The organism is Chryseobacterium sp. WX, from assembly GCF_029542485.1.
GTDB classification, from domain to species: domain Bacteria; phylum Bacteroidota; class Bacteroidia; order Flavobacteriales; family Weeksellaceae; genus Chryseobacterium; species Chryseobacterium cucumeris.
On record NZ_CP120710.1, the window covers coordinates 4,900,323 to 5,131,008 of the forward strand.

A 230,686-nucleotide genomic window follows, 5' to 3' on the forward strand; every position below is an offset into this window, starting at 1 on the left:
GATCCTTCCGCTTTAAAACAACTCAACACCATAAAACAAGTCATCAGTCAATGCGATAGCATCATTGTCGCAACAGATGCAGGAAGGGAAGGAGAACTGATCTTCCGCTATATCTATCACTATATACAATGCAACAAACCCTTTGAAAGACTCTGGATCAGTTCCCTTACCGAAAAAGCAATACAGGAAGGCTTCAACAAGCTCCAGCCAGGCCATGCCTTTGACGGTTTATATCAAGCTGCAAAGGCCAGAAGCGAAGCAGACTGGCTCGTAGGAATCAATGCTACCCAGACATTAACCATTGCAGGAAACCAAGACGTTTATTCATTAGGCAGAATGCAAGCACCAACGCTTGCTTTGATCTGTCAACGGTTTCTTCAGCATCAAAACTTTACCAAGCAAAAGTACTTTCAAATCCAGCTGAGTCATAGGAAAGAATATACAGATTTCACCAGCCTTTCACTATTACAATGGGAAGAAAAAAAACAGGCAGAACAAATCCAAAAATCCATAGAGCGGGAGGGAAGAGCTGTTGTAGAAGATGTATCCATTAAAACAGTTCAGGAACAATCTCCTTTACTTTTTGATCTCACAGAATTACAGAAAGAAGCCAACCGAAAGCTTGGCCTTTCTGCAGATGAGGTTTTACAGATTGGCCAAAGCCTGTATGAAAAGAAATTCATTACCTATCCCAGAACCGGCAGCAAATATATTCCTGAAGATTTATGGCCAGAAATTCCTGAACTGGTTAGAATCCTCAATACAAACGATCAATTTAAATCAGCCATATCTACTTTAAAATTCGGAAATTTCAACAAGAGAATCGTTAATGATGTAAAAGTAACGGATCATCACGGTTTACTCATCACTACGAAAGTTCCATCCGCACTTACTGCAACTGAAAAAGCCATTTATGAGATGATTGCTTACCGTTTATTGGAATCCTTATCCCATGCCTGTACAAAACAAGTAAGCCATATCATCATAAAAGTGCATCATTATGAATTCCAGATCAAGGGATCAAAAATACTCAAAAACGGCTGGCGTGCCATCAAAGGAATTCTATCTGATAATGAAATTCCGGATAATGCTGAAGCTCTTACAAAACTTCCAGAACTCAAAATCGGCGATGAACTGAAGATTTCAAAAACCGAGTTATTGGAAAAAACCACACAACCACCTAAACTTTATACAGAAGCCGATCTTTTATCAGCCATGGAAAACGCAGGAAGTTCGATTGAAAACAAAGAAGAAAAGCAGGCACTATCTACTATCGGCATCGGAACCCCAGCCACCCGAGCTTCTATTATTGAAACCCTGTTTAGCAGAAATTATATCATAAGGAAAAGCAAAACCCTGCATCCTACAGATAAAGGTTTACAGGTTTACAACCTTATCAAAAACAAAAAAATAGCCAATGTCCAAATGACCGCAGAATGGGAAATAGCATTAGATCGAATTGAAAAAGGTGAACTCAACAGAACCCAATTTATCAATGATATCCAAAATTACACAGCAGAAATCACCAATGAACTTTTATCACTCCATATTCCTCAAGAAAATATCCCACAATTAAAATGCCCTAAATGCCGAAATTATCATCTTATTATTAAAGACAAAATCGTAAAATGCCCAGATGAACAATGCAGTTGGATTCTCTTTAGAACTATATGTGGAATACAACTTAGTATTAAAGATCTTACTTTATTATTAACTCAAAACAAAACATCATTAATTAAGAACATGAAAAGCAAAAGCGGTAAAAAGTTTGATGCTTATTTAGCTTTAGATGATAAATTAAATTTGATTTTTAAATTTTGCTAAATAATTAAGGATGAGATATTGTCATTTTCTGCAATCAACTTTAAGCTAATTCCCCGCACAAGCTTTTATACTCCTGTAATGAATTTGCAAACTCTTGGGCGAATTCAAAATTACTTATTTGATATTCCTCATTAACACCAGTGCCTGATGAAAACCTCAGCCTTCCATATTGCACGACTGGTATTTGATAATTGCTCTTGAATCTTTTGTCAGGAGTTCCGTTTTTATTGACTTTTGCCCATGTTTTTCTAATAACTTTTGAATCACGGGGAACAGTGCTTGTTTCAGTAAAACTTACAGAAGAAAATGTAACATTAAGTTCATCCAATCCAATAATTGCAAAGTTCTGATCATTTCTATACATCAGTATAAATGTTGGATAAAAATATAAATCCGCTCCATTCACATTCTGAAAATATATGGCTTCATAGTTTGATGTGATGATGTGAAGTGATTTAAAACCAATTCTTGCATCTTTTCTATTGACCAATGTGCTGGCACTAGATCGCGCAGCCACACGATCCTGAAAATGCGCTCCGGTAATATCCCATACTTTATGGGCTGTGGTTAGATTTTTAAAAGAATGCTGTAATTGTTCATACTTTCTCTTAGAGAGATCATCGAACTGTATATCAATATTAACAGCCGAGTTATCAATTACAATCTGGGTTTCTTTAAGAGCTTCTTTTTGTGCATTAATATCCTCATTTATCTGTTGAGGAATATTTTTGTTTATCAGTCCATATATAAAGATATAACTCGCAATTTTCTTGGTCTTCGTGAAGGTTAGCGCTTTTTTTATCTTCTTCAGGTCCTTCTTCAATTCCGTTTTTTGCTGTTGAGCCATTAAGATAGATTCTTTGATACCTGACATATTTTGAGATGTGATCTCATGAACATCGGCACTAAAAATGTTATCTGATAACTCAGTGTAAAAAGGTTGCGGATCAGGATAAGATTGCGGGGAAGTCCTTGAAGATAAAGAACCTGAAATCCTGTATGAGTTAGAAAAACCTGAAAAATTGGTATTAAGTCTCGTACCTGACGAACTCAAATTTACACTCATGCCTTTAACGCCGATACTCGTTGAAATTCCTCTTTTGCTGAAATTTAAATGTACACCGGGAATTATTTTGATTCTCTTTCTGTATGACCAAGCCATGATATAGTTTTTAAGATGATTGCAATCACAAATCTAAGCTACTACAGACAGAAAAGTTTATGGAAAACCGTAATCTTATCAAGAATTATTCTTTCCTATTTCATTGAGTTTGCTAATCAACCTCTCTTTCTCACCACTTCCTGTCGTTGAAAACCTTACCAAGGGGATCTTATATTTCTCCAAGATTTCATTCTTCTTGACATCTCTTTCGGCTTGTAGGCTTTCCATTTTATGATATTCATACCCATCAACTTCTATGGCTAATACAGGATTTTTTCCTAGTTTATTGTAGATCAGGAAATCAAGATGTGTGGCGTGATGTTTGGCGTAACGCTCTTCTTCAGGACTTAATCTGGAAAAATCTAACAATAAATTTCTCAATGGATGATGCAGGATAACTCCATATTTTGAAAATTGATCATCAGATAAAACTTCCTTGATTAACGCATACATCAGATTCTCGCTGTCGAAAACAGATTTCTTTTTTTGATCCAATAAAAGTGCTCTTCTTTTTTCTTCATATCCTTTGTACAGGTAATCAAAAATAGAATGTACCTCACTGTTGATCGTGCTGAAATTATTGTAATCAATATAGCGTATCAGATCTGAGATATTCGTGTCATTGTCACTTTCATTTCCGTTTACCAATAGAATCAGCTGATCTTTGGCTCTGGAAATGGCTACATTCAGTCGGTTCGGATTGTCGGTGAATTCAGAGATTTCATTATCTACTGTAGAGAGAATGATCACATCATTTTCTCTTCCCTGAAATTTATCTACCGTATCGGCTTTGATATCTGTTCCCTGAAATGTTCCTTGCAGTGCTAAGCTCTGATTACGGTATGGCGTTACAATTCCCAGATTCACACCTTCCAGCTTTTGCTGTGGAATGATTTCCTGAATAATCACATCAATCTGTCGCTGATTCTCTCGTTGACGGGCATGATTGCCTTCAGTTGTTTTATAGACTAATAAAGGTTCTCTTTCCGTCTGTCCTTCTGAAAGGATGATCAACTGATCATTATAAAACTTACGGTTACAAAAATCAATGATTTTAGGATGGCAGCGGTAATGTTCCTTTAACAGTGTTTTAGACACCTTGGGAAATACTTCTATCACCGAAGAAAGCAGGCTATGGTTAGAATACCGATAAGGTTCCGGAATATAATAGTTCTTAAAAATCTGATCTGTATTTTCTGCTGTTTCAGAATCCACTACATTGGGGAGCTGTTTTAAATCTCCCACAATGACGGCCTGTTTTGCACAGGATAATGCGAGCACACCTGTTGCAAGATCTACCTGCGAAGATTCATCAACAATGACATAATCGTAGACTACATTTTCAGCAAGGCTTCTTCTTAATGAGTAGGTTGTACTCATGATGACGGGATAATCTTTAATAAATTCTTCTGATTTAAAACGAAGATCCCATTCAGTATATTCTGAACGTTCCTGTCCTTTATATTTTTGGTAGAGTTTGTTTTTAAACAGCTGCATCGATCCTTCCGTATATTCTTTCATTTTATCATGGAAGGAAAAATGCTGTAACGTAGTTTGCAGCTCCTGCTTTCTAAATTCAAGCTCTGAAATTTTTATCCCATAGTATTTTGATTGAACAATCCTGATCATCTCTTCATACGATAAGGTATAAAAAATCTTATCTCTCACTCCGTACAGAAAAGGAAATATAAGTTTACGCCACCAGTAAAATCTCTTACCAGTTTTCTCATAGTCTTCCAACGTCACCCATAATGAAAGCAGCTGGTCTGAACTGATATTCTTTTTAAAACGGATTTCCGTTGCCAAAGCGACATCATCTGTAAAATGCTGTTGCTCTGTTTTGATCTTATCTATTTCCAGCGTAAGTAAAGCCAGTTCATTCTTTAATTCCAACTTTTCAGCAAGCTCAGCAAAAAGAAGGGGAGTAGACTTAATAAGAGATTGTTCCTGTTTCTCCTCTAATCTAAAATCTGATAGATCCGGGATTTCAGTCTGAGCATCGATAAATTCTTTTTTATTCTGGCTGCTTCCCAACAATGCCGCTATAAAAGAAACTCCATTGCTCTCCAACTTTTCAAAAACATTTTTGGTCGCCGAATTATTGCTTGAAACAACAGCCACACTCTGATTATTCATCACCGCATTGGCAATAATATTAAGAATCGTCTGGGTCTTTCCAGTACCGGGAGGCCCTTCAATAACACTTAGCGGATTTGAAAATGCATGATCAACTCCTTTTCTCTGGCTCAGATTAAAACCAAAAGGAAAGATGTCAATAGGAGAGGCGTGGTAATTCTTATTGGGATCTTTTCCATTAAGGAAATTATACAGAATAGAAGTCTCAGGAATAAAAGATATCTTCCCATAGCTATTGGCAAGAATATTATTGCCTTCCTCTGTCTTCAAACCAATACTTTCTGCAATCGCCTTTAGATAAGAGAAAATATTTAGAGCTCTATCACTTTGAATGGCAGATCTCACCATCTTAATTCTATGTTGAGGGTAAGAATAGGCTTTACCACTGCTTTTATACACCACGACACACTTATTGCCCACAAAAGAATAAGAGTCTATCTCATCGGTCTTGTCTTTACCATCAATGTAGATTGCTTCTTTTCTGAAGTTATGTGAAGTGTTTTTTTGCATGGTTTATTAATTACTTATAAATATATGAAGTAATAGCTAAAAATAAATTCAAAAAATTTAACAAAAAAAGAGAATAAAAAATAAAAGGTTCTTAGCCATTTCTAAATCTATTTTATTTTAGATTTTGAACTACAAATATTGCATCAAATATTTTGATGTTAAATAGTGTAAAAATATGTATCATATACGGAAACCCGTAATTATTAAGTATGATTTTTTAATTATCTTTGAAAGTTGCACACTATTAGGATTAAGTAAGAAAGTAAAAACTAAATTTAAGAGTAGGGAGATCCTTTATAAATTTAGTGAAATATAGAGATAATTCTCGCAATTGGAGATTTTATAATCTAGATTTAAAATAATATAAGTTGCAAATAAGAATTCAATAATAACCATAAAAACAAATAATGTACAGAGGATTTAATATTCAGTGCGCAGATTACGAAATTCAAAATAATTATTATAAGGTTGGTAGTCAAATTCAGAACGCTAAAAAAGAGGAAATAAAGATAAAATTTCAAAAATACTTAATAGATAACGAAACTCTTAGTGGCAATGATATAATGAATGAATGGTTTCCGAAAAACGACTATCATATTTTTTTATCCCATTCTCACAAAGACTTAAAGTTAGCTTTAGGTATAGCGGGCGTATTAAAAGAGGTACATAATTTAAATGTTTTTGTAGACTCTAACGTTTGGTTAAATTCAAATGATCTTTTAAAAATAATTGATAATGAATTTTGTAAAAATATAGATAGCCCAACTTACAATTACGATGCAAGAAATTACAGTACATCTCATGTCCATATGATGTTGATGAATTCATTAAATTCAACAATTAATACAAGTGAAGCTCTGTTTTTTTTAAATACTCCGAATTCTATTTCAGCAAAAGAAGTTATCAGACAAGAAACATTTTCGCCTTGGATATTTGCTGAAATTGAAACCAGTAAAATAATAAATAAAATTACCCCTGAACGATTATTTAGAAAAACAAAAATGTTTAGCGATCTTGAAAAAGGTTATGTTGCTTTAAATGAATCATCGGATAGAGAGTTGCAAATTTCTTATGAATTAGAACTCGGTCATTTAACTGATTTGAGCTCATACGAATTTGAAGAGTGGATAAATAGCAAATTTATTTCACCAGAAAATGCTTTAGATAATCTATATGATTACAAAAGATTACATAATATTTTAATTAAATAGAACCAAAAAAACTAATAGAAAACTTTTAACATGAAATATAAATACCAACTAGTTCTTATTGGTGAAAATGAAGAACTATTTAAATCTCTGCAACTACAGTTACAAAAATCTTTTGACGAGCTAAAGCTTGTTGTTGATTTATTAAAAATTATCCGTGAGAATAATATTGATGAATATTCGGGAGGACAACCTGCTTTTGTAATTTATGCAGGTCATAAAAATGATTTTACTGATAATCAAAAAGAAATTCTTGAAAAACAAAAGTTAGATGGTAATATAATCCTTCCTGTATTTGATAAAAGTTTTACCGATGAAATTCCTGATTTTTTATCAAATCAAAATGGTGTAACTTTTAATGATAACGTTCTTAAGATAAGTAATATTATTTTGGAAGGATTTGAACTTCTACGTAAAAATAGAAAGCTTTTCATCTCTTACAAAAGATCTGAGTCTAGTAATATTGCTATTCAACTATATGAGTTTTTGGAAAAGAATAATTTTGATGTATTTATTGATACACACTCTATCGATAAAGGAGAAGAATTTCAGGAAGAGCTTTGGCATAGAATGACAGATTGCGATTTGATACTAATGTTAAACACAAAAGAATTCTTAAAAAGTGATTGGTGCAAACAAGAATTGGATAAAGCACACGTTAAAAGAATTGGAATAGTTCATTTATTATGGCCTGATTGTGAATTTGAAGACTTTTCACATTTAGCTTTTTCTTTAAGATTGAAGGACTCAAATTTTGACAAACCATTATTTTCAGATTTAACGAAAGGAAGATTAAAAAAAGATATTCTTCCAGAAATTTTAAACTTGGTTGAAAGTTCTCGAGCTAGAAATCTAGCCTCGAGACAAGATGCTTTAATTACGGATTTTACGCAGGCAGCAAGTGATAATAAGCAAGAAGTTAATCTGCAGTATAGTAGGTATATTACACAACAATTGCCAAATGGAAAATCAAAAGTTTATATTCCTACAATAGGAGTTCCACAATCAATAAATTGTCATAATTCTCAGAAATTAATTGAAAAAATTGAAAGTCGACAAATCGAATCAATTACATTAATCTATGACGAAATGTCAATTAGAAATTATTGGCTAGAACATTTAGATTGGTTAAATGACTATCTAGAAATAAAAACATTAAAAAAATTAGATTTTAACAAGGAATTTTCAAAATAGATTTATTATGAAAAATATATTTTTATCAGCCAGCATACCTTTACCTGAGAGGCATACAAAATATTTTGATACATCGGATATTATTGCAATTAGAGATGCTGTAATCGCTTTAGCAAGTTTAGTATTAGGTAAGCACAGAATAATTTGGGGAGGACATCCATCAATTACTCCATTGATTTATTATGTAATTGAAAGAATTATTCAGAATAGATTGGATGAAAAAGAAGCTTTTAAAAATTTAGATTCAGAAGACCAAAAACAAGCTCTTTTTCAGGAGCTTAAAAAAGAAATTTCTGAACATGTAAAAATTTATCAATCATTATTTTTTAAGGATAAGTTTCCTGAAGATAATGAAAAATTTGATAATATAATATTTACTGATGATAAAGGTGATATCCACAGCAGTATTCAGTTTATGAGAGAAGAAATGTTGTATAAGAACGAATTTGCAGCTGCAGTTTTCATTGGCGGGATGGACGGTATTGAAGTTGAATATAGAATGTTTGTAGAAAAGCATCCCGAAGCTTTAATTATCCCAATCGCTAGTACAGGCGCGGCCACCAAAATAGTATATGATAATCTCTCAGATGGTACACAAGAAAAAAATGAAAGATTTCTGAAAGATTATGGATATATGTCTTTATTTCAAAAATTTTTAATAGATAAAATTTAAGTAAATGGCAAAAAGAGTTTTTTTTAGCTTTCATTATCAAGATGTCATTGATTTTAGAGCAAATGTTGTAAGAAACCACTGGAAAATAAAACCAGATAGAGAAGCTGCTGGTTTTTTTGACTCTTCTATTTGGGAAGAAGCAAAAAAAACAAGTGATTTAGCTTTAAAAAGATTGATAAATAAAGGTTTAGATAATACAAGTAATACTTGTGTTTTAATAGGCTCTGATACCTTTAATAGAAGATGGGTTTCTTATGAAATTATGAAGAGTCTTGAAAAAGGCAATCATATTTTTGGGGTGCATATTAATTCCATTAAATGTAAAAAAGGTAACACTAAAACAAAAGGAAGTAATCCTTTCTACTATTTAGGATATTCATTTAGTTCCGACGGAAAAAAATTATCTCTTCATGATTATATCGATGGAAAATGGATTAAATATCCTGATTTAGAAGGATGGAATGTTAAAGAGGTCGCCGAAATAGGTAGAAATAAAATTTATAGATTATCAGAACTATATAGTGTTTATGATTGGTATGATGATGATGGTTACAATAATTTTTCTAGCTGGGTTAAGTAATGGGGAGAAAAGTTTTTGTTTCATATAAATATGCAGATACATTAGTGCAGGATTTAGGAGTTTATGAATATAATTTATTAGGTAATCGTGTTGCAGTAAAAACAAAAGTTAGAGATTATGTTAATAATTTATCTGATATTTTAGATAGAGAAGATCATATTTACAAAGGAGAAAATGATGGAGAAAGTTTGGCAGGCTTTTCCGATGAACATATAGCATCTAAGTTAAGAGATAAAATTTATGATAGTTCGATTACAATTGTATTAATTTCTAAAGGAATGAAAGAAATTTGGATGGCTGAAAAAGATCAGTGGATTCCTTGGGAAATTTCTTACTCTTTAAGAGAACCTAATAGAAATGGCAGGAAGAGTTTATCTAACGGAATATTAGCAATTGTTCTGCCTGATGAATGGGGAAGTTACAGCTATTTTTTAAATAATAATACTATCTGTAATTGTACTAATTATGATACCCTTTTTCTTTTTCAAATATTGAGGGATAATATGTTTAATCAAAAAAATCCAGAAACAAATATATGTACAAATGGTTCGATTATTTATAAAGGTGAATTTTCCTATATAAAAACTGTAAAATGGGAAGATTTTAAGTCTATGCCCAATTATTATTTGAATAAAGCAATAGAGTTACGGGATAAAAAAGATGAATATAAAATAACTAAAACTATAGAATAATATGGGAATTATTACAGTATCTAAATTAAGAGAATATAGACCATCACTAAAATCTTATTATCAGACAACAAGTTCTATTCTTAATGGATTTAGAAATGAAACAAAACTTTTTAAAACCAAAATATTCTTATCACACAAACATGACGAAGTGCAAGAATTGGAAGGGGCGATATCTTTTTTGAAAAGTTTTGGAGTTGATATATATGTTGATTGGTTAGATCAGGGGATGCCAAAGAATACATGTGGAGAGACTGGTGTAAGAATTAAAGAAAAGATTAGAGAAAATCATAAATTTATATTATTGGCAACTGAAGAAGCAATTAAATCAAAATGGTGTAATTGGGAACTTGGGTTAGGTGACGCGGCTAAATATATTGATCACATTGCAGTTCTACCTGTAAGAGGAAATTATAGTGAGTTTACTGGAAGCGAATATTTACAAATTTACCCTTACATTGAATTTTTAGAGACATCGGCTTTTTTGAAAGGTAATTATAAAAGCCGTGGGGCTTACGTTGTTTTTCCTAGCGTTAATGGTAATGATAAAGTTGTGCCATTAGAAGTTTGGTTAAAAAACAAATAAATTTTTTACAATAAAACTGAACCATGAGTGACAAAATACTTAAACATTTAGAATTTGTACAAAATACAATAAATCGTATGAGTACAAATTCGTTCATTATAAAAGGATGGGCAATAACTTTGATAGGAATAATATTTGGTTTAAATAAGCTTGAAGGAAACTATTTATTTGAATACTCAGATTACAATCTTCCTGTTGAAATCGTAATTATTGTTCTTATTATTCTTTTGTTTTGGTTTACAAATGCCTATTTTCTTCAACAAGAAAGAAGATATATCTATATCTATTCTAAGACTATAGAACAATTTAATACCCAGAATAATAATCTAATTCTGGATATGAATTATAAGAACTATATCACCCCTTCAAATTCTAACTTAACAGATCAGAATAGAAAAATAATAATAAAAGCAATACTATCATTTTGTATAGTAGGAGTTTTAATTTCTTTTCTAAGTTTTGAATCTATTTTTTTTAAAATAATAATTTCAAATATTTTAATTCTAGTATCGGTATTTATAATAACTTATTTTATTTCAGTTAAATATTTGTGCGATTTCTGGGCCTGTCTAATGGGAAGGACGATTGTATCTGTTTATGGAATGTTAATAATATTAGTGCTATTAATAAATCACTCAATGTTCAATGCTGGGATGAAGAAAAATATTAAAAACGAAAAATGTATATGTGTAATTAAAACTAATAAATAGGTTATGTATATAGGATTTGAATTAAAAAAATTTAATAAGAACTTCTTTGATTATTTTGACTATTACGTAAATATTGGAAATGAAATTTTTATAAAGCATAAGAGAATAATACAAAAAACTTTAAATGAATTTGAAAAGAGTGATGGAAGTTTAAACGGAGATAAAATGCAATCAAATTGGTTTCCAAAGATTAATACAGATATTTTTCTTTCTCATTCTCATGCGGATAAAGATTTAGTTATTGCATTAGCGGGTTGGTTGAAAGATAATTTTGATCTGGAAGTATTTGTAGACTCATGTATATGGGGATATTACAAAGATTTACAAAAATTAATTGATAATAGATACAGTAAAAATCCCCAAAGGGGACTTGATTATGACCATGTATTATTTGCAGCTAGCCATGTTAATATGATGCTAAATACAGCTTTAATGCAGATGATAGATAATTGTGAATGTCTAATATTTATAAATACTCCAAATTCTGTTAAGCCAAATGAAGTTGTTAATAAGATAATTTCTCCTTGGATTTACTCGGAATTAGCTATGACAAAACTTATAACAAAGAAAAGTTTACAATCACATAGGTTTGACTATATAAACGAAAGTAAAGTTTTTTCAGAATTGCAGATTGAATATAATTTAGATACGAAACATTTATACGATTTATCTACTGGTGATTTATCTAGATGGAAAGGTATCCGGTTAAAGAAGTATCATGCCCTAGACTATTTATATAAAATGAAAGGTTAGCGAACTATGAAAAATAATAATCAACTAATCAAAAAGAATTATATTGTTTTACGCGCGGCAATAAATACAATCTGTAATGCGCAAGTTCTCCAACAATGTTCGGAGTCTTATTACAACGCAATTGGTAACTAATAAAAAATCCTAACTATTAGTTAGGATTTTCATTTATTTTAAAATTAAATAATTCTTGGGGAGAAACATCTAATCCTTTAGATAGCTCTAATATTGTAGACATTTGAATATTTCTCAAACCCTTTTCAATTTTACCTATATCACTATAATCGATTTCACAATTTTGCGCCAATTGCCTAAGACTAAGTTGTTTTTCTTCTCTTAATGCCTGAACTCTTTTCCCGAAACCTGTTAAAAATGCAATTTTTTCAGAGTTTGTTGCCATATCAATATCAAATTGATGGCAATTTGCATAGAAAGATAAAATATTTAGTGGGTGTTATTTCCCACATTGTATTTTTTTATTATATTTGGAAAAGATTACTTATTAAAGTAATTTTGTGATACTTCAAATTTAATTATAGAAGCTATTGCTTAGAATCTCGTACTAGAAAATCGCCAATTTTCAAACAAACGCAACGAGACCATAAGTAAAGTAGCTCACGACCTAGGCGTGGGCTTACTTACGGAGTTTGTTGCAAGGTGTTTGGCGATGCCTCTAGTACAAGCGATGATGTAGTAAGTTCCACGCTTTATTTTTCTAATGTTGCCCGCAATCGCCAAAAATCTAAGCCCGCTTCCTAAAAATAGTATCAGACTACACGATACAATAGGAATGTACAACCTATTGCGGCTTTAAAAAGCTTACACGGGAACACAGATTTCATTCATATTAAATTCTTTCCGGTGCCTTTCAGTCACTGCTTACAGAACCTCACCAGTCCTTTTTCATACCAAAGGGCATCTGGAAAGTTTTTATCTAAAAAATGAATCAAAAAACTACTCAACTTAAAAATCAGAAGAAAGAAAAAAGCCCCTTCCCATGCAGTTTGGAGACCAACGGGAAAGAGCGTAGTTCAGTAATTAATCTTTAAAAAATTAAAAACCTTTACAAATCTATGAAAAATTCCTATTACCAGATAGGAGGCATTTTCTTTGGGCTCATGTTTACCACTGTAAGCATTACTACAAAAGCCCAGACACGCACCATTTCCGGTACCGTTACTGCATCAGGTAAACCTTTACAGGGAGTCATAATCTCCCAAGAGGGTAGTGATCAGGTAACCATGACCGGTAACAACGGAACCTATACCTTACAGGTTTCAGCAGAAAATACCATCCTATTGTTCAGACACCCTGATTATGCAGAAGAAAAATTTGCACTCACTAATCAGACCGTCGTTAATATCAGCTTAGAACAAAAAGTAAAGGGAATCGAAGAAGTTATTCTCAACGCCGGCTACTACAAGGTAAAAGACAAAGAAAGAACCGGTAGTATCGCCAAAGTTTCAGCAAAAGATATAGAAAATCAGCCGGTCAACAATGTCCTGTCAGCAGCGCAGGGAAGAATGGCAGGAGTCAGTATCACCCAGAATTCAGGAACTCCCGGAGGGGGATTTGATATTCAGATCAGAGGCAGAAACAGCCTTAGGACCCGAAGCAATTCTGTCATTGACGGCAATCAGCCACTCTATATTATTGACGGTGTTCCAGTGGTTACGGGAATCAGTTCCTCCTATGCCGGAAGCATCCTTCCCAATGCAGATATCAATCCGCTGAACAGTATCAATCCTAACGATATTGAAAGTTTCGAAATCCTGAAAGATGCGGATGCTACCGCTATCTATGGTTCAAGAGGTGCTAATGGAGTGGTACTGGTGACCACCAAAAAAGGGAAAAGGGGAAAGGTAAAACTGACCCTGAACTCTTCATATGGCCTGAGCCATGCCATTTCAAACCTCAAAATGATGAATACTGCTCAGTATCTTGATATGAGAAAACAGGCATTCGCCAACAGCAATATCTCTGTCTATCCCGCTAATGCCTATGACATCAATGGAACCTGGGATTCCAACCGTTATACGGATTGGAGAAAAGAACTGATTGGTCATTATGCCGCCCTGTCTAATACCCAGTTGTCACTCAGTGGGGGAGGCGAAAATACCAATTTCTTGCTCAGTCTTGGTCATAACGATCAAACCACGGTGTTCGGCAGGGATTTCAGGTACAGAACCAATACCGTTTCAGGAAATATCAGCCATAGGTCTGCTGACAGAAAATTCAGTTTCAACTCATCGAATATTTTTACAGCAACAGACAATAACCTGATTACCTCTGATGCGACAAGGCAGTCGTATATTCTGGCTCCCAATGCTCCTGCTCTGTATGATTCAGAAGGCAACCTTAACTGGGAGAACAATACGTTTACGAATCCCGCAGCTGCCTTTGAGAACTCTTATTCCAATAACAATCTGCAATTCCTTAACAACATCAGCATGGAATATGAAGCTTTTAAAAACTTTAAGCTTAAGCTCAACGGAGGCTTGACTTATCAGACTTTTGAAGAATGGTCACTTCGCCCGAGTACAGCGTATAGTCCTTCTGCAGGAGCAACATCCCTCAATTCAATGTCTTCAAAATCCAACCAGAACAGACTGTCTATGGTGGTAGAACCTCAGATAAGCTGGATGTACAAAACAGGTAAACATAAATTTGATGTACTGCTGGGAGGGACCTATCAGAGAGATGTTTCAGACCGGGGTGAAATTCAGGGAACAGGGTTTGAAAGTAATGCATTTATCTATAATATAGGTGCTGCGATCAATAAAGTGGTTCTTGACCAGATCAATACTGAATACCGATACGGTGCTTTTTTCGGCAGAATCAACTATCAGTACGATAAAAAATATATCCTTAATCTTACAGGAAGAAGAGACGGCAGCAGCAGATTCGGTCCGAATAATAAATATGCAATATTCGGTGCCATTGGGGCAGCATGGCTGTTTTCGGAAGAAGACTTTATGAAGAACATCTCATGGCTCAGTTTTGGAAAGCTGAGAGGGAGTTATGGTTCATCAGGAAGTGATAATATTGGGGATTACCAATACCTGGATACTTTTGCCACCGCCAACCTCATCTATAATGGCAGCACCGGACTGGCTCCAACAAAACTTTACAATGCTGATTTCAGCTGGGAAAGAACCATCAAAACAGAAGTCGCTCTTGAATTGGGGCTATTTAACAACAGGCTTAACATAAGCGCTGCGTATTACCGAAACCGTTCAGGAAATCAACTGGTAGGCTACCAGCTTTCCTCGGTAACGGGATTCAGCAGTGTACTGGCTAATCTGGATGCAGTTATTCAGAATACAGGACTTGAATTTGAGGCCAGCGGCAAAATTATCAGTAAAGGAAATTTTTCATGGAGTAGCTCATTCAATATCACCATTCCACGAAACAAGCTGATTTCCTTTCCGGGACTTGAAGGTTCATCCTATGCTAATACTTATGTGATCGGGCAACCTGTGAACATTCTTAAACTCTACCAGCTTCAGGGGGTAAACCCTAATACTTTGATCTATGATTTTACCGATTTCAATGGCGATGGAAAGATTGCATCACCGGATGACAGACAGGTAATCAGAAACCTTGGACAGCAGTTTTATGGAGGACTAAGCAATGAATTACGTTACCGAAACTGGAACTTGTCTTTTTTGCTGCAGTTTGTAAAGCAACAGAGCCGAAACTATAATTCAGCAATGTCTTCTCCGGGCATCATGGCGAATCTCCCTGTAGAGGCATTGAATGTATGGTCGCCTACGAATCCCAACGGACTTTATATGCCGTACCGCTCCACGTCTAATTCTTCGCACAGCCTGTTTCAAAATAGTGATGCCAGTGTTTCTGACGCTTCATTTATAAGACTTAAAAATGTGCAGCTTATCTATAATCTTTCTTTGGATTCAGGTGTTTTCAGGGAAGTCAAGCTTTATTTTCAGGGGCAGAATCTCTTGACGTGGACGAAGTTCTTTGGAATTGATCCCGAGATGACCACTTTCGGATTCCTGCCTCCTTTGAAGACGTATTCATTTGGTATTCAGCTTACGCTATGATGCATCCTTAACGGAAAGCAATGCCGCCAGATTATTTAACCTAATACAAAAACAATGAAATTAATATTCAATAGTATAATAATGGCAGCGCTCATCTATCTGATGAGTACTGCCGTATCATGTGAAAAAATTCTTGAAGTGGAATTGCCTGACAATCAAATGTTGTCAGAAACCGTCTTCAATGATACTCAGACTGCCAACGCAGTACTATCAGGATTGTATGCAGGATTATGGGAGTCATCACCTGTCACCGGAGATCAAAGCGGAAGGCTTCTCGGTCTCTATACTGATGACCTGACCTATTATGCAGTCAGTGCAACCAATGGATTGCCTGAACTGTCCAATAATACACAGATTGATTCCAATCAGTTTGTAAGTTCGTTCTGGAATGCTGCGTATCAGAAAATATATGTCAGCAATTCCATACTTGAAGGGCTTAAAGAAGCGCATCATATTCCGGAAGCTGATAAAGCAAGGATAAAAGGGGAGACCCTGGTCATCCGTTCTTTACTCTTTTTCTACGTTCAGCAGGTTTACGGGGATATTCCGTATCCTGTGACAACCAATTACATGATCAATCAGAGCATTTCAAAAACATCTTCTGCAGAAGTGTTGATGAGAATTGAATCTGATATAAAAGAAGCTATTGAACTGCTTTCCGATACCTACCGTCATAACGAACGCATCTATATCAATAAAAAAGCAGCGCAGCTTCTTCTCGGCAAGGTTCAGATGCAGCAGCTGAAATGGACGGAGGCAGAAGCCACCTTGAAAACAGTTGTTCAGAGTCCGCTCTATCAGTTTCAAAATGATATTACCAAGGTCTTTCTTAAAAATGGCAGCCATATTATCTGGCAGCTCAGACCTAAAAACAATGGGGATGCGGTAAGGGAAGCAACGATTTACTATTTTGCTAATGTTGCTCCGACCTCTGTGGCGCTTTCCGCATCTTTGGTCAGCTCATTTCAGAATGGAGACCTTCGCAAGCAATATTGGATGGGGGTGGTTACTGTAGGGGGTAACACCTGGTACAGAGCAGAAAAATACAAAGCAAGATCTGCCAACTCCACAGAAAATTCCATTGTCTTCAGACTGGAAGAAGCCTATTTGCTTTTGGCAGAGGCTCTGACACAGCAAAATAAAACGACGGAGGCTTTACCGTTTATTAATCCGATCAAACAAAGAGCGGGACAGCCATTGCTTGGCAGTGCTGTTACACAACAGCAGCTTCTTGAAGAAATCCTTAATGAAAACAGAAAAGAGTTTTTTACAGAAATGGGACATCGCTTTCTTGATTTGAAAAGAGCAGGAAAGCTTAATGAACTACAGCAGACTAAGCCCAACTGGCAGGATAAACACAAAGTATGGCCTCTTCCACAACAGGAACTGCTGCTCAATACCCATCTGAATCCTCAAAATTTAGGTTATTAATGAGAGTGTATTGTTTTATTATTCTGCTGTGTTCTCTGCATTGCTATAAAGCGCAGAGAACGATTAAGGAATTGGACCAGTGGATGTCACGGTTCTCAACAATGATTGGTCAGATGAAAGTATCCGATGATCAGCGATTCGTTTTGCTGACCAAAATGTACGCGAATAATTCTGATTCAGTTTTTGTGTTTGACCGTCAATCAGCAGTAAGCCCATCCGATACCATTTTAAAAAAGAGCAACATCAGTTTTCTGAATAATCATGCTGTTTTTGCTTCAGGACCTGGCAGGGCTGAATTCATTGATCTGAAGTCAAAAAAAAGAGAAATTTATGGTAGTGTACAGCGCTGCAACGCCAATGAGCCCCTGAAGCAATATGTAATATTGGGTACTGATAAAAACCTGAAAATTTATAATTCCCAAGGAAAAGTGCGTCACGATGAGGCAGGAACATTGAACTATACTATTTCGGAGCAAGGACAGGTTTATATTCTTGCTAAAAGTGGAGGATTTCATAAAATATTGAAATGGAATGGCAGCGCTATGAAACTGCTTTATTCTACTGCAGCTAACATTGTTGCGATGGATCTTTTAGAATCAGAGAGATTTATTGTCCTAAAGGAAAAAGAAAAAACAGATTCCAATGGAAAGATCAGGGCAAGATTGTTAAGAATATCAGACGGACAACTGTTTTATAACGACCAGATCAGCCTAGGAGAAGCCCAAAGCATTAAAGTAACTGAAGCAGGTCATTCCGAAACTTTTTTGATTGATATTTCCGTCAAGAAAACTCCTGAGAAAATAGAAAAACTAGAAATATGGTATGGGGGAGACAAGTATCTGCGTAATAAGGGTCAAGGATGGACCGATCATCAGTATAGCCTATGGAATGTTAAAAACAATCAAGTTCATTCAATCTCTCCCAAATCAATGCAGGTCTATATAGCGACAGACAATCCACGCTATTTTTGGACGTATAATCTTAAAGAGGATAATGATTACCGGGGATTCCGAAGCCTGAATATATACCGATATGACCTTTTGGAAAATAAATCTGAACTTGTTTTTGAGAATGCTTCAGAAATGGTAATAGGAAAAGGTGGTCGTTACACCATTGGATTTCTGATGTATAAGAATCAATGGATGGTATACGATCATCAATTAGAGCAGAAAAAAATTATTGATTATAATATAACACTGAGCTATCCGATCTTTATGTCGGATGACAGCTTACTCTTTACAGGAGGAGACCGACTGATCAATTATCATCTGGAAACAGGTGTGGTAAAAACAGTTTTCAAGCAAGAGAACAGCAAAATCAGCTTTCATGAATACACTGGAAAAATGATTCATCAGATGGAATCTTTTAAGATAACACAACGAACTATTGAAATGTCTCAACCGTTGATGCTTCATATCAGGAGAGAAGACCATAATGATTCCGGATATTATTCTTATGATAAAGGTAAACTCAAAGAAATGCTGCCGTACAGCAGCAACAGGATCAAAATGTTCTCGTATAAGGATAGGCATGATTTAATGTATTCGATCGAAGAAAACTACAACCTTTCTCCAAAGCTGTACAGCAAAAGCAAGTCATCAGGTCAAAAGAAGGTACTTTATGCAACCAACCTTCATGATAAAGAAGCGATAGACCTGCAGCAGGATGTTATTTCATACACCAATAGTGAAGGTAAATATCTGAAAGGGGTTCTATATTATCCCATTAAATTCGACAAGACCAAAAAATATCCTTTGGTGGTACAGGTATACAGTATTCAGCATGATGAGTTCAACAAATACCTGTATCCCGCCTGGGGACCCAGTGGATTCAATATCCGCCTATTGCTTGAGAACGATTACATGGTTTTTCGGCCAGATATTGTTTCAGATGACAGGGGTCCGGGAATTTCGGCGCTTGATTGTGTTCATTCCGGACTGGGTGCGATTCGAGGAAATGTCAATATTGATTTCAGGCGTATTGGTTTAACAGGACACTCATTCGGTGGTTATGAGACCAACTTTATCGCTACCCATTCAGAAAGGTTTGCAACCTATATCTCGGGGGCAGGTCTAAGTGACATTATGAATACTTACTTTTCATTTAATGAACTGTTTAAAATAGCAGACTATTCAAGATTTGAAACCGGGCAGTTTTCAATGGGAGTTCCTTTTTCAGAAGATAAGGATTTGTATTATAGAAATAATCCCATCAATTTTATTGAAAAAGTAAATGCACCGGTATTGCTTTGGGCAGGTAAGGGAGACACGAATATTCCACCAACACAAACCATGAGCTTTTACATGGGATTATTAAGAAACAGAAAAAAGGTAGTGGTACTGATGTATGAAAATCAGGAACATACGATCAGGAAAGGCTCCGATGACATCAAGGATCTTAATACTAAAATCATAGAGTGGTGGGACTATCACCTGAAAAGCCGGAAAGATATAGGATGGATTGATAAAGAAATGAAAAGGGACGCTGAATAGCGTCCCTGATCTAATACTTAATACAATAAAGCACTAAGGAATTTTATAAAGCGGTGTTCCGCACATCGTACCTGAACCGATTCTATGCAGTTCAACACTGTCGTCCAATGCCCATTCACAGACATCACCGGAAACGATATTGCTGCATTCCTGATCAGCATCCTCACATTGGAACTGACCACCGCCCAAGCTAACAATTCTGTAAGCCGGCTCTAAAGCTCGTGTACTCTTCTTTGCCAACATGGTGGCAAAAGCTGACCCTGTTCCCAGTGCTACCAGGATGACAGGAAAAAGAATTTTTTTCATAATAAAAAATATTTGATTTGCTGCCTACTCTGAAACACGGTTTTCGGCTTCCCCGTTTTTAAAGTGTTTTTTCAGGGGCTGGGTAAGTTTATATTGTACCAGCTGATTTCCAACAATTGCGTACAAATGCTCGTCGGTAACTCTAAAATCTGACATGCTGTTATTTTTAATATTGTCGATGTACATACTGCCAATATATTCCTGAGATGCAGTATTATAGATGTCGATGACTTTGCTTTCCTGCCATCTGTTTAAAGATTCATGCCTTCCTCTTAATTGAGCAGGGTTGAATAGCAGTCCTCTGTATACGATTGCATGTCCGTTGACTTTTAATGCAGGTTTAGACATTTTAGATTTTCCATTGGAGAGCGGAGTTACTTTAATCTGTGCGATTTTAGTCGTATCAACAGTTCTCCATCTGTAAATAAGCTGCATGGAATGGTTCATTACAAGAAACTGGTTTCTATAACTGTAGATATAGCTGACAGTCGGTTTTATAGGATCAGCTGAAAGATAACCGTCAGAATCAAAAACACCGTCTATTTGCTTTTCAAGCAGATTAGGATACAGTTTCACAAAATTTTTACCATTGTTATTGATTAAAATGGTTCCCAGCATTAAACTTTTGGTTTGAGATGAAAGAGTACGTATGGCAATTTTATTACTATCAATAATTTCAAGCTGGCTAAAGAATGCATCATTCAAACTGATGACTTTATTTTGTGTATCACCTAATTTGCCTTTTAATATGATGGGAACATTTCCATCATAGATATAATAATTATGATCTTTAACTTTAATCTCTATTTTTTTAAATGGATATTTGCTGAGCTCCAGATCAATCTTAGTATTTACAGCTTTCTTTAAAAGTGAATCAACTGCTAATATATTTTGAGGTAAGCTTCGGTTAGCTAAGTAAAGCTCCTCATTTTTAGCACCGGCAAAATAAAATGAATGGTTCTCCAGATCCATACTTTTTATTTTTAAAATAGGATGCATCAGAAACCTTCTGGTAAAATTGTTTTCCTGTTTTATGATGTGTTCTGACTTGAAAAACAAGACAATGACGAGGATACAACTCAACATATTGGAAATTCCTAAGATTAATGCTGTTTTACGGGTAGTCTTGTGATTTGCTCTTTCGGTGGTGAGAACTGATAAACCTCCCATAATTACACAAAGAATATTAAAAATCAGATGTTCAGTCCATCCCATTTTTTCTAAGATTCCTCCACATGAGCACGGAACAAATTCACTGTAATTTAAAATGAGAAATATATAGATCGTAAATGCTGACATTAAAGCAGTTGATAAGTATAATCCAATCAATCTACTGCTTGGAAAAATTAATAACAGTACAATAATTAATTCTACAATAATAACAGCATAAGAAATAACACCTGCATAAGCACTAAGTAATGGTGACTGAGCAATTTGAACTTGGAAGTTTTCAAAATCTAACAATTTGCTCACACTTGCATAAACAAACAATAGAATAAAAAAGCAGGAAACAGTTTTGATAAAGATAGTTTGGAAGTTTTTCATGGCTTGTTATTATTGGGTTTAACAGACCTGAACCAGTCTCCATCTGATTTTCCATCCGCAATATTCAGGCATCGGTTCACCCTTAAATAGGGCTACGGTTGTTTTGAAATTCCCCACACTTTCCCAGATGCCACTCTTTGGACATGGTACGCCAGTAGTAACTGATATGGAAGTATGGGAAATCATAGTTTTTTGCTTTTTAATCCTGAGTAAGCCGCCAATTATCACCGTCCCTGACAGGAGGGTCTTTTGTTCCAGGATCTTCAATTACTTCTATAGATTTAGCAGAATCCTGTTTCATTACTAAGCCATTTATTGTGGACTCTGATTTTTCAATATATTCACTATTTGAGATCATATCTTCATCTCGATGGGTACAGTTTTGTAGACAAACTGTTGCGATCATTATGCTAAAAAATGGGATAAACTTTTTCATTTTGATAATTTTAATTTGGTTATCCCGGCCGGATTATATTAGAATTCTGTTGTCAAAATTATCCGGCTTTTAAGCTAAAAAAAACTGTTATATGGCTCTATTTTAAAATTGTTACGTCTCAATTTTAAAATTAATACATTAGAATATCTGAGTTTAAGTGGTTGTATTTGCATGTTTTACAGGATTTTTGTCTTTCTGTTATTTAATTCATTGAATTTTGATTTATTTAAAACATAAATGTTTATTTTTGAGATAGTGAGGTTCTAAATATCAGGCTATGAAAAAGTTTTATTACTTTCTCATCATATTTCCTACTTTTTCACAATTTTTATTTTCACAAAACAAAGAGGAAAAAACTTTCAGTGAAATTAGAAAGCATTATGAAAAAATGGAAATAGATGACGTTCATGCAATGCCCTATGTAAAACTGTACATTGAGAAAGCAAAAAACGAAAATAATTTTTCAAAGCTGATTCAAGGGTATAGAGATGCGAGACAATTTGACTTTAAAAACAAAATGAAGTATGCTGATAGTGCGCTTACTGCCAGCTTAAAGCATGGAACCCAAGATGATATCAGTAAAGAGTATCTAAGTAAGGGAATCATCTATTATTTTTATCAAAAAAAATTTAAGCTAGCTTTAAATGAGTATATTAAAGCCTATACCCACTCAAAAGGTTCAAAAGATGAGTACCATCGGTATAAAGTTCTCTATCATTTAGGAATTGTAAAAAGTCATTTGGGCTATTATGATGACGCAATGAAACATTTTCTTGAATGTATTTCATTTTACAGGCCAAAGTTGAATGAAAACCATCATGAAAATGAAAAGTTTAATTATGGGAAGGCGTATCTCAACTGCTTACATCAACTGACCGTACTTAACAGATATCTGAATAACTTTAACAAGAGCGACAGTTTAAGTATGTTGGGTTATCGGTTAACCGCCAATAATAGCGATTTTGCATTGGAAAAAAGCTATTTTCTCAAATGCATCGGAATTTCCAGATTTCATAATAAAGATTATGTTGGTGCTCGGGATTACTTGCAAAAATCTTTACCCACTATTCTTAACAGAAACGATTTCGCCTGGGCTTCTGTAGTATATTATTACCTGGGTAAAACTTATGAAGCGCAGGATAATATAAATAGGGCTACAGGATGTTATAACAAAATAGACTCTATTTTCAACAAACATGATTTTATACTTCCTGAGGTGTATAAGAGTTATCACTATCTTATTGATCATTATAAAGATAAGAATGTCGAAAAGCAGCTGTACTATACCAATCAGCTTTTAAAAGCAGATAGTTTAATCAGTAAAGATTTTCCATATTTATCTTTGAAACTTCATAAAGATTTTGACCGACGTACATTGATGGATGCAAAAGAAGAAATCGAGAGATCCAGTACCAAAAAAATAGTATTTGCTCAGATGCTGATTGCTTCAGGAAGTGTAATTCTTGGCTTTTTTGTTGTCCGGCATCGAAGAGATCAAAAGATTAAAAAGCAATATCAGCTTCTCCAAAAGAGAATTGCTGAAGGAAAATATAATATCAATGATGTTTTAAGAGAAGAAATGATAGAGCTCCCTGTAAGAAAGACTTCTCTTACCCCGGAAATGGCCTTAGAAATAAAAGAAAAGCTTCAGAAGTTTGAGCAGGAACAGTATTTCAGAAAGAAAGGGATTACGCAGAAAAGTATTGCTTTAAAGCTGGGAACCAATTCCCACTATCTTTCGGTTTATATCAATGAACAAAAAGGGATGAATTTTAATAAATACATGGCCGAACTGAGAATCAATTATATCACTAACTTACTTAATACCAACAGTAAATATTTAAACTATACTATCGAAGCATTGGCCGAAGAATGCGGTATAGCTGCACGTCAGAACTTTTCAAATCTGTTCTTTGATATCAATGGGATAAGACCTACTGATTATATAAAGAATCGGAAAAAGGAGCTGGGTATTAGTTGATTATGTAATGCTTTAGGTAATTTTTGTAAATTTCTGAAAAAAGGACATGGTAACAAAAACTATTTTTAAAAGAACTTCACAATTATTAGAGGATCTGGATCTAAAGATTAACGAAGTCAACACTGACGGAAATGATCTGATTAAAACTTCGGAAAAGGCATTACTTATTATTGATGAGTCGATAAGGAAATTAAAACTTCTGGTTTCAAACCACCATTTTGATCACATTGCTGAAGAGGTATTGTTTTTTAAAAAACTGAAACCGCAGTTTATCTCAAAATTTATTTATTATTCTGCAGTATTGGATATTGAATCTCATAAACCGGCTGCCGGAAATAAGACTTTAAAAAAATATTATGAAGCAGAACAGGAAAAATTGAAAAACTTTTATTTGGAGCATTCTGAATTTTACAGTTACTATAAACGAGAAGCGACCTATCTTGATCATAAAATATTTGTCCGTAATTCTTATGATTTGAAGATGAAGCTATCATCCGGGTTTTATAACTATGATCCAAGTTTTACAACTTCCCACGATCATATGATCGCCAGATTTATTTCCAATCAGCAATTTGATCAGTATTTAAAAAAGCAAATTGAAAGTTCGAATGATAACTTTACTGCAAAAGTATTTTCTCCTCTTAGCTGGTCGGGATCAAAGGTCGGTCTTATAGAGCTTATCTATGCGCTTTACCAGATGCGTTGTTTTAACGGTGGTAATATCGAGTTAAGCGAGGTCATAAAATTTACAGAAAAGTCATTGGATTGCGATTTAGGTAATTTTCATAAAACCATCTTTGAAATCCGTAACCGAAAACAGGGACCAACCAAATTCCTTCAATTGGTGAGTGATAATTTGAATCAATATTTTATGAACAATGATGCTGAGTAACATAAATACCCAATAAAAACCTCAAATCGTTTGGTATTTGAGGTTTCACTATTTAATCATTTTTCATTAAGTGCTGTAAGCCGGGATCATTTTTTATTCTGTCCATCTCATTGGTGACAATGCTAAGAATATCTGCCTTGACTCCTTTGTAACTTTCTTCAATCTGTTTTTGCATCAGATCATTCCCGTCTATATCAGTGAAAGATCGGATCTTTGGTATTTTCTGAAAGTCTTTCGCCTCCCGAGAAAGCTTAACTGTATCCATAACAATCTCCGAATGAAAGATCTTCTGATCAATTCTTTCATCAAAGTTATCTGATACAGCACCGACAAAAAATCCCTGTGTCAGGGTTGAGATTTTCGAAGCAGGAATCAAACTGTCCAATTGGGTAGAGATGGAGGTTGAAGTATCATTGCGATTGATGGATATACTTTGTCTTTTCTGGAGTACTTTTCCAAAACGTTCAGATAAGGTTTTTGCTGTTTCTCCAACCACTTGCCCACTAAAGATATTTCCTACTGTGTTCTGAATAACCTTACTTTCCTTGTCCCCATAGTCCCTGGCCAATTGGGAAAAATCCTGAAATCCGAGACATACAGAAACTTTGTTACTTCTGGCAGTTGCAATTAAATTATCCAAGCCTCTGAAATAAATAGTGGGAAGCTCATCAATAATCACAGAACTCTTTAACTGTCCTTTTTTATTGATCAGTTTAACAATTCTTGAATTGTACAATCCTAACGCGGCAGAATAAATGTTCTGACGATCCGGATTGTTTCCTACGCACAATATTTTGGGTTCTTCAGGATTATTGATATCTAAAGAAAAATCATCTCCAGTCATTACCCAATACAATTGTGGTGAGATCATTCTTGACAAAGGAATCTTTGCAGACGCGATTTGCCCCTGCAACTGATCCTGTGCACCGCCCTGCCATGCATCCATAAAAGGAGAGAGGTAGTTCTCTAATTCAGAATAAGATGTTAATATCGTAAAAACATCTTCGTATTTTTTGTTCAACAGTTCAATAGCATGTGGAAAAGTGCAGTATTTGCCGTTCTTATAAATTTTAAGAAACCATATGATGGCAGCTAGCAGTATGATAGGACTCTCAACAAAGAAATCGCCCTGTTTTTGTATCCAGCTTCTGTTAAGGTTTAACATGATGGTGTAGGCAGCTTCGTACGCATCCGATATATCCGTCATAAAATTAGGATTTAAGGGATTACAACGATGACTTTTTCTAGGGTCGTCAAAGTTGATGATATAGAATTTCGGCTTTACTGTATAAGCATCGAAATGATTGATAAGATGATTGTAAGCAATAGTAGACAGATCATCAAATTTAAAATCGTAGATGTACATCGAAAATCCTTTTTCGATATGCTGTCTGATATAGTTGTTGACAATGGCGTATGATTTTCCTGAGCCCGGGGTTCCTAAGACAATGGTGGCACGAAACGGATTAACCACATTAATCCATCCCTGATGCCACTTTCCCTGATAATAGAACTTGGTTGGAAGATTAACAGAGTACTCGTTATAGAGTAATTGAGTCTCCTGTTGAAAACTTTCGTTCTCATTGTTAAAAACATCGGTCATCAAATTCGTTTTCAGTAAACGGCCTGTCCAGACTCCTGCCTGCATCAGTAAAATGTATCCGGAGCCGGTAGATAGAATATAAAGTACAGCTGTAAAGCTGGTATCAAGTTGTAAAATAATTGAGTTTAAAAAGAATAGGACAAAACCAATAGAAAAAGCGATACTAATTTTTTTCCGGGTGATTATCTCATTCTTTACGCCTTTTGTACCAAGACAACTCAAACCTAGCAATATAATAGCGAAGAGCTTAGAGTAAATGGCATGAGAAAATAACCCTGCTGTTTTGTTAAAATTATAAAGTATCTTATTGATGAGTTCCAGTGTCCATTGTCGCTGTGCAAAAAATCCGTAACAAAACCAATACAGATGCATTAATACTACAATAATGCTGACCGCTAGCATAAATGCCATGATTTTGGCAAGCCCTCTTAAATCGTCTTCACCCTGCATATCACATTTTAGAGGCATAAATACAGGATTAGGTATTCTCAACTATAAATGCGCCGTTGCGAGCATCTGTTGGCTGGCTTTGGCTCTTAGGACATAGTTATAAGGGTAGCATCTTGGAAAAGAATATTATTTTTTTCTTCTTTTTCTTTCTCGCTTTTTCATTTGAGACGCAAAAATTTGCTCTTCGTGATCCTTATCTTTATCTGAGGACAATAAACTGGAAAAGAATCCGTGAACTCCTTCGTAGCTGTTATTGCTGAAGAAATGTTCTGAAGATTTTTCAAATGATATGTCATTATTAGAACTATTGTATGAACTGGCTTCAGGTTTTGTTTCTATCTCATGCCATAGTTTGTTGAATGAGTTGGCTGAAAGCTCTTTACCTAACTGTGAACCATTCCAAACAGATTTGGAGTTATGGTCTATGAATGTAATTCCGTAAATCCTTCCATCATCATTCTTTCGTATGACCGTAGCGGTTCCCTGTTCAAGCAGTTGTTTTTTAAATGCAGTTTCAGTTCTGCTGGTACTGATTGCTGTTTCAATGGTTCTTTTAAGAATGAATTTTAATGGATCATTTTTCATTTTCACTTTAGATTTCTCAATGAGCTCCTGAATATTTTCTACTCCTGCATGCCTACCAAAAAGGGATGATTTAAAAGGATTGCTTATTTTTTTTCCATTTTTATCCGTAGCAAAATAGACCATTCCTTTTCTCATTTTTCCGTGAAGCTCTCCGTTAACTTCTTCAACGGAAATATTGAATTGAGAAAGTAAAGCCCTATAAGCACCTATACTTTGAAAGCTGTAAGTTTGAGGCATATGTCGTAGTATCGAGGATAATTGTGTTTTGATATTCCCCTTAGTATAATCTACAGGTTTAAAAATAGAGCTTTGATTTAAATTTCTATTCGCACCAGTAACTTTCAAGTTGTATTGTTTTTCCAGTTTTCTACAGGCTTCCATCGATCGAGAGTGATCATAGCGATCTGATATTTTCTTCCCATCGATCTGGACGCAAGTGGTGACTATGTGAATGTGAGTCCTGTCAATATCCGTATGTTTAAACACTACATAAGGTTGGTTACCGTACCCCATTTCCTGCATATATTTCTGAGCCATTTCTCTATAAATTTTGTCATCAACCTTATCGTTGGGGTCAGGGTTTAGGGAAATATGTCTTACCGGTTTTTCAGTTTTATTATTGGCAATCAGATAGGGTTCAAAGTACTGATGAAAAAATCTGACAGAATAAGGATGGTCCCACAAATCAGGAATCTTATTAGTGAATAAAACCGTTCCATTTTCGTTGTCAACTTTTTGTTGATTGTAGGTAAGGGCACCCCATAGATTTTCACCTTTTCCAATTTTTGCAATCATTTTTCAGAAGTTTTTTGAATATGGTTTTGCTCAAATTCTTTGGTGAGCTCTATAATCTTTTTACAAATTAATGCTAGATCTTTGGTGTGATTTTCCAGTTTAAAGAGATAGAAAGACGCTTTTTTCTCTGTAAAATTTCGATATAAAATTTTTACAATCTGATTATAATTGTTTCCAATCGATTGAAACTGGTAAAAGAATTTAGTGAGTTGGGTATGATAATCCATTGTTGCAATATCCACTGTTACAATCTTTAATTCTTTCTGAAACAAAATTGTTGTAATAAATTTTGCTTTGTTACTCATTCCAGAAGCCTCATATAATTTTAAAAACATTATATTTTCCTCATCAGTAAGTCTAAATACATACCTGTTTTTACTTGGGTTCAGCTTGGGCTTACGTCCTCCTTTATTGTTTTTATTTGGTTCCATATCATCCAATTTAAAGTTAAGAAAATCACGACTTCGGAGTGGTTTTATAGCCCCAGCCAGGGCAAGTAGTTTTGAGGCACAAAAAGGTTATGAGGCACTCAAAACATAACTTGCCCCTTTCGGGTGAAAGGAAATATCTTTAATAGAATAGATTTAAGGCATTATACTATCAGACACTGCCATTTCAAAAAACTCCTCAATCTTCTGAAACAAAGTAAACCACAATCAATTAGAGAAACGGTATTGTAGACAAAGCCAAAGAAGGAAGTGTGCTGCCAAGAACTACCATTAGATAAGCACTGAAATAGAAATGTTCTTCATTTGCAACAGATGGAGGGCAGGACATTGATAAGGCAGAGGTGATGGACATCCTGCATTGTTGAAATCCTGCATTCTTGCAGTCCGGCATGCCAGCCGTCTTGATATCATTCGTGAGAGATAGGAGTAAGAAAGCTAATCTGCCAGGATAGAAGTAAAGACAATAATCATTCAGTACTGATGTAATCCAATATATCTGTCAGGAATCTTCGTCAACACTCTTGATAGCAAAGTATACAGCATGCAGTCACTATTGCTTAAAGGCTTGCTGTCCTTCATCCTTTCAAATTAGGTTTAACTAAAATTCATTTAAAATGAAAACAAAAAAACAACCCACAGTTATTGCATTTTCCACTCAAAAAGGAGGCGTAGGAAAAAGCACTTTTACATCACTTCTAGCAAGTTTTCTTCATTACCGGTTAGGTTATCAGGTCGCAGTATTTGACTGTGATTTTCCGCAGTACAGTTTACTGCAGATGAGAGAAAGAGATTTGAAAATGGTGATGCAGAATGAGATCTTTAAAAAGATGGCTCACCAACAGTTTACGACGATCAATAAAAAAGCGTATCCCATTTTCCAGAGTAAAACCGATAAGGTTTTAGAAGAAATGGAAGCTTATGTTAACGGCTCAGAGATTGTACCCGATGTCATCTTTTTAGATTTACCCGGCACCGTTAATACGGCAGGTATTCTGAGAACCTTGACGAATGTCAATTACATTTTTTCTCCTATTACCGCGGACCGTGTCGTATTGGAGAGTACCCTAAGTTTCACTGATGTATTGACGAATGTGTTGATGAAAGAAAATCGAACGGGGATTAAAAGTATTCATTTATTTTGGAATCAGGTTGATAGAAGAGAAAAAACGATGTTGTACAAAAATTACAGTAAGGTGGTTACAGATTTAGGGCTGCAGCTTATGGAAACAACGATTGCAGACAGTAAAAGATTTCGGAAAGAAGGTGAGTTGACAGCAAAAACGGTTTTCAGATCAACATTACTGCCTGCAGATCCTAAGCTGTCGACTCAATGCAGGCTGGATAAGTTCATAGAGGAATTTTTAAGAATTGTAAGACTATAAGACTATGGAATATGAAAAAAAAAACAATGATGATAAGGGGATAGATGAACAATATCTAATGTCCATTATGGCAGGAAGTCCTAAGAAGGAAGTTCTTTCAAAAACTGATGATTCTCCAAAGGAGAAAGGTGAAACAAAAAATAAATTAAAGAATAAAAAAACATCAGATTTAAGCTATGTCGAGCAGTTTCTGACCCACCACACAATGACTAAGCGGGGTGATAAAAGTATCTATATCCGTTCGGAGTATCACGAACGTCTCTCACGTATTATTCAGATTATTGCAGACGACCAAATACCTTTGTATGCTTATCTGGATAATATACTGGCGTATCATTTTGAAATGTTTGAAAAGGAAATCACTGATGATTTTAATAATAAATACCGTCCAATCTTTTAATATCATTTTATGGAAAAAATAATCATTATAGGTTTATTAATCACTATCATTCTAATTCTCCTAGACAGAAGATTCCCAGTCAATGTTCGTGCGAAAGATAGTAGCAATACTAAGAAAAGCCCTCCATCGATAATGGGAGCTACCAAGCAAATAAAAAGACAAGGTTGGCCAGTTGAAGCCCTTGAAAGCCACCTTGAATGTACTTCATTAACAGAATATAATTTTGATTCAGAAACCAGAAACGGGAAAGCCGCTGATGTAATTCAGAATAAAAATCTTGATGATATTCTAATCAATGATGATTGGGAGCAGGAGGAAGAAGATTGGAAATATCAGGACTCCAATGTCGAAAGCGGGCTTGCTACGGGGGTTACCTTTCAGGAATTGAGTACTGCGGGTCAGCTGCTACAGATGGAAATGCTGGAACCTGACTTAGAACAACAAGCAGTTGCTACAATTCAAAAAATTCATGGGACCGAGCTTTTTGATCTTTTGGAAAATTCATTGGGAGGTGCTTCGAAGCGTATTGCTAATTTGTTAAGTCAAAGCATTTCGAATGAGGGTGAAGGAATAGCTTCCAATGACAAAGATGGTGTTGAAGGTTTCGATATTGGGGAGTTTGTTTAGGCAAATTCCCCTTTTGTTATTAAGAAGTTTCAATTAAGATCTGTTATCAAACAATTCGTGCAGCTTTTTCTGCAGAACCTTTTTGTCAGGAAGTTGAGTCTTATATTCAGAAACCATTGTTGGAGATAAGCTTCTGCTGAGAGCATATTCTACCACTTCACTGTCTTTGTCTTTGCACAGCAAGACGCCGATGCTTGGATTTTCATTCTGACGTTTGACATCTCTGTCCAATGCCTCTAAATAGAAATTAAGCTGACCCAAATGTTCCGGTTTGAATTTATCTGCTTTTAGTTCAAAAGCCACCAGACATTGCAGTCCTCTGTGAAAGAATAAAAGATCGATGTAAAAATCCGAATTGCCGACCTGTACTTTGTACTCTTCGCTGATAAAAAGGAAATCCCGTCCTAATTCCAGAATGAAATTTTTCATCTGCTCGATCAGACCTTTTTGGAGATCACTTTCGTTGAATGTTTCTGGTAGATTTAAAAAGTCAAATACATAGCTGTCTTTAAATGTATTGGCGATGTCAGCATTGGTTTCTCTCAACACTGTTGAGAGTTTTGAATTTCCGATCATGGTTCTTTCAAAAAGGCTGCTGGATATTTGTCTCTCTAATTCCCGAAAGCTATAATTTTCCTGTTTGGTCAACTTAATATAAAATTCCTTTTCTTCGATCGATTTACATCGGGAGAATATGGTTAGATTATGAGACCAGCTTATTTCTCTCAACAGTGTTGAGATTTTTGGAATTTCTTTATAGCTTTCATAAAACTGCTTCATCCTCCAAAGATTTTTATCCGAAAATCCTTTGATCTCCGGTTCATTGGTTTGGATATATAGAGACAGTTCTTTGACCACTGATTGTCCCCATTCACTCAGCTCAACCTTTTTGCTGATATACTCACCAATATTCCAATATAGATCGATGAGTTCCTCATTGACTTTTCTTATCGCATTGTTACGAGACTGTTTGATGAGCTCAATAATATCCGTGAACCTTTTATCCATGATTTAATTTTTGAAATTCCTTACAAATTTACAATTAATTATACAGGAATTCTGACCAGCACACGGTTTGTTAACAGCCAAAAGATTCCATCCACTGCCATTCCTGTTATTTAGTACTAAGACCCGGACATCTTTGTCATCAAGCCCGTAAAGTGCGGGTTTCATAATCAAAAAATCTATTCATTATGAAAAGACAAAGAAAAAAAATTCTGGTATTAGGTCTAAGCCTGATGCTTGTAAGTGGTGTCTTTGCCCAGGGTAATGGTTCCGCGGGAATCAATGAGGCAACACAGATGGTCACCTCTTATTTTGAACCCGCTACCCAATTAATTTACGCTATCGGTGCTGTAGTTGGGCTAATCGGAGGTGTAAAGGTTTACAACAAGTTCAGCAGTGGTGATCCAGACACCAGTAAAACTGCTGCAAGCTGGTTTGGAGCATGTATCTTCCTAATTGTTGCAGCGACAATTCTTCGCTCATTCTTCCTTTAAAATGATGATTATGAAAACCTATCATATTAATAAAGGAATAGGGAGGACAGTAGAATTTAAGGGTCTTAAAGCACAGTACCTTTTTATTTTCGCAGGTGGCTTGCTGGGGGTGCTGATCTTTGTCATGATTATGTATATGGCTGGTGTCAATACTTATCTCTGTCTCATTATAGGGGGATCCATTAGTGGACTTCTCATCTGGCAGACTTTTGCGCTGAACAGAAAATACGGAGAACATGGCTTGATGAAATTGGGTGCACGCAGAAAGCATCCTAAGTACATCATTAGCCGTAAGAGTATTTACCGGTATCTAAAAGCTAACCCTAAAAATGCAGGTGTATGAGAAATTCTTCTAAAGCTGCAACTTTGGAAAGTAAATTTCCATTGTTAGCCATTGAAAATGACTGTATCATTTCAAAGGACGCTGACGTTACGGTTTGCTTTAAAGTTAAACTTCCGGAACTGTTTACCGTTGCTTCCGCTGAGTATGAAGCGATGCACTCCGCATGGTTCAAAGCTATCAAGACGCTTCCGGATTTTACCGTGGTTCACAAGCAGGACTGGTTTATCAAAGAGAACTACAATCCTGATCTTTCAAGGGAAGACCAGAGTTTTCTTTCCAAATCATTTGAAAGGCATTTCAATGAGAGACCTTTTTTGAATCACTACTGCTATCTGTTCATTACGAAAACCAGTAAGGAGAGAATGAGGATGCAGAGCAACTTTTCATCTCTGTGCAAAGGTAAGCTGATTCCAAAAGAGATTAAGGACAAGGAAGTTATTCATCGATTTCTAGAAGCTGTGGACCAGTTGGAACGGATAATGAATGACAGCGGTTATATCCATCTCGAAAGAATAAATGAAGATGAGATATCAGGAACTTCAGAAAGCTCAGGTTTACTGGAACAGTATCTCACTTTATCTCGTGAAGCCAATCCCTCATTGCAGGACATTAAGTTGGGATCTGAAGAAATGCGGATTGGTAACAACCGTATTAGTATGCATACGTTGTCTGACACTGAAGATTTGCCAGGCACTGTTTCATCACACAGCCGTTATGAAAAGTTGAGTACGGACCGCAGTGATTGTCTGCTGTCATTTGCTTCACCTGTGGGACTTCTACTAAACTGCAATCATATATACAACCAGTATCTGTTCATTGACAACAGTGATGAAAATCTTAGGCAGTTTGAAAGATCCGCAAGGAAAATGCATTCACTCGCAAGATACAGCAGAGCCAATCAGATCAATAAAGAGTGGATTGAAAAGTATCTGAATGAAGCCCATTCTTATGGTTTACAGTCTATACGTGCTCATTTCAATGTGATGTCGTGGTCTGACAATCCTCATGAGCTAAAGCAGTTAAAGAATGATACAGGCAGTGCGTTAGCATTGATGGAATGTAAGCCCCGCCATAATACTACCGATACAGCGACATTATATTGGGCTGGAATTCCGGGCAATGCAGGAGATTTTCCAAGTGAAGAAAGTTTCTACACGTTTATTGAACCTGCATTGTGCTTTTTTATCGAGGAAACCAATTATCAGGATTCACCGTCACCATTTGGTATTAAAATGGCAGATCGCCTGACCGGAAAACCGATTCATTTGGATATTTCTGATCTGCCGATGAAGCAAGGGATCATTACCAACCGGAATAAGTTCATCCTCGGACCTTCAGGCAGCGGTAAGTCTTTCTTTACAAACCACATGGTGCGTCAGTATTATGAACAGGGTGCTCATGTTCTTTTGGTTGATACCGGAAATTCCTACCAGGGATTATGTGAATTGATTAAAGGAAAAACCAAAGGAGAGGACGGGGTTTATTTTACCTATACAGAGGATAATCCCATTGCTTTCAATCCATTCTATACTGATGACGGCGTCTTTGATATCGAAAAAAGAGAGAGTATTAAAACCTTGATTTTAACGCTTTGGAAAAGAGATGATGAACCACCGACCCGTTCTGAGGAAGTGGCATTATCCAATGCAGTAAGCGGTTATATCGAAAAGATTAAATCCGACGAACAACAACCCTCTTTCAATGGATTCTATGACTTTGTCAAAGAGGATTATCAGAAAGTACTTGAGCGAAAAAAGGTCAGAGAAAAGGATTTTGATATTGCGAACTTTCTCAATGTGTTGGAACCTTACTACATAGGAGGGGAGTATGACTATTTGCTCAATTCGGAAAAGCAGCTGGACCTCTTATCAAAACGTTTCATTGTCTTTGAAATCGATGCTATTAAAGATCATAAAATTCTCTTTCCAATAGTTACCATTATCATTATGGAGGTCTTCATCAATAAGATGCGAAGACTTAAAGGAATTAGAAAACTAATACTAATTGAAGAAGCATGGAAAGCGATTGCTAAAGAAGGAATGGCGGAGTACATCAAGTATTTATTCAAAACGGTAAGGAAATTCTTCGGGGAAGCCATAGTAGTGACGCAGGAAGTCGATGATATTATCCAGTCACCGATTGTGAAAGAAAGTATCATTAACAATTCGGATTGTAAGATTCTTCTTGACCAAAGGAAGTACATGAACAAGTTCGATGATATCCAGGCAATGCTCGGATTGACTGATAAAGAAAAATCCCAGGTTCTTTCAATTAATATGAACAATGATCCAAAGCGACTGTACAAAGAGGTTTGGATAGGATTAGGCGGAACGCACTCTGCGGTCTATGCCACTGAAGTGTCCAGTGAGGAATATCTGGCTTATACCACCGAAGAAACTGAAAAAATGGAAGTGATGAATCTTGCATCAGAACTTGACGGTAATGTAGAACATGCCATCAGGAGGATATCTCTTAAGAGAATCAAATCGAATACAAAAGACCATTAAATCATTTAAAATTTTATAACAATGAAAAATTTAATCATTAAAACAGTAATGGTAGCATTCTTCGCTACCGTAACATTTGCGAAAGCACAATTTGTAGTGACTGATCCAGCTAATCTGGCATCAGGTATTTTGAACTCTGCCAACGAAATTGTACAGACTTCGTCAACGGTGTCCAACGTTGTTAAGAACTTCAACGAGGTCAAAAAGGTGTACGAGCAGGGTAAAGAGTATTATGATAAGCTCAAAGCTGTCAATAATCTGGTAAAAGATGCCAGAAAGGTCCAGCAAACTGTTCTTTTAGTGGGTGATGTTTCTGAAATGTATGTCAATAATTTCGGCAAAATGCTCAATGACCCCAACTTTAATGCGCAGGAATTAGCATCTATTGCGAATGGTTATTCTGCTCTTTTGACGGAGAGCACGGAGCTGCTGAAAGAACTCAAAGAAATTATCTCATCCAACGGCCTTTCCCTCAACGACAAAGAAAGAATGGATGTTATTGATCGAGTGTACAAAGAAGTGAAAGCATATCATAATCTTGTACGCTACTATACCAATAAGAATATTTCAGTAAGCTATCTGAGGGCAAAAAAACAGAACAACACCCAAAGGGTGTTAGATCTTTACGGAACCTCCAATCAAAAATACTGGTAAGATGGAACCGAACAATTTACACGAAGTACTGCGTTCCGTTTATGAAGAAATGATGCCGATGTGCGCTGATATGGCTGCTGTAGCAAAAGGAGTCGCAGGATTAGGCGCTTTATTCTATGTGGCATTAAAAGTTTGGCAGTCATTGAGCCGTGCGGAATCCATCGATTTGTTTCCAATGCTGAGACCTTTTGCCATTGGCATCTGCATTATTTTTTTTTCAACATTGGTATTAGGAGGATTAAATGGCGTTATGAGTCCGATTGTTCAGGGAAGTCATTCAATGTTGGAAAACCAGGTATTGGATATGAATGAACTACAGCAGAAAAAAGATCTTTTAGAGCGGGAAGCCATGCTCAGAAATCCAGAGATGGCTTATTTGATTTCTAATGAAGAGTTTGACAAAAAACTGGAAGAACTTGGATGGTCACCATCTGATTTGGTCACGATGTCAGGAATGTATATCGAAAGAGAAATGTTTGCGATCAAGAAAGATATCAGAGATGGTTTCCGCGAGTTTCTTGAAATCCTTTTTCAGTCAGCAGCATTGGTTATCGATACCATCAGAACCTTCTTTCTGATCGTTCTTTCAATCCTGGGACCGATAGCCTTTGCGATTTCCGTCTGGGATGGTTTTCAGACCACACTGACCCAATGGCTGACAAGATATATCAGTGTTTATTTGTGGCTTCCTGTTGCCGATATATTCAGTGCCATTCTGGCGAAGATCCAGGCCCTTATTCTGGAACGGGATATAGAGATGCTTGCTGACCCCACTTTTATTCCTGACACTTCAAATACGGTTTATATTATTTATATGGTGATTGGCATCATCGGCTATTTTACAGTACCAACGGTTACAGGCTGGGTGATACAGGCAGGAGGAGCAGGCAATTTCATGCGTAATGTGAACCAGACCGCTACAAAGTCGGGTAATATTGCGGGCGCTGCAGCAGGTTCTGCAACAGGTAATATTTCGGGAAGATTATTAAAATAAAAAATACAGTTCTATGGAATTTAAAACTTTAAGAAATATTGAGAGCAGTTTCAAGCAGATCCGATTATTTACGTTTGTTTTTGTGGTGTTGTGTTTTGGTGTTGTAGGCGTGGTGGTATTTAAATCCTACCAGTTTGCCGAAGAGCAGCGTCAGAAGATTTATGTGCTGGATAACGGTAAATCATTGATGGTAGCACTTTCACAGGATATGTCGATCAATAGACCGGTTGAAGCTAGGGAGCATGTGAGAAGATTTCATGAATTGTTCTTCACGATAGCTCCGGATAAGAATGCGATTGAAAGTAATGTCAAAAGGGCTTTTAATTTGGCTGACCAATCCGCATTTAACTACTACAAGGACCTCCAGGAGAAAGGATACTATAACAGAATCATTTCCGGTAATATCCAGCAGAGGATTGAAGTGGACAGTGTTGTTGCCAACTTCGATAATTATCCCTACGCCGTAAAAACTTATGCCAGACAGTTTATTATCAGATCCAGTAATCTTACCATCAGAAATTTGGTCACGAACTGCTCACTGGTGAACTCCGTACGGTCTGACAGCAATCCACAGGGATTTACGATAGAAAAATTCAACGTGATTGAAAACAAAGATGTAGAAACTGTTGAACGCTAACCTGACCGTAATGAAAAAATTAAGAGATACAATCGAACATTATGTTTTAAAGATGGAAAATCATTGGAAGGTTCTTCCTATAGCGAAGCAAAGATTGCTAACCAAAGTTTTCTTTGGTGGTTATGTTCTTCTAACAATCATTGTCATTATCAACGTCTTTATTTCGACAGGTCAAAGAAGGAATACCATGTCTATCAATCATATTGACGGAATTTCTAAGAAGACTACCGGAAAAGGATCAGGATATTATGATATAGTACACTCACCAACAAAAAAATAGAGCATGAAAGATTCAGATAAAATTAAAATCACAGAAAATGATCTTCCTCAAAATTCCAATGAATTGAGTGACCATCCCAAAGCCCAATGGGAGAAAGTGAAGAAGCCGGTTTTTTATTTCCTGATGGCTGCCATTTGCGCAACTTGCTTTTACCTTATTTTTAAACCAAAATCCAATAATACCCTAGTTGAAGAAGCAGGTTTTAATGCCGTTATTCCACAAGCAAAGGATGGACAGTTGCAGTCGGATAAGCAAAAGGCTTACGAGCAACAACTCTTGGAGCAAAAAAATGAAGAGAAAAGAAATACAATAACCACTTTATCGGACTATTGGAATGACCAGAGTACTTTAAATTCGAATGGGAATACTTCTGCTTTAATATCTAATAAGAGTACTCTTCAACAATCCGATCAGAATGCTATAAACAGTTATCGCAGTGCACAGCAGACATTGAGTTCTTTCTATGGCAGAGATGATCAGGAAGTCAATAATCTAAGGAAAGAAATCTCAAGATTAAAAAATGAGGCGATGCAGAACAACCCTATTCCAGCAGGTCTTGGAATGAACGATCAGTTAGAACTAATGGAAAAATCGTATCAGATGGCAGCCAAATACCTTCCGACAACTCCAAGAGAGGAAGAGTCTGCACCAAAAGAAGAGCCTAACAAATCTACTGAAAAGAAAGTTAAACTTACTTCAGTAAGACCTGCATATTCCAATATTGTTTCCTCATTATACAGAGAGATGTCAGACAGTGCTTTTGTTGCAGGTTTGAATCAAAATAGGTTTTATAATGCTCAAAATGAGACTGTAATTTCAGTTCAATCTAAAAATGCGATACAAGGTATTATCTATGAGACTAAGACTATAGTCAATGAAAGTACACTACCCATAAGACTGATAGAGGCGTTGCAGCTAGGGCGTACAGAACTTCCTCCGGGTAGTTTGCTTATCGCTTCAGGTAAATTTCAGGGTGGGCGACTTCAGTTAACAATATCCTCCATTCAATATAAAGGCAGCGTCTATCCTGTAGAAATCAATATCTACGATAATGATGGGCAATTGGGGTTATATGTTCCGTATTCACCGGAGCAAAATGCGGTCAGCGATGTTGTTGCCAATATGAGTCAGGCTTCCGGTACCAGCATTATGATGACCCAATCAGCAGGACAGCAGGTTGCTGCCGATTTAAGCAGGGGTATTGTACAAGGGTTGTCTGGTTATTTTCAAAAAAGGGTGCGACAGCTAAAAGTAACTGTAAAAGCAGGCCATCAGGTCTTGCTGGTACCCAAAAATAATTAATCAAAAAATTAAAAAATGAATACACTAAAGAGCCGTTATATTCTCATTATTCTGTTTCTGCTGTTTATAAGCAGAGCATTTGGTCAGGATTCCGTGATGACCTATGTTTCATTGGAAGGGGCAAAGCTGGAACCTTTCAGGATGCAAGTGACTTACAGTAAAACCACTCATGTGATTTTTCCTTCCACAATTAAATACGTTGATCTGGGAAGCGATCTTTTGGTTGCTAATAAAGCAGAACCTATCGGAAATGTTCTTCGGGTTAAGTCGGCCGTCAGGGATTTTGAAGAAGAAACCAATTTTTCAGTCATTACAGAAGATGGAAAATTTTACAGTTTTGATGTCTTTTACAGTGCATATCCTGATATCCTCAGTTACGATCTTGTCAAGATGCAGAGAAGCATTGAAAGGGAATATTCAACCGATGTACTTTTTGAAGATCTCAAAGGAAGCTCTTCATCACTTACAGAATTGATTATGGAAAGCCTGTATCGAAAGAGCCGAAAAACCATTAAACATATTGCGTCAAAGAGCTTCGGTATTCAGTTTTCTGTCCGTGCATTACACGTGAGTGACAATAAATTCTACTTTACCTTACAGGTTGATAACAGCAGCAATATAGCTTATCATATTGATTTAATCAATTTTAAAATTGCAGATAAGAAGAATTTAAAGAGAACCGTTATTCAGGATAAGTTGTTGGAACCAATTAGAGTTTACACTCCTTCTGTGACTGCAACTCGCCATTCCAATCTTATAGGAGTTTATTTACTGGAGCAATTCACTTTGTTAGAGGATCAGGTTTTGGAGATTGAAATTCTTGAAAGAAACGGAGGACGGCACCAAAAAATTCAGCTTGAGAATAAGGAACTGATCCATGCGAAACCGATCAATAGTTTAAATTTTAAAACCAACTAAGATGAACAGATTATTGATAGCAATGCTTTTCGTTTTAACAGTGAGTTCAAAGTCATTTGCACAGCAGATGACTCCGAAGCAAAAAGGATTTGAAATATCCTATTCTATATATCCTAGTTCTCCCAAAAAACAAAATTATGTTTTAACAGCAGGGCTTATTTCTTATGGAAAGAACGGGAATTATTTGTTTGGGTTGGCAGAATATAGCAGAAATTATCATGAGTATGCCAACTACGAAATCCCGATAGAAATGTTTCTGTTCAATGGAGGATACAGTTTTTATATATGGGGGGATATTATGAGAAATGTCAATCTTAATTTGGGAATTGGCGGTCTGGCAGGTTATGAACAGATTAATAAAGGCAATGAATTGCTGTATGACGGTTCAATGCTTACTGTAACAGATAACTTTATTTATGGAGTAAATGGTAAGTTGTCTATTGAAAGCTATCTGACACCGCATTTGGTCTTTCTGGTCAACGGACAACTTCGCTATTTGAAAAATAGTCAGATGGCGCAGTTACATGCTCTATTTGGTGTTGGAATAAGATGTAATTTTTAAAAATAATATGAAATGCAATATATACTTAATCATAAATTTAAATTATTGTTAGGGTGTTTCATCATTCCAGTGATGATCTTATTACTTATACAATCATGTGAGAAGGATAATTTGGAAATTCAGCAGAATTTTCCTTTTGAGGTAGAGGTGATGCCTGTTCAGAAATACATTTCTAAAGGTGAAACTATAGAGATCAGATGCCGTATTATTCCGGGTGGGAATTATGCGGGTACTACTTACTCGATACGATATTTTCAGTCTGAAGGGGTTGGAAGTTTGCGGTTATTTGACAATCCATCCTTTGTCCCTAATGATTTCTATCCACTAAGTAAAAAGGAATTCAGATTATACTATACTTCCGAATCTTCAGTCTCTCAAAGTTTTGATATTTGGATTTCGGATAATATGGGTAATAAGCAGGAAGTGAATTTCCAGTTTAATCCTCAAAGTATAGGAACTTTATAAGAAATCATCATTTAAAATTTCAGGCTATTTCATCAGAAATGGCCTTTTGTTTTTACATATAAGGTTATAGCGGATAACCTTACCATTTACCTGTAACCTTTTTGAGAAAATTGATCTAAGCTAATTTTTCAATAGGGTTACTCCTCAAGATGCGCGAAAAGACTTTTCCGACCAAGGGAAGGAATTGTCTTTTCGTCAAATTTTAAATAAGCGACAATGAAGAATTGTCGCTTATTCTAGTAATTGTAAAACTTATTCAAAGATGTCCTTCATCGGCAAACGACATATAATCTGTTGAAGTTAAAATACAATGATCTAATAATTTAATATTTAAAAATTCTGATGCACTTTTTATGCTCAGAGTAATTTTTAAATCTTCCGCTGAGGGTTTTAAATTTCCTGAGGGGTGATTATGTGCTACTATAATGGCAGTTGCATTGCACAATAGGGCTGCTTGCATAATAATTCTTACATCAACTATTGTTGAGGTAATACCGGATTCAGATATTTTCTTGATACCTAAAACTTTGTTTGCCTGATTTAGGTACAATGCAAAGAATGATTCTCTATAATCTATTTCATCAGAGTCAAAGTATTGACGAAATACATCAACGGCAGCACGTGAACAGCTTATTAATTTCTCAGAATTTCCTTTTCGTGAGTAGATTAATTTTATTTCATTGACAATATTAAAATCCATGTGATTGCTCTTGTACGGCAGAGACTTGAGTTTCCCGTACCTGTTATATTTTAGATATGTTCCCATCCCTTCCCCAGCTTATTCCTTAAAGCCTTTCAGGCTTCGCTGAATATTTTTCAAAAGAAAAACCGGAAAAAAGAAAGCAGATATGAAGTGTTGACAAAGAATAAAAACCAAAAGGAAACGGAATAATTGGAGGGTACCTTCAGGGAGGAAACCGTTTATGCCGTAGTCTTTTGGTGGAATTAGCAGATGGCTGACAACAATACCTTAGCTGCCTTTTTACCGGTTTTTTTATGGAAAATATTAAGTCTAATAACAGTCAATAACCTGTTTTTGTATATGAAATAAATGTTTAAGTTAACATTGTTGATTTTATTTGTATTTTAGTTGAATCTAAGAATGATGAATTTCTTTGCATCAATTTTCTCTTGTTGCACTTAAAAAATAAATTTAAACGTAATCACATCTTTTGCAAATAAAATTTTTGTTACCTGATGGTGGATGTTAAGTGTTTCGCTTGATTTTAGGTGTTTTTAAGCGTCACACATTTATATTTAAAAGCCAAATACATCAGATAAGTGTCTGGGTTTACTTTCAGAACAGTTGTCCAATACTTTTATTAAAAAGTATTGGTATGAAGAAGAAAGTTGAAATTAGTAATATAACCGTTGAGGAGATTATCAAAATTTTTAAAGAAGAGGAGGGAACTGAGTTAAGCATTGAAGAGGCGAAAGATATTTTAAGCTTTCTGACGATGATCTTAAAAATTACAATTGAGAATTTTTTAGAACAATAATATTTTCTAAGATTTATATATGAAAAAAGCCGACTTATATATTCGTGTGTCAACTGATGAGCAAGCAGATAAGGGATACTCGCAAAGAGATCAGGAGGAACGATTGAAACGTTACTGTGAAAACAATAGCATTACAATTGGTCAAATCATTTATGAAGATTATTCAGCAAAGACCTTTAATAGACCAGAGTGGATCAAATTATTGGATACACTTAAGAGAAAAAGCTCAAAAACAAATCTGCTGCTTTTTACAAAATGGGATCGCTTCAGCAGGAATGCTGGAGATGCTTATCAAATGATTAATATACTTAGGAAAATTAACGTAGAACCGCAGGCCATTGAACAACCTTTAGATCTTTCAATTCCAGAAAATAAAATGATGTTGGCTATATATCTTGCTGCGCCAGAAGTTGAAAACGACAGGCGCGCTTTGAATACTTATTATGGAATGCGCCGTGCTAAAAAAGAAGGCAGATTAATGGGAAGGGCACCTTACGGCTATGTTAACAGAATAACGGAGAATGGAAAAAAGTATGTAACCCCGAAGGAACCGGAAGCTTCTAACATGCAGTGGGCATTTAACGAAATGTCCAAAGGCGTATATTCAGCGAGCCAGATAATGGATATGATGAACAGAAAGGAAGGAAAGTCAGTTAAGATAAGTGCCTTTCTTGCTAGTTTACGCAATACTGCATATTGTGGGAAAATTTACGTGGAACAATTCAATGAAGAGGAGGCTCATTTTGTTACAAGTATTCATGAGCCTTTGATCAGTGAAGAATTATTCGAAAAAGTTCAATGTATAATGGATGGAAATGTCAATCCAGCCAGACCCAACGTAAAAATATTGTCTGACGATAATTTACCGTTACGAGGTTTTCTAGTTTGTCCAGAATGTGGTCATTTGGTTACCGGTAGTGCATCTACGGGACGTTCGGGAAATAAATATTATTACTACCATTGCAAGTCTCCGTGTTCATACCGTTACAAATCTGAAATTCTAAATTCTAAATTTTTAGAGATATTGCAGTCATTGGAAATGCGCGCATCTATAAAAAATTATTTGAAAAAGATGCTGGAGCGAAATTTTGAAAAATTAATCAATAATCCCCCAAAAGAAAGGAAAGCAATTCTATTAGAAATAGATCGTTTAAACAGCAGATTGAAACAGGCAAGAAATAAACTGATGCAGGAGGTAATTGATGATGAAGATTATCTTGAAATTAAGACCGACTGTAAAAGGCAAATTGAAAAGCTCGAAGCTAAATTAACTAAAAGAAAAGATAATAAGAAAATAGATTTTCAAAAACTACTAGACCAAGCATTATCGAACCTAGTAGACCTCGGGAAAGTCTATACTGATGGGGATATCGAGGTAAAACGTAAAATAATTGGTTCGATATTTCCTGAAAAATTGCAATTTTCAAAAAATCATTATCGAACCACCCGGCCCAATGTTTTGCTCTCTTATATATATCAGATAAACAATGAGTTAGGCACGAAAAAAAACCGGAAAGAAAGTGAATTATCACCTCTTTCCAGTCTTGTACCCAGGACCGAACTACCGTATATTTTTAGTTAATTTTAGTGTTCTTAAACTATCTAAATATCAGTATATTTGAATAGTGTAGAATTTTGAAATAGAATTTTGTTTGATTTTTCATTCACTTAATTTCAAAATGAACCACCTTTTTAGCCACCCTTTAATTTATTTAATTTAGGTTTAATTGAAATGAAAGTAAGTTTTGAATTAAGAAAAGAGAAAATTAATGCAAATGGATTAATACCCGTTCAGTTTGTTGTTAGAGCTGAAGGAGAAAGAATAAGGAAAAACGTAGGAGTTTCAGTATTGGAAAAATATTGGAGTGGTTCGAGAGTTAAACCGAATGCTAAAAAAGAACCAAGTAATAATTACCAATTTTTGAATGATAAGCTTCAGAAAGCTGAAGAGAAAATCAATGATATCTTTTTCTTTTTCCGGGCAAATAAGCTAGAGTTCTCCAAAGAACTATTCCTGAAGAAATATGATAGTGAAGAAGAAATTAAAACTGCTCATTTTGACTTCTTTGATTGTTTTAAAGAATTTATTGAGAGTGGCAAACTTTCAAAAGCCTACAATACAACGAAAGCTCAAAACACGGTTAAAAACTTTCTTGAAGAATTTCAGAATGACAAAAATTTCAAAATTGAATTTGACAGTATTGACGACTATTTTTTTGAAGAATTATCCAAGTATTGTTTTTTTGAAAAGAAGATTAAAAATAACTACTTCGCTAAAATTATTGCGGTAATTAAAACAATGCTTCGCTGGAGTATTAAAAAAGGCTATAACGAAAACCGCAAATTCGAAGATTTCAAAGCTTCAGAACATGATATCGATATTGTTTATCTGACTTTTGACGAACTGATGATTCTTTATAATAAAGAATTTGAAACCGAGAGATTAAACCATGTAAGAGATTTTTATTGTATGGGATGTTTTACCGGATTAAGATTTTCAGATCTTTCAAAGCTTCACCTGGCAAATATCTCTGAAGAGCATATTGTTTTATCCATTCAAAAGACGAAAACTCAAAATCATGCTATTAAGCTTAATAAATATGCAAAAGAGATTTTGAATAAGTATAAAGGCACTATTTACGAGCCATTACCATATATTTCATCTCAAAAATTCAATGAATACATAAAAGAATGTTGTGAGAAAGCAGAACTTACGCAACCTTTCACAATACATTGGTTTGTGGGCAATCAAAAAAAATCTTTGACAAAGCCTAAATGTAAATTTATTACAAGCCATACAGCCAGGAAGACATTTATTACAAATTCTCTCCTTTTAGGTATGGAGCCGAAAGCAATTAAAAAAATAGCGAATATTAAGAAAGATGCTGTTCTAGATAAATATATGAAAGTGACTGAAGCATTTACTGATGATCAAATGGATAAGGCATGGAACTAGAAAATTTAACTTACTTAAGATATTTAGATGTAAGAAATACATCTTTAATACACATTCAAAAATATTTGAAAAAAAATGAAGATCTTTTTCAGAGATTGAAAAAGTATGATGAATTATCGTACCTAGATGACTATTCTAAATTCTTTTTTCTATATAAAGAATCTGAATTTTTTTTTGAGAAAAACTTAACAGTTTTAAAAGAATATGAAAAACATTTACTGTCACTTTATATTATTTTCACCTCGTATGATGAAATTGATAAATTTATCTATAATGTAAGAAATGAAGAGGAGGCTATATTATATACTTATTTATTCTATAGGGCTGAGATTATGGTATTATTGAGTAAGGTTATTCTCGACAATAAACTTTACCAATATTATGATGGTAAGGTTATTGAAGAGCCCTTGTTATTGGAAAAAAGCGATCTATTATTATTAAGTCCTTTTATATTTAATTTTGAAGAGTTGAATTCTATAATTAATAAGGATATCTCATTGATTATTGGGAGTAGTCTTGATGAAAGTTCAAATTCATATTTTGAAGAGATTACCAATAGAGTTTATTTACCATTAAAAAGACTTCCTGATAATGTTAAACGTAGAATTGGAAATGATGAATTTAGAATTTATAGTATTTCTCAATTGAAATCGTTAGCACAGAATTATGATTCCTTTTTTAATATTTTAAAAGGGAAATTGATTAATTCTGACTTTAAATTAGACATTATCGATATCCCTATTTACAACATATTTATTGATGAGTTTTTCTATAAATTTAATGAGAAGACATTGGTAAGTGATTTGAAATTTAATCTTGATTTTACAGAAAAGAAAGTAAGACAATCAGAAAAATATAAAAAAGATCTATATGACAAAGCACATAAATTAGACATCTTTTGGGAAATAAATAAAGTAAAAGTTCTTATTGATAAAAATTCATTTAGTAACTATATTGATAGCTTTGTAAATTTTACAATTCCGGATATAGATAGAAAAGTGAATTTTAAAATCGAAATTAAGGGATTTATAGAAATGTTTTACGATAATAAAAAGAGAGTTCTACCGAAAATAACTACTATAAAGCCCAAAGAACTACAAGATTTGATGCGTTTATTTAAGCACTTAAAAAATAGAAAACTGATTAATTATAGCAGACAAAGTTTTGCTAAGATACTTTTGGAAATAACTGGAGTCAAATTAAAAATTTCCACATTAGAACAAGCTGATAAGAATCAAAATAAACTTAGTAAAGAACAATTAGAATGGATTGAAAACAGATTACCTGTTTTAAAATAATTTTTTCTTTAAAGCTTTATTCATAACATTTTTAGAGTTGTAGAAATTACCATGTGAATGGTAATTTTTTTTTGCGTGATAGCGCTTAAATAAATTTGTCTTAGTTAAAATGAATTTAAAAAAAATATACAATGCTGCAACTTTTTTCACATTCTAAAAATGATTTAGAAAAAGCAGTTGAGATTATTCTCAACAAAGCCCAAGGTTTCATGGTACCTTCAAAAAACGAAGAAAACCAGCCCGAAGATCTCATATCTCAGACTGAAGCTTCAAAATTCTTACATGTTTCTATCCCAACAATTATTGATTGGAGAAAAAATAAGAATCTTCCATATTACAATTTCAGTGGTAGATTTTATTATTCTAAAAAAGAACTTCTGGAATATGGTAGAAGGAATCGTAAGAAATCAGATATGTAATGAATGAATTACATGAACTAATTAAACAGTTAGATTCTCTTCCAAATAATAAAACCAGAAAAGACTTTTTAAATTCTATACAGAGAGATCCGGAACTGTCAAGACACCATCTTAAGAGGTTGGCTTGTAATATTCTGGTTCAAGACAATTTTATTGAGAAATACTATAAAGATAGTTTTAGTGAAATGTTTAAGAAAATTTTTTCAAAGAGAGTTTTAATATTTCAAAAGGTCATTAAAAAAATAAATAGGAAATTAGAAAATGAGTGATAAAATTCCATATTTGAGAGTGGGTGTGGTTTATTATAAGACGATTGAAAGACCTTCTATTTGGGGCTTTAAATCTTCAGTTCTTGTACGGTGGAATAGGGAAACGATCATTACTGATCACGGTAAATCCTATGTTTCAAAAGTTCCTAAGTATGATGGGTTTTGTTGTATCCCAAACCATTTGAATTATCAACAAACAATAGAAGGATTTTATAATATATATAATGCTATACCATATCCTCCAGCTAAAGAAAAGTATAATCTTGAAAATCTTAAAGAAATTACACCTTTTTCTTTGAAATTTATGGAGCATATATTTGGTGAGCAACTGGAACTTGGATTAGATTATTTAAAAATTTTATTAGAAAACCCCACACAGATCCTTCCAATTTTATGTCTTGTCAGCAAGGAAAGATCAACAGGAAAATCAACTTTTATCAAGTGGTTAAAGGCTATGTTTGGATTAAATATGACTTACATAAAAGGAGATTCTTTTGGAAGCCAATTTAATGCTGATTGGGCTGCAATGTTAATAGTAGCGATTGATGAAGTTTTTTTCGATAAAAAAGAAATCACAGAAAGGTTAAAGTACTTATCCACTACCAATAAGGATAAAATTGAAGCCAAAGGAAAAGATAGAGAAGAAATTGACTTTTTTGCAAAATTTATTCTTTGTTCGAATAATGAAGACAATTTTATTCAGATAGACGAAAATGAAATCAGATTTTGGATCATCAAGATAAAACCTATTAAAATCGAAAATACCGAATTTCTTAATAACCTGATTTCTGAAATTCCACATTTTTTGCAATTTCTTCTTAAGAGATCATTTTATACTATTAAAAGTACAAGAATGTGGTTTAAACCTGAAGAAATACGAACAAAGGCACTACAGAAATTAGTATTCAAAAATAATAACAAACTAGAATCTAAAATAATTGAGTTATTATATGAGTTTTTTGAAAGCAACGATGATATTGAAATTAGTATTGTTCCTCAGGATATTCTAAATATGCTCAATCGAATGTTTAAATCAACTTATTGGACAAGAAATGATATTAGAAACATTCTTAAAGATAATTGGAAACTGAGTCCTCAAAGTAATGCTCTTACATATATCAGATATGATATAGATTACTCTGGAATCTTTTATAGAAATAATTCTGTTGGTAGATTTTTCACTGTAAAAAAAGATTTTGTACAACAAAAATATGTTGAAATGTTGAATTAATTGATAAGGAAAAGAAAATCAATTGTTTATAAATCAACAAAATCCTCAACAAACTTATAAAGTATTCTTTTTGTTGAGTATTTGTTGAAATGAAACTCTAAAATATGTTGAATTGTTGAGCATTTGTTGAGTGTTCAATTTATTTAAAATCAGTTACTTATTGGGATTCCTCAACAATTCAACAAAATTATTACACAGACAAACCCATAAACTTTACAATATGAAATGTAAACAATTTAATTCTATTAGATTGGAAGAGGTACTATGCTCTATAGGACAACTTCCAAGTAAGCAAAATGAAAAAAAAGTCTTGTATCTGAATCCTTTTATCTCAGAAACACAATCATCTGCTAATCAAAATAAAAAAAATGAACTGTAAACGATTTAACGCAGTGTTATTGAAAGATATTCTTTTTTCGCTTGGGTACTCTCCAAATAAAGAAAACGAAAAAGAAGCCTGGTATCTAAGTCCATTTGGTAACGAAACGCAAGCTTCTTTTAAACTTGATAAAAGGAAAAATCAATGGTATCTATTTTCAGAAGGTATTGGAGGGAACAACGTAGATTTTGTCAAGAAATATTTTAATTCCAGTATTAGCGAAGTTCTATCCTGGGCAAAGGATCAAAATTTTTCTTCTTTTCATCAGCAAATGGATTCTCTACCTTCAAATTATACAATTACTGAAGTGAATGAGATCAAGAATTGGAATCTAAAAAAATATCTTAATGAAAGGGGGCTGTCAAAAAAGGTGTATCCATATCTGAAAGAAGTAAAATTTACAATAAACTCTAAAAAGCTTTATGCAATTGGAATTCAAAATTTATCCGGAGGATGGGAACTTAGAAATACATTTTATAAAGGTTCTATTTTAAAAAAAGATATATCTGTAATTACTAATAACAGTGATAAAGTTTTAGTATTCGAAGGTTTTATAGATGCATTATCATTCATTGAACTTCAGGAAGATTTTTGTTTTGACGTAATTATTCTAAACTCAATTTCAATGTTGGGTAAGGTGAAAAATTTCATCCAGGAGTATTCTGAAATCTGTTTGTTTTTAGATTGTGACAACGCCGGGATTAAAGCAACAAACTTCCTGTTGTCAGAATTTTCTCAAGCAACGGATTATAGTTTTCTATATAAAGACTACAAGGATTTTAATGAATTTCTCGTGGCTAATAAGAGTGGATTTATCCAGCAAGAGGAAGCTGTACTTTTTTGCAAAAAGTAACTGCTTTCCTCTTGCCCCTCCGGGGAAACTACTAACCGTCAACAAGTTACGAAAATAATCTATTTATTGTCAATATACCGTCAATATATAAACCTCTTGAAAGCCTTTATTCATCATGATAATTATATATAAATCAATATAATGGAAACGAGAAGTACACAAAATACAACTATCGCAATTTCTAAAGAAGACCTAAAGAGGTTGGAAGAATTTGTAAGAAGAAAAGGTATATCAAAAAAAGAATTTATAACAATTTCTTTAGACTTTTTCGAGCGCACCGGACTAGATCCAACCAAACATGAATCATCTAAAGCGGAGCTTGAAAAAGTAATAAAACGGATTGATCAAGTTATTGCTTTTATAAAGACACAAGAAAAAGAAACTATAAAACCAAGTTTTGAAGCTATCGTATCAAGCGAAGAAAGAATTAAAAATGATCTTTCTAAAATTTTAAAAATCGAACATTTTAATGATTTCATAAGAGGGTTTAATGCTTTTGCTATGGAAACTAAAAATTCCTTAAAAGCAATAAATGACAAAGGCTAAAACAGAATAAATATGAACGTTAAAATTCAAGGTGGAGGCAATGGAAGATATGCCAACTCTGGAAGTTCTGAAAGTCTTGTTAATTATTTGGAGCATGAGGACATGGAAAGGGTAAAGGAGGGAAAAGAAGTTGAACATTTTTTTTCTCATGATCAAAATAAAATTTCTTCGTCTGAAGTAATTCAAGCTATTGACAACAACAAAAAAGCAATCGGGAAAAAAGATGCAAAGTTCTTTGTTATTACGGTAAGCCCTTCAGAAAAAGAGTTACAGTTAATTGGAAAAGATTCAAAGGAACGAAGCGATGCATTGAAGGATTTTGTCAGAAAGGAGGTAATGCAAAGATATGCTGAAAATTTTGGGAAAGGCTTACAAGCGAAAGATCTTATGTACTATGGTAAAATTCATCATGAAAGGAAGCAGAAAAATAATATAGATACTCATATCCACATTATTGTAAGCAGAAAATCCAAAAATAATAGCATGAAGCTTTCTCCGATGACTAATCATAAAAATACTAGAAAAGGTCAGGTAACTGGCGGTTTTGACCGGAAAAATTTCATTAACAAAGTAGAAGAATCATTTGATAAAAAATTTGCCTTTCAGAGAAGCTATAAACAGACTTTTGAATATTGTAATGCGATGAAAAACGGAACTGTTGAAGAGCAAAGAAAGGCTATTATAAAAGCTATGAAACAGGAATCTGTTAAGGAAGTCGAAATAAAAAAAACTATTGAACAAAATAAAAAAAATAACCAAGGCTTAAGCCTGTAAAACGATTAAAAAATTATGGAAAAAGATCCAATTATAATAATAAAATTTGTCATTGTGGGGATGATTTTATTAGTCCTTTATACGTTAGGAATGAAAGTTATAGGTATAAATTCATTTCTATACGATATATCTCGTTATGGATTTTCAGTGGTGATATCCCCTGATGCGAGTCTTTTGTCAAGATTAAAATTTTTAGTTGTAGGAGTTTGTTTCGGATATGCAGAGCTTTTATACATTCTGATTCAATTCTGGATCGTAAAATCTCTAATTCCACCATTGAAAGTGCCTTTCAATTTTTATAAAAAGCTAATTTTTTACCCTTTTGTTTTTATTAATAAACAATTTCAAGACTTTACATTATTCAAAGGTTCAAAGAAAGAATTTCAGGGACTAATTCTACAAACTAAAAAAAGAACTGTTCAAATTCCTAATCCTTTTCGTGGGATTTTGGTAATAGGCGGTCCTGGAGCCGGAAAATCTGAAAGCTTTGCAGTTCCTTTTATACGAGAGTTAGCGCAAAAACAGTTTGCCGGTATCTGTTATGATTTTAAGTATCCGGCACTGGCAAATGATATAGAACTTTTTTATTCAGATTCGGATATTAAGCATTATGTTTTAAATTTTAATGATTCACTTAAAAGCCATAGATGCAATCCTTTAAATCCAAAATATTTGCCACATTCAGCATATGCAAGGGAATACGCTTCTGCCATCACTAAAAATTTGATGAAAGAATCTATTAAGAAAGAGGATTTTTGGTCACGTTCTGCAACAGATTTGTTAACCGCTTGTATATGGTTTCTGAAAAGAGAGTATCCCAAATATTGTGACTTACCACACACCTTGGCTCTAATAGCAACCAATCACAACGACCTAATTGCCTTATTGTCTTCAAACACAGAAACAAAAGCAATGATTTTATCCCTTGCAACAGCTTTAGAAAGTGAGGCTAATTCGCAATTAGCAGGGGTAGTAGGTTCATTACAGGGAGCAGTTGCACAAATAAATACACCTGAATTTATGTATATTTTCGGTGGAGAGGATTTTGATTTAAATATTAATAATCCGGATAATCCAATTGTTTTAACTGTAGGCAATAATCCATCTATTGCATCAACGTTAGCTCCATTATGTAGTTTGGTGATTTCAGTGGCTTCTAAACAGTTAAATCAACCAAATAAGTATCATTCTTTTGTTTTATTAGATGAGTTTCCTACTGTCTTTATTAATGATATCCAAACTCTACCAAATACAGGAAGAAGTAATAAAATAGCCAGTATGTTCTTCTGTCAGGATCTTTCACAACTTACGGACGGTTACACAAAAGAAAAAGCAGATGTATTATTTGCAAGTTGTCTTAACCATTTTTACGGACAGGTTTCCAGTAGTCATACTGCAGATATTCTCAGTAAACAGTTTGGTAAAAAAGATCAATATTTTGAAAGTAATAATACTTCACGTCATTTTCTAAATCCATTTAAAAGGAATGTCGGTCAAAGCCGATCTGTACAGGAAAGAGACGTTTTCAGAAATTCAGTTTTTATGGAGCTACCGGTTGGTGAATTCATCGGAAGAGTTGCCGAAAGTTCTGAAGCCTATATTCATGAGAAATTTTTGCCTGTTAAGAGAAAGAAATTAGAATATCAGATAAACTCTCAATTTAAGAATCATCCTGATTTCGTTATTACCGATTATTATGAAAAGGTTAGGGACGAAGTCAATGAAATTGTATCTGTTTTCAAAAATAAGGTAGAAAGTAATGAGGGGTCTCAAACTCGTTCCAGGGAAATGAATCCATCAACAGATAATGATTCAGAAGAATTTAGTGGAATAAACATTATCGTGGATGAAGAAAATTCCTCTTCAGTATATGATGAAAATGAAAGAAATGTTAGAAACGTTTCCGGACGAAGTCTTTAAAAAAATAACCAATTAAATTTTAAAATATGAATACAGAAAATAAGACAACATACGTTTGCTGTCCTCACTGTTCCAAAGAAATTGATGTCGAGAATATTCTATATCAAAAAGTTGAGCTTAAAACAAAAAAAGAATATGAAGAAAAATTCAAACAATTAGAGGATGCAAAGTTGAAAATAGCTGAAAGCATGCTTAGAAATGAAGCTAATTTACAAAGAAAGTACGAAAAAATATATGAAGAAAAGGAAGCTGAATTAAAGAAAAAATTAGAAGATCAAAACTCTGAAAGTTTTAAAATCATGCAAAAAGAACTTGATGATCAAAATGAAAAACTGAAAGAATACAGTTCTCTCAAATTAGAGGTTTTGAAGCTTCAGCGTAAAAATGATAATCTGAGAACTGAAATAGAATTAGAGCTAAATGAAAGTCTAAACCTTGAAAGAGGGGAAATAGCAAAAAAAGAATATGAAAAATTTGAATTAAAATTCTCAGAAAGTCAAAAAATTATTGATGATTTAAGTAAGCAACTTTCTGAAGCTCAAAGAAAGGCAGAGCAGGGGTCTGTTCAATTACAAGGTGAAGTCCAAGAACTTGCTATTGAAGACTGGCTGAAATCAAATTTTCCTTTTGATACCGTAAATGATATTAAAAACGGAAAAAGAGGTGCGGATTGTATTCAAGTAATAAATACTAATACATTTCAAAATTGTGGAACTATTTATTATGAAAGTAAAAGGACAAAGGAGTTCCAGGCAAGCTGGATCAGCAAATTCAAAGATGATATGCAGGAGCAAGGTGCCAATATTGGAGTTTTAGTGACTAATGTATTACCAAAAGGTTATGAAAGAATGACACAAATTGAGGGAATTTGGATATGTACATATCCAGAATTCAAGTCCTTATGTTTTGTTTTAAGACAGCAAATAATACAAATCTCTTCAGTATTGAATGCTCAAGAAAATAAAGGAGAAAAAATGGAAATGCTATACAACTACCTTTCTGGTGATGGCTTTAGGAATCACATTGAAACTATAACAAAGGCATTTACTGAAATGAAAACCGAATTAGATTCTGAAAAAAGATCTATGCAAGGAATTTGGAAGAGGCGTGAGATAAGAATCGAAAAAGTTTTGACTGGAACAAGTTATATGTACAATTCGATCAAAGGAATCGCTGGGAATGTAATAAAGCCAATTAAGCAACTAGAACTTCCAATAGAAATTTAAACCTGAAATATTATGAGAAAACCAAATAACAATTATCTGATAGTAGGACTTTTAATCTTAAATCTGGTAATAATTCTGTCTGTGTTTATTATTGTTAGTAAGGATAAACCTAAAGAAAGCACTAAAGTTAAATACGAAGAGCTGGATAAAGCTCTTTTTGGTAGCGAACAATAAATTTAATCAAAATTAAAAATTAAAAAAAATGAAAAATAAATTTAAATTTTCAATTATTAAGGCATCACTAGTTTTATCTCTTTTCCCTTCTTTTTCCAAATCTATTAATACTGAAGCTAGAATAAAGTCAAACTATTTTTCTTGCGGAACAGAAAATTTCGAAAGTATTCCTGCAAGTTCCAGTATTTTTGAAACCAACACATGGACAAATAATAATATTACCTGGACAGCATCTGATTCTAGAACTGATCAGACAATTAATAATAGAGCTATTGTTGTAAGAAATGGGAATCTTTCAAGTTCTTTAATTAGTGGTGGGATTAAAAGCCTTACAGTGACTACACAACTAAAATTTACCGGAAATCCCGGAACTCTTATTTTAGAAATTAACAATGTTCAGGTGGGAACGATACCTTTTAATTCTAATATTATCACTACAACAATTGAGAATATAGATATTGCTGGTGACTTTGTTCTGAAAATTGTAAATCCTAATACTGGACAAAGAATAGCAATTGATGATTTATCTTGGACATGTTATTCAACTTTGACAGTCAATGAAGTTGATAATAAGAATTCTCAACTTCTAATTTATCCTAATCCCATTCAAAACGGGGAATATTTATATCTTAATAAGAAGGTAAATGAAATCCATATTTATAATAATGAAGGAAGACTGATTAAGAAATCAAACTTGAAAAGCAATTCAATATTAATAGATAACCTATTTAGAGGTATATATTTTCTTAAAACAGAAAATACTACCCATAAATTTATAGTTAATTAATCGTATGAATTATAATCTTTAAGACAAAAAATCCATCTTCAAAATCGTTCGAGATGGATTTTTTATAAGTTTATTACTAACTTAAAATGAAAAAACTGTTCAGATTTTGGAAATCCTGCCGTTAAGCTGTTCAGATTTTATTTACCCTGTTTTTTCGTTGTTAAAAATAAGCATATTTTTTCAAAAAAAATAAATATTAATGGAAAATACAATTTTTTGGCGTTATCAAATTATTAATAGAGTAACAACGGAAACGCCTTTTTATGGAGTACATGAAGTCTACTTCAACGAAAAATCTGGAAAAATATTTCATGGACAGAAGATTCGGTTGCTTTAGATAATTATGGAGATTTAGAAGAATTAAGAAATGATTTAGAAAAGATTTTATCGGATATTAAAAAACAACCAGTTTATTGGAATCCGAACTTGAAAGTGATTTAATTTAATGCTATACTAATATAGATTCCTTTTGGTTTGGATATTCAAAATAATAGTAATAAATTGATGAATTAAAGGATGTTTTTTAACTAAAAATACAGATATGGATATTGCTATTAAGTTTGATCTTTCAAATACAATTTTATCAGACAATTCTAAGAAGTACTGGATTGATGGAGCAGGCTATGATTTCTTTCTTGAAAAAACAAAAGATTTACTATTACTATTAAGCAAAAATGATTATTTTGAGTTCCGAGCATATTGTTCAGAACCTGAAAGGGATATAGTAAAAGATTTTGATAATGATTTATTTAAAATTATTGATAAGAAAGGTCTTGTATCAGAAAATGGAGATACCAGATTGGTTATTACAATTAAACCACTAAGATTTTTCGAATAATAATAGTTTTTTTTATATTAAAACTATACAGATATACTCAATATTTAATTCTGGTGAATAAATGGGTGTTTACTGTAATTGAATTTTTTTTATTTGAATAAAGTTTAAAAAAAGACTTGCATTTATGCAAGTCTTTTTATCTTTACACAAAATGTATATTTTTATGCAAGAAATACCTATTAATAGACTTAAAGCGGTACTTGCTGAAAAGCAAAAAACAAGTAAATGGCTTGCTAGTCAGCTCAACAAATCCGAAACTACAATTTCTCGATGGTGTCGAAACGAGGTGCAACCATCCATTGAAACTATGGCTGGAATTGCTAAGTTATTAAAAATTGATATTAAAGAATTATTAAACTCAACAATGTATAATGGAAGTTCAAATTAAAGATAACAAAATTTATGCTCCTTTAAAAGATGAATGGTTAGTATTGAAACCAGAAGAAGAGGTAAGGCAAAATTATATTGTTAGGTTAGTTAATTCATATGGATATGATCTTAATCAAATTGAGCAAGATTATTCAAATAAAATTAAATTAAGAAATTTAGATTCGATAAAATATGATATAGTTGTTTGGAGAAATTTAGAAGAAAAAATAAATAATAATAAACCTTTGATTGTTATTGAGTGTAAATCCGATAGTATAATAATTAGAAAAGAAGATTATTTTAAAGGTATTAATTTGTCTAAAAACATAGGAGCTGATTTTTTTGTTGCGACTAATTCAAAGCAAACTAAAATATTCTCTAAAACATTCAAAACGAACTCTTTAAATATAGAAGAAATATTAGATATTCCAAGTAAAGAAGATGCTCAAAGTAAATCAAAAATTGGAGAATTATTACAAAAAACAAATGAATTTTTAAGAGAAGATTTTAGTAAAACGTTATTTAAATGCCACAACATTATTCGCAATAATGATAAATTATCACCTGAGGCTGCTTTCGATGAAATTTCTAAAATTCTTTTTATAAAGACATTATATGAAAGAAAAAATAATGAAGGAAATATTTTTAATTTAGAAGTTTATGAAAAAGAGAAAAGTAATTATTTGTCTTCTATAATAAATAAAGAAGAATTATTTTATCAAGCTTTGTTTACAAATGTTAAAAAAAACTATAAAGATGATGATTTATTTGAACCAACCGAAATAATTCGTATTAGAGAAAACAGTTTTGAAGCAATTATAAAAGAATTACAGATTTATAACCTTTCTACAACATCTGATGATGTTAAAGGAATTGCTTTCGAACAATTCTTAGGTCGAACTTTTAGAGGGGAATTAGGGCAATTTTTTACTCCTCGCACGGTGGTCGATTTTATGGTTGATGTATTAGAGCCGCAAGAAGGCGAAACCATTTGCGATCCTTGTTGTGGTTCTGGTGGTTTTTTAATTAAAGCCTTTGAATATGTGCGTGCGAAGATTGAAGCTGAAATTCAAATAGCAAAAGACAAAATCAAAGAACAATATTATACCGAAGATTACGGAAAACTTTCTGAAAAAGAGAAAGCAAGAGTTGACGATGTGGTGACTGATTTGTTCACTAAATTAAATGCGGAACTGGATATCAATAATGATAAGAGTAGGTTATACAAATTAAGTAGAATTTGTATTTATGGGACGGATGCCAACCCTCGTATGAGTCGTACTGCAAAAATGAATATGATTATGCACGGTGATGGTCACGGTGGTGTACATCATAATGATGGATTATTAAATGTTAACGGGATTTTTGAAAATCGCTTTGATGTCATCTTAACCAATCCACCATTTGGAGCTCGTGTAGAAAAGACTTTAAAAATTACCGAAGCTGATAAATATACTGATGAAGAACGTATTGAAAAATATAGAAAAGAATACGGATTCGCTTACGATGAAGCACTGAAACAAGTCAACAATAACATCGGTAAGCCTTTATTAAATCTATTCGAAACAGGCAAAATGAGTACATTAACAGAAGTCTTATTTATAGAACGCTGTTTAAATTTATTAAAAAAAGGTGGACGCATGGGGATTGTTTTACCAGAGGGAGTTTTAAACAATACTAATTTGCAAAAAGTGCGTGATTTTGTAGAAGGAAAAGCTAAAATTATTTTGGTTACGTCCATTCCGCAGGATGTATTTATTGCAAGTGGTGCTACCGTAAAACCAAGTCTGTTATTCTTTAAAAAGTTTACTGAAGAAGAACAAATAATGTACGATAAGATTGTAAAAGAGGTGAATAAAACAGTAAAAGCCAACCACGATTCTCGTTTAAAAGAAATAAAAGAAAACTTAACAAAGAAAGGAAAAGAAGCTTTATCTGATGATGAGAAAAGAGCGTTGAAAGCAGAGCAGAAAGTCATTGAAGCAAAAATAGAAACGGAGATAAAGGCTATGGTAAAAGATAAATTCAATTACCAAATTCCTATTGCAGAAGTAGAAAAAGCAGGTATCAGCACGACAGGTGCTAAAATTGATAATGATTTAGAACCATTAGCCAAGGAATTTAAACAATACCATACGGAAAATAAATTATGGAATACATTATTCAAAGATATTCAATACGAAGTAATAGAAAACCAAATCTATCGTATTTCTGTAACAGAAAATAACGTGGTGTCTGAGCCTGAAATTTTTTATAACTAATGAATAGAGAAATTTCATCGATGATCAGTTTCACTGATTTAGTTAATCTAAATTTTTGGAGTGTTGCATTTTTAAAAGAACAAAGTAATAGTTTTAAAAATAACTTTGAAATTATACCAATATCAAAAATTCTAAAAAGGAGTAAGAATATAATTCAGATTGAGAATGAGTTAAATTATAAACGTATAACTGTAAAATTATATTCTAAGGGTGTTATTCTTAGAGATGAATTGAAAGGAAGTGAAATAGGTGTAAAACGACAATATATTGCTACAAAAGGTCAGTTTATAATGTCAAAAATTGACGCTAGAAATGGTGCATTTGGAATAGTTCCTAGTTGTCTGAATGGTGCAATTGTAACAAACGATTTTCCAATTTTCGATATTAATAATAATTTAATTAATCCTAGTTTTTTCTTTTTATTAACTACAACGAATGTATTTATAGAATTAGCAAAATCATGCAGTAGCGGTACTACAAATAGACAAAGAATAGACATTAATAAGTTTCTAAACTTTAAGATTCCTTTACCATCAATTGACGAGCAACAAGCAATTGTAGATGCTTATTTTTCTAAAATTAATGAAGCTACCCAACTTGAAGAGGAAGTGAAAAATATTGACCTAGAAATTGAGAAGTATTTATTTACTGAGTTAGGAATTAGTATTTGTAATAAGACTGAGAATAAAAAAGGTTTGAATGTAGTTGAGTTTAAAGATATTTTAGAATGGGGAACTGATAAAGTTTTTTCAAGTTCTGGTTTTGAAAGTAAACAATATAAATTAAAGCCTTTGAGTAAATATGAATCTCTTGTTGATGATATTTTTAGGGGTAAAAGTCCAAAATATGCCGATAAATCAGATAAATATATTCTGAATCAGAAATGTAATCGTTGGAATAAAATAGAAATAGGATTTGTTAAAACAGTAGTTCCCGAGTGGTATAATAATATTGATCGAAAGTTCTTTACAAAAGAAGGAGATATTATTATTAATTCAACTGGAGAAGGAACTATTGGACGTTCTAGCTATGTGGGAAAAGAGTTTGAAGGTTTTATATATGATAGTCATATTTTGTTATTAAGGCTCAACAAAGAAATAATGAATCCTGAATTATTTGTGGAATTATTTAATAGTGCTTTTGGTCAAAATCAAGTAAATCAAATCAAGTCTGCACAGGCAACAAAACAAACAGAATTAGGAGTGAGTAATCTGTTAAAGATTGAAATTCCAGTTGTAAATAATATTGCTAAACAAGACTCAATCATAAAAGAAATTAAAAGATTGAGAGAGTTTGCTTTAGTAAGTACTAATAAATTGGAACTCTTAATACATCAAGCCAGCGAAGAATTTGAAAAAGCTATTTTTCAGTAAAATAATCAATAAAAAAACTAATATAAAATATGAAAATTACTCATCTTGAGATAAAAGATAAAGAATATAAAAATCTAAATATTGATTTAAAAGAAAATAAATCGGGTATTATGGCATTTATAGGAAATAATGGAAGTGGTAAAAGCAATTTGCTAGAGTCACTTTCCATTATTTTCAAAAATTTATATACAAGAAAAGATAAAGAGATACCGTTTAGTTTTTCTATTTCATACTTAAATAGTGGTTCTACTGATAAAATTACTATCACAAAGCAAAAAACCACGATGAAATATTACGTAAATGATGTAGTAGCTTCAGATGTATATAGTAAATTACCAAAACAAATTGTAGCCATATATAGTGGAGAAGAAAATAGATTGTGGAAAAATTGGTACAAACCGATATATGATGACTATATAGCTAATATTACAAGCGGTAAAGCTACAGGTATCGGTTCATATAATGACTTTCCGAAAATGCTGTATATTAATAAATTTTATTGGCATATATCTTTGTTATGCTTGCTATTACAAAAACGTTATGACGAAGCGGATAATTTCTGTACAGATGTTTTGAATATTCAAAAAGTACATACCGTAAAATTTACTTTTAATAAGGGTAATTATACAAATTATACTAATAGTAACGTAAAACAATTTATTCAAGTATTAGATAGTAAAGAGGAATATACATTAGAAGAACTAAACGACATTCTCGATGCACAAGGCTATACCATAGCAGATGCTTATAAATACCTATATATTGCCTTCACGCCGGATAAACAGAAAATGGTGGAAGATATTGTTATTAAATATAATGACGATCATTTGGAAATAGAACATTTTAGTGAAGGCGAAAAAAAAATGCTTTTGATAAAATCAGCCTTAGAATTTGCAGGTGCTGAGGATAGTTTATTTATTTTGGATGAGCCAGATGCGCATATTCATTTGAATAATAAAATACAGATTAAAAAAGTATTTGAAAGATATATCAATAATCGTCAAGTTGTATTAACCACACATTCACCTACATTAACAGATACCTTAGAAGAAGACGCCTTGTATATGTTGAACCAAGGTAAATTGGTACCACAGGTGAAACAAGAAATACTTGAAAATGTTTCGGGCGAGTTTTGGAATAAATTTCAGCAAAATGCTTATATATCTACCACCAAACAAATTATTATATTGGTTGAAGGTATGGAAGATAAAACCCATATTACAAATGCATATGAAAAGTTAAATGATGAATATGACATAGATTTTGCTATATTTAATATGGGGGGAGCTGATAATATCGAACATTTTGTTAAAGGTATATATAGTTCTGAGCTTAAAAATGACCGTTTACATATTTGTATTTTAGATAATGATGAAAAAGGTATTGAAGTTTGTAAAAATTTGAGTACAAGTTTTAAAAATATGCCAAATTTTAATGTGTTTCTTTATCCTAAAAAGCAAGTAAACCCAAGTCATGATGGAAGTTTTACAGTTGAAAATATGTTTGAACCTAAATTATATGAAAATGCCTATAAACAGGTGTTGCAAAATTTTAGTTTTGAATATAAATCAATTGATAAAATTTCAACAAATATTCAAACTAAGGCTAAAGGAAGATTAGCGGGTTTAAGCAGTGGTTTTGATAAGGAAGATTTTAATAATTTCAAAATTATTTTCGATAAAATAAAAAATCACTTTAATGAACATAAAAATACTGGTTTAAAAGTAACAACAGACAAGGTTCTTGAAAAAATTGAAACCGCGTCCATTGTTGAAGTTCCAAATTCAAAAGAAAATCAATTAGTTAAACCTACTCTAAAGAAAGATTTTATTGAAGTCTACACAAATGCAAAAGGAGTTGAAGCTATAGGTGAATTTTATCCGCCAAATACTTTAGTTGTAAAAACAGGAAGCAAAATTGTACAAAAAGTTACACCGACTTTTACAGGAAAAGAAGTTAGAAACAAATTGATAAGAAAATATATTGATAAAAAAACAGATGGCAATTGGATATTAAAAGAAGACGTTGAATTTAATACACCATCTGGAGCAATTAATTTTGTTATGGGCAGTAATCTAAATGGTTGGGATTATTGGCATGTAAAAGAAACGAGTAAATCTTTACAGACTGAAAGAAAGAAATAGTAATAAATAATTAGCCACCTTTTTGACCACCCTAAAAAGCAAAAACCTCTGAAAATCAAATGATTTCAGAGGTTTTTTGTACCCAGGACCGGGATCGAACCGGTACTCCTAAGAACTGGTGTTTGAGACCAGCGCGTCTACCAATTCCGCCACCTGGGCTTGATGTTGATTTCAAACGTGATGTTTGTTTCAAATTGGTGTGCAAATATAGGAACTTTTTTCAATGTTCAAAAGCTTTTGAACATTTTTTTTTTAAAAATTAAATTCCAAACCATCGTAGGCAAGGTGTATTCCGGCCGGAAGCTCCTTATCTTCAATGTCATGCAGCCCCAGATGATGGCTGATGTGGGTTAAAAATAATTTTTTAGGTTTTAGCTCTTCAAATAATTTAATAACATCCGGAAGGATAAAATGGGCAGGATGGGGATCAAATTTTCTGATGCAGTTTAAGATCAGAATGTCAAGATCCTTCAGTTTTTCCTTCTCCGTTTCAGAAATAAACCCGGCATCCGTAATGTAAGCCAGCTTTTTAAACTTATATCCGAAAACAGTAATTTTATAGTGAATCACCTCCACAGGAGTGATTTCTGTGTCCAATACCTCAAAAGGCTTATTTTCTATTTCGTGTAGCTCAAAAGCGGGTGCACCGGGATACCTTACGTCAGCAAAAGCGTAAGGAAATCTGTTTTTTATCTCATGAGCCACTCTTGAATAGCAGTAGAGCGGTACATCTTTTCCACTTTTAAAAATCAGGGGCCGCATATCATCCAGACCGATCACGTGGTCATTATGTTCATGGGTAATTAGTGCAATGTCTACGGTATGTTCATGGTTGGTAAGCATTTGCTGCCTGAAATCCGGGCCGCAGTCGATCAGTATTTTTTTATTTTCTTCCGTAGTAATCATTACGGAAGAACGCAAACGTTTGTCTTTGGGATTTTCTGAAGTACACACTTCACATGTACAGCCTATAACGGGTACACCTTGAGAAGTACCGGTTCCTAAAAATTTCAACTTCATTTTGTTTTGAGGTTGGTTTAATTTTGGTAAATTTACAAAAAATTTCACGTCCTAATGTATCAGAAACTAACTCCTAAACAAAAAGCATTAACAATTAATCTAGATCCTACTATTTATGGTACTTTCGCAGAAATTGGAGCCGGGCAGGAGACTGTTCGCCACTTTTTTAGAGCAGGGGGAGCTTCCGGTACGATTGCTAAGGCAATGTCTGCTTATGACAAAGATTTTAGTGATGCCATCTACGGAAAAGAAGTAAAAAACAGGTACGTAACCCAAAACAGGCTTCGCAAAATGCTTCGATATGAAGTCGCTTTGATTGAAGAGAGAATTTCAAGAGATAATAATCCTGACAGGAAATTCTTTTCTTACGCCAATACGGTAACGACCATCAATTTTGATAAAACGGTAAAAGGCCACGGCTGGGTAGGAATCCGTTTTCAGACCAAAGAAAATGAAGATTATAATGAGATCGTTATCCACGTAAAATTCAAAGAAAATGATGCTACACTTCAGCAGGAAACCTTAGGAAACCTAGGAGTAAATCTTATTTTCGGAGCCTTTCATTATTTTGACAATCCAAGAACTTTAGTAGAATCTCTTTATGATGATATTGCAAAAGATAATCTGGAAATTGATATGATCGACTTCAGCGGACCTGCTTTTGCCTATGTTGATAACAGACTGATGTCTCTTCAATTGGTAAAGAATGGAATGACGGATGCGGTAATTTTCAATTCTCAAGGAAACAATATGCTTCCTGCAGATGTTTTGTACAAGAAAAATATTTTCGCGGTAAGAGGAAGTTTCAGACCAGTAACGAAAGTGAACATTGACATGCTTAAAAATGGTATGGATATGTTCTTCAAAGATGCTACCTGTACCCACGAAGAAACGGAGGTCCTTATTGAAATCACCATTTCCAATCTGAGAGCAGACGGAGATATTGATGAAAGGGATTTCCTGGATAGAGTAGACATTCTTGGAAAACTGGGGTACACCGTTATTATTTCAAACTTCTCTGAATATTACAGACTGATTGATTACTTCGCATCTTACACAAGTGGAGACATCGGAGTAGCCATGGGAGTAAATAATATGCTGATGGTATTCGATGAGAAATATTATAAAAATCTCTCAGGAGGAATTCTTGAAGCATTCGGTAAGTTTTTCAGAAACGGAATGAGAGTGTATCTGTATCCTTACAAAGATCCGGAAACTCATCAGCTGTTGGATTCTTCCAACCTGAAGGTAGAAGAAAATCTGAAAGAATTATACAAATACTTCAAACACAACAACCGTATCGTAGATATTACCAATTATAATCCTGAGTTTTTGGAAATTTATTCCAGAGAGATATTAAGAAAAATTGCATGTTGTGTGAAAGGCTGGGAAACTCAGGTTCCGGAAGGCGTAGCAGAAATGATTAAAGAGCGTGGAATGTTCGGATATAAAGAAGAGCTTTCCCTAAAACAATTCTCTTAAAATATAAATACAATGTCAGAATTAAAGAAAAGACTTTCCTCAATTCTTGAAAGTCCCAAACATAATACAGAAGAAAAACTTGAAAAAGTCTGCCACCTGTTGGATCAGGAGATTCCTTACTTCAACTGGACAGGTTTCTATTTCAAAAACGGAGATAAGGATGAATTGATTTTAGGTCCTTATGTAGGAGCGCCAACAGATCATACTATTATTCCTTACGGTAAAGGAATTTGTGGCCAGGTTGCTGTTTCCAATGAAACATTTGTAGTTCCTGATGTACACGAAGAAAGCAATTATTTAAGCTGTTCAATTGATACAAAAGCAGAAATTGTAGTTCCGATTTTTAAGGATGGAAAAAATATCGGTCAGATCGATATTGATTCTCACACCATTGATCCTTTCACGCAGGAAGACCGTGAATTATTAGAATGGCTTTGTAATGAAGTTTCTAAGATTTTATAATCAAAACTTACTATAAAAATATAAAAACTCCGGCTGTAATAGCCGGAGTTTTTTATGGATTGTTGGTGGTAATCACAAACATAATTAAAGGTTCATCTCTCATATTTTCAATAGAATGATATCCTACAGAACTGATCGCTGTAATATCGCCTTTCTGCAGCACTTTCCTGCGTATTGCTCCTTCTGTTCCTGTTCTTTCACGATATTCTCCGGTTCCATGCACTACAACGTACAATTCCTGTTCATTTCTTAGATTGTGCGTGTGGAATCCAGATTCATCTCCTTTATTCAGTAAAACCATGTAGGCCGCCAGGCGGTTATTGGCCAGTTCTTCCTGATCAAACATCTGTATCATATAAACCGTTCCCTTTCCTCCATACATATTTTCACGTTTTTCTAAACGGGTGATGGTTCTTTCTTCCTTTCCAAATGCCATTACATAAAGATTGATGTATTTTAAAACCTCCTGCATAACATGATTGAATTCTGTTCCTTCAGATAGTATAACTGTACCAGACATGTGAATTGAATATTTAAAGTTTAATATTTAAAGTGTAAAGATGAGGTGAAAAACTAACCTTGCTGCATTGAATGAATTTCTGTGAGAAGTTCTTTAAAATAATTCTCACATTTGGCAATATGGGTTCCATACCAGGAAAAGGCTTCACCATCTACAATCATAATCTTTTTATCCGGATAGAAGACCTGCAGTTCTTCAATATGTTTTTCTTTAAACGGAAAAGGTTCGGATGAAAGCATAATGACGTCTGCCTCTACCAGATCTTCAGTGGTAATTTGTGGATAACGGGTTTTGTCTTTAAAAATATTTTCAAAACCAATTTCAGATAAAATCCTGTGGATGAAAGTATCTGATCCAATGGTCATATAAGGATTTTTCCAGATAAGATAAGCTGCTTTTACAGGAGATTCCAGTTGTGCCTGATTCAGAACATCATAAATTTTAAGATTGAAAAGCTGCGCTCTGTCTTCCTTTCCAAAAAGTTTTCCGAGGTTTTTAAGCAGGTAATAATTATCCTCAATGGTATCAATATTGGTGACCATTACCTTGTGATCATCCATCAGAGCTTCCACCTGATCTTTTACATTCTCTTCCTTATTGGCAAGAATAAGATCCGGCTGTAATGCTTTAATTTTTTCAATATTAATATTCTTAGTTCCGCCGATTATGGGTACATTTTTTATTTTATCCTGAGGATGGATACAGAATTTTGTTCTTCCTACCACTTCATTTTCGGTCAGTCCAAGGTCGAATAAAGCCTCAGTAATAGAAGGTACAAGTGAAACGATTTTCATATTGGCATGTTAGATGATGCCTAAAATTACAAAAGTTTTCCGGTTAAGAAAAGTCCGGCTACGGTAAAATAGATAATAAGTCCCGTTACATCTACTAATGTTGCTACAAACGGTGCAGAAGAAGTAGCAGGGTCAAGATTTAATTTCTTTAAAACAAACGGAATCATAGAACCTGATAATGTTCCCCATAATACAATAGCAATCAGGGAAACAGAAACACTCAATCCTACGTATACCCAATACTGGCCGTAATCAAACAAGCCAATTTGCTGCCAAAGCATAATTCTGATAAATCCGATAACCCCTAAAATTGCTCCGAGACATAATCCGGAGATAATTTCTTTTTTCATGACGTACCACCAATCTTTCAGACTGATTTCCTGCAGCGCCATTGCTCTGATAATCAACGTTGCAGCCTGTGATCCGGAATTTCCTCCACTGGAAATAATCAATGGAACAAATAGAGCAAGAACAACTGCTTTTTCAATTTCTTTATCAAAATATCCCATAGCAGAAGCCGTCAGCATTTCCGAAACAAATAAAATGATCAGCCAGGTAGCTCTTTTTTTGATCATTTCTGTCCATGAAGTCTGGATGTAAGGAAGATCCAATGCCTCCAATCCCCCGAACTTCTGGATGTCCTCCGTGTTCTGCTGCTCAATCTGATCGAGAATGTCATCAATAGTAACAATTCCTACCAGAACACCGGCTTCCGTAATAATAGGAAGAGCACCACGGTCATACTTTTCGAAATAGGTTACCGCATCTTCTTTGGAAGTCGTTGTAGTAATCGCTACAAAATGATTGTCTGTGATGTCGGAAACCAAAGTATCTTCCTCTTCCAGGAGTAAAGTTCCGATGGCAAGGTCATCAATCAGACGGTTTCTTTCGTCTACCACGTACAGGTAGTTCATGGTTTCCACTCTTTTTCCTACTTTTTTGATCTGCTGAAGACATCTTTTTACCGTCCATTCCTTACGGATCTGGATATAGTAAGGTGTCATCAGACGGGCAATCGAATCCGAGTTGTATCCAAGAAGCTTTAAAGCAATCCTTCTTTCCTGGGGGTTAAGATGGTTGATGGAATACTTGATCAGTTCATCCGGGAAATCCTCGAAAAGAGCAGTTCTGTCATCCGGAGTCATGGCATTCAGAATTTCGGAAACTTCATCGCTTCCGATACTTCTGATGGTTTCTTCCTGAAAATCAGGGTCAAGATGTGAAAAAACTTCTGCTTTGTATTCTTTCGGAACCTTCAGGAACGCGAGCAGCCTCTCATCAGCAGGAAGTTCGCTGAGAGTTTCGGCAATATCGGCAGGGTTGAAGATAAGTTCGTCTCTAGAATTCAAAACGTGAAATTTTTTGGATATGCAAAAATAATTCAAATTTTTAAGACTGAGTAATAAACTGGCAAAATTAAGGATTAATTAAAGTTTATTGTTTCAGTATAAGGGAAAAAAAAACACCCGCCGAAGCGGATGTGCAAAAATTAAATTTTAAATTCCAATATTCTTTATATTGGTTCGCATTCTGAAGTGGGAATGTATGTACAAACAGCGTTTGTACAGCATTGGTAAGGGCCACAATCTGAATTGTCACCGCACTTTTTTATCCCGCTTCCTTTAATGTTTTTTTGTTCAAGCCTGTTGAGCTTCTTAAGATTTAAATTCTTCATACTATATGATTGTATTTAAATTAAGGCTCTATCATGCAGTCATGGTCAAGGCATTCTCCATTACAGCAATATCCAACAGAGCAAGGTCTTGTGATGCTGCATCTGAACGGTCCGATACCGCCGTTAATTTGCTTGGCAGCTTCTCTACTGAGTTTTTTTAGATTTTTCATAGCGTTATAGTTTAGATTTAATGTCAGACTAAAATAGTAAATATTTCTATATTATTCATTTTGAAGTGAAAATATTTTACTAGTAATCAGTGTTTTATTTATGTTTTAAATAAAAAAACACCTACTAAGGCAGGTGTCTGTAATGATCATATATTATTCCAGGGGACATGGATTAACAACACAGGTGTTGTGACAACACGATCCTCCCGGACATTCGTAATGTTCTGTACATCTTTTGAAAGGTCCGCTGCCTTTAATTTCCTTTTGTACTTGTCTGCTGAGTTTTTTTAGATTTTTCATAAATTTTGATTTTATATGGTTTAGTTTTATCTTTTATTCAAGGCAGATGAAAGGAGAGCAGATTCCAAAGCAACACCATCCAACGGTACATGGATTAGTTTCGCTGCATCTTTCCATAGTTCCTCCATTAATTTGTTTTGCTTTTTCTCTGCTGAGTTTCTTTAGATTTTTCATGAGATTTTGGTTTTAATGTTGGTCTAAATTAGTGAAAAATATTTAATAAATCATTATTTGGTGAAAATATTTAATTGTGTATCAGTTGTTTATGGTGGTTTTTTTTAATAAAAAGCACCTGTTCGTAAGGATGAACAAGTACTTTATTTAACATGAAATATTTATAATTCTGGGAATGCATACGCAACACATAGTCTGTGGCAGCATGAACCGCCAGGACATTCGAAATGATATTGACATTTCTGAAGACGTATGATACTCCCCAGGATTTCTTTCTGGCTTTCTCTGCTTAGTTTTTTTAGATTTGAATTTTTCATAATAATTTAGATTTAAGATAAAACTAAACTAATGAAAGCTTTCAACTTATTGATAAGGATATAGATACACTACAGAATAGTGTCTATAAAAGAATTATGATTATGAATCAGTCTGATATGTGGATTGACCTGCATGAAAAAAATTCACCATTGACTTACAAAGCAAAATTGACCATTGACGATAAATGACTGTCAATTCCAACCTTAAACCTCAAATCTTAAAGCTCTGCTTCTGTAGGTTTCAGTTTTCTCAACTTCTTAATGATTCCTTTTATCGCTCCTTCGGTTCCTATTTTAACAGAGTTGACTGTAGAACCCAGCAGACGCATATTTTTACGATAAGTATCATGATCGGTTTCTGTGACAAGAGTTCCGTCAGCACCAAAGAGTTTCATACTCACAACCACCTGATTGGAGAAAACATACTTTCCAAATCCCACTTTGAAATATCTCACTTTGGAAACAATGGCAAAATCTGCATCATTGTTCAGACAGTAATCTGCAATAGTCTGTTTGTCTATACTGTCGAAGGGAACCTGAACCTCCGCCCGGAGCATTTTATTTCTTCTGTTACTGAAATTATCGGTAACAGCATCAAAGAAAGCGTTGTTGGTGGGGTCTTTTATTTCGTCGATATCAGGCTCTACCTCAGGATTGAAGTAAAGAACTTTTTTTATTTTATCATCAGCATTCTTCTGGGCTTTTACCGAAGTAAATCCGATGAATAAAAAAGTAGTAACCGCTGTAAAGAATATAATTTTTTTCATTTGTAATTCGTATGCAAAATTACTGCCTTTTCGTTGTATTGCATACAAATTATTAAGAAATTTTTAACATTTTTTTCTATCAAATTTGATATATGAAATCAATAATGTTTGCAGAATCAAAAAATAGTCGTAATTTTGCACCCGTTACATAATAATCATTAAACAATATTGGAATGTACTTAACAACAGACAAAAAGCAGGAAATTTTCGCAAAACACGGGAAATCTGCACAAGACACAGGAAGTGCTGAAGGACAAATCGCTCTTTTCACTTTCAGAATCAATCACTTATCTCAGCACCTAAAGGCTAACCGTCACGATTTCAACACAGAGAGATCTCTAGTAAAATTGGTAGGTAAGAGAAAAAGTTTATTAGATTACCTTAAAAACAAAGATATCGCAAGATATAGAGCAATTATTGCTGAATTAGGTTTAAGAAAATAATCTATAAAGATTTTCAAAATAAAAAGCAACTTCGAAAGAGGTTGCTTTTTTGTTTTACGCAACAGGGGATTTTTTACCACAAATGCCACAAAAAGTTTCTTACGGAGTGACAAACTGTATGGATAGACCAATGCGCCAATTGTGTCATTCCGTAGGAATCCAGCCGTATTAAAACAACAAAAAAAGCCTCAACAAAAACTCCAATCCTGACCAACGTCACAACTAAAGACGTTATAATTCCCCTCCCTCGGAGGGGTGGCGAAAATTCAAAGAATTTTTGACGGGGTGGTTTACAACCTCACTACTCAGCCTTCTTTCCAATCTTCCCCAAATGTGTATTCTGAAAGCTATCCGGATACTTTAAGCCGTACCCCAGAATTCTGTCAAACGCAGAGTGAGAAAACATAACAGCTCCGATCATTTGTAAATAGGGCAGAGACAAGGCTGTTCCGGCAAAATAAACGATAATGGCTACTCCTAAATGATGGAAGAGATTGTAGAATAAAGCGCCTGCTTTATTATTAACCGTATATCCCAGCATAGAAATATCCGATGCGAGGAAAAGTCCGGCAAACCACCACCACGAATATTCCGTTTGTGCAAAAGCATATATACCTAAGAGTAGAAATGCGGCATATTCAAGCTTTAACTGTATTTTCATAATGATTGTGTTAGTTTATACGATAAGTTCTTTTTTCTCATGAAAAGTTACATTTTAAAATCTGAATAAAGAAAACGGAATACCTTTGAGATATTCCGCCTTATACATTTTGATTTGAATTTGATTTTAATGCCCGGACTTTGTTTCGGTACTTTCTACATGACCCAGATATTTGGTACAGTACGCTCCGAATATCAGAATTACCAGATAACAGAATACAGGAATAATAAATGAATGCTGTACTCCAAACTGATCGGCAAGATATCCCTGGAAAATAGGAACAATAGCTCCTCCCAGAATAGCCATTACCACTAATGAAGATCCCTGGCTGGTATATTTACCCAGTCCTGAAATAGCCAGTGTGTAAATATTTGAGAACATAATAGAATTGAAAATTCCGATTCCTAAAATACTGTACATCGCCAGCTCACCATGATTTACCATTGCAGAAATCAACAAGGCAACATTGATTGCTGCAAAAATGGATAATGTTCTTGCCGGAGCTGCTTTACCCACGAAAAAAGCAATGAAATTAAGGATGATAAACACAATGAAAAAGCTGATCTGACTGAAAGTAAGATTGACAATGCTGAAAATCACAAGGAAAACTGCTGCTGCTGCTCCCAGCATATACAGAGCCTTTTTGCTTTGGCTTATGGATTGATTTAAAGAAATGGCTCCCAAAAAACGGCCAATCATCGCTCCTCCCCAATATAAGGAAAGATAATTTTTACTGATGATCTCATTAAAACCCATAATCTGTGGCTGCTCAAGGAAACTAATGATGAAACTTCCTACGGCGACTTCTCCGCCTACGTAACAGAACATGGCAAATACTCCAAATTTCAGGTGGCTGAATTCAAGGGCTCCCCAGCCTTTTACGATTTCTTCTTCACCCATCTGGAAGGAAGGAAGCTTCACTCTGGAAATCAATAAAGCAACCAGTAAAAGGATACCTGCAAAAATAAGGTAAGGAATTCTCGTCGCTACCGCACTGAATGATCCGTCCGGAGATGAGAAAAATTCAAAAATCAGGTGACCTCCAAGTACCGGTGCAATGGTAGTTCCGAATGCATTGAATGCCTGAGTCATGTTCAGTCGGCTAGATGCAGATTCTTCACTTCCCAGCAATGAAACATAAGCGTTGGCTGTAATCTGCAGTACTGTAAAGCCAAGTCCTAAAATAAACAAAGCTCCCAGAAACAGCGGATAATAAGAGAACGTAGCTGCCGGATAAAACAGAACGCAGCCGAATGCGGCCAGAAAAATTCCGAACAGGATTCCTTTCTTATAGCCTAATTTATTGATAGGATCTCCTTTCGTAATGGAAATCATAAAATAAATCAGCGATCCGATAAAGTAAGCCCCGAAAAAACAGAACTGTACCAGCATGGATTCGAAAAAGGTAAGATTGAAAAGTTGTTTCAGATACGGGATCAGGATATCATTCATACAGGTGATGAATCCCCACATAAAAAACAGCAGGGTGATGGTAATCAACGGAACCGTATAATTCCTGCTTTGAGATTGTACTTCTTTATTAATCATAAACATTTATTTATCTGGATAAGGATAGTTCCTTAACTTTTTTAGCCTACAGCATTGTAATTGGTGAAGTAGGGCAAATATAGGGATCAGCCTATTGGTTTGCAATATTTTTACTAATTTTTAGAATGAAACAGACACTTTTTTCAGAGGATTGTATTATTTTCATTTTTTGAGACAATAATACAAAAACGACCGGATTTTTCAATACATTATCCTCAAAAAAACACTTTTTTATTTTCATAAATGGTATATAAGTTCAGATTAGTGATGTAAATTTTCATACTTTCATCAATTGATAGCCAATTTTTTGTATTTTAAACGCCTATTAAAGCAATCGAAAAATTTAATATATCATTATTATATAGTACCTTTGCAAACGAAAATTTAAAGAGTTTAAATATTAATCATACTCAATACGGAGTATAAAGAAGCAAATTTATGAGTATACCTCAAGCGTTTACAGAAACGATTATCCTTGCAGACGGCAGGGAAATCACTATCGAAACGGGAAAGCTGGCTAAGCAGGCTGACGGATCTGTAGTGGTGAAATGTGGCGGAACTATGCTTTTAGCAACAGTTGTAGCCAACAAAGAAGCCAATCCTGGTGTAGACTTTTTACCATTAACGGTAGATTACAGAGAAAAATTTTATGCAGGTGGAAGAATTCCTGGGAATTTCTTCCGTAGAGAAGCAAAACCATCTGATGATGAAGTGCTTACAATGAGATTGGTGGACAGAGTATTACGTCCTCTTTTCCCTGAAGATTTCCATGCGGAAGTACAGGTGATGATTTCATTAATTTCTTACGATAAAGAAGTAATGCCTGAAGCATTGGCAGGTTTGGCAGCTTCTGCAGCTATTGCAATTACAGATATCCCTTTCAACGGACCAATGTCTGAAGCAAGAGTAGTAAGAATTGACGGGCAATTGGCTGTTAACCCAAGTTATGAAAACTTATTAAAATCAGATATCGACATTATGGTGGGAGCTACTAAAGACTCCATCGTAATGGTAGAAGGAGAAATGAAGGAGATCTCTGAGCAGGAAATGCTTGAAGCCATCAACTTCGCTCACGCTGAGATCAAAAAACAGATTGAAGCTCAGGAGAGATTAGCTGAAAAGGTAGGAAAATCTTTCCCTAAAAGAGAATACAGCCACGAAGATCACGATGAAGAAATTCGTGAAAAAGTATGGAAAGAGTGCTATGATAAAGTATATGAAGTAGCAAAAACTCCATCAAATAAAGAAGAAAGAGGAGAAAAATTCAAAGCGGTTCTTGAAGAGTTTTTAGCACAATATGCTGAAAACGAAGAGGAATTGGCAAGAGTAACTCCATTCGTTAAAGTATATTACCATGACGTAGAGAAAGAAGCAATGCGTCAGATGATCCTTGAAGACAATATCCGTCTTGATGGTCGTGATCCTCAGACGATCCGTCCAATCTGGTCAGAAATTGATTACCTTCCGGGAGCTCACGGTTCTGCGATCTTTACAAGAGGAGAAACTCAGTCTCTGACTGCGGTAACTCTGGGTTCTGTAAAAGATGCGAACATGATCGACAGCGTAATCACGCAGCACGACGAAAGATTCTTCTTACACTATAACTTCCCTCCATTCTCTACAGGTGAAGCAAGACCTTTAAGAGGTACTTCAAGAAGAGAAGTAGGACACGGAAACTTAGCTCAAAGAGCATTAACAGCAGTAATTCCGCAAGAAAATCCATATACAATCAGAATTGTTTCCGATATCTTAGAATCTAATGGTTCTTCTTCAATGGCAACAGTTTGTGCAGGTACATTAGCATTGATGGATGCAGGGGTTCAGATTACAAAACCTGTTTCAGGGATTGCAATGGGTCTGATCACTGATACAAAATCAGGTAAATTTACCGTACTTTCTGATATCTTAGGAGATGAAGATCACCTTGGAGATATGGACTTCAAAGTAACAGGTACTGCAGACGGTATCACAGCTTGTCAGATGGATATCAAAATCCAGGGACTTTCTATGGATATCATGGAGAAAGCTTTGATGCAGGCTAAAGACGGAAGATTACACATCCTTAATAAAATCACGGAAACGATTTCCCAGCCAAGAGCAGATGTGAAGCCTCACGCTCCGAAAATGGTGGTTATGGAGATTCCAAAAGATTTCATTGGAGCTGTAATCGGGCCTGGTGGAAAAATTATTCAACAGTTACAGAAAGATACAGATACGGTTATTGCTATCGAAGAGATGGGAGAAATCGGACGTATCGAAATTGCAGGAACAGACAGAGAAAAAATCAATGCAGCTATTGCTAAGATCAATGAAATTACTTTCGTACCGGTTGTAGGCGAAGTTTACAAAGGTAAAGTAGTGAAAGTAATGGACTTTGGTGCATTCGTAGCGATCGCTAAAGGAACAGAAGGACTTCTTCACATTTCTGAAATTGAGTGGGCTCGTCTGGACAAAGTTCCTTATGCAGAAGGTGATGAGGTAGAAGTGAAGTTCATGGGTTATGATGACCGTAAGAAAATGAAACTTTCCCGTAAAGTTCTTTTACCAAGACCTCCAAGACCGGAAGGACAAGGTAGGCCTGAAGGGCAGAGAAGACCAGAAGGACAAGGAAGACCGGAAGGACAAAGAAGACCGGAAGGACAGAAACCACAAGGTGAAAAGCCACAAAGCGAAAAACCCGTGGAAAACCAAACTCCTTCTAACGAAGCTTAATAAGATTCATTCTTAAACATAAAAAATCCCTCAATTTGAGGGATTTTTGCTTTTTGCGTCATTGCGAAATGCAGAACTTTGAAGCAATCTCATTATTACGTTCCCACTCTCTGCTTCAGGTCCTCAGCACCGCCTGTTTTTCTGGGTTGTCCGTTTTTGGAAGAACCAAAATTGTAAGTATAGGAGAGGGTTGCCACACGGGTATCTCTTTTTACAGCGAAGTTTTCTAAATAATCATTATACACCGTTTGCCCTTTGATATTGCTGGTAAAGAAGACATCTGTGAAGGAAAGCTTCAGAACACTGTTGTTTTTAAACTTTTTCTGCGCTCCGATATTCAGATACCAGTTCGGGCTCACATTCAGATAAGCATAGATTTCTCTGGCTTTGTAATTTCCTGTAAGTTCAGCAGTGAAACCATTTCCCAGTTTAAAGGAATTAATACTGTTGATGCTGAATGTAAAATTCCCTTTATTATTGATCTGGGTTCCGGAGACATTTCCTGTGTAGGAGCCATAATAGAAATTAGCACTGTTATTCATATCCCACCATTGGGTCACCTTTACCGGAGCGATCAGGTTTAATCCGAAATAAGAAGCAGAATTCAGGTTTTCAATGGTCTGTACGGTTACAATCTGCCCGTTTTCTATGACAGGTTTTAGAATGTCTGTGATATTATCAGAATTCCTGCTGTAGCTTAAAGTGGCAAAGTATTTATTACTCAGACTGTAGGTTAATTCATAATTCATCGTGATTTGAGGGTTCAGATCAGGATTCCCGGCTTTCATTGTAGTAGGATCAAGATAGAATTTAAAAGGATTCAGCTGGTTGTAGCTTGGTCTTGTAATTCTTCTGCTGAGATTGATTTCAAGGTTGCTTTTATCCGTCAGATCATAACTCAGAACAGCGCTTGGGAACAGCTGGGTATAATTTCTTTTATTGATTTGATGGGTGGTAATCTGAGTTCCTTTTACATTGGTATTTTCAACTCTTAAACCTGCTGTAGCTTTAAATTTTTCCCATTTTTTGGACACATTTCCATACACTGCATTGATGTTTTCCTCATAAATAAAATGATTGGTTTTCCCAAGATCCGGAACAGGAATACCAGAACTGGCGTTGAAAAATTTCAAATCATTGTCTGTCTTTACAAAACTGGTTTTCACTCCGCTTTCCAGCTTCCAGTCGTTGCTGAAATTTTTTGTAAGATCAGATTTTAAAGAATAGATATTCAGTTTTCCGTCCATATCACCTTTAATAATGTCAAGATTATCCGTATTGCTGGAAATATCATGTGTTCTTGTATCAAAGCTCTGCAAAGAAGAGTTAGCGTAATTAATGTAGTCAAAATCGGTAGAAATATCAGAACCCAGCGAATCAATCGTATATTTATGATTAAGGTTGAATGAAACATTGGTCCAGCGGTCATTCGATCTGTTGACTGTTGTGAATGTGCTTTCAGGAAGGTAGTTGCTGCCCAGTGTGACGTTGGAATTATCACCGTTCACATTGAATTTGTTGGAAACCAGACCCACAGAAAATCCAAGCACATTCTTGTCGTTCAGATAATAATCCATTCCCGCTTTGGCCACATGGCTGTTGAATTTGAATTTCAGATAATTATCCTGCACATACGCTTTCTTAAAGGTATTGGCTTCATAGAAATTTCTGTCGAGAACCAATCCGTTGTAAGCTTCCCTGTACGCAAAGCTGTAATTTCCGAAAATATTGATGTTTTTATTTCTGTGGTTGATGCTGAAACTGTTGTTGTTTTTCACATATTTACCCGATCCCAGAGAGCTTGAAATAGTTCCGTTAGTTCCTTTTCTCTGTTCCTTTTTAAGTTTAATATTGATAATGGCGGATCCGGCAGCGTCATATTTTGAAGAAGGATTGGTGATGAACTCTATCTTTTCAATGGTGGAAGAGGGGATTCCCTTCAGATAATTGGCAAGATCAGTTCCCGTCATGGGAGTATTTTTACCATCGATTTGGATCAGAAGGTTTCCTTTTCCGCGAAGACTGATATTGTCGTTATTGTCAATATTCACTCCCGGAGCCTTTTCCAGGACTTCAAAAGCGGAATTTCCGGTGCTGGCAATACTGTTTTCAACGTTCATGATCATCTTTCCATCCTGTCTTTCAATGAGAGGCTTGGTTTTGGTGATCGTTACTCCTTCAATCGATTTTACATTCAGGTCAATGGGACTGAGGGTCTTATTTTCGGTTAATGAAATATTTTCCGAGTGATAAACCTCAGTACCGTTTTTATTAATTTTTACCTGATAAGTTCCTTCTTTTAAATCATTAAAATTGAACTTACCGTTGTTATCAGCAATTTCTGTTTTGATCAATTTCTGATCAGCATCAAAGAGATTGATCTCCATCTGCTCTGCTTTGTCGGATTTTATGTTTCCTGACAAAGTCAAACTCTGCATTGCCTGCTGGGCAGAGATCCTGCTGTTGAACAGCATCAGCATACAGACAATAATAAGTGAGAATATTCTGGTCATAGCGTTTTACTTTTTAGGGTTGAGACAGTTTTCTGAAATTTTCAGTAAAGCTGAATACATCACTTCCAGTTCTTCATTGCTGATGCCCTTTAAAGCAGTTTTACGGTTCTTTTCTACGATATTCTGAACCTCTTTAATTACTTTTACCCCGGAATCTGTCACTTCCAGCTGGGTTTTTCTTCGGTCTTCAGGATGAACTTTTCTGATAATGTATTCGGATTTTACCATTAAATCAATCATTCTCGTGACAGAAGCATTGTCCTTAAAAACCAGATCACCAATTTCATTCTGGGTAATTCCCGGGTTTTCCAGAATTGCTTTGATGATAAGCCATTGATCAATAGTGATCGTATAACCATGCGCTTTTAGCTGGCGTTGAGCATAGTTTCTGTAAGATCTGATCGCTTTGTCTATGTTGTAGAATATGATTGAATTTAACTTTTCCATATTTTCAAATTTAAAATGATGTATCAATTATTGATATATCAATTAATTAGTAAATCATCATTTTACTTTGTTACAATTCCTGAAAAATATTTTCAAAAAAAATTAAAAGCTGTTACCGGATTCTTTGGACTTTGCCTTTACAGAAGCAGTTTTAGACTCTGAAGTAAAAGTTATATTTTCTGTAGTTTTAAATAATCTGTCGATGTGTTTCCTGGTGGAAATATCCGGAGCAACGTTGTAAAACTCATTGATCAGATCCAATGAACCAGGTTTTTTAGGATATTGATTGTTGTTGAGAAAATTTTTCAAAGCCAGATTCACTTTATCTTCACCGATTACGTTACTCAGCTGTACCATTGTGGCAGCTCCTTTGGAATACGAAATATGGGGAACATCTCCGGTTGCTTTGTAGATCGGTACATTTTCAGACAGTCCTTTTTCATTGTCATAGATCTGCTGATGTACGTTGATTCTTTCCATCATTTTTTCTTTGCCATGCATTTTTTTGTAGAGCATCATTTCGGTATACATGGCGAGGGTTTCAGTAAGCATCACAGAACCTTCTCTGTCATCAGGGTCGATCTGGCTGCTGCCCCACCAGAGATGGGAAAGTTCATGACCTGCCAGCTCATTGATGACATCCTGTTTCTTATCCGCCAGAATATTGGCGTGGAAAACCATATCCTCAGGCATAAAAACAGCAGAAGGATAGGCTGTAGCCGCAAAACCTCTGGTAAAAGAAGAAATCTCCGCAAAATTGATGCTTTTAAAAGGGTATGGCCCGAAATTCTGCAGACAGTAATCTAAAGTAAGCTTTGTATTTTCAAGAAGGTGATTCACATTCTCAAAGTGTTTCTGATGATAAAAGATATTGATGGAAATTCCTTTATAGTTCTCGCTTTTGATCTTATATTCAGCAGATGAAACGGCAAACCGGAAAGGAATCTGATCTGCTTTAAACTTGAAATAGTTGCGCCCGGCCTGCGACCATTTTCTGACAAGATCTCCTGTTCCTATGGCTGTTTGTTTCTTTTCGGTGGAAATCATCATGGTAAGATTGATAAAATTCTTTTTTGAAACTTCAGGGGCTTCCGGTTTCTTCAGTTCAGTAAGTTTTCCAAGGCTGAATTGGCTGCGTTGTTTTTCATCCTGAATTTCATTATCCTTCTGATATCCAATTGTTGGGTAATACCTGCTGATCCTCATAAAAGATCCGTCTTCAATAATGGCATTGAAAGACCGGTGTCCGTTGACAGCAAACCATTGATAGGAGATTTTAAAATCAAGAGAAGCTGTTTTACCAGGCAGGAGAGGCTTTTGTAATGAAACTTCTGTAGCATGCTTATTAATTTTTGAGATTTCAGTACCACACTTTATCACAGCAGATTCCAATTTTAAATCCTCATTAAAATTGATAAGAATCTTATTGATAGGTTGATTGGTTTGATTTTTAAGGATATATTTTCCAATGATCTGATAAGCATTTTTCGAAGGATACAGCGCAATTTCTGTAGCAATATCGGTGATATCCGGCTGTGGAAGTTTTTCATACTTTCGATAGTTTTTTTCATATGCTGCCGAGCTTAGAATAGCCTGATCTTCATTTTTTGGGATATAACCTTTCATAAACAATGTTCCGGCAAAGATTCCTGAGATGAGCAGAATGATACTGAAGCCCGATGCGAGTACAGAAACTTTTTTAATTTTTATAATACTGTTGAGCATCCATAAAATACTGATAATTCCCGTTCCGAATAATAGTCTTTGTAGAAAAGCTTTTTCATAAATTCCATAGCCGTTAAACTCACTGTAAGTCCCTTTAAAATCTGAGAATATTCTGAAAAGAGGGTAGGGTATCAATTTCCCCGAAAGCGGACCCGATACTATAAAAACGGCAAGAATGGAAACTCCAAGGGCTATGAATTTATTGGGAATTCTGTCATTTATCAAAAGAATCAATCCGGAAAACAGCATCAATGGAAAAGTATTGAAAATAAAAACACCGAGATAAGCATTCCAATCAATATGAAAATACTGATAAGCCGCCTGAAAAATAATGCCCTGAATAATTACAATTCCGGTGAAGAAAAACAGCAGAAAACTGATGGAAATGAAATGGCCGGTTAATCTGTTTTTTGATAAATAGATACTGTTTTCAATCAGAGAAAATCCTGAAGAAGAACTTCTCGAGTAGACATCGTTTAAAAAATAAACGGAAATAAGAAGTCCAAGCAAATGGAAGTTTTCTGAAATGGTGGCCGCCATAAGACCTGAACTCGCATACTTCTGCGGGAGACGAATTCCTTTTTCAATTTCGGCATACATTTCCATTCCCACAGAGAATAATAAAAGAATCGATACAGCAGGAATGGCAATGCTTTTAAACAAATAGGTAAGATCGGTTTTTGTAAAGGACAATACGGACCGGAAAGAACTCCATCCATTGAATCTGGGTGTAACAGTGGAGTATTCAGCTCCATTTGTTTCCGAAAATATAAGAGTATTTCCTAATGTTTTTACTTTCTTTCCTGAGGTACTGGAGAAAGAAAATAATCTATGCGAAAGCAGAAGAATTCCAACAGATATAAAAGAGAATAAAATTCTGTTAAACAAAAGAGAACCAGAGAAAGGTACCAGTTGAATATTTTTCTGATGAGCTGTGAGATCACGGGCTTCCATAAAATAAGCGGATAATCCAAAAGGATCTATTAAAGCCGAAAACTGTTGCGTTTCCAGTGACTGGGGAAGACTTCCCGCCATAAAGGGTGAATTGGAAAACAACAGGATAATCATGTAAGAAACATACAGAAGCAGTCCGCCTACTACAATCAGCAGTTTTTTCCTGACAATAAATGCAATGAGAAAAAGGAAACTGCAGACAAATAAACTGTTGATAAAACCGAATATGAATAAAGGGTATAGATAATGGACAATGTTAAAACCTTCCTGCATTTCACTTCCCGTCCGCATCATCTGACCTATGATAAATCCTGTCATTAGGAAAGAAAAACTTAAAAACGTCTGTAAAAAATAAGCATAGAATTTCCCTTTCAGGTAAGTGAGTTTTGACAATGGGAATGAAAACAGAATACTGTCAAATTTTGAATCCTGATCTTTAAAAAGCAGCTGCAATGCATAAACCGTAGCGAAAAAAATCACGGCAAGGCTCAGCATTCCGGTCATAAAACCAATGGTGTAGGGAGAGTTTAAATAAATCCCTTCTCCTACTGAAAGATTGAACTGATTGCCAGAAAAGATGCCCATTCCTATTAAAAGTAAGGCCACAAGATAGGTGAGCCAGTGCTTGGAAGAGCGTCCGGCTTCAAATAAGAATATCGCGTTCATGATTAAGGTTTTTGGGTGAGTGTATGGAAGTAAACGTGCTCCAGCAAAGGGGTTACAGGGCTGAAATCTTTCGGAGATTCTTCAGAAAATACAGTGATGTGGAGTTCTCTTTCCAGAAGCTGCCTGCTGATGATTTCATAATTGGAATGATAACTTTCCAGTTCGTTTTTGTCGATAGATTTGGACCAGATTCTGTTGTCAAGCTCTGCAATGAGTGTTCCGGGGTTTCCTTTTCGGAGGATTTGCCCATGATTCATCACTGCCATTTCTGAGCAAAGATTTCTGACATCTTCAACGAGATGCGTGGACAGAATGACGATAACCTCCTGGCTGATATCATTGAGCAGCGTATTGAAACGGTTACGTTCCTCAGGATCTAATCCTGCAGTAGGTTCATCTACAATGATGATCTTCGGATTTCCTAATAAGGCCTGAGCAACACCGAATCGCTGTTTCATTCCCCCAGAAAAGGTATGAACTTCTTTTCTAGCAAAATCAGAAAGGTTGACTTTTTCCAGCAAACCCAGAATCTGGTTTTTACGTTGGTTTTTATCATTAATGCCTTTCAGAATGGCAATGTGTTCTAGCAGATCATAGGCTGAAACTTTGGGATATACTCCGAAATCCTGTGGGAGAAATCCGAGATTCTGTTTAATATAATCAGGGTTTTTGGCGATGTCCACTCCGTTGAAAAGTATTGTTCCGGAGGTCGGTTTCTGAAGTCCGACAATGGTTTTCATCAAAGAAGATTTTCCGGCTCCGTTGGGACCAAGAAGCCCGAACATACCGTTTTTGATGTCGAGTGAAATGTCTTTAATAGCCTGAAATCCATTTTTGTAGGTAAGGCTAAGGTTGTTGATGGATAATGTATTCATAACGTTGTGTTTGGGGAATAGAAGGACAGGCGGCCTTTCGGCAGCTGGTTTAGAAGTTAATGGCTGGAAGCTAGAGGCTGGAGGCTAGAAGCTAGAGGTTAGAGGTTAGAAGTTAGAAGTTAGAAGTTAGAAGTTAGAAGAGAATTTTTTACACTTCCACTCTAAAACACTTCAAATCAAACCCCGCAGCTCACAACCCGAATCCCGTCTACTCTTTAAATTCAAGAATATCTCCCGGCTGGCATTCCAGGATTTTACAGATGGCTTCCAAAGTATCGAAGCGGACACCTTTGGCTTTGCCGGTTTTCAGGATAGAGAGGTTCACGGGTGTGATACCCAGTTTTTCTGCCAATTCTTTACTCTGCATTTTTCGTTTGGCAAGCATCACATCTAAGTTGACTATAATTGGCATTTTAAATAAATAGGTCTTGTTCGTTTTGCAAATGTAGTCCTTGCTTAAAGATATTCGCAAGAAACAGACAGAAAATTCCAAGCATAAAGTGAATAAACACCAGTCCCCATATGATACTTTCTACTTCCACAAAGAAACTCGCGATAATAACCAGTGGAAGGGGAATGAAAATATTATACAGGTAAAATCTCTTAAGCTGAATGATATTTTCCTGAGTAAACAGTTTCTGTTGGAAAAACACTTTGAAAACCCTGGCAGATAACCAGAAAAAGATTCCATAAGTGATAAGCACCAACATAAAGGAAAAGATCATATAAGGATAATTGTTTTCGATATTCAGAAACGGTTGTTCTGTAAACGGATAATTGACATGAAGGAACTCTCCTTTTTTATAAGGTGTAACCGAAAATCCTGTGATCAGACAGAATAAGGAATATCCAAAAGTGATTAAATATCCGGCCGAAAGAAAGGCACAGATATAAAATAAAATTCTTGCAATAATTTTGGTCTGGTTCATGGTATGAATTGTAATTACTATTGCAAATGTATAATTAATTATCGTAAAACAATAATTTATTTAAATAAAATTTTAATTTTTAAATTTTGAATTCATCAATAATACTAAAAAAATAAGGTGTTAATCACAGTTTTTTATTAATTTTAATAAGAGAAAAGTTGATCAACTTATCCTTTAAGTAATACTCAAGAAATGATTATAAGGTTTTCTTATCGATACCCTTCGACAGGCTCAGGGTGACAACTGGAATACCAACTGAAATTTTAAGCATTGTCAGGTTAAGCCTGTCGAGACCATTATTATTGAAAGGGATAAATCAAAAAATTGAAATCATGGCTTACAGTACAGAACTTGCCGACCGCGTACGTGAACGGCTTTCGATGGAAAATAATATAGAGGTCGAGGAAAAGAAAATGTTCAGCGGCTTGTCTTTTCTGGTGAACGGAAAGATGTGCATCAACATCAGTCATGATAATCTGATGTGCCGTTATGACCCGGAGTTGGAAGATGAGGTTTCGGAGAAGAAAGGTTTTCTCCCAATGATCATGAAAGGGAAACAGTTAAATGGCTATTGCTATGTAGAACCCATAGGTTTTAAAAAAGCAGACGATTTTGAATACTGGATTAAAATATGTCTTGATTATAATCCATTGGCGAAGGCGGCGAAGAAGTGAGTTTTGGGTTGGAGGGTTGGAGAGTGGGAGCGTTTGAGGGTATGAGAGTGTGGTGGAGAGTTTCGGGATTCGGGATTCGGTTTTGGAGGGTGTTTTAGGGTAGGTGAGTGAGAGAGTGGGAGCGTTGGATTTCAACAGTCCCACCATTCATAACTCATCATTTATAATTCATCATTCATTATTATTGTACAGTTTTTCTCTGATCTGAATTAATGTTTTTGTGGTTTTCTCCAGGTCCGGAGAGTCGGGAAGAGTGCTGGTAGAGTAATGACTTTCTATGGATTCTATCAGGTTTTCTGCCCTTTGCATTACACTTTCATACGACTGGTTGCCACTTTTGATATCTAACAGTTCATCACGGTCTTCTACACGGATCGTTAGTGAACCGGTTTTAAAAATCTGTTCGCAGGACTGCAGCAGGCGGATGGTGTGCATCATATTCTTGCTATCATAATTCTGCCCGTGAGTCTGATTGACATTATAACGGTCTTCATTACGCTCAGCAACCCATTTCCAGTATTCCCTGTAATCTTTACAATACACAGAATAGGCATCCAGATTGCAATACAGATATGCAACCGGTTTTTCCTCTTTAGGAACAGAGGATAGAGAAACCTGATTCGCTTCTTCATTCTGAATAACTCCTTTATATCCCAATGTTCCCGATTCATCATAAAATAAAGCGAACATTCCCTTGGTATGATCAATGTTTATCAATCCGCATTTTTCCTGTGAGAGACCATTCTGTCCTGTAGACACAGAGAATTCCTGCAGCCATTTTTTCAATGGGACAGAACCTTGTCCATCCAGAATAAAGCAAAAATCCAGAATTGATTTTCTTTCTTTATCAATAGGATTTACAATCTTTTTATTGAGACCTTTTGCCTTTTTAATCTGGGAAACGGCATAGCCTGCAAAAGTGTCTTTGCATAGTTTGGATAGGAAATCCTCCGTTTTCAGCAGATCCATCAGCGGATGTTTGTACAGAATACAATCCTCAGGACTTGCCAGAATTTCCAGGATATTAGGATTGTTTTTCTGAAGCAGTTCTACAAATCTTCCGATTTCATAATACGTAAGATCATTCGTCTCATTGGAAACCTGCGGAATATAGTTCAGTCCAAAGAAATCTTCCTTCGGCAGATAATACACCCCGCGGATATCCGTATCAGAATTCTCCGTTGCCAGCCCGAAAGCTCTGCTTCCGGAAATGACTTCGAAGAGGAGGAGGTTTTTGTTTTTTAGGTCTTGGATGGTCATTTATAAAATCAATATGTATATTTTTTTGAGATTCTAATTTTTAATGCAACTGTTTAAAATTACTTCCAAAGCTTTTTCTGCATCACAGGCATACAACCCGGAACACCATGCAGGATTTGCTTCAATCAAAGCCCAACCTTTTCCTTTAATAATCCCGAAATCCAGAACGATTGCTTTTGGAAGTGTTTCAGCATATTGTGTAATAAATCTGCCGAAAAACTCAAACAAATCTTTTTGCTCCCATTCAGAAAGCGGGTTGGTGTCGAAAGCATTGTTTCTCCAATAAGAAGAATAAGTTTTAATTTCATTATTCAAAACAAAACATCTAACCTCAAGTTCCCATTCCACTACTTCAGAAGTGAAAATAGTTATCTGTGGATCCAAAGAATCAAAGCCCTTTATATCTGATACTTTCTGATAAACACCTGCTTTAAAAGTTTTGAAGTCAGAACATTTAATGAAAATATCTTCATCATGTACGAAATCTTTCAGTTTTCCGTAAGAAATTTTTCTTTTTGTAAATTCTTCTGAAATTTTTGAGAGCCAGTTATCATCAGGTTTTGTCAAAGTCAGATCGCATTGTTCCGCAACAATTTCTGCATAAATATCTTCACCGTACACTGCAATCACATCCTGACGAAATTCTTCAGGAACACTCCATTTTGCATTAAACCGGCTCAACTCGTAGGATGAATTGAGCGATGCTTTTTTCAGATTATTGCTATCCTCCGTATACATAGGAGAAAGTGCGATTATATTTTTCATCAGTATTTTAATTTGTATGTAAAATAAGCTTTTATTCTTTTATTTTAATATCTCCCTAAAAACCCTCTCCATCTCACCTTTATCCGCCTTTCCTCCTGATAAACCTTTCGCTTTTTCTTCATTCTCAGCGATTGTTTTCTCCAGAAAATCAAACAGTTCCCAATCGTTCGGATGGTAGTAAGATTCTCCTTTGGTTGCTTTTAAGGCAACAAGATCTTCTATTTTTCTTTTGGTGGCTTCATCTGTCAAAACAAGCAGGTCACTGAACAGTACAGGAGGAACCGTTCCTTTTTCTATGATCCATTTTCCTGTTAATGTGGTTCGTAAACAATAAAAATAACTTTTAAATTTTACTTCATCATATCTGCAGGCTTCCAGATATTTCTTGCTCATGCTCAGATAATGATAAGAAACTGCAACCGGAGAAAAGCAGGCATCAGCCAAAGGTTTAAAGAGTTCTACAAACCTTTTATCCGCTTTATACACGATAGGAGAATAAAACCAGCTCAGCAAAGCCGCATTCGATTTCAATAAAAGATGAAACGTCTTTCGCAGATCCCAGCCGGAACCATCCAGATCATCTTCTGTCATAAATTCTATCGTTTCATCCTTATCCCAGGGAGAAAGATACCAGTCTTTTTCATGACGGTATATAAAACGTATATCATAATCACTGTCAGGAGACGCAAAACCCCAGGCTCTACTGCCTGATTCTACAGCAAGAAGGACTTCCACGCCCCGTGCTGCTTCTATTTCTTTTATTTTTTCAAGTATTTTCGGTGTCATTGGTATTTATTGATGATGCAAAGTAAAGGGGGAAGTGCGCAATGTTCTTACGTTGTTTTTTTGTTGCGGGAACCAGGTTTCTTGGGACGGGTTTTAGGGTTTGAGTGTGGGAGAGTTTGAGAGTTGCGGGGTTCGGGTTTGTGAGTAAGTGAATATTGCGGGCTAAAATTTTTTGACTTTTGAAAATTGGGCGTTAAAAAAATAAATTGTGTGAACGTTAAGAAAATTCTCCTGTCTGAGTGCGACAAATATATTGATACAAAAAAGTAATAATGAATTCGCACGAGTTTAGAATTTTTAGAGAACACATTTTATTTTTAGCTCAATTTTCAAGGTCTTGACCTTTTGTTTCTTTTGTGTCAAGACAAAAGAAAAGACTCATTGAATTTTACTAATATTGCACTTTTCCATTTAACGTAACTATAAACATCCATGTTATCATCAGAATTACAGCATAAAATTGATTTTAAAACAAAACCGTTAGGCGCATTAGGACATCTTGAACATATTGCTCACAAAATCGGAATGGTTCAGAAAACTACTTCACCACAATTACTCAACCCTCATATGGTGGTTTTTGCGGCCGATCATGGGATTGCTACAGCAGGAGTAAGTGCCTATCCACAGGAGGTCACCTATCAGATGGTGATGAACTTCCTTGGCGGAGGTGCTGCCATTAATGTTTTTTGCAGACAGAATGGTATCAACATTAAAATTGTAGATGCAGGAGTGAACTTTGATTTTCCGGAAGGACTGAATCTCATTGATAAAAAAGTAAGAAAATCCAGCCGTAATATTCTGGAAGAACCTGCCATGACTCCTGAAGAATACCATCAGGCGCTTGAAAATGGAAAAGCAGTGGTGAATGATATTGCTAAAAAAGGCTGCAATATCATTGGGTTCGGTGAAATGGGAATCGGGAATACTTCCGCTTCTTCTTTAATGATGAGCAAGCTCTTTGACATTCCGATTACCAATTGCATCGGACGTGGAACGGGATTGAATGATCATCAGTTAGACAATAAGGTCAGTATTTTAACACAGGCCATAGAAAAATATCCTTCTGAAATGTCTGAGGATGAAATAGCCCAGACCTTTGGGGGATTGGAAATTGCCCAAATGATTGGAGCCATAGAAGAAGCTTATCACCACAATATGCTGATCATGGTAGATGGTTTTATCGCAACGGTTGCTGTAGCCACAGTCTGGAAAAAGAATCCTGAAGTATTGAACAACTGTATCTTCTGTCACGTAAGCAATGAAAATGCCCATCCTCAGCTGTTAGGACTGATGCGGGAGCAGGCCATTCTTAATCTGAATCTGCGTCTCGGAGAGGGAACAGGCTGTGCATTGGCTTATCCGATTATTCAGAGTGCGGTTAATTTTCTGAATGAAATGTCCAGCTTTGAAGATGCTCATATTTCCAATAAATCATCTTAGTTTTAAATAATAAAGGGGCAATGCAGCCCCTTTTTATCTTAAAATCAAATATAATTAATAAGTGTGCGCAACATCTTTCCCTGTAAACATCATTCTTACAGGCTTATTTTGAATAGCATCTTCATTAAATTTATATGAATTGAATATCTGCATCGTAGGGATATACCTGTATAAACCATCATCTACCAGATACAGCTTTCCGGTATTGGTGTTTCGTACCAGCTGGGTTCCTGAAGTAATGTCAGCACCTCTTTCCCCGGTGTAATCTTCAATGTTTACTTTTAAAACCAGATAGGCTTTGCCCTGAACAGCAAACAGATTATTGATCACTGCAAAAGATTCGATACGTCTCAGGGTACTTTCAAATACAATGTATAAAGCTCCTGTCGCATTATCCTGGAAAAACTGTCCGTCACGGACCCTATAGGCTTTAGGCTCTGAATCTTTTAAATAGAAAGCGACTCCTTCATATTCATAGCCGTCTTTTCCGTCTCCCAGCTCATTTTTGTCTCTGGTGTAGAAGTGCGTCTTTTTATCACCATTGAAATATCTGTAAATAGGAAAGCTTCCCGGCTCGTCACCATTATAGCTGGTACCAAGATTTCTTTTCTCCCAATTGCTTTGTCCCACTAATTCATTAGGATTAGTCGTTAATACCAGATCATTAGTTCCTGTGTGAAACCATCTTGTAATAACCGGACCGGGCCCGTCTGCAGAACCTAATAATCTTTCCTGAAAATAATAATCCAGGCCTGGATAGGATTTAGGAAGTTCGGATGGTAATGGAGAGGTATTGTACAGGTGCTTTTTGGTCAGATTACTGTAGAAACCGTAAATAGGATTCGTTAAATAAAAAGATTTAGACCAGATTCCTGCAGGAGGAGGAGTTGGTGTATCAGGAGTGTCTCTGAAGCCTCCTTTTGCCAACATGGTATTACCGGGTGCATTTAAGGCTTGTGCTTCATTTACATTGTCCAGTTCATCACCGGGAGCCGAGCAGCTTACGATGGATATAAGACATAATCCAACGAAATACGCTTTTTTCATTTGTTCTTTTTTCATGGTTATTAATGGAGCAAAAGTAAAAATACTTCAGAGATAAAAAGGATAGATTTCAGGTGATAAGATTCATGTTTTTAATTTTTTTCATTGATCTCTTTATCATTGTTAAAAGCTTTCCTAATTTTACGAAAATTGATTAATCCAGTTTTTGTATTAAAAAAGAACAGATGAAAATTCTCAAGAATGAACTGATTTACTTTGCTACGGCGTTAATGTTTTTCACAAGAATCCCGGTTCCGTTTACCATTCCATACTCCAGCGAGATTATGAATAAATCTCAGAAATATTTTGCCTGGGTAGGCTTGATCGTAGGGTTTATTAACGCTTTGGTTCTTTATCTTTCTACACTGCTTTTTAATCTTGAAATCGGGATTGTTGTAATGATGATTTCCAATGTTTTGCTGACCGGAGCTTTTCATGAAGATGGCTTTACAGACATGTGCGACAGCTTCGGGGGAGGATATGGAAAGGAAAAAATCCTGACGATTATGAAAGACAGCCGGGTAGGAGCATATGGAACGATAGGAATCATCTTGCTTTTTGCTTTAAAGTTTTACAGTATTCAGGCTTTGGGAATGGCTGATCCGTTGGGTGTTTTATGCATTGTTGTTTTAGGTCATACAGTAAGCCGGTTTATTTCAGGAACAATGATCTATACTCATCAGTATGTCACTGATATTGATGTAAGCAAATCAAAACCTTTAGCCAATAAACCGTTGGATAAGATGGCGTTGCTGGTAGGGTTCATCAGTGTTTTAATTGCATTTGCCCTGGTTCAGGACTGGCGTTTGATTTTTGCTTTTGCTCTGGCTTATTTAGGAAAAATATATATGGGCTGGTATTTTAAAAAACATATCGGAGGGTATACAGGTGATTGCCTGGGTTCAGTACAGCAGGTTTGTGAAGTTTTATTTTATTTAGGAACAATCATCGTATGGAAATTCATGTAATCCGGCATACTGCTGTAGAAAACCCGGAAAACCTGTGTTATGGTTTTGCTGAAATGCCTTTACGTAAAGATTTCACTGAAGATTTTAAAATGTTGGAAATAGACAAGCATTACGACGTAATTGTTTCAAGTCCTTCTCAACGCTGTCGTCTTTTGGCTGATTATTTTAAATTTGATTATCAAACAGATGAAAGACTTCGTGAAATGAATTTCGGGAACTGGGAAATGAAAAAATGGGCGGATATTCCCACAGAAGAAATTAATCCGTGGTACAAAGATTTTGTCAGTGTAAAAGCCTCTGGCGGTGAAAATCTCCTTGAAATGCAAACCCGGGTTCTCAGCTTCTGGAATGAATTCATTCAAAGAAAAGATCTGGAAAAAGCACTTATAATTACGCATGCCGGAGTTATTCGTCTGATCCTTCAGGCGGTTCTTCAGTTTCCACTGGAGAATATGTTTACTATTCAGATTGATTATGGAAGGAAAGTGATCATTCATGTGAATGAAGGAGTTTTTTCAGTGAAAAAGGTGAATGTATAATTACCGTTTTTATTCAATAGGAACGGACTTTAGTCCGTTTGGTAAAGATTAGTTTGTAGGCCGAATTCCTGTAAAAAACATACACAGAAATAGTACAATCCCGACCATTCTCCCAACTGAAGACGTGAAAATTCCCCTCCCTCGGAGGGGTGGCGAAAATTCAAAGAATTTTTGACGGGGTGGTTCTCAACGTTTACCCAACCAAACCGCCATAAAAAAACGCCACCCGATATCATCAGATGACGCCATATAATTTATTTAAAAATTCTGATAAAACTATCTTTTTCCAGGTTTTCCAGTGAGAAATCAAAATCAGCTTCCGCTTTTTCTGTGGTAATCTCACCGCCAAGCTCTTTGATAAGCTCATTGAAAGACATCGCTTCATACCATTGCTGGTATAATGCACTTGTTGCCATTGCAGAAATCTGGCTATTTCCTGAAACATGCGAATGTCCGGCTCCGAAATTCAACAGTACGAAACATTGCTTTTCATTCTTCGCTACAAGCATTCCCAGAATCATTTGCTTCTGAACAGAATTACATCTGGCTTCAGCAAAGAGGTGATTAGGATTCATCATATAATCGTAAGAAATATCATCCCCTTTTCCGATCACAATTTTATATCCGCAGTTCGCATCTCCGCTGAAAACGTTGTTCATAACAAGGGTTGGTTCACAAAGGCCTTTATTGGCATAAAGATATTCAACAGCGCCATTAGGAGCAGAAGTCATATCTCCGGAGTACATCAACTGTCCGTTACCATGATTATAAGCGGCATTCCAACCAATTTTTCCTGCGATGTTCAATCCGGAAAGATCAAGGTCATTGGCACCCCACTGATCTTCCCAATAAATACCTACAGCCAGTCTATCCGCATAAAAACGGGTTCCGGTAGGAATATTTCCAGCAAACATCTTTTCAGAAGTTGGCAACGCAAATTCTATATTCTCAGGGAAATAGAATTTCTTTCCGGATAGGTTTTCATACTTCAGTTTTAAAAAGTCCAGAATGAAATCATAATTGAACTGATTCACGTAAGTTTCCTTACCTTTTTTAGTCCATGATTTTCCGTTTCGGATTCTGTAGACAAAGGTATCCTGACCATACATTCTGGAGTAACATGCTGATAATGCTTTGAATAATGCAAACGGTGTCGCATTTTCCAGCCAGTGCCAATCGCTGTTTTCCAATAGAGTATTTGTAGCGTCATTCAATGGGTTTGAAATCAATGGTTTATGATGAACCTTAGATAACTTTGATATTTTGTTGATCGCTTTGGGCGCTCTGTTTTTATAAGCCAGAAATAACGGCTTGAATCTGTTGAAAATTTCCGCCATTTTTTCCAATCCAAAACTTTCAAATAAGGATGTCGGATTAAAATTACTCTGCTTGATTAAATCAATCAAATCATCGTTTTTGATTAAAAGCGTAGTGTTCGTCGTTTTATAAATAACATAACGGAAAAACTCAACGGGATTTTCAGGATAGATATCATATAGATCAGCAATTTTTATAACCGCTTCTTTATTTCTGATGTTTTCTTTTCCAGTAAAATCATATTCCAGCTCCGTATGTAAAATAGAAAGCAAATCATCAATGGTTTCTTCTTTTAAAGCAATTCCTGATCTTAAAAGAGCAAGACATTTTTCCTGCATTTCTTCTACAGAGTAGGCTTTGATTACTTTAAAAACCAGCTTCATATCAGGAATATTCAAAATTTCATTGGGAATATAGATTTCACTTTGAAAATCGCTTCCATAGGTTGAAATATAATGAGTGATCTGTTCAAAAAATAAATCAATTCTGGAAGTGTTCTTTATTTTCTCCCAGGATTTATGAAAGGTTTTATTCAAATTATTACCATTCAGCTTTTCCTTTGCGTAAAAAGAGATGATTTCATTTTTTGCCCATAGAGCATCCGGTTCAATGATGAAACCATCATTAGAAATAAATGGCTTTTCATCAGATTTTCTGGCCAGTACAGCATTGAATAATTGTAGTGTTTTCATTGTTTTAAGTTTAAAAAATAAGTGAGGAGTAGATTCATTAAAAGTGAAAGGTATAGGAACTCCTTTTACCTATAGTTTATAAAAAAAGGGGAGTATTTTTCCAAAAAATATAGGAACTCCGTTTGCCTTGTAATTTGTAAAAAGGCGGAAAGTAAATCTGGAAATATAGGAACTTTCTTTGCCTTGAATTTTTTAGTGCTTTGAAATTTGGTTTATTGTTTTTATTCAACCTAACGGGTTTCTAAAACCAGTTAGGTTTGAACATACTATTAAAATTATGCTTTTCTGAATTTCTTTTTTTTCTTCCATGGAGCATTCTTCTGAACATCTCCGGCCATAATACATCCGTAAGGCATCACTTCATCCAGAACTTCACAAAGTCCGTATTCTTCTATCTGTGCTCTTACATTCTTCGCACTTTTATAAGCGCTTGGAAGTTCAGAAATATCAATCTCATTAGAGTAGAAACGGATATCCAATCCTGCTGTTTCCTCATTGAAGATTTCCTCGGTCGTTTTATGAGCTAAAGATTTTTTATGCTGGCTTCTGCTGAAATTTCTTCCTGCTCCGTGCGGTGCAAAACCTAAGTTTCTTTCATTCGTTTTTCCCTGAACAATCAATACCGGTTCGACCATATTCAACGGAATCAGTCTAGGTCCGGTGATATCAGGCATGAATTTATCATCCAGCGGAGTAGCTCCTTTCGCGTGATAGAACAGGTCTCCATCTTTGAAAACGAAGTTATGTTCGTTCCAATATCTGTTTTCCTTCTCCGTTTCCAGCTTATTCAGCACGGCATCATGAAGGGAAGTATGGTTTTCTTTTGTCCATTGTCTTATTAATTGAAGTGCTTTCCAATACGATTTACCTTCATCTGTATCATAAGGAATCCATGCATTTTCTCTTAAAGTTTCAGGAGAGATTTCCTGTCTGAAACGGTTGGCAACCTTCATTCCTTTATCATATAAAGCAGCACCCGGAGCTCTTGATCCGTGATGGGTTACCATCATGGTATTTCCAGTATTTTTAGAAATTCCGACAAAAAGGAAGTGGTTTCCGTCTCCCTGAGTTCCCATATGAGAACGGGCAATGCTGATCAGTTTTTCATCCTGTAAGAATTCATTTTCTCTGAAAGCATCCATCAGTTCCTGAGACATCGGCATCTGTTCCCCTCTTGCTCTTCCTCCGTATCCGAAATGAGTGACAGAATGTGCTGCATCCAAAACCTCTTTAGGATTTGTTTTTCCAAAATCCGTCAGCATCACAGAACAACAGATATCCGCACTATGGAATCCCGGGTGAATAGCATTTTTTGCCACGACCACACCTCCAACGGGAATCTGACCTTCAGGACCGGTAGGGCAGGCGTCCGGCATTAAAGCTCCGCCAATCAGAGTGGGAGTTTTCATCAGAACTTTCATGGTTTTGATTACTTTTTCCACATTATCATTCTCACTTTCGTGCTCTGCACGTATATTGATTATAAAATCTTTAGCTGTTTCATGAAGCGGAATAAGATCTGGCTGTTTGAACTGTACCAGATATTCTGCGATCTGATGTTCATCCAACTTATTCTCGTTGATATAGGTAATGGCATCTTTAAACCATTTTGCCGGTCTATATCCTAATTCGATTAAATGATTTCCATTAAATTCCATTTTGTTTCATTTTGATGATGCAAAGTAATATCATTATTGCGCAATAGTTTTGCGTAGATAAAGAAATTTTAATTATTTTTACAAAAATTAATTAAAAAGACGAAAAAGCCCAGTGGCAGACTCGTAGAAATAGTATAAAATTAAAAAAACAAGGCTCATGGTATTATTAGAACAATTAAAACATTTCCCGGAAACGATTCAGTTTAATGATGTGATCGCTCATATTGATGAACATTATGAATTTACTCCTACTGCCTTTCAAAACGGAGATACAACCAATCAGGCCGGACAGAACAATGGTTCGTGCAAGGTTTTCAGCTTTGCAAGTATTCAGGATCTGACGAAAGAACAAACCCTTTGGCTTTTTGGTGAGTTCTACAGAGAAGATGTTTTGAAAAATCCTGAAGGAACTGACCACCAAAATATCCGAAACTTTATGAAATTCGGCTGGGAAGGGATTACTTTTGACGAAAATGCTTTGAGAGAGAAATAATTTTCAGGAAAAGAGCAGAAATAAAAGCAGATTGCTATTAAAAAAACACCAATCATTAAACACTAAGGTATGTCATCCAATAAAAATGCTCTGATCCGGTATAAAACATTAGATAAATGTCTTAAAAACAAATACAGAAAGTATACGCTGGAGGATCTTATTGACGAATGTTCAGAAGCATTGTTTGAATTTGAGGGAAAAGAATCTTATGTAAGTAAGAGGACTGTTCAGCTTGATCTTCAGAATATGCGGAGTGAAAAATTCGGATATGAAGCCCCTATTGAAGTTTACGAAAGAAAATACTATCGTTACAGTGATCCGGAATACAGTATTCATAATATTTCTGTGAATGAAAGTGATCTGAAGGCGATGAATAATGCGGTTCAGATTTTAAAACAGTTCAAGGATTTTTCCATGTTCAAGGAGATGAATGGGGTTATTCAGAAACTGGAAGATTCTATTCATGCCACCAGCCAGAAATCTATTATTCATCTGGATAAAAATGAACAGTTGAAAGGATTGGAACATATTGATATTCTGTACGAAAGTATTGCTAATAAAAAAGTGTTGAAGATCCTTTACAAAAGTTTTACGGCAAGGGAATCCAATATCTTTACAGTACATCCGCAGCTGTTGAAAGAGTTCAACAACCGTTGGTTTCTGATCTGTCTTTACAAACAAAAAATGTACAATCTGGCACTGGACAGAATGGAAAGTATCGAAACAGATGATAGTCTTCTCTATATTGACAAGGATCTGGATGGAGATGAATATTTTAAAGATATTGTAGGAGTAACTGTTGCAGAGTCAATGGACCCCAGAAATGTGGTCTTTTGGGTGGATTCGGGAAATGCTCCCTATGTGAAAACAAAACCGCTGCATAAAAGTCAGGAGATCCTAAAGGAAGACCGTGACGGTACGCTGTTTAAAATATGTGTGCAGATCAATTTTGAGCTGGAAAGACTCTTGCTTGGGTTCGGAGACTCTCTGATTGTACATAAGCCCAAAAAACTACGGTTGAAAATGGAGGAAAAGTTCAGGGCAGGCAGTAAAAATTATCAGAATCTGATTGTTCCTGAGGAAAACTAAATTAATTTAAATGTACCATTCACAGGGCTTTGTTGAAGATAATTTATTTTCATAATTTATCTTGGCTTGGAAATTGTAGTATTAACTTAACAATACCAAATTAATTATGAAATCAAGAATATTTAAAGCATTAATTGCAATTATAGCACCGCTGGCGATAGAGTATATCGTAAAAAAAATATCTGAGAAGATAGATAAAAAACAAGAAGAGAAAGAGAACGAAAAAAAGCAGATTACGGCTTAAACGTAAAAGTAGTTTAAATTTGAAATTATTGAAAAGAGACTGTCATAACAAGGTACAGTCTCTTTTTTTGTTGTTAATGGATCTTTTTAATGAGTGCTGAAGACCACCCCGTCAAAAATTCTTTGAATTTTCGCCACCCCTCCGGAGGATGGGAATTTTTACGTCTTCAGTTGGTGTATTGGACAGGATTGTTTTTGTACTCCTTATAGCAAAGGCTGAGTTTCTATGGAATGACAAATTGTGTGGATACATCACCATTCCAATTGTGTCATTCCGTAGGAATCTCGGTTTCCCTACACAAAGTCATAGATCCCGTCTTTCCATCCCAATACTTTGGAAGAGTCCGCTTTAAGCCAGTTTTTCAGAATTGTTGCATATACTTTTCTGAAATCCTCTTTATAAATAAGATCACCATCATTCAGATTCTGCAGATCAGAAAGTGTATTTAACAGTCCTTTTTTCTTAAGGTTTCCGCTGATAAAAAACATCTGGTTGGCGGTCCCGTGATCTGTTCCGTTGCTGGCATTCTGTGCCACACGACGGCCGAACTCTGAGAATGTCATCAACAGTATATTTTTGAAGAGCCCATTACTTTTCATATCTGCAACAAATGATTTTACCGACTCGTTGATATCATCAAATAACTTTTTCTGTCTGTCATTCTGATTGACATGCGTATCAAAACTTCCTACAGAAAGATAGTACACCTGAGTATTGATGTCTGATTTTATCAAAGAAGCAACCGTTTTAAAATCTTTTCCTAACTGGGAATTGGGGTAAACCTGCTCTGTTTTTTTAGCTTTGCTTTTTTCAAAAATATAATCAGCATTGTTGATGGTAGAACCTAAAGTCTGATAGAGATAAGACACCGTTTCATCATCATGATGATGGTCGTAGAGAGATTTAAAATACTTTTCCTGACTGGTCTGATACAGTCTTTTGGGATCTTTAAAGGCAAAAGCTTTGTTATTTTCACCTTTTAGGGCTAGACTAAGCATATCATCTACTTCCAGTGCCTGCGTAGGATGATCACAGTGATAACATTCTTCGTCCAGAAAACGTCCCAGCCAGCCTGTTTCCAGAAACTGATCACTTCTGCTTGCCGACTGCCAGATATCCATGCTTCGGAAATGGGATTTATCCGGGTTGGGATATCCTACGTTATTCATCACAGACAGCTCTCCGTTATCAAAAAGTTCTTTAAAATAGGAAAGTGACGGATTAATTCCAGCCTCATCTGTAAGCGGTATAGAGTCATGAATAGCCAATGTTTTCCTTTCCCTGAAATAAATATCGTTTTTGGCCGGAATAATGGTATTCAAACCATCATTTCCTCCCGTAAACTGAAGGACTACCAGAATGTTCTGACCAGGATTCAGCGCTTCATCCAGCGTCATCGCTTTTAAGAAATTAGGCATCAGCATAGAAGCAGTAGCCAGTGAGCTTATTTTGAGGAATTCTCTTCTTTTGATTAGCATAATTTTGTTTTTAGGGTTTAAGATGGCAGGTGGCAGATGACAGGTTGCAGGTTGTAAATTATAGGGCTGGACCGCATTTTATTTTTATAGCAGTGAAAACTAAATCAGGGAGGAGCCAAGTTCTACTGCGACAGCTATTACCTGCTGCCTGCAACTTAAAACCTCCTACCTAACATAACTGATATTCCGGAGTAGACATCAGGTTGATGACAGTCATTTTTATACTCTTGTCTGAAAAATTACTTACAGAGTTCATATCGAGGCTTTGGGTATTCTGCAGAAGATAATCTTCACAGTTTTTATAGGCGAAAAGCTTTTCAATACGATCCCAGTCGATGGTGATATTAGGGTTTTTAAAGCTTTTATTTAATGCTGTTTCACGGGATTTCATTCCCATGTCGATATCATCATCCTGGCGGGGACTGTATTCTAAAGGGCGAAGACCGGACCAGATCTGCGGTACCTGAAGCCTGAGCATTAAAGTAGAGCTGTCAATCCATGATTTTCCATTTGGCCATCCCGCTACATTGGGTGGATAAAGGAGCATTTGTCCCAATAATTTCTGATAAACGATGAGGTTTTCAGGGTTCTGAATATGCATTGGAAGGATTCGCATGATTCCTGCCATCAGTTCTATAGGTGATTTTATCCTGTTTCCGATATTCTTCTGATCATAAAACCATGTGCTTGAAAATATCTCAGTCATCAGCTTTTTAATGTCATATCCTGAATGGTAGAAGTTTGTACTGAGTGTATTGACGATATCCTGATCCACTTTTTCATTCACAAAAAACTTATAGATCTTTGTGGTAATAAACTGAGCCGTTGTCTTCTGTTCCAGAATAATATTGAGCACATCATTTCCGTCAAAGTTGCCTGTTTTTCCTAAAAAAGTTTTGCTGCCTTCATCATGGAGATTTTTTCTTTCTTTAAAATTCCCTTCTTTATCATAACTCCATCCTGTAAAAGCTCTGGCACCTTCTCTTACATCTTTTTCAGTGTAACTTCCTCTTCCCATGGTAAACAGTTCCATAACTTCGCGGGCAAAATTTTCATTGGGATGATCTTTTTTATTCTGTTGATTATTCAGAAAATTCAACATGGCAGACGACTGGCTTACTTCAAAAAGCAGATCTCTGAAATTGCCGAGTGCATTTTTCCTGATTGTATTTAAAAGCTGTTTGTTGAATCTTGGATTTTGTACTCTTGAAGCAAAATGTCCATGCCAGAAAAAGGCCATCTTTTCCCTCATCTGTTCCTTGCTGTTAACGATGGCGTTCAGGAAGTTCAGATTAAGTTCATTATTTTGTTCCCTGTTGATCCGCTGCATTTCTTTTTTCTTTTCCGCAGGAGCCGTACTGTTCATATAATCTGCTGCCGAAATCGGATCAGGAGTATCATAAGTGATCTCGCTGAAGCTTTCTTCTTTAAATAATTCATTCATCAGCGTTTTAATGTTTTTATTTTTCAAACCATCAATTTGATGAATACCAACACCAAAACCTGCCCGCCAGAGAAGATGTTTGTTTTTTACTAATGAATCAGCCATCATGGAGAATTTATTTTTTGATGTAATTCTAAGAAGAAGGTTAAAACTCATAACGGGTTAAGGATTGTTAATATTGTTTTTAGGCTGGAAGCTGGAAGAATGAAGCTGGGAGTTATGGTGTAAAGGAAGGGGAAATTTCTCTTTACTTTCATTATAACAGACGTGAGTTTCATATAAGAGCATATTACTTCCAGCTTCCATCTTCATGCTTGCTTTCTTGTTGCTATAATTCACTTTTTGAGGTCAGTTTTTGATAAAATTTGTTAAACAAATATTTAATTTTTGTTAAAATTAAAGCATTGATAATCATAATTTTATAAATTTTATTAATGTTAAAATCAAATAGAAACCTTTGCTTGGCATGATTTTTACATCCTCTTGTTTAGTAAAATTTAAAAATTAGAGTTATGAAAATGTTTAAACAAGCAATAGTACTGGCTGGTATTTTAACAGCGGGTATCGCAAGCGCCCAAAGTGCTCAAATGAACAATATGATCAAGGTAGGTGCAAATGTTGGTTTAGCAGTTCCCGCAGATAACCTTTCTGCAGCAGTAGGAGTGGATGTAGCTTACCAGAATCTGATTACACCGGGATTTGGGCTGGGTATCGCATCAGGATATACTCATTATTTTGGAAAAGACAACAACGGATATAAAAACAATGATGTAGGAGTAGTTCCTGTAGCAGCTTTAATCAGAATTTATCCAAAACAAACCGGTTTCTATTTCGGAACTGACTTAGGATACGGATTCCTTGTGGGGGATAAAGCAGTGGCGTCAAACACCAATGTTGAAAGAGCTGGCGGAGGGTTCTACCTTAAACCGGAGATCGGATACCACAACAGAGACTGGAATTTCTTCGTACAATACCAAAAGGTTTTTGTAGGAACCAAGGGAGATTTGCCAGGTCAGGACTATAATGTGGGGAATATCGGAGTAGGATTCGGTTACAATATTCCATTAGGAAAGTAGTTAGATTTAATATATAAACAATTATTAACCAAAACCTTTTCACGAAAGTGGAAAGGTTTTTTTGTTCTGTGCAGGATTTACAAAAACAATTATTATATTTGGTAAAATTTGAGGTTATGATTCTGAATCCAAAATTTCCACTTTATTTACCAGGAGTAGAGAACAGTAATAATGATAGTGTTTCTATCATTGGAGCAAGTCTCCGTGAAGATATAACAATCTTAGGCTATTTTGTTTCCGGGAACGGAGGTCTTGAGATAAAAGTAGAAAATAAATATGCAACCAAAGAATATGCTTCCTTTTCAGATATTTTAAAGAAGTTTATTCAGGATAATCAGCTTGAAAATGTAAAACGTCTGGGAATGGCTGTGCCAGGTCCTGTATTGGACGGGAAAAGCAGTCCGGCAAGATTAGGTTGGCATTTAGATATTGCCGAGTATACACGCGATTTCGGGTTTGAAAAAGTAGAAATGCTGAATGACCTGGAAGCTTCTGCCTATGGAATGGCTCTTCTTGAAGATAACCATCTTGAAGCCATTTATACCAGCGGACATCTTGAAAAAGGAAATGTGGCGGTTCTTGCTCCCGGAAACGGATTAGGAGAAGCAGGCTATTTCTTTGACGGAAAATACCTGAGACCTTTCGCAACAGAGGGAGGGCACTCAGAATTTTCACCAAGAACCAACGTAGAAGTTGAATTTTACCAGTTCTTAAATAATATCTATGGTATTGTAAGCTGGGAAAATGTACTTTCAAAATCCGGTTTATTCAATATTTACAGATTCCTGAGAGATGTGAAAAGACACCCGGAACCGGAATGGTTAGGAGAACGCCTTGCGAAGGGGAATTTTGTGGAAGAGCTTTATAAAGCTGCTGTAGAGGAAAATGTTTTGATCTGCAAAATTGCTTTAGATACTTTCCTTGAGTTCCTGGCAAGAGAGGCCAATAACTTAACATTAAAATTAAAAGCTACCGGAGGATTACTGATTGCCGGAGATATTCCACAGATGATCGCAGAATATATTGATAAGGCGAAATTCTATGAGAAATTCAAGATCAGTGATAAAATGGAGGAAATGCTTAAAAATATTCCCATCTATCTGGTCAAGCAAAATCACACAGCATTAAATGGTATAGCACTTTACACCGCTTACTATCAGCTATAAAATAAAACTCCGAAGAAATTCGGAGTTTTTTTATGGAATGATATTATTCATGAAAATAATAAATTTTATTGATATACATCAATGAAATCTATTGAATAAGATACTTACATTTGCATCATTAAATAAGTAAATAACTCTATTCAATGAAAAAAATATTTTTATTAGCAGTTTTAGCTGGTGGTTTAGCTTTCGGACAGTCAAAAAAAGTAGTAGCATCTGATGTACACTGGTGGGGATACAAAGTAGCAAAATCTGAGGCCAGTTCTCACGACGGTACTGTAAAAGTGAAGTCAGGAGATATGGTAATGAAAGGAAACCAATTGGTAGGCGGAAGCTTCGTATTGGATATGACTTCTATTACTTCTACTGACCTTACAGGAGAATATCAGCAGAAATTAAACGGGCACCTTAAGAACGGGGACTTTTTTGAAGTTGAAAAATATCCTACAGCAAGCTTCAAAATTACAGGAGTAAAGAAAAACAATGATAAAGTTTACAACTCTCTTGTAACAGGAAACCTTACTGTAAAAGGAAAAACAAGCCCAATCTCTTTCCCTGCTAAGATTTCTTACAGCAAAGGAGTAGTAAGTTTAGTATCTAACAAATTCTCTTTCGACAGACAAAAATTTGACGTAGCTTACAAGTCTACGATGCAGGATGTTTTTGTGAAAGATGATATTGATATGCTTGTAAAGGTAACTGCTCAATAAATTAATCAAAAAAAGATTATTAAAAGTGTAGAAGTTCTACACTTTTTTTTATTTTTGTTGAATTGTAAATAAAAAAGAATGAAAAGATTACTATTGTTTGCTATGGTGTGCGCAAGCATGTCATTTGTTTCTGCCCAGAAGAAATTTGATAAAGTTTCAAAAGTGACTTCATCAGAGATCAGATGGTGGGGGTATAAAGTGGTAAAAACCGAAGAAACTTCCCATTCAGGAACAGTAAAGCTGAAAAGTGGAAAATTTAACTTTGACCATACGGTCCTGGTGGATGGAGAGTTTATTATCGATATGAGAAGTATGATGGCGGGAGATGTTTCTGATGAGGATCAGATCAAGCTTACCAACGATCTGAAGAGCTCAAACTTCTTTGAAGTGAAAAAATTCCCTATTGCGAAATTCCATTTGACTAAAATTATTCCTTTAGCAAACAGTGAATACAATTCTACAGTGTACGGTGACCTTACTCTTAAAGGGGTGAGAAAAACAATCTCTTTCCCTGCGAATGTATACGTTACTCAGTTTACAACATCTATTGAATCTGCTAAGTTCTCCCTGAATAGAAGAGACTTTAAAGTATTCTATCAGTCTTCATTGAAAGATTATTTCATTAAGAACGAAATGGATATTCAGTTTAAAGTTTCCACAGAAATGCTGGATAATGAGAATAGAGTACCGAAAAAGAAAAAGTAAAATATATTCTATTAATACAGAAGAGCAGTTCGTGAGAATTGCTCTTTTTTAATGCTGTTAAATCAGGAGGCTCATCCTTTATTTCCTTATTTTTTATAAATTAGTGGTATGAAAATTTATATCGTAAGCGGTCTGGGAGCAGACTTTAAAGTCCTTGAAAGAATACAGTTTCCCAAACACTGTGAATTGATTTTTATAGACTGGCTTATTCCCGAAAAAAATGAGCCTTTCGATGCTTATGTCAAAAGAATGGCAGAGAAAGTGGATGATTCAGAACCATTCTGCCTGTTGGGGTATTCTTTCGGAGGAATCATTGTTCAGGAGATTAATCAATTGAAACCTGCAGAAAAGGTGGTGATCCTTGGAAGTATAAAATCCGATAAGGAAAAATCCAGATTCATAAAGACAGGTGAGCTTACCAAAATCCCAAGAATACTTCCGGTAGGTTTATTCAATGACAAAGCGGCCAATGTATATGCTGTTGTCCGAAAGTTTTTTGACCCTAAAAATCCTAAACTTCTTCAATATTTTAAAGTAAGAGATCCTTATTACCTCAAATGGTCCGTAGAAAAAGTTTCCGAATGGAAATTTGAAGAGAATCCCAATGTCATTCAGATATTAGGTGATAAAGACATTGTTTTTCCCATCCGCTATTCAAATCCGAATTATGTGGTAAAAGGAGGAACACATCTTTTTCCGGCCACTAAATCCAAAGAAGTTTCCAAAATACTGTCAGAGATTTTTTCTGAAAAAATTGAAAAAGTTCAAGATTGAATAATTTTTTAGGGGTGTTTGATTTAAAAATGTAGTTTTTATGGAATTTATATTTAAATTTGATAGGGTTAAATATAAATTTTATGAAAGTAGGATTAAAATGGATCATTTCATTCTCTGTTATCGCAATCGTTGCCATTGGGGGTTTATTCTGGAATCCGGCTGCCGATATTCCTGATACAAGGGAATTTTTAAGTGAAGATAAAATTGTCGGCGCTGATGTTGCCTGGATTCTGGCTGCGGCAGGACTTGTTTTGCTCATGACACCAGGGCTTTCCTTTTTTTACGGAGGAATGGTCGGAAGGAAAAATGTAATTTCTACCATGCTGCAGAGTTTTATTGCCTTAGGCGTTATCTCCATGGTGTGGGTAGTCGTAGGCTTTTCTTTATCTTTCGGTGAATCTATCGGGATTACAATAGCCGGAAAGCATTACGGTATCATTGGAAATCCGCTCAGTTATCCCTTTTTTAGCGGGGTAGGAAATCTACCTCATAAACTGATGGCTCCCACGATTCCTTTTATTCTTTTTGCCTTGTTTCAGATGAAATTTGCTGTTATTACTCCGGCAATTATTACCGGATCTTTTGCAGAAAGGGTTCGTTTTATATCTTATTTATTGTTCATTGTTCTTTTCAGTATATTTATTTATACGCCGCTTTGTCATATGGTGTGGCATCCTGAGGGGCTTTTAAACAAATATTTCGGGGTAAAAGACTTTGCAGGAGGAACTGTTGTGCATATGAGTGCCGGTTTTGCTGCACTTGCCGGAGCTTTGGTGGTAGGAAACCGGAAGAATCCTCATCATGAGCCGTCCAATATTCCGTATGTGCTTCTGGGAACAGGAATGCTGTGGTTCGGATGGTTCGGATTTAATGCCGGATCTGCTTTGAGTGCTTCTGCATCTGCGGCTACCGCTTTTGGAACAACTACCATTGCTTCTGCTTCAGCGATGATGACCTGGATCTTTTTTGACAGAATCAATGGGAGAAGTGTATCGGCCTTAGGAGCCTGTATAGGAGCTGTAGTAGGATTGGTAGCTATTACTCCAGGGTGCGGTTTTGTAAGCATTCAGGAAAGCCTTTTTATCGGATTTATCACAGCTATAGTTTCCAATCTGATGGTGAACTGGAAGGTTTTAAAAAAAGTAGATGATACCCTCGATGTTTTTGCCTGCCATGGAGTAGGAGGGATTATGGGAATGATTCTTACCGCCATTTTTGCTCATGGTGAAAATGCAAGTCTGCTTCATGGCGGGGTTGATGTTTTTCTTCATCATATGGCAGCCCTTGTTTTGGTTTCTGTTTTTACTTTTTTAGGTTCATTAATTTTATATAAACTTACCGATTCCATGATCACATTAAGAGTTTCTGAAGAGTCTGAAAATAAAGGGCTTGATCTTTCGCAGCATGAAGAATGCCTGCAATAGCTTTTATATTGTGATGATATGTTGATATCATTAAAAATTTGAAGGCATATTTCAGGATTTATCATGTATCTTTGTTTTTGAGGAAAATGACGAATCATTTATGGAATCAATATCGGTTTTTGAAATTATTAAAGTAGGAATAGGTCCGTCCAGTTCACACACGATGGGACCCTGGAACGCAGCAGCAGCATTTATCAGGATTATAAAAAGAGAAAGATCAATAGAAGAAGTTAAAGAGGTTTTTCTTGAATTCTTCGGCTCACTCGCAAAAACGGGAATCGGGCACGGAACTGATATTGCGGGAATGCTTGGTTTGAACGGGGAGGATTTTAAAACCATCAATACTTCAAAAATTGATGAAAAGATAGATTATATCAAGAGTACTCAAACCATTAACCTTGGTGGTGAAAAGGTAATTCCGTTCATTTACGGACATCATTTGGTTTTAAACATGAAAAAGAGCCTTGATTTTCATCCGAACGGAATGATCTTCAGAGCTGTTTTCGAAGACGGAACTGAACTTGTGCAGGATTTTTATTCTGTAGGAGGCGGTTTCATTGCCAGCCAGGAAAAAAACTCTATTCAGAAGCAGTGCGTACGTACACTGTATCCGTGTCATAAAGCTTCAGATATTGCAAAATACTGTGAAAAGCTGGGATTTGATAAAATGTCAGATTTGATTTTCATGAATGAAGAAAGTTGGAGAACCCAGGATGAAACTAGGCAGGAAGCACTTTATATCTGGCAGCAGATCAAAGAATGTATCTACAAAGGTGTCAATAAGGAGGGAGTTCTTCCTGGCGGACTGAATGTTTCCAGAAGAGCTGCAGGGATCAACAGAAAGCTGCTCGGAGATAAAATCTATAAAAACAAAGACGAATGGTTCCAGCAGGTAGTAGACGCTGAAGAGAACTTTACGAATATCAACAAATGGATTGCCTGTTTTGCACTGGCAGTGAATGAAGAGAATGCAAGCTTCGGAAGAATTATTACCGCACCTACCAATGGCGCAAGTGGAGTTATTCCGGCGGTATTGATGTACTCTCAGGCATTTACCCCATTTACGAGTGAGGAGGATATTATAAGATTCTTGCTTGTAGCGGGAGAAATCGGGACCTTATTCAAGAAAAATGCAACCATTTCTGCAGCGATGGGAGGATGTCAGGCGGAAATCGGAGTATCTTCTGCAATGGCAGCAGCTGGACTTACAGAAATCTTAGGAGGAAGTGTAGGACAGGTATTGATGGCGGCAGAAATTGCGATGGAACATCACCTTGGATTAACCTGCGATCCAATTAAGGGACTGGTACAGATTCCATGTATTGAAAGGAATACGATGGGCGCGATGAAAGCGATTACGGCAGCCAATATTGCACTGGAAAGTGATCCCACCAAAGCAAAAGTAACATTGGATGAAGTGATTCTGACCATGTGGGAAACCGCTCAGTCGATGAGCGACCGTTTTAAAGAAACTTCGGAAGGCGGACTGGCCATTGCAGTCAACGTTCCGGAATGTTAATAGAAATCATTTTATTTCAAAATATAAAACCCTTAGCCACTATGACTAAGGGTTTCTTAATAAAATAAAAGTAAAAACCGTCGGGCTTTTAGTATTGTATCAGGATTTTTATCTTAAAATTCCTCTGATTCTGTTGGCGTTGGAAATCAATTCTTCCAGATATTCATAGTTTTCTTTTTCAAGCGCAGATTTGAATTTTCTGAGCTGAGTGATATGTTCGTTCAGAACGTCCAGTACATTTTCTTTGTTTTGCTTAAAGATAGGAACCCACATTTCCGGATGCGACTTGGCAAGACGTACGGTACTTGAAAAACCGGAACTGGCAAGCTGGAAAATCGTTTCTTCTTCACGTTCTTTTTCCAATACGGTGTTGGCAAGGGCGTAAGATGTAATATGGGAGATATGGGAAATATAAGCAGTATGAACATCATGATCTTCTGCATTCATATAAATCATGTGCATGTCGAGAGCATTGACTACTTTTTCAACGGTAGCCAGAGCATCATCAGCCGACTCTTCCTTATTGCATATCACACCTGCTTTTCCCGAGAAACTTTCAGCAATAGCGGATTTCGGACCGTTGTTTTCAGTTCCCCACATCGGGTGGAACGCCACAAATCTTGACCGTTTCGGGTGGTTTTTTACCGCATGTACAATGCCTGCTTTGGTGGAGCCTGCATCCATTACCGTCTGCTGGTCAGACACAAGATCCAGAACAGAAGGCAATAGTTTTCGTGCAGCATCTACAGGAATAGCAAGAATAATCAGATCCGAATTTTTAATTCCATGTTCAAGATCTACTCCCGCATCAATGATTTTAAGTTCCAATGCGTCACTGATATGCTGTGTATTGTTATCGATTCCGTAGATGAAGCTGGCCAGGTTTTTCTCTCTTAATTTCAAAGCCATCGAACCTCCGATTAATCCTACTCCAATAATACTTATTTTCATCTTTTTCTATTTTTTAAAATAAAAAAACCTCGTCCCTAGGACGAGGTTTTAAATTATATTCATAAGAATCCCTATCCCAGAGCTGAGGTAAAAATTCTATAATAATATGTTCCGTTGTTAAAAATCACAGAGCAAAGGTATAAATATTTTTTTTAATGAGACGAAATTTTCTTTTCTAAATTATCTGGAGCTGGGATGAATTGTTTTTTTGAAGGTAGGAGTAGGCCAACTACTTATTTTTTATTAATTGAGTTTTGAAATTTTTTGACAAGGTCAGTTTCAAATGTTAAAATATCTTCTGGAATTTTCACAGTTTCTATTTCTCCTATTTGTTCCCATTTATTCTTTTCATATAAATAAAATGTTGTTTTTGCATTTTGTTTTGGTTCAAATTCTCCATCTTCCCCTCCTGTATAAGTGATGAATTTAACAGGTAAATACGAGGCAAGTACATAATAATCATTTTCTTTAATAAGATTTTTTATCGCTTTTGAATTTTGGGCATCATTTTCAAGGTTCGCGGATTTTGAAAAATAACCTCTCGAATTATTAGGATTCCAAAAATATTGAGTTTCATCTGTTTTTCCAATAAAGTCTACGCTGAAAAAACCTATTTTTTTATCTGAATAGGTGTATGTTGGGTAAGGATTGGAGATGTCTGGAATGAAAAAACCAGTTGCTTGGAATTTTACATCCAGAAAGTTTATATCATTATCTCTTTTTTTTTGACCTCTACAGGAGCAAAGGAAAAATATAATAAATAATAAAGTTAAAACGGGTTTCATCATTTGCTAGTTATATTTAGATGATATAACGGATTTATTTTATAAGATCAATTATTTTATTATTAATCATTTTATTATAATCTCCTTCAAAAAGTCCATTTTTATACTTTTTGTAATATTCTATTTTTGATATTGAAAATTCAAAGTAGGATTTCTCTTCTTTCTCATAATATTTTCCATCTAAATAATTAGGATAATTTTTGTAATCATTATCATTTTTAATAATGTACTTACTTGGTATTTCAACAAGAATACTATCTCCTGTTTCATAGATTTTTAATATATCAGAATAATTAATATTAGATTCTTCATAATCTGGTTTCCAGTACAATACCCTTTGTCCCAGCGGGTATAAAACTTTATTTTTATACAGATGTAATTTCCACCCAAAATGGTTTTCACCATTTATAGGAAACAAGATGATATAGTTTTTAGAGGTATTTGAAAAATATACAATAGGAGAAGAGGTTTCCAGATCTTCATTATTGATTTTCCTAATTATAGCCTTCTCTATGTCATTAAAAACAAAAGTTATAAGTTCATATCTGTTTTGATCACTTCCTTCAATAAGGGTATTTGAGACAGTGAAGTTTTTACAGTTTAATGTATAATTTGTTGATTCTGTACTTTCTTCGTCACAATTGATTTTAGTTAATTGAAGTAGTTTTTTAGTGTTATCTGACTTGCTTGAAACTTCAGATGTTGATGTTTCTCTTGGCTTGTCTGAACATGCAACAAGTATAAGTACAAATAGTATGAAGAACCTTTTCACGAAAGACTGATTTGTTTTATAAACGTTATTTTACTTTCTCTAATTCTGTCCATTCATGTAATACTGCTTCACTTCCTTCTCTTTTAATAAAATAGGCGTTGTTTTCTTTTTTTATATTAAAACCGCAGTTGTTATCATGTTCATTTATCAAATTGATTTCATTGTTTTGGATCTGTTTAATTTTATAATTTCCTTTACACAATGATGTATTGGCGTCTATATAGGCTAAGCCTGGTGTAATTGTTATTTCATAACAGGTTTCGGATTTAATAGAATCGTTTCTCAGATTTGCTTTACAAATGTTATAAAAGCCTTTGAAATCAATTATTTCTTTATTCATATTTACATTTGTTTTCATGGCAGGTTGAAACTGCTCCTCAATCAAAGTTGAGTTTTGTTCTTTTTTAGCATTTTCCCATTCCTTCTTGTTCCTTTCTTTACAACTCCAAAAGACGAAAGATGATAATATTAAATGGATTAAAAAGTTTTTCATTATTAATTGAAGTTTTATGGACTAATCTTAAGGTGCTCCTGCTTTATCAAAATCGCTTCCATACCACACCATTTCTTCTAAATAAGGTAAATTATAATATTTGTTTTGTTTGAAATTATTAGTTAGTTTAGCCCAGATTTGATCATGATATGCAACATTACAAAAACCTAAAATATATCCCCCCTGTCCATTATTCCATTCTTCAGGATTATTTTTCCAGTATTTCTTAAACAATGGATCTGTGGTATTTGCAGCATATCCAATTATTCTAAATAAGTCTTCTTCCCTCCATTCTGTACTCTCATCATCATAAAAATTAATAATAAGTTGGGTTACATATTTCGATAATGACATGGAATATGAATTATTACTACTAGCTGTGTTTTTTTGTATGTAATCTAGAATATCAGTATTAATTATTAATTTTCCCGATTTGTCTTTTGTGAAAATTAATTCACTGGTAATCTTATCTGGAGTTGCAATATTATCATTAAGAAAATTAATATTTAAGATAGCTTTCTTATCATCATTGTTATTAAGATTAGCTGCTTTTTCTATATCAAGTGAAAAGTTGCCAAGCTGAGGATTTAAGAATATATCAACTTTATCGTCTGTTTTTTTTATTTTAAAATTATATGCATTGTTCTCTTCGGTGTTGTTGATTACTTCATTTTTTCCTAAGAACTTTATATTGTTATTATTAACATAATAGACAAGAAATAGGTGTCCGTTTTCTAAAAAATTATCTATTAAAATAATTTTTTCATCATTGCTGCTTCCAAATAAAAAAGTTTCATATCCTAGATCACTTGAATTATTTAATTTATCAATGTAATTTTTATTATTATTGGTAAATAGGATCGAATTTTTATCAAAAGAAATTGATAAGTTTTTATTTTTATCAATACATTTATTTGAACTATACTTTTCACCAGTACAGTTTAATTGTTCCTGTTTAAAATCAATAGAATATAATGTTGTGAGTTTATCTATTTTTTCTTGTTTAGGACTATTTTCCTTACACGATAATAGATTAAAGAAAAATAATAGTATAAATAGATTCGTTAAATTTTTCATATTACTTACCTGCTGTTTTATCTTGTTTTTTTCTTTCAGCTTCCGAAAGCTGAGTCTCATTCTTATAATTAACATAGAAAGCTGGATTATAGCGTTCGGAATATCCAGAAGGATTTTGAGCACTTCTTATTTCAAAATGAAGGTGTGGCCCTTTAGTACCAGTTGCTCCAGTGTCGCCAGTTTTTCCTAATCGTTTTGTTTTATAATTTTCAATCGTAATTTCTTCATTTTGTGAAACATTTAGCTCACTTAAATGTGCGTACATCAAATAAACATCTTTACTTTCTGTAATTCCTTCATATTCGTCAAAATCACCATATCCTTCTATATCATATTTGTTTTTATCATAAGTCCTTTTTGATTTTACATAGTAGGGTTCGTAAGCTCGACGTTGTTTCTTAAATATTTCTAAATATTGAGAATCTACTTTTAAAACTAAACCTTTTCCGTATCCAGTTCCAGGAGACAAACTAACTACTTTACCAGGTAGGCATGCATATACGGGAGTTCCTTTTTCTGCAAACAAATCTATGCCATGATGAGGCCTTTTTCCATTGTCACTTCCAGGCATATCTGTTCTTACTCTTCCGAAAGCAGATCGCCATGGTCGTTTTAAGCCACCGAACGTATATATAGTAATCTGGGGATTCTCTAATGGGTTGTTCCAGATAGCATTTTTATCATCACCAGTTTTATTTTGTGGTTTAACTTCAGGACATTTATCAACTTCAAAAACTACTTTAGTTATTTTATAATGATCTTTTCTTTTCTTTCTTGAATTGGTATTTCTATTTATAATATTAACAATCAAATCTACAACATCATCATCTTTTAATTTTCCTGTTTCATCTGCCTTATCAAACATATCCTCTTTATACCAATCTGCCATACCTGTTAGGGCTGCCTCTTTTGGAGTATAGTCTCTATCAATCCCATCACTTATTTTAATATTCTCAGATGAGGCAAATTTATCAATCCTTTTTTGAATTTCGCCATATGTAGTTCTACCTGTTATTTGGAGCAGTCCTCTTCCTCTATAATTCCAAGTGTCTTCAGCAGATTTGTTACCCAACTCTGGCCGATTTCCATATGCTATTTCTGCAATTTTCTTTTGGTTCGCTACATATCCATTCCTTGAGCTTCTTCCGTACTGATAGGCTAGATCATTTGGAACTGTTTTAGAATTATCATCTGTTGGATTTCCATGTTTATCAACTGCTCTTCCTTGAGCATTTCTTTTTCTAAATGCTTTAAACTGAATTGGTAATGCTTCTGCTGAGTAATTTAAACCTTCTCCATGTATTGCACCCGATAAATCTAGCCCAGATTCTTCAATCGATTGAGCAAAAAAATGAGCTTTCCGTGCACAAGTATCTAATTTATAGATCTTTTTGTATTTGTTTAAAGTTTCTGCAAGTTCAGATAATAAAGTTTTATCTTTAACCTCTGAATATATCCTTTGTAATTGTTCAACAGTTATATCTTTCTCACAATTCGGACATTTTCCATTTTCTGGTTTTGGTTTCTGTGTATTCTGCACCCCCGCAGCACTCTTCACCTTCTCCACCTGCATCAGGCCTTCCGAATTTACCCCAAATTTCTGAGATTCTGCAGAAAGATCTTTGGAGATAATTTCGATGAAATAATTTTGTGTATCGGAGTCAGGGTCACCGATAGGGGAGTCTATTCCTTTTTCAAAAATATCTTTGGAAATGACAAATCCTGAAGTTTCATGTATATCAGCTGAAATTTTAATATTCCCACTTCTGAATACTTCATCATTGGAAGCCGTATCATATTCCCAGATGACATACTGAATATGCTTCTCTACCATATTTTTAGAGTGGATTCTTACCCTTACTTTATCACCTACAGCAACTTTGGAAAGTTCATTTCCTTTATCATCTATGAAAACCGCTTCTATAATATTGCCTTTAGGATCCGGCTGTTTGGGACCACCTCCTTGTCCGGCCGGAAATTTTGGCGTGTGTTTTTCAGGTTGCGGCTTGGGTTTTGGCTGGTTTTGAGGCTGGCCTTTATAATCCGGGTTGGCTACATCTACATTCACCTGGCTGGCTCCCTGAATTTGCCCTGAATAAGTGGCGGTAACATAATACTCATGATTCGCGCCTTCATTCCTGTCACCTTTCATCAGAAACTGATTGGCCATCTGACGAAGGATTTTTTCATCAGACATCAGAGGTATTGACACTTCTGCAATCCCTTTTTCATTGACGCGAGCCTTATAGCTGCGGGTGTGACGGTTGTTTTTGTTAATACTGGCATTGTGCCCTTTTCCAGGAGCGTCATCTTCCCAAAGATGAAACTCAATCTCTTTATTAAACATTGCAATACAATGAGCCTGCGCAATAAGAGTATCACGGTAGCTGGCTTTATTGACGTCTTTTGCTCCTCTGTTGAAGAGTACTACTTTATCAATCTTCGGAACTTTGTTGCTTGTTGGTATTAATACACAGCTTCCAGCCAGTTCTCTGGTAGAGGGAAGACCAGGTAAAATACCTTTTTTAGTTTCATAGACTTTCATTTGAAACTCTATTCCCAGTGCTATTTCCCCAAAGTTGTACGTTACCTTCTCACCGGTCTTTGGCTTTCCGGTGATGTCTTTCCAGCTTCCGTTATTTTGTTTCTTAAAAAGATACCATTCATAATCACCTTTAAGACCAAATGAAAGGCCTGAAGGTTTTATTTCGTAGGTATAGGTTGTTCCTACCAGAGGATTCTGATTCCCGATAATAGTTCCTGTCATGGCTTAGCTATAATAAAGTTGGTCTGTATCTCTTGTATCTTCCTTGAATTCATCAAAATCCACAACGGGATTATAAACCTGCTGTTCCTGCGTACTTGCTTTGGCAACCTGGCTTTTACCGACTTCGCTTTGCTGTCCGTGTTTGAGGATGGTTATTTTCCCTCCCGTACTGCACATGAGTTCTGAGATTTCCGTAAGACAGCTTTTCCCCATCACTTTTACTTTTTCATACGTCTTCTGCCACTTTCCGGCTGGAGCATAAGCACAAGGAAGATATCCTCCTGAAGTTGGCTTGAGCTTGCATTGTCCAAACGGCTGTGCCGCAGGATCGAGCTGAAGATCATCCTCTGTTACGGCCAGATAATCAGCGTTTCCTTCTTCATCATTCCAGTAGTGTTTCTGATGGCTGGTCACTTTAAATTTTGGAAATTTAAATCCCTGATTACATTGCACGGTTCCTTTCTGCACAATGAAATATTTTCCTTCATGAGGACTGGAACCACTGTCTTCTTTTTGATCTTCCTTTGCTTCTTTATCAGTTTGTTGTTCCGTTTTTCCGGATGACTGCTCTTCATTTTGTGGAGTTTCTTCCGTTGAATCTCCTTCATCAGAACCTACATTTTCTGTAGCTTCCTCCTGAGAAGATGCAGCCATATTTTGAGGTTCTATTTTTTCAGCCATGAGCTGTGGATCTTCCGGAATCAAGATCGTTTTTCCCGGAACAGGTTCCTGCATAACATCTTCCGGCGGACAGTGGAGATTATGGTAAGTTTTTAAAATACCTTCATTTTTCAGCTTAAACTGCCGGGCCAGAGAACTGAAAGTATCGCCTTTTTGTGTGACATAATTTTTCATATTATCCTTGTGTTATATTGATGTGATGTTGGTGTATCAATACCTCTTCATGGCTGAGTAGAACCGAGGCTTTAGCCTGAAGAAGATTCTTATTTTTAGTGTGAGTGGTGTATTCTAATACAATATTTCCTGAAGCCGGTCTTGCAGCCGGTTTTTTGAGCCTGATCCCGCGCATGATCTCCTGTGAGGTACATAATTCAGTGATTTTTCCGCTTAAAATAGTTAAAACAGAGTCCTCTTCTTTATTTTTATGTTCAGGTTTAATTTCACAGGCTACCGGAAATGAATTTTGTACAAAATAAAAAGATTCTGTCCACTTTATTTTTCTCCTGAACCAGTCTGTTTTGGGAAAAAGAGTCTGAAACAGCAGTGTACTCTGAAATTGCTGTAATAAAAACACTTCATTGCTGATGTTCCTTTCAAAAGAATCCATATAATTTCGAGCGACTTCACCTACATAAAACTCTTCAAGATCTTTACGCTGTCCGGTAAAAGTGTCCGTGATTTTTTTATGATCTGCCAATCCTTTTATCCTGCCTTGTTCATTAAGAATAAATTCAAGCGGCATAATACTTTTCATGCAGGCTATCGAAAGGCCGCTTACCTTATCATCAGGTTCATTTCCTCCTGATTTAAAGTCTCTCTGACTGTAGCTAAGGATATACAAACCTGTGTTTTGGTCTTTTCGGAGATTTACATCAATGGTATAATCGATGTTAACTGAAGATTCGAAAGAGGTTTCAAAAGTCTCATTAATACTATAAGTTTGGGCCCAAAAGGAATCAGAGAACTGGCCGGGAAGACTGTTATTCCTTTCATTTTCCTTCTGCGATTCTGTTTTAAAATGAGTAGGGACAAAAATATTTTTAACGTCATTAAGGTTTTCAAACCAGACTTTATCCATTTTCGGGCAATGGGAATTATGAAACAGCTTAAGCTCCTCACCGGTCATACCCAGCCGGGAAGCGATGGAGGTGAGCGTGTCTCCGTTTCGTACCTGATATTGTAAGAAATCAATTTCCATCCAATGTGAATTATCAGATAAAGCTATTAAAAAACACTGTTGGAAATAAATTTTTGGGGTTAAATTTTAAAAATTGTAGTAGAATTACGACATGAAACTGATGGTGTGAAGAAACCACCCCGAAAACGACCCCGTCAAAAATTCTTTGAATTTTCGCCACCTCTCCGGAGGATGGGAATTGTACGTCTTCAATTGTGGTGCTGGTCAGGATTGGAGTTTTTGTTGATGCTTTTCTTGTTGGTTTAATGTGGCTGGATTTCTACGGAGTGGCAAACTGTATGGTAAGACAATCATTCCAATTGTATCATTCTGTAGGAATCTTAGCTGGTATAAGGATTTTCAAAGCTAAAACAGTTATTTGTAACTTTTGTGGTTTCATTATATGCAGTACAACCAAAAGTTATTATTAATTTTAAAGCTATAAAAAAGAAAATATGAAGAATAGATTCTTGCATGGAGTTTGCATAATATTGATCAGTTTGAGTTTTGCATATGCTCAGAAGTCCGGAGATCAGTCGCCTGTTTTTTTCACTATCCAAGCACAGGATACTGTAAAGAAGGGAGAAGCATACAATGAGAAAGATACAACAGGAAACAAGAGTTTAAAAAATAGGATAAAACCTATTCAGGCAAATTTTAAAAGAATCAATTCCGTGACAAAATGGACTGCTGTCAAAAAGAAAGATATTGAAGGAGAATCTGCAGAAGGCGGGGAGGCCACATTTTATTACACAGATGAAGGTCTGCAAAAGGTAATTGCGAAACATTATGGAGAAATCGGGCAGAAGCTGACAGAATATTATCTTCTTAACGGACAGCTTTCTTTTGTTTTCGAGAAAGATTATAAATATAACCGACCGCTTTTCTATGACACTAAAGCAATGAAAGAAAATAATGACACGGAAGCCTTTGATTTGAAAAAATCAAAGATTACAATGACCAGGAATTATTTTGAAAACGGAAATATCATTATGATCACCAATACTACAGGACGCGGATTTAGTATCGGTGCGGATTATCCCGCTGAGCAGGAGGAAAAAATCAAAGAGGATTTTAAAAGGCTTCTGAAGCTTGTAAACTAGAGCAGCGTTATGATTTATCAGCCTTGATGATATTGAGTCTTTCCTCAACTTCATTGATTCTTTTAAGCCAATAGTTAATTCCTTCCTGATTGGTCACTGTTTCTTTGAAAGCATTACGGTTGACGGCCCATAGGTGTGAGCTGTTTTTCTGATAGTCCAGTTCGCGTTCTTTTTTATTTTCAGGCTCTATGCGGTATCTCCAGAATACCAGAGATTTCATGTATTCTGAACGAACTTTTTCCAGATGATCAATAATGGCCTTCCGGTCCTGGGGAATATATCCGGGACCAGAGCATCCACATGAATGAAAAGTGATTCCAACCGTATACAAATCCCGGATATGAGCCCATTGCTTATCATCATTTTTGGGCGGGGATTTAAAGTCAAGTCCCATATTGGCCATCAGATTCCCACATTCCGGACACTTGGCTTCCACAGAGGTCTGAGCATCCCGGTCCACATCTTTCAGGTGGCGGCGTTTGAATGTTTTCTGGCAGTTGAAACAGGCATAATGACCTTTGTAAACCATCATGGCATATCGGCACATAGTGTTCTCTTATTCTTTGGTTATAAGTTATTTTAATTTGTTTTCCTCTTCATTAAAATTGATTCCCATAAAGCTGGCGGCGCTTCTTGGGTCGTAAACCGACCACACATCTCCCCAGGGAAATCTGAAGGTGCAGCCGGGATAAGGTTTTTTCTTTTTTTGGGTGGGTGATATTCCAAGGACTTTGGTCAGGAAAGTAGTATTCCGGCGGAAAATATTCATTTCTTTTTCCTCTGTCCATTCATTCCAGTCTTTGGCATCACTGTTTTCCCATGTATTCATATGGATGATGTCCAGATGATCTTTAAAAAAGCACAGACTGAAAGATACCTGATATCCCTTTATTTCTACAGGCTTAAAGTAATACCAAAAATATCCGGTTTTTACATCCCACAGATCATGATACTTTTCTTTATAAAAATCAGACTGTTTCAGCTGATCAAGACTCATTCCTTTATAAAGTCTGGTAGCAAAGGTTTCCAGCTCTATAACTCCATTTTCACTGTTAATCAGCATGTCCCAAAAAATTAAAGCCATAAATATACCCGTTTTTTCTTTACAGACAACGAATAATATTTACAGCTTCAATAGAAATAGAAATATCGGTGTGTGTTATTGTGTTATGGATTTGATATTATTAATGTTGATGGGATGTCAGACAGCCATAGACTTTTTGTATCGATCAGGTTTTTCCAGCTTTTACTGCTGATGAGCATCAGATCCTGAGAACCCAGAAAATCTTTTTCAATCTTTTTCTCATTGTACAGAGTGATGTGGTTTGGAGCTACCTGTTCAATGCTTCTGATCAGTTCTTTTACTTCAATATTATTTCGGATCTGTCCTGCCGCATCCAGAATGATAATCTGAGAATTATTGTTATTGATCAGTCTTTTAGCATATTCAAGAAGGTAGAAGTCACTCAGATTAAAGATCGGAACAAATACTTTATCTGCCGCTTTAAAGTCCTTTTCCACCAAAATTCCTACGGGAATATTGGTTTTGTCGAGAATCTGAAGCGTAAAATCGTCAAAAGGAGAATTGTTGAATATATTTCCTTTGCCTTTTACCGTGTTCAATAGTTTTTCAGGATTAATAATCTTGGTGGTAAAGCCTAATAACCTTCCTAATAAACTTCCCTCATACATAGATTTCCCAAGCATGATCAGGAGAAGATCATAATGTCCTTTGTTGGTAATGCTGGTAAGATCACTTTCGATATCAGTAGATGCTTTGAAGAGGGTAGTAACTTCCAGATTCAGATCTTGAGAGGTTTCAATGACATTCTGAAACTGTGACTCTTCATACTCATTGATGTCATAGGCATGCATTTCATCTACCGGAGCAATATTCATCGCGGTGATGCTTTTATTACCGTTCATTTTATGGGTGAAATTGTGTGCTAGCTTCAACAAAGTACTTCCGGATTCCGGCTTATCAAATGAGAGAAGAACGCGGTATTTGGAATCATTATCCTGAATGGATTCGTCCTGATTTTTTTTAGATTTAAAAATAAAATTAATAAAATCCAGTGCAGGCCCAGTCATGAAAGTGGTGAATAGAGCCATGATCACAAGCATTGCAAAAATTTCAGGGCTTAAAACGCCAAGGTCATATCCAATGTTGAGTACAATAAGTTCCATAAGGCCTCGTGTGTTCATCAGAGCTCCTATCGTCAGACTTTCTTTCCAGTTAATACCTACAAATCGTGCCGTCAACGCACTTCCTGCAAACTTTCCGAGAACCGCGGTCAGAATAATAAATCCGGCGGTCATCCACAGATGGCTGTCGTTAAGAAGGCCGATCTGGGTACGGAGTCCTGTGAATACAAAGAATAATGGCAGCAGAAGTACTAATGCCACATCCTCTACCTTATCAATAAAAAGGGTACGGAACTTTGTATTTTCCGGCATAATAGCTCCCGCCATAAAAGCTCCAAATAAAGCGTGAATACCGATTACTTCAGTAGCATATGCAGATAAGATCAATGTCAGAAAGAAAATAGCCACCATGGGTTTGCTGATCGTATTTTTTCCGGCCTGAAGGTCTCCGACTCTTTTCAGGAAGGGTCTTACAATTTTAATCATTAAAAATACATAAGCAACAGCCATGATAATCACATAGATAGAGCTTGCAAAAGAACCTGCTTTTACAATAGCAATTACGGCAGCAAGAATACACCATGCTGTAATATCATCGGCAGCAGCACAGGTAATAACAATTGTTCCCAGTTTGGTTTTCTGGAGGTTTCTTTCCTGTACGATTCTCGCCAGTACCGGAAATGCTGTGATACTCATCGAAATGGCTATAAATAAAGCAAAAGAGGTAAACTGGATACCATCCGGAGCAAATTCCTGATACACAAAATAAGAAAGGCCTATTCCCAGAGCAAAAGGAATAATAATACTTGCATGGCTGATGACAACCGCATCATGAGCTTTTTTCCTTAATACACTCAGATCCAGCTCCATTCCAACAATATACATGAACAGGATAAGACCTATCTGGCTCAGAAACTGAAGGTTGCCTAATGATTCTTTTGGGAAAAGAAAGGCGGAAAACTCAGGGAAGTACATTCCCACAAGTGAAGGACCGAGTACAATCCCTGCAATCATTTCTCCGATAACCGTAGGCTGTTTTATTTTCATACAAATCCATCCGAAAAGCCTTGCTGTCATAATAATAGTGACAATTTGCGCCAATAATAGCGCAAGCGGATGGTGAAGATTGGTTTTGAATGATTCCAGGAAATTATCCCAGGTAGAGCCGCTGCTGGTATTGGCAACGATATTTTCTTTTACTTCCAGCGTCTGCCCTTCGATGATGAAATAATACATCAGAGCGGAAAAGACTGCGATGGTGGTAATGTAGAAAATTAAATTTTTGTATTTCCCCAAATTCATGATTCCAATATTTTATGCAAAGTTGAAAAGAATATAGTTATGTTAAATACTCTTTTTTTTTAAATGTAATGAATGTTCTAAAAAATGTAATAAAATCTATTTGAACGAATAACCCATTCCAAATCCTATTTTCCAGTTCCCATTCAGATCTGCTGTCTTAGCGTTATAGTAGGCAGGAATCTGGAAGGCTATTTTTTTATAGACCACAGTAAGACCTGCTCCCAGCGTAGGCATAATAGGACTGTTTTTGGTTCCGGAAGAATGGTCTTCTTTAATTCTCAGAGAAGGAAGCATTCCAACAATGAATTTTACGCTTTTATGGGTAAGACTTACATTTGGACCTGTAAAGTTGAGATAAGCACCATGATCTACATATCCGCCTATTGCTATTCCGTCAAAAAAAGAGATCTTCAGTTTTGAAGAGGCTTCCTGGGAAAAACACAAGCCGGATAGGAGAAGTCCTGCAGCATAGAAAAAGTTTTTCATTATAAAATCAATTAATTCCATACAAAATTAAAGGGATTCAATACTGAAAAAGGGGAGTTGTAATAAAGGACTTATATTCTGTAATGAAACCGGAAAGATTTGAAAAGATCTATTTTCCGAAGAGCTCCATCAATGAATTTTTATAAGCATCTCCGATCTGAAGTTTCAGAAAAGAGTGATCTTCCGCATGAATGGTGGTAATAATTTCGTTGGTTGAAAATACCTTAATGGAAGACAATGCGATAATTTCTTTTTTGTTGACCTGAGCAAAATCTTTTGATGGCAGCATTTCCAGAAGGTTTTTGAAATTCAGGTTTTTTAAAACGATGGTTGTTCCGTCAATAAGCATAATATCTTTATCCCTGCTGTCGATTTCAGAGGTTTTGATGTAGGAAATCTGTTCTGTGAATATAACGGTTTTTCCAATATTGGTATTCCACTCGATAAAAGTTTTTTTAGGAGCATTTTCTACCAGTTCTTTAGCTTTTTCGAAAGCTTGAATCAGTCTTTCTTTTTTGATGGGTTTTCTTACATAATCCACCACATTCAAATCGAAAGCTTCAGCAGCATATTCTTTGTAAGCTGTTGTAAAGATGATTTTTTTAGAACCTGAAATAATCTCAGCCACCTGAAGACCTGTCATTCCGGGCATTTCAATATCCAGAATGCACAGATTACAGTCGAGGCTGTCTATTTCATTCAGAAAAATTTTAGGATCATTGAATGCTTTTACCACCTCTACATTCTCAATCTGCTCGCATAGAAGTTTTAAATAGCTGATGGCCAGTAATTCATCATCCAGAATAACGCATTTTATCATAGAATTCTCCTAAATTGATTTTTAATTCCGCCGTAAATATTCCGTTTTTTGAGCTTCTTTCCAGCTGATAATAGGTACTGTAGATCATTTTAAGCCTTTGATCAAAAGACTGGCTTCCAAAGCCGCTTTTTTCTTTTTCCAGAATATTTTTAAGAGACGCTTTATTACTGACTTTCATAGTGAAAATGCCGTCTTCAAGCTCCATATAAATAGAAATAAAAGAGTCCTGAGCCAGAAAATCCGTATGTTTGAAGGCATTTTCAATAAGATCCACAGAGATCAGCGGAGCAAATACCTTTTCTTCATACAAAGCATCAGATTTATTGATTCTGGATTTAATTCTGAAGTCAAAAAGTGGATTGATCTTGATTTTATTAATCTCAATAAGGCTTAAAGCAAAATTAAGCTCTTCTTTCGGGCTTACATACTTATTGTTGCTTTCGTATAAAATATAATCCAGCACATTGGCCAGCTTATCCAGCGACATATACGTCTGATAGGCATGAGACTGCACCGAATTCAGAATATTTTTAAACAAATGCGGATTCAGCTTTGTGCCGATATGTTCCAGACGGACTTCATTCAGGCGCTGCTCAATAAGTTTATTGGTTTCTGATAATTTGGTATTCCTCTGTTTCAGCTTCTGATTCTGGCTGAAGAGATAAATACTGATAGTCAGAAACAGGAAAATGGCAAAAACTCCGATGAATATCAGATAATCATGAATCATGTAGTAATTGCCGTCCATAGCTTGTACTTGAAACTATTTCAGTTTTTTAAGACTGTTTACCGTCACCGTTTCTTCACATTTTTCATACGTGATCTCATAAGACGGATTTTTTTCAGGATAGGTTAAAAGATAGTCCGGACATGGTTTCTTTTGTGCATGGCTGCGGTCAAAATCTACCTTTCCGTTGGTAATGATGCTGTCTTTTATAAATTTCTCATCAATCTTGTAGGTTGCCATTGCATTTTTAGCTTCTTCAGAATATTTGAATTCTTTGGAAAGACTTTCAGCAATCACACGGCTGTTCGGTAAATATCCGCTGCAGCTTGCTCCTTTTTTGTTTAAAATAAAAAATACGATCAAAAGCCCCGGAACGAAGCCTATTGCATAAAATTTCAGTTTCTTCATTAGAAAATTAAAAGATTGATATCGTGGTACGTAAGTCCGAAACGATCGCAGATGATCTTCTTGGTATGTCTTCCTTTGTACATATATAAGCTCTGCTTCATTTCGTTTTTGCGGATCAGCATGTTTTCAAAGCCGCCCTCTTCGTCATAATTTAAAATATAGGAAAGGAAGAAATTCGAGATGGCCTTAGTGGTAGTTCTCGGCATTCTTGAGGTAAGATTCGGAAGTCCGCAGTGGATGACACCGTGTTTGATGACATAAGGATCCTCCATGGTAGTAAGCTCTGAAGTTTCGATCACTTTACCGTTATCTATGGTAATATCGATGATGACACTGCCTTTTTTCATTTTCATCACCATATCTTCAGTAACGATAGGGGTCATATTCAATCTTGGAAGAGCTCCGATCACTACATCAGCACGTCTTAGACTTTTGCTGAGTTCTTTAGGATCAATAATAGAAGTCGGTACACGGCTGTCAACAATCGTGTGAAGCCTTCTAAGCTTGGATAAAGAATTATCGAAAACTTTTACACTTGCTCCTAAACCAATGGCTGCTTTTGTAGCAAACTCACCTACAATTCCGGCTCCAAGGATAACAACTTCTGCAGGTCTTACTCCTGTAATTCCTCCCAGCATTAACCCGTTTGATAAGGCTAATAATTCGGAAGCATATAAGATTGAAACGGTTCCTGCAATTTCCCCGACTAATCTTACCAAAGCCAGCTGCTTGTATTCATCAACGATAAATTCAAAAGCGATGGCGTTTATTTTTTTCTCTGCAAGCTTTAAGAAATACTCCTTGTCTCTAAGATTGATCTGAAGAGCTGAAACCAGATACGTATTAGGCTTCATGTACTCAATTTCATCTTCTGTAGGAGGGTTCACCTTCAGGATAAGATCCTGCCCGAAAGCTTCTTTTGGATCATTGGTGATCTTCGCTCCAGATTCGGAATATTGTAAATCTGTAAAAAATGAACCTTGTCCGGCCCCTGATTCAATAATGATCTCATGGCCGTGCTCTACCAACACCTGTACGGCGTCAGGAGTAATGCAGGTTCTCCTTTCGTTGAGACAGGTTTCTTTAGGAATTCCAATACTGAACTGTTTCCCTTTCTTTATAACCTCCAATTTTTCCTCTTTCGGCATTAATTCTTCTTCTGTGAAAGGAGTAAAAATATTTGTACTCATCCTTAAATTAAATTATGTCTTACAGATTATTTTTTACACTCAATTAATGAGCAAAGATACATAATATTTAATCGAATGAAATCTCTCTGTTTTCACCCGTATTTACAATGCTCATTGTATGGTAGTTAAGACCATAAAGGTCCTCTTCATAGACTTCCGGCCATTCGATGATGCATAAAAAAGAGTTGTCCAGATATTCTTCAATTCCGATATCATAGACTTCTTCAATGTTTTTTAAGCGGTAAAGATCAAAATGAAATACTTTCCCTTTTTCGGTATTGTATTCATTGACAATAGAGTAAGTGGGAGAGTTTACTTCGTCATTACTGCCCATGTTTTTAAGCAGAAATTGAGTGAATGTGGTTTTACCTGCTCCCAGGTTTCCCTTTAATAAAAAAATATTATGTTGTAATTGAGGAATGATGCTGTCAACAACTTCCTGCCAGTCTTCGATTGTATTGATAGTGAACTGCATATAGTAGCAAATTTATTTTGCAAAAATAATGATAAAACTTACTAAATATAATGCACTTGTATTATATAATTGTAAGGTTTTTTTTTATGTGTATTTTTGTACTATGATTTCCAAACAGACCATTGATAAGATATTCTCCACGATCCGCGTTGAAGAGATTGTGGGCGAATATGTGCAGTTGAAAAGAGCAGGGTCTAATTACAAGGGGCTCAGTCCTTTTCATGATGAAAAAACACCCAGTTTTGTAGTTTCTGCCAGTAAGCAGATCTGGAAGGACTTCTCCACAGGAAAAGGAGGAACGGCGATCTCTTTCCTTATGGAAATTGAAAATTTTACGTATCCTGAGGCACTCCGCCACGCTGCAAAAAAATACGGAATTGAAATTGAGGAAGACCAGCGTGAAATTTCTGAAGAAGCAAAAAATGCCCAGACAGAAAAAGATCTGCTGTATAAAATCCATGAGGTTGCCAATACTTATTTTCAGGAGATCCTTTGGGATGATCAGGAAGGCAGAAGTATAGGACTTTCTTATTTCAAAGAAAGGGAGTTGAGGGATGATATCATTAAGAAATTCCAGCTGGGATATTCTCCCGAGAAGAAGAATGCTTTCACGGCTTATGCCCTGGAAAAAGGATATAATAAAGAAATTCTTGAAAAATCAGGACTTTCTATTTTTCCTGAAAATACTCCTGCAGGCGTAGACCGTTTTAGGGAAAGGGTTATTTTCCCTATTCACAGTTTTTCTGGCAGGGTTTTAGGCTTTGGAGCAAGAATCCTGAAGAATAATGTTAAAACTGCAAAATATCTCAATTCACCGGAAACCGAGATCTATCATAAATCCAATGTTCTTTACGGATTAAACCAGAGTAAGCAGGCTATTTCCAGGAAGAATGCCTGTCTTTTGGTGGAAGGATATATGGACGTGATTTCGCTTCATATGTCCGGAATTGAAAATGTAGTGGCAAGTTCAGGAACTTCTTTGACGACAGAGCAGATCAAACTGATTAAGAGGCTTACAGAAAACGTAACGATTCTCTTTGATGGTGATAATGCCGGTATCAAAGCCAGTTTCCGAAGTATTGACATGTTACTGACTGAGGGAATGAACATCCGTGTTCTGCTTTTCCCTGATGGAGATGACCCGGATTCCTTTGCCAGAAAACACCCGCAGGAATACGTTGAAAAGTATATCGAAAATGAAGCGATGGATTTCATCGATTTCAAGGCGGAAATTCTCCTGAGAGATATCGGAAATGATCCGATTAAAAAGGCTGAAGCAATCAGAGATATTGTGAAATCTGTCTCTTTCGTACAAAATGCCCTGAAAAGAGAGGTTTATCTGAAAGAGGTTTCCAATAAATTCGGGCTTTCTGAGCAGAGTCTTTTCAATGAACTGGATGTTCAGAAGCAGATCACACAGAATCAGACCCATCATGTTCAACAGCAGCAGAAAGAGAAAACAGCCGCTCCAAAGATGGAGGTTGTGCCTTTGGATCAGGAAAAAGAAGATCCTTTTCTGTATGATGTACTGTTCATGGAGAACAAACTTGTTGAACACATGCTGGCATTTGGAGATATTATTCTGAAACGTAGAAATGAACAAGGAGAAGAATATCAGATTACAGTAATTGAGGAAATTCTTCATCATTTTGAAGAAGAGCAGTATGAATTTTTAGTTAAAGGGAATGAAATCATTATTACTCAGGTGAGGGAAGGAATTCAAAAAGATGAGTTGAGAAGTGGAAACTTTTTTGTATCTTTTATGGACGAAGAAATTACCACAAAGGTTGTAGACGCTCTGATCCCGTTGGATGAGCTTGAAAACTGGGCTTCCAGAAATATTTATCCTCCCAATTACGGTGATAAAGTGGCAGATCAGATCAAGGGAGATGTTTTGCTGCACAAATTCAGATATATTGATTATTTAATCACAGAAACTGATAAAGAGCTGGATGTGTACAGGGATACTGATGAAGGAAAGTACTATGAGCTTATCAAGAAAATTACGCTATTGAAACAAGCTTCCATGCGATTGAGTAATATCATTGAATATTCACCTATCAAAGGAATCTATGGTAGAAAACGGTAATTTTTAAGTCAGTTATTTTAATATTCTGTGACAAAAAGTCCTATAAAATTTTAGGAATAAATATTGTAATTTAAACTTCGAGAATATTTAAAAAATAATACATAATAGAAATATGGACATTAAAAAAGAATTCAGAGATTTCTCTGTAAAACATTTAGGAAACAACGGTTTGGTTACCGATCAGTATATGGGAATGTATGGGCCTACGAATCTTACTCCGTACATCATGGAAGAGAGAAGATTAAACGTTGCTCAGATGGACGTTTTCTCCCGTCTGATGATGGACAGAATTATTTTCCTTGGAACAGGTATTGATGATCAGGTAGCAAACATCGTTACGGCTCAGCTTTTATTCCTGGAAAGTGCTGACCCTTCAAAAGATATTCAGATCTACATCAACTCTCCTGGTGGTAGTGTATATGCAGGTCTAGGTATTTATGACACCATGCAGATCATCAAGCCGGATGTAGCGACAATCTGTACAGGTATGGCTGCTTCAATGGGAGCTGTATTACTGGTTGCCGGAGAAAAAGGAAAACGTTCTGCGCTTAAGCATTCAAGAGTAATGATCCACCAGCCTTCAGGAGGTGCTCAGGGGGTTGCTTCTGATATGGAAATCAACTTGAGAGAGATGTTGAAACTGAAGCAGGAGCTTTATGAAATCATCGGTCATCACTCAGGACAAACGTATGAGTGGGTAGAAAAATCTTCTGACAGAGATTACTGGATGACTTCTGAAGAAGCTAAAGGTTACGGAATGGTAGATGAGGTTTTACAAAGATCCACAGAGAAAAAATAATTGATGATAACATCATCAGAAAACCGCACCAATCTGGTGCGGTTTTTTTGTTGGATTTATATTTTAATCACTCATTTTACATTCGCTGGAGGGTGGCAATAATTCAAAGAATTTTTGACGGGGCGGTTGTAACAGTATATTTTATCCATATCCTCACAAAAAAAGCGCTTTGAGGCGCTTTCTCTATTTCTTAACAATCTTATGTACCGTAGCACTTTCAGCTGTTTTAATCTCCACAAAGTAAACTCCTGAGTTTAAAGAATGAATATCAATCTTAGTAACCTGAGAAGTCATTATTTTTTGTCCTGTCACAGAGTAAATATTCACTTCTTTCAGTTTCTCAGCCGTTTCAATCTGAATGAAATCACTTGCCGGATTTGGATAAATATTGAATTTTTTCTTGGTCACAGAAGAAATTCCTAAAGTCAGCTGTGCCTCGGTGGGGGTAAATGGTCTTCTTTGCCCGAAACTTAATCCAAACCAGTCATTGTTACTCAGTTGAATCTGAGAAAGATTGGCTTTTGTTTGCCAGCTTGATAGATCTTTTCCTTTATATAACTTCCAGCTGTCTGATCCGGAAGTATTCCCAGTAAATGAATTCAATGTTAAATTAGTAATCTGATTATTCGCTGATGCAAAATTGAAATAGGAAGCTTGAGACTGGATCAGTTGTAACGCCTGTTCAGCAGTTATGCTTCCGTTATATTTAATTCCAAAAACAAAAGAATTGGCATTTCCGTTGGCATTATCAGTTCCGAAATCAATAACTACAAGACTTTTATTAGTTCCGCTTCCTACCCAGTTTGTAACCTGCGAGGGAACAAACCAAGCAGAACTGTAGGCTGGAACTGGTGGGGAAGGCATTGTAGGAGGGGAAAAACTATAAGAAGCTCCATACCATCTTCCGTCCACTAAAAGATCATTGTTCACACCATTATTGAATGCCATAGTTGATGGAGTGTTTCCTGACCAGGTTGACCAATAGTCGTCAAGGCTGGGAGTATGATGATTGTAATTTAAACTGTACAGAAATCCGGATGGTATTTCAATTTCCATTTTAGGTTCTGCAGCGGCAATAGCAGTAATCATGTCTTCCATGGTTAAGCCATTTCCGTCAAAACGGTATCCCCAAGCATAAGAATTTGGGGTGCTGTTATCATTAAAGTCTGCAATGAAATATGCTTTTTTAGAACCGGTTCCTACCCAAAATTTAATGTCGTTTTCTGTGAATTGGGCCGACAATACCTGCATGCAAAGCAGTAAGAAAAAAAGATAGATTTTTCTCATGATATAATTAATTTAAAGTTTTATTCCCGAAACTTATCTTCAGAGCAGAACTAATTCTTTCTCTGAATCTGGTGTTTTAAGGCAGGTCTCCTGGCTCACATCTTACAACTTCCTTCCCGGATTTTCAGATCCAGTGGTTTTTGTGCAGTAAGTTTAAACAGTTTACAGTTGCGGGTACAGCTCAAGATTTGAATATTATTCTCACTTGATTCCCTATTAATGAACATTGTTCAGCCTTAAAACGCTGCAAATATATCATATAAATTGATAAGTCTGTTTTGTGAATTATTTTCCTTTAAAAAATGATTTTCAAATTGATTAATAATTTGGTTGGATTGTTGGTTTTTCATTTTTAAATAGATTCTTTTCTTATTTATCTTCAATGCATTCTGTCTGTTCAATTGTTAAAAAACAATTATCATTGTATTTAAGATCAGTTTACAATCAAGTCCTATTTTCGCAGCCATAAAATAGCATATGAAAAAATTACTATGTTCTGTGGGTATACTGGCTGTATTGGCTTCATGTAAAAGTGATGACGATACCGCAATGGTTAATCAGGATATTAATTATTCCAAACTCCCTCAGGAGTTTCCATTTTCAAAACTGACTACGATAAACGGAGTGGATGTTATCAACGGAGGTTTTGGATCCGGAGCTGCGGCTCATCCTACCAGAAAAGGCGAATTCTATGTCATTACCGATAGAGGACCTAACACCGACTTCCAGAATGGGAAAAAGTTTCTTACTCCTAATTTTACTCCAACCATTATGCATTTTAAAATCAATGCTGACGGAAATGTAGAGGTCATCAAATATATTAAACTTAAAAATCCATCCGGACAGCCTATTACCGGACTTCCAAATCCTGCTGGAATGGGGAGCACAGGGGAAGTAGCATATGATGCTTCCGGAAATGTCTTAGGTACTGATCAGTATGGTCTTGACAGCGAAAGTATTGTTGCTGCCGCTGACGGTACATTCTGGGTTTCTGATGAATATGGACCGCATATTGTACACTACAGTGCTGATGGAATGGAGATGGAAAGAATAAGCCCGATCGGAGTAAATACAGGACCAAGAAAATTACCTGCTGTTTTAGCGAAAAGAAGAGCCAACAGAGGAATGGAAGGACTTTGTATGAGCCCGGACGGAAGAACGCTGGTAGGAACCATGCAGTCGATGATGTATGTTCCCAGTAAGGCATTGGCTACCAATAAAACTTTAACGAGAATTGTCACATTTGATACGGTTACAGGGCAGACTAAACAGTTTCTATATAAGCAGGAAGGAGGAGCTTCTGATTCAGTGTGCGATATTACCGCATTAAGCAATAATGAATTCCTGGTGATTGAAAGAGATGGAAATTTCGGTTCTCAGGGAGGAATAAAAAAAGTATACAGAATCAATCTTAGCAATGCAACAGATGTAAACGGAGCCGATATCACCGATGTGGACGGAATGAAAGTTAACGGAAAAGCTTTAGAGCAATGTTCATGGGATGAAATTACCAATGCCGGAATAAAAGCTGTTACCAAAACATTAGCCGTAGATCTGGTAGCAAAACTGGGTTATGAACATGATAAATTCGAGGGAATTGTTTATTTAGGAAATAATAAACTGGCTGTTTTCAATGATGATGACTTTGGAGTAGTGGATGATGGAAACGGAAATCCAAAAGCTAAAATTTTGCCTAAAACGGGTAAAGTAGACAAAGGAACAATGTATGTAGTCGATATTCAATAATTAGATTTTTTTAACGGAAAAGCGGCGGAATCGAAGATTCCGCCGCTTTTTATTGGATAATATATCAATCCTCTATTAATTAAAAGCTTCAATAATCTTAGAGAAATCCTCTAATTTCAAAGCTGCTCCTCCGATAAGACCACCGTCGATATCCGGCTGAGAGAAAATTTCTTTTGCATTGTCTGGTTTTACAGAACCTCCGTAAAGGATAGAAACCTCGTCAGCAACTTCCTGTCCGTATTTTGAAGCAATAATATTTCTGATGTGAGCGTGGATTTCCTGAGCCTGCTCAGGACTAGCCGTTTCTCCGGTTCCTATAGCCCAAACCGGTTCATAAGCAATCACTACTTTTTTGATTTCTTCAGCAGAAAGCGTGAAAAGAGCTACTTCAGTCTGGTTTTTTACTACCTCAAGGTGCTGTCCTGCTTTTCTCTGCTCAAGAGTTTCTCCGTTACAGTAAACAGGAATAAGACCTTTGTCAAGAGCTAATTTGATCTTTCTGTTACAGTGAGAATCTGTTTCTCCGTGATATTGTCTTCTTTCAGAGTGCCCGATTAGTGAACCGGTTGCATCAATGGATTCCAGCATATCTGCAGAAATTTCACCAGTATAAGCGCCACTTTCATGCTCGCTCATATCCTGAGAAAATACTCCGATTTCATCCTTTTCAAAAACGTCTTTTGCCATCATCAAATACAATGCTGGGGGAGCAATCCAAACCTCACAGTTCGTTGCATTGTTGTTTTTATAGCTTAGTAACTGAATCATTAATTGTTGTGCATCAATTACATTTTTGTTCATTTTCCAGTTTCCTGCAACTATTTTTCTTCTCATAAGATTTAAATATAGATTTATTTATTTTTTAATTTTCTTTTTGCAAAACTTATTACTTAGTAATCCCTTCCAGTTTAAACATGAAAGCATATACCAAAGCGACATCCTTCAGATAATCAAACCTTCCGGAAGCGCCACCATGGCCATATTCCATATCTGTTTTCAATAACAGTACATTTTTGTCCGTTTTCATATCTCTTAGCTTGGCAACCCATTTCGCTGGTTCAAAATATTGTACCTGAGAATCGTGTAATCCTGTTGTTACCAAAAGATTCGGATAGTTTTTCTTCTCTACATTTTCATATGGAGAATAAGATTTCATATAAAAATAAGCTTCCTTATTATTGGGATTTCCCCATTCGTCATACTCATTGGTCGTAAGTGGAATACTAGTGTCTAACATCGTATTCACTACATCTACAAATGGAACCTGTGAAATAACACCATTCCATAAATTAGGACTCATATTGGCTATAGCACCCATCAGTAAACCACCTGCACTTCCTCCCTGAGCGTAAAGATGCTTAGGTGAAGTATATTTTTCTTTAACCAGATACTCTCCGGAATCGATGAAATCGGTAAATGTGTTTTTCTTTTTCATCATTTTTCCATCTTCATACCACTGTCTTCCCATTTCCTGACCTCCGCGGATATGAGCAATTGCATATGCAAAACCCCGGTCCAAAAGGCTCAGTCTGGTGCTGCTGAAACTGGCATCCATAGAACTTCCATAGGAACCGTAAGCGTAGAGTAGAAGAGGGTTGTTCCCATCTTTTTTGAACCCTTTTTTATAAACAATGGAGATTGGAATTTTCGTTCCGTCTTTTGCTGTGGCAAAAAGTCTTTCCGTTGTATAATTGTCTTTATTGTAACCTCCCAGAACTTCCTGTTGTTTTAAAAGAACTCGTTTTCCGGTTTTTAAATCCTGTTCATACTGAGAGCTTGGGGTAATCATAGAAGTATACCCAAAACGGAAATTATCCGTGTTATATTCAGGATTATCCAGTGAATAAACAGTATAAGCAGGTTCATCAAATTTTAGAAACTCCTTTTTTCCTGTTTTTCTGTCATAAATTACCAGTTGGGAAAGTCCGTTTTGTCTTTCACTGAATATCAGATAATTTTTAAATGCAGTAATATCCTCCATGAGAACATCTTTTCTGTGCGGAATAAAATCCTTCCAGTTTTCAACTCCCGTTTTATCTAAAGGAGTTTCTACAACCTTAAAGTTAAGAGCATCTTTATTGGTTGTTACCAAAAATTTATCTTCAAGTGAAGTTACATCATAAAGTACATTATTGATCCTGGGCTGAAAAATTTTGAAATTTCCGTTAGGATCATTGGCATCCAGATACCTGGTTTCAGAAGAAGTGGTAGCACGGGAATCAATCAGGATAAACTTATTGTTTTTTGTTTTTCCTACACTGATATAGTTGGTTTTATCTTTTTCTTCATATACCAGAATATCTTTACCGGAATCTGTTCCCAGCGTGTGTCTGAAAATTTTTTCTGTTAAAAGAGTCTCAGGATTTTTAGAAGTATAGAAAATTGTTTTGTTATCATTTGCCCATGTTGCAGAACCTGTTGTATTTTTAATACCAAGATCCGTGATTTCTCCTGTAGAAAGATCTTTTAAAAATAATTTGTACTGCCTTCTGGAAACATCATCCACTCCGTAGATCATTTTGGTATTATCCGGACTTATGCTGAAGCCAGCAGCAGAATAATATGGATGACCTTCTGCCATTTTATCTACATCCAGAAGAACTTCTTCCGGAGCAGTAAGGCTGCCTTTCTTTCTGCAGTATTTAAAATACTGTTTTCCGGTCTCTGTGCGGCTGTAATAGTAATATCCGTTTCTAAAAACAGGTACAGATTCATCCTTCTCCTTGATTCTGGCCTTCATTTCCTGGAAAAGCTTTTCTCTGAAGGGTTCAGTATCCTTCATCATGCCTTTCCAATACGTGTTTTCAGCCTTTAAATAATCAACAACTTTGGTAGAATCTTTTCCTTTTTTAAAATAATCAATCATCCAGTAATAAGGATCATTAACCTTATCACCGTGGATTTCTCTGATATGTTCCTGCTTTTCTGCAACAGGAGTCTTCATATTGGGAAATGTCTGAGATTGAAATGTAGATGCACTCATTACTAATAGTCCTAGATAAATTTTTTTCATGGTATTTTTTGGCTTGGATCTGTTCTTAGATTATAGTCCCCAAAGATTTTTCAACAGTACGTAGAACGTATGTTCTTCTTCCGTTACTTTATTGTCTGCTTTGATCAGTGACTTTGCAAACTGAACAAATTTCACACGCTCGTCCTCTGTAGAATCTTCGTGGAAACATCTTGCATGGAATTCAAAATGATCTTTCCATTCCTCAGGCTGTAAAAGAGCCAGGGTTTCAAGTTCATTATCAAGATTCATTCTGAAAGGAAATTCATCTGCCATGTATTGCTGTACCAGCATTCCTTCCTCAGGAGCAAATTCTCCATCTACAGAAGAAAGGATCATAAGTAAATGATAACCGGCGATTGATTTATTTGATTTTTGCATGAGTTGTTGTATGTTTAAGTTTAGTGTTTAAATTTGATAATTGATAATTGATAATTGATAATTTGATACAAATATCTGTCGTAACATATCATTTATAATTCATCATTTATAATTCATCAACGTAGTCCTTTGCAGGCTGTTTGTCTATAATTTTTCCGTTTTCAAGAATCAGTACAAATGGGTTGCTTCTTGCTATTGTTTTGATGGCAGTTCCGTCCATTAGTACATTTTTGATAGTTTTAAAAGTATTCGGTTCTGTAGAAATTCCGTAGATAAGAGCACCTTTCTGTGTATTTACTTTCGTTTCCACTTTCTGAAGCAGGTCTGCAGGAACATCTTTTGGATGATAGGAGAAAACAAGAACAGCTTTTGGTGCGTTGATGATTTCCTGGGTAACTTCCATTCCTGTAGGATCTTCAATCTTGAATTTTACAATTTCAGATTTATATCCTTCTTTGATCAGGACAGATTCATTTTTCCCATCTTCAATTTTCCATGGAGAGCCTTCTGCCCAGTATTCTGTTTTTTTGATATAATCATCCTGATTTACTTTTACAACAGCTCCTGTTTTCTGATTTTTCAATGTGTAGAAAGTTTTATATTCGGAAGGATTTTTATCAATTTTTGCTTTTTCAGCTTTAATGTCTGTTCCTATTTTATAATCACGGAAATCTATGATCGGTTCATGCATAATTCCTTGAGCCATAACATAAATCATTCCTAAAGAAAATACTGTTAAAAGGATATATTTAAATGTGTTGGAAGACTCTTTCGGAGTAACTCCATATTCATCTTTTTTACGGAAATCTTTTCTGTAAAGGATGAATAAAATAATCAATCCTACCAGCAGCACAACGTCTTTTAAGAAGCTCTGCCAAGGAGTGAATTTGATAGCATCTCCAAAACATCCACAATCTGTTACAACATTGAAATACGCTGAGTAAAAAGTAAGAAATCCGAAGAAAATACAAAGTGCAATTAATATGGATAAGGTAAATTTAAGCTTTAATTTAAGCAGCAGCATAAATCCTAAGAAAAGCTCCAGTACCACTACAATAATGGAAAATAACAGGGCAAACTTTTCTAAAAATGGCATGTTGAAAACCGGAGGTGCGAAATATTCTTCCATTTTGAAAGAAAAACCTACCAGATCCACGGCTTTTACAAAGCCTGAAAGGATAAAAATAACAGCAATAATAAAGCGTAATAAACCTTTGAGCATATTAAATATTTTTGGGTTCGAATTGATTTTCTTTTTCTGAGAATTTGATCAGGCAGAAGACTGCATAATTCAGCATATCGAAATAGTTGGCATCAAGCCCTTCCGAAACAATGGTTTTTCCCTGATTGTCCTCAATCTGTTTAGTTCTTAATACTTTCTGATAAATAAGATCTGTGATTGAAGAAATTCTCATATCCCTCCATGCCTCACCATAATCATGATTTTTTCTTTCCATCAAAGCTTTTGCTTCATTGGCATACTTATCATAAAGACCTAAAATTTCTTCTTTATTTTCATTGAAATCATTGGAAAGGCCTTTCTCCAGCTGAATAAGTCCAATGATAGAATAGTTCACAATGGCGATAAATTCATCTTCTTCACTCTCATCCACCATTTTTTTATCAGTCATCTGCAGTGTACGGATCCTGTTGACTTTGATATAAATCTGATCCGTAATAGAGCTTGGTCTTAAAACCCTCCATGCTGCACCATAATCCTGTAATTTTTTACCGAAAAGATCACGGCACTGACTGATAACTTTCTCGAACTGTACTGATGTTTTTAGCATAAATTTTCTTAATCTTCCAAATATACGAATTCGGTTTTAGATTTTTGAATTTGATGAGCTGAGTTTGTGAGTGAGAGGGTGGGAGAGTTTTAGAGTTTCGGGTTTCGGGATTCGTGTTACCGTGGTTTAGAGTAAGAGGGTTTTAGTGTTTGAGAGGGCTTACTTAGCTTCCTGCCTCCAGCTTCCAACTTCTATCCTCAATTTAATCTCTTTTTAAAACTCATAAATCACTAATTTTGCAGCACAGAAATCATTCATCAATTATCAATTATCATTTATAAATCATCATCTCTCAATACTAAACTCATGCTTTCCAACCTTCCAGCCCTCCAACCCTCCAACTCTCCAACATACTCAATCAACTGCAACGGTCGTTTAGTACAACTGGACACCCCAAAAATCATGGGAATCCTTAATATGACACCGGATTCTTTCTCCGATGGCGGAAAGTTCAATAATGAAAAATCAGCATTAAAGCATGCTGAAAAACTGTTGAAGGATGGAGCAGAAATACTGGATATTGGCCCTCAGTCTACACGTCCCAATGCCGAATTTTTAAGTGCTTCCGAAGAAAAAAACAGAATTGGAAATCTGATTTCTCTGATCAAAAAAGAATTTCCGGAAGCCCTGATTTCCCTGGATACTTTTTATGCAGAAACAGTGAAATTTGGATTTAATGAAGGAATTGATCTGATTAATGATATTTCTGGAGGTCAGTATGATACAGAAATGTTTGATACAGCTGCTGAAACGAGGTTGCCTTACATTCTGATGCATGTAAATCCTTCTTATGAAACCATGCATGATAAAATAAAATTTGAAGATATTACGCTGGAAGTGAACCAGTATTTTGCTAAAAAAACAAAAGAACATTTAGAAAAAGGAGTGAATGATATCATTCTTGATCCTGGTTTTGGCTTCGGAAAAACAGTAGAAGATCAGATGAAAATGATCCATGAAGTTGAATATCTGGGATTCGGACAATTTCCTCTTTTAATAGGTATTTCCAGAAAGTCATTTATCTACAAACCTCTTGGAAAATCACCGCTGGACATCAATGAGGAAACACAGAAACTGCACATGAAAGTATTGGAACAGGGAGCTAAAATTTTGAGGGTTCATGATGTGGCTGAAGCGAAGGAAACACTGAACCAGTTTTTACGAAAAAAATAAAAAGTGCAAAAAAAACTTGTGAGTAATTAAAAAGTTTATACATTTGCAATATGAATTTTACGAATCAGAAAAATATTATTGTCATTTCTATTATTGCTGTTGTCATTAACAACAGTAAGGAAACGGCATTTTAAATAGATTTTAATTTAAATTATATATAAAACCGTTTCAAACTATGAAACGGTTTTTTTGTTTTTAATTTTTTATAGTATAAAAGTATGTATCAGTTATTATCAGTAATTATTATCGTCATTATTATTCCCTTACGGCTGTGAGAAGGAACATGTATGACTGTACATATATTGAGCCCTCTCACACTGTGAGAGGGCTTTTTTTATTCCCATTACTAATTTTTTAAACCTCTATAACATGTATTACAACGACGACACGACCATCTACTTTGACGGAAAATTTATGAAAGCGAAAGATGCCGGAACAGATCTCTACAGTCAGTCACTTCACTATGGGTACTCTGTTTTTGAAGGCATCAAATCCTACAGCACAGATCATGGAACTCAAATTTTCAAAGCAAAAGAACACTACGAAAGACTTAAGAGATCGGCAGAACTCATGCATATTCCTTTTGATTATTCCGTAAATCAGCTTACAGAACTTACCTATGAACTTCTGGATCGTAATGGATTTACAGATGCTTATATCCGTCCGTTGGTTACGTGTTCGCCCAATATGTCACTCTCAAAAGGACAAAAATCTTATCTGTCACTTCTTGCCTGGGAATGGAATAACGGCTATCTGGCAGATAAAATGAAAATCATGACTTCCCCTTTTCAACGTCCTAATCCTAAGGCTTTCAAGGTGGAAGCCAAAGTAGGCGGACATTATGTAAACTCCATATTGGCCTGTCAGGATGCCAAAGACAAAGGATATGATGAAGCACTGGTTCTGGATGAAAACGGAAATGTTGCCGAAAGCTCAGGTGCGAATGTTTTCTATGAAAAAGACGGGGTTTTATATACTCCGGCTAAAGGAAGTATCCTTCCGGGAATCACAAGACAAACCGTTATGGAGATCTGTAAAGAGCTTGACATTCCTGTAAAAGAAACCTTTTTTAAACCACAGGAAATGCGTGGTGCAGATGCAGGATTTTTCTGTGGTACGGCAGCAGAAATTGTTGCCCTTGATTCACTTGATGATGTTCCTTTTACCAAAGATTGGGAAAACACAGCAAGTGGGAGAGTACAACAGGCATATTTAAAATTAGTAAGAGTTCTGTCATTGTAAATATTATGAATTTAAATATTTGATTATCAGTTGAATGGTTCTATTTTCTTAATAATTGAATATTGTAGTTTTTAGAAAAAATGAAAATGAAAAGAATATTACAAAATGTAGTTTTGGATCAAAATTTAGTAAAGAACTCTATTTGAAGAAAGGGAAAAGAATAGAAAATGTAGGAAAAGTATGTTAAATAAATATTCAAAAACATTCACGCAAAATAGCGAACAACCCGCAGCCAAAGCCATGTTGTACGGGATAGGATTTACAGAAGAAGATATGCATAAGGCTCAGGTCGGAATTGCCAGTATGGGCTATGACGGGAACACTTGTAATATGCATTTGAATGATCTGGCTCAGGTCGTAAAAAAAGGAACATGGAATCATGGATTAGCCGGATTGATTTTTAACACCATCGGAGTAAGTGACGGAATGAGTAATGGAACAGATGGAATGCGCTATTCTCTGGTAAGCCGTGATGTAATTGCAGACAGCATCGAAGCCATCTGTGGAGCACAATATTACGACGGATTAATCGCATTGCCGGGATGCGACAAAAATATGCCGGGAACCATCATTGCGATGGGAAGGCTGAACAGACCATCCATCATGGTGTACGGAGGAACGATTGCTCCAGGTTGCTATAAAGGTGAACAGCTTAATATTGTTTCTGCTTTTGAAGCATTGGGGAAAAAGATTGCAGGAGAAATTACGGAAGAAGATTTTGATGGGGTTGTGAAAAATTCCTGCCCCGGAGCTGGTGCATGTGGTGGAATGTATACAGCCAATACAATGGCTTCCGCGATAGAGGCTTTAGGAATGAGTCTTCCATATTCTTCTTCCAATCCAGCTTTAAGCAAAGAAAAACAGGAAGAATGTCTTGAAGCAGGAAAATACCTGAAAATATTATTGGAAAAAGATATTAAACCTTCGGATATCATGACCCGCAAAGCTTTTGAAAATGCGCTGCGCATGATTGTTATTCTTGGAGGAAGTACCAATGCCGTTCTGCATTTTATAGCTATGGCAAAAAGTGTGGGAGTACCACTTACTCAGGATGATTTCCAGAAGATGAGTGATAAAACTCCGGTACTGGCAGATTTAAAACCAAGCGGGAAATACCTGATGCAGGATCTGTATGAACACGGAGGAATACCATCCGTCATGAAATACCTTTTAAATCAGGGATTATTACATGGGGATTGTTTAACGGTAACCGGAAAAACAGTTGCAGAGAATTTAGAAAATGTTCCCGATCTGGATTTTACGACTCAAAAAATTATTAAACCATTATCAGAACCTGTAAAAGAAACAGGGCACCTGAGAATATTATACGGAAATCTTGCTGAAAAAGGAAGTGTAGCCAAAATTACAGGAAAAGAAGGGGAGCGCTTCGTAGGAAAAGCCCGCGTATTTGATGGCGAAAAAAATCTAATCAGAGGAATTCAGGATGGAACCGTACAGCATGGCGATGTCATTGTCATCCGTCATGAAGGTCCGAAGGGAGCTCCCGGAATGCCGGAAATGCTGAAACCCACCAGTGCTCTGATTGGAGCAGGACTGGGAAGCAGTGTCGCTTTGATTACTGATGGAAGATTCAGCGGAGGAACTCATGGTTTTGTAGTAGGACACATTACTCCCGAAGCGCACGAAGGAGGTTTGATAGCCTTTGTAAACGATAATGACCTGATTGAAATTGATGCTGTCAACAACACCATACAGCTCAAAGTTTCAGAAGAAGAAATAGAAAGAAGAAAAAAAGGGTGGCAAAAACCAGCTCTTAAAGTACAGAAAGGATTGCTTTATAAATATGCATTAACCGTATCATCAGCTGCAGAAGGCTGTGTAACAGATGAAATCACTCAATAAAAAAATATGGAAAATCTGAATCTATCAACAGAAATACAATTGAGCGGAAGCCGGATTATTCTTGAAGCATTTCTTCAGGAAGGGGTGAAAACCGTTTTCGGATATCCGGGAGGTGCCATTATCCCTATTTATGATGCCCTTTATGATTATAAAGAAAATCTGAAACATATATTGGTACGCCATGAGCAGGCAGCAGTACATGCAGCACAGGGCTTAGCAAGAGTCTCAGGAGAAGTTGGTGTTGTATTGGCTACCAGCGGCCCGGGAGCTACCAATCTTGTAACAGGATTGGCAGATGCGTTATTGGATAATACCCCTTTGGTCTGTATTACAGGACAGGTTTTTGAACATCTTCTCGGTACCGATGCCTTTCAGGAAATAGATGTGATGAACGTTACAAGTCCGGTTACCAAATGGAATTATCAGGTAACCGATGCTAATGAACTTCCCGAAGTATTGGCAAAAGCATTCTACATCGCAAAGTCAGGCCGCCCTGGTCCTGTTCTGATTGATGTTACCAAAAATGCCCAGCTGCAGTCTGTTGATTATAAAGGATATTCTCCATGTTCTTCACTGAGAAGCTATAAACCCGATCCTGATCCGTGTTTTGATAGTATTGAAAAAGCAGTACAGCTGATCAATAATGCTGTAAAACCATTTATCATCGCAGGACAGGGGGTTATGTTGGGGAAAGCTGAAAAGGAGTTCTTACAGTTTGCAGAAAAATCAGGAATTCCGGTAGCATGGACGGTTCTGGGAATGAGTGCTATTCCAACTTATCATCCACAAGCGGTGGGAATGGTAGGAATGCACGGAAACTATGGCCCGAATATATTAACCAATGAATGTGATGTTTTAATTGCTGTCGGAATGAGGTTCGATGATCGCGTGACCGGAAGACTGGATCAATATGCAAAGCAGGCAAAGATTATTCACCTGGATATTGATAACGCAGAGATTAATAAAAATGTAAAAGTAGATGTTCCCGTTCTGGGAAACTGCAAACATACGCTTCCTCTTCTTACAGAAAAGATCGTAAAAAGAGAACATCATCACTGGCATAAAAGATTTAAAAAATGTCATGAAATTGAAAGCATCAATCTGATTCATAGGGAGCTCTACCCTGAAGAAGGTGAGATTACAATGGGAGAGGTTATCCGCGAGTTGAATGAGATCACAGATGGAGAAGCAATTATTGTAACAGATGTAGGACAGCATCAGATGGCGACATGCCGATACTCTCAGTTCAAACATTCCCGAACCAATGTCACAAGTGGTGGGCTGGGAACCATGGGATTCTGTCTTCCCGCTGCGATAGGAGCTTCTTATGCAGAAACAAACCGTCCTGTTATTGCTGTGATGGGAGACGGAGGAGCTCAGATGAATATTCAGGAACTGGGAACCATTATGCAGTATCATCCGGAAGTGAAGATCTTAATTCTGAATAATTGCTATCTGGGAATGGTAAGGCAGTGGCAGGAATTGTTTCACGAAGAAAGATATTCCTCCGTAGATATTCAGAGTCCCGATTTTGTTCAGGTGGCAAAGGGATATAATATTCCCGGAAAAAAAGTATCCGAGAGGGAAGACTTAAAATGGGCGCTCCGTGAAATGTTGGATCACAAAGGATCTTTCCTTCTTGAAGTAATGACAGGAAAAGAACACAATGTATTTCCGATGATCCCTCAGGGAAAAAGTGTTTCGGAAATTGTATTAAATAATAAAGTTTAAAAATAAAAAAGATGAAAACAGATCATAAAGAATATACCATTACAGCGTATACAGAAGATTATTTAGGATTGATCAGCCGCATCAATGCTATTTTTTCAAGAAGAAGAATTTCTATGGTGACCTTCAATGTAGGACCCTCAGAAATGGAAAAAGTAAAAAAGTTTGTTATTGTTATCAGAGAAACAGAAGATTCTGTTCAGAAGATCAGCAGACAAATGGAAAAGCAGGTAGACGTTCTGGAAGTACATTATCACAGAAATCCATACCTGACAGCAGTAGAATATGCAAGCTAAAAGCAAAAATTAAACATCACAATCAATAATAAATAAAATCAAAAAAAATGGCAAAATTGAATTTTGGAGGAGTAGAGGAGAATGTAGTAACAAGAGAAGAATTTCCGTTGGAAAAAGCTCAGGAAGTATTAAAAAATGAAGTCGTAGCAGTGATTGGTTATGGAGTACAGGGACCTGGACAGGCTTTAAACCAAAAAGATAATGGAATTAATGTGATTGTAGGGCAGAGAAAAAACTCCAAATCTTGGGATAAAGCAATAGGAGACGGATTTGTACCGGGAGAAACTTTATTTGAAATCGAAGAAGCACTGGAAAAAGGAACTGTTATCTGCTATCTTTTGAGTGATGCCGCACAGATAGAATACTGGCCGAAAGTAAAACAGCATCTTACCCCAGGAAAAGCATTGTATTTCTCTCATGGTTTCGGAATCACATTCAGCGAGCGTACTGGAATTGTTCCTCCAGCCGATGTAGATGTATTTCTGGTAGCTCCTAAAGGTTCAGGAACTTCATTGAGAAGAATGTTTCTGCAGGACAGAGGTTTAAACAGCAGTTTTGCCGTTTATCAGGATGCTACAGGAAAAGCCAGAGAAAGAGTAACAGCATTGGGAATTGCGATAGGAAGCGGATATCTTTTTGAAACCGACTTTAAAAAAGAAGTTTACAGTGATCTAGCCGGAGAACGCGGAACGCTGATGGGAGCCGTACAGGGAATATTTGCTGCTCAGTATGATGTATTGAGAAAAAATGGACACAGCCCTTCTGAAGCCTTTAATGAAACCGTAGAAGAATTGACTCAGTCATTAATGCCTTTGGTAGCAGAAAACGGAATGGACTGGATGTATGCCAACTGCAGTACAACCGCTCAGAGAGGAGCTTTGGACTGGTGGAAACGTTTCAGAGATGCTACTTCGCCTTTGTTTGAAGAGCTGTATGACAATGTAGCCAAAGGAAACGAAGCACAACGTTCGATTGATAGCAATAGCAAACCGGATTATCGTGAAAAATTGGAAGCCGAACTTGCAGAACTGAGAGAAAGCGAAATGTGGAAAGCAGGTAAGACGGTACGAAGCCTGAGACCCGAAAACAATTAATTACTAAACAGATGATGAAAGAGGAAGTAAGTTCCTCCGTTCTAGAGAATGTCTATAAAGCGGAGGAACGATTAAAAGATGTAGTGGTAAAAACACCTTTAGCTGTGAATAATAATCTGTCAGCTATTTATGAGTCTAATATTTGTTTTAAAAGAGAAGACCTTCAAAGGGTCAGATCCTATAAAATAAGAGGAGCCTATAATAAGATGGCCACCATGTCTGAGGAAGAACTTTCAAAAGGTGTTGTTTGTGCCAGCGCCGGAAATCATGCCCAGGGCGTTGCTTTTGCATGTCAGACCATGAAGGTTAAAGGAACGATTTTCATGCCTTTGCCAACTCCCGGACAAAAGCTTGAACAAGTGAAAATGTTCGGTGGAGAATACATTGATGTTGTTTTATTTGGAGACACATTCGATGAATCTAAAGATGCTGCGATGAGGTTTTGTAAAGACCATAACAGCGTATTTATCCATCCTTTTGATGATCCGGCAATTATTGAAGGACAGGCAACAACAGCACTGGAGATTCTGGAACAGACAGAAGGTGTGGTTGATTATCTTTTTGTTCCGATAGGCGGCGGGGGATTGGCAGCAGGAGTCTGTACTGTATTTCAGCAGTTGTCTCCGCAAACAAAGATTATAGGTGTAGAACCATCCGCAGCAGCAAGCATGAAAAAAGCCCTTGAAAAAGGGAAACCCGTTCTTCTCGAAAAAATAAGCCGTTTTGTAGACGGTGCAGCCGTACAGCAAGTGGGAGATCTCACTTTTGAACGTTGTAAAGATGTACTATATGATATGGCTACAGTAGATGAGGGACTTGTCTGTGAAACCATATTGTCACTGTACAACAAAGATGCTATCGTGGTAGAACCGGCGGGAGCACTTTCAGTAGCAGTATTGGAAAAATATAGAGAAGAAATAAAAGGTAAAAACGTAGTGTGTATTATCAGCGGGAGCAATAATGATATTACCCGTATGGAAGAAATCAAGGAAAAAGCATTGCTTCATGCAGGACTTAAGCATTATTTTCTGGTCAGATTTCCACAGCGTCCCGGAGCATTGAAAACCTTTGTAATGGATGTACTGGGACCTGATGATGACATCACTTATTTTGAATACACCCAGAAAAATTCAAAAGAAAAGGGAATAGCAGTCGTAGGAATTGCTCTGAAGCAAAACAAAGATTTCATTCCTTTAATTGATAAAATGAAACAATATGATTTCTTTGTCAACTATCTGAACAATGATCCTTCTCTGATGAATTTGCTTATTTAAAAGGATTTAGATGTAAAAAGAGACCTATTTTTTTGATGACATTGAAAAACGACATAAGAAACTGAAGCGTTAAGAAAATGAATTCTGTGAACGTTAAAAAAACTCTATTGTTTGAGTGCGGGACAACATATGATTCTCAACATAGAGTGTTTCCGCACGAGTTTAGAGTTTTTAGAGAACAGATTTCATTTTTAGTTGAAGTTTCTAAGTCTTGAATTTTTGTTTCTTTTGTTTCAAGACAAAAGAAATATGATGAATTAAAAAAATTAACGGTTTCCAATCATAATCAATATTAAATTATTTCGTATTTCAGATTCTAAAAACACAATGATGAAAAAAGCTTCACACTCTGTGAAGCTTTTATGTTTCTGGCAATATCAAATGACATAAGAAAGTGAAGCGTTAAGAAAATGAATTCTGTGAACGTTAAAAAACTCTACTGTCTGAGTGCGGGACAAAATATGATTCTCAACATAGATTGTTTCCGCATGAGTTTAGAGTTTTTAGAGAACAGATTTGATTTTTAGCTGAAGTTTCTAAGTCTTGAATTTTTGATTCTTTTGTTTCAAGACAAAAGAAATATAATTCTTTTTATAAATTATCTTTCAAGCGAAAAATTCGAAATTACTTTCGGACGTTCTGTTTCATTAGCTACTTTCCAGGATGTTCTGTACATCCATTCAGTCATTTTATAAAGCTTTTTGTAATTGATATTTTCTGATTCATCCTGTGGAGTATGATACTGATCGTGCAGTACACTTGTGAAGAATATTGCAGGAATTCCAATCTTAGCATACGGAAGATGATCACTTCTGAAATAAAAATACTCAGCATGGCTTGGAGAATCCCAATCTTTAAGGTATTTGAACTTTGTACTTTCATTGTTGGCATCTTCGGCCATTTTTACCAGCTCTTCAGAATTTTTGTGAGGAGTATTTCCTCCTAATAGAGCAGCTTCATTATTGTCATTTCTTCCGATCATATCACCATTCAGAACGGCTACAATTTTCTCTTTCGGAACAACAGGATGGGCTGCATGCCATCTTGAACCCAGTAATCCTCTTTCTTCAGCGCCATGGAAAACAAAAAGGATGCTTCTTTTTCCCGGCTGTTTTTTGTAAGCTCTGGCCATTGCTAACATGGCAACACAAGTACTGGCGTTATCATCAGCACCGTTGTAGATCGTGTCATTCTTTACAGGATGTCTGATCCCGTCATGATCCTGGTGTCCGCTTAACAGAACATATTCATTTTTAAGAACAGGATCTGTACCATCAATTTTTCCGATAATATTTACTGAAGGGTATTTGTAAGTTTCAGTGATCAGGTTCAGAGAAGCTTTAGGATTGTTTTTTACCCAGCTGGCATTTTCTCTTTTGATCCACACAACAGGAATATTATTGGTGATTTTTTCTCTTAATCCTTCTACGCCATAGCTTCCTCTTGTCATTTGAGGCAGTACTTCTACCCAGCTTTGCTCGGAGATATCATCGGTGATGAAGATAATGGCTTTGGCTCCCAGTTCAGAAGCTTTATTGTAATATTTATTTCTTACAAATCCGGGATATCTTCTTACAAAAAGTGTCATATCTTTTGAAATATTCTTGTCAGAAGCGTTTACAGCAAGAATTTTTCCTTTGATATTCAATTTCGCAAGCTCTTCAGGCTCTGCGTTTCCGGCATACACTATGTCAGCATCTAATGAAGCGTTTACAGGTTCAGCGACAAGGAAATCTTTCCATAATTTCAAACTGGTATCTCCGATTTTCAGGCTGCTTTGTGGAATCACCTGATGCCTGTACATATCAAAAAACTGGAAAAATGTTCCATTATCTCCGGCAGGTTTCATTCCGGCTTCCTTCGCTTTGTCAGCCAACCACATAGAAACTTTCAATTCATCCAGAGTTCCGGCTTCACGGCCCCAGAACTGGTCTGCAGCAAGCTGATACATATCGGTGCGGAGATCAGATTCTTTGATAGCAGAAACTAAAGGTTTTTTATAATTCTGAGCATTTCCGAGGGTAAACAGGAAAAGGCTTAACAGAGAAAAAATATAATTTTTATTCATAACATTGCTTAATTAAATTCAGCTAGTTTCTCTGAAAACTGTTTTGAAAATTCTTTTCTGTCTTCTTCCAGTTTTTCCTGTGTAGAAGGTAGAATATAATTAAAAAGGATCTTGTCTTCATTGTCCAAAAAGATAATTTCCTTTTCATTTCCATCGATCATCTGTGAGAAAATTTCCCACATCGAAGTGTCTTTTAATTTTAATAATTCAAAAAACTGTTCTGCTTTGATTTCGATTTTCTGCATGTTCTTTTTTATATAGTATCGTTGAATATTTCTGAATTCTCATCCAAAAATAAAGATTTTGTATTTTCCGGACGATTAAAACTCGAGAAATTTCAGCTTAAACTGAATGGCGAAGTTTTCCTTGAAATGTGGCGTTGCATAATAGCCCACTCTGTAGAATACCCCAAGATTAAAATAGCTGGAAAGGAAATTATTCCATTCCACACCGACTTCCTGATACAGGTGATCCAGTTTTCTGAATTTAAACTGGTGGTATTCCGGATGTTTCATATCTCCTATAGTTCCTCTTAAGACAAAATCAAAGCTGGAAACATTGTGTCCGAAACTTTTCAGATACCATGGAAGTTTATGCGTAAAGTAGTATGCAACAAATCTGTCATTATAGTATTTCCCACCTTCCAGTGTTGCAAACCCAAGATAAGAAGTAAGGTTAAAATTAAAATCTTTGCCCGGAGACGCAAGTCCGTTCATCGTAAAGTTTTTCCAGATAGGCGCCCCACCAAGAACAAGACCTCCATATAATCGGAACCCTGTAGTTCCGATCGGTGTTTTGAAATTATGAACAAACAAACCATCAAAACGGGAATAATTAAAATCCCCCTGCAGTATTTTGTAACTCTGCTCATAATTAAAATACAGTTCAGGATATTTCTGATCAATCAGAGATTTTCCCTGAGGGGTCATAATATTGGTAGAATTCGGAGAATATTTCAGGGTGAAAAGGGTATTGAAGTTTCTGTAAGATGTTCCCCGGTCTCTGAACTGATAATCGAATTCAGCTTCTTCTGTGTTTCTTCTTACGGCAAGAGCAACGGTAAGTCCGTTGGTGACATCGTTCAGGTAAGATAATGACATTCCTTTAAAGTGGAAATACCGGTCATTATTCAGATTATTCCCGAAGTTCATCATTCTCATCTTGAAATTCCACATCTTTCGGTTGAATTCTCCGGATGCTGTTACATCATCATACACTTCAAATCTGAAAAAGGAATTCTTTTCCAGTGTGGTTTTCATATCAAGCCCCATTCCGTACTTCCATTTTCGGTCTTTCACACCATATGCAAAATAGTAGTCCGGTGAAAAATAAGGGTTGAAATTTTCATTCAGCTTGGCTTTTAAACCTAATCTGAAACCTTCATAGGAGTTATAATTGACAATTTCATCCACAGCAAAGTCTACAGAACCGACTCTGATCTGTCCGTTCAGTAAACCTGATAAAATCTGCGCTTTGCTGTCGATTTTATATTTTTTACCTAAACTGTCGATGGTTTTATAGGTATTTTGTTCCCTTTCGGTAAGGGGATCTGTCCTGTAGCGGTCCAGAGATTGACCGTCAATATTTTTTACCGAGAAAGTATAGCCTTTAAAATCCTTTGGATCTTCTTCAATAGGAGATTCGAAATCAAAATATTTTGAGGTAAGGAAAGCATAGGTCCCGAAGCTTTTTTTGTCTTTCTTATCATCGGCATGCACTTTGTCATCCATGGCCATTTTACCCATTTTAAGCTTGGCTTTTTCATGGGCAAGGAACCATTTGTTATTGTAGAATACCCAGGTACTGGTAATAATTCCTTCGTTTTTATTTTTACTGAAATTCTCGATTTTTTTGATTCCGTACGTTTCGGTGTCTACATAAATAGCACCGTTATACTTTCGTTTTCTGTCCGGCTTTTTGTAATTTACCTCACGGAAGCGGATTACAAAGTTTTTCCTTCCGTCAAGGGTAACCGTATCTGAAAGAAAGAATCTGTAAAGTCCTCTGTTTTCGGGTTTTATCTGTTCGGGAACAACATCCCTGTTACTTTGCTGTAGCGCGATCATTTCGTAAATAGGCTGCTTCAGACCGGAGATTCTGTTGTCCAGAATATTGATCTTTTCACCATACTTCTTAGAGTACAAAAACTCCTGAGCCCTTTCCCAAAGGAAGAGTTTGCTTTTTGAAAATATTTTTCTTGCGTTGATATTATTCAGCGAGTCTTTTTCCCTTTTTTTCTTGAAAATATTTAAATCATTAAAATACTGATTAAACTGCGAAAGACTGTCCTCATCAATATCCAGAGAGATTTTTTCGTAGGATTTGTAGGAGTAGGACCCTAAACTTTTGGGTGAGTTTTCTTTGAATAATTTATTGACTTTTTTAAGAATTTCCAGAGCCCTGGGATCACTTTTGTCTTCAATAACAACCGCTTCAATGTTGGTTGTCTGTGATGTTTTTTTTAGCAGGGAAACTTCCATGCTGCTCTCAACTGTGATACTTTCTCTCTGATAAGAATCTGCATCTATATCAATGTTTTTGCATCCGGTTTTAAACTCCAGAATACCCTGTTCATTCGTATATCCGATAACTGCATTGTCACAGGATACCTTTGCTTTATAGACAGGCTTTTGGCTGGCGTCATCCACAACCTTAATTTTTGATTGTGAATACCCCAAAAAGCAGATCAGAAAAAATAATAACAGTAAACCCCTTTTCATGTAAAAAAACTACGTCAAAAATAATGATATTTATTGTTGTAAAAAAGTTTTTAACAGAGTATAACATTGATTTAATCTAATGTTTTCATGGACTTTCCAAAGGTAAAATCAAACAAAGAAATGAGCCGCATAGTCTTTCTGTTTTACCTGAATTTCTAAATAAAAAACTCCTTTGCAGTTAAAGCCCAGGAGTTTTAATGGTTTTTCGTTGTTTTGTGTTTTAGAATCGTATTTATTGATCATCCAGCGCTTTCATAAAATCAATAATATCATCAATTTCCTGATCGGTAAGCTGTAACGGTGCGTCGGAAAGTGTCTGATTTTCCAGTTTAAATCCAAAAGCTTTTCCACCGCCTTTGTTATAGAAATTCATCACTTCTTTCAGGGTTTTATACCCGCCGTTGTGCATATAAGGAGCTGTTTTGTTAATATTTCTAAGTGTTGGCGTTTTAAAGGAATGCTGCAGGGAAGAAACTGTTTCATGGAATTTTCCCCGTCCCGGATCTGTGTCAAATGCTTTATTTTCTCCGTTCATTGCTGCTCCCAGGACTTCCTGTTCTGTTTTTTTGAAATTCGGAGGCACTGTTCCATTGAATAAGGGAAGGAAATGACAGATGGCACACTGGGCTTTCCCCGCAAAAAGATTGAAACCACGCTTTTGATTGTCTGTCATCGCTGATTTATTTCCTCTCATATATTCATCAAAATCAGAGTTGAATTTTGCCAGAGAGCGGATATAGCTTGCCAATACATTCTGAAGCTGCCAGACCTCGGTTTTTTGTGAATGATAGATCTTTTTAAATGCGGCCTGATAGTTTTTATCCTGGTTGATTTTGGCAAGAATAACATTCAGATCACCGTGCATTTCTTCTTTATTGGAGATTACATCAGAACTCTGTCCTTCCAGATCATCCTTTCTCATATCCCAAAACTGGCCATGCTGATAGCCTGCATAATTGAGCGAAGGGGTATTTCTTGCCAGTTCCGAATTTTCAAGGGACATTGCTTTGCTTAGTCCGTCTGTAAAAGCTTTCTCAGGAATATGGCAGGTGGCACAGCTCCGGTTGTTATTATTCGACAAAATTTTATCATTAAAGAGTTGGTGCCCAAGAGCAGCTTTTTCTTCAGAGTAGGCATATCCTTTTCCCGGAATAAAGGCATCAGGATTAAAAGCATTTTTACTGAAAAAAGTAGCTGCATTTTTGTTTAAAGCGGTCGTTACGTCAACATCGGGAATATTCTCCTGCTTTTTAAAATCCAGCATCAGGGTTGTGATTTTATTCAGATGATCCGGAATGAAATTCACGTAGTCAAACGTATTTTTGTCTGTGTTTTTCTTCAATACTTCAATGGCTGAACTGATCTCTGCCACAAGACTTTTTAAGGCTTTATTTTTCGAACGATCAGTGGAGATCTGTTCCAAAGTTTCTTTTATTCCTTGCAGAGAAGATGGCATTTCCTCTAAAAATACTCCTGAAACGGGTGTGTCAAAACCAGAAATTCCTAAGCTGGAAATTCTGAAAGCCTCCTGTCTTAAGGCATCAAAGACCTGATCTTTACTGATGGTAATAACCTGAAAGTTGGTTTCTATGGTATTGCTTTTATTGATGAGCTTATTGAGCATCCGGATTACTTCTTCTTTATTCGCTTTTTCGTAAGGGTAGAACATCTCTTCCAGCACCTGTAAACCTTCAGGCTCTATTTCAGTATGTTCATCCATTTCTATTTCGGGAAGGGCAGGGCCGTTGATAAACCTTGCAGAGTGGGGAAGGAAGTATTCTACAGCCCATTCCATTTTTTTGTATGTTTTTCGGATATCCTGGAATTTCTCCTGAAGAAGTTTTTCATCAGCATCTTTAGCAACAAGAGCCTTCAGTTCATTGATCTGTTTTTCAAAATCAGCATTGGTTTTGATGATCCTGTTTTTTACAGAACCAAGATCTTCGTATATGGGCTGCTGCTTATCATTTTTGCAATGGTAAAGCGTAAAAAGTGCTGCTGCACAGTATAAGAAAAGGAGTATCGGGTATTTTGAAAGTTTACTCATAAGGATGAAAAGTATCAACAGAGGTTTTCTATTGATACTTTAATTGAATTTGATATGAAGGAATTAAAACTATTTTTCTACGTTTCTGATGATAACAATCTGTCCGCCTTCTTTATTAGTGTTGATTCCTGAACCGTCAGGATTTTTGAATTTATCCAGCTGCCAGGTATGAGAGTGAATATTCACAGAGAAGGTATTAGGGATTCCGATGATGTCTGAAATATCAACCATTGCCCCGAACTCCCATGAACCGTACTTCTGCAGATCTCCGGATTGGTTGTATGCTGTCTGCCATGCAGAGTCACCTCTGTTGTGCCTCATATTCAGCCACGGTTTGTATTGTTTGGTGGCAATATTCAGCTGCCAGATATAAGAATCGTGATTGGCATTTTTGTAATAAGAATCTCCGTCTTCCTGGATGTATACAAAGTTTTCAGTCACACATAAGTTGTCAGGATTGATCAGATTATTTCCCGGATTAGAATCACCTTCAGCCACCACTTCCAGTTTTCCTGTCAGCATATTATTGGCGTTCAGAACAAGCTTATAAACTCTTCCCCACATGGTTAATCCGGCTTTTGGATTTACACCGTCAGAAGATTCACCTGTAGCGGTAAAGTAGATTTCTCTTCCTTTTCCAGCTCCTTTTCTGTAATCTACATCTTCCACTCTTGAAAAACGGATCGCATTATTGTCAATATTTTTCTGGTTGATTTGAGCTCCGGTAAGGTTTTTAGCGTTAGGAATTTCTACGAACTCTACGTCGTAGCTGCTTCCTTTCGTCATATCTGTTTCCGTATAGTTGCTGTTGGTTCTTTTTAAAGAATACAACTTACCGTTATCAAGATCTCCCTGTGTATCTGCTACATACATAATCAACTGTCCTGCAGACTGGTGAGAAGAAGAATAAGACTGGTCTTCACCAATGATGATATAGGTTTTTCCGTTAGAAACATCTTTAGGAAGCGGAACTGCATTTTCCATAGAAGCCTTTCCTAATGCCGGTTTTACCCTTGATTTATCAGTTGCCTGAGACACTGGTGCCAAAGGGTTTAAAGCATGTACCATACTTTCTTCACCTGATTCTCCGGCGGTAAGGAATGCACTGAAACCATGAATTTCCGGAGTTGCCAATGTAGCGGAGCATAATCTTGTCATTCCTCCGGTTCCGTTTAAGATATATTCTCCCTTTACAGGCTTAAAAGTTTTGTCTAAATAGACTCTTGATACCGATTGCTTGATCTCATGGTTGGTGATCATCAGATAGCCGTCTGAGTTTGGATCTTTCATAAGACCCATTCCATCCGGCTGGCCTCCGAAAACGAAATCGGGAGAACCTGGAAGAACGTCAGAACTGGAAATAAGGGTAGTTATATTTAAATTTTCAAAATCTTTCATTCCATAAACGAAAGCGGGTTCTTTAGAAAAATTTTCAAGTTTGATTTTATCATTGACAGGAGTGTCAGAGTTACCGTTGTCATCATTGCAGCCTTGAAATACAAGAGAAGCAAAGACCAGCGCTCCAATAGTTTTGTTTATTTTCATAATTATATTTTTTGAATTTCGATTATGGCAAAACTAAAGGTCTTGTATTAACTGAGTTTTAAAAAGATAAAACAAATAGTTTAAGATTAAGTAATGGTTTGTTAAGATAAGATCAATAATTAGAACGGATATAAATAGAGAGACTTTGATGAAAATATTGATTATAGTATGAGTCTTTTTTGCGATCCTTAGCGTTAAATAAAAACATATATCCGGCCTATATAATTTTTCAAAATTATTTTCATCTCCCGCTGATTTCACAGATTACGCAGATGCTTGTGGAAAATCTGCGTAATCTGTTTCATCTGCGAGAAATAAGAATAGTACACACGCTTCGTCAGAATCAATGAAATTGATTCCGTTCTTTGCATCCTGAAATTATAAGGTATTATAGAAAAGACTTTGCGTTAAAATGATATGATATGCACTAAAAACAACCGCGGCTGTCTCAATTCTGAGACAGCCGCGGTTTAAAATTTATAATAGAGGTTTCTATTTTAGATATTCAAAGCTTTTTGGTATGCGTTTTCTAACCCTTCGAGGTTTTTACCACCAGCTGTTGCAAAGCCAGGGTTTCCACCACCGCCACCTTGGATTTCTTTAGCAAGGTCTTTTACGATAGCTCCAGCCTGGTAATCAGCAGCAAGATCATCAGAAACTCCAACGGTAATCATTGGTTTTCCGTCTGCATCAGAAAGAATAATCGTCACTGAAGTCGGGATTTCTCTCTTCAGCTGGAAAACGATGTCTTTTACAGAACCTGCATCCAGAGAAGTTTTCTTTACTAAAAGCTGTTTGTTGCCTTTCTGCTCATATGAATTCTTCCATTCTCCGATTTCTCCTTTTGCTTTTTCCTTTTTAAGAGCATCTACTTCAGCCTTCAATGAAGTATTTTCTTCGATCAGTTTTTCGATCGATCTTACCACATCTTTAGACTTTAATAACTGAGAAAGTTCAGTGATCTGTTTTTCAAGATTGTTAAAATACTCCTCAGATTTGTCTCCCGAAATAGCCTCAATTCTTCTGATTCCTGCAGCAGCAGAACCTTCGGAAGTGATTTTAAAATGGCCGATTTCGCTGGTGTTTTTTACGTGAGTTCCCCCGCAAAGTTCTTTTGAACTTCCAAACTGGATCATTCTCACACTGTCACCATATTTTTCACCAAATAAAGCCATTGCTCCTTTATCCAGAGCTTCCTGAATCGGAATATTTCTGAACTCCTGTAAAGCAATACTTTCTTTGATCTTTTTATTTACTTTTTCTTCAATAAGTGCTAATTCTCCCTCAGTCATTTTGTTGAAATGAGAGAAGTCGAAACGAAGATAATCAGGACCTACATAAGAACCTTTCTGTTCTACGTGAGTTCCTAATACCTCTCTTAAAGCCTCGTGCAGAAGGTGAGTTACAGAGTGGTTGGCCTGAGAATTTTTTCTTTCGGAAGCGTTTACTTTAGCATAGAAAACAGCACCAGCATCTTTAGGAAGCCCGTTGATCAATGAAATGATTAGTCCGTTTTCTTTTTTGGTTTCCAACACTTCAAAGCTTTCAACCGCATTCTCAAGAACACCTTTGTCTCCAACCTGTCCACCTCCTTCAGGATAGAAAGGAGAGCTGCTTAATACCACCTGGTAAAATTCTCCGTCTTTATTTTCTACCTTTCTGTATCTTGTGATATAGGTTTCGGATTCAATTTGATCGTATCCTACAAAGTTTTCATCTCTTTCCTCCAAAGTAACCCAGTCGTAAACTTTCTGGGCAGAATCAGCTTTTGAACGAAGCTTCTGTTTCTCCATTTCAGCTTTGAAACCAGCTTCATCAATTGTTAATCCTTTTTCCTCAGCAATAATTCTTGTTAAGTCATCAGGGAAACCATATGTATCATACAGTTCAAAAACTTCTTCACTTGGTAATACTTTCTGGTTATTGCCAATGGTCTGCTGGATCAGTTTTTCTACTCTGATCAGACCGTTTTCAATAGTTTTTAAGAAAGAATCTTCTTCACTTTTGATCACTTCAGCAACAAGTTTTCCCTGTTTTTCGATTTCCGGGAAGAAGGTTCCCATCTGCTCCTGCAGTACAGCTACCAGTTTGTAAAGGAAAGGCTCTTTCATATCCAGGAATCGGTAAGAATAAGAAATTCCTCTTCTTAAAATTCTTCTGATAACATATCCCGCACCTCCGTTGGAAGGCAATTGTCCGTCTGCAATAGCAAAAGAAACTGCTCTGATGTGGTCTACCACAACACGGATGGCAATATCTTTTTCGTCTTGTAAAATTCCGGTATATTTTTTACCTGAAAGTTCCTCAACTTTAGCAATAAGAGGAGTGAAAACATCCGTATCATAGTTGGAAGACTTCCCTTGAAGTGCCATACAAAGACGCTCAAAGCCCATTCCCGTATCTACGTGCTGAGCAGGAAGCTTCTCTAAAGATTTATCTGCCTTTCTGTTGAATTCCATGAAAACCAGGTTCCATACTTCAACTACTTGAGGGTGGTCATTATTTACCAATTCAAGTCCGGAAATTTTCGCTTTCTCTTCAGGTGTTCTCAAGTCAACATGGATTTCTGAACACGGTCCGCATGGTCCGCTTTCACCCATTTCCCAGAAGTTATCTTTTTTATTTCCGTTGATGATTCTGTCTTCTGAAATATGAGATTTCCAGAAATCGTAAGCGTCCTGGTCTCTGTCCAGATTTTCTGAAGCATCACCTTCAAAAATGGTAACGTATAAATTTTCTTTTGGAATTCCGTATACTTCAGTCAGTAATTCCCAGGCAAAAGCAATAGCCTCTTTTTTGAAGTAATCCCCGAAAGACCAGTTTCCCAACATTTCAAACATAGTGTGGTGGTAAGTATCTCTCCCTACATCATCCAGGTCATTGTGCTTCCCTGAAACTCTCAGACACTTCTGTGTATCGGCAATTCTAGGGGCGGTAGGGGTTTTGTAGCCAAGGAAAAAATCCTTGAACTGCGTCATTCCGGAGTTGGAAAACATAAGGGTAGGGTCGTCTTTCAGCACAATAGGAGCTGAAGGAACGATTAAATGCTCCTTACTTTTAAAATAATCTAAAAATTTTTGACGTATCTCTTGTGATGTCATAGTATTGCTTTTGCTTTTTTAGTATCAAATTTTGATAAGATGCAAATTTACTATTTTTAAGCGATTTGTAATAATTTTATGCTATGTTTTGAATGGTGCCCGGCTTTGGATATGGATGTGTCCTAAACCTCACGGGTTTTCAAAACCTGCGAGGTTTGAGACGGCTATAATTTGTAATAATCTATCTTGTTTTGCATTTTCCGGCTTAACTTACTACCTTCGCTATGATTTTAGATAAGGCAAAACACTTTCAATGACAAAAGATGAAGAGCTGAAAAGCTGGATAGAACATTATTCAGGGCCGCTTTTGAAACGGGCACTGTATGTACTTTCGAATAAAGAAGATGCACAGGATGTGGTTCAGGAAGTTTTTCTTGCAGCTTATTCTGCTTATGATTCTTTTGAAGGGAAAAGTAATGCGCTTACGTGGCTGATGGCTATTCTGAATAGAAAAGTTGTAGATTTTTACCGGAAAAAATACAAATCGGAACCCAATATCCGACTTGATCATTTTTTTGATGAAACCGGATCATGGAAAAATAATGATGTTTTAAATGACTGGAATGTTTCTGGCGATGGAGATGAGCTTTTAGACAGTACAGAATTTAATAAAACATTGGAAGAATGTATTGAAGAATTGCCCTCCAAATGGAAGATTCTGTTGAAAATGTATTATATCGAAGAAAAAAAAGCACCGGAAGTAAGTCAGGAATTGAATGTTTCCACGACTAATCTTTGGAAGATTTTGCAGAGAAGCCGCATGCAGCTCAGAGAATGTCTGGAGTTTAACTGGTTTTCAAAATCATAAGAAATCATGATACGAAGAATACTACATATATTATTTTTACCGTGCAGTGAAGCTACTTTACTGATGGAAAAAAGGAATGCCCAATCTATTTCTGCCAGAGAAAACAGGATGCTCAGTATGCACCTGATGATCTGTAAATGGTGCAGGATGTACAATGAAAAGCTGGCTCTTCTGGATAAAGCTTTTAAAAGGACTTTTTCTGAAAAAGAAACTGAAATTAATGATTCTGAAATTCAGGACTTTAAAAATAAAATGATCGATAAATTAAATTTCTAGGATAATTTCTGTCAGGATTTTAAAATAGCACCGACTATACTTTTGAAAACAATAAAGTATTCATTTAAAATCTTAAAAATATGGTCGGAACAGTACAGGAATCTAAAAATCAATTAACCCGAATCGGGTATTATATTTCGCTTTTCGGAGCAGCACTTATTTTACTGTGGATTGGTATCTTCAAATTCACTCCCACAGAAGCAGCTGCAATAAAACCTTTGGTAGAAAACCATTTCTTAACTTTTTTCGTATATAAAATTATAAGCGTCCAGACAGTGTCAAATCTTATCGGAGCGATAGAAATTATCATTGCCTTACTCCTGATATTTAGTGCGAAATTTGCTGTATTGAAAAAGTATGCAGGGATAGGAATGATCGTAACCTTTCTGGTGACATTAAGCTATTTGTTTACAACACCGGGAATATGGAAAATAGTGGACGGAGTTCCTGTGACGGATTTCTTTATTTTAAAAGACCTTATGCTTTTAGGATTTGGATTCATGATCGTTTCAAAATAATAAGTAATGAATAAAAAGGTAAAAATGAAAAATATATTAATTGTACTCGGAATCATTCTGGGTATAGCAGTCTTTGCTGCGGGATCCGGGCTCTTCAAAAAGAACAGGCCTGATGTAGTGGAAGTAAAAAAAGAAAATGAGAAAATTATGGATAACAAAAACGTTAGAGAGATTTATTTTGCAGGTGGATGTTTCTGGGGAACAGAACATTTTTTTCAACAAATTCGTGGCGTGGTAGGAACAGAAGTTGGTTATGCCAACGGTAATACCAAAAATCCTACTTATGAAGAAGTCGTAAGCCATACAACAGGTTTCGCAGAAACCGTAAAAGTAAAATATGATCCTGAACAGGTAGATCTGAAACTATTGATTGATCTGTATTTTAAAACCATTGATCCTACAAGCAAGGATCAGCAGGGAAATGACAGAGGAAACCAGTACAGAACAGGAATTTATTTCACTGATAAAACGGATGAAGCGGTGGTAAAAGATGAAGTTCAGAAGCTGGCAAAGAATTATAATAAACCCGTAGTCGTAGAAACTATTCCATTGAAAAATTTCTACAGAGCAGAAGACTATCATCAGGATTATCTGGATAAAAATCCAGGCGGTTACTGCCATATTGAACCGGGACTTTTTGAAATGGCCAAAAAAGCCAACCCGCTTCCAAAACCGGCTTATCAAAAGCAGGATAAAAAAGTTTTAAAAGAAAAACTGACAGCAGAACAATATAATGTTACCCAGGAAAACGGCACCGAAAGACCTTTCCAGAATGAATACTGGAACGAAACCCGTGAAGGAATTTATGTAGATATTACCACAGGAGAACCTTTGTTTGTTTCTACCGATAAATTTGAATCCGGATGCGGATGGCCAAGTTTCTCCAAACCGATTACCAAAGGTTTGATTGATGAAAAGCTGGACCGTTCCCATGGTATGGATAGAGTAGAAGTAAGAAGTAAAACGGGAGATGCCCATTTAGGACACGTTTTCACAGACGGACCGCAGGATAAAGGAGGACTTCGTTACTGTATCAATAGTGCTTCGCTGAAATTTATTCCGAAAGCGGAAATGGAAAGCAAAGGATACGGAAAATATCTTCCGTTGTTAGATAAAAAGTAATATGAAAGGAAGGCTGCCAATGGCAGCCTTTTTATTTTGAATTAATAGTGCAATTGAAATCTTTCTTTAATGCTGAACATGGACATATTCAGAAATATAAGAAACCCGAAAATAATGTAGGAAGCTTCTTTGGAAGCGGTTGTAAACAGGTTAAAGATCTGCCCATAGCGGGTAGATTCAAAAGCATTTATAGTTTCTGCTGGCCCCCAATCTATAGTATCATTACAAAGTAAACATTCATATTCAGGATATTGCACCTTAGGATCAATATAGCTATAAACCGCAAAAATATGTCCTGTTTTCTCTAGGTCAACGGCATATTGTTCCTGTTTGGCAATTGCCAGATCATTCAAAACAGAGACAAAATCACCATAGCTATTATTTTGATCTAAAATAAACTCAATACCAGACTCTTTCTCATTTCTTTCCTGAAGCTTTTTCAGTTCAGAAACATATGATTTTGAATTTTCTTTGGCAGTACCGGGGACTATTTTTATTTTTTTGTAATCCCAGTTTCTATAAGTTTCAAAACTTTCAAATGTATTTTTACTCCCTTCTCTTTCTTTGGCAGGAAGTCCAATATCTATCACAGAAACTTTAATATCTTCAGACTTTTGGCTTCCATAATACCAAAACAAAACAGGAATCAGCAAGGCGCTGATCAATCCTGGAAAGTAGTATATTTTTTTCATGGCTGGTTTTTGATAGTACCGAATGAAAATTTTAAGCCAAAAAAAAAGTGATCCGAAAACGAACCACTTAAAAAATAATCTTTAAATATTGTAATTTTTAAATCTTTAAATTCCAGATATTACCATCTACCAATCTCTTTTTCTCAGAATCCAGTACGAACCGAATATAAAAACACCACACCACACCAGACAGGCGATAAGGCTTTCTGTAGGGTAGTGGAATTCATATTTTAATCCCATCATTTTTGCCATATCCAATCTGATCATCGGATTGGGAATAAGGTTAGACATACTTTCCAGCGGTAAAAGATGCGAGATGAAAAAATCATTCTGAAGAACCTCATTTCTTTGGGGCCCCTGCATTCCTTTTACTTTTGAATAGACTTCAAGAGCCTTTAAAATTCCCTCACCAATCCAGAAAATAAAGAGAGCAAGAAATACAAACACAGATTTCCTCAGTAAAATAGAAAGGAACATTAAGAAACAGAAGAACGTAAATAGTTTTACCAGGTAATTTCCAATAAAGAACATCTCAGCAAAAACTTTTGTAGATTCCGTTGTCTTCGAATATTGATATCCCAGAAACAAAGTAATTCCCAATACAATGGCTGTTGAAACAATAGTGAAAATACTTATTGTCAGTAATTTTGAAGTGATGAATTCCTTTCTGCTCAATCCATCAATGGTGTTCTGCTTGAACATCCGGTTACTGAATTCCTGTGAAATAGAGAAAACAATGATCAGTCCCAGGAAAATTTTCAGTAAGGCAACAATCCATGTGGTGAAGTTCCAGATTTCCGGGAAATTGTAAATCCCCTGTTCTTTTAAGTTAATGGTTCCTCCAAAAATATCAAAGTCAACCAATCCTATGAAAAGCAGCGCAATAAGAATGGCGAAATAGAGTATAGTGAAAACCTTAAACGGTTGATAGTTCAGATTTTTGTAGTATTCCAGTTTTAATAATTTGATCATGATTAATTAGTGTTTTTTACAAGTTCAAGGAATTGAGATTCAAGAGACAGTTTTTTCTTGGTCAAGTGGGAAAGATAGATTCCTTTCTCTGCCAGTTTCTGATTCATTGCCGAAGCTGAAACAGAAGCATCATCGCGGATCTGGGCTTTGATAAGATCACCTTCCTGATGAATGGAAGAGAACCACTGAAGTTCATTCAAAGCATTTAACAGCAATGTGTTATTATCAGCTTTCAGTTCAAAATATCCATTATTGGAAGTCATTTCATCCACTCTTCCACAGTAGATGGAATTTCCTTCTTTTAATACAATCACGTGGCTGCAGATTTTCTCAATTTCATCCAGAAGATGGCTTGCAATGATAATGGTGATTCCCTGTTTGGCAATATTGCTGATGATTTCTCTGATCTGAATGATTCCTTCAGGATCCAGTCCGTTGGTAGGTTCATCCAATATCATCACTTCAGGATTGTTGAGCATCGCTGAAGCTATGGCAAGACGCTGTTTCATTCCCAAAGAAAAAGTTTTGAAAGTATCTTTTCTCCTTTCATACAGATTAACGGTCTTCAGCACTTCGTCAATCCTTGAATAGGGTGCGTGCTTAATTTCAGCGACAATCTTAAGGTTGGTTTCTGCGCTTAAATAAGGATAAAAGTTAGGCTGTTCGATAATTGCTCCGATCTTTTTTAAGGTGTCAGGATCAGTTCCTTTTTTTCCAAACCAGAACCAGTCTCCGCTGGTGGGATTGATGGTTGAAAGCAGCATCCCGAAAGTAGTGGACTTTCCGCTTCCGTTCGGACCCAAAAGGCCATAAACATTTCCTCTTTCGACATCAAAAGAAATATTGTTGACCACAACTCTTTTGAATTTTTTCGTCAAATTTTTTACTGATAAAATCTTTTCCATGTAATTTGTTTTACATAGTAGTAGTCTATATAAATTAGAGAATGTTACAGAATTATCATAAATCAATATTAATTTATGGACAAATACATTAAATTTGATAGAATTAATCAACAGTTATGAAGCTAATTGAACTGGCAGAAGAATTAAATGTATCTGCAGAAGCCATAAAACAGTTTATCCAGGATTTTGATCTTGAACTGGTAGACTGTGTCAGTACAAATTTTGACGTAAAAGAAGATTTTGAAAAATTTGCCCGTGAGAATGTAGATTTTTTGAGGTTATATGAAAAAGATCTTGATAAAAATAAAACGTTGGAACAGATTGCCGAAGTCATTAAGCAGCCAAAAGATAAGGTGGAAAAGGTGATTAAAGACAATAATCTCAATATTTTCGATAATGGTTTTTTCAAATCCTCCATATCAAGCTATGGAATTGATAACAAACTTGGAGGGAATTATCAGTTTGTCTACGATTATTTTGGGCATAAAACCAGCCTTCAGCAAAGAGATTTTATAGGGTACAGAGACCTTTTCTTTTATACATCCACTGTTCTGGAACCCTTCCTGAATCCACAGCAGATCAAAGACTGGGGCATCAACAAACCTGCAGGGATTATTCTGTACGGACCTCCGGGAAGCGGTAAAATATTCTGGGCCAATAAAATAGCTGAAATCATCGGATATCAGTTTAAAGAAGTTAAAAAACACTATTTGGGAACTTCGCTGATTGATGGAAATGAGATCAATTTCAGTGATTTCCTGGTGAGTATGATGAAGGAAAACAAAATGCTTCTTTTTATGGATGATTTCGATGAAATTATGATGCAGAGAAGGGCGGAAACAGACATTGCTTCCTGCAATCTTGAGGCTCAGGAGCTGATTCTGCATTACATTGGAAAATTTGAAAAAGAAGGTGTTTTAATGGTAGGGTCAGCTAATTCTGTGGCTGAAATTGATGAGGAAATTCTGGCACCCGGAAGATTTGATGTGTTGATTCCTATTTTTCCTCCCAATGCTTCTGAGCGCTCGGAAATCATTCTTTATGCCATGACCAGAGGATTGGAAGAAGATTCTTTACTCTACAAAATACTTAAAAATAACAAAGCTGATAAGGTTCCTTTCTGGCATGAAATCTCTTCAAAGATGAAAGCCTTCAGTAACACTATGCTGATAGACTTTACCCAAAGTTTAAAGAAAAGAATTAAAAACCTTTATCAGAGAACCAGAAACGAAAAGCTGAAAATTGATCAGAAACTTTTGGAGAGTGCGCTGAGGGATGCCGGGTCAAAACTTACTGAAGAATATCTTGATCAGGTAGCACGATTTCTAGCGGATGCCATTATCAATAATTTTGATGACTTCAGGTTTAGGATTCAGGCTCTGAAAAATGAACTGGAAACTTACAGAGTTGTCGAAGAGCCGCAAAGAGCAATCGGATTCCAGCATAATGAAGAAGGAGATAAAGGATAAACTGTTTAAGGTTTTATAAAAATTACTCATTACCTAATTACTCATTATTTATGAACAGTATTTGGGAATTGGATACATTCTACAGAAAAAGAGATATCATCATTATTGGTGCGGGGTTTTCCGGGCTTTGGACAGCTATATCCATAAAGGAGAAGTATCCTGAAAAATCTGTTCTTATTATTGAACGGAATACCATTCCATTGGGTGCTTCCACAAGAAATGCCGGGTTTGCCTGCTTTGGAAGTCTTACCGAAGTGATTGCCGATTCTGAGAAAATGGGCTGGGAAAAAACACTGGAGCTTGTTACAATGAGATTTAACGGACTTCAGAAAATCCAGCATTATTTTAAACATGATGAAATTGATTTTGAACTGAATGGAGGTTATGAAATTGTAAACACTGAAGAGCCTTTAACCCAGATTGATGCTGTAAATAAAAAACTGAAAACAATAACCGGACTGGATCAGACTTATACTTTAAAACAGAATAAAATAAAGGAATTCGGACTTGGAAAATCTGAATTCCTGATTGAAAATCCCTGTGAAGGAGGTCTTCACTCCGGAAAGTTAGTACAGAAACTACTGGAGAAATGCCACGAACTGAAAATTGAGTTTTTATTTGGAACGGAAGTTCAAAATATTGAAGAAACGAACAAAGTTGAGGTGCAGCTTTCAACAGATCTTTCTGTAATCGCCGACCAGCTTATTTATTGTACCAATGCATTCACTTCAAAATTTCTGGAAAAAGAGAATATCATTCCTGCCCGCGGACAGGTTCTCCTGACAGAACCAGTAGACGGTTTAAAACTTAAAGGTACTTTTCATTATGATGAAGGCTATTATTATTTCAGAAATATAGGAAACAGAATATTACTGGGTGGCGGAAGAAATCAGGATTTTAAGACAGAAGAAACAACGGCTTTTGAAACGACAGAATTTCTGCAGAATCATTTAGAAAACTTTTTAAAAGAAGTCATACTTCCTCATAAAGATTTTAAAATTGCCCTCCGCTGGTCAGGAATCATGGCTATGGGTGAAGAAAAATCGCCCATTATAAAACAGTTTTCAGAAAGACAGTTTTGCGCGGTAAGACTTTCAGGAATGGGAGTGGCCCTGGCCCCGAAGATAGGTGAAATGATGGCAGAAATGATATAATTACAACGTTGGGAAACATGAAATACTTACCCTTTGAACGTATTACTTACAAAACAAATTTGTCTGAAAAGGAAGTTTTAACAAGACTCTCTGGTTTTGTAGAACCTAAAAAATTTGGTTTGGGGAAAAATTATATCAAAGAATATGAAGGATCTATCTATAATAATAGCTTTGAAATAAGCAGAGTTATACAATACAGAAACTCTTTTCTTCCTCAGATCAACGGTAAAATTCAAAATGAAAATAATGGAACCCAAATACAGGTGACCATGTCATTACATGCTTTTGTCTTCTTTTTCTTAATAGTCTGGTGCTCATTTGCCCTGATTTTCTTCATAGGTGTCTCTATAAAAACTATAAGGGAAAAAGAAATATCAGTAGAACTTTTTCTTCCTCTGGGTATGCTCTTGTTTGTCTACGCTTTAACTATGGCAGGGTTCAAATCGGAAAGTAAACAAGCAAAAGAATATCTTAGAAGAAGCTTTGACGCTGAAATTATCAAAGAGTGATTTAGCTGTTTTCCCACCACTTTAAAATATCTCTAGCTACATCTTCGGCACTAAACTCAGACCTGTAAAGACCGTAAGTGACACCCAACTCGGTTTCTATAATAGTTTCCAGCTTTTCCTGATCAGCCCCTTTTTCCAGCTGTTGAAGAAGTTTTTCTGTTAAGTGATTAAAACTGTTTTTAGAAAGACCGGGCATTAAATTCATTGAAATAATAAGCTTCTTTAACTGAGCAAAATTTCCATTACGCTCATTGATCCAATCATTGATATCCATTTTAAACCTGTTTTAAAATATAAATATAAAGGATAATTTACACTCCATAAATTCAAACCTGAACTCTACGTCCCGGAACCCGAACCTCAGATTCAAAACTTTACCCCAAAACTTTAAGCCCGAACTTTAACCCAGCACCTCTCCACTCTAAAAGAATTCCTTATTTTTGCAAAAAAGAAACATTCGTGATTAACAACGACCAGATAAAAGAAGTTCAATCCAGAATTGAAGACTTACACAGATACCTTCAGATTGAAAAAAAGAAGATTGAAATAGCCAATGATGATGAAAAAACTGCGGCACCCGAATTTTGGGATAATCCAAAAACTGCTGAAGCATTTCTAAAACAGCTTCGTTCCAAGAAAAAATGGGTAGAAAGCTATGACGAAATTCAGACACAGTTTGAAGATTTACAGGTTTTGGCTGATTTTGCTAAAGAAGATCCGGATTCTGAAAAAGAACTGGATGAGACTTTCCCGCAATTGGTGGAAAAAATTGAAGACCTGGAATTCAAAAATATGCTTTCCAATGAAGGGGACGAACTTTCTGCAGTACTTCAGATTACAGCAGGAGCAGGAGGAACAGAAAGCTGTGACTGGGCAGCTATGCTGATGAGAATGTATACCATGTGGGCAGAAAAACAAGGCTATAAAATCCGTGAACTTAACTTCCAGGAAGGAGATGTAGCAGGTGTGAAGACTGTTACCCTTGAAATTGAAGGCGAATTTGCTTTTGGATATTTAAGAGGTGAAAACGGAGTACACCGTTTGGTAAGGATTTCTCCTTTTGACAGTAATGCAAAACGTCATACAAGTTTTGTTTCGGTATATGTTTATCCTTTGGTGGATGATACCATTGAAATCAACATCAATCCTGCCGATATCAGCTTTGAAACCATGAGAGCTTCCGGAGCCGGAGGGCAGAACGTAAACAAGGTGGAAACGGCTGTACGTCTTCGCCACGCACCAACCGGAATTATCATTGAGAACTCAGAATCCCGTTCTCAGCTTCAGAATAAAGAAAAAGCAATGCAGCTCCTTCGTTCAAGACTCTACGAAATGGAACTGGAAGAACGTATGAAAGCCAGAAACGAGATTGAAGCCAACAAGATGAAGATCGAGTGGGGAAGCCAGATCAGAAACTACGTCATGCATCCATACAAACTGGTAAAAGATGTACGTTCCGGTCATGAAACTTCAGATGTGGATGCCGTAATGAACGGAAATATCACTCCATTCCTGAAAGCATTCTTAATGGCCGATGGAACGGCTGTTTCCGATGATGATCTGGACTTATAAAAATCATGTTTGAATTTTAGTTAAAATCTTATAATTAATTTTTGTTTCAGACATTTTAGACTTACTTTTGTTGTTCATCGATATTTATGGAAGATTTCAATAGCTGGAAGGATTTATTAAACCCGGAGTTTTATATAAAAATGGGAGGGTTTTGGCTGATTTTGTTTATTGTTTTTGCTGAAACAGGTCTTTTTGTAGGATTTTTTCTACCTGGAGATTCACTACTGTTCGTTTCGGGAATTTATGCTGTTGAAATCATCAAAGAGACTTTTGGCTCTACAGGGAGCGATTTCCTAGATACTACAATATTAGCTTCTGGTGTAGCTCTTGCTGCTGTTATTGGAAATGAAGTTGGATATTATTTCGGGAGAAAAGCAGGTCCTGCTTTATATAAAAGACCGGACTCAATGCTTTTTAAGAAGAAATATCTTTATCAGGCCCACGATTTCTTTGAAAAACATGGTGCATTAGCTGTTATTATGGCAAGATTCTTACCGGTTGTAAGAACTTTTACACCCATTGTGGCAGGTATTGTAAAAATGGATAAAAAAGAGTTTTTAAGAGATAATATTATTGGAGCTGTATTATGGTCATTCATTTTGATCTTTGCAGGGCATTATCTGGATAAACTTTTCATGGACCAGTTTGGAATCAATCTAAAACAGAAACTGGAATATATCATTATCGTCATTGTATTGGTAACGACACTTCCGGTCATCTTCAAGTTTGTTTTCGGAAAAAAAGAAGACCTTTCAAAAAAATATGAAGATCAGGACTTTGAATAGATAAAGAATTCAATAAAAAATATAGAGCCGTCTCAATCATGAGATGGCTTTTTTATTGCTTATCAATAAATTTTTTAAACGCAAAGATTAATTTGTATTGAGTATTATTTTGAGAGAGCAAAGGTAGGAATCAATGAAATTGATTCTTTCTAAGCGTATGGATATATATTCGTGAGCTTCATCAGTGACAAAGTCACGACTTCTTTGCTTTTTTACAATGATGTGTTGTAATTATTATCCTTTGCGTTTAATAATCAAAAAAATTCTCTTAGACACCTTTACTTTTTAATCCATTCCAGAATATTAGGATAGATAATGCTGTCTCTTTTTCTTTTACTGAAAAATCTGGGTGCATGCCCGGCTCCTTTCATAAAAATAAATTTGTGTGGAACGTTCATCTTGGTAAGCGCAGAGTCCATCGCAATTCCCTGGTGTTGATTTACCAGTACATCATTATTTCCCTGAAATAACATGGTCGGAACATCTGTAATATTAGCAATAGGGCTGGCTTCCTTAAAAGCTTCAGAAACGTTTTTCCGGTCAAACTTAGTCCCTACTACCTTTTGAAAAGTAGGAGAGGTATATTTTGAATAAAAAGATTTAAGATATTCAGAGCTGTAAAAATCTGTTGGTCCGCTTAAGGAGATTATTTTTTTTATTTGTTCAGGATGCTGGTAACCATAAAGTAAGGCTAGATGGCCACCGGCACTTTCTCCCAGAAGAATGTAATTGTTGGGTTGAAGCTCTGCTTTTTCTGCTAAAGAGTTGAATTTTTCAATGGCAAGCCCAATATCTTCAAGCTGTTGTTTATAAGTGATCTTTTCTTTGGTAGAAACAAACCTGTAATTCATATTGATACTCGGAATGTTGTTTTGAAAAAGCATTTTCTGAACCTGGATCATATGCTCTTTTTTACCCAAAGTCCAGGCACCACCATGAACGATAAGTACAACAGGAGAATTTTCAGAATAATCTTTGGGAAGAAAAACATCCATTTTCTGTCTTTTATGTTCCCCATATTTCAGATTGTAAATCTTCTGTTGTCCGCCGGGACCTACCCAAACTCTGAATTTAGTATTACATGACTGCAGAAGGAAACCAACGCATCCCATGACGAAAAAATGATACCGGAGAACGAGTTTTTTCATTACTTAAATTTACGAAAAATTCTATTAATTATGAAGCAAACAAGGTTTAATTAAAGCCTTTCCGCTGTTTTTGATGACAGTCCTTTTTTGATGGTAATAACTCCTTTTTCACCTTCTTTGAAAATGAAAGAAATCTCAGTGTCATCATCCTGAAGGAAAAACGCATCTTCTTTTTCAGCTGAAATTCTGACCTTAGGATCTTTATTGTTCTGCATAAAAAGCTGCCCGTTTTCGTAGAGAATATGGATAATGCTATCATCTGAAAGTTGGTAATCTCCCACGTATTTTTTAAGAATATCAGCACTTAGTGTTACTTCTTTCTTTGGTTGTGGAATAGTGTAAGGCTGATGTAAAAGAGCCGCTAAAATAGTATTACCTGCTTTCTCCAGTTTTTTACTTGTGATATTGTTCAGAAGGATAATGCAGAGATCATCCTCCGGAAGCATCGCAAAATAACTTGTGGAACCCTCTATATTTCCGCCGTGATTAATGAGTTTTTTTCCGTAAAGATCATCAATAAACCAACCATAACCGTAGCCGCTCAAAAAAGGAGTGGTTGCTTTTTTAAATGCCTCTTTGGAAACAATTTTATAATCTCTCAATCCAATATAGTAATTGTACAGATCTTCAACGGTACTGTTGATTTGTCCTGCAGGACCGGTTAGTGTAGAATTCCAGACTTGTGTTTTTTCCTGTTTTGTGTTTGAAATATAAGAATAAGGAACGGTTTTGTACGGGCTTTTCAGTGCAAGGTAGTTAAAACCGGTGTGAGCCATCTTCAGAGGATTTAGGATGAATTTTCTTACAGCATCTTCATAAGAAAGTCCTGTTATCTTTTCAATGATAAGTCCCAATATGATATACCCTGAATTGGTATAAGAAAACTGAGTTCCGGGTTTAAAATCCAATGGTTCATTTTTAAAAAAAGAAAGTTCTTTATCTTTTGGTATAGATTTTCCGGTGTGAAGAAGATTGAAATACTCTTTATTTCGCAATACTTCATAAATTCCGGAAGTGTGGGTAAGGAGATGTTCGATCGTAATTTCATTTCCTCTTGGATAATCGGGAATAAACTTTGAGACAGGATCTTTAAAAGAAATTTTTCCTTCCTCGCTTATCTTTACAATGACCAGAGCTGTGAAAGATTTGGTAAAGAAGCAATCTGATACACACTTTTGTCCTGATTGGGGATCTTTTTTTCTGCATCCTGCCAGCCGTATGATCTTTCAATAATGTTTTTATTCTGATAATGGATCAAAGCAGTTCCATTAAATTTATTAATTGCTGCAAATGCTTTTATAATGTGGTCTATTTCTTCTTTCTTGCTTTCGTGATTAATAGTGTTGAGATGATTTTCCGTCTGAGCTTTCAGAGTAGAGTAGAATGCACTGAACAAACAACACATACATCCTAAAGCTAAAATATGAAATTGACGTTGCATAGGGATCAGATTTAAAAAACGGTTAAAATTACAGGTTTTCAGCGTAGCGGCTCAAAGAATTATTGTACCTGGGCAAATGTTTGGAAAGAGCTTTCAATATTAAAGACAGTGCTTCTTTGTATTCTTCTGCTGAAGAAAGGGACAGTGCTAAAAAAGAATCTACCGCATCATCCAGTTCATCAGAATAGTGGGCTTTTTCCTCCCTTAAAATATGGATACTTTCTTCTATTTTTCCATTATTTCTTAAGGTGCTTGCGAGCTGAATTCTTGCTCTTCTTCTTCGTAAGCCAGTTAATCCTTTTTCTAATGCTGATCTGTACAAAGGTTCTGCTTCCTTTTCGTGCCCGGTGGAATCAAAAGCACAGGCTCTTTCAAAATCAGCAATAGCCTGGGAATCCTTTTCTGTAAGTAATTCTACATGATCTTTAATTTGCTCAATAAACTCTTCACTGTTTATGGTTCCAAGTTTTAGCCATATTCTTTGTAATTGATTTTCCCAGTTTTTATTCATCCAATAGATTTTAAACAAAGATATAAAATATTGAAAGTGAAGGATTGTTGAAAGGTTCATATAATTTTCAAAATAATTGTTAGATTATGAATCCAAAAACGGAATTAAATAATTATTTTTGCTGAACTTAACAAAGATTAAAAAATTATTAAAATATGGCATCAGGCTTTTTTGCAATTTTGGATGATATTGCAGCATTGATGGATGATGTAGCGGTTACCAGTAAGGTTGCTACCCAAAAGACAGCAGGAATTTTAGGAGACGATCTGGCTGTAAATGCAGAAAAAGCCACTGGCTTTCTTTCCTCAAGGGAAATTCCCGTTTTATGGGCAATTACCAAAGGATCATTTATCAATAAACTGATTATTCTTCCTATCGTTTTTTTACTTAATTGGTTATATGCTCCGGCTATTAATTATGTATTGATCCTTGGAGGATTCTATCTGGCCTTTGAAGGCGTTGAAAAAGTTATAGAATTTCTTTTTCACCGTGACAAAAAGGGGCATGAAGTTATAGAGGAAATTGAAGAAGACGAAAAAAGTTCTGAAGAAATTGAAAAAGAGAAAGTAAAATCGGCAATTACAACTGATTTTATTTTATCCATCGAGATCGTTATTATTGCTTTAGGAACCGTATTGGAAGAAAGTCATCCTTTCATTACGCAGATTTTAGTAACGAGCCTGGTTGCATTCATTGCTACTGTTGGAGTGTATGGAATTGTAGCTTTGATCGTAAGAATGGATGATGCTGGGTTTAAATTAATAAAGAAAAGTAAGGATAAAGGCTTTTTCGGAGGACTTGGACATCTATTAGTGAAGGCTTTACCTATTGTTATTAAAATATTAGGAGTCGTAGGAACAATTGCTTTAATAATGGTTGCTGGTGGAATTTTTCTGCATAGGATCGAATTTTTCCATGGCATATTACCAACCTGGCCGGATGTTTTGAAAGAGCTTACACTTGGAGTTGCTGGCGGATTGGCAGCGGTTGCTGTCTTCACTTTAGGAAAAGGAATCTATTCCCTGGCAACAAAAAAATAAAACAGAATTAGAATTAAATAACCAAAAAATCCTGTACTCGAGAGAGTGCAGGATTTTTTATGATTAGATTTAAACTTTGAATATAAAACTTTGAACGTTAAACAAAAAAGAGACCTGTAAAAAGTCTCTTTTTCTATATTAATTGAATAAATCTTTTACTTTATCAAAAAAAGTTTTTTCTTTTCCGGATGGTTCTGCAACCATTTCTCCGCTGGACATCTGCTTTTCAAAGAATTCTTTCTGGTCCTTGGTAAGCTTCTGTGGAGTCCAGACATTGATGTGGATGAACATGTCTCCTTTACCATAGCTGTCGATACTTGGAAGCCCTTTTCCGGCTAATCTCAAGATTTTTCCGGATTGAGTTCCCGGATCAACGGTAATTTTTACTTTTCCGCCTACGGTAGGAATTTCTTTCTTCGTTCCTAAAGCAGCTTCAGCAAATGAAACATATAATTCCTGGTGAAGATTATCACCTTCTCTCTTGATCGTTTGATCTACTTCCTCTTCAATGATCACCAATAGATCTCCCGGAACACCTCCAAATGGAGCATCATTACCTTTTCCTCTTACATTAAGCTGGATACCGTCTCTTGCTCCTGCCGGAATGTTGATTGCGATTTCCTCTTCATCTTTGATAAGTCCCTGTGCATTGGCTCCTGCAGGAATTTTGTCAGCAACTTTTCCAATTCCCTGACAAGTACTACATGTAGTTTGAGTCTGCATTTGACCAAACATGGTATTCATTACTTTTAACTGAACACCGGAACCGTTACAGGTAGGACATGTTTTTGAAGTGGCACCTTCCGCCATCTTCATTTTCTTTACTTTGATGGTTTTCTGAGTACCATTTACCATTTCCTCAAGGTTCAGCTTGATTCTGATTCTTAAATTAGAACCCTTAACCTGCTGACGGCCTCCACCGCCACCACCGAATCCTCCGAAACCACCACCGAAAATATCTCCAAACTGGCTGAAAATATCTTCCATGTTCATTCCGCCTCCGAAGCCTCCGCCTCCGAAACCACCATTTCCACCCATTCCGGCATGTCCGAACTGGTCGTATCTTGCACGTTTCTGATCGTCGCTCAGAACTTCGTAAGCTTCAGCAGCTTCTTTAAATTTTTCTTCAGCCTCTTTATCTCCCGGATTTTTATCCGGGTGAAATTTGATGGCCATTTTACGGTATGCTTTCTTTATTTCGTCGGCCGATGCAGATTTGTTGATCTCAAGAACCTCGTAATAATCTCTTTTTGACATGACAACTTTATAATTGATTGTTGATAAATGATAAAAGATATTGTAAAGCTAATAAGTGAAACATTCATCAATTATCACTCACCATTTATCATTTATGAATTTTAATTTCCTGTTACTACTTTTGCAAAACGGATCACTTTATCATTTAAAGTATATCCTGTTTCAATAACGTCTACGATTTTTCCTTTCAAATCTTCCGATGGAGCAGGGATCTGAGTAATCGCTTCATGGAAATCAACATTAAAGCTGTCACCAGCCTTTACTTCCATTGTTTTTAGTCCTTTTTCGGTAAGTTTGTTCTTGAATTTCTGATAGATAAGTTCCACACCTTGCAGGTCAGCCGGATTTCCATTTTTAGCGATTTCTTTTAAAGCTCTTTCAAAATCATCCAAAACTCCTAACATTGAAACCATCATTTCCTGGTTGGCATACTGGAAGAATTCGATCTTCTCTTTGCTTGTTCTTTTTTTATAGTTTTCGAATTCAGCATACAATCTGATGTAACGGTCTTTCTCTTCTGCCAAAAGTTCCTCTGGAGAAGGAGTAACTGTCACATTGTCCTGAGACGTTGCGTCATTCTGAACATTGTTTTCTTCCTGATTATTGATGCTTTCTTCGTTAATATCCTGGTTTTCCATAATTCAATATTTATTTACTGATTGTTTGACAAAGAGCCTGCCAAATCTAAAATCTGGACATTAAGGCAGAAAAAGGGAGTAGTGGTGAATCGTGAATACGTCAATTCGTTTTGCTTGTGAATTTGTTGTGGGGAGGGATTGATAATTGACTTTGCGAAGCAAAAATTGACTATTGACTATTCACTTATCAATGGTGAATACGTCAATCCGCTTTGCTTGTGAATTTATTATGGAGTAGGATAAAAAATTGACTTTGCGAAGCAAAAATTGACCATTCACCAAAGAATGTCCAATAGTCAATTTTAAAACTATAGTTATATTTTCTATTCTCCCGTAAACGTCTGGTACAAAAGGTACAGATTTAGAACAATGATAATGATGGAAATTATCCATACACAGACTTTCAGGAATGGTTTATTGACAAATTCTCCCATTTTAGCTTTGTCATTGGTAAACATCACCAATGGAACAACTGCAAAACTAAGCTGCATGGAAAGAATTACCTGGCTTAAAACCAATAATTCAGTTGTTCCCTGTTCTCCGTAAAGAATGGCAACAATAAGTGCCGGAATTACAGCAATAAGTCTGGTGATCAATCGTCTCAGCCATGGTTTTAATCTGATATTCAGGAAGCCTTCCATGACGATCTGTCCGGCAAGAGTTCCAGTTAATGTTGAATTTTGCCCGGATGCTAATAAAGCAATGGCAAATGCAATACTGGCCATAGAAGCTCCCAGAATAGGGGTTAACATTTTATAGGCATCATGAATATCCGCCACATGCTCGTTTCCTGTAGTATGGAATGTAGCAGCAGCCAGAATAAGAATTGCTGCATTGATGAAAAATGCCAGCATTAATGAAACGGTACTGTCTATGGTGGCAAACTTTATGGCTTCTTTTTTTCCTTCGGTATCACGGGTATAATCTCTGGTCTGTACAATACTGCTGTGCAGATACAGATTGTGTGGCATTACGGTAGCTCCTAAAATCCCGATTGCTATATAAAGCATGGCCGGGTTCTGAATAATTTCCTTTTGCGGAACCAAACCTCCCAGAATCTCATTAAAAGCAGGCTGCGAAATGATGATTTCATATACAAAACAGGCTAGAATAATGAAGATAAGCCCTCCTACAATACTCTCTATCCATCGAAAACCTTTGGACTGAAGTAAAAGAATGATTAAAACGTCCACTGTTGTAATGACAATCCCCCAGGTCAGCGGGATATGGAATAACAGGTTTAATGCAATGGCTGAACCGATGACCTCAGCGAGATCACAGGCGGCAATGGCTATTTCACAGAATACCCAGAGAATAAAATTAGTGGTAGGATTGAAGTGGTCTCTACAGGCCTGAGCAAGATCTCTTTCTGCAACAACACCAAGTTTTACGGATAAGTGCTGTAAAACCATTGCAAAGATATTGGAAATAAGGATGACCGAAAGGAGTGTATAACCGAATTGAGCTCCCCCGGCAATATCTGTGGCCCAGTTTCCTGGATCCATGTAACCTACGGCAATCATCAGACCTGGTCCTGCAAATGCAAGATATTTCCTCCAGAAAGTTGCATTTTTAGGGACTTTGATTGATGAATAAACCTCTGATAAGGAATGGTTTGTTTTATCTTTTCGCCAAGCGTTTTTTATATTGAAATTCATAAATGTTAGAAATGACTAACAAATTTAATTAAATAAATGTAAACAGAAAAATCATGGCATAAAAAAATCCCGGAAATTGCTTCCCGGGACCTAATTTTTATTGACTCTAAAGATTATTTTGCAAATCTTACAGCCATTTTTCTATCGGCAGCTCTTTCAGCATCAGAAGCTTTTGCATCTACTTTAGCAAATTTACTTCCATAGCCTTCAGCTTCTAAAACCTGAGCACCAACTCCTGCTTTTACTAAAGCAGCCTTGATATATTCAGCTCTGGCTTTTGATAGTTTTACATTGTTGGCTTCGTTTCCGGTTTTGTCTGTATAACCTCCAATTTTGATTTTTGCATCAGGGAAAGCTTTAAGGATAGCCACTAAGTTATCCAATTGCCCTTGTGAACCTGCTTCAAGTTCAGTAGCACTTCCCATTTTGAAATTGACGTGATCGAAGTCGTACCACTTATCTTTCAATGCTGCATCATCAGCTGCATTTTTGTAGTTTCCGGATTTCAGGAATGTAATCATCTGATCTTCCATTCCTCCTTTGTAACCTTTTAACATCACTCCATTAAGATCAATATTTTCATCTGTTTTAGCTGTTGCAGGAGCAGGTGTTACTGTTGTAGCAGCAGTATCCGTAGTTGTGCTGGTTGCAGTAGAATCAGATGTTGTAGTAGTGGTTGTAGTGGTTTGTTTTTTCTCACACTGCTTCCATAAGAAATAAGCAGCAGCGATCAATAATAAAAGCGGAAGCAACCATTTCCAGATTGAACCTCCGCCTTGATTATTATTGTTATTATTTTCAAATCTTTCTCTTACTTCTCTTGCTCCTTCTGAAACATTTTCTCTTGCTGTAGCTACACCTTCTGCGATGTTATCTTTAGCAGTAGATGTTACTGAAGAAACCGTTTCTTTTGCCTGGCCAAACCAATTTTCAGCTCCTAATCCAAAGGAAGCCAAAGAAAGACCTGCAGGCAATAAAGAAGAAATAATGCCTTTCTGATCATGCAGTAAGCTGGAAATACCTGAAGCACCCAGATTATTGTCTGCTGCATATTTTCCAATAGTGCCTACTGTAGCTCCAGTCACCAGGTTTAACAAAGAACCTGCAGAGGTATTGCTGACACCTGAAAAACTGGCAATAGAATTAACTAATGCACCTACTTTATCTCCAAAAATGGAAGATAATAAGTTTGAAATAATAGGACTGCTCGACGAACCGCCTAATAAATTTCCTAAAATTCCACTTGAAGAGGCTTGTGTAATAGCATCCACAACGCCAGGTTTATCTGCATTATTGGCTAATCCACCTACTACAGCAGGTAATAATCCGCCAATTGCTTTAGAAATACCAGATTCACTTTCTCCAAACTGCGATGCAGCCTGTGAAATCAATGCGGGACCTAATTGTCCTTTAATTAAATCAATGACATTTAAAGACATAATAATAAATTTTTTTGATTAATGTTGAGATAAATTTAAACAAAAATCCGTCCAAATGTCACTTTTTTTTGAATATTTCTTTAAAAATTAATGATTTTTTTCTAAATCATTAAAATTTTTAATAAGCTTTTGCAAATAATACACGTCTCTTAGATGGTTTTCCTGAAATCAAAGAAATTCCTTCTTCTACGTCATTATCCAAAGGAATACATCTTATTGTAGCCTTCGTTTCATCCTTGATTTGTTCCTCTTCTTCAGCCGTTCCATCCCAGTGTGCATAAATGAATCCACCCTTCTCTTCCAGAACTTTTTTGAATTCTTCATAAGTATCCACTTTCGTGATATTATTTTTTCTGAATTCAAATGCTTTATTATAAATATCCTGTTGAATCGTTTTCAATAAATCTTCGATATAAGAATCAATTCCTTCAATAGAACGAACTTCCTTAGTCAGATTATCTCTTCTCGCAATTTCTACAGACTTATTTTCAAGGTCTCTTGGTCCCATAGCGATTCTTACAGGAACTCCTTTCAATTCATATTCTGCAAATTTCCATCCTGGTTTGTTCTGAGTATCATTGTCAAACTTAACAGAAATTCCTTTTGCTCTCAGTTTAGCCTGAATATCTAAAGCCACTTCACTGATTTGTTCCAGTTGCTCTTCTCCTTTAAAGATAGGAACAATCACCACCTGAATCGGCGCAAGGGTAGGAGGCAATACCAATCCGAAATCATCAGAGTGCGTCATAATTAAAGCTCCCATCAGACGGGTAGATGTTCCCCATGATGTTGCCCATGCATGTTCGATTTTACCTTCTTTGTTGGTGAATTTTACGTCAAATGCTTTTGCAAAATTCTGACCTAAGAAGTGAGATGTTCCAGCCTGTAAAGCTTTTCCATCCTGCATTAATGCTTCAATACAATAAGTCTCATCAGCTCCTGCAAATCTTTCAGAAGGCGTTTTTAACCCTTGAATTACAGGAATAGCCATAAAGTTTTCTGCAAAATCTGCATATACGTTATTCATCTTTTCTGCTTCTTCAATAGCTTCATCTTTTGTAGCGTGAGCGGTGTGCCCTTCCTGCCATAAGAATTCTGCTGTTCTCAGGAAAAGACGTGTTCTCATTTCCCAACGAACAACATTGGCCCATTGGTTGATTAGTATCGGTAAGTCTCTGTAAGACTGAATCCAGTTTTTATAGGTATTCCAGATAATTGCTTCTGAAGTAGGACGAACAATAAGTTCTTCTTCAAGTTTTGCATCCGGATCTACAATCAGTTTGGAAGGGTTGTCCGGATCGGTTTTTAACCTGTAGTGGGTAACAACAGCACATTCTTTTGCAAAACCTTCTGCATTTTTTTCCTCAGCCTCAAACAAGCTCTTGGGCACAAAAAGCGGGAAGTATGCGTTAACGTGACCTGTTTCTTTGAATTTTTTATCCATTTCATCACGCATTTTTTCCCAGATCGCATAGCCATACGGTTTGATCACCATACATCCACGCACGCCTGAGTTTTCAGCTAAATCAGCTTTTACAACCAGCTCATTATACCATTTGCTGTAATCTTCGCTTCTTGAGGTTAATTTTGCCATTATTTTTTTAAATTTTTTTAACTTTTGTACATTATTGTTATCTAAAAATAAAAATCTATTTTTGATAGATTTTTTTACCAGTATTTTGGTACATTTTTGGTACAGATTGCAAATATAATTTAAATTAAAAATTTTTACGTTATCATGAAAAGAAATATACATAAAAATTTGCTTGGTCTGCTAAGATCCAAAGGGATATTGGCTATATCGGGCGGATTATTACTTGTGTCTTGTGGTGCTCAGATGGGAGGGTATAGCGAGACAGACGGGGTGTATTACGACCCCAATAAGGATACGCTACCTGAAGGAGTTATCATCAATGATAGCGGAAACAGAGTAGGAGAATACTATGATTACTATCAGGATTCCAATGTAATTCAAAATGCACAGGCGAATTCCAGAGAGCAACAAAACAGATATAATGACTGGAGTGGTACCAATACCAATTGGAATTCCAACGCTACAGACTCGGATTGGGGACTTTATGCAGGTTCTCAGACCAACTATTATGACAACTCATGGGGATGGGGATCTCCTTGGGGATGGTATGGTGGTTACAGCCCGTATTGGGGTTGGGGTATGAACCGTGGCTGGGGCTGGGGTGCTAGTATGTCCTGGGGTTGGGGCGGATCATTCGGATGGGGCTGGGGAGGCTCTTACGGATGGGTAAGTCCATACTGGGGATACGGATATGGCGGATATTATGATCCATTCTGGGGCGGATACTACGGGAATCCCTACTGGGGTTACGGAGGTGGTTACTGGGGTGGTGGCTACTACAACAGACCTGTTTACAGAAGAAGCGGTATCAGTGGAGGTGGATTCCAGAATACAGGGGTAGCCAACGCAGTTTACAGAACGAATACAAATAATTCAGGTTTCAGAAACACTAATAATAATGGTGGTTTCAGAGATACCAACTCAAACGGAGGCTTCAGAAACAGTAATGGCGGTTTCAGAGATGGCAATTCCGGAGGTTTTAGAAACGGTAATTCCGGAGGTTTCAGAAATACACAGTCTAATGGTGGATTCCGTAACTCTGCGCCACAAACAAGACCTAATTACAATTATCAGCAACCACAACCAAGATATAACAATAATAACGGAGGCTTCAGATCTAATGATTCAGGAGGTTTCAGATCGAGTGGTGGCTTCAACTCCGGAGGAGGAGGCTTTAGAGGCGGTTCTTCAGGAGGTGGCGGAATGAGATCCGGCGGCGGAGGCAGAGGTGGCTTCAGATAATTTTTCAAATTAATAAACTATTAAAAAATAATGTTAAAAAAATCTTTAGTATTAATGAGTATTTCTGCTGCATTTTATGCACAGGCTCAGGATGTTTCTGTCATAAGAAATACGGTAGAGGTTTATTCAAGTACTCCTATGGTGGGATCAGCTAAGTTTAATGCGATGGCTGGAGCTAATGGTGCGCTAGGTGGTGATGCAAACTCTTTGCTTACGAACCCGGCAGGTTTAGGAGTAGCTATTTCAGGTGAGGTTTCAGGAACTTTATCTATTTTAGGAAATAAAAACAAAAGTACTTTAGGAGGATCTACAATAGATTATAGCAAAACCAGAGGAGACCTTGGGAATGCAGGAGGTGTAATTGCTTTTCCTTTGATGACAGAAACCGGATGGAAGTTTATCAACATTGGTATTAATTTTTCTAATCAGACTTTGGACAATGTAATCCAGTCACCAGGAAATAATAAGATCGTTTATGCTTTTGATAAGGATGATATTAGCAAGGATGCTGCATTAGCGGGGCATATGTATGAAAGATACGGTAACTTGTCAAAGATGAGTTTTGGAGTTGGTGCCAACTATAATCATAATTTATATTTAGGAGCAGGTTTCAACTTTTTCAATGCTTCATTGGATCAGTATGATACTTTGTTGTACCGAAACATTGCCAATGGTTCTACAGAAGCATTTAGTAAGCAGGATACTCCTTACTCAGAAAGATCTTCAGGTTTTTCTGCTTCATTAGGGGTGATTGGAAAGTTGAGTCCTAACTTCAGAGTCGGAGCCTCTCTTGAAACTCCTACATTCTGGACAATAGACAGAAATTATTATTTCTATAATGATCCTGTTTATGGAGACGATATTGGAGCTGAAAACAGAAAGTTCACTTCACCTCTTAAAGCAACGGTGAGTGCTGCGTTTGTAGCAAGTAAAAACTTCTCATTGAACGTAGACTATACTCTTGGACTTACAAAACCTGATTATAAAGTATATGGAGGTGCAGAAAGAGAATTAAATGATTTCTTCAAAGAAAACTACAAGAATCTTTCAGAAGTAAGAGTGGGAGCTGAGTACAGAGTACAGCAGTTCAGATTGAGAGGAGGATACTCTTACCAGTCAACTCCTTTTGATGCCCTTACGATCAGCAGATTTAATGATGCAGGTACTGTAGGAGATCAATCGTACAGCAATATGATGCTAAGTGACAGAAATACCCTTTCTTTTGGTATCGGGTATGATTTCAAATCATTCTATGTAGATGCATCTTATCAGAATATCTCATCTAAGTATACTAATCCTTTTATGAGAGGATATATGGATGGTAATTCTGATTCATCTTATTATTCTGCTAAAAATATCTTCGCAAGTGAAGCATATGCGGCAAGTGAGGTGAAAAACAACAGAAATAATTTCTTCCTTACGGTTGGATGGAAATTCTAAGTTAAGATATCAAAATATATAAAGAGAGGCTGCCTATATTTAGGACAGCCTCTTTTTTGTTGATTTGAAATTTTTGAATGCTGTTGATTTCCGTATCATTCTTAATCCGGATTCTGCACCAGATTTGGCTGGATCTGGATCTGCTGCTCGGGAATATATTCTACCACTCTGTTATGGGTATAAGGTACTGTATAAAAAGCATTATTTCCACTTAAATGAGTTCCGGGATATTGTCTGTCGAGATCCAGTTTGTTTCTGAAGACATCGTATCTTCTATGTCCTTCAAAAGCCATTTCCAACCTTCTTTCCTGTAGAACAACGTCCAGAATAGTCTGCCCTGCAGGGACTGAATTATATACAGGTATTCCTGCTCTTGTTCTGATAATGTTTATGTCTGCGAGTGCTGAAGCAGTATTTCCTTTTTTCGAATAGGCTTCGGCTCTGTTCATGTATATTTCTGCCAGTCTTATAACAACCGGAGACCACAGTTGCGGAACTCCCTCCTGTAAGGAACATTTTAAAACATAAAATTTTGGATATCCGTTTCTTTTATCCATATCATTATCTAAGTAAATATAAGTTTTTCCACCGTTTGCGTTAACAAAATAATAGTTTGTTTTATTGGGTGCTGCCTCAGATTGTACCTGATAATTGATATTATTCATGGTGAAGTAAGTATTTCCATTCTGCTGGAAAGTCTTTTGAAATTGATAACTGTAGGTGGTGGCACCGGATGAGTTGGTTCCTTTTTGTACCCAATATGCAACCGGAACCGCCGGACTGCTGTATTTGGGAGAAATAAACTTCAGCCTTGCATCCTGAGGATTCTGATTGATCAGATCAAGATAAGAGGAAGAAGCATACATTTCACCCCAGCCCACATTCTGTATGGTAGCATACATTGAGCCTATAGTATACCAGCCATCACTATAGTCTCCATCTTTATTGTATTTAAATGCAAAAATAGTTTCGGTATTGGATTCAGGAGTTTTGGTAGCATAAGCAGGCAATTCTGCTTTAGATAGAAGGGTATACTTCCCGGAATTGATGACTTTATCTGCATATTCAATCGCTTTATCATTATTTTCCATGTATAAGTAGACTCTGGAAAGTAAAGCCTGTGCTGCTTCTTTGGATGCATATATATTGTTTTTGTCCAGGGTCATCAGTTTTTCTGCTTTCAGAAGGTCGTTTACCACTTGATTGTATATCTCTCCCACAGTGGCTCTGGCAGGCAAATCGTTGACATCGTCAGATAGTTTTAAGGGTACTCCGGGATTACCTGTCCCCTGATTATAGGGTCTTCCAAATACATTGACCATAGAAAAGTATACATAAGCTCTTAAAAAATAATTTTCGCCTATGAGCTGATCTGTTTCTGTGTCTTTTCCTTCCGTAACCTTTGATATCACTCTGTTACATCCGATAATAGCTTTGTATCCCGAGTTCCAGATCGTATTGGTGCGGGCATTGTTTTTAATGCTTTTATAATTATAATAATAAAAAAATGAATCGGTGGTAGTTCCGCTGATATCAATATTATCACCACCATATTCACTGATCCTGTATAGGTTGTTGTAAAAACCACCGCCATCCGCATCCCCTTTAAGCAATGCATAATTTCCCAGCGTTATGGTTTTGAGTCCGGTTGCATCTGCAAGGATAACATCAGACTCCTTTGAATCATACGGTGAACGGTCTATGTTACATGCCGTTAATGATACTATGAGAATGGGAATAAGTATTTTTTTCATAATTATTTTTTTAAAAAGAAAAGTTTAAGCCTAAGGAAAATCTTCTCGGAATAGGGTAGATAGCTCCTGCATTGCCAGAATAGACGCTTTGATTATCTGCATTACCAACTTCAGGATCCACTCCGGAGAATTTGGTGATGGTAAATAAATTTTCACCCATAATATAAATATTCGCTGATTTTATTTTCATCTTTTCTGTTAGAGATGCAGGCAAAGTATATCCTATTCTCAAGGATCTTAACTTGACAAAGCTGGCATCCTCAAGATACCGTGATGAAGGCTTATTTGTTAATGAATTATTGTTGTATACAGCAGCCGGATGGGTTGCGATATCTCCCGGCTTTTCCCATCTTGTCCATCCATCTTTTAAAACCATCTGGTTGTAATACGGATAGGCACCGTCTGAATCAAATAATTCTCTGTACGAGTTATATACTTGCCCACCCTGAGAGAAATAAAGATTTGCGGCAAGATAGAAATTTTTGATGTTCAGATTAGTACTTACAGAGCCGTAATAATCTGGTGTGGCAGCTCCTACCACTTGTACGGTAGCCAGGTTGTATTTTGAGGTCGCACTTCTGCTTCCATCCGGATTAATGATCTCCCATTGTGCTTCACCATTTTCCGGATTTACACCCAGCCACTTTCTCATATAGAAAGAGTTAACGTCATATCCTTGTATAGCTACATGATAATTGTCCAAGACCTGTGTGCCGTTATTACGGGTTGAAAGGACATTGTTTTTATAGGTGCTGATATTAAACCCCAGATCCCAGTTGATATCTTCTGAGCGGATAATGGAATAATTTACATTGAACTCCCAGCCTTTGTTTCTGACGTCACCGATATTCACATACTGTCTGTCAACTCCTGTCAATGATGGCAGAGGGACAAGCATCAGCAGGTTTTTTGTTTTATTATTAAAATAATCAATATTTAAAGTAAGTCTGTTATTAAATGCCTTGATATCGGTACCAATATTATTCTGATAGATTGATTCCCAGGTTAACGCAGGGTTTCCGAGCTGATACCATGTTGCTCCTATTTGTCCATCATATTTTTCTGTAAGTCTATATAGGTCTTGCCATCCGTAATCCGGACCGGGTGTATTTCCCACAAGTCCTCTGCTTGCCCGTAATTTCCATTCGTTAACAGGTTTTATTTTGAAGAAATTTTCTTTATGGATATTCCATCCCACACTATACGCATAAAATAAGCCGTTTCTGTTGTTGGCACCGAATGCAGAAGATGATTCGCTTCTTAAAGACCCTTGGATAAAATATTTTTTATCATATACATATTCTGTGTTAAATAGGAATGCATTATAAGCGCGGTCAAACTTTCTTCCTGTTGGCTTTTGTCCTGTAGAAGCACCGGTATTAAAAATATCTGTACCGGGTACTACGCCATAAACACCAGCTCTTGATGACTTATAGAATCTGTCGGTATATTCATATGCAGCTAATGCGTTGATGTTATGATTTCCAAAATCTTTGTCAAATCTCAGCATCTGGTTGAAAAATTTGCTGATGTCTTTTTGATAGTTTTCTGTTAATTCCCCTTTATTACTTGTTCCACTGATCGATCTGGGATCGGTATAGTACATATCATCATAGTTTTTGTAGGTAACATTGTTAGTGGTAATGAATTTAAGATAATCAGTAAATCTGACTTCAGCATCCAGATTTCCTATGAGATCCAGCTGATTACTTTTACCATAGTTCCATTGAAGGTCATAAAGGTAACTGCTTTTATCCCTTCCGTACCAATCTGCGTAATCCTCATCCACCCTGATCAGATTTCCATTGGCATCTCTGGGGTTGTCCCATGGCATATTAAGGTACATCTGATAAAGGGAAGCCTGAGTATCTTTTCCCGTGGTGTATGATAAACTGACTTTGGGTTTCACTATCAACCAAGGCTTTATAGTCTGTTCATGATTGATTCTGAATGATAGCCTGTTGTATTCATCTCCTTTTATTGTTCCGGTTTCATTATAATAATTTCCTGAAATATAGGTTTTGGAATGGTCTGAGCCACCTCTGAAATCAATAGTGTAATTTTGTACAACTCCTGTTTGTGTACCGCCTTTCAGCCAGTTGTAGCCATCGTTTCTAAGGGTTTTAGGGATTTCAGGTGCTCCTTTTAATGAGGTGAAATAATCATACAACTGCGTTCCGTTCATAAGCTTGAAGCGCCCGTTGTTAAACACATTAAAAGAATTATTAAGAGATGCAATTAATATTCCTTTCCCTGAATTTCCTGATTTGGTAAACACCTGTACAATACCATTGGCAGCTCGGGAACCATACAAGGCTGTAGAAGCAGCATCTTTCAGGATGTTGATGCTTTCTATCTGATTGGGATCCAGATTGGGAGCATAGGGCATTACTACGCCATCCACCACCCAAAGGGCAGAACTGGGACCATTGATAGTAGAAGTACCCCTGATTTTTACAGTGGCTACAGAACCTGCAGAACCTCCACCGGGTAAGATTTGAACTCCGGCGGCTTTTCCCTGCAGAAGACCGGATACGCTTGGGGTATTGGAATCCTGAAGTTTTTTGTCAGAAATAACAGAAACGGCAGCTGTAAGGCTGGATCTTTTCTGTGCCTTGTAGCCGATAATTACAATGTCATCAATTTTTTTTTCTTCTAAAGAATCTGTTTTCTTTGTGGTCTGGGCTGCTATAAAACCTGTCATTAAAAAAAAACAGACTGATGTCGTTAATTTCTTTTGTTTTTTCATACAATTTTTAGATGATGGTAATGTCGCTAATGTACAAAAAACAATGTATAGGTGTTATATGTGTGTTAAAAAATGTTAAAAATTGTGTTTTATTTTGTTTTAAAGTGTAAATATTTAATTTTTATTTATTCTTTCGTGTAAAATATTTTTAAAAAAACAAATTTTAACTGATGAGTCTAAAGAGGAATGAGTATAGATTAAGGATAATGATCATGAAAAATGTGGATCATTACTAGAAATATAATAAAAAAAGCTCTGGATTTCAGAGCTTTTTTTATATTTAATGAGAATGAGCAGTGGGATGTTGATGGAAAACATGCATCATCAATGCAAGTGAAACTCCTAAAACAACCAGCCCTATTTTTACCCAATCGATATTGTGATTTTTATTGCTTTCAAAAATAATTACGGATGAAATATGGAGGAAAATTCCGCCTACGATCGCCAGAAAATAAGGTTGAAGATCAGGATTGAAATAATTACCTAACAACATTCCCATGGGAGAAGCCAATGCAAATAAGGCTACAATGAGAATAGAAGGATAAGATGAAGAACTTTTAGATTCTCCCTTTCTGTTAAATAAAAATGCTCCCAGAATAAATGAAATAGGGAGATTATGAAATACAATTCCCCAAAGATAAGGCGACATTTCGTGTTGCTCGTTAGCCAAAGGAATCCCCTCAATAAAAGCATGGATAAATAATCCTACCATTAAAGCAACAGGAAGAATATTGTGTTCGCTATGATGATGGAAGTGCCCGTGTTCAAAACCTTTGGTAAGAGCTTCCAGGATCATCTGCAGCAGAACTCCCGCGATTACGAATATCCCAAGGCTGCTGCTTCCGGAAGAGGTATAAACCTGCGGAAACACTTCATTAAGACAGATTGTAATCAAAAAACCGGCACTTAATATCAGTAGATTTTTAGCCAGTTTCTCTTTTTTACCAAAGTGTTTTCCCAGAAATACTCCTGTTACGACACTTAAAATCAGTAAAAGTACTGTTGTCATTATTTTTTCTTAAATAAATTGATGCATCGCGGGGAATTTTCTTTCTTAAATTCATTCAGCTGATAATCTCCCCAGATTTTTATTCTTTCAAACCCACATTCAGAAGCATAGGCATGAATGGCTTCCAGAGTATGAAGTTTTACTTTCTCAAAGAAATGAAACGGTTTACCATCGGCTTCAAAACGGATGTCTTTGATGACGTGTCTGCCTTCGATTTTCTTTAGGATTCTGAACTCAATATTCCCTCTCGTGATCGTTGTTTCAGGAACTAAGGTATTTCTTACAAATTCCTCATTCAGATAGTCCAGAACAAAATATCCTCCTGGTTTTAAAGCATTGTAAACTGATTGGAATACTTTTTTATCATCGCTCTCATTGTCAAAATACCCAAAACTTGTAAATAAATTGAATACAGCATCCATTGGATCTGCATCAATAGGATTTCTCATATCATGAACTTCAAAAAGTAAAGTTTGATTTTCGTACTGTTTGTCAGATTCAATACTTTGTCTTGAAAGATCAAGTCCCAAAACATCATATCCTAATTTATTAAGGAAAACAGAGTGTCTTCCCTTTCCACAGGCAAGATCTATGATTTTCGACTGAGGCGGCAACTGAAGGTCCGCTGTGAGCTTTGTAATGAAGTTTTCTGCTTCAGTATAGTCTCTGTTGCTATAAAGCAAATGATAATAAGGGGTATCAAACCAAGATTCAAACCATTCCATAATGCAAAAATAACTAAATTTGTGCGGTTAAAAGCAAAGTATTTTACAACATTAAGAGATTGAAAAATTCAATTGGACAAGAAGTTGAATAGTTAATCTTTTAATTTTTAAAGCTTTAAATCTTTTAATTCAAACTTATGGATACAGAAAATATTAAAATACAGATAAAAACATTCTTCGGATTGGAGCAGATTCTGGCAGAAGAAATCAAAAAATTGGGTGGAAGAAATGTTGAAATTAAAAACAGAGCGGTAAACTGTGAAGGAGATCTTGGTTTTCTTTATAAAATCAATTACTCTGCGAGAACAGCATTGAAAATTCTGGTGCCGATTCATGAATTCAAAGCTTTTAATCAGCATCAGTTTTATGATAGATTGTTTAAATTTGAATGGGAGAATTTTATGGATGTTGACCAGTCTTTCTCTATTGATGCCACTGTAAACTCTGAAACCTTCAAGCATTCTCAGTTTGTGACTTTGAAAATGAAGGATGCTATTGTGGATTATTTCCAGGAAAAATTTAAAAGACGTCCTAATGTAGAAACGAGAAATCCGGATATCAAATTCCATCTTCACATAGACAGAGAATTGGTAATGATTTCAATGGATTCTTCAGGAGATCCTTTGTTTAAAAGAGGATACAGAAGAGAACAGGGAGAGGCTCCTATCAACGAAGTCTTGGCAAGCGGAATGCTTCAGCTGGCAGGCTGGGATGGAAAAGGAAATTTCCTTGATCCTATGTGTGGTTCCGGAACATTATTAATTGAAGCAGCAATGATTGCGATGGACCTTCCGGCTCAGATTTTCAGAAAGAGATTCGGATTCCAGAACTGGAATAACTATGATGCAGACTTATTTGCAAAAATTAAAGAATTCAGAATTAACAGAGTAAGGCAATTTGATGGAAAAATTGTTGGATATGACATTGATGCAAGAATGCTGAATGCTGCAAGAATGAATGTAGAGGCTGCAGAAATGGATGATGTTATTGAGATTAAAAAACAGAACTTCTTTGATTCTAAAAAAGAACTTTTTCCATTATTAATGGTATTCAATCCTCCATACGATGAGAGAATTTCTATTAATGATGATGATTTTTACAAGAAAATCGGAGATACTTTTAAAACGCATTACCCGAATACACTAGCCTGGTTAATCTCTTCCGATCTTGAAGCGGTGAAGAAAATCGGTTTACGTCCTTCAAGAAAGATCAAACTTTTCAACGGAAAACTGGAAACGAGATTTTTACAATATGAAATGTATGAAGGAACGAAGAAAGTACATAAACTGGAGGAGAATAAGTAGGATTTAAAATAATAAACTGATGTTATTAGATCTATTGGGAATAATTGTAGACGCGTTGGGATTGTTTAGCTCGGGCTCAGGCTCGTTAAGTTCAACCTCTGACAGAAAGAGTCTTAATTATGATGAAAAACCTAGAAAAAAGGAATCAAAAAGATCTAAATATTTTACTGAGAAAGTAAGTGCTGTAGCTTTGGTATTAGCGGCATTTGGTTTTTTTATGGTTTTTAAAGATCCTTTACCGGTACAAAATTATACACAAACCTTAATAGTAGCTTCTTTAATAGGAATCGGTATTTCGCTGTTAGTGTTTTTTGTGCTCTATATTTTGGAACTTTATTACTTTAAAACCCCGTTCAAATTGCTTCTTTTCAGTTGTTCAGTGATTACTTTTTTTATTTCTGCAGTATTGTGTGCTTACTTTAAGTCAAGATGGTTTATATAACAGAACGAATCAGGTTTAGTAAAATATATAGACCATATAGCCGGCTGATGTTCCAAGACTTTGAAACAGTGAAGAAAATCGATTGACGTCCTTCAAGAAAGATCAGACTTTTCAACGGAAAGGTGGAAACGAGATTTTTACAATATGAAATGTATGAAGGAACGAAGAAAGTATATAAGTTGGAGGAGAATAAGTAGGATTTAAAATAATAAACTAATGTCCTGGAATTTTTTTGACATATTTGATGTAGTTTTTGATTTATTCGGTCTGTTGGGTTCTGGATCAAAATCGTCACGTTCAAAATCATCTTCAAAACCTGAAAGAAAAGCTTTAAATCATAATGTAATATCTCAGAAGAAGGATTCAAAAGATCCGGATAGCTTACCAAAATAATATTCCAGTAGTAATTAAAATAAAAAATAGGTTGTACTCACCTAGTACAACCTATTTTGTTTTATCTTGTCAGTGAAGGCGCAAAGCCATACTGTTTTTTAAAGGCATGTGAAAAATGGGAAAGGTCTTCAAAACCTACTTCCAGAAAAACATCGGAAGGTTTTTTATTCTTTTCTGATAAATGATAATAGGCCAGTTCAAGACGTTTTTGAGTAAGCCATCGCTGCGGAGTTGTTTGAAAAATCTTTCTGAAATCACGGTTAAAAGTTGATAAACTCCTTCCTGTCAGATATCCGAATCGTTCCAATGGCATATTGAACATATAATTCTTCTCCATAAAGTTAATCAGATCTACTTTTCCAGGTTCCTCAAAATCTGCAAGTAAAGTATCGATATCCGGATCAATTTCCCTTACAATACTGATGGCTTCAGTGATTTTTAGATGGGCGATATTTTCAGGAAGTGAGCCTTCAATCTCAAAGTAAGGAATCAGGGAAGCAAGACAGCTGTTCAGAAGCGGATGGCTGCTGAAACTGTAAATGCTGGATTCCCGATGTCCGTTTTTCCTTTCATAATCAACAGAGCTATAAAAATTCTTCAGCCGTTCTGTGGTAAGATGCATTACTACAGCTTTATGTGGAAGCCCATCCTTGGGATAATTGATAATCGTAGCAAGATGATTTCTAGGAATCAGAAAAATATCTCCTGCTTTGAACAGATAGGTTTTGTCTGCCTGAATAATTTTCGTTTCTCCTGATATGAACCATACCAGCATATGATATTCAAAAACCGTTTCCGTTTTGAACAGCTTGTCGTCATAACTGGAAATTTTGATATCCGGAGTGAGGTATTGTATCTGGAAATCCATTGTCAAAAGTTTTTCATTACAAATGTATTTAAAAAACAGTTATTTGGTATCAAATTTAAACCCCAGCATTTCTTCGCTTAATTTCCATAAACGCTCAGCATTGTTTTTATCAACAGAGTAGGGCTGTACTCCTCGAATGGTTGCCGGTTCATCAAATCTATGCTCAATTTGCCCTTCGTCTATTTCAGCAATATCACAGTTTTCGCAATAAACTCCACCTATTTCATTCAGTTGAGGGCTTACAGCACACCAGATTGTTGTTGCAGCACCTTGCGGGATAGTTTTTAATCGTGCCTCCACCTCGGGTTTGATATTTCCATTTTCATCATGCGTTCCAAGCTGTTTAAAAAGTTCAACAGGTTCTTCTCTGCCCAGATCAGTTCCATATACAGAACCAGGATGAAGTGAATACGCTCTAATATTGAATTCTTTTCCTCTTTCATCGAGTTTTACAGCAAACAGATTGCAAGCTGTTTTGGATTGTCCATATCCGGAAAGGGTATCGTAATCTCTTTTTTCAAAATTAGGATCTTCAAAATTAAAAGGTGCCATCTGGTGCCCATAAGAAGAAACGCTGATAACCCTTGCACCATTTGCTTTTTTAAGAGCGGGCCATAATTTTGAAGTAAGATGAAACTGTCCAAGATAGTTGGTTGCCAGTTGGGATTCAAAACCTCTGCTGTCTCTGCGGAGTGGTACCCACATGATTCCTGCATTATTAATGAGAAGATCCAGGCTTCTGTCTGATGCTATAAATCTTTCTGCAAAGGCATCAATAGAGGCAGGATCCATTAAATCCATTTTTTCAAGTTCAAAATTTTCTAGTCCTGTAAGGTTTTTTCCTGCTTTTTCGATATCTCTTGCGGGAATAATAACATGCGCTCCGGCTGAAGTAAGAACTTTGGTAGTTTCAAGTCCAATTCCTGCATAACCACCGGTAATGATGACTGTTTTTCCTGTAAGATCTATTCCTTTGATAACTTCCTGAGCTGTAGAAGATGCATCAAAACCTGATTGAATAGGTTGTTGTAATGTGCTGATCATTGTTTCCATTTTTTATTGGTTTAAATTTCTATAGCAAAATTAGGAGGGATTTTTCGTGTTTATTTTGTTTAAAATGTCAAATTACTTGGCTTAGAATTTCATTTGTAATCTCCATGTAGTAAGGCAGATAAAATTCTCTATCGTTAATTTATCTGAATAAGCTGTTAAACTGTTTGTAGGTTGTTCTGCGAATAAGTAATTTTGAAAAATTTTCAATTTGAAGCCTACTATTTCTATTGTCGTTGCCATTTACAACCGAAAAGATGAACTTTTCGAGTTGCTGACCTCTCTTACTCAGCAGACAGATAAGGAGTTTGAGATCATTATTGTGGATGATGGTTCTTTAATCGATCTAAAACCTACCATTGAAAATTTTGATGGAATCCTGGATATTAAATATTTCAGAAAAGATAACTCAGGACCGGGACTGACAAGAAATTATGGGGCAGCAAGAGCCGCTAACGAATGGCTGGTATTTGTAGACAGTGATGTCATCGTTGAAAAAGATTATATCGAACATATTAAAAAGGATATTCAGGCTATTCCTTGTGATGCGTTTGGAGGAGCTGACAAAGCGCATAAAGGATTTAATCTGATGCAGAAGGCTATTTCGTATTCTATGACTTCTGTCTTTACAACCGGAGGAATCAGAGGAAGTAAGAAAGCCGTTTCAAAATTTCAACCAAGGAGTTTTAATATGGGCGTGAAAAAGACTGTTTTTGAAAAAGTAGGCGGATTTTCAGAAATGAGGATAGGTGAGGATCCGGATCTTTCCATGACTCTTTGGGAAAATGGCTTTAACACTGCTTTTTTTGATGATATCGCAGTATATCACAAGCGTAGGGTTGATTTTGGGAAATTCTCCAAGCAGGTTTACCAATTTGGCTGTGCAAGGCCGATTCTTAATCAGAGGCATCCGAACTATGTAAAGATTTCCTTTGCATTTCCTACCTTATTTATGCTGGGATATATAATGGGCTTTCTGGAGTATTTTGTGATGGGCAGAGGATTTATCCTTGCTTTCTACGGATTGTATACCTTTTTGGTGCTGTTTCATGCCTTATTGTTGACTAAAAATATCAGCATTGCCGGAATGGCAGTTATTTCTACCTATATTCAGATGTTTTCTTACGGGTATGGTTTCCTGAAATCATGGATTTTATTGAATGTTTTCCGAATGAAGCCTGAGGAGGCTTTTCCGCATCACTATTATAAGAAATAGCAGGGATAATTATTATAAACGAATTTTAATAGGAATGGGCTTTAGCCCATTCATCAAATAAATAAAATCTTTCAATGGCTTTAGCCTAAACCTATAAAAGATTACAAACAACATTTGTTAATCAATATCAAAACAGGTAAGTAGATAAATAAAAAAGGCTGTTTCTCGCAAATGAAACAGCCTTTTACAATAAATTTAGGAAATGGAAATGTTTTCATGGTGGTTAAGAACTCCTACTTTCAACATACATTCCTTCATTTTTTGGTAAGTTCTTTTGATATCGTGGTCAAGACCGATGGAGAATCTGATCAGTCCGTCTGAAATCCCTATGGAAGCTCTTTCTTCTTCAGGGATTTCAGATGAGGTAGATTTTCCTGAGCAAGAGAATAGGGTTTTATAGAATCCTAAACTCACGGCAAGATACCCCAGATTTTCTGTCTGCATCAGTTCCATCAGTTCGTTTGCTTTTTCTGTTGTTCCGGCGTCCAGAGTCAGTAATCCTCCGTATCCGTATTCTTCATGAATCATACTTTTCATTAATTCATGGTTTTTGTGGGATGGTAAGCCCGGATAAGATACTTTTAAGCCATCTTTTTCAAACCTCTCAGCCAGATACATGGCATTGTGGCTGTGCTGTTTGATTCTGATGTGTAATGTTCTCAGGTTTTTTAATATGCTTGAAGATCTTAAACTGTCCATCGTTGGACCAAGAAGCATACACGCACCGGAATTTACATTTTTGGTGTCATCAATAAATGACTGAGTTGCACAATATACTCCTCCTACCGTATCACTGCTTCCGTTGATGAACTTTGTCAAACTGTGAATTACTACATCAGCCCCGAATAATGTCGGAGAGATAGAAAGAGGAGAGAAGGTATTATCTACAATCAGCTTCAGATTGTGTTTTTTACAGATTTCGGAAAGTTTTCTAAGGTCTGCTACTTCAAGCAGCGGATTGCTTACACTTTCGCAATAAATGACTTTAGTATCTGGAGTGATAGCTTTTTCTATAGATTCAAAATTATTGATATCTACAAAAGTGGTCGCTACATTGAATTGAGGGAAGAAATTTTTAAGAAAAGCATAAGTTCCTCCGTAGATCGTTCGGCTTGAAATAATATGGTCTCCACTTTTGCACACCTGCATCAAAACAGAAGTAATCGCTCCCATTCCGGATGCTGTAACGTTGGCGGATTCTGTGTTTTCCATCTTGGCAAGAGCCTGCGCCAGATAAAGATTCATTGGCGATGAATGTCTGGAATACAGATAGCATCCTTCCGCATTTCCTTCGAAAGTATCAAACATTGTCTTTGCAGAAAGGAAGGTATAGGTAGAGCTGTCAGAGATAGAAGGATTCACTCCCCCGAATTCACCAAAATACTGAAGATCCTGGATCTCATTGGCTGCGTTAAAGTTTTCCATAAATATTGTTTTTATTTTATCGTTCCAATTTGCATTAATTTCCTAATAATTACAATGTAAAATTGAATTTGTAGAATATAAAACTGTAAAATATTGTTTATTTAGAAAAAATATTTAGTATCTTCGATATTATTAAATTTTTACCAAAAAAATATCTATGGAACTTGACGAAACAGATAAGAAACTGTTACTTTTTTTACAGGAAGATTGTAAGCAAACCACCAAAGAGCTGTCCGGCAAGCTTGGATTGTCTGTTACAGCAATTTATGAGCGTGTAAAAAAGCTTGAAAATGCAGGTGTTATTTCAAAATATGTAGCCTTGCTGGACAAGAGTAAAGTTAAGAAAAATTTTATCGTGTTGTGTCATGTAAAACTAAGTCAGCACAAAAAAGAATTTGTACTGCAGTTTGAAAAGGAAGTGATGGATCTTCAGGAAGTAACAGAATGCTTTCATGTAAGCGGAGATTATGACTATATTCTTAAAATAGGAGTGAAAGATATTGAAGATTACCGCAGTTTTATGTTAACGAAACTTACAACGCTCCAACACATTGCAAGTACGCACAGTTCTTTTATGATTTCCGAAGTGAAAAATACGACGGCAATCATATTATAGATAAATTTCCCATTCAGTTATTGGTCTGCTTTGGTTATTTTATCAATAAAATAATGGAGTCTTTTAATCTCTGTTCTGCCTTTATTTTTATCATTCAGAAAGCAAGTGGTTACAATGACCATTTTTAAATCAGGAATGACACAGATAAGCTGTCCGCCATATCCGGTTGCAACGAAAGCCTGGTGCCCATTGGTTTTTCTTCGCCACCAGTAATAGCCGTAACCGTTGGCATTCGGCATGACATCCCAGGTATCGAGTTGTACCTGTTCAGAAGTAGATTCCTGAATCCATTTTGAAGAGACGATTTGTTTGCCGCTAAATTTTCCGTTGTTCAGGATCATTGTACCAAACTTCAGCATGTCTTCAGGTTTCATAAACATTTCCGAACCTGCAATATTCCTGTTCATGGAGTCTGTATCCCATCGTGGAGTATTCATTTTTAACGGCCTGAAAAGATTTTCTGTAGCGAACTGTTTCAGATTAGTCTTTACGATTTTAGCTAATGCCGCACCGAAAAGATGGGTTTCACCACTATTATAATTGAAGACTGTCCCCGGATATTCTTCAAAAGGAAGATCCAGTACAAACTTTACAGGATCACCGGAAAATGACATAGCTGTTGAAATTTTTGAATTTTCAACCCAGTCAAAACCACCCTGCATGGTCAATAGATTTTTTAACGTTAATGTATTTCTGATGGAATCATGAGCTACTTTTCCTTCAATATTGGAAATGTTTTTGAAACTGCTTCTCGATATATTGTATTCCGGAAGAATTTTTAAAACCGGAGTATTGAGGTTGGGAAGTATGTTTTTATCCTGTGCGATACCTGCCAGCACAGAAACGATACTTTTGGTAACAGATTTTATACTGAAAATAGTCTCTTTATTGGCACCATGGAAATACTGCTCATAAATTACCTTATTATTTTGTGAAACAATGAAAGATCCCAAAGAAGAAATGCTGTCATTAATTTCTTTGGTAAATCCGTCCGTAAACTCTTTGGGTAACTCTTTGTTGAAAGCTGCCTGTGATTTCACTTTAGGGGAGAATAAGGCAAGACATAACATTGTGATAGCCTGCAGAAGTTGGTTGGATTTCATTGTTTACAAAAGGAAGGATAAAATTATTAGTTGATGGAAAAAGTAAAAGCTAAATCAATTCGGATGAATCAATATAGCTTATGCTTTCAATGCTTCTAAATTATGAAAAACAATGAACTTTTTTGAATACTTTTTAGAGAATATTTTAAAGTTTTACAATGATTTTGATATAAAGTTTAGGTCTTCAAGATAACTAAGAAATTATACCAACACTCCATTTTTAGAAGAAATAGGATCCGGAAGGTCTGTTTCTCCGCTCATCTGAAGAAGGTCTATTTCAATCGTTCTGCAGATTGAAAGCATCGGAACATCAAACATTAATCCTGCAAAAGGATTTTCAGAATAATCTCCTACCAGTTCCATAATGATATAAATCCATCCGATAATGATACAGAAAGGAATAGAAGTCCAGATTCCCCAGTCGCCAAGCTTTGCAAACTCATTCACTAATCCTAGTGGAAGAAGCATGATAAAGAGAATATTGAAAACAAAGGCTGTGCTGGCAAACTGTCTTGGAGAAGGAAATTTCTTGATTCTTTCTGCCTGTCCCTGAAAATTGTAGAATTCATTCAGTGCGTTCTGAAGCTGTGTCTGATTGAAATCTGTGATAGCATTCATGTTTTTCAGCTCATTGATATCTTTTGCCTGTTGGGCAACCAGATAGGTGGCGAAGTTTTTATAATCGTTTTTGAGTTCGTATTCTTCTTCCGAAAGGTATTTGTGCAGGAAAATAGGAGCTCTTCCGTAGTCAGGAAAACCGGCTTTTATTAACCTGTTTCTTCTCAGGTTGATATTCCCGAATTTATTATTTTCTGTGCTGATATGCTCCCATTCTGTAGGAATCAAAAGTTGTTCCCGGAAAGTATATAACCATGCTATGTGACGGTAGACGATTCTTTTTTTACGGTCTTCAAGATCAAAAACTCCAATTTCTTCATTTTTAGTATCGAAGGCATATACCATAGAGGCAAATGAACGGCTGGAATTCACAATTCCACCCCAGATTTTTCTGGCTTCCCAAAGTCTGTCATACGCCTGATTGTTTTTAAAACCTACAAGGAATGCTTCTGCCGTACCAATTAAAGCTACAGGAACCCATGGAATCGTCATCCACTGCCAGTTGAAAAAATAGAACAGGACAGCGATCAGAGTACACCAGATTGAAATCAGTATAAGATGAAAACCCGATAAATTGAGAACCTGTTTATAATTGACGTATTTTGTAGTGATCATAAAAATGGATGTGTTTTGCGTGTATAGACAAAATAAATACCAAACTGGGATTAATTGTATTTTGTAGTAACTCTCAGATAATGGATAATTGTGTTTTCTTGGTTGATAATAGATTAGAATTGAGATTGATAATCTTAAATAAAAGTAGTGAAAAAAATGCATAAAAAAACCTCTAAATATTTTTAGAGGTTTTAAGTTTATATAAAATTAATATTTCAGCATTTCTTCGATCTTACTGCTGAGCTTTTCAGCATTTGGGAGCATCTCTTTTTCCAGCACAAGATTGATCGGAACAGCAGGTACATCCAGTGATCCCATCGTCTCTACCGGAGCATCAAGATACTTGAAGCAGTTTTTAGAAATACGGTGCGCAAAAGCTTCTGCAAAAGAGTTGTTGAGTTGCTCTTCTGTAAGAACGATACATTTTCCGTGCGCTTTTACTCTTTCAAAAACAAGTTCTTCATCCAGAGGAATTAATGTTCTTAAATCAATTACTTCAACTCTTCCATTGAAGTTTTTGGCTGCTTCTTTAGCCCAGTAAACTCCCATACCGTAAGTAACCACTAATAAAGTTCTGCCTTTTTCAGTTTCATCTTTATCAGCTTCAATGATCACTTTACCTTTTCCGAATGGAAGAACATAATCTTCAGCAGGTTCTATCGTTTTAGCATCTTCAGTTCCCGGAACTTTACTCCAGTATAATCCTTTATGTTCCAGCATTACTACAGGGTTCGGATCATAATATGCTGCTTTTAATAATCCTTTAAAATCGGCAGCGTTACTTGGGTATGCTATTTTGATTCCTTTGATATTGGCTAAGATACTTTCAACACTTCCACTGTGGTAAGGACCACCACCTCCATAAGCTCCGATAGGAACACGGATGATATTGCTTACAGGGAATTTTCCACCACTTAAATAATTTGATTTTGAAATTTCCGTAATCAACTGGTTGATTCCCGGATAAATATAATCTGCAAACTGGACCTCAACAATTGGCTTAAGCCCAACAGCACTCATTCCTGCTGTAGATCCAATGATATAAGCTTCCTGGATGGCTGTATTGAATACTCTCTTGCTACCGAATTTTTTTCCTAAAGTAACTGTTTCACGAAAAACTCCACCAATTCTTTCCCCTACATCCTGTCCGTAAAGAAGTGCTTCCGGATGTTTCCACATCAATTCCTGTATTGCGTGGATGGCAGCATCTACCATTACAATCTTTTCTCCATTGGCAGGTTCACGAGTTCCTGTTTCCTCTGTAATTGGAGTAGGAGCGAAAACGTGCTGCATTACGCTTTCAGGCTTTGGATCCTCTGCATTTTTAGCTTTTTCAAAAGCTTCTTCTGCTTCAAGACGCGCCTTTTTAGTGATTTGCTTTAAAAGATCTTCATCAACACCTGTTTCCAGTAAATGTTTTCTAAGGATCTCTCCCGGATCTTTGGCCCTGTGTTTTGTTAAATCTTCTTCGTCTCTATAGAATTCTCTTCTTACTCCTGAAGTGTGATGGCCGATCAATACCGTTTTGGCACAGACAACAAGAGGCTTTCTTTCTGTTCTAACAAAATCTACGGCTTTTTTCATAGCTTCGAAACTTTCCACAAAATCAGTTCCATCTACTCTCATTCTGCTTAATCCGGTAAATCCAGCTACGAAATCATAAGCGTCACAGGTTCTTGCCTCGTCTTTTGTTACGGAAATTCCCCATTCGTTATCCTGAACCAGGAAGATGATAGGAAGCTGGTGTAAAGCTGCAAATTGTAAAGCTTCACTTACTTCACCTTCTGTAACGGAATTGTCTCCAAGGCTGCAAACCACAACAGGATTATTTTCAAATTGCTGAAGGTTGAAATCCTGAATGTATTTGATACCCTGTGCTACTCCTGTCGTAGGAATGGTCTGCATTCCTGTAGCAGAACTCTGATGAACAATTTTTGGTTTGTTTTCATCCCTACTTGAAGGGTGTGAGTAATATGATCTTCCTCCCGAAAAAGGATCATCAGCTTTGGCTAGTAATTGAAGCATTAATTGATAAGGTTCAAAACCAATTCCTAAAAGAATACTTTCGTCTCTGTAATAAGGAGAAACCCAATCTTCTTTCTTTAGTTGATAAGCTGTTGCAAGCTGAATAGCTTCGTGACCTCTGGAAGTACTGTGAACGTATTTGCATACATTTCTGTTTTCTTCGTAGATGTCTGCCATGGCTTTTGCCAGCATCATATGATTATACGCTTTGAGTAATATATCCTGAGAAACTTTTTCGTGAAGTGCATTTTCCATAGGAAGCAAATATACATAAAAAAACAAAATACTAACAACTGTTAGTATTTTGTGTAAAATCTTTGTTGATATAGGTTATTCCTTGATCACTTTTTTAGAAATAACATCTTTGTCTGTTTTTATTTCAATGATGTAAATTCCTTTTGTGTAAGCGGATAAATCTACTGCTTCTTTATCATTGTTAATGATACCTGTCTGTAGTTTTTTACCTGAAAGATCATAAACATTAAAAGTAGACTTTTTAGGCGCTTTTAATATATTGGTAAAGTCTTTTACAACAGTTGGAGCTACTGTTACAGCATCCATTGCGAATCCGGTTTCTTTAGTTCCCAATACTTCAGTAAATCCTGTTACGATAACAGAGTAGTTTTGAGGAGAAGTAACACTTGGAGAAGCGTTATTCTTTAATGTTCCTTTATGAGAAATTTCAATTCTGTAAACAGCTCCTGGTGTCGGAGTATCAATAACTACCTGCTCAACATTGTCCACTGTATTGTCTCCTTTTGTTGCTGGCAACATTGGGTTATTGGCATCCAGTTTCCACGGAAGGTAAGTTGTGTTGTTTGTTGTATTGATAATTTTTACATCTAAATCATTAATTAATCTTGAGGTTCTGTTGTTGTATAGATTATCCCATTGATTCGTAATGTTGGTATACTCTGGATCAATCCAGGATATAGTTACTTTTAAAGGTTCAGTTCCGGATGCTTTAACTGTTTTGCTATTAACTGCACCATTATTTAATGTTTCATCATTAAATATGATGGTGTTGTTGGATTTTCCTACAAGAAGTTCAGCACCTTTTTTGGCATTAATGTATCCCCATCCGTACCATGGATCTGGACCTATCTGACCAGCTTCAAGAGCTGAATGCACCATTAAAGTTTTTGAAGCAGAAGCAATAAGCTGAGCATTGTTGAACAGGGATTTATAAATCTGCATCCAAAGTCCAATAATTCCGGCTACCTGAGGAGCTGCCATTGAGGTTCCACTATTCACCTGCCAGGTTGTACTTCCTGTTGTATTTTCTGCAGTAGATGCCATCCAGACATCGGTGCCCGGAGCGGAAATATCTGGTTTAATACCACCATCATCTCTAGGTCCTGCACTACTATAATCAGACTTTAAAACATCTGTAACGGCACTGTATCTACTGTTATTTGTAGTAATAGGATCTGTTGCTCCAACTACAATAATATTTTTAGCCAATGAGCCATAACCTATACAGTCATAACCTTGTGCACAGTTAGCAGGTGGTTCTGTACCTGTTGCATAGGTAGAATACCCCGATCCATTATAATAATAAGCTGTTGTAGTACTACCTGAATATCCTGGTCCGAATCCGAAATAATTTCCGGCAGATTTCACGATAGTATAAGTTGGGTTATTATAAACGATAGCGTCATAAGATCTGTCGTTTGTATAATAGGTTCCCATTAGATCGTAATTAGTTCCGGAAATATAATTTCCTCCCCAATACCATCCGTTAGCAGGATATCCGTTTGCCGTAGTTTTATAATCCCAGGCAGCATTTATACCATAAGAGTGATTGGATATTTTAGGTTGGGCCAGCAAGATTTTATCAAATACAGTACTTGTAGTTGAGTTACCAGGTAATGTTGTTGTTGCAAATCTGTAAGAATCCATTGTTGAATTTAATGCAATTCCCATTGCATTTCCTGTGACTACAACTCCATTACTTGTGGCTGATAAAGGGGAAGATTTAGCACCAATAATACTTGCTACACCTGTTGAATGGGCACTATAAGCATTAGTGGCTGCTTCTTTGTTGGAAATTCTACCTGCCGCGTTATTAAAAGCGGTATGAGCTTCATAAATTCTTCCTCCATCAAAAATTGCATATACAATTCCTTCACCTTTAAATGATCCGGCTAGACCATTGACACCTCCGGCAGTTGTTAGGGCATCAACATTGTTATTTAAAATTTGAGTTTGATCTTCTGACTGGTAAAAGTTGGGAACATTTCCACTAAACCCGGCCAGATTTTCTCTCATTTCCTGAATTATTTTTTGAGTTTCAGGATTTCTATCACTACCAAATCTTCTAGAAACATAAGAGTCAAACTTTTCATTATTCTCTTTGTTTTGTCTTTCAAATTCTCTCTTTAAACCATCGTTGTTTTGAGCACTTACTAAAGCTATTGCCAATGTGCTGATGAGAAGTAGATGTTTCTTCATTTTAGTTGTTGAAATATTAAAATTGTAATTTGTCAAATATATGGTAAATATTTAGTAATTAATAGTTTTAAATGAATAATTCTAATTTTTTTAATTGTATTTTAATATTTTATTTCAACATTGTTTGAGTTGGTTGTTTTTTTTACAAAACGAAATTGTTTAGCTATTCTGAATATTGTGAGTTTTTGTCATAAACTAATAATTAGAAAAAATGAAGTAACTTTACATTCTCTTTTTATAAAAAAGTTAGAACATTATATGTATTTAATTTTTGACACAGAAACAACCGGTTTACCAAAAAATTTCAACGCTCCGCTTTCAGACTCGGATAACTGGCCAAGAATGGTTCAGATTGCATGGCAGGTACACGATGATGATGGAAACTTGATTGAAAACCAGGATTATATCATAAAACCTGAAGGGTACGATATTCCCTTCAATGCAGCACGTATTCACGGGATTACAACCAAAATTGCCAATGAAGAAGGACGGGATCTGCAGGAAATTCTTGAAGAGTTTTCTAAAGTCCTTGAAAGGGTAAGGGTGGTTTCCGGACATAATGTAGAATTCGACTATAATATTGTAGGAGCAGAATTTTATAGAAAAAATCTGAAAGATAATCTTCAGGAAAAACCCAAAGCAGATACCATGATTTTGGGGACTGACTTCTGCCAGCTGGGCGGAGGCCGGGGAGGCCGTTTTAAACCTCCAAAACTTGAAGAACTGTATGAAAAACTTTATGGGAGCAAATTTGATGAAGCCCATAATGCTGCTGCCGACGTAAATGCTACTGCCAGAGCTTTCTTTGAAATGGTAAGAATTGGAGTAGTACCGGCTGAGACATTAAAGATTTCAGAAGATCAGCTTGCTTATTTCAGAAGCCTTTATCCGGATCCTATTAAGCCTTTCAATATTGTGATCAGAAGGCAGGTCGCTGATTTTCATAATAAGAAAAAACAACAGGATTTCGGAAGTATTGATGAAATTGATTTAGGAAAATATTTCAATTTTGATAATCACAGTGTTTTCTCTACACTTACCGCTACTTCTAGCATCAATGATTTGATTAAAAAAGCTACTGATGAAAACTTCCCTGCTGTCGGTATGGTAGATCTGGGAAATATGATGGGAGCTTTCAAGTTTGTGTCAGCAGTTGAGAGTACTAATGGTGAAAGGGCAAAGAAACATAAAGAATACCTGGCGAAAAAGCAGGAAGCAGAAGAAAACGGAACGGAATTTAATGAGGCTGAACCTGTTTCCGAACCGCTTATCCCGGTTGTAGGTTGCGAATTTTATATTTCAGAACGTTATGAACAAAAGCAATTTACAAAGGATGATCCGGACAGGAGAACCCAGGTAGTGCTTTTGGCAAAAGATTTCAATGGTTATAAAAATCTGGCAAAGCTTTCCAGTATCGGATTTCTGAAAGGTTTCTATTTTGGGGTTCCAAGGGTAAGCAGAGAATTGATTGCGCAGTATAAAGAAGGAGTCATTGCTTTGACTTCCGGAATTATGGGAGATATTCCTGATGCGATTTTAAATACCGGTGAACAGAAAGGGGAAGAGCTTTTCAAATGGTGGAAAGATACCTTTGAGGATGATTTTTATGTTCAGATTCAGAATCACAAACTGCCTGAAGAAGAGCATTTGAATGAAGTTCTTTTGTATCTGGCTGATAAATATGATGTTAAAATTCTTGCTCAGAACGAGACTTTTTATACCAATAAAGATGATTCTAATATCCAGGACATTGTAAGCTGCATCAAAGATGGTGAAAAGCTGACAACGCCTATTGGAAAGGGATTCGGTAAAAGAAGAGGGTTGGCAACAGGTGAATATTTTATTAAAAATTCTGATGAAATAAAAGAAGCCTTTCTAGCGTATCCTGATGCTTTTGATGCCTATGAAGAATTTACGGCAAAGTTTAAACCATATACTTTAAAAAGGGACGTTCTCCTTCCAAAATTTGATATTCCTGAAGAATTTATCCATCCGGAAGATGAGGTAGACGGAGGAAAAAGAGGGGAGATGGCTTATCTTACCTATCTTACTTATGAAGGAGCGAAAAGAAGATATGAAGATACAGGCATTACTGATGAAATTAAAGAACGACTGGACTTTGAGCTTGAAGTAATTGCCAATACCGGTTATCCGGGATACTTCCTTATTGTACAGGATTTTTGTAATGAAGCTCGTAAGATGGGGGTTTGGGTTGGTCCTGGAAGGGGGTCAGCTGCGGGATCTGCGGTGGCTTACTGTATCGGAATTACCAACGTAGACCCTATTAAATATGATCTCCTTTTTGAGAGATTCCTGAATCCTGAAAGGGTTTCCATGCCCGATATTGATATCGACTTTGATGATGAAGGACGAGATAAAATTATCAAATGGGTAGTTGAAAAATACGGAAAAACTCAGGTAGCACAGATTATCACATACTCTGTGTTGGGAGGAAAATCTGCCATTAAAGATGCCGGAAGAGTTTTGGATGTCCCAATTCCCGACACGAACAATATTGCTAAATTGATTCCTCCGAGTCCGGGGATGAACATTGCGAAAGCTTTAGCAAAATATGATAAATTAAAACCGGAAGAACAGATGCTCGTTGATGAAATGAGATATGTTCTTGATACTCCTGATGATGCGAGACACGGAGTTTTGGCAAGCGCCAAAAAGATGGAAGGTTGTATCAGGAATACCGGGATTCACGCCTGTGGTGTAATCATTACGCCGGAAGATGTGAGTAACCTGGTTCCGGTGACTATTGCAGCGAAAGATGCAGATATCCTGGTATCACAGTTTGATAACTCAGTGGCGGAAAGTGCGGGACTTCTGAAGATGGATTTCCTGGGGTTGAGAACTCTGACTATTATTAAGGATGCATTGAAGCTGGTAAAAGCAAGATATGATATTGATATTGATCCGGATCTTATTCCTCTTGATGATGCTAAAACATATCAGCTATTTAAAGAAGGAAGAACAGTAGGGATTTTCCAGTATGAAAGTCCAGGGATGCAAAAATACATGAGGGAGCTTAAACCAACGGTTTTTGCCGATCTCATTGCCATGAACGCATTGTACCGTCCGGGTCCTATTAAATACATTCCAAACTTCATCAACAGAAAGCATGGAATTGAAGAAATTGTCTACGATTTACCAGAAACAGAAGAATATTTAAAGGAAACATACGGGATTACCGTTTATCAGGAGCAGGTAATGCTTTTGTCTCAAAAACTGGCCAACTTTACCAAAGGTGAAGCCGATACTTTGAGAAAAGCGATGGGTAAAAAGCAGATCGATGTTCTTAATAAAATGTACCCGAAATTCATTGAAGGAGGGAGAAAAAATAACCTGAATGAGGAGAGATTAGAGAAAATCTGGAACGACTGGAAGGCCTTTGCAGAATACGCCTTTAACAAGTCTCACTCAACCTGTTATGCGTTTATTGCTTATCAGACTGCTTATTTAAAAGCGAATTATCCGGCGGAATATATGGCGAGTGTAATGAGTAATAACATTAACAATACGGATGCAATTACCATGTTCATGGAAGATTGTAAAAGTATGGGAGTTGATGTATTAGGACCGGATGTAAATGAATCTCAATACAAGTTCTCCGTAAACGAAAAGGGGCAGATCCGTTTTGGATTGGGAGCAATCAAAGGAATTGGTGAAGGACCGAGTGAATGTATTACAAGAGAAAGAGAGAACGGAAGATTTAAAAATATTTACGATTTTTTCGAAAGAATAATGCCTTCCCAGATGAACAAAAGAGTAGCGGAAAGTTTGGTGCTTGCCGGAGCTTTTGATGAACTGGATTCTTTCCACAGAGGACAGTATTTTGACATTGATATGGCTGGAAAGACCAATCTTGAAAGGCTTATCAGATATGGGCAGAGCTTCCAGGAAAGTAAAAATGAGATGGAACATTCTTTATTTGCAGATTTTGCGGAAGAAGTTCAGATTGAGCAGCCGAAATTGGCACCTTGTCCGGAATGGCCAAATATGCATAAACTTAATAAAGAAAAGGAGATTATCGGTTTCTATCTTTCTGCCCATCCGCTGGATGAATTTAAATATCAGTTCCAGTTTATGCAGGGGCGGCTTTCTAAAAAATCTGTTCTTGAGAAAAATGAGGAAGATAAAGTAGTTACGGATGAAACACCCGTATTGGAGAAGGATGCTCAGGATGATGCTGTAGATCTTATAGAAATTGTCTCAGATGATGTAGTGGCTGGTGAAGAGGAAGTAGTGGAGGAAGTGACTAAAAAAGCAGAACCAAAAGGAAATTTCTTATTCCTGAATCTGGATGAGGTAGATGCTTATAAAGAACAGGCTTTTTCTAATAAACAGGAAGAGTTGTTTGAAGAGAAAAAGAAAGACTGGAAAACGCTTCAGAAAGAAAGAGAAAATGGCGGCGGAGGAAAAGAATATACTGTAGCTGGTCTTATTACTGAATACAGAGTTCAGGATGGTTTCAGGAGTGGTGAGAAAGTAGCTTTTGTTACGCTCGAAGATTATTCAGGATCATATTCATTCAGGTTGGGAGACAGAGATTATATGAGGCTGAAGGAGAAACTGGAAGTTCAGAGATTTGTTATTTTTAAAATAAAATTTGCTCAGGTAAAAGATGGAAGAGTCTTCGTGAATGTAAATGATGTGATAGAACTTCAGGAAGCATTTGAACGGTTTGCAAAAAGTATATCTTTAGTAATGGATGTAATGGATGTAAGACCTGAGGATCTTGACTTTTTCAGAACAGTTCTCGACAGAAACAAAGGAAATCAAAAACTGAAATTCTTTATTAAAAATCTCGAAGATGACTCCCATATTGAAGTGCAGTCTATGAAGCATTCGGTGGATCTTAATGGAGATTTGATTAAAGAAATTCAACTTCTTAATAAATATGAGTTTTATTTAAACTAAAAAATACTTAATAATATAAAAGAGTGGCTTAGGTCGCTCTTTTTTTGTTTGCTATTTGATGATATTTATGAAAAATTTTAAATATTTATTTATGTTAAATAGAAAAATTTTCTGAAGTCTATTTTGGTTGTATAGTATTTAAGTATTTGATTTTCATTTGATTATTATTTTTCAATATATTGCGAAATAATTGTTAAATTTAAATAAATGTTTAATTTTATTGTGTTCTATCGTTATTTTTAAGTGTTTTTATTTAATATTTTATGATATTTTTAAATATTTCATTTAAATTTCAATATAATATTTATACATTTACCGTCCTAATTTATATTATTACTATTTATGAAGAAATTACTACTATTAAGTCTATTTTTAATAGCTTCTATTATGAATGCCCAGGTAACACTCGGCAGTGGGACGTCCCAGGGAGGATACGTCCCGGTTGATGTCAACTACGGATATAACTACACCCAGCAGATTTTTACTAAAAGTGAAATTAATGCGAGTGCTGCGGGTACTATTACCGGGATGAAGTTTTATCTTCCAAACAATGCTGATATTTCAAAATCTGTAGATTGGGTAGTGTATGTAGCTCATACTACTAAGACTTCTTTTTCCAGTACATCGGATTGGATTCCTGTGTCTGGTATGACACAGGTTTTTGCTGGTACTGTAAGTGCTTCAGGAGGAGAAGTGATTGTCAATTTTACAACTCCTTTTGCTTATAACAATACAGATAACCTTGTGTTTGCTATAGATGAGAATACTGCTGATTATACGGCAACCACAAACAAATTCTACACCTATACCGGACCTTCTAATTCAACGCTGTATAATAGAAGTGACACTGTGAATCCAGACCCGGCATCACCTCCAACAGGATCAAGAACAACTACAAAATCAGTTACAGGTCTGTTGGGACTTACTCCGGCAGCAGCTCCAGCTTGTCCGGCGGTTTCCGCACCTGCAGCTGCAGCAACCAATGTTTCTGTAATGCCTACAATTACCTGGACGGCTTCCAATTATGCTTCATCATATAAGATTAGCATGGGAACAACACCTGGAGGAACAAATATTATGAATATGCAGGATGTAGGGATTACTAATTCTTATACTTTAACCAGTTCCTTAAGTTTCAATACTCAATATTACTATACGGTATATGCTGTAAATTCCGCAGGGACATCTACTGCATGTGCTGAAAGATCTTTTACAACAATGGCTACATTGGGATGTCCGTCTGTGACTGCACCTACAAGTGCTCAGGTCGGTGTACCGGTATTAACTACTTTCTCTTGGTCTGCTGTAAGCGGAGCATTAGGGTATAGATTAAGTATCGGAACGTCTGCTGGCACTTCCAATGTTTTGAGTAATTTTGATATGGGAAATGTTACTGCTTATACACTTACTCCTGCGCAGCAACTGAATCCGACAACTCAATATTATTATACTATTACAGCTTATAACGGTGGTGTAGTCTCAACAGGATGTACTGAAAGAAACTTCACGACTACTGTAGTACCTCCGGTAAATGATAATTGTTCAGGTGCTGTGGATTTAACAGTGAATCCTTCTTTAACTTGTACTGCTACAACTCCTGGTAATACTTTGGGTGCTACAGAATCTATGGCTGCAGGTACTTGTTTCGGAGGTCCGAATGATGATGTATGGTATAAGTTTACTGCAACGGCAGCAAGTCATGTAATAGCAATATCTAATATAACTTCTACTGGAACTACAACAGGAACTACTGATATGTATTTCCAGGTATTGTCAGGAAACTGTGGTACTTTCACAAGTCTACTGTGTTCTGATGCTGAGACAAATATTGTTACCGGTCTTACTCCGGGACAAACTTATTACGTAAGAGTTTATACTTACTCTACTACGGTTACGGCTAATGCTAGCTTTAATATTTGTGTAAGTACACCGCCACCGCCGCCAGCGAATGATGACTGTGCTAATGCAGTGGCAATTACAATCAATCCTGATATGAGTTGTACAAGTATAACATCAGGAACAACATTAGGAGGAACAAGTTCAGGAGTTGCTCTTGGATCTTGTTCAGGAACAGCTGATGATGATGTTTGGTATAAATTTACAGCTACAGGAACTGGCCATACTTTTCAGTTGAAGAATGTAGTTTCTGTCGGAACTGCTTCTACTACATCTTTGTATGCTCAGATATTCAGTGGGGCTTGTGGAGCTTTGGTAAGTACTACATGTATCAGTTCAAATACAAACTTTACAAACTTAACAGGTCTTACGGCAGGTCAGACTTATTATGTGAGAGTGTATACGTATGATGCTAATTCAGGAGCAAGTTTTTATGCAAATTCTTTTGACATCTGTATGGGAACGCTTCCTGCTGCTCCTGCTAATGATGAGTGTTCAGCTGCTGTTTCCTTATCGGTAAATCCTACTTTGGCATGTGCTACGCCTGTGTCGGGAACAACTTTAAGTGCAACTAATTCAGGGTTGGCAGTAAGTCCATGTACAGGAACGGCTGATGATGATGTTTGGTATAAATTTACAGCTACAGGTACTGATCATGTAGTAATGCTTTCAAATGTTACTGCGGTTGGAACTTCTTCATCAACGAGTTTGTATACACAGGTATTCAGTGGTGTTTGCGGTACTTTGACAAGTATTAAATGTGGTACTTCTGTGAATACTCCACTAACTGGTCTTACTGCAGGTCAGACCTATTATGTGAGAGTTTATAATTCTAATACGAATGGTACTACGCTGTATGCTAATAGCTTCAATATTTGTATTGGTACGCCTCCGCCTCCTCCGGCAAATGACGACTGTGCAAACGCTACAGCTCTTTCTGTGAGCAGTACTGATGCTTTCCTAAACGCTGTGAACGGTTCTACTGTAAGTGCTACTCAGAGTTCAGGAGTTACGGCACCTACATGTAGCGCATCTGGAGTTAATGATGACGTTTGGTATTCGTTTACTGCAACGGCTGCTACACATCTTGTACATGTTTTATATACTGATAATGCAACAAGTACACAGATATATTCTGGAGCATGTGGGGCTTTAACAGCTATGACTTGTTTTGATGGTGCTTATGGAAATTCCAACATATTGTTACAAAATCTTGCTGTAGGTCAAACTTATTATGTAAGAGTATATTCTTCTACAAGTACGGCAACTACAACATCTAATTTCCAGATTGCTGTGACTACTCCTTCACCTGTTGCTAATGATACATGTGATACAGCTACTGCTATAGCTTGTAACGGAACAGTTCAGGGTGTAAATGCGCTGGCCGGTGATGAAACTCTTCCAGCTTCATCATGTGGTAGTACAGGTTCTACTGCATCTTATAAAGGAGTTTGGTACACAGTAAAAGCTACTGAAAATGGACCTATTACTATTGATGCTTGTGGTACACAATATGATGCATATCTAAGAGTATACACAGGTACTTGTGGTTCACTTACTTGCTTCAGTAATAGTTCTGGTGTGGGATATGCTGATGCCGGATGTACAGTTTCTCTTTATAATGCTCCGACATTAACCTTTACAGGAGTTGCTGGTACTACCTATTATATCTTGCTTACAGGGTATACTGCAACCAGAGTTGGTAACTATAGTATTTCGGTAACGCAAGGTTGTTCGGGGCTTGCAACAGCTGAGGTTGAAAAGAAAAATAATGAGATTAAAGCTTATCCTAATCCATTTGTAGATGTTCTGAATATTTCAGATGCTGCTAAAGTAAAATCTGCTTCTGTAGTTGATACTGCAGGAAGAGTAGTGAAAACTATTGACAATCCTTCTTCTGCGCTTCATTTTGGAGATCTGAAACAAGGAATGTATTTAGTGGTACTGAATATGAAAGATGGGTCTAAACAAACGATTAAAGCGATTAAAAGATAAAATGTATTAATTATGTAACATGAAACGACAGCTAAACAGCTGTCGTTTTTTTATTTTTAATTTTTTTAAAAAGGTGTTTTGAATTTATTGTAAATTCGTGGACGTATTAATAACCAAAAACTTATACATGAAGAAAATTTTATTTTTATGCTTACTTATAGTAAGTATAGCACTAAATGCTCAAATCAATTTGGGGGAAGGGAGTACAGCTACCGGAAATCTTCCGGTTAGTAATGCTTTTACTTCCTATTCTCAGCAGATTTATACAAAACAAGAGATAAATACGGATGCAGCGGGTAGTATTACCGGTCTCAAATTTTATGTAACACCTTCTGCTAACATGGGCTATGCAGGAAAATGGGATGTTTATCTGGGACATACCACGAAGACCACTTTTTTTGTTAATGATAACTGGATTCCGACTGGGCAGATGATAAAGGCTTATTCAGGTTGGGTTACTAATACAAATGGTGTGATAGATATTACTTTTACGACGCCATTCCCATACGACAATGCTCAGAATTTAGTAATTGGAATTCATCAAAAGATGTTTAATGATATTCCTCCAAATCAATTTTTTGTCTATAATACCATAGAAGGAGGGGCGGTTACTAATTCTCCAGCTTATTCGAATGACCCTTCAACAATTCCTGCGGGAGCACTTTTGTCTTATAAGCCTGTAGTTGGTCTTAAAGGTTTGTTGCCGAGTGTTTTACCTGTGTGTCCTGCAGTTTCTTACCCTTTTAATAATGCAATACTTTTACCCACATCCCCGGTTTTTACTTGGGCTGCATCACAAGGAGCAACAGGTTATAAAGTTTCTATAGGGACTACTCCGGGAGGAACAGATGTGGTTAACCAGCAATCAGTTGTTACAACCAGTTTTACTCCATCATCTCCGCTATCAGTTTATACTACTTATTATTTTAGTGTAAAAGCTGTTGGGGTTGCGGGTGAATCTTCAGGTTGTACCAATATCAAATTTTCGACAGGAGCATTGCCACCATCTAATGATGAATGTACAAATGCCATAAATTTAACGGTTAATCCAAATATAGATTGTGTAAGTGTAACTTCTGGGACAACTTTGATGGCATCTGGATCGGGCACTGTTCCGAATTCCTGCAATACTTCTTACAGTCATAACGATGTCTGGTATAAATTTACAGCTACTGCTTCCACGCATATGGTTAAATTAAATAATATAACTTCTGTAGGAGCGGTAAATGATAAAAGTGTATATTTTCAGGTATTTAAGGGGAGTTGTGGAAACTTGTCAAGTGTTTCATGTTCTGGTAGTAATGCGCTTTCAATTATAAGTGGCCTTATTTCAGGTGAAACGTACTATGTAAAAGTATATAGCCTTATGTGGCAGAATGTTGCTCAGAATTTTGACATATGTGTAGTAACATTTCCTCCGGCGCCCTCCAATGATGAATGTGGAAATGCAATAGATTTACCTGTCAATCCTGATCAGAATTGTGTAAGTGTTACTAATGGAACCACCGTTTCTGCAACAAATAGTTTGCCAACAGCAGCTTGCTATAACACTCCTAATAATGATGTTTGGTTTAAATTTACAGCAACAAGCTTTAAACATATTATTAAGTTAAGTAATATTGTCTCTAAAATTCCTACTGCCAGTAATTCTTCTGAGTTGTATTTTCAGGTTTATAAAGGTAGCTGTAATAATCTAACGAGTCTTTCCTGCTCTTATCTGAATGCTTTGGCTGTAGATAGTCTTATACCGGGAGATACTTATTATGTAAGGGTTTATAGTAGGTTCGGAGGGTTATCGACTGCAATTAATTTTGATATATGTATAGCAACAGATGCTACGCCACCGCCTCCCAATGATGAGTGTATAAATGCAATTACTTTGCCTGTAAATCCTGATTTGAATTGTTCTGTTGTAACTGCTGGAAGTACCATGGGGGCTACAGCATCAAATATATCAGCTCCTATATGTCATGATGTAGCAAAACCAGGAGATGTATGGTTTAAATTTACGGCTACTGCAACAGGTCATTTGATTCGTTTGAAAGATTTGGTTTCCCTTGGGGTGCAGCAAGGTACTGAAACTTATTTTCAGCTTTTTAGTGGTGATTGTGGTAATCTTACAATTGTTAGGTGTTCGCTTTTGGCGGGTGAGGCTTCTGGGCTTACAATAGGTCAAACTTATTATATAAGGGTGTTTAATATTAGATATCCAAGTGAAGTAGTTGGATTTAATATATGTATTGGGACATTGCCTCCGGTTCCAGTTAATGATAGTTGTTCAGGAGCTTTGGTAGCATCTGTGTTTCCTTATGTTTACTCGCAAACAGATGCTGTAGCTTCAACTAATAATAATGGATTTATTACAGCTTGTGGTTCGGGTATGAATGATGGTACATGGTTTAAATTTACAGGGGATGGTTCTACACATAAAGTTTACGTATCCCCTATAGGAAATGGAAATCCTCGGGTAGGAGTATATAAAGGTGACTGTGGAAATTTAACCTGTGTTACTAAGGGTGGTCATTCGGGATCGATATATTTTAATACTGTTCCGGGAACTGTATATTATGTTAATGTTGGAGATGGAAATCCCACTCATGACATTGTAGAATCTCCTTTTACGATTACTATTTCAAGGGGGACTTTGGGGGTTTCTGAAGTTTCTAAAAACGGAGAAAGTATAGAGGTTTATCCAAATCCATTTAAAGATATCCTGAATATTGTAAAACCACATAACGTAAAATCAGTTTCCATTCTTGATTCTTCCGGAAGATTGATGAAAACCATTGATAATCCTTCTTCTGAACTTCAATTAAGAGATCTGAAACAAGGAATGTATTTTGTAGTATTAAATATGAAAGACGGATCTAAACAAACGGTTAAGGCAATTAAAAGATAAATAATTTATTTTAAAAATAGAAAAAAGAGACTGTTCAATTTGAGCAGTCTCTTTGTTTATAAGGGGGATTATCTTTTGTTAAAAGAAAATTTATATTTGTTGTCATATGATGAAAAAAATATTTTTTTTATTGCTGATTTTCACTAGATTTGATTAACTAATACTGATTTATATGAAAAATTTTTTACTCGTTGGTTTCTTAATAACTGGCTTTTTATCCTCCGCGCAAACCTATTGTACACCTGCTTTCGCTAGTGGCTGTAGTGGCGGGGATATGATAGATACTTTTGCAATTCCGGGTGCCGGATTTGATCATTCTAATACAGGTTGCTCTACTAATGCTTATGGAGATTATACCTCTATGACGATTAATCTCAGTGCAGGTTTAAGTTATGATTTTAGCGTTAAACATGATTACAGTGATCAGAATGTTCGTATCTGGATTGACTTCAATAACGATGGAACTTTTGATGATGCTGCTCCGGAGCTTGTGGCTTCTGCAAGCAGTACGCTTGTAGGAGGGAATGATATTACGGCAGGGCTTATCACAATTCCTTCAACTGTAACTCCAGGTACTTACAGAATGAGAGTAGGGGATAGATTCTCCGGAGATCCTATTCCTTGTAATACAGACGGATATGGAGAGGCTCATGATTATACAGTAGTAATTGGGGCGGTTCCGACTTGTTTTGCTCCGTCTGCTTTAACAGTATCTGCTGTTACTGCCAATTCAGCTCAGTTAGGATGGACAGCTCCGTCTTCTGCTCCAGGAAGTGGTTATGAATATTATTACTCAACTTCCAGTACATATCCTACTGCTGCGACAGTAGTTTCCGGGTCTATCAATGGATTGACTACAAATCTACCTTCTCTTGCACCAGCCACTACTTACCATGTCTGGGTACGTTCTGTATGCAGTGCTTCTAATAAAAGTGCATGGTCTCAAATGGCCACATTTATGACCTCGTGTGTTGCTGTGGGAGTGCCTTATGCATTGGATTTTGAAAGTATAACTCCACCAGATATGCCAACTTGTACCTCGGTAGTGAATGATGGGGCAGGAAATATATGGGAAACAGGTGATCTGGATGCTCAGGGATTTACAGGAAATGTTCTTCAGTATTCATATGACTATGCAGAGAATGCGAATACCTGGTTTTTTACCAACGGAATTAATCTTACTGCAGGAGTGACTTACAGAATTAAATATAAATATGCCAATGCGGAAGGAACTGTATATGCTGAAAAACTGAAAGTAGCCTATGGGACTTCAGCTACCAGTGCAGGAATGACTAATACATTAGCAGACCACTCGGATATTGTGATCAGCACAGCAACAAGTTCTTTTACGAACTTCACACCAACAACTACCGGAGTATATTATTTTGGATTCCAGGCCTATTCTGATGCTAATATGAATAAATTATACGTTGATGATATTAATATAGATGTTGCACCGGCTTGTAGCGAACCTAATGCATTAGCTGTTTCAAATATTACCGCTGCAGGAGCTACAGTTTCCTGGGCAGCAGCCACTCCGGTTCCGGCTAACGGCTATGATATTTATTACAGTACAACGAATACAGCACCTACGGCAACAAGTACACCTAACTTTACAGGAGTTACAGCAACCACTTATAATATTCCAGGCTTAGCTGCTTCCACTCCTTATTACGTATGGGTGAGATCTGCCTGTAGCGCAACAAGTAAAAGTATATGGAGTGATTCTGCTACGTTTACAACATTATGTTCAAGTACGAATCTTCCTTACACGATAGATTTTGAAAACGTTACTGTTCCAGATCTACCTGGTTGTACAAATAATGTTAATGCGGGAACAGGAAATGATTGGGTAACAATGGATCCTCCTTCCGATAGCCAGGGATTCACCACCAATGTGTTGAAATACCAGTATAACTCTTCCAATTCTGGTAATGCATGGTTCTTTACACAAGGATTGAATTTGACAGCAGGAGTGCAGTATACTATTAGTTATAAATATGGTAATAACTCATCAACCTATGTCGAAAAATTGAAGGTAGCATACGGAACTTCACCAGCTGCAGCTGCTATGACAGGTTCTATTGCAGATTATCCTTCAATCAATGATGAAATGGCACATACAGAATCTATAACGTTTACTGTACCTACAACAGGAGTATATTTCTTTGGATTTAATGCTTATTCAGATCCAGACCAGTATAATCTATATATTGACGATATCAGTATTAATAACGCGAATCTGGCAACAGCTGAAGTTGGTAAAGCGAAAAATAATATCCAGCTTTATCCTAATCCATTTACGGATGTATTGAATATCTCTGATGTGAAAAATGTAAAAAATGTAATAGTGACAGATGCGACAGGAAGACTGGTGAAAACTATTACCAACCCTGAATCTACAATCCATTTAAGAGATCTGATGCAAGGAGTTTATGTAATAACACTTGAAATGAAAGACGGATCTAAGCAGACTATTAAAGCTGTAAAAAAATAATTCATCATTTAAATAAAAAAAGGGAGGCGGGTCATTGATGATCCGTCTTTTTTATGGAGATTGAATAGAATCTTATTAAACCTATGAATGAAAAAAGATGAGTAAAACATTTCACTCATCTTTTTTATTTTATCCTGTGGCCGTTATCGATTATCGAATATTTTCCATCACATATTACCCAACATACATCACTCATCATTTATTGGGTACAGGCTGTATTTCTCCTTTATTCATAAGGTCAAATACGGTAGGGAAGAACATTGCTAATATAAAATAGATGATGATCATAAGCACAATCAGTGCAAAAAGAATAATCACTAAGCTATTGGGTCTGTTTTTCTTTTTTGGTTCCATGATTTTGTGGTATTTAGTGAATAAATTTTACTTATACCAGATGTTAAGCTAATTTCTTGCCACATTTCTTGCAGTATCTTGCATCATCATCAATATCTTCATTGCCACAACGTTCACATACCATTTCCAGGTTCTGTCTTTTGTTTCTCATTTCAGCTGTTACAATACCGGTAGGAACTGCAATAATGGAATAACCTGCCAGCATGAGAATAACTGCAAAGAACTTCCCTAAAGGGGTTATGGGTGATACATCACCGTAGCCTACAGTAGTTACCGTAACAACTGCCCAGTAGATGGATTGAGGTATTGTTTCAAAGCCCTGTCTTCCGCCTTCTACCATGAACATAAGTGATCCTACAATCACAGAGAATATAATCAGGAATAAAAGGAAAATATAAATCTTTCTCGAACTGTTTTTCAGAGCCCGCACAATAAAATACCCGTCATTCATAAAATCAAGCAAGTTGAAAATTCTGAACACTCTCAGCATTCTCAGCATTCTGAAAATCAGAAAATATTTAGTAACAGGGAAAATAAAGCTTAGATAAAAAGGAACAAGAGCAAGGAAATCTATAATTCCGAAAAAACTGAATATATAATTCTTTTTGTTTTTTACCACCGCAATCCGCATAGAATATTCTGCTGTAAAAAAAATAGAGATGATCCATTCAAGAATCAGAAAGGTATAATGGAATCTTTTATCAAGCTTTGGTACGCTTTCCATCATAATAATAGCAGTACTGGCAAGAATCAATGACAATAATATGATGTCGAACAGTTTTCCAAGCTTCGTATCGGAGCGATAAATTATCCGGTAAAGGAATCTTTTCCATAGAGTATCCTCAGGAATCAGATTATGTTCTCTTTCCATTTATATAAGGTTATTTCACAGCGAAGTTAATAATTTCTATAATGTATACGGTAAATATATGATTGTTAAAAGAATCTTGCAAATGTTAAAAGAAAATCTATCATTAAAAAGTGAATTATTTAGTATTAATTGTATGGTTTTCAATGTGTTATATTTAGTAAAATACGAATAAAATATGACATATAAAAATTAAATTTTTAACATTTTTTTCATCCAAGTTTGTAATTTTATTCTACAAAAGCTTTATATCATGAGAAAAATTTTAACCTTGTTTATTCTGTTTTTTATAAACAGTTTTGTTAACGCTCAGGTTGGGATTAATACTTCAGCACCGAATGGGGCTTCAGTACTGGATATAGTTTCCAACCAAAAAGGAATTCTTATTCCTCGTCTTACAGATACTGACCGGGATACCAACCTGGCTGATAATGACGTTTCCACAGTACCTCCTGCAGGTGTGGTAAACCCTAACCTTACTGCAGGAACCCTTATTTTTAATACGACAACAAATAACTTCCAGTATTGGGACGGTACCCTCTGGAGACAGCTTTTTGTTCCCACATCTTCTCAGGCTGGTAACGATGGTGTCGTTAAAATCAATTCTGGAAACGCAAATGTAAAACCCTCATTCAGTTTAAGTGCAGCAGGAAGCGGCTACGGCCCAAGACAACAGGTACTTTATGCTACTCCGTTAGTATTTGCCGCAAGCCCTACCACAAGCTGGCCGGAAACCACTGTTCCATTTCCCGGAGTAACCAGTAATATCTATATCTCGGCAACTGGTAAATGGCGAGAAAATGAAATTTACGGGCAAGTACATGTATGGAGAGTAATTGCTACCATCACTCCAGGATCCAATTCTTCAGGATCTATAAAAGCTACTTTTAAAAATCCTGATTCAGGCTTTGAAATTAACTCTATCCAGCTGGTTCCGAGTGGTTCCAGTGGAACGGGTAACATTCTTACCTTTTATTTCTATACCATTGCAGACCCTGCGAGTCTTGATCCGGGAAGAGGATATCAGCTTTTTATGGAGTCTGATATCAACTGTAGTGTTGTTGTGGAATCCTTTACAAGAGTATCTCTTTTCAAAGATTAACAGTGTTACTTTATTCTTTTTTAATATCAAAATAAAACCGGTTTATGAAAGCCGGTTTTTTTATGGGGTTGGAAATTTTTACCGTAAAATTAATATCTTCGCTGTAACTGTAAAATATAAAATTAATGAAGCTAAAAACTGTAATTGCAAAGATTGAAGAGGAAATAAGTATCAGACAGGCAGAAGATTTTGATAACGTAGGATTGCTGTGCGGGGTTTACGACCGTGATGTATCAGGAATTCTGGTTTGCCATGATGCATTGGAAAATGTGGTTGATGAAGCTATTGAAAGAAACTGCAATCTGATCGTATGCTTTCATCCCATTATATTTTCCGGATTAAAATCTTTAACAGGGAAGAACTACGTAGAGAGAGCTGTTTTAAAAGCTATTGAAAATAAAGTAGCTATTTATGCCATCCACACTGCATTTGATAATGATTTCTTTGGAGTGAACCATGGGATATGCAGTCAGTTGGGATTAAAGAATATGAAAATTCTGCAGCCTAAAGAAAATAATTTAAAACAGTTAACAGTTTTTGTTCCCAAAGACTATTCAGAAAAAGTAAAAGAAGCTATGTTCTCTGCCGGAGCTGGAAATATCGGATTTTATGACGAATGCAGTTTTACAGTGAATGGTAACGGAACATTCAGGCCTGCAGAAGGTTCAAATCCGTTTTCAGGACAACAGGGAATTCGCGAAAATGCAGATGAAGATATGATTTCTGTGATTTTTGAAGGTTTTAAACAAGGGCAGATTGTGGGCGCAATGAAGACAGCGCATCCTTATGAAGAAGTAGCTTATCAGATTTATAATCTGGATAATAAAAATCATCATGCCGGCTTGGGAATGTATGGAGATCTTGAAGAAGAAATGGATGAAAAAGATTTCCTTGGATTGGTAAAAGAAAAATTTGGTTTGGAAGTGATTAAACATTCCTCTTTTAACAATAAAAAAATCAAAAGAGTAGGGGTTCTGGGAGGATCTGGGGCAAGTGGAATACGATCTGCAGCTGCCAGGAAATGTGATGCTTACCTTACAGGAGACCTCAAATATCACGACTATTTTCTGGCTGAGTCTAAAATGCTGATCTGTGATATTGGACATTATGAATCAGAACAATTTGTTAGTCAACAATTATTTGAAATTTTATCACAAAAATTTAGTACATTTGCAATTTCAAAATCTATTGAAAAAACAAACCCAGTAAATTATTTCATTTAAATATGGCAAAAACCAACGATATTTCAGTTGAAGAAAAATTAAGAGCTTTATACGATTTACAGATCATTGATTCAAGATTGGATGAAATCCGAAATACTAGAGGAGAATTGCCAATTGAAGTTGAAGATCTTGAGATTGAGATTGAAGGTCTTGAAAAAAGAGCTGAAAAATTTCATGCTGATATCAAAGATCAGGAGGATCAGATCAAAACAAAGCATGAAGTGATTAACCATGCTAAAACTTTAATTGAGAAATACAAATCTCAGCAGGATAATGTAAGAAACAATAAAGAGTTTGAAGCATTAGGGAAGGAAATGGAATTCCAGGATCTGGAAATTCAGCTTGCTGAAAAAAGAATTAAAGAGTTCGGAGCTAAAATTGCTCACAAAAACGAAACTTTAAGCGAACTGAACTCTAAGATCGATGATTTGAAAAGCCATTTGAAATTCAAGAAAGAAGAATTGGATGGTCTGATCTCTGAAACGCAGAAAGAAGAAGAATATCTTTTAGAGCAGTCTAAAGAATTCGCAGGTAAAATTGATGAGAGATTATTAGCTTCTTACAACAGAATCAGAACTAACTCTATCAACGGTCTTGCTGTAGTAGGATTAGAAAGAGGAGCTCCAAAAGGATCATTCTTTACTATCCCTCCTCAAAAGCAAATGGAAATTGCTCAGAGAAAGAAAATCATCATTGATGAGCACTCTGGAAAAATCCTTGTTGATGATGAATTGGTAATGGAAGAAAACGAAAAAATGAAATCTGTAATTAAATTCTAATTATTGATTTTGAGTTATACGAAAGCTGTTTCAGAAATGAAACAGCTTTTTTTGTATATACTCAATAAGAACGGATCTAGCCTTTAGCATGATGTATTTTTTTGGTGTTTTTGGCATTCCTAAGGAATCTCAACTTTACTTTTTGATTATAGGATGGATTCCTAAGAAATGACAAAGGTTGTGTTGTAATTGGATTAAAAAATCAATGATGGTGAATCGATAGAAATGGGCTTTAGCCCGTTAACTAAAAAATAAATCTTTAGTCAAAAAACATAAAAAAACCGCCTCAAAATGAGGCGGTTGATATTATTTATTCCTGATGATCATACATCTTATTGTATAAAGCAATAAATTTCTCTTTTACGGCCTTTCTTTTCAGTTTTAAAGTTGGAGTAAGCAGTCCGCTTTCAATGCTCCATACCTCAGGAGTAAGTTCAATTTTTTTGATTTTTTCCCAATTTCCAAGGTGTTCATTGATACCTTCTATTTCTTTTTCAATTCTTTGTTTCAGTTCAGGGCTTTTTGCAATCTCTTCAGGTGTGGAACCGATGTTGAGATTGTTTCTCATAGCCCAGTTTTTAGCAAATTCAAAATCAGGCTGTACCAAAGCACACGGCATTTTTTCACCGTCACCCACCACCATGATCTGCTCTATGAATTTTGAAGCCTTCGCTAAGTTCTCAATAGTCTGAGGGGCAATATATTTTCCTCCGGAAGTTTTGAACATTTCTTTCTTACGGTCAGTGATCTGTAAAAATCCGTCGCTGTCTATATGTCCGATATCTCCGGTTTTAAAGAATCCATCCTCTGTAAAGGCTTCTTTTGTCATTTCCTCATTCTGGAAATAGCCTTTAAATACGGACGGTCCTTTTACTGTAATCTCCCCGTCTTCCTGAATTTTAACTTTTAAATTATCCAATGGAACTCCTACGGTTCCCACTCTCATTTTATCAAAGCTATTGACTGAAATTACAGGGGAAGTTTCTGTTAAGCCATAGCCTTCCAGAATTGGAATACCAGCATTCTGGAACATCAGGTTGAGCCTTGTAGATAATGCTGCAGATCCTGAAACCAAAGTCACGATTTCACCACCTAAACCTTCTCTCCATTTAGAAAATACAAGCTTGTCAGCAATAATTTCCTGAAGTCCGGACGGTTTTGAAATGGTTTTCTTTTTGCTAATCAGATTCAGGGCCCAGAAGAATATTTTTGATTTTAAACCTCCGGCTGAAGATCCGGTATTATAGATTTTGTCATATACTTTTTCTACCAGTCTTGGTACTACAGTCATATAATGAGGTTTCACTTCTTTTACGTTTTCACCCATTTTTTCGATGCTTTCAGCAAAATAAAGAGAAAAACCATTGTACTGATAAAGATAGAACAGCATTCTTTCAAAAATATGACAGATAGGAAGGAAGCTTAATGCTCTGGCATCTTTGTAATCAAAGCCTCTCTTTTTTGGAATTCTTGGAATAGATCCCAATATGTTTGAAACAATATTATTGTGCGTCAGCATTACACCTTTCGGTCTTCCTGTAGTTCCGGAAGTATAAATAATAGTTGCAAGATCTTCTGTGTTGATTGCGTTAGAAAGGTCTTCTACTTCAATTTGGGTAGATTCATCCTTACCCAGATCCAGAATTTCTCTCCAGTTGGCTGCTCCACTGATAGTATCAAAAGTAAAAATTCCCTGTAAGCTAGGAATATTGTGTTTTACTTTCATTACTTTATTCAAGAGCTCTTTATCAGAAACAAAACAATACTGAATTTCAGCATTATTGAAGATAAATTCATAATCTTCAGGAGAAATACTTGGATAAACCGGTACTGAAACAACGCCGATCTGAGAAAGTCCAAAATCCATGATAGCCCATTCTGTACGGGAATTGGTTGTAATCAAAGCAATTTTATCACCTGGTTTTATACCAAGTTTCAATAATCCTCTGGATATCTTATTTCCCTCATTAATAAACTCCTGTGTAGAAGTTTTTTTCCACTCCCCATGATATTTGGTTACAAACATATCCGTTTTAGGATATTTTTCTAAAGCATAGTGTGGAATATCGAATAATCTCTTGATCGTCATGATTTTTTACGTAATTTATAAAGAAATTTAAATATAAGCATTTTTTTTAATTGAAACCATCCGAAGGTAAGATTTAGAAATTAGTTAAATGCTTGCCATAATAGTTTGAATCAAAAAGGAGGCCGGAAGCCCTGAAGTAGGGATTTTATATTTTCAATGATTCTTTTATAATGGTTTATTTTTCTCCAGGTTTTTTATATTGCCTTCTTAACCCATTATCCGGAATCCCGAAACGGGTATCCGCCATCAATAAATCTCCCCAAACCTGCCTTTTTCCCGTTTTTAATTTATTTTTTCAGATTTGCTTAAAAAGTGTAAATTTACGGCTATCTAATTATTTTTTTTATGGACTTTAATTTATCGGAAGAACAGCTGATGATTCAGCAGGCAGCAAGAGACTTTGCACAGAACGAACTTTTACCTGGAGTGATTGAAAGAGACCGTGACCAGAAATTCCCTGCAGAACAGGTGAAGAAAATGGGAGAAATGGGACTTTTAGGAATGATGGTAGATCCAAAATACGGCGGTGCAGGTATGGATAGCGTTTCTTACGTACTTGCAATGGAAGAAATTGCAAAAGTGGATGCTTCTGCGGCTGTTGTGATGTCTGTAAACAACTCATTGGTTTGTGCCGGTCTTGAAAAATTCGCTTCTGAAGAGCAAAAAATAAAATATCTTACTCCACTGGCAAGCGGGCAGGTTATCGGAGCATTTGCATTATCTGAGCCGGAAGCAGGTTCTGATGCTACTTCTCAGAAAACTACTGCGGAAGACAAAGGAGATTACTATCTTTTAAATGGTATAAAAAACTGGATCACGAATGGTGGAACAGCTACTTATTATATCGTAATTGCACAGACAGATCCTGAAAAAAAGCACAAAGGGATCAATGCTTTTATCGTTGAAAGAGGATGGGAAGGATTTGAAATCGGACCAAAAGAAGACAAATTAGGAATCAGAGGAAGTGATACTCACTCTTTGATCTTTAATAACGTAAAAGTTCCAAAAGAGAACAGAATTGGTGAAGACGGGTTCGGATTCAACTTTGCTATGGCAGTGTTGAATGGAGGAAGAATCGGTATTGCTTCTCAGGCGCTGGGTATTGCTTCAGGTGCTTACGAACTGGCGTTGAAATATGCTAAAACAAGAAAAGCTTTCAAAACTGAAATCATCAACCACCAGGCGATTGCATTCAAATTGGCTGATATGGCGACTCAGATCACTGCTGCAAGAATGCTGTGCTTCAAAGCTGCGTGTGAAAAAGATGCAGGAAAAGATATCTCTGAAAGCGGAGCTATGGCCAAATTATACTCTTCTCAGGTGGCAATGGATACTACTATTGAAGCAGTACAGATCCACGGAGGATATGGATACGTGAAAGAATACCACGTAGAAAGATTAATGAGAGATGCGAAAATCACTCAGATCTATGAAGGAACTTCTGAAATTCAGAAAATCGTGATCTCCAGAAGCATCGCAAAATAACATTTATAAAACACACTACCTATGAAAAAATCTTTGTGGATCACCCTTGGGGTTGTATTGCTGCTACTGGGCGTATTTGTCTGGTATAAGTATTATTTTGTTTTCGGAGAAGGAGTAAAGTCCGGATACCTGAACTATGCGATGAAAAAAGGTTATGTTTTCAAAACTTATGAAGGCAAGCTGATTCAGGAAGGTTTTGGGAGGGGAAAAACAGGAACTATTACAAGCTATGAGTTTGAATTTTCCGTAGATGATCCCGAAGTTTTCAAACAACTGGAAACCAACAGCGGTAAAACTTTTGACCTGCATTACAAAGAGTATAATGGCGCGCTTCCCTGGAGAGGAAACACAAAGTTCATTGTAGATAAAGTAGTGAATATGAAATAAAAACAAATAAGGCTCTCAATATGAGGGCCTTATTTTACACCAAATCACAAAATATTAATATATGAAATAAAATTTCCAAATTTATTTTTGAACCTTGTTTCACAACGAAGATTCTTTACATTTTGCTTATACTTAAAGTTAAGAGTTATTTTTCTAATAAGCAAGCACTTTCTTTTAACGTTTGATAAAATTAAACATTAGTATCGAACTTCTATTCTAAACCTCATTAAAAAATTATTAAAATCTATCCTGAGTAAAGATTGAAACTTAGTGAGAATCGTTATTAGGAATGTTTCTGTTCTTCTTTTTATAGAAATAATACCCAATGCCGGCAATCAGGAATAAAGGCCATAATGGAAGGATAAACAGGAATATGGAAGTAATAACATCCCAGCCGGATTCAATGGCCGCCAGTGATTTTCCACCAAAGGTTTTAGGCTCTGTTTCTGTTTTGGCTTTCTCACTGATATTTACACTGATTGTGCAGATGGTATTGTCTGCGTAGTTTCGTCCTGAAACCTGAATATCTTTTGTATCAATATCTCCAACATTGCTATTGATACCCTCCATTAACCCATCAAAATGCTGTATGGGAACTTTGATATCCAGACTGTATACTTTTTGATCCTCTCCGTGAGGACTGGCTGATTCCACATAAGATAGATTTTCACTTTTGATATAACCGTTATTTCTGTTCGCTTCTTCCCGGATAATTTCCTTTACCGTTTCCACATTCTCTGCGGTTATAGAAAGATATCCTGATTTTACCATTTTATCTTTAGGCATATTCAGTTCGTAACTGTCATTCTTAGGCTTTTCTTTATAAATGATTTTGGTTTCTTTAATAACCTTTGGAGCCGGAGCTTTTACTGCAATCTTTTCAGTCTTCTTTGTTATAGAATCTTTTTTCTCAATTTTTGATTCCAGTTTTGTATTGGCAATTTTATCCGATAAAGAATCTACCATTTTGGAAGTGTTCTCTATATTTTGCCGGATATCATTTTTTGTATTCTCAAAGTCTTTTATTTTAATACTTGCAGAATCCATAGCCTGGTCTACTGTTTTACTGGCATTTTCAACGGTTTCTGTAGCCACTGTAACCGCACTGTCGGCTGAATGGATGGCTTCATGTATTTTATCCTGTGTAGCTTCCGCTTTTTTACACATAATGAAAGTGCTTGCTGCAGCAGTGAGTAAGATGAACTTTTTCATAAGATTAATTTTTTTGATGAAGTAAAATTAGAAGGGAAGTTCTTGTAAAGATTGTAAATGAAATGTATTGTGCTGGTAAAATTATAAGTGCTGTATTTTCAATCTTTTGTATTCGTTTTACAAAAGATTTACAAAGTGTTTTTCTGATTTTGGGGTATTGAAATGATTCGAAAGCTTTGTCTTTTCACTAAATATTAGTTCGGAAATCTAAAAATTCTCATCCTCCGGAGTGGTGGCAAAAATTCGAAGAATTTTAGACGAGGTGGTTTCATACGATATATATTATAAAAAAATCCGCAGAAAAATTCTGCGGATCTGTATTGTAAACAATTTCGCCTTTTTGCGATTTGTCTTTCATTTAATTTTCTCTGAACTCACTGATGAAGTGTAATTTCACATTCGGGAATTTCTCCTGCGTCATGTGAATCGTGAAAGAAGAATCTGCAAGGAATACCAATTGATTGTACTTATCTCTTGCCAGGAATCTCTGCTTTAATCTTGCAAATTCCTTGAATTCTTCAGACTTCTCATCAGCTTCTACCCAACATGCTTTGTGCATAGATAACGGTTCATAAGTACATTTTGCACCATATTCATGCTCTAAACGGTATTGGATAACTTCGTACTGAAGGGCTCCAACCGTTCCAATGATCTTTCTTCCGTTCATTTCAAGCGTAAATAACTGCGCAACCCCTTCATCCATCAGCTGATCAATACCTTTCGCCAATTGCTTGGCTTTTAACGGATCGTTATTATTGATATAACGGAAATGTTCAGGAGAGAAGCTAGGAATTCCTTTGAAGCTTAATTTTTCGCCACCAGTCAATGTATCTCCGATTCTGAAACTTCCCGTATCATGTAAACCGACGATATCACCAGGGAAACTTTCTTCCACGACTTCTTTCTTATCTGCAAAGAATGCGTTAGGAGAGGAGAATTTCATTTTTTTACCTTCTCTTACCAGTAAGTAGTTTTCGTTTCTCCTGAATGTTCCTGAAACAATCTTTACGAATGCAAGCCTGTCTCTGTGCTTAGGATCCATATTCGCGTGGATTTTGAAAACAAATCCTGTGAAAGTGCTTTCCTCAGGTTTTACCAGACGCGTATCACTTTCTTTGGGCTGTGGCATTGGAGCAATATCAATAAAAGCATCCAATAATTCACGTACTCCAAAGTTATTTAAAGCAGAACCGAAAAATACCGGCTGAAGATCACCTTTCATATAATCATCACGATTAAATTCAGGATAAACAGACTGGATCAGATCAAGCTCTTCTCTTAATGTTTTTGCCGCTTTTTCACCAATCACATCATCAATAGATGTGTCATTGATATCATCAAACTTAATAGAATCTCCAACTTTCTGTTTTTTCTCCTCTAAGAATAACTGAATATTATTTTCCCAGATATTATAAATTCCCTGGAAGTCACTTCCCATACCAATTGGTAAAGAAAGCGGACAAACGGTTAATCCTAATTTTTGTTCTACCTCATCCAAAAGATCGAAGGCATCTTTACCTTCACGGTCCAGTTTATTGATGAAAACCAGCATCGGAATGTTTCTCATTCTACAAACCTGAACAAGTTTTTCAGTTTGTTCCTCAACCCCTTTTGCAACGTCAATTACAACGATTACGGAGTCTACAGCAGTTAATGTTCTGTAAGTATCCTCAGCAAAGTCTTTGTGACCCGGAGTATCGAGAATGTTGATTTTGTGGTCTCTATATTCAAAAGCTAATACGGAAGTCGCTACAGAGATTCCTCTCTGTCTTTCAATTTCCATAAAGTCGGAGGTAGCTCCTTTTTTTATTTTGTTGGATTTTACCGCACCCGCTTCCTGAATAGCTCCCCCGAAAAGAAGAAGCTTTTCTGTAAGAGTCGTTTTTCCGGCATCCGGGTGGGAAATGATCCCGAAGGTCTTTCTTTTTTGTATTTCTTTGATTAAGTCTGACATATCGTATTTTGAAGTTGCAAAAATCGTGATTTTTTACGAGGTTTTCAAATTTAAATGAAGACAATATTAATTAGACAGAATAATAGAAGGATACTCAGGTTTCTGAATGATGAATATAGCTGTGAAACGGCCAATAGCTGGCTTTTCTTCAATGCAGCTTATCAACTATTATTTTTACGAGGAACATAAAAACATACACCAGTCCGGCAGAAATCAGGATAACAATGGCTGCTATGATATATTCAAATATCCCAAATTCTGTTTTTTGTGGTTCTGAACTGATATTGTACTGATCAATCGCCTGTTGACTTATTCTCAGATCCGGACGAAAGTGTTGAATCCCTTTTAGAAAATGATGGTATAGATCATATTGGTTACTTAAAATTACCAGTTCAAAATTGAAATCAACACGTATTGGTCCGATTTCTCCTGCTTTATTTTTCAGGTAGACTTGCAATGTCGTTTTGCCATATTTTACGTTTTGGGTATTGGATACATGTACATCGGTGGATGAGTTCTGAGCCGGCTGAAGTTCATGATATAATATGGTTTCAATGATTACATTTCGGTTGTTATAGAATGTTACTCCTTTTTCATCTACAATGGCTTTTCGTATCTTTTGCTTTTTTCTGTAAGTTAAAGCCATTATCAAAGCGATACAACAAAATATAAGAAGCAGTTGTGCAATAATAAGCGTGAAAAAAATGCCCAGATCCTGTTCTAAATATTGTCTGAAATTATTGTAAATAAGATTGAAAACAACCCTGATTACTACCATAATCAGAATGACAGCGATCCAGAGAATTCCCATTAGAAAATATGTAATGGGTTTGCTGATTTTGGATTCTATGGTCTGGAACTTTTCAATCATATTAATTCTTAGCCTAAGTTAACAAAAAAACAAGCCCGCATATAAGTGCTGTAATAACAAGTGCTGCCAGAAATAAAAGCCAGCCTCCCAAAGAAATCCCTTTACTGTTCACTTTCCATGTTTCCGTATCAATAGAATAGCTGCGGAAAACGAGAGGATCTATCTTCAAATCAGGACGGAAAGTGCTGATGCCGTGTAGAAAATGGGCATACAAAGCAGATTTGTTTTTTACCACTCTCAAAGGGAGATTCATATCAATACGTCTTAGAGTTTCTTCTTTTTTATCTGATAAGACTGTTACCTCCAGTAAAGGAGTGATTCCTGATCCTACCGGATTGACTGTGTAAATATCAAAATTCTGTTTTGAAGGCCGGAGATCTGTGTAGAGGATCTGATCTGCAATTTCATTTCTTGAATTATAAAATAAGAGGCCGGTTTCATCAACCACAATTGTATGGGCCGGCTTTTTCCTTTTAATAATATAACGGATCGCAGGAATCAAAATCAACAATGAAAGTCCCCAACTGATCAAGGCAGGGTACAGCATAGTTTCAAACCCTCTTCTGTAAATTCCGTAAGCAGGACCTAAAACAAAAAGCAAAACGAAAGAAATAAACATCACAAAGAAAAGAGCATTCAGAACAACAGTCATCCACCTGTTGGTTGCAGACTCAAATCTTTGGAATGGAAATTCTGTATTCATTTTGTGATGTTCATGGATAAAGGAACGAAAATAAGAAATTCCTTTTTTAGTTGCCTGTAGCAGTCAAAAAAATTATCTTTGTTTCTCATAAACTTTTACAGAGAAAGGATGGAAAATAGTAAATATCCGAAGTTTACGTTCACATGGTTTGGCGGTGTTGTTTTGGTGGTTGGATTATTCGTGGGAACAATGGCCGTTTCTTTATTCAGCACTTTCTGGAAGGTTGTTTTCAGAGAAAATATTGAATTGAAAGACTGGTTTCTGATGGTAGCAAATTCTGTAGGATTTCTTACAGCTATTGCTTTCTTTGATTTTTTCATTGTAAGACGTACTACTCAAAAGAGGCTTAACTTCAACTTTTCATCGGTTAATTTTTCTACCTATCTTCTCATCTTTCCAATGATGGCGGGGATGATGTTTATTTCCGAATTTATTGCCGCTCAGATCCCAACCACAGGACCGTTTTTCGGTGACTTTTATGAATATTTTATCCAGCTGATGAGCCAATTGACAGATAATCCTGTTGTAATGATTATCATGACGGTAATCATGGCTCCGATTTTTGAGGAAATTATATTCAGAGGAATTATCCAGAAAGGATTGATCAATAAAGGAGTAGAACCATGGAAGGCGATTCTGTATGCTTCCATAATTTTTGGCGTGGTTCACGGAAATCCATGGCAGTTTATCAGCGCTGTAATGTTGGGCTGTGTACTGGGATTGGTCTATCATAAAACAAAGTCTTTGCTGATGCCGATATTACTGCACGCGTTTAATAATTTAACCCTGTCGCTATTGGTGCTTTATGGTAAAGATGAGAGTTTTGCAAAGGTTCTTCATATTTCAGAATGGCTTGTGCTGGCTGTTGGAATTGTACTTTTCTCTTTGTTCTATTATCTTTTTATGAAAAAGTATAAAATACATTATGCTGAAATGTAAGTAACCCGATTAAAAAAATAAAATTGAAAATGAATATAGAAATGGAATTATTAGTAGCTACACACAACGAACATAAAAAAGAAGAAATCCAACAGATCCTGGGAAGTGACTGCGTGGTGAAAAGCCTTACCGATTATAATATTCACGAAGAAATTGTAGAAGACGGAGATTCATTTCATGCCAATGCCCTGATCAAGGCCAAATATTGCTTTGAAAAAACAGGGGTTCCAAGTTTGGGAGACGACAGCGGTTTGGTAGTAGAATCTTTGGATGGAAGACCTGGAATTTTCTCAGCCCGTTATGCCGGAGATCATGACTTCGCAAAAAATATCGAAAAGGTATTGGAAGAAATGGAAGGAATTGAAAACAGGAAGGCTTATTTTGTGACGGTTCTTTGTTATTATGATGAAAATGGCGCTCAATATTTTGAAGGCAGAGTTCATGGAAATTTACTGACAGAAAATAAAGGTTTCAAAGGTTTCGGATATGATCCGATTTTTGTTCCTGAAGGATATGAAAGAACTTTTGCAGAAATGGATCCTGAAGACAAAAATAAGATCAGCCACCGTAAACAGGCATTAGACCTATTTATGGATTTTTTAAAAGTAACTGATTAAGTTTAAATATCAGGACGAAATCCCCATTTATATTTTCTGTTGTACATTTGTTATCATAAATTATTGATTTGAGTACTTATTTAACAATATTAGGTTTTAACTCTGCGATTCCGACCATCAATACATCACCCACAGCACAGCTGCTGGAAATGGAAGAAAGACTCTTCCTGATCGATTGTGGAGAAGGTACACAGGTACAGCTGAGAAAGGCAAAAGCAAGATTTTCAAAAATCAATCATATTTTTATCTCCCATCTTCATGGAGATCATTGTTTCGGACTTCCGGGGCTTATAGCCTCTTTCCGTCTTTTAGGAAGAGATATGCCCTTGCATGTTTATGGTCCTAAAGGAATTAAGAAGATGTTGGAAACCATTTTTCAGATTACAGAAACCCACCGTGGTTTTGAAGTGATTTATCATGAACTGGATAAAGATTATTCTGAAAAAATATACGAGGATAACAGGGTAGAAGTATACACTATTCCTTTGGATCACAGGATTTACTGTAATGGGTATCTTTTTAAAGAAAAACCGAAAGACAGGCATCTTAATATGAAAGAGATTGCCAAATACAGCGAAATTGAAACCTGCGATTATCACAATATCAAAGCAGGGAAGGACTTTGTACTAAGCGATGGTTATGTCCTTAAAAATGAAATTCTGACTGTTGATCCGGCTCCATCGGTATCCTATGCGTTTTGCAGTGATACCCGTTATCTTGAAACTGTGATTCCTATTATTAAGAATGTAACGGTTTTGTATCATGAATCTACATTTTTACATGATCTGAAGGAAATGGCAGATTATACAGGCCACACCACAGCTTTGGAAGCAGCTACCATTGCTCAGAAAGCTCAGGTTGGAAAACTGATTTTAGGTCACTTTTCCAACAGATATGGAGATCTGACAGTATTTACTGATGAGGCAAGAGAAATATTTCCCAATACATTTTTACCAAAAGCATTGGAAAGTGTAAAGATTTAGAATGAATATGTTGAAATTTGAAGAACTCAGAGATTTTCTCAACGAAAAAGCAGATCAGTATAACGCTCCTGATTTTATTGAAAATGATCCGATACAGATTCCGCATCGCTTTTCTTTAAAACAGGACATTGAAATTGCAGGATTTCTGGCAGCAACGATTTCCTGGGGAAACAGAAAGTCGATCATTAATTCTGCAGATAAAATGCTTGATATTATGGGAAATTCACCCTATGATTTTGTCATGAATTATTCAGAAAAAGATCTGGAAAGTATTCAGGATAAAAGCATTCACAGAACGTTCAACGGACAGGATTTTTCCTATTTCATCAGACAGTTCAACAGAATTTATAATGAAAATGAAAGCCTGGAAAGTTTAT

202 protein-coding genes, 1 tRNA gene, 1 pseudogene and 1 riboswitch (2 of these 205 only partly in view) are annotated in these 230,686 nt (G+C 36.1%); of the genes and pseudogenes, 105 read left to right on the forward strand and 99 right to left on the reverse strand.

Annotation, left to right across the window (positions count from 1 at the left end; all coding sequences use genetic code 11):
* Positions 1-1,824, forward strand: partial view of a type IA DNA topoisomerase gene (locus tag PZ898_RS22530; protein WP_277694278.1) — the 3' portion only. Its footprint begins 252 nt before the window's first position; only the last 1,824 of its 2,076 coding nucleotides appear in the window; its start codon lies beyond the left edge, outside the window; it ends in the stop codon at positions 1,822-1,824.
* Positions 1,825-1,864: 40 nt separating this feature from the next.
* On the opposite strand, the gene PZ898_RS22535 is transcribed toward PZ898_RS22530, so the two are convergent.
* Positions 1,865-2,986, reverse strand: coding sequence for a DUF4236 domain-containing protein (locus tag PZ898_RS22535; RefSeq protein ID WP_277694279.1), 1,122 nt, complete (start codon positions 2,984-2,986; stop codon positions 1,865-1,867).
* Positions 2,987-3,064: 78 nt separating this feature from the next.
* Positions 3,065-5,632 (reverse strand): AAA domain-containing protein, encoded by a 2,568-nt coding sequence (locus tag PZ898_RS22540; RefSeq protein ID WP_277694280.1) that lies wholly within the window; start codon positions 5,630-5,632, stop codon positions 3,065-3,067.
* Between the two features lie 407 nt (positions 5,633-6,039).
* Here PZ898_RS22540 and PZ898_RS22545 point away from each other — a divergent pair, with 407 nt between their 5' ends.
* Genes PZ898_RS22545 through PZ898_RS22580 form a run of 8 tightly spaced genes read left to right on the forward strand, consistent with a single transcriptional unit; the run spans position 6,040 to position 12,025 of the window.
* Positions 6,040-6,843 (forward strand): hypothetical protein, encoded by an 804-nt coding sequence (locus tag PZ898_RS22545; RefSeq protein WP_277694281.1) that lies wholly within the window; start codon positions 6,040-6,042, stop codon positions 6,841-6,843.
* A gap of 30 nt (positions 6,844-6,873) precedes the next feature.
* Positions 6,874-8,034 carry a toll/interleukin-1 receptor domain-containing protein gene (locus PZ898_RS22550; protein WP_277694282.1) on the forward strand — a complete coding sequence of 387 codons (1,161 nt, stop codon included), beginning with the start codon at positions 6,874-6,876 and terminating at the stop codon, positions 8,032-8,034.
* A 7-nt stretch (positions 8,035-8,041) separates the two neighbouring features.
* A complete protein-coding gene (locus tag PZ898_RS22555) occupies positions 8,042-8,707 on the forward strand; it encodes a hypothetical protein (protein WP_277694283.1) in 666 nt (221 codons plus the stop codon).
* Positions 8,708-8,711: 4 nt separating this feature from the next.
* Entirely contained in the window at positions 8,712-9,287 is a 576-nt protein-coding gene (locus tag PZ898_RS22560; RefSeq protein ID WP_277694284.1) for a TIR domain-containing protein, read from the forward strand.
* The gene (locus PZ898_RS22565; RefSeq protein WP_277694285.1) at positions 9,287-9,979 is read left to right on the forward strand and encodes a TIR domain-containing protein; all 693 of its coding nucleotides are present in this window, start codon (positions 9,287-9,289) and stop codon (positions 9,977-9,979) included. Before PZ898_RS22560 ends, PZ898_RS22565 begins: the two co-directional genes overlap by 1 nt.
* 1 nt (position 9,980) lies before the next feature.
* Positions 9,981-10,562 carry a toll/interleukin-1 receptor domain-containing protein gene (locus PZ898_RS22570; protein ID WP_277694286.1) on the forward strand — a complete coding sequence of 194 codons (582 nt, stop codon included), beginning with the start codon at positions 9,981-9,983 and terminating at the stop codon, positions 10,560-10,562.
* A 23-nt stretch (positions 10,563-10,585) separates the two neighbouring features.
* A complete protein-coding gene (locus PZ898_RS22575) occupies positions 10,586-11,272 on the forward strand; it encodes a hypothetical protein (RefSeq protein WP_277694287.1) in 687 nt (228 codons plus the stop codon).
* Between the two features lie 3 nt (positions 11,273-11,275).
* The gene (locus tag PZ898_RS22580; protein ID WP_277694288.1) at positions 11,276-12,025 is read left to right on the forward strand and encodes a hypothetical protein; all 750 of its coding nucleotides are present in this window, start codon (positions 11,276-11,278) and stop codon (positions 12,023-12,025) included.
* A 148-nt stretch (positions 12,026-12,173) separates the two neighbouring features.
* Here the strand turns inward: PZ898_RS22580 and PZ898_RS22585 are convergent, their stop codons facing one another.
* A complete protein-coding gene (locus PZ898_RS22585) occupies positions 12,174-12,422 on the reverse strand; it encodes a helix-turn-helix transcriptional regulator (protein ID WP_277694289.1) in 249 nt (82 codons plus the stop codon).
* A gap of 673 nt (positions 12,423-13,095) precedes the next feature.
* Between PZ898_RS22585 and PZ898_RS22590 the strand changes: the two genes are divergently transcribed.
* From PZ898_RS22590 to PZ898_RS22600, 3 genes are read left to right on the forward strand one after another with little or no spacing between them, the layout of a single operon-like run.
* A complete protein-coding gene (locus tag PZ898_RS22590; RefSeq protein ID WP_277694290.1) occupies positions 13,096-16,089 on the forward strand; it encodes a SusC/RagA family TonB-linked outer membrane protein in 2,994 nt (997 codons plus the stop codon).
* A gap of 54 nt (positions 16,090-16,143) precedes the next feature.
* Entirely contained in the window at positions 16,144-17,520 is a 1,377-nt protein-coding gene (locus PZ898_RS22595; RefSeq protein ID WP_277694291.1) for a RagB/SusD family nutrient uptake outer membrane protein, read from the forward strand.
* Positions 17,454-20,012, forward strand: coding sequence for a prolyl oligopeptidase family serine peptidase (locus tag PZ898_RS22600; protein WP_277694292.1), 2,559 nt, complete (start codon positions 17,454-17,456; stop codon positions 20,010-20,012). Before PZ898_RS22595 ends, PZ898_RS22600 begins: the two co-directional genes overlap by 67 nt.
* 33 nt (positions 20,013-20,045) lie before the next feature.
* Here PZ898_RS22600 and PZ898_RS22605 read toward each other — a convergent pair whose 3' ends face one another.
* Genes PZ898_RS22605 through PZ898_RS22620 form a run of 4 tightly spaced genes read right to left on the reverse strand, consistent with a single transcriptional unit; the run spans position 20,046 to position 22,299 of the window.
* On the reverse strand, positions 20,046-20,318 hold the full coding sequence (locus PZ898_RS22605; RefSeq protein WP_153394535.1) for a hypothetical protein: 273 nt from the start codon (positions 20,316-20,318) through the stop codon (positions 20,046-20,048).
* A gap of 24 nt (positions 20,319-20,342) precedes the next feature.
* Complete coding sequence (locus PZ898_RS22610; RefSeq protein ID WP_277694293.1) at positions 20,343-21,863, reverse strand: MauE/DoxX family redox-associated membrane protein; 1,521 nt, start codon at positions 21,861-21,863, stop codon at positions 20,343-20,345.
* 18 nt (positions 21,864-21,881) lie between these two features.
* Positions 21,882-22,049, reverse strand: coding sequence for a hypothetical protein (locus PZ898_RS22615; protein ID WP_185151954.1), 168 nt, complete (start codon positions 22,047-22,049; stop codon positions 21,882-21,884).
* A 13-nt stretch (positions 22,050-22,062) separates the two neighbouring features.
* On the reverse strand, positions 22,063-22,299 hold the full coding sequence (locus tag PZ898_RS22620) for a hypothetical protein (protein ID WP_042720013.1): 237 nt from the start codon (positions 22,297-22,299) through the stop codon (positions 22,063-22,065).
* 277 nt (positions 22,300-22,576) lie between these two features.
* Between PZ898_RS22620 and PZ898_RS22625 the strand changes: the two genes are divergently transcribed.
* On the forward strand, positions 22,577-24,280 hold the full coding sequence (locus PZ898_RS22625; protein WP_277694294.1) for an AraC family transcriptional regulator: 1,704 nt from the start codon (positions 22,577-22,579) through the stop codon (positions 24,278-24,280).
* 46 nt (positions 24,281-24,326) lie between these two features.
* The gene (locus PZ898_RS22630; protein ID WP_042720015.1) at positions 24,327-25,172 is read left to right on the forward strand and encodes an RteC domain-containing protein; all 846 of its coding nucleotides are present in this window, start codon (positions 24,327-24,329) and stop codon (positions 25,170-25,172) included.
* Between the two features lie 52 nt (positions 25,173-25,224).
* On the opposite strand, the gene mobC is transcribed toward PZ898_RS22630, so the two are convergent.
* The 3 genes from mobC to mobA all read right to left on the reverse strand — a co-directional run bounded on the left by mobC (position 25,225) and on the right by mobA (position 29,036).
* On the reverse strand, positions 25,225-27,225 hold the full coding sequence (gene mobC, locus PZ898_RS22635; protein WP_277695615.1) for a conjugal transfer protein MobC: 2,001 nt from the start codon (positions 27,223-27,225) through the stop codon (positions 25,225-25,227).
* A gap of 126 nt (positions 27,226-27,351) precedes the next feature.
* Positions 27,352-28,605, reverse strand: coding sequence for a conjugal transfer protein MobB (mobB, locus tag PZ898_RS22640; protein ID WP_277694295.1), 1,254 nt, complete (start codon positions 28,603-28,605; stop codon positions 27,352-27,354).
* The gene (mobA, locus tag PZ898_RS22645) at positions 28,602-29,036 is read right to left on the reverse strand and encodes a conjugal transfer protein MobA (RefSeq protein WP_153394528.1); all 435 of its coding nucleotides are present in this window, start codon (positions 29,034-29,036) and stop codon (positions 28,602-28,604) included. The genes mobB and mobA overlap by 4 nt, the downstream gene beginning before the upstream one ends.
* 632 nt (positions 29,037-29,668) lie before the next feature.
* Between mobA and PZ898_RS22650 the strand changes: the two genes are divergently transcribed.
* The 3 genes from PZ898_RS22650 to PZ898_RS22660 are packed head-to-tail and all read left to right on the forward strand — an operon-like array spanning position 29,669 to position 31,463.
* Positions 29,669-30,436: a ParA family protein gene (locus PZ898_RS22650; protein WP_153394526.1), complete on the forward strand. Its 768-nt coding sequence runs from the start codon at positions 29,669-29,671 to the stop codon at positions 30,434-30,436.
* A 4-nt stretch (positions 30,437-30,440) separates the two neighbouring features.
* Positions 30,441-30,836: a DUF3408 domain-containing protein gene (locus tag PZ898_RS22655; protein ID WP_042720019.1), complete on the forward strand. Its 396-nt coding sequence runs from the start codon at positions 30,441-30,443 to the stop codon at positions 30,834-30,836.
* A gap of 9 nt (positions 30,837-30,845) precedes the next feature.
* Complete coding sequence (locus PZ898_RS22660; protein WP_277694296.1) at positions 30,846-31,463, forward strand: hypothetical protein; 618 nt, start codon at positions 30,846-30,848, stop codon at positions 31,461-31,463.
* Positions 31,464-31,496: 33 nt separating this feature from the next.
* Here the strand turns inward: PZ898_RS22660 and PZ898_RS22665 are convergent, their stop codons facing one another.
* Positions 31,497-32,471: a PDDEXK nuclease domain-containing protein gene (locus PZ898_RS22665; RefSeq protein WP_277694297.1), complete on the reverse strand. Its 975-nt coding sequence runs from the start codon at positions 32,469-32,471 to the stop codon at positions 31,497-31,499.
* 185 nt (positions 32,472-32,656) lie between these two features.
* Here PZ898_RS22665 and PZ898_RS22670 point away from each other — a divergent pair, with 185 nt between their 5' ends.
* From PZ898_RS22670 to PZ898_RS22720, 11 genes are read left to right on the forward strand one after another with little or no spacing between them, the layout of a single operon-like run.
* Positions 32,657-32,962, forward strand: a complete 306-nt coding sequence (locus tag PZ898_RS22670; RefSeq protein WP_042719903.1) for a DUF4134 domain-containing protein — start codon at positions 32,657-32,659, stop codon at positions 32,960-32,962.
* Between the two features lie 10 nt (positions 32,963-32,972).
* Positions 32,973-33,305, forward strand: coding sequence for a DUF4133 domain-containing protein (locus PZ898_RS22675; RefSeq protein ID WP_042719906.1), 333 nt, complete (start codon positions 32,973-32,975; stop codon positions 33,303-33,305).
* Entirely contained in the window at positions 33,302-35,812 is a 2,511-nt protein-coding gene (locus PZ898_RS22680; protein WP_277694298.1) for a TraG family conjugative transposon ATPase, read from the forward strand. The genes PZ898_RS22675 and PZ898_RS22680 overlap by 4 nt, the downstream gene beginning before the upstream one ends.
* Before the next feature lie 21 nt (positions 35,813-35,833).
* Positions 35,834-36,466 (forward strand): DUF4141 domain-containing protein, encoded by a 633-nt coding sequence (locus PZ898_RS22685; protein WP_123263119.1) that lies wholly within the window; start codon positions 35,834-35,836, stop codon positions 36,464-36,466.
* A gap of 1 nt (position 36,467) precedes the next feature.
* Positions 36,468-37,460, forward strand: coding sequence for a conjugative transposon protein TraJ (traJ, locus tag PZ898_RS22690; protein WP_123263120.1), 993 nt, complete (start codon positions 36,468-36,470; stop codon positions 37,458-37,460).
* Positions 37,461-37,473: 13 nt separating this feature from the next.
* Positions 37,474-38,097 (forward strand): conjugative transposon protein TraK, encoded by a 624-nt coding sequence (gene traK / locus PZ898_RS22695; protein WP_123263121.1) that lies wholly within the window; start codon positions 37,474-37,476, stop codon positions 38,095-38,097.
* A gap of 52 nt (positions 38,098-38,149) precedes the next feature.
* Entirely contained in the window at positions 38,150-38,377 is a 228-nt protein-coding gene (locus PZ898_RS22700) for a hypothetical protein (RefSeq protein ID WP_134197423.1), read from the forward strand.
* A gap of 3 nt (positions 38,378-38,380) precedes the next feature.
* Entirely contained in the window at positions 38,381-39,679 is a 1,299-nt protein-coding gene (gene traM / locus PZ898_RS22705; protein WP_123263122.1) for a conjugative transposon protein TraM, read from the forward strand.
* Positions 39,680-39,694: 15 nt separating this feature from the next.
* Positions 39,695-40,597, forward strand: a complete 903-nt coding sequence (gene traN / locus PZ898_RS22710) for a conjugative transposon protein TraN (RefSeq protein ID WP_123263123.1) — start codon at positions 39,695-39,697, stop codon at positions 40,595-40,597.
* A gap of 1 nt (position 40,598) precedes the next feature.
* On the forward strand, positions 40,599-41,159 hold the full coding sequence (locus PZ898_RS22715; RefSeq protein WP_153394517.1) for a conjugal transfer protein TraO: 561 nt from the start codon (positions 40,599-40,601) through the stop codon (positions 41,157-41,159).
* A 12-nt stretch (positions 41,160-41,171) separates the two neighbouring features.
* A complete protein-coding gene (locus PZ898_RS22720; protein ID WP_042719912.1) occupies positions 41,172-41,624 on the forward strand; it encodes a DUF3872 domain-containing protein in 453 nt (150 codons plus the stop codon).
* A gap of 256 nt (positions 41,625-41,880) precedes the next feature.
* Here the strand turns inward: PZ898_RS22720 and PZ898_RS22725 are convergent, their stop codons facing one another.
* A complete protein-coding gene (locus tag PZ898_RS22725; protein ID WP_042719913.1) occupies positions 41,881-42,324 on the reverse strand; it encodes a JAB domain-containing protein in 444 nt (147 codons plus the stop codon).
* Between the two features lie 637 nt (positions 42,325-42,961).
* Here PZ898_RS22725 and PZ898_RS22730 point away from each other — a divergent pair.
* The 18 genes from PZ898_RS22730 to PZ898_RS22815 all read left to right on the forward strand — a co-directional run bounded on the left by PZ898_RS22730 (position 42,962) and on the right by PZ898_RS22815 (position 62,940).
* On the forward strand, positions 42,962-43,123 hold the full coding sequence (locus PZ898_RS22730; RefSeq protein WP_185151953.1) for a hypothetical protein: 162 nt from the start codon (positions 42,962-42,964) through the stop codon (positions 43,121-43,123).
* 19 nt (positions 43,124-43,142) lie between these two features.
* Entirely contained in the window at positions 43,143-44,705 is a 1,563-nt protein-coding gene (locus PZ898_RS22735) for a recombinase family protein (protein ID WP_277694299.1), read from the forward strand.
* A gap of 150 nt (positions 44,706-44,855) precedes the next feature.
* The gene (locus PZ898_RS22740) at positions 44,856-46,079 is read left to right on the forward strand and encodes a site-specific integrase (RefSeq protein ID WP_277694300.1); all 1,224 of its coding nucleotides are present in this window, start codon (positions 44,856-44,858) and stop codon (positions 46,077-46,079) included.
* Positions 46,070-47,377 carry a hypothetical protein gene (locus PZ898_RS22745; protein WP_277694301.1) on the forward strand — a complete coding sequence of 436 codons (1,308 nt, stop codon included), beginning with the start codon at positions 46,070-46,072 and terminating at the stop codon, positions 47,375-47,377. Before PZ898_RS22740 ends, PZ898_RS22745 begins: the two co-directional genes overlap by 10 nt.
* A 131-nt stretch (positions 47,378-47,508) precedes the next feature.
* Complete coding sequence (locus PZ898_RS22750; RefSeq protein ID WP_277694302.1) at positions 47,509-47,796, forward strand: helix-turn-helix domain-containing protein; 288 nt, start codon at positions 47,509-47,511, stop codon at positions 47,794-47,796.
* A gap of 261 nt (positions 47,797-48,057) precedes the next feature.
* A complete protein-coding gene (locus PZ898_RS22755; protein WP_277694303.1) occupies positions 48,058-49,296 on the forward strand; it encodes a primase-helicase family protein in 1,239 nt (412 codons plus the stop codon).
* 398 nt (positions 49,297-49,694) lie between these two features.
* Positions 49,695-50,528 (forward strand): toprim domain-containing protein, encoded by an 834-nt coding sequence (locus tag PZ898_RS22760; protein ID WP_277694304.1) that lies wholly within the window; start codon positions 49,695-49,697, stop codon positions 50,526-50,528.
* A gap of 141 nt (positions 50,529-50,669) precedes the next feature.
* Positions 50,670-51,074, forward strand: coding sequence for a BfmA/BtgA family mobilization protein (locus tag PZ898_RS22765; RefSeq protein ID WP_277694305.1), 405 nt, complete (start codon positions 50,670-50,672; stop codon positions 51,072-51,074).
* Between the two features lie 12 nt (positions 51,075-51,086).
* Positions 51,087-51,848 (forward strand): DUF5712 family protein, encoded by a 762-nt coding sequence (locus PZ898_RS22770; protein ID WP_277694306.1) that lies wholly within the window; start codon positions 51,087-51,089, stop codon positions 51,846-51,848.
* A gap of 15 nt (positions 51,849-51,863) precedes the next feature.
* Positions 51,864-53,768 (forward strand): type IV secretory system conjugative DNA transfer family protein, encoded by a 1,905-nt coding sequence (locus PZ898_RS22775; RefSeq protein WP_277694307.1) that lies wholly within the window; start codon positions 51,864-51,866, stop codon positions 53,766-53,768.
* Positions 53,769-53,794: 26 nt separating this feature from the next.
* Complete coding sequence (locus tag PZ898_RS22780; protein WP_277694308.1) at positions 53,795-54,994, forward strand: DUF2130 domain-containing protein; 1,200 nt, start codon at positions 53,795-53,797, stop codon at positions 54,992-54,994.
* A 12-nt stretch (positions 54,995-55,006) separates the two neighbouring features.
* Positions 55,007-55,168, forward strand: coding sequence for a hypothetical protein (locus PZ898_RS22785; protein WP_277694309.1), 162 nt, complete (start codon positions 55,007-55,009; stop codon positions 55,166-55,168).
* Positions 55,169-55,196: 28 nt separating this feature from the next.
* A complete protein-coding gene (locus tag PZ898_RS22790; RefSeq protein WP_277694310.1) occupies positions 55,197-55,955 on the forward strand; it encodes a T9SS type A sorting domain-containing protein in 759 nt (252 codons plus the stop codon).
* Positions 55,956-56,496: 541 nt separating this feature from the next.
* Complete coding sequence (locus PZ898_RS22795; RefSeq protein ID WP_277694311.1) at positions 56,497-56,793, forward strand: hypothetical protein; 297 nt, start codon at positions 56,497-56,499, stop codon at positions 56,791-56,793.
* A gap of 163 nt (positions 56,794-56,956) precedes the next feature.
* The gene (locus PZ898_RS22800; protein WP_277694312.1) at positions 56,957-57,181 is read left to right on the forward strand and encodes a helix-turn-helix transcriptional regulator; all 225 of its coding nucleotides are present in this window, start codon (positions 56,957-56,959) and stop codon (positions 57,179-57,181) included.
* Complete coding sequence (locus tag PZ898_RS22805; RefSeq protein WP_277694313.1) at positions 57,165-59,423, forward strand: N-6 DNA methylase; 2,259 nt, start codon at positions 57,165-57,167, stop codon at positions 59,421-59,423. The genes PZ898_RS22800 and PZ898_RS22805 overlap by 17 nt, the downstream gene beginning before the upstream one ends.
* Positions 59,423-60,796 (forward strand): restriction endonuclease subunit S, encoded by a 1,374-nt coding sequence (locus tag PZ898_RS22810; RefSeq protein ID WP_277694314.1) that lies wholly within the window; start codon positions 59,423-59,425, stop codon positions 60,794-60,796. The genes PZ898_RS22805 and PZ898_RS22810 overlap by 1 nt, the downstream gene beginning before the upstream one ends.
* Positions 60,797-60,825: 29 nt before the next feature.
* Positions 60,826-62,940 (forward strand): DUF4357 domain-containing protein, encoded by a 2,115-nt coding sequence (locus tag PZ898_RS22815; protein ID WP_277694315.1) that lies wholly within the window; start codon positions 60,826-60,828, stop codon positions 62,938-62,940.
* Between the two features lie 79 nt (positions 62,941-63,019).
* Here PZ898_RS22815 and PZ898_RS22820 read toward each other — a convergent pair.
* Together PZ898_RS22820 and PZ898_RS22825 are read right to left on the reverse strand one after the other, a co-directional pair.
* Positions 63,020-63,099, reverse strand: a tRNA-Leu gene (locus PZ898_RS22820).
* 93 nt (positions 63,100-63,192) lie between these two features.
* Complete coding sequence (locus PZ898_RS22825) at positions 63,193-63,960, reverse strand: MBL fold metallo-hydrolase (protein WP_062671362.1); 768 nt, start codon at positions 63,958-63,960, stop codon at positions 63,193-63,195.
* 54 nt (positions 63,961-64,014) lie between these two features.
* Between PZ898_RS22825 and PZ898_RS22830 the strand changes: the two genes are divergently transcribed.
* The gene (locus PZ898_RS22830) at positions 64,015-65,442 is read left to right on the forward strand and encodes a hypothetical protein (RefSeq protein ID WP_034692241.1); all 1,428 of its coding nucleotides are present in this window, start codon (positions 64,015-64,017) and stop codon (positions 65,440-65,442) included.
* Between the two features lie 12 nt (positions 65,443-65,454).
* Positions 65,455-65,904 carry a GAF domain-containing protein gene (locus PZ898_RS22835; protein ID WP_062671360.1) on the forward strand — a complete coding sequence of 150 codons (450 nt, stop codon included), beginning with the start codon at positions 65,455-65,457 and terminating at the stop codon, positions 65,902-65,904.
* Between the two features lie 52 nt (positions 65,905-65,956).
* Here PZ898_RS22835 and PZ898_RS22840 read toward each other — a convergent pair whose 3' ends face one another.
* The 8 genes from PZ898_RS22840 to PZ898_RS22875 form a co-directional block, all read right to left on the reverse strand.
* Positions 65,957-66,424 carry a cupin domain-containing protein gene (locus tag PZ898_RS22840; protein WP_277694316.1) on the reverse strand — a complete coding sequence of 156 codons (468 nt, stop codon included), beginning with the start codon at positions 66,422-66,424 and terminating at the stop codon, positions 65,957-65,959.
* Positions 66,425-66,477: 53 nt separating this feature from the next.
* A complete protein-coding gene (locus tag PZ898_RS22845) occupies positions 66,478-67,218 on the reverse strand; it encodes a helical backbone metal receptor (protein WP_062671356.1) in 741 nt (246 codons plus the stop codon).
* A 26-nt stretch (positions 67,219-67,244) separates the two neighbouring features.
* The gene (gene mgtE / locus PZ898_RS22850; RefSeq protein WP_047432715.1) at positions 67,245-68,567 is read right to left on the reverse strand and encodes a magnesium transporter; all 1,323 of its coding nucleotides are present in this window, start codon (positions 68,565-68,567) and stop codon (positions 67,245-67,247) included.
* Between the two features lie 346 nt (positions 68,568-68,913).
* The gene (locus PZ898_RS22855; protein ID WP_156106369.1) at positions 68,914-69,063 is read right to left on the reverse strand and encodes a hypothetical protein; all 150 of its coding nucleotides are present in this window, start codon (positions 69,061-69,063) and stop codon (positions 68,914-68,916) included.
* 153 nt (positions 69,064-69,216) lie between these two features.
* Positions 69,217-69,363 (reverse strand): hypothetical protein, encoded by a 147-nt coding sequence (locus tag PZ898_RS22860; protein WP_002980914.1) that lies wholly within the window; start codon positions 69,361-69,363, stop codon positions 69,217-69,219.
* Positions 69,364-69,396: 33 nt separating this feature from the next.
* Positions 69,397-69,537 (reverse strand): hypothetical protein, encoded by a 141-nt coding sequence (locus PZ898_RS22865; protein WP_157885750.1) that lies wholly within the window; start codon positions 69,535-69,537, stop codon positions 69,397-69,399.
* A 161-nt stretch (positions 69,538-69,698) separates the two neighbouring features.
* Positions 69,699-69,854, reverse strand: a complete 156-nt coding sequence (locus tag PZ898_RS22870) for a hypothetical protein (RefSeq protein WP_277694317.1) — start codon at positions 69,852-69,854, stop codon at positions 69,699-69,701.
* Positions 69,855-70,072: 218 nt separating this feature from the next.
* Positions 70,073-70,621, reverse strand: coding sequence for a hypothetical protein (locus tag PZ898_RS22875; RefSeq protein WP_062671354.1), 549 nt, complete (start codon positions 70,619-70,621; stop codon positions 70,073-70,075).
* A 173-nt stretch (positions 70,622-70,794) separates the two neighbouring features.
* Here PZ898_RS22875 and rpsO point away from each other — a divergent pair, with 173 nt between their 5' ends.
* Complete coding sequence (rpsO, locus tag PZ898_RS22880; RefSeq protein ID WP_034692246.1) at positions 70,795-71,064, forward strand: 30S ribosomal protein S15; 270 nt, start codon at positions 70,795-70,797, stop codon at positions 71,062-71,064.
* 301 nt (positions 71,065-71,365) lie between these two features.
* Here rpsO and PZ898_RS22885 read toward each other — a convergent pair whose 3' ends face one another.
* Positions 71,366-71,725 carry a DUF4260 domain-containing protein gene (locus tag PZ898_RS22885; RefSeq protein WP_277694318.1) on the reverse strand — a complete coding sequence of 120 codons (360 nt, stop codon included), beginning with the start codon at positions 71,723-71,725 and terminating at the stop codon, positions 71,366-71,368.
* 126 nt (positions 71,726-71,851) lie between these two features.
* Positions 71,852-73,273 (reverse strand): sugar MFS transporter, encoded by a 1,422-nt coding sequence (locus tag PZ898_RS22890; protein ID WP_062671350.1) that lies wholly within the window; start codon positions 73,271-73,273, stop codon positions 71,852-71,854.
* Between the two features lie 438 nt (positions 73,274-73,711).
* On the opposite strand from PZ898_RS22890, the gene PZ898_RS22895 reads away from it, so the two are divergent.
* Complete coding sequence (locus tag PZ898_RS22895; RefSeq protein WP_277694319.1) at positions 73,712-75,985, forward strand: polyribonucleotide nucleotidyltransferase; 2,274 nt, start codon at positions 73,712-73,714, stop codon at positions 75,983-75,985.
* A gap of 95 nt (positions 75,986-76,080) precedes the next feature.
* On the opposite strand, the gene PZ898_RS22900 is transcribed toward PZ898_RS22895, so the two are convergent.
* From PZ898_RS22900 to PZ898_RS22925, 6 genes are all read right to left on the reverse strand, one after another.
* Positions 76,081-78,498: a TonB-dependent receptor gene (locus PZ898_RS22900; protein ID WP_277694320.1), complete on the reverse strand. Its 2,418-nt coding sequence runs from the start codon at positions 78,496-78,498 to the stop codon at positions 76,081-76,083.
* Positions 78,499-78,504: 6 nt separating this feature from the next.
* Entirely contained in the window at positions 78,505-78,945 is a 441-nt protein-coding gene (locus PZ898_RS22905) for a MarR family transcriptional regulator (RefSeq protein WP_277694321.1), read from the reverse strand.
* A 102-nt stretch (positions 78,946-79,047) separates the two neighbouring features.
* A complete protein-coding gene (locus PZ898_RS22910; protein ID WP_277694322.1) occupies positions 79,048-82,290 on the reverse strand; it encodes a M1 family aminopeptidase in 3,243 nt (1,080 codons plus the stop codon).
* Positions 82,291-82,292: 2 nt separating this feature from the next.
* Positions 82,293-83,165 carry an ABC transporter ATP-binding protein gene (locus tag PZ898_RS22915; RefSeq protein ID WP_062671340.1) on the reverse strand — a complete coding sequence of 291 codons (873 nt, stop codon included), beginning with the start codon at positions 83,163-83,165 and terminating at the stop codon, positions 82,293-82,295.
* Between the two features lie 208 nt (positions 83,166-83,373).
* A complete protein-coding gene (locus tag PZ898_RS22920; protein ID WP_002980904.1) occupies positions 83,374-83,577 on the reverse strand; it encodes a helix-turn-helix transcriptional regulator in 204 nt (67 codons plus the stop codon).
* Position 83,578: 1 nt separating this feature from the next.
* Positions 83,579-84,094: a DUF2975 domain-containing protein gene (locus PZ898_RS22925; protein ID WP_123278124.1), complete on the reverse strand. Its 516-nt coding sequence runs from the start codon at positions 84,092-84,094 to the stop codon at positions 83,579-83,581.
* A gap of 332 nt (positions 84,095-84,426) precedes the next feature.
* On the opposite strand from PZ898_RS22925, the gene PZ898_RS22930 reads away from it, so the two are divergent.
* Positions 84,427-84,768, forward strand: a complete 342-nt coding sequence (locus tag PZ898_RS22930) for a TfoX/Sxy family protein (RefSeq protein ID WP_277694324.1) — start codon at positions 84,427-84,429, stop codon at positions 84,766-84,768.
* Positions 84,769-84,939: 171 nt separating this feature from the next.
* Here the strand turns inward: PZ898_RS22930 and PZ898_RS22935 are convergent, their stop codons facing one another.
* The 3 genes from PZ898_RS22935 to PZ898_RS22945 are packed head-to-tail and all read right to left on the reverse strand — an operon-like array spanning position 84,940 to position 87,579.
* Entirely contained in the window at positions 84,940-86,028 is a 1,089-nt protein-coding gene (locus PZ898_RS22935) for a nucleotidyltransferase domain-containing protein (protein ID WP_277694325.1), read from the reverse strand.
* Positions 86,029-86,061: 33 nt separating this feature from the next.
* The gene (locus tag PZ898_RS22940) at positions 86,062-86,793 is read right to left on the reverse strand and encodes an ATP-grasp domain-containing protein (protein ID WP_277694326.1); all 732 of its coding nucleotides are present in this window, start codon (positions 86,791-86,793) and stop codon (positions 86,062-86,064) included.
* Between the two features lie 39 nt (positions 86,794-86,832).
* Complete coding sequence (locus tag PZ898_RS22945) at positions 86,833-87,579, reverse strand: nucleotidyltransferase domain-containing protein (protein ID WP_277694327.1); 747 nt, start codon at positions 87,577-87,579, stop codon at positions 86,833-86,835.
* Positions 87,580-88,011: 432 nt separating this feature from the next.
* On the opposite strand from PZ898_RS22945, the gene cobT reads away from it, so the two are divergent.
* Positions 88,012-89,019: a nicotinate-nucleotide--dimethylbenzimidazole phosphoribosyltransferase gene (cobT, locus tag PZ898_RS22950; RefSeq protein ID WP_277694328.1), complete on the forward strand. Its 1,008-nt coding sequence runs from the start codon at positions 88,012-88,014 to the stop codon at positions 89,017-89,019.
* Between the two features lie 54 nt (positions 89,020-89,073).
* On the opposite strand, the gene PZ898_RS22955 is transcribed toward cobT, so the two are convergent.
* On the reverse strand, positions 89,074-90,081 hold the full coding sequence (locus PZ898_RS22955) for a hypothetical protein (RefSeq protein WP_277694329.1): 1,008 nt from the start codon (positions 90,079-90,081) through the stop codon (positions 89,074-89,076).
* Between the two features lie 167 nt (positions 90,082-90,248).
* Between PZ898_RS22955 and PZ898_RS22960 the strand changes: the two genes are divergently transcribed.
* Both PZ898_RS22960 and PZ898_RS22965 read left to right on the forward strand, forming a co-directional pair.
* The gene (locus tag PZ898_RS22960) at positions 90,249-91,031 is read left to right on the forward strand and encodes an adenosylcobinamide-GDP ribazoletransferase (RefSeq protein ID WP_277694330.1); all 783 of its coding nucleotides are present in this window, start codon (positions 90,249-90,251) and stop codon (positions 91,029-91,031) included.
* Positions 91,016-91,570 carry a histidine phosphatase family protein gene (locus PZ898_RS22965; protein WP_277694331.1) on the forward strand — a complete coding sequence of 185 codons (555 nt, stop codon included), beginning with the start codon at positions 91,016-91,018 and terminating at the stop codon, positions 91,568-91,570. Before PZ898_RS22960 ends, PZ898_RS22965 begins: the two co-directional genes overlap by 16 nt.
* A 254-nt stretch (positions 91,571-91,824) precedes the next feature.
* Here the strand turns inward: PZ898_RS22965 and PZ898_RS22970 are convergent, their stop codons facing one another.
* Together PZ898_RS22970 and PZ898_RS22975 are read right to left on the reverse strand one after the other, a co-directional pair.
* Positions 91,825-93,579: a hypothetical protein gene (locus PZ898_RS22970; RefSeq protein WP_277694332.1), complete on the reverse strand. Its 1,755-nt coding sequence runs from the start codon at positions 93,577-93,579 to the stop codon at positions 91,825-91,827.
* A gap of 275 nt (positions 93,580-93,854) precedes the next feature.
* The gene (locus PZ898_RS22975) at positions 93,855-95,237 is read right to left on the reverse strand and encodes an RtcB family protein (protein WP_277694333.1); all 1,383 of its coding nucleotides are present in this window, start codon (positions 95,235-95,237) and stop codon (positions 93,855-93,857) included.
* 157 nt (positions 95,238-95,394) lie between these two features.
* Between PZ898_RS22975 and PZ898_RS22980 the strand changes: the two genes are divergently transcribed.
* The 3 genes from PZ898_RS22980 (at position 95,395) to PZ898_RS22990 (ending at position 97,063) form a co-directional block, all read left to right on the forward strand.
* Positions 95,395-95,730 carry a HopJ type III effector protein gene (locus tag PZ898_RS22980; protein WP_120233102.1) on the forward strand — a complete coding sequence of 112 codons (336 nt, stop codon included), beginning with the start codon at positions 95,395-95,397 and terminating at the stop codon, positions 95,728-95,730.
* A 69-nt stretch (positions 95,731-95,799) separates the two neighbouring features.
* Entirely contained in the window at positions 95,800-96,819 is a 1,020-nt protein-coding gene (locus tag PZ898_RS22985) for a WYL domain-containing protein (protein ID WP_120233103.1), read from the forward strand.
* A gap of 106 nt (positions 96,820-96,925) precedes the next feature.
* On the forward strand, positions 96,926-97,063 hold the full coding sequence (locus PZ898_RS22990; RefSeq protein ID WP_167348772.1) for a hypothetical protein: 138 nt from the start codon (positions 96,926-96,928) through the stop codon (positions 97,061-97,063).
* Positions 97,064-97,356: 293 nt separating this feature from the next.
* Here PZ898_RS22990 and PZ898_RS22995 read toward each other — a convergent pair whose 3' ends face one another.
* The 3 genes from PZ898_RS22995 to PZ898_RS23005 form a co-directional block, all read right to left on the reverse strand.
* A complete protein-coding gene (locus PZ898_RS22995; protein WP_277694334.1) occupies positions 97,357-98,541 on the reverse strand; it encodes a DUF1501 domain-containing protein in 1,185 nt (394 codons plus the stop codon).
* 169 nt (positions 98,542-98,710) lie between these two features.
* Complete coding sequence (locus PZ898_RS23000; RefSeq protein WP_277694335.1) at positions 98,711-100,141, reverse strand: DUF1800 domain-containing protein; 1,431 nt, start codon at positions 100,139-100,141, stop codon at positions 98,711-98,713.
* Positions 100,142-100,147: 6 nt separating this feature from the next.
* Positions 100,148-100,324 (reverse strand): hypothetical protein, encoded by a 177-nt coding sequence (locus PZ898_RS23005; protein WP_277694336.1) that lies wholly within the window; start codon positions 100,322-100,324, stop codon positions 100,148-100,150.
* 173 nt (positions 100,325-100,497) lie between these two features.
* On the opposite strand from PZ898_RS23005, the gene PZ898_RS23010 reads away from it, so the two are divergent.
* From PZ898_RS23010 to PZ898_RS23040, 7 genes are all read left to right on the forward strand, one after another.
* Entirely contained in the window at positions 100,498-101,061 is a 564-nt protein-coding gene (locus PZ898_RS23010) for a hypothetical protein (RefSeq protein WP_202839593.1), read from the forward strand.
* Positions 101,062-101,177: 116 nt separating this feature from the next.
* Positions 101,178-102,227, forward strand: coding sequence for a glucokinase (locus tag PZ898_RS23015; protein ID WP_216445093.1), 1,050 nt, complete (start codon positions 101,178-101,180; stop codon positions 102,225-102,227).
* Positions 102,228-102,370: 143 nt separating this feature from the next.
* On the forward strand, positions 102,371-102,937 hold the full coding sequence (locus tag PZ898_RS23020; RefSeq protein ID WP_062671305.1) for a YceI family protein: 567 nt from the start codon (positions 102,371-102,373) through the stop codon (positions 102,935-102,937).
* 78 nt (positions 102,938-103,015) lie between these two features.
* Positions 103,016-103,642 carry a YceI family protein gene (locus tag PZ898_RS23025; RefSeq protein WP_062671303.1) on the forward strand — a complete coding sequence of 209 codons (627 nt, stop codon included), beginning with the start codon at positions 103,016-103,018 and terminating at the stop codon, positions 103,640-103,642.
* 108 nt (positions 103,643-103,750) lie between these two features.
* The gene (locus tag PZ898_RS23030; RefSeq protein ID WP_277694337.1) at positions 103,751-104,416 is read left to right on the forward strand and encodes an alpha/beta hydrolase; all 666 of its coding nucleotides are present in this window, start codon (positions 103,751-103,753) and stop codon (positions 104,414-104,416) included.
* Between the two features lie 83 nt (positions 104,417-104,499).
* Positions 104,500-105,843, forward strand: a complete 1,344-nt coding sequence (locus PZ898_RS23035; protein WP_277694338.1) for an ammonium transporter — start codon at positions 104,500-104,502, stop codon at positions 105,841-105,843.
* Positions 105,844-105,943: 100 nt separating this feature from the next.
* The gene (locus PZ898_RS23040; RefSeq protein ID WP_123278110.1) at positions 105,944-107,362 is read left to right on the forward strand and encodes an L-serine ammonia-lyase; all 1,419 of its coding nucleotides are present in this window, start codon (positions 105,944-105,946) and stop codon (positions 107,360-107,362) included.
* 108 nt (positions 107,363-107,470) lie between these two features.
* Here the strand turns inward: PZ898_RS23040 and PZ898_RS23045 are convergent, their stop codons facing one another.
* The 8 genes from PZ898_RS23045 to PZ898_RS23080 all read right to left on the reverse strand — a co-directional run bounded on the left by PZ898_RS23045 (position 107,471) and on the right by PZ898_RS23080 (position 116,086).
* On the reverse strand, positions 107,471-108,313 hold the full coding sequence (locus PZ898_RS23045) for a prephenate dehydrogenase (RefSeq protein WP_137905854.1): 843 nt from the start codon (positions 108,311-108,313) through the stop codon (positions 107,471-107,473).
* A 233-nt stretch (positions 108,314-108,546) separates the two neighbouring features.
* Positions 108,547-109,101, reverse strand: a complete 555-nt coding sequence (locus tag PZ898_RS23050; RefSeq protein ID WP_277694339.1) for a hypothetical protein — start codon at positions 109,099-109,101, stop codon at positions 108,547-108,549.
* 31 nt (positions 109,102-109,132) lie between these two features.
* Entirely contained in the window at positions 109,133-109,870 is a 738-nt protein-coding gene (locus PZ898_RS23055) for a hypothetical protein (RefSeq protein WP_277694340.1), read from the reverse strand.
* Positions 109,871-109,895: 25 nt separating this feature from the next.
* Complete coding sequence (locus PZ898_RS23060) at positions 109,896-110,363, reverse strand: hypothetical protein (RefSeq protein WP_216445088.1); 468 nt, start codon at positions 110,361-110,363, stop codon at positions 109,896-109,898.
* Positions 110,364-110,390: 27 nt separating this feature from the next.
* Positions 110,391-111,440, reverse strand: coding sequence for a hypothetical protein (locus tag PZ898_RS23065; RefSeq protein WP_277694341.1), 1,050 nt, complete (start codon positions 111,438-111,440; stop codon positions 110,391-110,393).
* A gap of 1 nt (position 111,441) precedes the next feature.
* Positions 111,442-114,207: a peptidoglycan DD-metalloendopeptidase family protein gene (locus tag PZ898_RS23070; RefSeq protein WP_277694342.1), complete on the reverse strand. Its 2,766-nt coding sequence runs from the start codon at positions 114,205-114,207 to the stop codon at positions 111,442-111,444.
* Positions 114,208-114,210: 3 nt separating this feature from the next.
* On the reverse strand, positions 114,211-115,062 hold the full coding sequence (locus tag PZ898_RS23075; protein ID WP_277694343.1) for a PAAR-like protein: 852 nt from the start codon (positions 115,060-115,062) through the stop codon (positions 114,211-114,213).
* Position 115,063: 1 nt separating this feature from the next.
* Positions 115,064-116,086, reverse strand: coding sequence for a LysM peptidoglycan-binding domain-containing protein (locus tag PZ898_RS23080; RefSeq protein WP_062671285.1), 1,023 nt, complete (start codon positions 116,084-116,086; stop codon positions 115,064-115,066).
* Between the two features lie 434 nt (positions 116,087-116,520).
* Here PZ898_RS23080 and PZ898_RS23085 point away from each other — a divergent pair, with 434 nt between their 5' ends.
* The gene (locus tag PZ898_RS23085; RefSeq protein WP_062671282.1) at positions 116,521-117,168 is read left to right on the forward strand and encodes a hypothetical protein; all 648 of its coding nucleotides are present in this window, start codon (positions 116,521-116,523) and stop codon (positions 117,166-117,168) included.
* Between the two features lie 7 nt (positions 117,169-117,175).
* On the opposite strand, the gene PZ898_RS23090 is transcribed toward PZ898_RS23085, so the two are convergent.
* The 9 genes from PZ898_RS23090 to tsaE form a co-directional block, all read right to left on the reverse strand.
* On the reverse strand, positions 117,176-117,700 hold the full coding sequence (locus PZ898_RS23090; protein ID WP_343642254.1) for a hypothetical protein: 525 nt from the start codon (positions 117,698-117,700) through the stop codon (positions 117,176-117,178).
* A 42-nt stretch (positions 117,701-117,742) separates the two neighbouring features.
* Complete coding sequence (locus PZ898_RS23095) at positions 117,743-118,252, reverse strand: hypothetical protein (protein WP_238590579.1); 510 nt, start codon at positions 118,250-118,252, stop codon at positions 117,743-117,745.
* Positions 118,253-118,335: 83 nt separating this feature from the next.
* On the reverse strand, positions 118,336-120,609 hold the full coding sequence (locus PZ898_RS23100) for a cation:proton antiporter (protein WP_082798726.1): 2,274 nt from the start codon (positions 120,607-120,609) through the stop codon (positions 118,336-118,338).
* Positions 120,610-120,711: 102 nt separating this feature from the next.
* Positions 120,712-121,101: a hypothetical protein gene (locus tag PZ898_RS23105; protein WP_110009323.1), complete on the reverse strand. Its 390-nt coding sequence runs from the start codon at positions 121,099-121,101 to the stop codon at positions 120,712-120,714.
* Positions 121,102-121,210: 109 nt separating this feature from the next.
* On the reverse strand, positions 121,211-121,921 hold the full coding sequence (locus PZ898_RS23110; protein ID WP_137905923.1) for a response regulator transcription factor: 711 nt from the start codon (positions 121,919-121,921) through the stop codon (positions 121,211-121,213).
* Positions 121,896-122,669 carry a histidine kinase gene (locus tag PZ898_RS23115; RefSeq protein WP_120233115.1) on the reverse strand — a complete coding sequence of 258 codons (774 nt, stop codon included), beginning with the start codon at positions 122,667-122,669 and terminating at the stop codon, positions 121,896-121,898. The genes PZ898_RS23110 and PZ898_RS23115 overlap by 26 nt, the downstream gene beginning before the upstream one ends.
* A gap of 15 nt (positions 122,670-122,684) precedes the next feature.
* Positions 122,685-123,056, reverse strand: coding sequence for a DUF4258 domain-containing protein (locus PZ898_RS23120; RefSeq protein ID WP_062671273.1), 372 nt, complete (start codon positions 123,054-123,056; stop codon positions 122,685-122,687).
* The gene (locus PZ898_RS23125; protein WP_062671272.1) at positions 123,056-124,246 is read right to left on the reverse strand and encodes an alanine dehydrogenase; all 1,191 of its coding nucleotides are present in this window, start codon (positions 124,244-124,246) and stop codon (positions 123,056-123,058) included. Before PZ898_RS23125 ends, PZ898_RS23120 begins: the two co-directional genes overlap by 1 nt.
* A gap of 67 nt (positions 124,247-124,313) precedes the next feature.
* Positions 124,314-124,721, reverse strand: a complete 408-nt coding sequence (tsaE, locus tag PZ898_RS23130; RefSeq protein ID WP_277694344.1) for a tRNA (adenosine(37)-N6)-threonylcarbamoyltransferase complex ATPase subunit type 1 TsaE — start codon at positions 124,719-124,721, stop codon at positions 124,314-124,316.
* A 103-nt stretch (positions 124,722-124,824) separates the two neighbouring features.
* On the opposite strand from tsaE, the gene dnaG reads away from it, so the two are divergent.
* Both dnaG and clpP read left to right on the forward strand, forming a co-directional pair.
* Positions 124,825-126,810 (forward strand): DNA primase, encoded by a 1,986-nt coding sequence (gene dnaG, locus PZ898_RS23135; protein WP_062671270.1) that lies wholly within the window; start codon positions 124,825-124,827, stop codon positions 126,808-126,810.
* 112 nt (positions 126,811-126,922) lie between these two features.
* A complete protein-coding gene (gene clpP, locus PZ898_RS23140; RefSeq protein WP_027373257.1) occupies positions 126,923-127,609 on the forward strand; it encodes an ATP-dependent Clp endopeptidase proteolytic subunit ClpP in 687 nt (228 codons plus the stop codon).
* 183 nt (positions 127,610-127,792) lie between these two features.
* Here the strand turns inward: clpP and PZ898_RS23145 are convergent, their stop codons facing one another.
* Complete coding sequence (locus PZ898_RS23145; protein ID WP_277694345.1) at positions 127,793-128,896, reverse strand: T9SS type A sorting domain-containing protein; 1,104 nt, start codon at positions 128,894-128,896, stop codon at positions 127,793-127,795.
* Positions 128,897-128,958: 62 nt separating this feature from the next.
* Positions 128,959-129,150, reverse strand: a riboswitch (cobalamin riboswitch).
* A 223-nt stretch (positions 129,151-129,373) separates the two neighbouring features.
* Between PZ898_RS23145 and PZ898_RS23150 the strand changes: the two genes are divergently transcribed.
* On the forward strand, positions 129,374-130,642 hold the full coding sequence (locus PZ898_RS23150; protein ID WP_277694346.1) for an esterase-like activity of phytase family protein: 1,269 nt from the start codon (positions 129,374-129,376) through the stop codon (positions 130,640-130,642).
* 75 nt (positions 130,643-130,717) lie between these two features.
* Here PZ898_RS23150 and tpiA read toward each other — a convergent pair whose 3' ends face one another.
* The 5 genes from tpiA to PZ898_RS23175 form a co-directional block, all read right to left on the reverse strand.
* Complete coding sequence (gene tpiA, locus PZ898_RS23155; RefSeq protein WP_062671267.1) at positions 130,718-131,476, reverse strand: triose-phosphate isomerase; 759 nt, start codon at positions 131,474-131,476, stop codon at positions 130,718-130,720.
* Between the two features lie 52 nt (positions 131,477-131,528).
* Entirely contained in the window at positions 131,529-133,655 is a 2,127-nt protein-coding gene (locus PZ898_RS23160; protein WP_277694347.1) for a S9 family peptidase, read from the reverse strand.
* Positions 133,656-133,685: 30 nt separating this feature from the next.
* Positions 133,686-134,033: a TerB family tellurite resistance protein gene (locus PZ898_RS23165; RefSeq protein ID WP_034692300.1), complete on the reverse strand. Its 348-nt coding sequence runs from the start codon at positions 134,031-134,033 to the stop codon at positions 133,686-133,688.
* Between the two features lie 106 nt (positions 134,034-134,139).
* Positions 134,140-135,255, reverse strand: coding sequence for a BT_3928 family protein (locus tag PZ898_RS23170; protein ID WP_277694348.1), 1,116 nt, complete (start codon positions 135,253-135,255; stop codon positions 134,140-134,142).
* A gap of 1 nt (position 135,256) precedes the next feature.
* Positions 135,257-135,823 (reverse strand): DUF1599 domain-containing protein, encoded by a 567-nt coding sequence (locus tag PZ898_RS23175; RefSeq protein WP_062671258.1) that lies wholly within the window; start codon positions 135,821-135,823, stop codon positions 135,257-135,259.
* 402 nt (positions 135,824-136,225) lie between these two features.
* Here PZ898_RS23175 and folP point away from each other — a divergent pair, with 402 nt between their 5' ends.
* The 7 genes from folP (at position 136,226) to ilvA (ending at position 144,493) form a co-directional block, all read left to right on the forward strand.
* Positions 136,226-136,996, forward strand: coding sequence for a dihydropteroate synthase (gene folP, locus PZ898_RS23180; RefSeq protein ID WP_277695617.1), 771 nt, complete (start codon positions 136,226-136,228; stop codon positions 136,994-136,996).
* Between the two features lie 369 nt (positions 136,997-137,365).
* Positions 137,366-138,238: a branched-chain-amino-acid transaminase gene (gene ilvE, locus PZ898_RS23185; RefSeq protein ID WP_062671254.1), complete on the forward strand. Its 873-nt coding sequence runs from the start codon at positions 137,366-137,368 to the stop codon at positions 138,236-138,238.
* 180 nt (positions 138,239-138,418) lie between these two features.
* Positions 138,419-140,101, forward strand: a complete 1,683-nt coding sequence (gene ilvD, locus PZ898_RS23190) for a dihydroxy-acid dehydratase (protein ID WP_277694349.1) — start codon at positions 138,419-138,421, stop codon at positions 140,099-140,101.
* A gap of 6 nt (positions 140,102-140,107) precedes the next feature.
* Positions 140,108-141,832: a biosynthetic-type acetolactate synthase large subunit gene (gene ilvB / locus PZ898_RS23195; protein ID WP_277694350.1), complete on the forward strand. Its 1,725-nt coding sequence runs from the start codon at positions 140,108-140,110 to the stop codon at positions 141,830-141,832.
* Between the two features lie 11 nt (positions 141,833-141,843).
* Positions 141,844-142,125: a hypothetical protein gene (locus PZ898_RS23200; RefSeq protein WP_110009245.1), complete on the forward strand. Its 282-nt coding sequence runs from the start codon at positions 141,844-141,846 to the stop codon at positions 142,123-142,125.
* 47 nt (positions 142,126-142,172) lie between these two features.
* Entirely contained in the window at positions 142,173-143,219 is a 1,047-nt protein-coding gene (gene ilvC, locus PZ898_RS23205) for a ketol-acid reductoisomerase (RefSeq protein WP_277694351.1), read from the forward strand.
* Between the two features lie 11 nt (positions 143,220-143,230).
* Positions 143,231-144,493, forward strand: a complete 1,263-nt coding sequence (gene ilvA / locus PZ898_RS23210) for a threonine ammonia-lyase (RefSeq protein WP_062671245.1) — start codon at positions 143,231-143,233, stop codon at positions 144,491-144,493.
* A gap of 598 nt (positions 144,494-145,091) precedes the next feature.
* On the opposite strand, the gene PZ898_RS23215 is transcribed toward ilvA, so the two are convergent.
* The 6 genes from PZ898_RS23215 to alaS form a co-directional block, all read right to left on the reverse strand.
* Positions 145,092-146,561: a M20/M25/M40 family metallo-hydrolase gene (locus PZ898_RS23215; RefSeq protein WP_277694352.1), complete on the reverse strand. Its 1,470-nt coding sequence runs from the start codon at positions 146,559-146,561 to the stop codon at positions 145,092-145,094.
* 8 nt (positions 146,562-146,569) lie between these two features.
* Positions 146,570-146,806: a hypothetical protein gene (locus PZ898_RS23220; RefSeq protein WP_277694353.1), complete on the reverse strand. Its 237-nt coding sequence runs from the start codon at positions 146,804-146,806 to the stop codon at positions 146,570-146,572.
* A 75-nt stretch (positions 146,807-146,881) separates the two neighbouring features.
* Entirely contained in the window at positions 146,882-149,209 is a 2,328-nt protein-coding gene (locus PZ898_RS23225) for a hypothetical protein (RefSeq protein ID WP_277694354.1), read from the reverse strand.
* Between the two features lie 304 nt (positions 149,210-149,513).
* Positions 149,514-151,328, reverse strand: a complete 1,815-nt coding sequence (locus tag PZ898_RS23230) for a cytochrome-c peroxidase (protein ID WP_277694355.1) — start codon at positions 151,326-151,328, stop codon at positions 149,514-149,516.
* 69 nt (positions 151,329-151,397) lie between these two features.
* Positions 151,398-152,873 (reverse strand): hypothetical protein, encoded by a 1,476-nt coding sequence (locus tag PZ898_RS23235; RefSeq protein ID WP_277694356.1) that lies wholly within the window; start codon positions 152,871-152,873, stop codon positions 151,398-151,400.
* A gap of 497 nt (positions 152,874-153,370) precedes the next feature.
* A complete protein-coding gene (alaS, locus tag PZ898_RS23240) occupies positions 153,371-155,974 on the reverse strand; it encodes an alanine--tRNA ligase (RefSeq protein ID WP_277694357.1) in 2,604 nt (867 codons plus the stop codon).
* Positions 155,975-156,227: 253 nt separating this feature from the next.
* Here alaS and PZ898_RS23245 point away from each other — a divergent pair, with 253 nt between their 5' ends.
* From PZ898_RS23245 to msrB, 4 genes are all read left to right on the forward strand, one after another.
* Positions 156,228-156,782, forward strand: coding sequence for a sigma-70 family RNA polymerase sigma factor (locus PZ898_RS23245; RefSeq protein ID WP_277694358.1), 555 nt, complete (start codon positions 156,228-156,230; stop codon positions 156,780-156,782).
* Between the two features lie 6 nt (positions 156,783-156,788).
* Positions 156,789-157,058: a hypothetical protein gene (locus PZ898_RS23250; protein ID WP_277694359.1), complete on the forward strand. Its 270-nt coding sequence runs from the start codon at positions 156,789-156,791 to the stop codon at positions 157,056-157,058.
* A gap of 80 nt (positions 157,059-157,138) precedes the next feature.
* On the forward strand, positions 157,139-157,576 hold the full coding sequence (locus PZ898_RS23255) for a DUF417 family protein (protein WP_277694360.1): 438 nt from the start codon (positions 157,139-157,141) through the stop codon (positions 157,574-157,576).
* Positions 157,577-157,600: 24 nt separating this feature from the next.
* A complete protein-coding gene (gene msrB, locus PZ898_RS23260) occupies positions 157,601-158,698 on the forward strand; it encodes a peptide-methionine (R)-S-oxide reductase MsrB (RefSeq protein ID WP_277694361.1) in 1,098 nt (365 codons plus the stop codon).
* Between the two features lie 41 nt (positions 158,699-158,739).
* Here msrB and PZ898_RS23265 read toward each other — a convergent pair whose 3' ends face one another.
* The 3 genes from PZ898_RS23265 to PZ898_RS23275 form a co-directional block, all read right to left on the reverse strand.
* Entirely contained in the window at positions 158,740-159,390 is a 651-nt protein-coding gene (locus PZ898_RS23265; RefSeq protein ID WP_277694362.1) for a hypothetical protein, read from the reverse strand.
* 126 nt (positions 159,391-159,516) lie between these two features.
* Positions 159,517-160,362, reverse strand: a complete 846-nt coding sequence (locus PZ898_RS23270; protein ID WP_216445067.1) for an ABC transporter permease subunit — start codon at positions 160,360-160,362, stop codon at positions 159,517-159,519.
* 2 nt (positions 160,363-160,364) lie between these two features.
* Entirely contained in the window at positions 160,365-161,267 is a 903-nt protein-coding gene (locus tag PZ898_RS23275) for an ATP-binding cassette domain-containing protein (protein WP_062671223.1), read from the reverse strand.
* A 116-nt stretch (positions 161,268-161,383) separates the two neighbouring features.
* On the opposite strand from PZ898_RS23275, the gene PZ898_RS23280 reads away from it, so the two are divergent.
* Genes PZ898_RS23280 through PZ898_RS23290 form a run of 3 tightly spaced genes read left to right on the forward strand, consistent with a single transcriptional unit; the run spans position 161,384 to position 164,399 of the window.
* The gene (locus PZ898_RS23280) at positions 161,384-162,736 is read left to right on the forward strand and encodes an AAA family ATPase (protein ID WP_120233134.1); all 1,353 of its coding nucleotides are present in this window, start codon (positions 161,384-161,386) and stop codon (positions 162,734-162,736) included.
* 50 nt (positions 162,737-162,786) lie between these two features.
* Positions 162,787-163,890 (forward strand): FAD-dependent oxidoreductase, encoded by a 1,104-nt coding sequence (locus tag PZ898_RS23285; protein ID WP_277694363.1) that lies wholly within the window; start codon positions 162,787-162,789, stop codon positions 163,888-163,890.
* Positions 163,891-163,907: 17 nt separating this feature from the next.
* Positions 163,908-164,399 (forward strand): hypothetical protein, encoded by a 492-nt coding sequence (locus PZ898_RS23290; RefSeq protein WP_216445064.1) that lies wholly within the window; start codon positions 163,908-163,910, stop codon positions 164,397-164,399.
* A gap of 1 nt (position 164,400) precedes the next feature.
* Here the strand turns inward: PZ898_RS23290 and PZ898_RS23295 are convergent, their stop codons facing one another.
* A complete protein-coding gene (locus PZ898_RS23295; RefSeq protein ID WP_062671214.1) occupies positions 164,401-164,673 on the reverse strand; it encodes a hypothetical protein in 273 nt (90 codons plus the stop codon).
* A 185-nt stretch (positions 164,674-164,858) separates the two neighbouring features.
* Between PZ898_RS23295 and prfB the strand changes: the two genes are divergently transcribed.
* On the forward strand, positions 164,859-165,971 hold the full coding sequence (prfB, locus tag PZ898_RS23300) for a peptide chain release factor 2 (RefSeq protein ID WP_062671212.1): 1,113 nt from the start codon (positions 164,859-164,861) through the stop codon (positions 165,969-165,971).
* A gap of 86 nt (positions 165,972-166,057) precedes the next feature.
* The gene (locus PZ898_RS23305; RefSeq protein ID WP_062671210.1) at positions 166,058-166,756 is read left to right on the forward strand and encodes a VTT domain-containing protein; all 699 of its coding nucleotides are present in this window, start codon (positions 166,058-166,060) and stop codon (positions 166,754-166,756) included.
* A 278-nt stretch (positions 166,757-167,034) separates the two neighbouring features.
* Here PZ898_RS23305 and PZ898_RS23310 read toward each other — a convergent pair whose 3' ends face one another.
* From PZ898_RS23310 to PZ898_RS23325, 4 genes are read right to left on the reverse strand one after another with little or no spacing between them, the layout of a single operon-like run.
* Positions 167,035-167,904: an alpha/beta hydrolase gene (locus PZ898_RS23310; protein WP_062671208.1), complete on the reverse strand. Its 870-nt coding sequence runs from the start codon at positions 167,902-167,904 to the stop codon at positions 167,035-167,037.
* A gap of 50 nt (positions 167,905-167,954) precedes the next feature.
* Positions 167,955-169,127: a serine hydrolase gene (locus tag PZ898_RS23315; protein WP_347176661.1), complete on the reverse strand. Its 1,173-nt coding sequence runs from the start codon at positions 169,125-169,127 to the stop codon at positions 167,955-167,957.
* Positions 169,025-169,345: a hypothetical protein gene (locus PZ898_RS23320; protein WP_277694364.1), complete on the reverse strand. Its 321-nt coding sequence runs from the start codon at positions 169,343-169,345 to the stop codon at positions 169,025-169,027. The genes PZ898_RS23315 and PZ898_RS23320 overlap by 103 nt, the downstream gene beginning before the upstream one ends.
* A gap of 28 nt (positions 169,346-169,373) precedes the next feature.
* Positions 169,374-169,856: a tetratricopeptide repeat protein gene (locus PZ898_RS23325; RefSeq protein ID WP_277694365.1), complete on the reverse strand. Its 483-nt coding sequence runs from the start codon at positions 169,854-169,856 to the stop codon at positions 169,374-169,376.
* A gap of 155 nt (positions 169,857-170,011) precedes the next feature.
* Between PZ898_RS23325 and PZ898_RS23330 the strand changes: the two genes are divergently transcribed.
* Positions 170,012-170,896: a DUF808 family protein gene (locus tag PZ898_RS23330; protein WP_062671202.1), complete on the forward strand. Its 885-nt coding sequence runs from the start codon at positions 170,012-170,014 to the stop codon at positions 170,894-170,896.
* 138 nt (positions 170,897-171,034) lie between these two features.
* On the opposite strand, the gene dnaJ is transcribed toward PZ898_RS23330, so the two are convergent.
* From dnaJ to proS, 5 genes are all read right to left on the reverse strand, one after another.
* Positions 171,035-172,153 carry a molecular chaperone DnaJ gene (gene dnaJ, locus PZ898_RS23335; RefSeq protein ID WP_277694366.1) on the reverse strand — a complete coding sequence of 373 codons (1,119 nt, stop codon included), beginning with the start codon at positions 172,151-172,153 and terminating at the stop codon, positions 171,035-171,037.
* Positions 172,154-172,254: 101 nt separating this feature from the next.
* Positions 172,255-172,791 (reverse strand): nucleotide exchange factor GrpE, encoded by a 537-nt coding sequence (locus PZ898_RS23340; RefSeq protein WP_062671198.1) that lies wholly within the window; start codon positions 172,789-172,791, stop codon positions 172,255-172,257.
* 323 nt (positions 172,792-173,114) lie between these two features.
* Positions 173,115-174,449 carry an Nramp family divalent metal transporter gene (locus tag PZ898_RS23345; protein ID WP_120233139.1) on the reverse strand — a complete coding sequence of 445 codons (1,335 nt, stop codon included), beginning with the start codon at positions 174,447-174,449 and terminating at the stop codon, positions 173,115-173,117.
* 113 nt (positions 174,450-174,562) lie between these two features.
* Positions 174,563-175,888, reverse strand: a complete 1,326-nt coding sequence (locus PZ898_RS23350) for an OmpA family protein (protein WP_277694367.1) — start codon at positions 175,886-175,888, stop codon at positions 174,563-174,565.
* Between the two features lie 118 nt (positions 175,889-176,006).
* Positions 176,007-177,482 (reverse strand): proline--tRNA ligase, encoded by a 1,476-nt coding sequence (gene proS, locus PZ898_RS23355; RefSeq protein WP_277694368.1) that lies wholly within the window; start codon positions 177,480-177,482, stop codon positions 176,007-176,009.
* Positions 177,483-177,626: 144 nt separating this feature from the next.
* Between proS and PZ898_RS23360 the strand changes: the two genes are divergently transcribed.
* Positions 177,627-178,724 (forward strand): prolyl-tRNA synthetase, encoded by a 1,098-nt coding sequence (locus PZ898_RS23360; protein ID WP_277694369.1) that lies wholly within the window; start codon positions 177,627-177,629, stop codon positions 178,722-178,724.
* A 54-nt stretch (positions 178,725-178,778) separates the two neighbouring features.
* On the forward strand, positions 178,779-180,164 hold the full coding sequence (locus tag PZ898_RS23365) for a hemin receptor (protein WP_277694370.1): 1,386 nt from the start codon (positions 178,779-178,781) through the stop codon (positions 180,162-180,164).
* Between the two features lie 101 nt (positions 180,165-180,265).
* On the opposite strand, the gene PZ898_RS23370 is transcribed toward PZ898_RS23365, so the two are convergent.
* The 4 genes from PZ898_RS23370 to PZ898_RS23385 all read right to left on the reverse strand — a co-directional run bounded on the left by PZ898_RS23370 (position 180,266) and on the right by PZ898_RS23385 (position 186,401).
* The gene (locus PZ898_RS23370) at positions 180,266-181,918 is read right to left on the reverse strand and encodes a RagB/SusD family nutrient uptake outer membrane protein (protein WP_277694371.1); all 1,653 of its coding nucleotides are present in this window, start codon (positions 181,916-181,918) and stop codon (positions 180,266-180,268) included.
* Positions 181,919-181,928: 10 nt separating this feature from the next.
* Positions 181,929-184,667: a SusC/RagA family TonB-linked outer membrane protein gene (locus tag PZ898_RS23375; protein WP_277694372.1), complete on the reverse strand. Its 2,739-nt coding sequence runs from the start codon at positions 184,665-184,667 to the stop codon at positions 181,929-181,931.
* Between the two features lie 280 nt (positions 184,668-184,947).
* Complete coding sequence (locus tag PZ898_RS23380; protein ID WP_123278072.1) at positions 184,948-185,676, reverse strand: ZIP family metal transporter; 729 nt, start codon at positions 185,674-185,676, stop codon at positions 184,948-184,950.
* Complete coding sequence (locus PZ898_RS23385; protein WP_062671183.1) at positions 185,676-186,401, reverse strand: class I SAM-dependent methyltransferase; 726 nt, start codon at positions 186,399-186,401, stop codon at positions 185,676-185,678. Before PZ898_RS23385 ends, PZ898_RS23380 begins: the two co-directional genes overlap by 1 nt.
* Positions 186,402-186,538: 137 nt before the next feature.
* Between PZ898_RS23385 and PZ898_RS23390 the strand changes: the two genes are divergently transcribed.
* From PZ898_RS23390 to PZ898_RS23400, 3 genes and pseudogenes are all read left to right on the forward strand, one after another.
* Positions 186,539-187,705, forward strand: a complete 1,167-nt coding sequence (locus PZ898_RS23390; RefSeq protein WP_062671180.1) for a THUMP domain-containing protein — start codon at positions 186,539-186,541, stop codon at positions 187,703-187,705.
* Between the two features lie 19 nt (positions 187,706-187,724).
* Entirely contained in the window at positions 187,725-188,147 is a 423-nt protein-coding gene (locus tag PZ898_RS23395) for a branched-chain amino acid ABC transporter substrate-binding protein (RefSeq protein WP_277694373.1), read from the forward strand.
* Positions 188,148-188,191: 44 nt separating this feature from the next.
* Positions 188,192-188,344 (forward strand): annotated as a pseudogene (locus PZ898_RS23400) (class I SAM-dependent RNA methyltransferase); the annotation flags it as partial.
* A 257-nt stretch (positions 188,345-188,601) separates the two neighbouring features.
* Here PZ898_RS23400 and PZ898_RS23405 read toward each other — a convergent pair.
* Together PZ898_RS23405 and PZ898_RS23410 are read right to left on the reverse strand one after the other, a co-directional pair.
* Positions 188,602-189,408, reverse strand: coding sequence for an AraC family transcriptional regulator (locus tag PZ898_RS23405; protein ID WP_277694374.1), 807 nt, complete (start codon positions 189,406-189,408; stop codon positions 188,602-188,604).
* A gap of 39 nt (positions 189,409-189,447) precedes the next feature.
* Positions 189,448-190,461 (reverse strand): SDR family NAD(P)-dependent oxidoreductase, encoded by a 1,014-nt coding sequence (locus tag PZ898_RS23410; protein ID WP_277694375.1) that lies wholly within the window; start codon positions 190,459-190,461, stop codon positions 189,448-189,450.
* 208 nt (positions 190,462-190,669) lie between these two features.
* Here PZ898_RS23410 and PZ898_RS23415 point away from each other — a divergent pair, with 208 nt between their 5' ends.
* Positions 190,670-191,674: a glycosyltransferase gene (locus PZ898_RS23415; RefSeq protein ID WP_277694376.1), complete on the forward strand. Its 1,005-nt coding sequence runs from the start codon at positions 190,670-190,672 to the stop codon at positions 191,672-191,674.
* A 195-nt stretch (positions 191,675-191,869) separates the two neighbouring features.
* Here the strand turns inward: PZ898_RS23415 and PZ898_RS23420 are convergent, their stop codons facing one another.
* Positions 191,870-193,099 carry an aminotransferase class I/II-fold pyridoxal phosphate-dependent enzyme gene (locus tag PZ898_RS23420; protein ID WP_062671169.1) on the reverse strand — a complete coding sequence of 410 codons (1,230 nt, stop codon included), beginning with the start codon at positions 193,097-193,099 and terminating at the stop codon, positions 191,870-191,872.
* Between the two features lie 157 nt (positions 193,100-193,256).
* On the opposite strand from PZ898_RS23420, the gene PZ898_RS23425 reads away from it, so the two are divergent.
* Positions 193,257-193,715: an Lrp/AsnC family transcriptional regulator gene (locus tag PZ898_RS23425; protein WP_034695278.1), complete on the forward strand. Its 459-nt coding sequence runs from the start codon at positions 193,257-193,259 to the stop codon at positions 193,713-193,715.
* Positions 193,716-193,732: 17 nt separating this feature from the next.
* Here the strand turns inward: PZ898_RS23425 and PZ898_RS23430 are convergent, their stop codons facing one another.
* The 4 genes from PZ898_RS23430 to PZ898_RS23445 all read right to left on the reverse strand — a co-directional run bounded on the left by PZ898_RS23430 (position 193,733) and on the right by PZ898_RS23445 (position 200,530).
* Positions 193,733-194,818 carry a serine hydrolase gene (locus PZ898_RS23430; protein ID WP_277694377.1) on the reverse strand — a complete coding sequence of 362 codons (1,086 nt, stop codon included), beginning with the start codon at positions 194,816-194,818 and terminating at the stop codon, positions 193,733-193,735.
* Between the two features lie 201 nt (positions 194,819-195,019).
* A complete protein-coding gene (locus PZ898_RS23435; RefSeq protein WP_062671165.1) occupies positions 195,020-196,051 on the reverse strand; it encodes a bestrophin family ion channel in 1,032 nt (343 codons plus the stop codon).
* Positions 196,052-196,258: 207 nt separating this feature from the next.
* Positions 196,259-198,331, reverse strand: coding sequence for an alpha-ketoacid dehydrogenase subunit alpha/beta (locus PZ898_RS23440; protein ID WP_062671163.1), 2,073 nt, complete (start codon positions 198,329-198,331; stop codon positions 196,259-196,261).
* A 75-nt stretch (positions 198,332-198,406) separates the two neighbouring features.
* Positions 198,407-200,530, reverse strand: a complete 2,124-nt coding sequence (locus PZ898_RS23445) for a S8 family peptidase (RefSeq protein ID WP_277694378.1) — start codon at positions 200,528-200,530, stop codon at positions 198,407-198,409.
* Between the two features lie 258 nt (positions 200,531-200,788).
* Between PZ898_RS23445 and dnaE the strand changes: the two genes are divergently transcribed.
* The 4 genes from dnaE (at position 200,789) to PZ898_RS23465 (ending at position 214,743) form a co-directional block, all read left to right on the forward strand.
* Positions 200,789-205,456 carry a DNA polymerase III subunit alpha gene (dnaE, locus tag PZ898_RS23450; RefSeq protein ID WP_277694379.1) on the forward strand — a complete coding sequence of 1,556 codons (4,668 nt, stop codon included), beginning with the start codon at positions 200,789-200,791 and terminating at the stop codon, positions 205,454-205,456.
* Between the two features lie 342 nt (positions 205,457-205,798).
* The gene (locus PZ898_RS23455; protein WP_277694380.1) at positions 205,799-209,347 is read left to right on the forward strand and encodes a T9SS type A sorting domain-containing protein; all 3,549 of its coding nucleotides are present in this window, start codon (positions 205,799-205,801) and stop codon (positions 209,345-209,347) included.
* 127 nt (positions 209,348-209,474) lie between these two features.
* Positions 209,475-212,246, forward strand: coding sequence for a T9SS type A sorting domain-containing protein (locus PZ898_RS23460; protein ID WP_277694381.1), 2,772 nt, complete (start codon positions 209,475-209,477; stop codon positions 212,244-212,246).
* Positions 212,247-212,418: 172 nt separating this feature from the next.
* Positions 212,419-214,743, forward strand: coding sequence for a GEVED domain-containing protein (locus PZ898_RS23465; protein ID WP_277694382.1), 2,325 nt, complete (start codon positions 212,419-212,421; stop codon positions 214,741-214,743).
* Positions 214,744-214,938: 195 nt separating this feature from the next.
* Here PZ898_RS23465 and PZ898_RS23470 read toward each other — a convergent pair whose 3' ends face one another.
* Together PZ898_RS23470 and PZ898_RS23475 are read right to left on the reverse strand one after the other, a co-directional pair.
* Complete coding sequence (locus tag PZ898_RS23470) at positions 214,939-215,097, reverse strand: hypothetical protein (protein WP_156106430.1); 159 nt, start codon at positions 215,095-215,097, stop codon at positions 214,939-214,941.
* 43 nt (positions 215,098-215,140) lie between these two features.
* Positions 215,141-215,968: an ion transporter gene (locus tag PZ898_RS23475; protein ID WP_062671154.1), complete on the reverse strand. Its 828-nt coding sequence runs from the start codon at positions 215,966-215,968 to the stop codon at positions 215,141-215,143.
* A 250-nt stretch (positions 215,969-216,218) separates the two neighbouring features.
* Between PZ898_RS23475 and PZ898_RS23480 the strand changes: the two genes are divergently transcribed.
* The 3 genes from PZ898_RS23480 (at position 216,219) to PZ898_RS23490 (ending at position 219,069) form a co-directional block, all read left to right on the forward strand.
* Positions 216,219-217,067 (forward strand): hypothetical protein, encoded by an 849-nt coding sequence (locus PZ898_RS23480; protein ID WP_062671152.1) that lies wholly within the window; start codon positions 216,219-216,221, stop codon positions 217,065-217,067.
* Positions 217,068-217,192: 125 nt separating this feature from the next.
* Complete coding sequence (locus PZ898_RS23485) at positions 217,193-218,290, forward strand: Nif3-like dinuclear metal center hexameric protein (RefSeq protein WP_062671150.1); 1,098 nt, start codon at positions 217,193-217,195, stop codon at positions 218,288-218,290.
* A gap of 2 nt (positions 218,291-218,292) precedes the next feature.
* Positions 218,293-219,069: a hypothetical protein gene (locus PZ898_RS23490; protein WP_120233156.1), complete on the forward strand. Its 777-nt coding sequence runs from the start codon at positions 218,293-218,295 to the stop codon at positions 219,067-219,069.
* Between the two features lie 310 nt (positions 219,070-219,379).
* Here PZ898_RS23490 and PZ898_RS23495 read toward each other — a convergent pair whose 3' ends face one another.
* Positions 219,380-221,158, reverse strand: a complete 1,779-nt coding sequence (locus PZ898_RS23495) for a long-chain fatty acid--CoA ligase (protein ID WP_277694383.1) — start codon at positions 221,156-221,158, stop codon at positions 219,380-219,382.
* A 345-nt stretch (positions 221,159-221,503) separates the two neighbouring features.
* Here PZ898_RS23495 and PZ898_RS23500 point away from each other — a divergent pair, with 345 nt between their 5' ends.
* A complete protein-coding gene (locus PZ898_RS23500; protein ID WP_062671143.1) occupies positions 221,504-222,643 on the forward strand; it encodes an acyl-CoA dehydrogenase in 1,140 nt (379 codons plus the stop codon).
* Between the two features lie 21 nt (positions 222,644-222,664).
* Entirely contained in the window at positions 222,665-223,030 is a 366-nt protein-coding gene (locus PZ898_RS23505) for a hypothetical protein (RefSeq protein WP_034695305.1), read from the forward strand.
* Positions 223,031-223,297: 267 nt separating this feature from the next.
* Here the strand turns inward: PZ898_RS23505 and PZ898_RS23510 are convergent, their stop codons facing one another.
* The 4 genes from PZ898_RS23510 to PZ898_RS23525 all read right to left on the reverse strand — a co-directional run bounded on the left by PZ898_RS23510 (position 223,298) and on the right by PZ898_RS23525 (position 227,770).
* A complete protein-coding gene (locus PZ898_RS23510; protein WP_277694384.1) occupies positions 223,298-224,242 on the reverse strand; it encodes a DUF4349 domain-containing protein in 945 nt (314 codons plus the stop codon).
* A gap of 358 nt (positions 224,243-224,600) precedes the next feature.
* Positions 224,601-226,196, reverse strand: coding sequence for a peptide chain release factor 3 (locus tag PZ898_RS23515; protein ID WP_062671139.1), 1,596 nt, complete (start codon positions 226,194-226,196; stop codon positions 224,601-224,603).
* 148 nt (positions 226,197-226,344) lie between these two features.
* On the reverse strand, positions 226,345-227,067 hold the full coding sequence (locus tag PZ898_RS23520) for a hypothetical protein (RefSeq protein ID WP_277694385.1): 723 nt from the start codon (positions 227,065-227,067) through the stop codon (positions 226,345-226,347).
* A 13-nt stretch (positions 227,068-227,080) separates the two neighbouring features.
* Positions 227,081-227,770 carry a hypothetical protein gene (locus tag PZ898_RS23525; RefSeq protein WP_277694386.1) on the reverse strand — a complete coding sequence of 230 codons (690 nt, stop codon included), beginning with the start codon at positions 227,768-227,770 and terminating at the stop codon, positions 227,081-227,083.
* 108 nt (positions 227,771-227,878) lie between these two features.
* On the opposite strand from PZ898_RS23525, the gene PZ898_RS23530 reads away from it, so the two are divergent.
* From PZ898_RS23530 to PZ898_RS23545, 4 genes are all read left to right on the forward strand, one after another.
* On the forward strand, positions 227,879-228,709 hold the full coding sequence (locus PZ898_RS23530) for a CPBP family intramembrane glutamic endopeptidase (RefSeq protein WP_062671134.1): 831 nt from the start codon (positions 227,879-227,881) through the stop codon (positions 228,707-228,709).
* A 35-nt stretch (positions 228,710-228,744) separates the two neighbouring features.
* Positions 228,745-229,326: an RdgB/HAM1 family non-canonical purine NTP pyrophosphatase gene (rdgB, locus tag PZ898_RS23535; RefSeq protein WP_120233189.1), complete on the forward strand. Its 582-nt coding sequence runs from the start codon at positions 228,745-228,747 to the stop codon at positions 229,324-229,326.
* Positions 229,327-229,394: 68 nt separating this feature from the next.
* Positions 229,395-230,309, forward strand: coding sequence for a ribonuclease Z (locus tag PZ898_RS23540; RefSeq protein WP_062671132.1), 915 nt, complete (start codon positions 229,395-229,397; stop codon positions 230,307-230,309).
* Positions 230,310-230,319: 10 nt separating this feature from the next.
* A protein-coding gene (locus tag PZ898_RS23545) for a TIGR02757 family protein (protein ID WP_117753093.1) crosses the window boundary here: on the forward strand, positions 230,320-230,686 show its 5' portion. 401 nt of this gene lie beyond the right edge of the window; the window shows 367 of its 768 coding nt (coding positions 1-367); it begins with the start codon at positions 230,320-230,322; its stop codon lies off the right edge, out of view.

Coding starts and splice junctions, on each gene's coding strand:
- PZ898_RS22535 (WP_277694279.1), bottom strand. CDS start 2,986: ATGGCTTGGTCATACAGAAAGAGAATCAAAATAATTCCCGGTGTACAT.
- PZ898_RS22540 (WP_277694280.1), bottom strand. CDS start 5,632: ATGCAAAAAAACACTTCACATAACTTCAGAAAAGAAGCAATCTACATT.
- PZ898_RS22545 (WP_277694281.1), top strand. CDS start 6,040: ATGTACAGAGGATTTAATATTCAGTGCGCAGATTACGAAATTCAAAAT.
- PZ898_RS22550 (WP_277694282.1), top strand. CDS start 6,874: ATGAAATATAAATACCAACTAGTTCTTATTGGTGAAAATGAAGAACTA.
- PZ898_RS22555 (WP_277694283.1), top strand. CDS start 8,042: ATGAAAAATATATTTTTATCAGCCAGCATACCTTTACCTGAGAGGCAT.
- PZ898_RS22560 (WP_277694284.1), top strand. CDS start 8,712: ATGGCAAAAAGAGTTTTTTTTAGCTTTCATTATCAAGATGTCATTGAT.
- PZ898_RS22565 (WP_277694285.1), top strand. CDS start 9,287: ATGGGGAGAAAAGTTTTTGTTTCATATAAATATGCAGATACATTAGTG.
- PZ898_RS22570 (WP_277694286.1), top strand. CDS start 9,981: ATGGGAATTATTACAGTATCTAAATTAAGAGAATATAGACCATCACTA.
- PZ898_RS22575 (WP_277694287.1), top strand. CDS start 10,586: ATGAGTGACAAAATACTTAAACATTTAGAATTTGTACAAAATACAATA.
- PZ898_RS22580 (WP_277694288.1), top strand. CDS start 11,276: ATGTATATAGGATTTGAATTAAAAAAATTTAATAAGAACTTCTTTGAT.
- PZ898_RS22585 (WP_277694289.1), bottom strand. CDS start 12,422: ATGGCAACAAACTCTGAAAAAATTGCATTTTTAACAGGTTTCGGGAAA.
- PZ898_RS22590 (WP_277694290.1), top strand. CDS start 13,096: ATGAAAAATTCCTATTACCAGATAGGAGGCATTTTCTTTGGGCTCATG.
- PZ898_RS22595 (WP_277694291.1), top strand. CDS start 16,144: ATGAAATTAATATTCAATAGTATAATAATGGCAGCGCTCATCTATCTG.
- PZ898_RS22600 (WP_277694292.1), top strand. CDS start 17,454: ATGGCCTCTTCCACAACAGGAACTGCTGCTCAATACCCATCTGAATCC.
- PZ898_RS22605 (WP_153394535.1), bottom strand. CDS start 20,318: ATGAAAAAAATTCTTTTTCCTGTCATCCTGGTAGCACTGGGAACAGGG.
- PZ898_RS22610 (WP_277694293.1), bottom strand. CDS start 21,863: ATGAAAAACTTCCAAACTATCTTTATCAAAACTGTTTCCTGCTTTTTT.
- PZ898_RS22615 (WP_185151954.1), bottom strand. CDS start 22,049: ATGATTTCCCATACTTCCATATCAGTTACTACTGGCGTACCATGTCCA.
- PZ898_RS22620 (WP_042720013.1), bottom strand. CDS start 22,299: ATGAAAAAGTTTATCCCATTTTTTAGCATAATGATCGCAACAGTTTGT.
- PZ898_RS22625 (WP_277694294.1), top strand. CDS start 22,577: ATGAAAAAGTTTTATTACTTTCTCATCATATTTCCTACTTTTTCACAA.
- PZ898_RS22630 (WP_042720015.1), top strand. CDS start 24,327: ATGGTAACAAAAACTATTTTTAAAAGAACTTCACAATTATTAGAGGAT.
- mobC (WP_277695615.1), bottom strand. CDS start 27,225: ATGCAGGGTGAAGACGATTTAAGAGGGCTTGCCAAAATCATGGCATTT.
- mobB (WP_277694295.1), bottom strand. CDS start 28,605: ATGATTGCAAAAATTGGAAAAGGTGAAAATCTATGGGGTGCCCTTACC.
- mobA (WP_153394528.1), bottom strand. CDS start 29,036: ATGGAACCAAATAAAAACAATAAAGGAGGACGTAAGCCCAAGCTGAAC.
- PZ898_RS22650 (WP_153394526.1), top strand. CDS start 29,669: ATGAAAACAAAAAAACAACCCACAGTTATTGCATTTTCCACTCAAAAA.
- PZ898_RS22655 (WP_042720019.1), top strand. CDS start 30,441: ATGGAATATGAAAAAAAAAACAATGATGATAAGGGGATAGATGAACAA.
- PZ898_RS22660 (WP_277694296.1), top strand. CDS start 30,846: ATGGAAAAAATAATCATTATAGGTTTATTAATCACTATCATTCTAATT.
- PZ898_RS22665 (WP_277694297.1), bottom strand. CDS start 32,471: ATGGATAAAAGGTTCACGGATATTATTGAGCTCATCAAACAGTCTCGT.
- PZ898_RS22670 (WP_042719903.1), top strand. CDS start 32,657: ATGAAAAGACAAAGAAAAAAAATTCTGGTATTAGGTCTAAGCCTGATG.
- PZ898_RS22675 (WP_042719906.1), top strand. CDS start 32,973: ATGAAAACCTATCATATTAATAAAGGAATAGGGAGGACAGTAGAATTT.
- PZ898_RS22680 (WP_277694298.1), top strand. CDS start 33,302: ATGAGAAATTCTTCTAAAGCTGCAACTTTGGAAAGTAAATTTCCATTG.
- PZ898_RS22685 (WP_123263119.1), top strand. CDS start 35,834: ATGAAAAATTTAATCATTAAAACAGTAATGGTAGCATTCTTCGCTACC.
- traJ (WP_123263120.1), top strand. CDS start 36,468: ATGGAACCGAACAATTTACACGAAGTACTGCGTTCCGTTTATGAAGAA.
- traK (WP_123263121.1), top strand. CDS start 37,474: ATGGAATTTAAAACTTTAAGAAATATTGAGAGCAGTTTCAAGCAGATC.
- PZ898_RS22700 (WP_134197423.1), top strand. CDS start 38,150: ATGGAAAATCATTGGAAGGTTCTTCCTATAGCGAAGCAAAGATTGCTA.
- traM (WP_123263122.1), top strand. CDS start 38,381: ATGAAAGATTCAGATAAAATTAAAATCACAGAAAATGATCTTCCTCAA.
- traN (WP_123263123.1), top strand. CDS start 39,695: ATGAATACACTAAAGAGCCGTTATATTCTCATTATTCTGTTTCTGCTG.
- PZ898_RS22715 (WP_153394517.1), top strand. CDS start 40,599: ATGAACAGATTATTGATAGCAATGCTTTTCGTTTTAACAGTGAGTTCA.
- PZ898_RS22720 (WP_042719912.1), top strand. CDS start 41,172: ATGCAATATATACTTAATCATAAATTTAAATTATTGTTAGGGTGTTTC.
- PZ898_RS22725 (WP_042719913.1), bottom strand. CDS start 42,324: ATGGATTTTAATATTGTCAATGAAATAAAATTAATCTACTCACGAAAA.
- PZ898_RS22730 (WP_185151953.1), top strand. CDS start 42,962: ATGAAGAAGAAAGTTGAAATTAGTAATATAACCGTTGAGGAGATTATC.
- PZ898_RS22735 (WP_277694299.1), top strand. CDS start 43,143: ATGAAAAAAGCCGACTTATATATTCGTGTGTCAACTGATGAGCAAGCA.
- PZ898_RS22740 (WP_277694300.1), top strand. CDS start 44,856: ATGAAAGTAAGTTTTGAATTAAGAAAAGAGAAAATTAATGCAAATGGA.
- PZ898_RS22745 (WP_277694301.1), top strand. CDS start 46,070: ATGGAACTAGAAAATTTAACTTACTTAAGATATTTAGATGTAAGAAAT.
- PZ898_RS22750 (WP_277694302.1), top strand. CDS start 47,509: ATGCTGCAACTTTTTTCACATTCTAAAAATGATTTAGAAAAAGCAGTT.
- PZ898_RS22755 (WP_277694303.1), top strand. CDS start 48,058: ATGAGTGATAAAATTCCATATTTGAGAGTGGGTGTGGTTTATTATAAG.
- PZ898_RS22765 (WP_277694305.1), top strand. CDS start 50,670: ATGGAAACGAGAAGTACACAAAATACAACTATCGCAATTTCTAAAGAA.
- PZ898_RS22770 (WP_277694306.1), top strand. CDS start 51,087: ATGAACGTTAAAATTCAAGGTGGAGGCAATGGAAGATATGCCAACTCT.
- PZ898_RS22775 (WP_277694307.1), top strand. CDS start 51,864: ATGGAAAAAGATCCAATTATAATAATAAAATTTGTCATTGTGGGGATG.
- PZ898_RS22780 (WP_277694308.1), top strand. CDS start 53,795: ATGAATACAGAAAATAAGACAACATACGTTTGCTGTCCTCACTGTTCC.
- PZ898_RS22785 (WP_277694309.1), top strand. CDS start 55,007: ATGAGAAAACCAAATAACAATTATCTGATAGTAGGACTTTTAATCTTA.
- PZ898_RS22790 (WP_277694310.1), top strand. CDS start 55,197: ATGAAAAATAAATTTAAATTTTCAATTATTAAGGCATCACTAGTTTTA.
- PZ898_RS22795 (WP_277694311.1), top strand. CDS start 56,497: ATGGATATTGCTATTAAGTTTGATCTTTCAAATACAATTTTATCAGAC.
- PZ898_RS22800 (WP_277694312.1), top strand. CDS start 56,957: ATGCAAGAAATACCTATTAATAGACTTAAAGCGGTACTTGCTGAAAAG.
- PZ898_RS22805 (WP_277694313.1), top strand. CDS start 57,165: ATGGAAGTTCAAATTAAAGATAACAAAATTTATGCTCCTTTAAAAGAT.
- PZ898_RS22810 (WP_277694314.1), top strand. CDS start 59,423: ATGAATAGAGAAATTTCATCGATGATCAGTTTCACTGATTTAGTTAAT.
- PZ898_RS22815 (WP_277694315.1), top strand. CDS start 60,826: ATGAAAATTACTCATCTTGAGATAAAAGATAAAGAATATAAAAATCTA.
- PZ898_RS22825 (WP_062671362.1), bottom strand. CDS start 63,960: ATGAAGTTGAAATTTTTAGGAACCGGTACTTCTCAAGGTGTACCCGTT.
- PZ898_RS22830 (WP_034692241.1), top strand. CDS start 64,015: ATGTATCAGAAACTAACTCCTAAACAAAAAGCATTAACAATTAATCTA.
- PZ898_RS22835 (WP_062671360.1), top strand. CDS start 65,455: ATGTCAGAATTAAAGAAAAGACTTTCCTCAATTCTTGAAAGTCCCAAA.
- PZ898_RS22840 (WP_277694316.1), bottom strand. CDS start 66,424: ATGTCTGGTACAGTTATACTATCTGAAGGAACAGAATTCAATCATGTT.
- PZ898_RS22845 (WP_062671356.1), bottom strand. CDS start 67,218: ATGAAAATCGTTTCACTTGTACCTTCTATTACTGAGGCTTTATTCGAC.
- PZ898_RS22855 (WP_156106369.1), bottom strand. CDS start 69,063: ATGAAAAATCTAAAAAAACTCAGTAGAGAAGCTGCCAAGCAAATTAAC.
- PZ898_RS22860 (WP_002980914.1), bottom strand. CDS start 69,363: ATGAAAAATCTAAAAAAACTCAGCAGACAAGTACAAAAGGAAATTAAA.
- PZ898_RS22865 (WP_157885750.1), bottom strand. CDS start 69,537: ATGAAAAATCTAAAGAAACTCAGCAGAGAAAAAGCAAAACAAATTAAT.
- PZ898_RS22870 (WP_277694317.1), bottom strand. CDS start 69,854: ATGAAAAATTCAAATCTAAAAAAACTAAGCAGAGAAAGCCAGAAAGAA.
- PZ898_RS22875 (WP_062671354.1), bottom strand. CDS start 70,621: ATGAAAAAAATTATATTCTTTACAGCGGTTACTACTTTTTTATTCATC.
- rpsO (WP_034692246.1), top strand. CDS start 70,795: ATGTACTTAACAACAGACAAAAAGCAGGAAATTTTCGCAAAACACGGG.
- PZ898_RS22885 (WP_277694318.1), bottom strand. CDS start 71,725: ATGAAAATACAGTTAAAGCTTGAATATGCCGCATTTCTACTCTTAGGT.
- PZ898_RS22890 (WP_062671350.1), bottom strand. CDS start 73,273: ATGATTAATAAAGAAGTACAATCTCAAAGCAGGAATTATACGGTTCCG.
- PZ898_RS22895 (WP_277694319.1), top strand. CDS start 73,712: ATGAGTATACCTCAAGCGTTTACAGAAACGATTATCCTTGCAGACGGC.
- PZ898_RS22900 (WP_277694320.1), bottom strand. CDS start 78,498: ATGACCAGAATATTCTCACTTATTATTGTCTGTATGCTGATGCTGTTC.
- PZ898_RS22905 (WP_277694321.1), bottom strand. CDS start 78,945: ATGGAAAAGTTAAATTCAATCATATTCTACAACATAGACAAAGCGATC.
- PZ898_RS22910 (WP_277694322.1), bottom strand. CDS start 82,290: ATGAACGCGATATTCTTATTTGAAGCCGGACGCTCTTCCAAGCACTGG.
- PZ898_RS22915 (WP_062671340.1), bottom strand. CDS start 83,165: ATGAATACATTATCCATCAACAACCTTAGCCTTACCTACAAAAATGGA.
- PZ898_RS22920 (WP_002980904.1), bottom strand. CDS start 83,577: ATGCCAATTATAGTCAACTTAGATGTGATGCTTGCCAAACGAAAAATG.
- PZ898_RS22925 (WP_123278124.1), bottom strand. CDS start 84,094: ATGAACCAGACCAAAATTATTGCAAGAATTTTATTTTATATCTGTGCC.
- PZ898_RS22930 (WP_277694324.1), top strand. CDS start 84,427: ATGGCTTACAGTACAGAACTTGCCGACCGCGTACGTGAACGGCTTTCG.
- PZ898_RS22935 (WP_277694325.1), bottom strand. CDS start 86,028: ATGACCATCCAAGACCTAAAAAACAAAAACCTCCTCCTCTTCGAAGTC.
- PZ898_RS22940 (WP_277694326.1), bottom strand. CDS start 86,793: ATGAAAAATATAATCGCACTTTCTCCTATGTATACGGAGGATAGCAAT.
- PZ898_RS22945 (WP_277694327.1), bottom strand. CDS start 87,579: ATGACACCGAAAATACTTGAAAAAATAAAAGAAATAGAAGCAGCACGG.
- cobT (WP_277694328.1), top strand. CDS start 88,012: ATGTTATCATCAGAATTACAGCATAAAATTGATTTTAAAACAAAACCG.
- PZ898_RS22955 (WP_277694329.1), bottom strand. CDS start 90,081: ATGAAAAAAGAACAAATGAAAAAAGCGTATTTCGTTGGATTATGTCTT.
- PZ898_RS22960 (WP_277694330.1), top strand. CDS start 90,249: ATGAAAATTCTCAAGAATGAACTGATTTACTTTGCTACGGCGTTAATG.
- PZ898_RS22965 (WP_277694331.1), top strand. CDS start 91,016: ATGGAAATTCATGTAATCCGGCATACTGCTGTAGAAAACCCGGAAAAC.
- PZ898_RS22970 (WP_277694332.1), bottom strand. CDS start 93,579: ATGAAAACACTACAATTATTCAATGCTGTACTGGCCAGAAAATCTGAT.
- PZ898_RS22975 (WP_277694333.1), bottom strand. CDS start 95,237: ATGGAATTTAATGGAAATCATTTAATCGAATTAGGATATAGACCGGCA.
- PZ898_RS22980 (WP_120233102.1), top strand. CDS start 95,395: ATGGTATTATTAGAACAATTAAAACATTTCCCGGAAACGATTCAGTTT.
- PZ898_RS22985 (WP_120233103.1), top strand. CDS start 95,800: ATGTCATCCAATAAAAATGCTCTGATCCGGTATAAAACATTAGATAAA.
- PZ898_RS22990 (WP_167348772.1), top strand. CDS start 96,926: ATGAAATCAAGAATATTTAAAGCATTAATTGCAATTATAGCACCGCTG.
- PZ898_RS22995 (WP_277694334.1), bottom strand. CDS start 98,541: ATGCTAATCAAAAGAAGAGAATTCCTCAAAATAAGCTCACTGGCTACT.
- PZ898_RS23000 (WP_277694335.1), bottom strand. CDS start 100,141: ATGAGTTTTAACCTTCTTCTTAGAATTACATCAAAAAATAAATTCTCC.
- PZ898_RS23010 (WP_202839593.1), top strand. CDS start 100,498: ATGAAAATGTTTAAACAAGCAATAGTACTGGCTGGTATTTTAACAGCG.
- PZ898_RS23015 (WP_216445093.1), top strand. CDS start 101,178: ATGATTCTGAATCCAAAATTTCCACTTTATTTACCAGGAGTAGAGAAC.
- PZ898_RS23020 (WP_062671305.1), top strand. CDS start 102,371: ATGAAAAAAATATTTTTATTAGCAGTTTTAGCTGGTGGTTTAGCTTTC.
- PZ898_RS23025 (WP_062671303.1), top strand. CDS start 103,016: ATGAAAAGATTACTATTGTTTGCTATGGTGTGCGCAAGCATGTCATTT.
- PZ898_RS23030 (WP_277694337.1), top strand. CDS start 103,751: ATGAAAATTTATATCGTAAGCGGTCTGGGAGCAGACTTTAAAGTCCTT.
- PZ898_RS23035 (WP_277694338.1), top strand. CDS start 104,500: ATGAAAGTAGGATTAAAATGGATCATTTCATTCTCTGTTATCGCAATC.
- PZ898_RS23040 (WP_123278110.1), top strand. CDS start 105,944: ATGGAATCAATATCGGTTTTTGAAATTATTAAAGTAGGAATAGGTCCG.
- PZ898_RS23045 (WP_137905854.1), bottom strand. CDS start 108,313: ATGAAAATAAGTATTATTGGAGTAGGATTAATCGGAGGTTCGATGGCT.
- PZ898_RS23050 (WP_277694339.1), bottom strand. CDS start 109,101: ATGATGAAACCCGTTTTAACTTTATTATTTATTATATTTTTCCTTTGC.
- PZ898_RS23060 (WP_216445088.1), bottom strand. CDS start 110,363: ATGAAAAACTTTTTAATCCATTTAATATTATCATCTTTCGTCTTTTGG.
- PZ898_RS23065 (WP_277694341.1), bottom strand. CDS start 111,440: ATGAAAAATTTAACGAATCTATTTATACTATTATTTTTCTTTAATCTA.
- PZ898_RS23070 (WP_277694342.1), bottom strand. CDS start 114,207: ATGACAGGAACTATTATCGGGAATCAGAATCCTCTGGTAGGAACAACC.
- PZ898_RS23075 (WP_277694343.1), bottom strand. CDS start 115,062: ATGAAAAATTATGTCACACAAAAAGGCGATACTTTCAGTTCTCTGGCC.
- PZ898_RS23080 (WP_062671285.1), bottom strand. CDS start 116,086: ATGGAAATTGATTTCTTACAATATCAGGTACGAAACGGAGACACGCTC.
- PZ898_RS23085 (WP_062671282.1), top strand. CDS start 116,521: ATGAAGAATAGATTCTTGCATGGAGTTTGCATAATATTGATCAGTTTG.
- PZ898_RS23090 (WP_343642254.1), bottom strand. CDS start 117,700: ATGATGGTTTACAAAGGTCATTATGCCTGTTTCAACTGCCAGAAAACA.
- PZ898_RS23095 (WP_238590579.1), bottom strand. CDS start 118,252: ATGGCTTTAATTTTTTGGGACATGCTGATTAACAGTGAAAATGGAGTT.
- PZ898_RS23105 (WP_110009323.1), bottom strand. CDS start 121,101: ATGAAAAACTTTTTCTATGCTGCAGGACTTCTCCTATCCGGCTTGTGT.
- PZ898_RS23110 (WP_137905923.1), bottom strand. CDS start 121,921: ATGATAAAATGCGTTATTCTGGATGATGAATTACTGGCCATCAGCTAT.
- PZ898_RS23115 (WP_120233115.1), bottom strand. CDS start 122,669: ATGGACGGCAATTACTACATGATTCATGATTATCTGATATTCATCGGA.
- PZ898_RS23120 (WP_062671273.1), bottom strand. CDS start 123,056: ATGAAGAAACTGAAATTTTATGCAATAGGCTTCGTTCCGGGGCTTTTG.
- PZ898_RS23125 (WP_062671272.1), bottom strand. CDS start 124,246: ATGAGTACAAATATTTTTACTCCTTTCACAGAAGAAGAATTAATGCCG.
- tsaE (WP_277694344.1), bottom strand. CDS start 124,721: ATGCAGTTCACTATCAATACAATCGAAGACTGGCAGGAAGTTGTTGAC.
- dnaG (WP_062671270.1), top strand. CDS start 124,825: ATGATTTCCAAACAGACCATTGATAAGATATTCTCCACGATCCGCGTT.
- clpP (WP_027373257.1), top strand. CDS start 126,923: ATGGACATTAAAAAAGAATTCAGAGATTTCTCTGTAAAACATTTAGGA.
- PZ898_RS23145 (WP_277694345.1), bottom strand. CDS start 128,896: ATGAGAAAAATCTATCTTTTTTTCTTACTGCTTTGCATGCAGGTATTG.
- PZ898_RS23150 (WP_277694346.1), top strand. CDS start 129,374: ATGAAAAAATTACTATGTTCTGTGGGTATACTGGCTGTATTGGCTTCA.
- tpiA (WP_062671267.1), bottom strand. CDS start 131,476: ATGAGAAGAAAAATAGTTGCAGGAAACTGGAAAATGAACAAAAATGTA.
- PZ898_RS23160 (WP_277694347.1), bottom strand. CDS start 133,655: ATGAAAAAAATTTATCTAGGACTATTAGTAATGAGTGCATCTACATTT.
- PZ898_RS23165 (WP_034692300.1), bottom strand. CDS start 134,033: ATGCAAAAATCAAATAAATCAATCGCCGGTTATCATTTACTTATGATC.
- PZ898_RS23170 (WP_277694348.1), bottom strand. CDS start 135,255: ATGCTCAAAGGTTTATTACGCTTTATTATTGCTGTTATTTTTATCCTT.
- PZ898_RS23175 (WP_062671258.1), bottom strand. CDS start 135,823: ATGCTAAAAACATCAGTACAGTTCGAGAAAGTTATCAGTCAGTGCCGT.
- folP (WP_277695617.1), top strand. CDS start 136,226: ATGGGAATCCTTAATATGACACCGGATTCTTTCTCCGATGGCGGAAAG.
- ilvE (WP_062671254.1), top strand. CDS start 137,366: ATGTATTACAACGACGACACGACCATCTACTTTGACGGAAAATTTATG.
- ilvD (WP_277694349.1), top strand. CDS start 138,419: ATGTTAAATAAATATTCAAAAACATTCACGCAAAATAGCGAACAACCC.
- ilvB (WP_277694350.1), top strand. CDS start 140,108: ATGGAAAATCTGAATCTATCAACAGAAATACAATTGAGCGGAAGCCGG.
- PZ898_RS23200 (WP_110009245.1), top strand. CDS start 141,844: ATGAAAACAGATCATAAAGAATATACCATTACAGCGTATACAGAAGAT.
- ilvC (WP_277694351.1), top strand. CDS start 142,173: ATGGCAAAATTGAATTTTGGAGGAGTAGAGGAGAATGTAGTAACAAGA.
- ilvA (WP_062671245.1), top strand. CDS start 143,231: ATGATGAAAGAGGAAGTAAGTTCCTCCGTTCTAGAGAATGTCTATAAA.
- PZ898_RS23215 (WP_277694352.1), bottom strand. CDS start 146,561: ATGAATAAAAATTATATTTTTTCTCTGTTAAGCCTTTTCCTGTTTACC.
- PZ898_RS23220 (WP_277694353.1), bottom strand. CDS start 146,806: ATGCAGAAAATCGAAATCAAAGCAGAACAGTTTTTTGAATTATTAAAA.
- PZ898_RS23230 (WP_277694355.1), bottom strand. CDS start 151,328: ATGAGTAAACTTTCAAAATACCCGATACTCCTTTTCTTATACTGTGCA.
- PZ898_RS23235 (WP_277694356.1), bottom strand. CDS start 152,873: ATGAAAATAAACAAAACTATTGGAGCGCTGGTCTTTGCTTCTCTTGTA.
- alaS (WP_277694357.1), bottom strand. CDS start 155,974: ATGACATCACAAGAGATACGTCAAAAATTTTTAGATTATTTTAAAAGT.
- PZ898_RS23245 (WP_277694358.1), top strand. CDS start 156,228: ATGACAAAAGATGAAGAGCTGAAAAGCTGGATAGAACATTATTCAGGG.
- PZ898_RS23250 (WP_277694359.1), top strand. CDS start 156,789: ATGATACGAAGAATACTACATATATTATTTTTACCGTGCAGTGAAGCT.
- PZ898_RS23255 (WP_277694360.1), top strand. CDS start 157,139: ATGGTCGGAACAGTACAGGAATCTAAAAATCAATTAACCCGAATCGGG.
- msrB (WP_277694361.1), top strand. CDS start 157,601: ATGAAAAATATATTAATTGTACTCGGAATCATTCTGGGTATAGCAGTC.
- PZ898_RS23265 (WP_277694362.1), bottom strand. CDS start 159,390: ATGAAAAAAATATACTACTTTCCAGGATTGATCAGCGCCTTGCTGATT.
- PZ898_RS23270 (WP_216445067.1), bottom strand. CDS start 160,362: ATGATCAAATTATTAAAACTGGAATACTACAAAAATCTGAACTATCAA.
- PZ898_RS23275 (WP_062671223.1), bottom strand. CDS start 161,267: ATGGAAAAGATTTTATCAGTAAAAAATTTGACGAAAAAATTCAAAAGA.
- PZ898_RS23280 (WP_120233134.1), top strand. CDS start 161,384: ATGAAGCTAATTGAACTGGCAGAAGAATTAAATGTATCTGCAGAAGCC.
- PZ898_RS23285 (WP_277694363.1), top strand. CDS start 162,787: ATGAACAGTATTTGGGAATTGGATACATTCTACAGAAAAAGAGATATC.
- PZ898_RS23290 (WP_216445064.1), top strand. CDS start 163,908: ATGAAATACTTACCCTTTGAACGTATTACTTACAAAACAAATTTGTCT.
- PZ898_RS23295 (WP_062671214.1), bottom strand. CDS start 164,673: ATGGATATCAATGATTGGATCAATGAGCGTAATGGAAATTTTGCTCAG.
- PZ898_RS23305 (WP_062671210.1), top strand. CDS start 166,058: ATGGAAGATTTCAATAGCTGGAAGGATTTATTAAACCCGGAGTTTTAT.
- PZ898_RS23310 (WP_062671208.1), bottom strand. CDS start 167,904: ATGAAAAAACTCGTTCTCCGGTATCATTTTTTCGTCATGGGATGCGTT.
- PZ898_RS23320 (WP_277694364.1), bottom strand. CDS start 169,345: ATGCAACGTCAATTTCATATTTTAGCTTTAGGATGTATGTGTTGTTTG.
- PZ898_RS23325 (WP_277694365.1), bottom strand. CDS start 169,856: ATGAATAAAAACTGGGAAAATCAATTACAAAGAATATGGCTAAAACTT.
- PZ898_RS23330 (WP_062671202.1), top strand. CDS start 170,012: ATGGCATCAGGCTTTTTTGCAATTTTGGATGATATTGCAGCATTGATG.
- dnaJ (WP_277694366.1), bottom strand. CDS start 172,153: ATGTCAAAAAGAGATTATTACGAGGTTCTTGAGATCAACAAATCTGCA.
- PZ898_RS23340 (WP_062671198.1), bottom strand. CDS start 172,791: ATGGAAAACCAGGATATTAACGAAGAAAGCATCAATAATCAGGAAGAA.
- PZ898_RS23345 (WP_120233139.1), bottom strand. CDS start 174,449: ATGAATTTCAATATAAAAAACGCTTGGCGAAAAGATAAAACAAACCAT.
- PZ898_RS23350 (WP_277694367.1), bottom strand. CDS start 175,888: ATGTCTTTAAATGTCATTGATTTAATTAAAGGACAATTAGGTCCCGCA.
- proS (WP_277694368.1), bottom strand. CDS start 177,482: ATGGCAAAATTAACCTCAAGAAGCGAAGATTACAGCAAATGGTATAAT.
- PZ898_RS23360 (WP_277694369.1), top strand. CDS start 177,627: ATGAAAAGAAATATACATAAAAATTTGCTTGGTCTGCTAAGATCCAAA.
- PZ898_RS23365 (WP_277694370.1), top strand. CDS start 178,779: ATGAGTATTTCTGCTGCATTTTATGCACAGGCTCAGGATGTTTCTGTC.
- PZ898_RS23370 (WP_277694371.1), bottom strand. CDS start 181,918: ATGAAAAAAATACTTATTCCCATTCTCATAGTATCATTAACGGCATGT.
- PZ898_RS23375 (WP_277694372.1), bottom strand. CDS start 184,667: ATGAAAAAACAAAAGAAATTAACGACATCAGTCTGTTTTTTTTTAATG.
- PZ898_RS23380 (WP_123278072.1), bottom strand. CDS start 185,676: ATGACAACAGTACTTTTACTGATTTTAAGTGTCGTAACAGGAGTATTT.
- PZ898_RS23385 (WP_062671183.1), bottom strand. CDS start 186,401: ATGGAATGGTTTGAATCTTGGTTTGATACCCCTTATTATCATTTGCTT.
- PZ898_RS23390 (WP_062671180.1), top strand. CDS start 186,539: ATGGATACAGAAAATATTAAAATACAGATAAAAACATTCTTCGGATTG.
- PZ898_RS23395 (WP_277694373.1), top strand. CDS start 187,725: ATGTTATTAGATCTATTGGGAATAATTGTAGACGCGTTGGGATTGTTT.
- PZ898_RS23405 (WP_277694374.1), bottom strand. CDS start 189,408: ATGGATTTCCAGATACAATACCTCACTCCGGATATCAAAATTTCCAGT.
- PZ898_RS23410 (WP_277694375.1), bottom strand. CDS start 190,461: ATGGAAACAATGATCAGCACATTACAACAACCTATTCAATCAGGTTTT.
- PZ898_RS23420 (WP_062671169.1), bottom strand. CDS start 193,099: ATGGAAAACTTTAACGCAGCCAATGAGATCCAGGATCTTCAGTATTTT.
- PZ898_RS23425 (WP_034695278.1), top strand. CDS start 193,257: ATGGAACTTGACGAAACAGATAAGAAACTGTTACTTTTTTTACAGGAA.
- PZ898_RS23430 (WP_277694377.1), bottom strand. CDS start 194,818: ATGAAATCCAACCAACTTCTGCAGGCTATCACAATGTTATGTCTTGCC.
- PZ898_RS23435 (WP_062671165.1), bottom strand. CDS start 196,051: ATGATCACTACAAAATACGTCAATTATAAACAGGTTCTCAATTTATCG.
- PZ898_RS23440 (WP_062671163.1), bottom strand. CDS start 198,331: ATGGAAAATGCACTTCACGAAAAAGTTTCTCAGGATATATTACTCAAA.
- PZ898_RS23445 (WP_277694378.1), bottom strand. CDS start 200,530: ATGAAGAAACATCTACTTCTCATCAGCACATTGGCAATAGCTTTAGTA.
- dnaE (WP_277694379.1), top strand. CDS start 200,789: ATGTATTTAATTTTTGACACAGAAACAACCGGTTTACCAAAAAATTTC.
- PZ898_RS23455 (WP_277694380.1), top strand. CDS start 205,799: ATGAAGAAATTACTACTATTAAGTCTATTTTTAATAGCTTCTATTATG.
- PZ898_RS23460 (WP_277694381.1), top strand. CDS start 209,475: ATGAAGAAAATTTTATTTTTATGCTTACTTATAGTAAGTATAGCACTA.
- PZ898_RS23465 (WP_277694382.1), top strand. CDS start 212,419: ATGAAAAATTTTTTACTCGTTGGTTTCTTAATAACTGGCTTTTTATCC.
- PZ898_RS23470 (WP_156106430.1), bottom strand. CDS start 215,097: ATGGAACCAAAAAAGAAAAACAGACCCAATAGCTTAGTGATTATTCTT.
- PZ898_RS23475 (WP_062671154.1), bottom strand. CDS start 215,968: ATGGAAAGAGAACATAATCTGATTCCTGAGGATACTCTATGGAAAAGA.
- PZ898_RS23480 (WP_062671152.1), top strand. CDS start 216,219: ATGAGAAAAATTTTAACCTTGTTTATTCTGTTTTTTATAAACAGTTTT.
- PZ898_RS23485 (WP_062671150.1), top strand. CDS start 217,193: ATGAAGCTAAAAACTGTAATTGCAAAGATTGAAGAGGAAATAAGTATC.
- PZ898_RS23490 (WP_120233156.1), top strand. CDS start 218,293: ATGGCAAAAACCAACGATATTTCAGTTGAAGAAAAATTAAGAGCTTTA.
- PZ898_RS23495 (WP_277694383.1), bottom strand. CDS start 221,158: ATGACGATCAAGAGATTATTCGATATTCCACACTATGCTTTAGAAAAA.
- PZ898_RS23500 (WP_062671143.1), top strand. CDS start 221,504: ATGGACTTTAATTTATCGGAAGAACAGCTGATGATTCAGCAGGCAGCA.
- PZ898_RS23505 (WP_034695305.1), top strand. CDS start 222,665: ATGAAAAAATCTTTGTGGATCACCCTTGGGGTTGTATTGCTGCTACTG.
- PZ898_RS23510 (WP_277694384.1), bottom strand. CDS start 224,242: ATGAAAAAGTTCATCTTACTCACTGCTGCAGCAAGCACTTTCATTATG.
- PZ898_RS23515 (WP_062671139.1), bottom strand. CDS start 226,196: ATGTCAGACTTAATCAAAGAAATACAAAAAAGAAAGACCTTCGGGATC.
- PZ898_RS23520 (WP_277694385.1), bottom strand. CDS start 227,067: ATGATTGAAAAGTTCCAGACCATAGAATCCAAAATCAGCAAACCCATT.
- PZ898_RS23525 (WP_277694386.1), bottom strand. CDS start 227,770: ATGAATACAGAATTTCCATTCCAAAGATTTGAGTCTGCAACCAACAGG.
- PZ898_RS23530 (WP_062671134.1), top strand. CDS start 227,879: ATGGAAAATAGTAAATATCCGAAGTTTACGTTCACATGGTTTGGCGGT.